Here is a 230686-nt window from a genome sequence, read left to right as displayed (position 1 = left end):
TGAATGGTCGGGTATGACGCGTGAGCAGGTCCTTTCAGGTAACCAGGCTATTTACATCTTTGTGATCTGTTTGATCTTTGTTTATCTGCTGCTGGCTGCCCAATACGAAAGCTTTTTGCTGCCGCTTCCGGTTATCCTTTCATTGCCTACAGGTATTTTCGGCGCGTTCTTCTTCCTGAAGATCACCGGGCTCGAAAACAACATTTATGCCCAGGTGGCACTGGTAATGCTTATCGGCTTGTTAGGTAAAAATGCCATCCTCATAGTTGAGTTCGCTATCCAGCGGCAAAAAGAAGGATTGAGCGTTTTGAAAGCGGCTATTGAAGGTGCGGTATCCCGTTTACGGCCAATCCTTATGACATCGCTGGCATTCATTGCCGGTTTGATACCGCTTTGCGTAGCAAGTGGCGCCGGTGCAATGGGTAACCGCTCTATCGGTACCGCTGCTGCCGGAGGTATGCTGATGGGAACTATTTTCGGATTGATCCTTATTCCGGGTTTGTATGTCATCTTCGCCGGTTTGGCCGAACGCAATAAAAAGCAAAAACCAGCCACAGAAGTAACTCATCATGAGCTGGATATCGTTAATAATTAATCAAGATCTGCAATGCTAAAAAAAGCAATTTTCTATATACTCCATACGGCACTTTTGATGGTAATCATGGCCGGCTGTAAAAGCTACAAACCGGTCACGGGCCAGGAAGTGGCTGCTAATCTGCCATCGTCATTCAATAACAGTACTGATACGGTAACAATTGCGGCCTTACCAATAGGCCAGTTTTTTGCCGATCAGAGGCTCGTTAACCTGATTGACACAGCCCTTAAAGCAAACCCCGATTTGTTAAGCGCCCTGCAAAGGGTTGAAGCCGCGCGGGCCAATCTACGGTTCAACGCCTCAAAGCTTTTACCTACCATAAACCTGGCCGCAAACGCAGGGGTTGAAAAATATGGTGATTATACCCAAAACGGCGTAGGTAATTACGACACCAATTTTTCAAATAACATCAATAGCGATCAGCATATCCCCAATCCTGTACCTAACTATTTCCTGGGTTTTCAAAGCTCATGGGAGGTTGATCTTTGGGGCAAGCTAAACAACCAGAAAAAGGCCGCCTTTGCCCGTTTCCTGGCCAGCCAAAGCGGATACCGCCTGGTAACAACCGCGCTTACAGCCCAAATTGCAGGGCTCTATTACCAGTTACTGGCTTACGATACCGAATTAAGCATCATCAAAAAAAACATCAGGCTGCAGGAACACGCGCTGGAGATCGTTAAAATCCAAAAACTGGGTGGCCGCGCTACGGAATTGGCTGTGCAGCAATTTGAAGCGCAGTTGGCCCGTACCAAAGGTTTGGAGTTTACCACCCGCCAGCAGATCACCGAAACCGAAAATCAACTCCGCTTTTTAACCGGAAGTTATACCGGCATGGTAACACGGGACACCTCTATCATGAAAACGAAACTACCGGTGGTTGTTGGTACAGGAGTTCCATCGCAAATGTTACTGAACCGCCCGGATATCCGAAGTGCGGAGCTGGAGCTTACCGCCATGAACGCGGATATCAAAGCGGCAAGGGCAAACTTTTTCCCTACTTTAACTTTAACTCCTTATGTTGGCTATAACAGCTTCAGGGCAAACCTGTTGTTTGATCCGGCTTCGTTTACTTATGGTATTTTAGGGGGCATCACCGCTCCGATTTTTAACCGCAAAGCAATCAAAGCCGAATATGAGCGGACTATAGCTGAACAGAAAATAGCGGTGTACAACTATCAAAAAAGTATCCTTTCCGGTTTCCAGGAAGTAAAGAATAATTTGAGCGGGATAGAGAATTTTAACCGCGCTTTTGAATTTAAACAACAGGAGCTGCAATCGCTAAACAATGCCTTGTCTGTAGCTAACGATCTGTACCTTGTTGGCCGGGCCAATTACCTTGAAATTATCACCGCGCAACGCAGCGTACTTGATGCCGAACTTGAACTGGCCGGCATTAAGCGGGATATTTTCTTAAGCTCGGTTAATTTATACCAGGCTGTGGGTGGAGGCTGGAAATAAATAGATTTTTATCAAACAAAAACAGGCGCTTGCAAGCGCCTGTTTTTGTTTGGAAGGAACTTTCTGAAACTTTTTAAAGCGAGAGAATGCGCGATTCCCCTCTTGAGAGGGGTGTATGGGTGTGTTTCGCCATGCGTAAAAATAAACGCTGCATAAACACACCCCTGCCAACGCTCTTTTCTTCGCGCCCCCTCTCAAGAGGGGAATTTTAAACACACCACACCCGTCACAAATCCGTTACACAAGTCAAATTACATCGCAATAATATTAACCAGTAGTATAAATTGCTTAATATAGTGGTTCCGGTGTTTACCAAACGAAGCACCGGTTGACTGACTAATACTTAAACAATTAACACAAATGATCAAACTTTTAAAGCATGCATTGATCACTCCATCAATTGCTGTACTGGCGTTTAACGCGGTTGCCCAAACCGCCGCGCAACCAAAGCTTATTGAAAAGGTTACCCGTAAGGGAACCGAGCTGGTGATCCCCTATGAAAAATATGTATTACCTAATGGCCTTACGGTTATTTTGGCCGAAGACCACTCCGATCCGCTGGTTCATGTGGATATCACCTATCACGTAGGTTCGGCACGTGAGGAGATCGGTAAATCGGGCTTCGCCCACTTTTTTGAGCACATGATGTTTCAGGGGTCAGATCATGTAGCCAATGGCGATCATTTTAAGATCATCACCGAAGCCGGCGGTACCCTAAACGGTTCAACTAACCGCGACCGTACCAACTATTATGAAACCGTACCCGCCAATCAGCTGGAAAAAATGCTTTGGCTGGAGTCGGACAGGATGGGCTTCCTGCTCGATGCTGTCACCCAACAAAAATTTGAGGTGCAGCGCGCAACCGTAAAAAACGAACGCGGGCAAAACTACGATAACCGCCCATATGGTTTAGTTAGCCAGTATGCATCAAAAACACTTTATCCATACGGCCACCCCTATTCATGGCTTACCATTGGCTATATTGAGGAGTTGAATAAAGTAGGCGTAAACGATCTTAAAAACTTTTTCCTAAGATGGTACGGCCCTAATAATGCCACGCTAACCATTGGCGGCGATCTTAACCCAAAACAAACCTTAGCCTGGGTGAGCAAATATTTCGGCGGGATCCCAAGAGGGCCTCTGGTAAAGAATATGTCTTTACCCGCACCTGTGTTAAAGGCCGACAGGTATGTATCCTACACGGATAATTACGCCAAGTTCCCCTTGTTATCTGTAAGCTATCCGGGCGTAAAGATCTATGATAAAGACATGTCGCCTCTTGATGCTTTATCGGCCATCATCGGCCAGGGCCGTAACTCTATCTTTTACAAAAACTTTGTAAAAACCCGTAAGGCGGCACAGGCCACCATGAGTTCATCCAATACCGAACTGGCCGGTGAGATCAGCATGCGGGTTATACCTTTCCCGGGGCAAACTTTAGCTGACGCCAAGAAACTGATAGATGAATCCTTAGCCGAGTTTGAGAAAAAAGGCGTAAGTGACGATGACCTGGCCCGCTTTAAAGCCACTGCCGAAGCCGATTATATAAACAGTTTATCGAGCGTAAGCGGTAAAGTATCAGAACTGGCACAGGCGCAAACTTTCACCGGTAACCCTAACCAGATCGGCCGCGAACTGGCTGCTATCCGGGCGGTAACCAAAGAGGATGTGATGCGCGTTTATAACCAGTACATTAAAGGTAAACCGGCGGTAATATTAAGCGTGTTGCCTAAAGGCGGTAACCTGCAACCTGTAGCACCCGATAATTTTACTGTTGATACCACAGGTTACAAAGCACCGGATTATGGCTATAATGGTTTAACCTATCACAAGCCTAAAGATAGTTTTGATCGTGCTGCAAAACCGGGCGTTGGCCCTAACCCGGCCATTAAAGTTCCGGCTATATGGTCGGCCAATACACCAAATGGCATCAATATCATTGGTACTCAAAATAACGAGATCCCATCAGTATCTATGTCGATCTCTATTAAAGGCGGTGGTTTGTTTGCCATCAACAACCCATCAAAAGCGGGTTTGGCAGGTATTGTCGGCCGTATGATGAATGAAGAAACCCAGAAATACACTGCCGAAGATTTCAACTCCGAACTGGATAAACTGGGCAGCAGTATCACTTTTTATGCCAGTTTAGATCAGATTGATGCTGAGGTATCGTCGCTTACCAAAAACCTGGGCAAGACAATGTCCCTGCTCGAAGAAAGGTTATATCACCCGAAATTTACCCAGGACGCGCTCGACAGGATCAAGAAGCAAACTTTGGAAGGCTTTAAACAAGCTAAAACCCAACCTGCAGGCGTAGCCAGCACAGTTTACAGCAAAATACTTTATGGTACCGACAACGTACGCACTTACGCCGCGGGCGGTAATGAAGAAACTGTTGCAGGTATAACGTTGCAGGATGTTCAGGACTATTACGATAAAAACTTCTCACCATCGTTAACCAAAATTGTTGTGGTAGGCGATGTTAGCGAGGCATCTGCAAAAAGCGCGCTCGCTTTCCTCAATACCTGGAAGGATAAAAAGGTGAACATCCCGGCTCCTGCTGAGGGTAAAACATTTGATAAAACTACTTTATACCTGGTTGATATCCCGGGCGCGGCACAATCTGAAATCCGTATCGGATATTTGGATAAACTAAACTATGATGCAACAGGCGATTATTATAAGCTGAACATAGCCAACTACATTTTAGGAGGCGCTTTCAATAGTCACATCAATCTTAACCTGCGTGAGAAAAAAGGCTGGACATATGGTGCCCGTTCATCTTTCAGTTCGGGTAAATATGGCGGCGACTTCACCGCTTCGGCCGGCGTATTGGCTACGGCTACCGATAGCTCGGTGGTTGAGTTTATGAAGGAGATCACCAACTACCAAAAAACCGGGATTACACCCGAAGAATTGAAGTTCACCCAAACTTCTATCGGCCAGAGTGATGCCCGTCGTTATGAAACCAACGCGCAAAAAGCGGCGTTTTTATCGCGCATCCAGGAGTACAGCCTTAAACCTACTTTTGTTGACGAGCAAAGCAAGATACTATCGACCATTACTCCCGCCGAAATCAATGGGCTTGCTTCAAAATACCTCAACCCTGATAACATGATCATTTTGGTTGTTGGGGATAAGGCAAGGATCTATCCGGGCCTGCAAAAACTGGGCTACCCGATTGTTGAACTTGATGCCGATGGCAAGCCAAAACAATAAATTAACATAACAACTGGCGGATAAAACCCTTATACCTTAACCGGTATAAGGGTTTTTATTTTAAAAATCAATCATTTATAATAAAGCTACAACCCTACGGGTGTTGTTTACACCATTGCTTTGCAACTGAAAAGTTACTATTCAAAACCTATTTACTAACATTGATTTAACCTAAATTGAATACATAAAGTTCAATTTTGAAAGGTTGATATGGTGCTTATGGCAACTGCCAAAGCCGGTGGTGTTAATATTTTAAGTTTTAACTATTTGAGTGCAAGCAGTGCACCGGCCTTGTAATGGCACAATAATATCCCAACAGGAGCATGTGAATGCGTATTCCTGTTTCTTTTAGTTCCCCTAAATCTTTCCGGTTTTAAAATTTAAGCAGCGTAAACGCATTTGCTATGCATTGTATCTATCTATCATAAAAAACAACATTATGAAAATTAACAACTTACTTATCGGCCTGGGCTTAGCTTTAACCTTTGCCGGATGTTCCAAAGACCTTAAAAACTCGCCTACTCCACCAAAAACCGGCGATACTACAGCAAGCCCACCTGCCCCGGTTCCTTATTCCATTACCGAAGGTTTTGAACAGGGAAGCAAAACCGCCTATGCAGCAGCCGATGTAACCCTAAGCACCGGAAGCTGGAATTTTAGCGACGCCCTGATAGGCAATCTCGCTGCCGACCTTAAAGATGGCAGTAAATCTGTACGGCTCCGTACCGGGGATATCGCGATGAATTTTGATATCAAAGGTCTTACTACTTTATACATTAAACACGGTAAATATGGCAGCGATGCCACATCGACCTGGCAGTTGCTAATGTCGACAGACGGCGGGGCGAATTACACGCAGGTAGGTACCGATATTACTGAAACCAATACCACCCTGGTAACCGACTCATTTAAAGTGAGCGTTACGGGTAAAGTTAGGTTTGAGATCAAAAAAGCAGGCACAACCCGCATCAATATTGATGATATTACCTTTAAGGGTACCGGCGATCCGGGCATTACCGTTGGCATACCAGATACGGGCGGCAGCGATACTACCGGCACATCAAATTCAGCAACACCGAGGGATGTTACTGCCGGCGCCGATGCGCCTCCTGTAAGCGGCGATAACAGCAACCTGCTTTTCGGTAACCCATCAAATGCCCTTTCAACACTGGCATCTAAGGATAACTACCTGATAGACCAGAAGTATTATGTAGAATCATACAACGCTACCAAAGGCGAACCAAACTGGGTAAGCTGGCACCTTGACGCGACCAATACCACCAATGCGACTGGCCGTTTGGATAATTTTGCCGGCTGGAGCGGGATCCCTGCCGGCTGGTACCAGGTTGAGAGCAACAGCTATTCGGGCAGCGGGTTCGACAGGGGGCATAACTGTCCCTCGGCCGATCGCACCAGTTCAGCCAACGCTAATTCCTCAACCTTCCTGATGACCAATATGATACCGCAGGCGCCTCAAAATAACCAGCAAACCTGGGCCAATCTTGAAAATTACCTGCGCGAACAAGTAGCGGCCGGCAATGAGGTTTACATAATTATGGGCAGCTATGGTACAGGGGGAACAGGCTCAAACGGGGCTGCCAGTACCATCAATAATGGCCACGTAAATGTACCGAGTAACGTTTGGAAAGTCGCCCTGATCATACCCAAAGGTGACGGCGACGTTGCGAGGGTTACCGCTTCAACCAGGGTTATCGCGATAAATACCCCTAATGTTAACACCATTAACTCCGACTGGACCAAGTACATAACAACTATCAAAGATATTGAAACAGCAACAGGTTATACCTTACTGTCGAACCTGCCAACTGCGGTTAGGACAGCGCTTGAAGTTAAGGTAGATACCGGAGCCTCGGGAACATAAGAAATTGGTAATTGAAAAAAGAAGCCGGGGGTATATAATATTTCCGGCTTTTTTATTGGCTTTTTCGCGGGTGTTCAATTTTTGAAAAAGGGGGTGTTCAACTTTCGGAAGCCCAATATTATAACACATTGATTATCAGTACCAAGATGTTCAAATTTCGCTATTGGACATTTCTTGATATTTATAACACATTGATTATCAATTGATAAAATTCAGGCAAAAACAAGAAGTGTTCACACTTTTAAAAATTGAACACCTGGTGTTTGTCTTGCTAAATATTTAAATCCTGTGAACTCCAAAGGTGAAATGACAAAAGAGGCCTGTCAGTCTGAGCTTGTCGAAGACTCGCGCGCAGAGTCCCGCCCACCATGCTTCGACAAGCTCAGCATGACCCTTACTTTATTTTGTCATGGGTATACTGATAGTATAGTGAGCGATCAATCCACTCCTTTTACATTCATTTTAAAGGTGTAAACTGCCTTTGATGCGGTTATAAATAATACATCTTTGTTTTTTCCGCCAAAACAGATGTTGGCAGTCCACGGTTCATCGATATCTATGTGCCCAATCTTTTCGCCTTTAGGGTTAACTATGGTAACTCCTTTACCGCACATATAAATATTGCCATGTTGGTCTATTGTCATACCATCGCAGCCCATAGCGATAAACAGGGTGCGGTTGGTTAATGTACCATCTTTATTGATATCGTAACGATAGGTTTTGTTATCGCCGATATCAGCCACATACAAAGTCTTACCATCAGGCGTACCGATGATACCGTTAGGCCGTACAAACTTATCATCAACCATTACCGCAGGTGCTTTTCCTTTGGCCAGGAAGTATAATTTTTGTCCGTCAAGATCAGGTTGCTTGCGGGTCCAGTAATCACGTTGATAGTATGGATCGGTTATATAGATGCCTCCGTCCGGGCGTACCCAAACATCATTAGGGCCGTTAAATTTATGTCCCTGGTAATCTTTCAGCAAAACGGTTACTTTGCCTTTCGGGCTGATAGACCAAAGCTGATCATCAGCATCGGCACAGCTAATGAGATTCCCTTTTTTATCAAAATACATCCCGTTTGAGCGGCCCGCACTATCCAGGAAAACAGAAAGCTTGCCATCGGTATCATACTTCCAGATCTTGTTGTTGGGCTGATCTGTAAAAAACACATTGCCTTTTTTATCGACAGCCGGCCCCTCGGTAAAGGAGAATTGTTTGGCAACCAGTTGGGGTTTTGTATTGGGGTCGTACAAATTGGCATCGGTTTGTGCAAATGCCTTAACCGACAGGGCCGATATCAATAGAATAAGAGCAGGTAGTTTTTTCATCGCTTGTGGAGTGTCATAATGGTTTTGCTAAAGTAACACGTTTTTGAGACCGATTATTTTAAAGGGGTAAAATATTTGATACAAGTAGTGAATTTGTAGGATTGAAGAGTTGACTTAACTTTCATTTACCACTATTCAAAATCTCTTTAAAAAGAACTCATTAAAAACGCTATTTTTGCACCTTTATTAAAATACCGTACATCACATGAGTATTGCATTATCCGAACAGGAAATCATTCGCCGCAAATCTTTACAGGAGCTACGTGCACTGGGTATTAACCCTTACCCTGCCGAAGCTTTTAATGTTAACGCCTGGGCGCAGGATATAGCTGATAATTTTAAGGATAAACCCGAGGCCTACCAGGATGTTGTAATTGCAGGCAGAATCATGACCCGCCGTATCATGGGCAGCGCTTCTTTTGCCGAACTGCAGGATTCAACCGGTCGTGTGCAGATCTACCTGAAACGCGATGATATTTGCCCTGACGAGGATAAGACCTTATATAATACTGTATTCAAAAAACTGCTGGACATTGGTGACTACGTTGGCGTAAAAGGCTATGTGTTCCTCACTCAAACGGGCGAGATCTCGGTTCACGTACGTGAGCTGATTGTGCTTTCAAAATCTCTGAAACCGCTACCGGTTGTTAAGCGCGAAGAAGACGGAACTATCCATGATGGTTTTACCGACCCTGAACTGCGTTACCGCCAGCGTTACGTGGATTTAACGGTTAACCCCGATTATAAACAAATTTTCATCAACCGCTCAAAAGTGATCAGCGCTATGCGCGGTTACTTTAATACCCAGGGATGGATGGAAGTGGAAACCCCTATTCTGCAGCCTGTGCATGGTGGTGCAGCGGCCCGTCCGTTTGCTACGCACCATAACACGCTGGATATGCCCTTGTTTTTACGTATTGCCAACGAGCTTTACTTAAAAAGGCTTATTGTAGCCGGTTTTGACGGTGTTTATGAATTTGGCAAAATGTTCCGCAATGAGGGCATGGACCGCACCCACAACCCGGAGTTTACCGCCATGGAAATTTATGTAGCCTATAAAGACTATATATGGATGATGGCCATGGTTGAGGAATGCCTGGAAACTGTTGCCAAAGCAGTTCACGGAATCCCGGTTGTACAGGTTGGCAGCAATGAAATTAACTTTGCAGGTCCGTACGAAAAATTATCGATGTATGACTCGATCCTGAAATACACTGGTATCGATGTATCGGCCATGGATGAAGCAGGTTTACGCGAGGTTTGTAACGAACTAAAAATAGAAGTAAACCCAAGCATGGGCAAAGGCAAACTGATCGACGAGATTTTCAGCGCTAAAGTTGAGCATCACCTGATCCAGCCTACTTATATTACCGACTACCCTATCGAAATGACCCCGCTTGCCAAAAAGCACCGTACTAAAGAAGGTTTGGTTGAGCGTTTTGAGTTATTCGTAAATGGTAAAGAGATAGCAAATGCTTACTCGGAGCTGAATGATCCTATCGACCAGCGTGAGCGTTTGGAAGAGCAGCTGATCCTGGCCGGTCGCGGTGATGACGAAGCTATGGCAATGGATGACGATTTTTTACGCGCGCTTGAATACGGTATGCCGCCAACATCTGGTTTAGGTATCGGTATCGACAGGCTGGTAATGCTGATGACCAATCAAAGCACCATCCAGGAAGTATTGTTCTTCCCGCAAATGCGCCCGGAGAAAAAAGCTAAAGTAGCTACCGCCGATGATTTTATAAATATCGGTGTACGAGCCGAATGGGTGCCGGTATTGAATAAAATGGGCTTTAATACCGTTGAAGGATTAAAAGCAGCTAACCCCAACAAGGTATTTAATGATCTTGGCGGGATGCGTAAAAAACTAAAACTCGATATTACCATGCCAACCAAAGAAGAGGTAATGGCTTGGTTTGAATAATGAACCATGATTTGTAGGATTTTAGGATTACCCTGATATTTAATAATGGCCTGCTTCGCGCGGGCCATTTTAGTTTATGATCAATCATAAAATCTTTCAATCAAGAAAATCAACGCAATCAGCGTAATCCCTCCATTCAGCGGTTATAATTTCTTAACAAAAGCTTAAAAAAAATAATACTTTCATTTAAAAAGAGTTAGCTATTATTGTAATAAACATATATTACAAATATCATGACCAACTCAATATTAGAGATCACCGAAAACGAATACCTGATCAAACTTAACAGGAGCAATTTTAACCTGTCGTTCATCAGGAGTTTATTGAAACTTGTTGAAGTGGCCAATCCGTCTGAAGAATCTGAATATTCATCATACACAGACAGCTACGTTCAGCCTTATCAAAACCATTCAGCAACGCCTGATTATTTCAGCGCCATTGAAGAAAAATAAAAGGGACGCGGTTTTCGCGTCCCTTTTATTTTTATCCCTTTTTCTTACCTGTTCTTTTTCTTAGAACTGACGATATCCACCTCTTACTACTTGCTTATCCATTTGGGCTAATTGGCCTTTCATCATTTTAATTTGTTCGGTAAGCAATTTGTTCTTATCATCTTTTGAAGCTTCTGACAAATACATTTGCGCCTCGCGCTTGTTACGCTTAGCCATTGAAATGCCGGCCAGGCTCAACTTCGCCAAAGCTATATTGTGCGACATTTTCATACCCAGCGACAGAGCTTTCTTAAAGTATTTCTCTGATTTCATTGGCGCCTTGCGTGATTCGATCAAACCGATCAGCAAGTTGTAGTAACCGTGCTGGTTTTTGTGAAGCTGTTTTTCGTAATCGGTAATTTTCAACAACCATACTTCCGACTTTTCAGAATTTTCCTTACGTAAAAAATACTGGGCGATGATCATATTCTCGTTAAAGAAGAAGCTAAGCAGTATAACACCGCCCATTAACAGAACAAAAATACCCCATCCCCAAAAACCGAATGCACATAGCGCAACCGCCGCACCCATCACTACACAAGCAATAACTAACCGAACAATATTTGACATAATTTTGTGATACTAATATTAGCGCAAATATCTGTTTATTTGTACGCTTAATCAACTTCTATCTAAATATTTATGGCGATTGCATTACCACCATCATGGCTTGAGGTTTTACAACAGGAATTTGACAAACCTTACATGATAAAACTTAAACAATTTTTAAAAGAAGAGCAGCAATCAGGGCAAGTTGTTTATCCCAAAAACGGCGAAATTTTCAATGCTTTCAATACTACACCTTTTGATGATGTTAAAGTTGTTATATTAGGGCAGGACCCTTATCATGGCGCTCACCAGGCCCATGGTCTTTCCTTTTCAGTACAAAAGGGCATTGCTATTCCCCGATCATTGATAAACATTTACAAAGAGCTGCAAAACGATATTCCCGGATTTAAAATCCCCGCACATGGCAACCTCGAAGAATGGGCTAAACAAGGTGTATTGTTACTGAACGCTACATTAACCGTTAGGGCAGGCAATGCAGGTTCGCATCAAAAAAGAGGCTGGGAAGAATTTACTGATGAGGTAATCAAAACCATTTCCGATAAAAAAGAAGGCATCGTGTTTATACTATGGGGAGCCTTTGCCCAATCAAAAGCGGTTTTGATTGATGAGAAAAAACATTTTATTATTCGCTCTCCGCACCCGTCGCCTTTCTCAGCCGATCGCGGTTTTTTTGGCAGCAAACCATTTTCAAAAACTAACGAGATCCTGAAAAAAGAAGGTAAAAAAGAGATTGACTGGCAAATACATTAGGGGAAAGAATCAAGACGGCAAGAGTCAAGAAATCAAGATTTAAAAAAGTCTGAAACTAAAAAGAGTCAAGAAATGAAAGATATTTAATCCTTCTTCTTGACTCTTGATTCTTATAGTCTTGACTCTTATCTAATACTCCAGCGGCACTATAGGCTCTTTTTTACTGGTAGACATGATCATCATGGTTTGGAATGTTTTAACCACAGTAATGCGGCTGATCTTTTCCATGATGAGTTGCTCGTATGATTTGATGTCGCGTACGTATACCTTTAACAGAAAATCACACTGCCCGGTGACGTGATGACACTCAGTTACTTCTTTAATATTCTTGATCTCATCCAAAAAAGTTTGAATGGTATTTTTTTGATGAAAATCAAGGGAGATCTGGATAAAGGTTTTGATTCCTAATCCTAACTTCTCTTCATCTACCAGTGCATGATAACTTTTTATGTATTCGGCGTTCTCAAGTTTACGCACGCGTTCAAGAGTAGGTGCTGGCGAAAGCCCTATCTCGTTAGACAACTGGAGGTTGGTTATCCTTCCGTTTTCCTGTAAAATCTTGAGTATTTGTAGGTCTATTTTATCTAATTCGGCGGCCATAGTTGTATGCAAATATAGTATTTTCCTTGCTTCGCAAAATTTAATTTTTCGTTAAAGTACTTCAACGAAAACATATTTCCTAACGTTTATTTTTTTAGATTAGTCTAAATTTTTTATTAGATTTGTTTAAATGAACACTTTAGCCGAGGAAAACTACTTGAAATCCATCTATCATCTCTCTGTAAATGATGGAAATGCAAGTACAAATCAAATCGCATCCTCGCTAAATACCAAAGCGTCTTCGGTTACCGACATGCTAAAAAAACTTGCTGAGAAAGCGCTCATCAATTACACCCCTTACCAGGGAGTAAGCCTTACCCCTTCCGGCGAGAAAATAGCGATAAGCATTATCCGCAAACACCGGCTGTGGGAGTACTTTCTTGTAGAGAAACTCAATTTTAAATGGGACCAGGTTCATGACCTTGCCGAAGAGATGGAACATATCTCGTCTGAAGAGTTAATTGACCGCCTTGACAAGTTTATGGGTTATCCAAAACATGACCCACACGGCGACCCTATACCTGACTGTAACGGCCGTTTTAACACGCACGAGTTAAAACCGGTTTCGGCAGTAACAGTTAATCAAAGCGGTATAATTTCAGGCGTCCGCGACCATAGTTCATCCTTTTTACAATACCTTGATAAAAAACAGCTTACCATCGGCTGCAAAATAATGATCACTGATATTATTGAATATGACCATTCGGTAGTGGTACAAACCGGCAATAAAGAAGTGCATATCAGCCGCGAAGTAGCCAACAACTTGCTTATAGCCCTATGAACAATACTCACAACGAATCTTTAGGCAACGTACACGGATCAGTAACCACCGAAAACAAAAACGGCTGGCGTAAGCTAATGGCTTTCCTGGGCCCGGCTTACCTGGTGAGCGTAGGCTATATGGATCCGGGAAACTGGGCAACGGATATTGCTGGCGGCAGCGCTTTTGGATACAAGCTGATCTGGGTGTTGTTTGTATCAAACATGATTGCCCTCCTGCTGCAATCACTGGCAGCCCGGTTGGGGATAGTGCGCGGGCTTGATCTTGCACAGGCTTCTAAAAATGCCTATCCTCGTTTTGTAAACTTTTGCCTGTATATACTGGCACAAATAGCCATTATAGCCTGTGACCTGGCCGAAATTATCGGCATGGCCATTGGTTTAAAACTACTGTTTCATCTTCCATTAATCTGGGGGGTATTGCTTACCATTACCGATACCGTGCTAATGCTCTACCTCATGAATAAGGGTATGCGCAAACTCGAAGGTTTTATTATTTCGATGATCTTTATAGTCGGGCTCTCTTTTTTGGTCGAAATGTTTATCGTTAGACCCGATGTAATAGAGGTAGCAAAAGGTTTCATTCCCGGCAACCTGTTTAAAGGTGATAAAATAAGCCAGCAAATGCTTTATATAGCTATAGGCATTATTGGCGCTACGGTAATGCCACACAACCTGTATCTGCATTCATCGCTGGTGCAAACCCGTCAAATAACACGTACCGAAGAAGGCTTCAGAGCGGCGATTAAGTTTAACCTTTTTGATACTGTTATAGCCCTTAATCTTGCTTTTTTTGTGAATGCGGCTATTTTGATATTAGCAGCAAGCGCCTTTTTCAGGAACGGCTATTTTGAAGTAGCGGAGATTCAGGATGCCTTCAAGCTGCTGGAGCATATTTTCGGAGCTATAGCACCCACACTATTTGCCATAGCGCTGATTGCCTCGGGGCAAAGCTCAACCATTACCGGTACGCTTGCCGGGCAAATCATTATGGAAGGGCACATTAACCTGCGGATAGAGCCCTGGTTACGCCGCCTGCTTACCCGTGTATTGGCTATTGTACCGGCAGTGTTCACCATACTTTTTTATGGCGAGGAAGGTTTAGGAAAACTCCTGATCTTAAGCCAGGTTGTATTAAGCCTTCAGTTGGGTTTTGCGGTAATCCCCCTCATCCATTTTACGTCCGACAGGAAAAGAATGGGCAAGTTTACTATCAATTTCCAAACAAGGGCATTGGCCTGGGCAAGCGCCGTGTTAATCGTTGTCTTAAACGCCAAACTGGTATACGAACAAATTGGTGATTGGGTAAATAGCACATCGTCACCAGTTTGGATGTATGCTATTGTGGTTCCGATTGTTATCGGCATAGCGATATTACTGATCTATGTGTTTATACGGCCATTATTATTTAAACATCACGACAGACCTGCTATTGTACCGCATGGTATAGCCAATGCCATTACCGAACTCGATGCGATAACTTACAGTCACATTGCCATAACTATAGATTTTTCAAAGAATGATACTGATTGCCTGCGCCATGCTATTATGCAGGGAGGTAAAAAGGCCGATTATACATTGATACACGTTGTTGAAACTGCCGGTGCGCGTTACTATGGCGGCCAGGTGCTGGATAATGAAACCCAAATTGATTTTAACAACCTTGACAAATACGTTTGCGCTTTAAAAAACCTTGGCTACAATGCCCAGGGACAAATTGGTTACGGCAGCCCGGCCAGTGCTATTGCCGAAATTGTGAAAGACGAGAAAATTGATTTCATTGTCATGGGCTCGCACGGACACAAAGCTTTGAAAGATCTCATATTTGGCACCACTGTAAATTCTGTAAGGCACAAGGTTAACGTGCCTGTACTGGTGGTAAAGCCACAGTCAAACTAATTTTGTAAGTTTGCGGCTGAATAATTATGAGCCAGGATAACATCTATATAAAAAATAAAAAAGCCTACTTTGAGTATCACATACTTGATAAATATGTAGCAGGCATACAGTTGCTCGGTACCGAAATCAAGTCGATAAGGCAGGGAAAGGCCAACATTAATGACGCTTTTTGTACATTCATTAATAACCAGTTATATGTACGCAACCTGCATATCTCTGAATATTCATTCGGCTCGTTCTATAACCATGAAGCCAAGCGCGACCGTATCCTGCTGCTAAATAAAAAAGAACTCAAGAAACTCCAGACCCGTGGCGAAGAACGTGGATTAACTATAGTTCCGCTGGCACTATTTATCAGCGAGCGCGGCTTTGCCAAACTTGAAATTGGCCTTGCACAAGGCAAAAAGACATATGATAAACGCGAAACCATGAAGGAGCGCGATACCAAAATTGAACTGGACAGGGTGATGAAAAGGTAAATTAATTTCGGAATTGGGATTTTAGATTTCGGATTTACTTTTAAATTCTTCCCTTCTCAAGTCCGAAATCAAAAATTCGAAATCCCAAATCCCTACCAGGCTTTATCCCCTACCAATGGTACAAACCTAAAGGTGTCCAGCACAATCTTTTCATAATCGTTATCTCCCACTTTTAGTATTGTAACCATTTTTTGGGTTTCCTCATCACCAACCGGGATAACCAGGATACCGCCTATTTTTAATTGCTTTAACAGCACGTCGGGTACGGTAGGTGCTCCGGCGGTAACAATGATCTTATCATAAGGTGCGTGTTCGGATATCCCAACAGAGCCATCTCCCAGGAAAAAACGGGCATTGTAACCCATTTCATTGGGCAGCACATATTTGGTGCGGTGATAGAGCTTTTCCTGGCGTTCAATAGTGTAAACATTAGCTCCAAGTTCAAGCAGGATACAGGTTTGATACCCCGAGCCTGTGCCTATTTCAAGAACTTTATCCCCTTTACGGATATGCAGTAATTCGGTTTGATAGGCCACAGTATAGGGTTGCGATATGGTTTGCCCTTCGCCTATCGGGAACGCAATATCCCTGTAAGCCTGGTTCCAGAAAGTTTCATCAAAAAAACAATGACGTTTTACCTTACCAATAGCCTCTAAAACGTGTTCGTCGCCAATTCCCTTCTTTCTCAAAACATCCACCAGCCTTTTACGGGCACCCTGTTCGCGGTAATTATCAGTATACTTGTAAGCCATTTTCAAAGGCAAAGTTAATACGAATTTTCACACAATTTACCCAATAAGCATCATTTACGGGGTTTTGGACCGTGGTAGTTATTTATGTGCTTCATTAGTACAAATTTAAAATTCAATTTTGTCAATAATGAAACGCATGGTCTAAAAACACGACACGCCGAACAGTTTGCCCGGCGTGTCATGTTTTTATGTAATTAAGAATTTATACCTCCCTGTTACTGTCCCACTTCTCTAAATAATCGGCCACACGCCTTACAAACGAGCCACCCAAAGCTCCATCTACTACGCGGTGATCATATGATAATGAAAGGAACATCATGTGGCGTATAGCGATCATATCGCCTTCTTTTGTTTCAATAACAGCCGGTTTTTTCTTGATAGCGCCAACAGCTAAAATGGCAACCTGTGGCTGGTTGATTATCGGTGTACCCATTACGTTACCAAATGAGCCAACGTTGGTAATGGTAAATGTGCCTTCTTTTACATCATCGGGCAATAACTTGCCGTTGCGTGCACGGTTCGCGAGGTCATTAACGGCTTTTGTTAAACCAACAAGGTTAAGCTCATCTGCTTTTTTAATTACCGGTACAATCAGGTTACCGTTTGGTAAAGCCGTAGCCATGCTGATGTTGATTGCCGCTTTTTTAATAATCTGAGTACCGTTAACAGATACATTGATCATTGGGAAATCCTTGATCGCTTTCGCTACTGCCTCAATAAATATAGGCGTAAAGGTTATTTTTTCGCCTTCACGTTTTTCAAAGCTGTTCTTTACTTTTTCGCGCCATAACACCAGGTTAGTGACATCGGCTTCAACAAATGAGGTAACATGCGGCGATGTTTGTTTGCTCATCACCATATGATCGGCAATCAAACGGCGCATCCTGTCCATCTCTATGATCTCATCACTGCCGGATACAGAAACAGCCGGAGCAGGCTGCGGCTCAACAGGGGCAGCTTTTGGCGTTTCCGTTTTTGCAGGTTCTGGAGCCGCAGTAATTATTGGTTGCGGCGCCGGTTCAGCAGCCGGTCGTGCTTCTTTAGCAGGCTCAGCTGTTTTTACAGGTTGCCCGGCAGTTCGAGTAGTAAACGACTCAACATGAGCTGACGGATGCGTATTTGGAACTGATGAAGTTTTTGCCTGCAGATAGTTCAGCAGGTCGTCTTTGGTTAAACGGCCATCCGACCCCGTCCCGGGGATGCTGTCCAACTCCCCGATACTGATACCTTCCTGTGTGGCAATATTTCTTACAAGGGGCGAATAAAAACGCCCTTCTGATTTAAATACCGGAGCAGCAGGCGAGCTTTTTTGCTCAAGCTGATCAATCCCGGGAATATCCGATAAATTTTCCGCCTGAATTTCGCTCAGTTCCGGTTCAGGAGTTTTTTCAACTTCTTTAGTCGGAACAGTTTCGTGATAAGTTGAGTCTGCTATTTTTGGTTCTTCGGAAGGTTGTGGCGCAACCTCTTCAGGCTGGGCAACTACCGGGGCAGTTTCAGCTTCATCAGTTTCAATGATAGCTATAACCGCACCTACCTGTACAACATCATTTTCTTTATACAGTTGTTCAACTAACTTACCTGCAACAGGCGAAGGTACATCAGAATCGACTTTATCGGTAGCGATTTCCATTACCGCGTCATCGGCATTTACCTTATCACCCGGATTTTTAACCCATTTGATAACGGTTGCCTCAGCAACGCTCTCTCCCATTTTTGGCAATAACAGCTGGTATCTGGCCATACAGTAGAATATAGTTTAACCCCAAAATTATGTATTTAAATCTTTACTTTTTAATTTCAGTAAGCAAAGTATTCAACATTGACAGGGCCATTACAGCACTTCGCTCAATGTTTTGCCTGCGTTTACTGCCAAATGTATATTTTTTTATTAATGATTTCTCTTTTGCGGCAACTGCAATCCACACAGTACCAACGGGTTTATCTTCCGTACCGCCCCCCGGTCCGGCCACGCCGGTTATAGCTACGGCCAAATCCGACTTGAAATTTAACAGTGCCCCCTCTACCATTTCTTTTACGGTTTCTTCACTAACGGCTCCATGCTGCCACAAAGTTTCGTTTTTTACGCCCAAAATACTCTCCTTTAACTCATATGAGTAGGATACAGCTCCGCCTAAAAACACCTGCGATGACCCCGGATGTTGGGTAAACAAGTGCGAAAGATAACCGCCGGTACAGCTTTCGGCTACTGATAAAGTAAGGCCGCTTTCTTCCATCCTGTCAAGTATGGCCTTTTCAAGCGGGATATCCTGATCAATTACAAACGGTGAACCTATGCGCTCAATAAACCTGGCAGCAAATGCATCAACTTCTTTTTGCAAAGCAGCTTCATCTTCGCCAAAAGCGCTTAATCGTAAACGCACCTGGCCTAACTTGGGCAGGTAGGCCAGTTTAATATGCGATGGCAGGTCATTTTCGATATCCGCAATCCGTTCGGCCAAAAATGATTCACCCTCGCCAACGGTTAGCAACGTTTTATGAATGATCACCGGAAGCTTTAAGGTAGCCTTAATTTTAGGCAATACCTGCCCTTCCATCATGTACATCATCTCAAACGGCACACCCGGCATCGACATATAGATAACCCCATTATGATTAAACCACATGCCCGGAGCAGTGCCGTTTTCATTAAGCACAACTTCGCAATTGGCTGGTACAAGCGCCTGCTGTTTGTTGATCTCCAGTAACGGGCGATTATATTTGGCAAAAATGCGTTCTACATTAGCAAATGCATCCTTGTTTTCAACAAGTTCAACACCAAAGTATTCAGCTAATGTTTTTTTGGTAATATCATCTTTTGTAGGGCCAAGTCCACCGGTAATAAAAATGATACTGGCCCGGCTTGCTGCTTCGGCTAATGCCTTCAGGATATGTTCTTTATCGTCGCTTATTGATGAGATCTGCTTTACCCTTATCCCTATCTTGTTAAGTTCGGTAGCCATCCAGGCCGAATTGGTATCAACAATTTGTCCGATAAGTATCTCGTCGCCGATGGTTATTATTTCTGCCAGCATTATTTATATTAATAAAAAGATGATTGTGGATTGTAATCGCTTTTCTTGCTTAGTTTCAAATCCTGCAAAATAGAAGCCTTCACTTTTAAAGTTACGTTATACATTTTATATACACCGAAGGGGATCCATTGAAAGGCCAGATCCCAGCAATGCAAATCGCGGTATATTGAAAACGAGGTAGCGCTTGCAAATTTAGCCGCCTTGATATCATACGTAGTAGAGTATTGGATCTTCCACTTTTGCGTAAGGTTCACATCGCCCGAAATTTGGAGCGTATTACTGGTTGTTTTGTTGTTTAAGTAGTTTTGATAGCTAAAACTGTAGTTAAGCGAGATATTCCACGGCACATTAAAGTCAACGTATGCATTCGGGTCGCTGTTTACCAGGGCCAGTCTCTGAGCCTGAGTGGGATTCATGGTTGCGATAGTATTCAGGGCCGCATTCCCCGGAGTTGCTTTGGTTGAATTCAAACTCCCCCCCATAGAGATGTTCAAACCTGTTAAAGTCGGGAATTTGCCGTCCTGCCAGGCATACCTGTTTATGTAACGGCTTGTTCTTACAATCTGATTATTGGAGATTGAATCGCTTACCTTGGTTACATATGGGCTAAACACTCCGGAAAAACTGATACTTAATTTTTGATTAAAAATAGCGGTATGCCCCGAAAATGAAATATCAGAAAGTTTCATTGAGTCGGCTGCAAAATTATAAAAGGTGGAGAACGACAAACCTTGTAAAATCATAATTTTTCGGTCGGTGCCTGATGTATCCGTGCTTTTAGCTTTTACCTTAGCTTCTATCGTGTTATCTACCGAAAAGTTTAAACCCGCCTGCTTACCTGCTGAGGGGCCGCCGTAAACTCCGTTCTGGAAAATAGAATATTTTTGATAGGTATACGGATAAGGAACCGTGGCTGTACTAACAGCTGTTTTGTAATAGCCAAAGCTTGGGTCGCTGAAGTCGGGACGATAGCTAAAACTTATTGACGGAGTTGCCACGTGCCTAATTGCTTTCAGGTTACCATGTTTAAAGTTTATGGTACCGTACAATTTAGTTGATATACCTGTACTGATGCTATACTCCCCGGCACGCTTAAACCCAGGTATAGTATCAATAATTAACTGATTTGAACCGGCAATGCTTCCCCTTTCAAATCTTTCATTAATGCTTTGAAAATACCAGCGTTCGGTATAGTTAACACTGTTATTAAACTGAAAGTACTTTAATACGTTTAAGCCCAAACTAACCGGGATGGTATGCTGAAAACCATTTTGTAACCGTTTTGATAAAGTTTCGCCTTTAAATAATTGGGACTCGGGTATATCGTTAAGCTTGTTGGTACCTACCAAATTATAGCTCACGGTAATTTTTTGATACCATTTTTGTTCGCCAACCCTGTTTTTAGAGTCGAATGGGTTTATTGACGACATACCGAAGGCAATAGTGGGCAACTCGATATTCACCGTTTTACGGGCTATATCCTGGCTATGCGAAATGCCTACACTTAAGTTAAACGGTGTACCTGCCCAGGTTTTACCATAAGCGATACTTGAGCGTAAACTACTTTGAGCAATGGAGTTAACATTATAGTTACTTGCCGATGGCGTGTTCCTAAAAAAACCGGAAGTACCTGCATCAACCGAAGCACTGAAAGTTGAACCGGGATTAGCATTGGCATCCTGCACGTGCGACCAATAAATATGCGCGTCTTTAGTGGCCGGGTCGCCCTCAAGGCCATAGTTATGCGAGCCGAAGCTTAGCGTAACGTTGCCTGTATATTTATAACGTTTAAGATATCGTGCCGTGCTGCTTAGTTCATACGAGCCTTTTGAGTAGATAGACCCGGTGGTAGTCAAATCAACATAATCACTTATACCAATATAGTATCCAAGCCCTTTTAAATAGAAACCCAGGGTGTTGTCCTCACCAAAAGTTGGCAAAATAACACCTGATGTCCTGGTATCCGGCTTAGGGAAAAAACCGAAAGGAATGGCAAGCGGTAAGGGGACCCCTTCAATCTCCAGGTAAGCGGGCCCGGATATAATGCGTTTCTTTTCGCCGATGCCACGTGTAATCACTATACCAAAGTGTGTATCTGGGTAAGGCAAATCGCAGGTACTGAAAATAACGTTACGGTATGCAACCTCATCGTCATTGAGTTTTTTTGCCTGCCCGCCCGAAATAAAGTTGCCTTCCTGCTCGGATGCAGGATTATATATCTTTACTTTTTTTGTTTGATAATTAAAAATCAGCGAATCAGATGCTACGGGCTTATCCGTTTTTTGCTTCATAATAGGCCTGCGGACATATTGGTGTGTACGCGGGTCAATGCTTCCCCGTGCAAATATGAGGTGGTTTTTATCATCAACCCTGATATAGTCTGCGTCAAGCTCAAAATCTTCATAGGTTACACGGGCCTTGCCGTAAAAATAGGTAACCTGGTGCTCCCGGTCTGAGTGGGTCGAGTCCTCGGCAGTTGCCTTTACTTCTGATTGCAGACCGCCTTTATTCTTTTTAGTGGTATCATTTGCAGGTAAAGAATTTACCGGCTTACCGTTTCTCAACGGCGTTATTGAGCCGGATTGTTTACCTTTAAGAAGTTTCTTATCACGAAGCGAATCAAGTTTGATGATGGTATCGGTTAAAGGCCTCCTGCCATGGCTGTTATTTAAAACAGTGCCGGCATTAGCAGCAAGTCCGTTTACTATTAATATAATTGCAAGCAGAAAAAAAAAGGTTATGAATTTCAAAATTGATTATGAATAGTATTTTTGCAGATATAGTTAACAGCGTTCAAAAATAATGAAAAATAAGGCATTGAAAAGATTGATTTATAGTTTGTGGGTGTTGCTGGTTCTCCTTTCATTTTTTCCCTTTAAATCATACAGTTCTATTTTAACCAATAGTCGTCCTCGTCAAACAGACACTGTTGTCAACAGTACCGGTTTTAAGATTAAAACCATTATTATCGACCCCGGGCATGGTGGTAAACCATCAGCCTCTACAGGTCATTATTCACACGGTGCATCGGGCTCTTATTCGTCAGAAAGGAATGTAACGCTGGCTATCGGCTTTAAATTGCAAGCCGCTATAGAAAAAGAATTAAGCGGTGTTAAAGCTGTAATGACCCGTACTACCGAAGATGATGTTTCGTTTGAACGCAGGGCTGAAATAGCCAATGAAAACAAAGGGCAGCTCTTCATTTCCCTGCATTGCAATTCGCTATCCGACAGAACAATTCGCGAAAAGGTTGGCACCAAACGTCATAAAGCGGTATACCGTACCGTTAGGGTTCCGGACAGGTCGGGCAAAGGCGTACTGATTTTAGTTTATGGTTTACACCGTACCCGCGAAGAGGAAAACGCCATTCAAAAAAATCAGGTTGGCGAAGAGACCGAACTCGACGGTGGCGCACTGGACCCTAACGACCCCATGACCATTATTTTAACAAACGAGTATAAGAGAAAGTTCAGGCAGCAAAGTATCAAGCTGGCTACTTTAATTAACGGCGAGTTTGTTGATACCGATGGAAGGCGTAGCGAAGGGATCAGGGAGCAGGGCATTTACGTACTTTGCCACAGCGCAATGCCATCAGTATTGGTTGAAACCGGCTACATCAATAACCCCGACGATGAAAAGTACCTTAATTCAGAAGAAGGACAAAATGAGATTGTAGCTTCAATTATCCGTGCATTAACAACCTATAAAAAAGAGATGGAACAGATTTCGCAATAATTATAAAAGCCAAACTGTTACCTTCCTTGTAAATAAAACGTACATCATAAAACATATAAGCCTGGTTGCAGGTTTATAGCCTTAAACACAATTAACGCATAAACTCTACTTAATGAAAATCTCTAACGAAACCAAAATTGGTGCACTTACGGCAATAGCAATTACCATACTCATATTAGGTTACAGTTATTTACGCGGTAATGATGTTTTTTCAGGATCAAATAAATACTATGCTATTTATAACAGCGTTGAAGGTTTAACCGTTTCAAAACCAGTATTGGTAAATGGTTACCAGATAGGCCGCATCTCTAAAATGAAGCTTCAGCCAGACGGGCGTACCGTGGTTGAATTTAAAATTGAGCCAGATGTGGTTGTGCCTAAAAACACCCTCGCCAAGCTTGAAAGTACCGATCTGCTGGGCAGTAAAGCCATTGTTTTTGAGTTAGGTAACAGCAATGTGCCAGCCGAAGACCAGGATACACTTAAAGCCGATATCCAGGGCAGCCTTGCGGAAAGCCTGCAGCCCATACAAAAAAAGGCAGAGATGCTGATGTCTAAACTCGATTCGTCACTGAGCGCTGTTAACAAGATCCTGAATCCTAACTTTCAGAAAAACATTGACCGCAGTTTCATGAGCATTGCGAACTCATTGCAAACGCTTGAAGGCACTACCAAAAAAATAGACCACCTGGTAGGTTCACAAACCGGACATATCGACGCCATACTTACCAATGCCGAGGAAGTATCAGGCAGCTTAAAGACAAGCACAGCACACCTAAACGGAATGACAGCTAACTTTGAAAAAGTAAGTAATGACGTTGCTGCTGCTAACCTGAAACAAACACTTGATAATGCAAATAAAGCTATGGCCGATTTGCAGGCAACTATTGCCAAAATCAACTCCGGTCAGGGTTCTTTGGGCCTTTTGCTTAATGACGATAAAATGTACAAAAACCTTACAGATGCATCAAACAACCTCAATAACCTGTTTATTGATCTGAAGGCACATCCAAAACGTTATGTGAGCTTCTCGGTATTTGGCGGTAAAAAGGATTAAGGAAAAGCCGAAAGCAAAACGCATAAAGCCTAAAGCTATATGCTGGAGTTACTGGAGTTAATCAATAAACTTTAGATAATTTAGAAGCTTTCAGCCTTCGGCTTTAAGCTTTAAGCTCCCTACTCTATAAAAAAGGTTTTCCCCTCAATTGCAAGTTCAGTTGAGGGGAAATTTATTTTAGCCTCATCAAGTAACTCATTCAGGGTTTTATAACGGGCCGAAAAATGGCCTATGAGCAGTTTTTTAGCATTGGTTTTCAGGGCTATCTCTCCGGCTTGCAACGCGGTAGTGTGATGGGTTATAACTGCCCTGTCAAGCATATCATTTAAAAAAGTAGCTTCGTGATAAAGCAATGTGGCGTTGGCGATTTGGCCGAAATAGTTTTCATTATACATCGTATCGGAGCAGTAGGCATAGGTTTTAGGCTCGGCCGAATCGATAGTTAGCTCTTCATTTTTGTAAACTTTGCCTTTTTCATCAGTATAATCCCCCCCTTTTTTCAATACCGAATAATAAGCAACCGGGATGTCGAGACTTTCTATTTTCTCCTTAATAAGTTTACGAAGTCTTTTCTTTTCCTTAAACAAAAAGCCGGTACAGGCAATGCGGTGATCAAGTGGTATCGTTTCAACTACAACATCACTATTATTGATCACCACTTCACTTTGTTGGGCATTGGTAAATATATATTCAACAGGGAATTGCAGTTCGGTATCTGAATATCTTAATTGCAGATCAATTATTTCTTTCAACTGCACGGGGCATACCAGTTTAAGCGCCTTTTTACGACCGTTAAGGTGCATGGATGATAATAAACCAACCAGGCCTAAATAATGATCGCCGTGAAGATGACTTATAAAAATATGATCAATGCGACTGGCTTTGATATCAAAACGGAGCATTTGTTGCTGAGTGCCTTCGCCGCAGTCTATTAAATACAGGCGCTCATTGATATTGAGCACCTGTGAAGTAGGATTTCTGTTAAAGATGGGGGTTGCGGAGCTGCTGCCAAGTATTGTTACCTCAAATTTCATAATAGGTAAACAATCAAATGGTTTATCTTGCTTCCTTTTTTAATTCCTTTTCAATCTCTTCCATAAAAATAAGATCGACACCCTCTTCGGCGGTTGGGACAATGGTTAATACATTATCCAATTGTGATATGGTTATTAAACGCGCAACTGCGTCATTTAAACCCGCCAAAATAAATGAACCCGTAGCATTTTTACACAAGCGGTGACCAACCAACAAACTGCTTAAGCCTGATGAATCGGCATATTTCACCTGCGACAAGTCGAGAATGATGTTGCGCTGCCCCTCTGTATTGATCAAAATCAGTTCTGATTTTAACTGAGGCGTTACTATTGAATTTAATTTTGATTCATTAAGTTTCAATAATATATATTTCTCATGTTTATCTACAGTAAATTTCATTCTTATTAAATTTAATAAGCTAAGATAAATATTTTATGGATATTTTAAAATTACATAACGCTCAACGCGTTATTAATTGCTGTTTCAACGCGGGCTAATACATTCCCTTCGGCAGGCTTAACAAATGGCTCGCCAATAATCTTTTCGTAAAGCTCTATATAACGCTCAGATATCGAATTAACAATCTCTTCGGTCATAACCGGCACTACTTGCCCCTCTTTACCCTGGAAGCCATTTTCGATAAGCCATTTGCGTACAAACTCTTTAGAAAGCTGTTTCTGCGGCTCACCTTTTTGCTGACGTTCCTCGTACCCTTCTTTATAAAAATATCTTGAAGAATCAGGCGTGTGGATCTCATCGATCAGGTAAATCTGACCATCAACTTTACCAAACTCATATTTGGTATCTACCAATATTAAGCCTTGTTTCGCTGCAATCTCGGTACCACGTTTAAATAGCGCCTGGGTATAGGCCTCAAGCTTTACATAATCTTCTTCCGATACAATGCCTCTTAACAGGATCTCCTCGCGTGAAATATCTTCGTCATGCCCTACTGATGCTTTAGTGGTAGGCGTAATGATAGGTTGAGGCAGTATGTCATTCTCCTTTAAGCCTTCAGGCAAAGCCACTCCACATACATGATGCCTGCCTGCAGCGTACTCGCGGGCAGCATGACCGGCCAGGTAACCACGGATCACCATCTCTACCTTAAACGGCTCGCAAATACGACCAATGGTAACACTTGGGTCCGGAACAGAAATAACCCAGTTCGGAACAATATCGGCTGTAGCCTTTAAAAAACGGGCTGCTATCTGGTTAAGCACCTGTCCTTTAAACGGAATAGCTTCAGGTAATACAACATCAAAGGCCGAAATCCGGTCGGTAACAACCATGGCCAGGTATTTATTATCTATCGTATAAACATCGCGTACTTTCCCTTTGTAAAAAGCCGTTTGCCCCGGAAAGCTGAAATGTGTTTCTTTTATTGAGTTCATTGTTTAGTTCATGGTTGATGGTTCATAGTTCATAGCCGATTTGCATTATTACCATGAACCATCAACTATGAACTATGAACTAAACTTAAATTACTGTATATCCCCGTAAGCTTCTAATATCTTACGTACTAATTTATGCCTTACTACGTCTTCGCCGCTCAAGTATACTATCTCGATACCTTTGATATCGGTCAGGATCCTTAAAGCAGTGTGCAGGCCGGATTGTTGTTTTTTTGGCAAATCAATCTGTGTTACGTCGCCGGTTACAATAAATTTAGCTGATGGCCCCATACGTGTCAGGAACATCTTAAGCTGCATATCGGTGGCATTCTGGGCTTCGTCCAAAATAACAAAACAGTTATCAAGGGTACGGCCGCGCATAAAGGCCAGCGGTGCAATCTCAATGGTGCGGTTCTCCAGGTAAACCTTCAGTTTTTCGGCCGGGATCATATCATCAAGCGCATCATATAAAGGCCTCAGGTATGGGTCGATCTTTTCTTTAAGGTCGCCCGGTAAAAAACCAAGGTTCTCCCCTGCTTCAACCGCCGGGCGGGTTAGTATAATGCGTTTAATCTCTTTGTTTTTAAGTGCCCTTACGGCCAATGCCACCGCGGTATACGTTTTACCGGTACCCGCAGGCCCGATTGCAAAAAGGATATCGCTTTTGTTAATACTATCAACCATGCGGCGCTGATTGGTGGTACGCGCCTTAACCATTACACCATTAGGTCCAAATACTATCACTTCGCCGCTTGCAAATTTATCGGCAGTAACAGGTTCAGATGTAGCGGCATTATTAACCTTCGAACCAAGGATCCGCTCGAGATCAGTTATGTTGAGATTTTCAAATTTCTCAACATGATTTATCAGATGGGAAAATTTTTCCTGGAAAATATTCAGTTCGTTATCATCGCCCAAAACCTTCACTTCACTGCCGCGGGCAACTATTTTAAGCTTGGGGTATTGTTTCTTAATGATCTCAAAATGATCATTATTAGGCCCCCACAGTACCGCGGGGTTTACGTTTTCAATTGATAGCTTAAGTTCGTTCAATACTAATTTGATTTTTTAGTTACGGATTTTTATGAATTAAAAATTGAATATTTGTAGCTTCAAATGCTACTACAAGATTAGCAATAAATATTTATAAAATTAATGGCAATTATAACATTAACTACTGATTTAGGCGATAAAGATATTTACCAGGCTGCGTTAAAAGGCAGTATCTACAAATTGTTGCCTACAGTAAATATTGTTGATATTACCAACAGTGTTGCGGCCTTTAATGTACAGCAGGCCGCTTTTATACTTAAAAACAGCTTTCATTATTTCCCGGAAGATACCGTACACCTTATCGGTATTGATACCGTTTATAATGACCATACCAAATACCTCGCTGTCCGCTACAAAAAGCACTACTTTGTGGGGGCTGATAACGGTATTTTTTCGCTGATGTTTGACCAGGAACCCGAAGAGATAGTTGAGATCAACATTATGCAGGACCTTAAATTCCTTCACTTCCCACTGGCCGATATCTTTGTTAAAACGGCCTGCCATTTAGCCAAAGGCGGCAAACTGGATGAAATAGGCCTGCCGGTGAGCGATATTGAAAACAAAATGAATTTGCAGCCTGTTATTGAAAAAAACATGATCAAGGGTGTTGTAATTTATATCGATTCATTTCAGAATGTGATAACCAATATAACCAAGGAGTTTTTTAACAGTGTGCAGCAAGGCAGGCGTTTTGTGCTCAATTTTAAGCGCAACGAAACCATAAACCATTTAAGCTGGCATTATAATGAAGTACCCGTTGGCGAAAAACTTTGTTTGTTTGGTATCAGCGACCATTTGGAAATTGCCATAAATAAAGGCAATGCAAGTGGCCTTCTGGGCCTGAACCTGAATGATAAGGTGATTATTGAATTTCAATAAGGTATTTATATAAATGAAAAAAACTGTACTGCTTTTTTTATTTTGCTTGATAACAACCGGTTGGGCATCGGCCCAAAGCCCTGTTAACTCCGATTCTGTAGCTTACCAGCTTCAGCGTAAAAAAATAAATAATATGCTGGCGGCCCGTAAACAAAAATTCGGGCAATATGACCAAAGCCTTGGCCAGCATACCGGCATTTTCGGCTTTCAAACCAAAGGTGATGTCCGACGTTCGGCCGGTATCCTGATGGATATCGCCAAAACAGACGATGCAATTTTTAAAGAGCTCAAGATCCTGCTTGAATACCGTGATTTTCAGCAAAGACGGATCCAAAGTCACAGCAAGGAGGCAGAAACTACAGCTGCCGGTTATATACAGGTAATTAACAGGTTAAGGCAACAAAATGCGCATCTTAAACAACAGTTAAACAATTCAGAAGAACACTTCAAAACCCGGCAAAACATATTTGTAGTAGTGATACTTTTCATGATTGCGTCAATTTTATTTCTGCTTGTTAAAAAGAACCGTGTTAAAGCGTAAATTCGCGGCTTATAACATTCAAACGCATACATGGCAAGAGGACGACTGAACAGTGGCAGCAAGGCCGAAGCAGAATTACCTAAAGCAAAAATAAACCGGAGCAGCCTGCGCAACGTAGCTAAACTGCTCACTTACTTAAAACCTTACCGGGTTAAATTCATAGCCGGATTAGTTTTCCTATTTCTGTCAAGCCTGGTAGGCTTGGCATTCCCCGCCATTCTGGGCGCATTGATTGATGCAGCACAAGGCATTTATAAATACAAGTACCTGCCGCATGGCTTAAATGCCATTGCCATCATGGGTTTTATTATATTATTTGCACAGGCTTTTGTGTCTTTTTTTAGGGTGGTTTGGTTTGTGCAGGTGGCCGAAAAATCTTTAGCCGACATCAGGCGTGATACCTATTTTAAGCTCATTACCCTACCCATGAACTTTTTTGCCAACCGCAGGGTTGGTGAATTGAACAGCCGTATCTCTGCCGATCTTTCCCAAATCCAGGATACGTTGACCACCACTTTTGCCGAAATGATCCGCCAGTTGGTGATCATGATAGGCAGCACTACCTTACTGGCCATCGTGTCTATCAAACTTACATTTGCGCTATTAGCTATATTGCCATTCCTGGTTGCATTCGCTGTATTCTTCGGAAGGTATATCCGTAAGCTATCACGTGAGGCGCAGGACAAATTAGCCGAATCAAATACCATAGTTGAGGAAACACTGCAAGGCATTGCCAACGTAAAAGCTTTTGTTAACGAAGCTTACGAGGCTAATCGTTACGATAAAATTCTGCGCAAGGTGGTTAACATCGCTGTTAGGGGTGCAAAATTCAGGGGTACCTTTGCCTCATTCATCGTATTCTGCTTGTTCGGCACCTTTGTTGGTGTAATCTGGTACGGCTCGGTATTGGTGGCCAATCATGAAATATATGTTGGCGACCTTACTACTTTTATCATGTACTCGATATTTGTAGGCGCCGCTATGGGTAGCTTTCCAGATCTGTACGCCAATTTGCAAAAAGCGGTTGGCGCCAGCGAACGTGTACTGGAAATCCTTCACGAACAGGGCGAAGATATTTCGATTATTGAAAGCGAAAATGGCATTAAACAACCCATTAAAGGCGACCTTGCTTTTGACAATGTGGTATTTGCATACCCTTCACGGCAGGAAATAACTGTATTAAAAGGCATTTCTTTTAATGCTGATGCAGGGCAGCGTGTTGCTATTGTTGGGCCAAGCGGTTCGGGAAAATCAACCATGGCTTCATTAATCCTGCAGTTTTATCACCCACAAAACGGCAACATCTTATTTGATGGCAAGCCAGCAGATAACTATTCTCTTACCGATATCCGTAACCAGGTAGCCATTGTTCCGCAGGATGTATTGTTGTTTGGGGGCACCATTATGGAAAACATTGCCTACGGTCGTTTAAATGCCTCAAAAGAAGATATCATCCAGGCTGCCAAACGCGCTAACGCCCATCAATTTATATCTTCCTTCCCAGAAGGCTATGAAACCGTTGTGGGTGAGCGTGGTGTTAAACTTTCAGGCGGACAAAGGCAACGGATCGCCATTGCCAGGGCATTGCTAAAAAACCCTTCGATATTGATACTTGACGAGGCTACATCATCGTTAGACTCTGAGTCGGAACGCCTTGTACAGGAGGCGCTTGAGGAATTAATGAAAGATCGTACGTCGATCATCATAGCTCACCGTCTGTCAACTATTCGCGAAGCAGATAAGATCATCGTACTTGAAAAAGGCCATATAGTAGAAAGCGGCAGCCATATGGAACTTATTGGCAACGAACAAGGCCTTTATAAATACTTAAGCCAGCTTCAGTTTGAAAGCAACCAGGCTTAGTAACACTCCTTAAAACTTATTGGTTTATAACTAAACTTATAAAGCATTAATACGTTTACACTCGCAATAAAGCGGGTGTAAACCGTTATATTCACAAACTGAAGATTACTTACAACGTAATATAATTATCGATACCCGCTTTAGCACAGGTATCACTTATAACAATGAAACTAACTATACACGGGGCGGCCCGGCAGGTAACCGGGAGCATGCATTTGCTCGAGGTTGGACAATATAAAATTTTAGTGGATTGTGGACTTGATTATGAAAAGGACCGCAGTATCATATCTAACGAAAACTTTCCTTTTCGGCCCGAAGACATTGACGTGGTAGTACTTACCCACGCTCATATCGACCACTCGGGCAACCTGCCTACCCTGATCCGCCTAGGTTTTGAGGGGCAGATCTTATGCACCCCTCCCACGGCAGACCTGACTGAATTATTGCTGCTCGATTCTGTAAACATATTCATGCGCAAAGCGGCAAGCAAGGGCGGTCACCATAAACGCGGCAGAGGCAAATTTAACACCCACTCACAGCCCCTATACATGCAAAAGCATGTTATGGACACAGTAGAGCGCTTCGTTACCATAGGATTCAACAAACCGTTTAAGATCACCGGCGATATCGAGCTAACTTTAGTACCTGTTGGTCACCTGTTAGGTGCGGCCGCAGCGGTATTTAAAGTAAATGATAAAGGCGAAGAAAAATCCATCGCTTTTACAGGTGATATTGGCAGGAAGAATTACCCTGTTTTGAATGATCCGCAGCCCCTCCCTCCTGTTGATTTTCTGGTTTCGGAAGCAACTTATGGCGGCCGCTACCACAGTAAGGACAAATCCGTTGAGCAAACCCTGATAGAGGTTATTGAAAAAGCGTGTATTAAAGAGCAGGGCCGTTTAATTATCCCGGCATTCAGCATCGGGCGTACACAATCTTTGGTTTATATGTTGAACAAGATCTTTAGCACTGGTTTACTGCCGCCGGTTAAAGTTTTTGTTGATAGTCCGATGGCTACCCAGGCTACCGAAGTATTCAGGAAATTCCATAATCAGGTTAACCAGGAAGCACAGGAATTTTACCAAAAACGTGGCGATGAATTTGAGTTTGATAACCTCACTTACGTAGAAACACTAAAGGATAGCCGGCAGATCTCCAATTATTGGGAACCCTGCATCATCATCTCATCCGCAGGGATGCTTGAGGGTGGCCGCATCCAGGACCACCTTTTTTATAACATTCAAAACTATTATGCCACTATCCTGTTCATTGGCTATTGCGCCAAAGGAACATTAGGCCATCGTTTATTGCGGGGAGATTCTATAGTCCACATTAAAGACCGTGAACTGGCCGTTTACGCTACCATTAAACAAACCGACGTGTTAAGCGCCCACGGCGATCACGACGACCTGATGAATACCGTAAAAGCCATTGATAAAGCAAAGCTCAAACACATATTCCTGGTTCATGGCGAAGGTGAAAGTATGAAGCTATTGGCCGATGACTTGGAGAAAGAAGGTTATGTAGTGACTTTACCGGAGAAAGGTGTTTCGTATATTATATAACACGAAGACCCCGGATTAAAGCGAATTACACAAATTATAAGTAATATCTGCCACGGGTTACGCTGCGCTAAACCCGCGGCGGTGGTCGGCAACGGAAAGATTATCCACCTTGTACAGCATGCGATTGCCGTGCTACGCCCGCAATTACATAAGATATATAAAGCAAACGGCACGAATTTCATCAATTCGTGCCGTTTGTTTTATAGTTTGCATTCGTGTAATTCGCTCTAATTAGAGCAAATTCGTGTTATGCTTTTTTAAAATGCTCAATAATCAAGCTTGCAAGCTCAACACCGATCCTTTCCTGGGCCTCACTGGTAGCAGCACCAATGTGTGGGGTCAGGGAAATTTTTGGATGGGTTAAGATCTCAGCACGAGGGGTTGGCTCATTGTCGAACACGTCAAGTGCTGCAAATGAAACCTGGCCGCTGTTTAAAGCGTCAACCAAAGCAAGTTCATCAATTAAACCACCGCGTGAGATATTTACCAGGCCAACACCTTTTTTAGTTTTAGCCAATTCCTCAGCACCAAAAAGAGCTTTGTCTATAAATGGAGTGTGCAGGGTAATGAAATCTGCAGTAGTGATGATCTCATCAAGAGTAGATTTTTTAACAGATGCTTTAACAGTGATACCACCGCCTAAAACAAGATCCAACTCGGGGTTAAAATCAAAAAGGTCGTAAGCTAAAACATCCATACCAACACCGATAGCTATTTTAGCTACTTCCCTGCCGATACGACCAAAACCTACGATACCTAAAGTTTTACCGCGAAGCTCAACGCCTTTAGCATAAGCTTTTTTCAGGTCGTTAAATTTAGTACCGCCATCAACCGGCATTTTGCGGTTGCTATCAGGTAAAAAACGTACTGAACCAAATAAGCTGGCAAATACAAGTTCAGCAACTGATAATGAAGATGATGCCGGGGTATTGTAAACACCGATACCTTTTTCTTTGGCATAGTCAACGTCAATATTATCAACACCTACACCACCGCGACCGATCAGTTTCAGGTTAGGTGTAGCGTCGATTAATGCCTTACGTACTTTAGTAGCGCTACGTACGGTAATAGCATCATAGTTTTTCAATTTTTCAGGAAGCTCGTCCTGTGGGATATTGTTGGTATCAACGAAAAAGCCGGCATCTTCCAGCATTTTTTTACCTATCGGGTCGATACCGTCATTAGCTAATATTTTGATCATGTCTAAAGTTTTGCCCCCCGGCCCCCTAAAGGGGGAGTGATTATTCCACATCTTTAAGGCCGGGGGTAATTATTTAAAATTGTTGTTCCCCCTTTAGGGGGTTAGGGGGCTACTTATTCTTTTCAGCAAATTCCTGCATTACGTCAATCAGCACATAGATGCTGCTTATTGGTAATGCGTTGTAAATTGAGGCGCGGAAACCACCTACGCTCCTATGGCCTTTGATACCTACTATACCGCGTTCTTCAGCAAGTTTCAGGAATGGTTTTTCCAATTCAGGATTTTCCATTACGAAGCAAACGTTCATTTTTGAACGGTCTTCAACGGCGGCCACTGCTTTGAACAATGGGTTGCGGTCAATTTCTTCGTAAAGCACACGTGCTTTGGTAATGTTTTCCTGCTCAATTGCCGGCACGCCGCCTTTTGCTTTTAACCATTTAAGGGTAAGCATTGATACGTAGATAGCAAATACCGGTGGGGTATTATACATTGAACCACCTTCAATTTGAGTTTGGTAGTTGAACATTGCAGGGATTTTGCGACCGGTTTTACCAAGCAGGTCATCCTTAACAATAACCAAAGTAACACCTGCAGGACCCATATTTTTCTGAGCACCGGCATAAATCAAACCAAAATCGGCAACGTTAACCACGCGGCTGAAAATATCTGACGACATATCGCAAACCACCGGAATTGGCGATTTAAAGAACTCCTGTAACTGCGTACCGTAAATGGTATTGTTAGAAGTAATGTGAATATAAGCAGCATCAGCCGGGATTTCAAAATCCTTAGGGATGTAAGTAAAGTTGGCCTCTTTTGATGAAGCTACAATTTGTACTTCGCCAAAATATTTGGCTTCTTTTAAAGCTTTGTTAGCCCAAACACCGGTTTCCACATAAGCAGCTTTGCCGCCTTCTGGTAACAGGTTGTAAGGAGCCAAAGCAAATTGGGTGCTGGCGCCGCCTTGCAGAAACAATACCGAATAACCTTCAGGAACGTTGAACAATTCTTTTACCAGGCTAACAGCTTCGTCTAAAACGGCCTCAAACTCTTTTGATCGGTGCGAAATTTCAAGCAAAGAGAGTCCAGTACCATTAAAATCAATAACTGCTTCTGAAGCTTGCTTTAAAACTTCGTGTGGTAGAATGCCAGGTCCGGCACCAAAATTATGTTTCATAATATTAACGAATTGTAGGTTCTAAATACACTATTAGGAAGTTTGTATTTTGTTGGGCCGAAGTTAATTAATTTGACAAAATATATAGACATTATTTACATTTTTTGAAAAAATATACAATTAATCAACAAACGGGCTTTTGATTGCAAATAATTAAACTAACCCCACAGGGCAGGTTTAATTATTATCATTATAATAACTTTTAGGGATGTTTGAGTTTTGAAATTGCGGCCACCTGGTTGGCCGACGAGAACACGGAAGTGCCTGCAACAAACACATTTGCTCCTGCTTCTATCAGTTTGGTGATATTGTTGGCATCCACCCCACCGTCAATCTCAATTAACAGCCCAGGATTTTTTTCGGCACTTAGTGTCCGGAGTTCTTTGATCTTTTTATAGGTATTTTCAATAAAATGCTGTCCGCCAAAGCCGGGGTTAACTGACATGATCAAAACCATATCCAGATCAGCAACAATATCCTCCAATAAAAAAATAGGCGTTGCCGGGTTAATAGCAACTGCGGCTTTGCAACCCAATTGTTTAATTACCTGAACAGTACGGTGCAAATGCGGACAAGCTTCCTGGTGCACGGTAATGCTATCAGCACCCGCGTCTTTAAACGCTTTCAGGTAACGATCCGGGTCGACTATCATCAGGTGTACGTCAAGCGGCTTAGTCGCGTGTTTTTTTACCGCGCTTACAACCGGGAAACCGAAGGAGATATTTGGAACAAACATGCCATCCATAATATCAACGTGGATCCAGTCGGCTTCGCTATTGTTGATCATTTCGATATCGCGTTGCAGGTTGGCAAAATCGGCCGCTAAGATAGATGGTGCTATGAGGTGATTCATATGCAAATATATAAAAGCGGGTAATCTATGGGACTGATAGTATAATTATTTTTATGGGAGAATTGTAAAAAAGAGCCTGTCCCAAAATCGCCATTCTCCATAAAAAAATGAAATCATGCAGACGACGTTTTTTAACTGTTCCATTTTTTGAGTATAAAAACACGAAACACCTTAAAAATAAAACAAGCTGAAAATCAATAATTTAATACACCGCCCGAAACACCACTAATAACTGATAATCAATGAATAAAACTTTTAAGAATAAAAAACATGCATTTCAAATAGCGCTTTATTCCCGCTGTTTTTTGGTGATTTTTTGGTTGTTTTTCTAGATTTTTTGCTCAAACTTAAAATTAGCCAAAAAGTACTGACAGAACGGAGCCACCAAAAAATGAAGTTAATTTAGCTAAAGCTCTTCGTAGGTTCAAGCGTCCTCCGCTTGAACCCATATCATGTTAAGCGTCCACGCTTAACATTTAACCGGGAGCGTGGACGCTCCTGCAAAAAAATCATTCAAGCGTGGACGCCTGAACGGGCGCTTCATCATCTAAAACCTAAATCCAACAGATATATAAGGTAATGACCCTTCTTTTGAAAAGCCCATTACCGCTTCAATCAACACCAATTGAGCGGGTATAATGTAAAGGCCACCACCATAACCATCATGCCACCTGTCCGAAGATTCACCGGGCACCCATACCCTGCCTACATCATTAAAACCGATTAAACCCAATGAGCCCGGCAACAGGTATGATGTAAAATCAAGCACTTTCAACCGAAGTTCAAGATTATTATATGCCATGGTACGTCCGGTAAACCTGTTGGTATGAAATCCCCTGAAATTTTGCGAGCCGCCTAATTTCATCTGCTGAAAATATGCTGCGTTCCCTACCGTAGTACCCAGGCCGGTGCGGTTGGCTATAACCAATACCGAATCCCTGTCGGGATTTAAATAAAAACTAAACTCAGATAATAGTTGTCCGTACATGTTATGGCTGCCCGAACCGCCTCCACTAAAGCCGCTTGCAGTGGTTGTCCACAAAATGCCTTGTGTTGGGATGATAAGTTTATTCCGGGTATCTACAGTTGCATTAGCTGTTAAGCCGCCGTAGACCTTAGTGCCAAATACCTTCTCATCCGGAGACGCGGCATTATATCCATTCAAAAATCGTTCGGTATTGTTTGATGCTTTGCTGTTGTAAAATTGGCCCGCAATGCCGGCGCTTACATGTAGGTTTCCAAAACTGCGGTGCAGGGAAACGTCGCCGGTAACATAGTCATAGCGATTACGATAGTAGGAGATCTTCCTGTCGTCCTTATTTTCAAAAACGGTGTTATTCCCAATTCCGAAAAAATTGCTCAGGTTGCTTGGCCCGCGCGAAAGCAGGTTGATCTTCAGGTCGTTTTCACCGATTGCTTTTTTCCAGTCGGCAGTGTAAGTAAACAAAAATGATTTACGCCCCAATGAATAATTCGTCAAAAACTCTTCGCGAAAAGCATAGGGTTCCTTACGGAAGCCGTGCCGCTCGTACGAGAAACCACCAATCAGTAAAATACCGATATCATTGCTGTAATTGGCCAGGATAATTGGCTCAAACCTGTCGAACTTAAAGGCAGTTTTATCATAGCTATTTACCGCCGTGTCTGTTGATGTACGGTTTTTAGCCAGCGATGAAGGAGGAAGTACATTTTTTTGATCCGAACGGTCATAAATATAAGTTCTGCCCCTGTTATTTAAACTGCTGTCAACCGCAAAGGTGTCCATCCCCTCCCCACCTATCATTCGCACGGTTATGGGCGATGGCGTTGAACCTGTTACAGCAAAAAAGTCATCACCAGCAAAACCATACATCCTGATCTCTTTGGTAACATCCGGTTTAAATGTACGCTGGTAGGTTACTTTATCAACGCTGCCGTCTTTCTTTATCTTATTTATAGTAAGCGTAATGTCACCATTAGTTTCATGAGCCACAGTAAATTTGTCCGTTTTATCACTCGCTGGTACATCTACATATATGGAGATGAATTTATAATATTCGAGTGCCTGTTTTTGCAGGATGTTACGCCTCGCTATCATTTTGCTGATGATCTCAGGCCCCGAAAGTTTGTAGATGGTATCGGGCATTAAATGCACCGCTTTTTTGATCAGGGCATCGGTCAGTTTGCTTTGCACATAGGCTATCTGTTCTTTCCAATCGTCTTCGCTCAATTGGTTCAGGAAATAGCGGTCGAAATAGCGGGCATTGAAATTCCATCCATTGATATCCCTGATCTCGTCACTATAACCCTGAAATTTTGATTTAAGCCATTGATGTGCTACTATCCAGGGCAATACGCCCGAAGTTTTATAGTACACCTGGTCACGGTCGCGCGGAACGGGCTCGTAAACGGTTTCATGCTTACCATCTATTTTTTCCCAGCGCCACTGGTCTTCGTGCCTGTCCCAATCTCCTAAAAGCATATCAAGCAGTCGGGCGCGCAACACAATCTTCTGGTCAACCCGGTTATCATTATCATCCTGCAGTTTGCGCTGTACTTTTTCGGTGTTATCAGTTTTTTCGGCATCGAGCGGTTCACGTTCTTCAAATAAAAAAACCTGGTTGGCAAAATCCTTTTGATACTCGCCAAAAGCAGGATCATCGGGCACGTAAACAATTTTAGGATTAGAATGCGGAACCCCGAGCGCTTCGGCGAGCGGCGGTACTGTGAGTGCCGAGAATGGATGTGCGGCCGATACCTGATCTTGCAGGATATCTTTGGCTACCGTTGGCCGCAGATCAACAGGCAGGCCTTTTTCAGGATACTTTTGAATGGTGCGCAGTACCCATTGCTGGCCCGTAGGATCCTGAAGGCGTAATGATTTTGTTTGTTTGCCCCCGCCTCTTTGCAGTATTTTAAGTCCACCCTTTTCGAAGGTAAGATGAAATACCGGCAGTGTCACCGGCGTCGCCCAAAGCTTACGGTAATTATCGCCTAAAAAAAATTGGTGGGTACCGCTTACATTATTATAAGATGGCTCGATGGCCAGCTTGACACTATCAGCAGGGGTTTGAGCATATGAAATATTGCCGGCTAAGCAAAAGCCTGCCGTTAAAAAAAGAGATAAAGCGTTGAACAGTTTTTTGCCGCCCATGAGGTTTTGTAAGTAATGCAACGTAGAATAAATGCATATTACAAAATAGTTTTAATTATACACAGGGAAATCACGCTAAAAATGTATGCTGGGGAGAAGCGCACAAATAAAAAATTTCCACACTAATTTTCCGAATTAATCGAATTGCACGAATTTCAAATTTGCGTTATTGAAAAATTCGTGCAATTCGATTAATTGTGGCAAACATAAAAAAGCAATTCGTGTGACAATTTCTGATCTTAATTATTTAAAACGTGATGATTATCTCGACTGATTAATCAGGACATGCATTACCTGGTCTTTGAGCTGCCTGCTGATCGGTACCTCAAACGTGCCTATATGCAGCATGTTCCCTTCTATAGATGTGATCTTATTGTTGGCAACGATGTATGATTTATGGGTTTGCATAAATTTACGCTGCGGCAGTTTTTCGGCAAAGGCCCGCAGGGTACTGTGGGTTATGATCTTACGCGCCGGGGTATAAACCTCTACATAGTTTTCCATACCTTTAATGAACAACACTTCGTCAAAAATTATCTTCTCGAGCTTTCCATTGCTTTTAACAAACAGATAATCTACACTATCTGTATTGTTCCTTAAATCAAAGTAATCCTTAGCTTTAAAAGCTGCCTTCATAAAGCGCTCAAACGGTATAGGTTTAAGGAGATAGTCGAGCACATCCAGGTCAAAACCATCAGTAGCGTATTCTTTAAACGCGGTAGTGAAAATCACTTTTGGCGGGTTAGGCAGCGAACGAATAAATTCAACGCCGGTTAAATGCGGCATCTGGATATCCAGGAACAGCAGGTCTACAGGTTGCTGCGCTAACAACGCTCCTAATTCCATAGCGTCTTCACATTGCGCTTTCAGGTCGAAAAAGCCAGCTTTTTTAACATAGCCTTCCAGGCCCTTACGGGCAAAGGGTTCATCGTCGGTAATAATGCAGCTAATTAATGCCATCTTTTATATATTCAATTCAAGTACTGCTGTGTAGTGATCTTCTTCGCGGCCCGCGATTAGTTTATGTCTATCCGGATACAGCAATTGCAATCTGCGGCTTAAGTTTTCCAAACCAATACCGCTGTAATTATCGGGAGCCTTCATATTGGCGGGCACATCGTTATAAACTTTAAAAACAAATCTATTGTCAATAATGCACCCTTCAATGGCTATTTTATATTCACCGCCTATATATTTAAAGGCGTTTTCGACCAGGGGCAGTAAAAGCAGGGGATAGATGAGCTGATCCGTTAAACATCCTTCAAAATTAACACTGAGCTGCATTTTGCTGCTTGCCCTGATCTGCTGCAGGCGGATATAATTTTCAAGATACTCCAGCTCCTGCTTAACGGGCACTTGCTGGTGTTGGTCATAAAGCTGATAGCGCAACAGGCTCGATAGTAACTCGGTACTCTTTTTTGCGCCGGGCACATCTTCATCCATCTGGAAATAAATAGTATTCAGGGCATTAAATAAAAAATGCGGATGATATTGGGCTTTTAGAAACTTCAATTCAGTTTCCAGCTGGTCATTGGTTAACTTTTCCAGTTGCATCTTATTATTTACATAAGCCTTTAGCCAGGTACTGCTACGTGCAATTCCATAATAAACAATAGCGTACAAAGTGGGGATCATATTAATATCGGCCACATCTGCCCAGGGTATTAGCTCATCTATGCCCTGGCTTACGTGCAGAGCCATGACCATCGGAACAAATATTGCATTTACTAACACCAGGTTTGCTCCCACCAATATGGCCAACTCCCGCACTACGGCCCCGTAGGATAGCTGAGCAGTCCGGCGCCTGTCATAGTATTTAAAAAGCCGTTCAAAAATATAGATTGCCAAATAGCCCACCAATATTGAACAGGCCATTTCAATGCCATTAACATAAAAATCCCTTTCCCAAAAATGCTGACCAATGTCAGTATCATGCAATAGCCTGATGGTAAAATAAACCAGTAGGCCATACAGTGCCGGAAAAATGTACTTCCTGAAGAATTTCATATCAGCAAATTACAAATTTAAGGCAGAAAGAATAGGTTCGGGTTTTGTATCTACTATCTCCGGGCTCCGCACAGTTTTGAGTTTTTCCTTTGGTTTCATACCGAATAAAAACCGGGTTAAAGCGTAAGGGCGTACCAACAAATGATAGGTAAGCACCGTTACAAAAAAGGTAATACCCACCGTATAAATATATTTTGATAGGATGCTTTCATTTTGCGTTTGCACAATGTAATAGGCAATTAACACAATAACGGTTTGGTGCAATATGTAAAAAGGATATACCGCCTGGTTTAAATAATTGAGCACATGATGGGTCCGGTTAAAATAATGCTTGCCATATCCTACCAGGGCAAGCACCCATCCCCAGGCAATAGTTGGCCTTAAGGCAGTAAAGGCATACGAAAAAGCGATATTTTGAAAAGGCCAGTGAGGATGCAATGGTTCGATACCGTTCCAGCGCATGACTTCCCATGTCATCAGGCTTAAAAACCCTATGGTTAAGGCAAAACGACGGTTGCGCTCAAGACTGTCCATCAGTTTAGGTTGAAGGATACAAACAAAACCTGCCAGCAAAAATAATAGCCAGTAAACAAAGTAACTGCCATCATGGATCAGGTCGTTGGTTTCGGGCAGGTCCCAGCTGGTGAAGGTAAACCACAGGATTCCTGGCAGCATCAATAAATAAACCCATTTTCCCCGGGCCAAAATGGCAAGCTTTTGTTTAAAACCATTGCTTTTGGGCGAGATCATCCAGGCAAATAAAGGCGCGAAGATGAGGTCATAAAGAAACAGGTAGGCGATAAACCAAAGGTGGTGCCAGCTGAAATTACCTTTGGGGTATGGTTGAAAGTTAAATGTACTGGGATAAAAATCCAGGAATGAGCCTTTGTAGCCATTGGCCAATCGTTCCATGTAGATCTGCGGCGGCACAATGATGAACATGCCCACCAAAAGCGGAATAAAAAGACGGCGGAAACGCAAACCGATGAAACTGAGTGTAGAACGCCGCTGCATCATGTAGTAACTCACGGTACCTGAAATAAAAAAGAGCAGCGGCATGCGAAAAAGGTGCAAAAAATGATTCGATTCCATCATCAGATTGCTGGTTTCGTGGTTTTTGATGTGCCAGCCATCCTCAGCAACAAAAGGCATTGCCGAATGAAAAACTAACACCCCCAATATGGATAAGATCCTCAGCCAATCGAGGTAGGTTTGACGTTGTGTGGTTTCCATGATTTCTTTTTTTATCAAAAGAAGTCACAACCCATCGCCCCTTAAAATTACTTTGACCAATGGTAAAAAACCTTTGACCATTGGTTGAAAACCCCACCCAACCCTCCCCTTGGGGAGGGCTTTAAACAAAGTCTCCCCCTCGGGGGAGATTTAGAGGGGGGTCTCAGCCGCGCATAAACGGATTAAAATTCCTTGTACCAATTTCCATTCCGGCAGCCCGGCAGATGGTTTTATCGCCAAACTTGAAATTGATCTGATCCATGGCCTGGTAAAGCTTGATGCGTTCCTCATTATCCTCAAACAGGTTGATCTGGTAACTGCCCGTACAAAGATCACTCAACCGCACACCTATCAACCTGATGGGCCGATGCTGGTCCCAGGCCATTTTAAGCAGGTTTTTTACACCGGGAATCAGGATATGTTCTGCCGCGGTTAGCGCTATCTTTTGCTGTTGGGTATGGGTTTCAAAATTACCGTATCGCAACTTAATAGCCAGGCATGATGAAAGCTTGTTTTCCCGTCGTAATTTGGACGATAGTTCTTCGGTCATGGATACTAAAGTAGTTTCAAGTGTGCGGTGATCAGACACATTAGTATGGAAAGTATGCTCGGTGCTGATGGATTTCCTGTCGGAATGCGGAACGATTTCGCTATGATCGATACCATTGGCTTTTTCCCAAAGCGAATGCCCGTATTTGCCAAAAACAGTTTCCAGGAAACGGATATTGGTACGTTGCAGATCACCTATTTTTTCGATGCCGTATTGATATAACTTATTGCGGGTACTTTCGCCCAGGCCGGGTATCTTACCAATGTTAAGCGGCGCCAGGAACTTCAGCTCATCGCCATGCTTTACAAACATTTGTCCGTTGGGCTTGGCCTGGTTGGTAGCCATTTTTGCTATCGTTTTACCCGATGCCATACCGAAGGATATAGGCAGGCTTGTTTCTTTGATTACCTTCTGCCTAAGTTTGGTGGCCTCATGGTAGCAATCAAAAAAGCGGTCCATCCCGGTATAATCTATATAAAACTCATCAACCGATGTTTTTTGATACAGGGGCACCGTATCGTGAATGATCTGCGTAACCTCGCGTGAGGCTTCGCCATAGCGCCCGTGCGAACCGCGAATAAGAATGGCATGCGGACAAAGCTTTAAAGCTTGCCGGGTAGGCATAGCCGAATGCACACCAAAAGCCCTCGCCTCATAACTGCAGGAAGCCACAACTCCCCTTTCGGCCGAGCCCCCTATGATCACAGGCTTACCGATCAGTTCAGGATGAAACTTCCGCTCTACCGAAACGAAGAACGAATCAAGATCAATGTGTACAATATGACGTTTAACTTCCACATACCAAAAATGCTAATATTTTTTGTATTTTGCTAATTTTATTAGCATATTTGACATATAGAAATTGTGAAGCAAATGAGTATATATGAAGATTACCTGCTGTTATTATCACCTCCCGACGCGGTGAAGCATGAGATTGCGCGTTACAAAAAAGCATCGGCGAGGCTCATCGGCAGTTACAAAAGCATGGATTCGCCTGCTCATATCTCTATACAACACCTGGAGAGACAAAAGCCCTTTATGGCCGATAAAAACCTGGAATTGATGGAACAGGCCCTGAATACCATGCCACCGGTATTGCTGCATATGGATGGTTTTTATCATTTTACCCACTTGCACAGCCGCATGACCATTTATGCCAACATCCGCGCAACACCCGCTACCGACGAATGGTTTAACACCTTAAAAAAGAAGCTGCGCATTAAAAAGAATCTTATCCCACATATAACGGTTGTGCGTGATATTGCCGAAAAAGATTTCGACACACTTTGGCCGCATTTTAAGCATAAAAAACTGGTGGAGCCTTTTTGGATCAAAAAACTTACCATATTGAAACGCGATACACTTGACGCCTTTGCCAAATGGGATAAGTTTAAAACTTTTGAATTTAAAAACATGACCGGCCCTGGTTATACCCGCGATGAACTGGAACTGCTTAAAGCCGGCGACCCTGATCAGATCAATTTATTCATTTAAAATTTAAAAATCATGGACTACGCATTTTATCATTTTATCCTCCCGATACCTGATCATGTAGATGTTATGATCCGAAAATTAAAAAGCGAAGCAAAACGTGTTATCGGTAATTATCCCAGCATGCATGCACGGGCACATATTACTATAAACAATTATCCGCGCAAACCGCTTGATGTGGATGTTCAGGGTTTCTCGTTTTTGAGCCGTAAACTTAGTTTGCTGCCTCCCGCTATTTTTGAAATAGATGGGTTTGATTGTTTTAATGAGAGTAACGACTATAATAAAACCATTTTTGCCCGGCTTAAACTCACCGAACAAAATAAATACTGGCTTAAACTACTGAAGGGTATTGTTGGCGATAGCAGCACCGTACCTCATATTACCATCGCGAGAGCTCTAACGCCGGAACAATTTAACCTGCTTTGGCCCTATTTTCAAAAAAGGGAAATGAAGGCAAAATTTGTTGTTAACCGGCTTACTATTTTGAAAAATCTGCTGCTGGATCTTGATCAACATGCCAAAACTTATCGCGAATTTGAATTTCGGGGCGATGAAAACACATTAACGAAGTACGATAACCTGGCAATAGCAAGGCAAATTACAAATTATCCCTCTATAAATCAACAGATAAGCCTTTTTTAACATTTTCTTAACCATAAACGCTACCTTTTTCTATATTTGCGCCGGGGTAAGTCTTTTACGGCCAGCTCCTCTTGAACTCCCCCAGGGTGGGAACGCAGCAAGGGTAGAGAGTTGAGCGGCGCGATAAAAGTAGCTTACCCTTTTTTATTTTCTTATTTTTGCCGCACCGGCAAACATGCCCGAACCTGTACAGGTTCATGATTTCTTAAATTTCATAAAGTACATAAAATGCTCGATATATTCATTATTGGCGGTGGCCCGATAGGTTTAACTTGCGGACTTGCTGCTCAAAAAGCCGGTTTAAGTTTCGTAATTGTCGAAAAAGGCACGCTTGTAAATTCATTGTACAACTATCCCGCTACCATGACGTTTTTTTCCACATCTGAAAAATTGGAGATCGGCGGCGTTCCCTTTGTTACCGTACATAACAAACCTACCCGCAATGATGCTTTGGAATATTATCGCCGCGTAGCACTTTCAAATAACCTGCCCATTCATCTTTTTGAAGAAGTTACTGAAGTGAAGCCGGAAAATGGCTTTTACAGCATAACCACAAAAAAAGCAACCTACCAGGCTAAAAAAGCGATCCTTTCAACCGGCTTTTATGATATTGCGGTAAACCTCAATATCCCCGGCGAAAACCTGCCTAAAGTGAAACACTACTACCAGGACCCTCATTATTATACCCTGCAAAAAGTGGTGGTAGTTGGCTCAAGCAATTCGGCTATTGATGTGGCCCTGGAAACCTACCGTAAAGGGGCCGAGGTAACACTGGTGATCCGCGGCAGCGAAGTGAGCAACCGGGTTAAATACTGGGTACGGCCGGATATCATCAATCGCATCAAAGAAGGCAGCATTAAAGCCTATTTCAATTCAAACCTCGAGGCCATCCGCGAAAATGAAGTCGATATTCAAACCCCGGAAGGCTTGATCACCATTCCCAATGATTTTGTAATGGCAATGACAGGCTATAAACCGAACTTTGAGTTCCTGAAAAAGCTTGGCATTATACTTTCTGAAGATAAATTCATCCCCCAATACAACCCCGAAACCATGGAAACAAATATGCCTGGTTTATACCTTGCAGGCGTGGTTTGCGGCGGCCTTGATACCCATCTTTGGTTCATCGAAAACTCCCGCGTTCATGCTGATATGATCATCAATGATATTGTGGCAGGGAGGTGAACGGTTGATTGGGTTGATTAGGTGAATAGTTATTGCTGTAAATCTGCGAGTTACAACAACAAACCAAACACTCACTCAATAAACTTAATCAACCATTCATCAACCAACAAATAATCACATTTTTTTCTTGTATAAATAAAATTTTATAGCCTAATTTGCAGCAAATTAAAAACACAGTAATTCAACAAAAAAATGAATACACCAAGCTTAAATAAGCCCGCTACAAGAGCAAGTTTTGCTCCGGTTGCTGCTGCCTTGGGTTCAACTGTTTTTTTAAATTGCCCTCTCCGACGAAGGACCTACATGCCACGGGTTTGAATTAATTTTTCTCCTGTCCACACAAAAAGAGTTTTTTAAACGTCTTTTTAAAAAAACCATCTAATTATTTAAGGCTTATAAAGCCAATTAATTTCACGGTAATTATCTATTTAAATGACAATACAAGATTTTGATATTCAGGTTGCTACTGCACAGCATGTAGATTATGCCACTATGATTTGCGATGAGATGGCCGAATCGGCCAAGGCGCGCGGAACTGGTATAGCTACACGCTCGCCCGAATACGTTGCTAATAAAATGCTGGAAGGCAAGGCTGTTATAGCCCTGCATAAAGACGGTACCTGGGCCGGTTTCTGCTATATTGAAACCTGGAGCCATGGCGACTTTGTTGCTAACTCGGGACTTATTGTTAATCCGCAATTCCGCAAGGCGGGATTGGCAAAAGCTATTAAACACCGCATTTTCCAGTTATCGCGTACCAAATACCCTAATGCCAAAATATTTGGGTTAACAACCGGTTTGGCGGTAATGAAGATCAACTCGGAGCTTGGTTACGAGCCGGTTACCTACTCTGAACTAACCCAGGACGAAAATTTTTGGGCCGGCTGCAAAAGCTGCGTAAACTTTGACATTTTAACCAGCAAAAACCGCAAAAATTGCATGTGCACCGCCATGCTTTTTGATCCTGCCGAAAAACAGAAAGAATACGAAGAAAAAATGCAGCGCATTACGCACAAAGCGACTTTGCTTGAGCGTATTGAGAACGCCATAAAGAAACGTATAAAACATGATGTTTAAGAATTAGGTAAAAGATTAATACCTGTAAATTAATAAAACAGATCACCATAATTGATAAGTAAAGCTTTGAGCCTTGTGCCTTTAGCTTTAAGCTCACCAAAAACATGAAGAAAAAAGTAGTATTAGCTTATAGCGGAGGTTTAGATACCTCTTTTTGCTGTATTTATTTAACACAGGACCTTGGTTATGAAGTTCACTCGGTTATTGTAAATACCGGCGGTTTTAGCGAGGAAGAGTTAAAAGGCGTTGAAGAACGCGCTTATAAAATGGGCGTTACATCACACCATGTGGTTGATGAAACCGAAAACTTTTACAATACATGTGTACGCTTTTTAATTTACGGTAACGTATTAAAAAACAACACCTACCCGCTATCTGTAAGTGCCGAGCGCGTAAGCCAGGCTACAGCTATTGCTAACTACGCTAAAGAAATTGGTGCTGAATTTGTTGCCCATGGCAGTACAGGCGCAGGTAATGACCAGGTGCGTTTCGACATGATCTTTAACATCCTTGTACCTGAAGTAAAGATCATCACCCCTATCCGCGACCTGAAACTAAGCCGCGAAGAAGAGATCGAATACCTGAAAAAACATGGTGTTGATATGAACTTCGAGAAAGCCAAATACTCTATCAACAAAGGGATCTGGGGTACATCGGTAGGTGGTAAAGAAACTTTGACCTCAAACCTTGGCCTGCCAGAAGAAGCATGGCCTACACAGGTAACTGCATCTGAAGTAAAAGACCTTGTACTTACTTTTGAAAAAGGCGAGTTGGTAGCCATCGGTGATGAAAAATACGATCATCCAACAAAAGCTATCCAGGCCTTACAGGCTATTGCTCAGCCTTATGGCATTGGCAGGGATATTCACGTTGGTGATACCATTATCGGTATTAAAGGCCGTGTAGGCTTTGAGGCCGCTGCTCCTATGGTGATCATCAAAGCTCACCATACTTTAGAGAAACATGTGCTAACCAAATGGCAGCTTTCATGGAAAGATCAGTTATCATCTTTCTATGGCAACTGGCTGCATGAAGGTCAGTTTCATGACCCTATCATGCGCAATATCGAAGCTTTTTTAACCGATACTCAGAAAAACGTTACAGGTAAAGTATTTGTTCAGTTACACCCATATCGCTTCCAGGTAGTAGGCATTGAATCACCATACGATCTGATGTCGAACAAGTTTGGCAGCTATGGAGAAATGAACAACGCCTGGAGCGGCGAAGACGTTAAAGGGTTCTCCAAAATATTTGGCAACCAGGTAATGATCTATCATAAAGTAAATGCCGCCCCCCAGCCCCCTGAAGGGGGAGCAAATGCTCAATAAAGAAAGAATGGCTAATCCAATCAATGAATCCAACGTTCCGGTTCCCCCTTTAGGGGGCGGAGGGGGCGTATTCTCAAAAGGTGACTGCATAAAGCACTATAACTGGGGCGACGACTGCCACGGATGGACCTTTATTGATACAGAAGCGTTATCTGTTAAACAGGAGTTAATGCCACCAGACACTGCCGAACAATTGCATTACCACGAAAAAGCCACGCAGGTATTTTTTATTTTAAAAGGACGTGCTACATTTTCGATAGACGGCGAGGTTACCGTATTGAAGCCCGAACAGGGTATCGAGATCCATCCGGGACAAAAGCATTTCATCAGCAATAACGACCGGAGCGACCTCGAGTTTATTTTATATTCATATCCATCTACAAATAATGATCGGATAAATTTAGCCCCCTAACCCCCTAAAGGGGGAATAATTGTTAAAATTATGAGCGAACTAAATAAAAATATTGATCAGTCTTCCTTTGCTCCCCCTTTAGGGGGCGGGGGGGGCATCCGTGCAGGTATAATTGGCGGAGCAGGGTACACCGGTGGCGAAATGCTCCGGATCCTGATCAACCATCCTAACGTGGAGATAGCTTTTGTTCATAGCAACAGCAACGCGGGTAACTATGTTTACCAGGTACATACCGACTTGTTTGGTGATACCGATCTGAAATTCGCTGCCGAATTATCTACAGATATTGACGTGTTATTCCTTTGCGTTGGTCACGGTGATGCCAAAAAGTTCCTGGAAGCAAACGCTATCCCCGATTCGGTTAAGATCATTGACTTAAGCCAGGATTTCAGGCTGAACCAAAACTCAACTTTAAACGGCAAAAGTTTTGTGTATGGCTTGCCGGAGTTAAACCGTGAGGCTATTAAAACAGCCTCTAATATTGCTAACCCCGGTTGCTTTGCTACCTGTTTGCAATTGGGTTTACTTCCACTGGCTTCAAAAGGTTTGCTAAACAACGAAGTGCACGTTACTGCTACAACAGGTTCAACCGGTGCAGGACAAAGTTTATCGCCGACCTCACACTTTACCTGGCGTAATGATAACCTTTCTGTTTACAAAGCATTCAGTCACCAGCATTTGAATGAGATCGGTCAATCGTTAAGGCAGTTGCAAACCGGGTTTGATAAGGCTATCAATTTTATTCCTTACCGTGGCGATTTTACCCGTGGCATTATTGCTTCAATTTATACTGAGAGCGATTTGAGCGAGGAAGAAGCATTAGCACTTTACCAAAGCTACTACGATGGGCATCCGTTTACACATGTCACCAATCGCAATATCGATTTAAAGCAGATTGTAAATACTAATAAATGCTTTATCCAGGTAAAAAAACACGACAACAAAATATTCATTATCAGCATAATGGACAACTTACTTAAGGGTGCTTCCGGCCAGGCAGTACAGAACATGAACTTATTGTTCGGGCTGGATGAACGCGCAGGCTTACGACTTAAGGCGATCGGCTTTTAGAAGAGCTGAAAGCCGAAGGCTGAAAGCTTAAAGCATTTAATTATGAGGGATTATAAAAAATACGAGGTTTGGAAAAAAGCACATGCGCTTAACATGTTCGTTTACAAATCTGTACTTCCGAAATTTCCAAGAAGTGAGCAATTCGACTTGATGAGCCAAACTAAAAGGGCGTCATACTCGATTCCGCTTAACATAGTTGAAGGATGCGGAAGACACACGGAACGTGACTTCGCTCATTTTTTAGATCAGGCTTTAGGTTCAGCTCACGAATTGGAGTATTGCTTGTTAATGTGTAAGGACTTGCTTTACGTTGAGGAGGTCCTTTACCAGGAAACAGATAAATTAATTAATGAAGTGAAGGCCATGCTTATCAGCCTGATCAAAACACTAAGAAAATAAAAGCTTTCGGCCTTAAGCCTTCAGCTTTAAGCTTAACACGATATGAAATTATTCGACGTATATCCTATTAATCCGATCAACATAGTAAGAGGACAAGGAAGTTTAGTGTACGATAACCACGATACTGAATACCTTGATATGTATGGTGGTCATGCCGTTATTTCTATCGGTCATACCCATCCGCATTATGTTAAAAGATTAGAAGATCAATTACACAAGCTTGGCTTTTACTCTAACTCTATCGAGATTCCTATTCAAAAAGAGTTAGCGCAAAAATTAGGTAAGGTTTCGGGTAAAGAAGATTACCAATTATTCCTGTGTAACTCCGGTGCTGAAGCTAACGAGAATGCTTTAAAACTGGCTTCTTTTTATAATGGTAAAAAGAAAGTTATTGCTTTCAGCAAATCATTTCATGGCCGTACTTCTTTAGCGGTTGCTGTAACCGATAACCCGAAGATTGTTGCCCCGATCAATGAAACAGATAACGTGATCTTTTTGCCATGGGCCGATGAAGCCGCGCTGGAAGAAGCGTTCAAAAACAACGAAATTTCTTCGGTAATTATTGAAGGCATCCAGGGTGTAGGTGGTATCCAGGTTGCACCTGAGGGCTTCCTGCAAAAAATCCGCTCGCTGTGCAACCAGTATAATGCCGTTTTCATTGCCGATTCCGTGCAGTGCGGTTACGGCCGTACGGGTAAATTCTTCTCGCATGATTTTGCCGGTGTAGATGCTGATATTTACAGCATGGCTAAAGGCATGGGTAATGGTTTCCCTGTGGGAGGTATCATTATTTCGCCTAAAATACAGCCGGCATATGGCATGTTAGGTACTACTTTTGGTGGTAACCATTTGGCTTGCGCAGCAGGCTTGGCCGTACTTGAAACTATGGAACAGGATAACCTGTTGCAAAATGCTGCTGAGGTTGGCGGCTACTTAATAAAGGAGCTTAACAAGCTGGAGCAGGTTAAGGAAGTTCGCGGTCGTGGTTTAATGATCGGCATTGAATTGCCTGAGGAATTGGCCCATGCGCGTAAAGAACTGCTGAACAAGCACCATATATTTACCGGCGAAGCTAAACCAAACGTGATCAGGCTATTACCCGCTTTGAATTTAACTAAGGCCCACGCTGATAGGTTCCTGGAAGCTTTTGTAAACGTATTGAATCAATAAGACGCCCCCTCTAAATCTCCCCCTGAAGGGGGGGACTTAAAAAAATAAATAGCAGAACAACTCACCCAATAATTGTAAAGTTCATGAAACTATTCTCTTCTGTTAATGATGTTGCTGATGTTAACGCGCTTGTAAAAGAGGCATTGGCGCTTAAGCAGGATCCATTTGCCCACCAAAAGCTTGGTAAAAATAAAACACTTGCATTGGTGTTTTTAAATCCAAGTTTACGTACCCGTATGAGTACACAAAAAGCTGCTATCAATTTGGGCATGAATGTAATGGTGCTCAATATCGATAAAGAAGGCTGGGCACTTGAACTGCGCGACGGCGTGATCATGGATGGCACTACTGTTGAGCATATCCGCGAAGCCGCAGGCGTTATGGGCCAATACGCTGATATTATTGGCGTTCGTTCGTTCCCTGGCTTAAGGAACCGTGAGGAAGATTATAGTGAGATGATTTTCAACAAGTTTGTTGAGTTTTGCAAAGTGCCGGTTGTGAGCCTGGAATCAGCTACCCGCCACCCGCTGCAAAGTTTGGCCGACTTGATCACTATTGAAGAGCTGAAAACAACAGTACGCCCAAAAGTGGTATTAACCTGGGCACCGCATATCAAACCATTGCCGCAAGCTGTTCCAAACTCATTCTCGGAGTGGATGTGCAAGGCGGATGTCGACTTTACTATCGTGCAGCCTAAAGGATATGAGCTTTGTACCGATTTTACCCAGGGTGCAAATATCTCTTATGATCAGGATGAGGCTTTAGCCGGCGCAGATTTCATCTACGTAAAAAACTGGTCGGCGTATGAGCCTTATGGCAATATATTAGGTAAACACGAAGAGTGGATGCTTACTAACAAAAAGCTGGAGCAAACCAACAATGCCAAAGTAATGCATTGCTTACCGGTACGCCGTAACCTGGAGCTCTCTGACGAAATATTAGACGGGCCAAACTCAATTGTGGTACATGAAGCCGGCAACCGTGTTTGGGCCGCGCAAGCTGTGCTCAAACAGATGCTGGAAAGTTTGTAGCTATAACTGGCCATGAATAAAATATACGATATCTTACTTGGTAACACCAAAATCGGAACAACTGCATTTGAAAATGCGGATCCTCCAATGGGTGTTGTACTTGGTAAGATATCGTTTGCAGATGAAAGGTTTGACTATTCCTTTTTTAAAGATTACTGTATAAAGAATAATGTAGGCTTCCAGGAGGACATTGATCTTAAACTTATCTCCACCGTTAATATTCCTGATTTACATGTCTTTGATTTAGCGGGTCTGGAGATTAAAGGATTGGCTGCAACGATTTCAGGCATGGACGATGACGAGTATTTAATCTCAGTAGAAGGAATCCCCTATCCATTTTATGAAGATGAGTTTGACCATCATTATAAATCATATTTTTAAAGGCCTGGCAATCATTAACTAAATTTCCTCCCAATGTATACTCCCAAACATTTTCAGTTAAGCGATGAACAGGAAGCCATTGACTTTATACAACGCTACAGCTTTGCAACAATCGTAACAGCTACCGATAATGTTCCGTTTGCTACCCATCTTCCCTTTCTGGTAAGCAAGCGCGATGATAAAATTGTTCTTTCATCTCATTTCGCCAAAGCTAATCCGCAGGCAAACGAAATTATCGGAAAAGATGTATTGGTGATATTTACCGAGCCCCACGCATATATCTCGCCTAAACACTACGAAAAGGAAACCAATGTACCTACCTGGAATTATATAGCGGTACATGCATATGGCAAAGCAGGCATTTTATCAGAGGGTGAACAAACTGCCGGTTTGTTAGCGCAGATGATTAGTAACTACGAGGCCGACTATCTTACCCAATGGAATAACCTACCTGACGAATATAAGCAACGGATGATGAAAGGTATTGTGGCTTTTGAAATCATTGTTGACGATTTGCAAGGCAAACAAAAACTTAGTCAAAATCGCAGCGAATTGGAGCGGGATAGTATCATCAAATCATTAAGTAATAGCGTCGATACGGTTGAAGCAGAGATTGGCAAATATATGTCGCGCCTAAAATAATTACCTACCGCGGGTTTAGCGCAGCGTAACCCGTGGGGATATCGGTTAAGTTTCCAACTTAACCGCTGAAGTTGAAAACTTCAAAGATCAGTTACCACGGGTTACGCTGCGCTAAACCCGCGGCAGAATCTCATTCTTCTATCTTTTTGGATGCGCTGTTGATCATTGCATTTAACGTTAATCCCTGTACAATTACCGAAAATATCACAATAAAATAACTTCCCGACAGGATCAGATGCCTATAAGGGGTATTAGGAAGTGATAAAGCCAACGCGATAGAAATACCGCCACGCAATCCCGCCCAGGTCATAATATTGATATTACTGTAGTTTACCTTGAGGGTACGTCGTAAAAAGGTAAGCGGCAGCATGATACTCAACCAGCGGGCTATTAAAACAGTAACAATAGAGACACTTCCCGTTACCCAATAGTTATTTACAAAGGGCAGGTTAACCAATTGCAGGCCTATCATCACAAATAAAATAGTGTTCAGGATCTCATCAACCAGTTTCCAGAATTTCTCTAACGCCTCGTGCGACTTTTCTTTATTGTCCTGATTAATGGATTGACCGCCGGCAAATAACCCGGCAATAACAACCGATAGCGGAAGCGAGAACCCAAGCAATACGGCCAAAACTGATAGCGCCATTACCAAAGCGAGCGAGATCAATACGATAGTCTGAAAATCCTTAACCGAGCGCATCAACCGGTGAGCCACATAACCTAAAATGACGCCGGCCACTATCCCGCCAATAATTTCTTTAACAATAAGCACTATAACCTTAGCCAGTTCAATTTTCTCTTCTCCCACCCGAGCCACCTCCAGGATGATCACAAACAGGATCAGCCCAATTCCATCATTAAAAAGGGATTCGCCCGAAATAATGGTTTCAAGATTGGCAGGTAACTTTGAATTACGGATAATGGCTGCAACCGCCACCGGATCGGTGGGTGAAATCAAAGCGCCGAACAACAGACAATAGATTAGCGGCATATGGATATGAAAAAATGGGGCTACATAAAATAACAGGCATCCAAACACCGCGGTTGAAATAACAACCCCCAATGTGCTCAGTACAAATACGGGGCGCATTTCTCTCTTCAGCTTCCTGCCATCTAAGTTAAATGAGCTTGAAAAAAGCAGGAAACCAAGCAGCACATTTAATACCGCTTTTGAAAAGTTGATATTTTTGGCAAGTGTACCCAGGTAATCCGCTATCGACGAATCAATCTTATCTACAATAAGTATGGTGATAGAAGTAATGGTTGCCAGCAGCACAATGCCGATAGTGCCCGGCAATTTAATAAACCGCGCATTAAGGTACGAGAAAACCGCGCTGACAATAACCAATAAAGCAATTACAACAAACAGATCCATAAATACTTACAAGTAAGGATTTAAACCGTCTATTGTTTGATTTTATCTTGATTCAGGATCCGTCATGCGGGTTTCAGTATCAAAATACCGTACAATAAGTCGGTTGTCGCTGTTTTTGGTGAAATAGTTGATGGCCCAGCTAAAAAATATGATACCCTTATTAGTAAAGCCTGCCAGCGACATGATGTGTACAAATCCCCATACCAGCCAGGCAAAAAATCCCTGGAAATGAATTTTTCCTAAGTCGGCCACGGCTTTGTTTCGGCCTATGGTTGCAAGCGAACCTTTATCCCTGTATTTAAATGGGACCAACGGTTTACGGTCGAACATTCGGTAAACGTTCTCACCCAAATTTTGTCCCTGCTGGATAGCTACCGGTGCAACACCTGGATGCCCGTTTGGATATTCATCCGTAATCATGGCAGCTACATCACCTATAGCATAAATATTTTCGTAGCCCTTTACCTTGTTAAATTCATCAACCAGGATGCGGTTACCCCGGGCTATATTATCGGCAGAAATACCTTCAGGAAATTCCCCCTTTACTCCTGCCGCCCAAAGTACATTACGGGTTAACAGCGATGTGCCGTTATCTATCTTGAGTTCATAGCCATTATAGCTTTCCACGTGTGCGCTGTTATAAATGGTTACGTCCATATCCTGCAAAAACTTTTTGGCCTTGGCCCTCGCCCCCGGCGAAAACGCGGCCAGCAGCTCCGCTTTACCCTCAACAAGGTAAACACTCATGCTGTGTTTGCGCAAACCATGATAATCCTTCATTAATATCAGCTCGCGCATTTCGGCAAGTGCACCAGATAGCTCCACACCGGTTGGCCCTCCTCCTACAACTACAAAGGTCATTAGCGCCGCTTTTTCTTCCGGATCTTTAGATACGAGCGACATTTCGAGGTTTTGGAGGATCAGGCTCCTTAAGTTTAAGGCCTCCGGGATATTCTTCATCGGCATAGCGAAATGCTCTATCTCTTTGTTACCAAAAAAGTTGGTATTGGAGCCGGTAGCTATAGCAAGGTAGTCGTAATAAATGGTACCGATATCGGTATCAAGCGTATTAGTTTCGGGATTGATCTTCTGCACCTCAGCAAGCGCGAAGCGAAAATTCTTTTGCCTGGTGAAGATCCGGCGCAATGGAAAGCCAATTGAATCGGCAGCTATGGAGCCCCCCGCCACCTGGTACAACAAAGGCTGAAACGTGTGATAGTTATGCTTATCAATCATCAGTACGTCAACGGGCGCATCTTTTAGTTTTTTGGCTAAATGGATCCCGCCAAATCCTCCTCCTATAATTGCCACCCGCGGTCTGGTATTCTTTTTTTGCTCCATAGATAGTTATAAGCAAGGATAATGCCTTAAAGTTTTCCAATATTACTAATTCTTTCATAATCAAATTGTAAACTTAAACTGCAAGTCCCATTATTCATTTTTAAATCAATTTTTGAAAAAACACGCTATATTTTCGTAATTTTAACAGTTTTCCGCTTAAAAAAGTGGAAATTTGGCACTAAAAGAGTTATATTAACAGCTGGAATGAATAAAATTGATACAGATCATATCAAAACGGGTAAATTACCATCAAATAAGAGCCTTTATATAATCAAAATAGGTGGAAACGTTATTGATAACTCTGAAAACCTATATCATTTTTTAAAGGACTTTGAAGCGCTCGACGGCCTGAAGATCCTGGTACATGGCGGTGGAAAAGTGGCCACACAAATAGCCGAAGATTTAGGTATTGAATCGAAAATGGTTGATGGCAGGCGCATCACTGATATTGAAACGCTGAGAGTGGTCACCATGGTTTACGGAGGCCTCATCAATAAAAATATTGTAGCCCAGTTGCAGCGTTTTGGCAACAACGCCATAGGCCTCACCGGTGCCGATGGCAACTTTATTAAAGCGGTTAAACGGCCGGTAAAAACTATTGACTATGGTTTTGTGGGCGATATTGTTGAAGACTCTATCAACCCCGAAAATATAAGCCGGTTGATGGAAGCAGGCTTTACCCCCGTTTTCTGTGCTATAACGCATGATGGCGAAGGGCAACTGCTAAATACCAATGCGGATACCATTGCTTCGGCACTGGCGGTATCGTTATCGGGATTATATGAAACCACCCTCATTTACTGTTTTGAGAAAAAAGGTGTGTTAAAAGATATTAATGACGAAGAATCGCTGATCAGGGAAATTAACCCGCAGCACTACGAGGAACTTAAAGTGGAAAGGATAATACACAGTGGTATGCTACCTAAACTTGATAACGCTTTTACCGCAATTGCTTGTGGTGTAAAGGCGGTAATTATTGGCAAATCAGATGATTTGGGCCAATTGAAAGATAACAAACCATTTGGAACACGTTTAACAAAAAGCGCATGAACGCACAACAGCACATTTCAATATTAGGCTCCGGTAACATAGGGCTGTCATTAGCCAAAGGTTTGGTTAAAAAGGGTATTTGTAAACCCCAGCAAATATCATTAACCCGTCGTAACGTAGCTGCGCTGGCCCAATATGCCGAGCAGGGGTATCATGTGTCAGACAATAACCTGCGTGCTGTACGCAAAGCCGATATTATTGTGCTGGCCGTACTGCCGCAACAACTCAATAAACTGTTAGACGAGATCAAACCTTCGTTAAAGCCGGATAAGCAATTATTGATCTCAGTTATCTCAGGCGTTAGCTGTGCCGATATCCGCCAGCACCTTGACCTCAATGTACAGGTGATCAGGGCAATGCCGAACACCGCGATCGCGATAGGCCACTCTATGACCTGTATCGCTACAGATAACGGCACCAATAAAAACATCAACATGACCAAATCATTGTTTGATACGGTTGGTGTAACTATCCAGATCAATGAAGAATTGATGACCTCAGCCACAGCTCTTTGTGCCTGTGGTATAGCTTTCTTTTTAAGATCAATCCGGGCGGCTTCACAAGGGGGAACGGAGATTGGCTTTCATGCTCATGACGCTTTGAAAATGGCTGCACAAACCGCTAAAGGTGCGGCAGACCTGCTATTGCAACTGGCATCGCACCCCGAACAGGAAATTGACAAGGTAACCTCACCAAGCGGATGTACTATTGCCGGCTTAAATGAAATGGAGCACCACGGTTTCAGTTCGGCCATGATCAAAGGCATCCGTCTGTCGGCCGAAAAAGCAGGTGATTTGTATAAAAAGGATAGTTAATTAAGCGAAAAGCTTAAGGCCGAAGGCTCAAAGCTTTTAATCATTATATTTCAATCGTTTTGATAGCGTATATCAAAATGAGTTATTTTTAAAAAAGCAGTTCAGATACAAGCTATTTACATTCAACCAATTAATAAATAGCTACAACAATTGGTATGGTTATGGTATTTGACTGCTGATCTTTCAATATAAAATGTTAACAGTAGAAAAAATTGGCGGTACATCCATGACCGCTTTGGGTGATGTGATCAAAAACATTATCCTGTTTGAACGCAGCGGGGAACAACTTTACAACCGCATCTTTGTAGTATCGGCATTTTCAGGGGTAACCAATCTCCTGCTCGAAAACAAAAAGACAGGCGCACCGGGCGTATATCACAAGCTTGCCAATTACAAGGATTTTCATACGCCGTTAAAACAATTGATTACGCGCCTAAAGCAGATCAATAAAACATATGAAGGCCTTGGTTTGAATATAGCCGAAGCCGATAAGTACGTTGAAACAAGGATCAACGATGCTCAAACCTATCTGGAGAACCTGGCTAATATTCTGGCATCAGGGTATGTAGGTAAAGAAGGCATTTTACAGGCCGCGAGAGAGATCCTGGCCTCAATAGGTGAAAGCCACTCGGCTTTTAACTTTACCAATATCCTGCAAAATATGGGTATCAATGCTACATTGGTGGACCTGAGCGGTTTTCATGACCACCGTGCATTAACCATTGATCAACGCATTAAGAAAGACCTTGCCCATATTGATTTTTCAAAAACCATTACCGTTGTTACCGGCTACGCTAAAGGTACCGAAGGTATTATGCGCGAGTTCGACCGCGGCTATTCGGAAGTTACTTTCAGTAAAATTGCCGTTGCTGTGCAACCACAGGAAGCCATCATCCACAAAGAATACCACCTTTGCACTGCCGACCCTCAGTTGGTTGGTGTTGAAAACTGCTTCCCGGTAGGTAATACCAACTATGATGTTGCCGATCAGCTGGCCGACGTGGGCATGGAAGCTATCCACCCAAAAGCATCAAAACCGTTGGAAATAAATGATATCGACCTGCGGATCAAAAACACCTTTCAACCGGAACACCCGGGTACGCTGATCACCCGCGAATATATTTGTGATAAAAAGCGTGTTGAGGTTATCACCGGTACCGATAAGGTGATCATGATTGATATTTACGATCCCTCAATGGTAGGTAACGTAGGCACCGATTTTCATATCATGCAGTTGTTTTACAAGTTTGGCGTTAGCTACAGCTTCAAGGCCACCAGCGCAAATAGCATTTCTATAGTGATATGGGAGAAGGACTACAATAAAAAACTGATTGGCGAACTGGAAGACAATTACGAAAAAGTTGCTGTTGAAAAAATGGCGATGGTTTGCCTGATAGGTTCCAACATGGATCAGCCGGGCTTACTTGCCAAATCGGCAACAGCATTGGCCCAAAAAGGGATCAATATCAAAAGCTGTGGCTTTGCACTAAGAATGGTCAATATCCAGTTTTTGATAGCCCGCGAAGATTTCGATGAGGCGATCCGCGCTTTGAATAAAGCAATGTGCTAAGGGAGGCAAAAGGCGAAAGGTAAAAGGTTAAAGGTTGTTTTACATTTCTATTTAACATAATGCCTTTCACCTTTCACCTTTCACCTTTCACCTTTCACCTTTCACCTTTCACCTTTCACCTTTCACCTTTCACCTTTCACCTTTCACCTTTCACCTTTCACCTTTCACCTTTCACCTTTCACCTTTCACCTTTCACCTTTCGCCTTTCACCTTTCACCTCAATTGTAACTTTACAGTAACTAATTTCTTTTAACCATAAGTTTTCAGCATATTTAGGTTTGACATCTTTCCTGTATGCGTAAACTTTTACTATCAGCCTGCCTGTTATTAGCTATTGGGTTTCATGTATCTGCTCAAAAAAAAGCTAAAAAACCTTTAGATCATAATGTGTTTGATGGATGGCAAAGTATAACAGGCCAACGCATCAGCAATGATGGTAAATGGATAGGTTACGTCGTAAAGCCACAACAGGGCGATGCCGAACTGATTATAAAAGATTCAAAAAACACCGGCTCAATTAAAATCCCCCGTGCAGATACAGTTAAAATAACCGGGGATTCAAAATTTGCTGTATGCCTTATCCGGCCTTTTTATAAGGATACCAGGCAGGCGAAAATAAAGAAGAAAAAGCAGGCGGATTTCCCTAAAGATACTTTGGGTATAATTACTTTAGGATCATCATCCGTAAGGAAAGTCCCGGCCATCCGTTCATTTAAAATAGCCGAAGATGCGGCTGTTATTGCTTACCTTGCAACAGCCGATACGCTTAAAAAACCTGCATCAGGCGATACCTCAAAAAAAGCGGTGGCTGCAACTGTAGCCCCGCCTACACATGAAGGTGCAGATTTAACTATTAAAAAGTTAAAAACCGCCGCCGAACGCTCTTTTAAATATGTTACCGAATACCAGGTCAGTAAAAATGGAAAATGGATTGCGTTTGCTGTAACAGCGCCGGCTAAACAAAAAGAGACTGTATCTGGTCTGTATCTATTTGATTTGGAAAAAAACGCGGTCAAACGGTTAAGCACCGGCAGAGGGAATTACCATAATATCAGTATTGATGATGCCGGGCGCCAGGTAGCTTTTACTGCCGAAAAAAATCCGGAAAAGGCACTGGTAAAACCCTTTAAGCTTTATTACTACAACACTGCAAAAGATAGCGCTGAAGTTATTGCCGCTGCCGGAACTGCAGGCATACCCAATAACTGGGCGGTAAGTGGCGATGGCAAAGTGAGCTTTAGCAAAAGCGGCAATAGCCTTTTCTTTGGCACTGCGCCTATCCCTAAACCTGCCGATACCACCCTGGTTGATTTTGAGGTAGCCAAACTGGATATCTGGAACTACAAAGATGATTATCTGCAGCCCCAGCAGCTCAAAAACCTGCAAACAGAGCTAAAGCGTAGCTATCTTGCGGTGATAAAACCTGAAGAAACGAACGCCAAAACTGTTCAATTAGGTAACAAGGCCATCCCAGAAATATTAACTGCCGAAAATAAAGATGCCCGCTATGTTTTAGGACTTACAGATACCGGCGCCCGCGTATCGGCCCAGTGGGAAGGCAGTACCAGGCAACAAGCCATTTTAATTGATACCCGGAGCGGCAATCACAGGTTTATTAATGCCTCTTTGGGCCGTTATTATATCTCGCCGCAGGGCAATTATGTGCTGTGGTTTGATGTTAAAGATCAGGCATGGTACTGTTATACCATCGCAACAGGGCAAAAAATAAACCTGAGCAAGGCAACCGGCACCAAAATGGGCGACGAACTGAACGATGTGCCAGGGTATGCTTCGGCCTATGGTATGGCCGGCTGGTTAGCAGGAGACAAGGCCGTATTTATTTATGACCGGTACGACATATGGCATTTTGACCCGGCAACGGGCGACGCGTTTAACTTTACCAAAGGCATCGGGCGTAAAAACAAACTGATCATGAGGTATGATCAAACCGATCCGGAGCAAAAATTCATCCCCCTGAAAGAGCCGATGTGGCTGTTAACCCAAAACGAAGAAACCAGGCAATGGGGATATTTCAGGAAGTTTCCTGAGACTAACAATCTGCCCGAAAAAGTGACCATGGCCCCAATCAGTTATGATAACTTGCTGAAAGCTAAAAATGCCGAAGCTTACATCTACACCAAGGCAAGCTATAAACAATCGCCTGATTTGTACTTTTCATCTGATTTGAAGAAAGAGATCAAGCTAAGCAATATCAACCCGCAGCAAAGTGAATATAACTGGGGCACTGCCGAGCTTGTGAGGTGGACGACACCTAAAGGCTATCAGTCGCAAGGCATCTTGTATAAGCCCGAAGATTTTGACCCGGCCAAAAAGTACCCGATGATAGTTTATTTTTATGAGAAACTTTCTGACGGGCTTTATAATTACATTGCTCCGGCTCCCACTCCTTCCCGCCTGCCTATCTCATTTTTTGTGAGCAACGGCTATCTTGTGTTCGCACCTGATATCAGCTATCAAACCGGTCATCCGGGGGCATCAGCGGTCGAGTTTGTGAATTCGGGTGTTGAGGCTTTAAAGAAAAACACATGGGTTGATGCTGCACATATTGGCTTACAGGGCCAAAGCTGGGGCGGTTACCAGGTGGCTTACCTCATTACCCAAACCAATATGTATGCAGCAGCCTGGGCAGGCGCGCCGGTAGCTAACATGACTTCCGCCTATGGCGGTATCCGCTGGGAATCGGGCCTAAACAGGCAATTTCAGTACGAAAAATCACAAAGCCGCATTGGTGCCACACTTTGGGAAAGGCCTGAGCTGTATATCGAGAACTCGCCCTTGTTCCAGTTGCCCAAAGTAAAAACACCGGTAATGATCATGAGCAATGACGCCGATGGCGCTGTGCCATGGTACCAGGGGATTGAAATGTTTACAGCTTTACGCCGTTTAGGTAAACCTGTTTGGTTACTGCAATACAATGGCGAGGCTCATAACCTGGTACTGCGCCAAAACCGCAAAGATATTACTATACGTGAGCAGCAATTTTTCGATCACTTTTTAAAAGGCGCGCCAATGCCGGTTTGGATGGATAAGGGAGTACCTGCAGTTGATAAAGGGAAAGACTGGGGCCTGGAGCTGGAAAAATAAAAGTTTATATAGAAATTAATTTCACACAAAGTAATAGCATGAATAATCTATAGCTCTTTCAAAAAGCCCAGCAGCGCAATGGCCACACCGGCCAATACCGCCATCATTTTACGCATATTGAAACGGTGATCAGCACTCGATTCAAAGAGGATGGTAGTGGATATATGCAGGAAGATGCCGATGACAACGCCCATGATCCTGTTAAAATAATGCTGCAGGTTACCGATGTTTCCGCTGCTTAACGCATCGCTGAAAAAATAACCTGCCGGTGCCATTACCGCGAATACCGCTACAAAAAGTATGGTTTTGTTTTTGCCTTGTTTGTTTGTGAGCAACACGGTAGCCAGTGCGAAGGCTGCCGGGATATGGTGTAAGGCAATGCCGTAAACTAATTGGTCCTGGTTGCCCTGGGCAAGTGGCATTCCCTCCAAAAAAGCATGCAGGCAAAGGCTTGCCATGATGCCAATCGGGAAAACTGCCATATCATGCGGGTGTTTGTGCATGTGACCGTGCTCAATCCCGTCCGAAAATTGTTCAAGCACAATCTGAAACAGGAAACCGACCAATATGAATACGCCAACGTAGTTATCATTACCGTGGTAAGCATCGGGAATCAGGTGCAAAACGGTAATACCAAACAGGTAAGCTCCACTAAACGACAGTACCAGTTTCAGCGTTTTATGGTTATCGCCTTTAAATAAAAATACAGAAGTACCGCCAAAAAAGGCAGTAAAAAAAAGCAGCAGAATTTTCCAATATCCCATTAAAAGGCAGGTTGTAATTTTTTAAACAATAATGAAAACAGCCATCCAACAAAGGCGCCATATAAAGCGCCACACAATACATCTACCGGGAAATGCACCCCCACGTATACCTGTGCAAAGCAAATGCTGCCTGCCCAAAGTATCGCCCAAAGCCATACCCACCTCCATTTTCTGAAAAACACAAAGCTAAGGAATATCGCCATGGCAAAATGATCGGTGGCGTGGGTTGATGGAAAACTATAACCGCTACCACAGGGCACGCGGCTGATATCGGTTGCAGATACAACCGGATCACGGCAAGGGCGAAGCCGCTGGACATTGTGTTTGATAATAACCCCGCTGGTGAAATCAGCAACGCCTGCCGATGCCGCCAACAGCATTATAATAATAGCGCCTGTTTTTTTATATCGCCATAAACAAAAAATAATGATGAAAATATACAGCGGGATCCAGAATTTGGGGTTACGCAACAAAGGCATGATCCAGTCGAAAAACGAATTGGACAGGTCATGATTAATGAAATAAAATAAATGCCGGTCGAGGTTTAAAAGATAGTCGGGCATTGTTTTTTTACTATAGGTGTTTGTTTGCTGTAATTTCCAAAGTTATCAAATAGCTTAAAAAATCCTTTAAATTTTAATACTTAGCAGCAGCATTATCCCGTTAAGCATAAAATAATGCGCAGGGATGACAATTGAAACCACCCTGCACCGCATTAAAAAACAATAAATTAGCCGTAACCTTATATGCAAGCGTTTGCGTAAATCCTTAAAACAATATCATTTGTAGCTTATATTTTTTACTTTTACCACACCAAAAACTTCGCATTTTGACATTAATAAAATCTATTTCAGGAATACGCGGCACCATAGGCGGTGCTGTTGGCGATGGTTTAACACCGCTTGATATTGTAAAATTCACTTCAGCCTACGGATCATGGGCTGTAAAAAAATCGGGGATTAAAAAGATTGTAGTAGGCCGTGATGCCCGTTTATCGGGTGCTATGGTAAACAATCTTGTTATTGGCACACTGCAGGGTTTGGGGATTGATGTTATTGATCTTGGTTTATCAACTACGCCGACTGTTGAGGTTGCCGTTACCGGTGAGCAGGCAGCGGGTGGTATCATCCTTACCGCAAGCCATAACCCAAAACAATGGAACGCCCTTAAATTGCTCAATGCAAACGGGGAGTTCATCAGTGATGCTGATGGCAAAGAAGTGCTAACAATTGCCGAATACAGCGACTTTAATTATGCCGATGTAAACGATCTGGGTAAAGTTACTCATGATGATACCTGGCTTCAAAAACACATCGATCTTGTACTGGCCTTGCCGCTGGTTGATGTTGAGGCGATAAAGAAAGCCAACTTTAAAATAGTAATAGATTGTGTTAACTCAACAGGCGGTATTTTTGTACCGGCCTTGCTGAAAGCTTTAGGCGTGGAAACCGTTCACGAACTGTATTGTGAGCCGGATGGCAATTTTCCGCATAATCCTGAGCCGCTTCCCGAAAACCTGATAGCTTTATCAAAAGAGGTTGTGGGTAAACGTGCCGATTTGGGTATTGCTGTTGATCCGGATGTAGACCGCCTTTGCTTTGTTTGCGAAGATGGTAACATGTTTGGCGAAGAATATACGCTGGTTGCCGTAGCCGACTATGTTTTGAAAAACAATGTGGGCAACACGGTATCTAACCTGTCATCAACCCGTGCGCTGCGCGACGTAACTGAAAAAGCAGGTGGCGAATACCATGCGGCTGCGGTTGGAGAGGTTAACGTGGTTAACAAAATGAAAGAAGTAAACGCTGTTATTGGCGGCGAAGGTAATGGCGGGGTTATCTACCCTGAGTTACATTACGGTCGTGACGCTTTAGTTGGTATCGCGTTGTTTTTAACTCATCTGGCTAAATATGGTAAGTCGGTTTCAAGTTTGCGTGCGTCATATCCGGGTTATTTTATTTCAAAAAACAAGATCACGTTAACACCCGAAATGGACATAGACGCCCTTTTGGCGAAAGTTGAAGAAAAATACATCAAGCAGCCTCACTCAACAATTGATGGCCTGAAAATAGAATTTGATAAAGAATGGGTACATTTGCGGAGGTCAAACACCGAGCCCATTATCAGGATCTACTCTGAAGGTAATTCTGAAACCGTGGCAAACGGTTTGGCCAATAAGATCATCATCGATATTAAGGAGATCTTACAGCTGAAAGGTTAATTTTACTGGTATTAAAAATAGCAGGCAACCGGCGGTAAATACCGTTGGTTGTTTGCTTATTATATACATTACCGGGCATATGTTTTTGAAGTTACTGATCCATTAATTTATAAATTTTAAAAAAATGCGCGTTTATTTTGATAATGCCGCCACTACGCCGCTTGATCCGGATGTGATGAAGGAGATGTATAAGGTGATGGAAAGCCATTTTGGTAATCCGTCGTCAATACATGCCCACGGCCGGGAAGCCCGTACTTTAATTGAGCGTTCGCGGAAAACGATTGCCGGTTTACTGCACACCTCGCCCGCCGAAATCTTTTTTACATCAAGCGGTACTGAGGCCGATAATACGGCTATCAGGTGTGGGATCATTGATCACAAAATTACCCATGCTATCACCAGCCCTACCGAGCATCACGCAGTGCTCCACACGCTGGAAGCAATGGAAAAATCGGGCATTATTAAATTGAGCCTGGTAAACATAGATAGCAAGGGTGTTATTGATTATGATCACCTGGAAACATTATTGAAAGAAAATGAACGCAGTTTTGTTTCATTAATGCATGCCAATAACGAAATAGGCACCCTATCAGACATGGAACGCATTGGTGACCTGTGCGAAACATACAATGCCATTTATCATTGTGATACTGTGCAAACCATGGGCCATTACCAGCATGACCTGAGCAAGCTTAAAGCTCACTTTGTGGTATGTGCCGGTCATAAATTGCATGGCCCTAAGGGAGTGGGTTTCCTGCATATCAATCATAAAATCAAAATAAAACCATTTATTTACGGTGGCGCACAAGAACGTAATATGCGTGGTGGTACCGAAAATATTTACGGCATAGTTGGTTTGGCCAAAGCGCTTGAACTTGCTTACGGCGAAATGGAACAGCACCAAAACCACATTCAGGGCTTAAAATCATACATGATGGAGCAACTGGTTGCAAACGTACCCGGTGTAAGCTTTAACGGCGAAACCGACCCCGAAAAAAGTTTATATACAGTATTGAACGTGGCTTTCCCCGAGATGGAAATGAGCGATATGCTGCTGTTTAATCTTGATATTGCCGGTATTTCTGCTTCGGGTGGTAGTGCCTGCAGTTCGGGCAGCGACATTGGTTCACACGTGTTAACTGCTATCGGGGCCAGCTCTTCAAGGCCATCGGTACGTTTCTCGTTCTCAAAGTATAATACAAAAGAAGAAGTTGATTTTGTAGTAGCTAAAGTTCGTGAGCTTTGTGCTGTGAATGTGTAAACTTTGAAAGTACTGATATTAAAAACGCCTTAAGGACTCTGTTCTTAAGGCATTTTACTTTGGCAGGGGCATGCTGAACTTATTTCAGCACCTCATACGCTAAGCACACTGCCAGGCAAATCGCCCACCCGTCCAGTGGGGTGCTGAAACAAGTTCAGCATGACGGTATGGGGGATTTTTCGTTAAGGATCGTGATTTGCAACTAATCTCTAATCTCCGGCCTCTAATCTCTAATCTACAGTTCCTTCCTTAACCTTGCCACCGGGATGTTCATTTGTTCGCGGTATTTGGCCACGGTACGGCGGGCTATGTTGTAGCCTGCATCTTTGAGTATTTCGGTCAATTTTTCATCAGCAAGCGGGTGACGTTTATCTTCTTTGCCGATATGTTCTTCCAAAATCTTTTTAACCTCTTTATTTGATACTTCTTCACCGCTTTCGGTTTGGATGGCTTCGGAGAAGAAAGATTTCAGCAGGAAGGTACCAAACTCGGTTTGTACATACTTGGAGTTGGCTACACGGGATACCGTTGAAATATCCATGCCAATCCTGTCGGCAATGTCTTTCAGGATCATCGGTTTCAGATTTTTATCATCACCGGTAAGAAAAAACTCATACTGGTACTGCATAATGGCATTCATGGTTTTGAGCAGCGTTTGCTGGCGCTGTTTAATAGCATCAATAAACCACTTGGCCGAATCAAGCTTTTGCTTTACAAATTGCACTGCTTCCTTCAGTTTTTTATCCTTTTGGGAAGCCTTGTCATAATGCTGAAACATTTCCTGGTATGAGCGGCTTACTCTAAGTTCGGGGGCGTTTTTTGAATTGAGGGTAAGGATGAGCACACCATCATTGTTAGTGATATGAAAATCAGGGATCACCTGCATTTGCTTGGTGTTGATCTCGTTTGAATCGCCGGGTTTGGGATTGAGTTTTAAGATCTCATTGACCACCGCACGCAACTCAACGGAGTTCATATTCAATGATTTTTCAAGCTTATCGTAATGTTTGCGGGTAAACTCATCCAAATAATGTTCAACAACCTGTATGGCTTTTTTGATGATAGGGTCGTTTGCATCTTTTTTGCGAAGCTGGATCAGCAGGCATTCCTGTAAGCTGCGCGCGCCCACACCCGGAGGGTCAAAGCCCTGGATCACCTTGAGCATCTCTTCTACCTCGTCATCCTCAGCCAATACATTTTGTGAAAATGCAAGGTCGTCGGTTAGCGACATGATGGGGCGGCGCAGATAGCCGTCGTCATCAAGGCTGCCTATGATCTGCTTGCCGATCATGAAATCTTTATCACTTAGGGGAAGCAGGTCTAACTGGGCTTGCAGGCTTTCAAAAAATGAGCTTTGCACAGCAATGGGGATCTCTTTACGCTCATCCTCATCGTCACCATTTTGATCATAGCGCGATCCGTAATCATTTACGTTGTCTTCCTGCAGATAGTCGTCAATATTAAATTCATCCATCTCGCCCTTTTCCTCGTCATTGTTATAATTATCTTCGTCGGGGTCGCGGTCGGGATATTGTTCTTCGGGTTCGTTTAGGTTGGTAAGGCTCAGATCTTCAAGTGCGGGGTTTTCTTCCAGTTCTTCTTTTATCCGGGTATCAAGCGAAACAGTAGGCACCTGCAGCAATTTTATAAATTGTATTTGCTGGGGCGAAAGTTTTTGTAAAAGTTTTTGTTGAAGGTTCTGTTTAAGCATAATTAAGATGTAGCCAAAAATACATCAAATTAATATTAACTAAAAATTACTTGAGGTATCTGCTTTAAAGTTGTTAAATGTTTTAGGTATGCCAATTGTTTTAGCGCTATCAAAAAAACTATATGAATTGATAGTTTATGTAATATTATTAACTTTAAGTAACCAAACTTTAATTTATGGCAATAGTAAAAGAGTTCAAAGAATTTGCAATGCGGGGCAACGTGGTTGACCTTGCTGTAGGTGTTATCATTGGCGCTGCTTTTGGTAAAATTGTTACCTCGCTGGTTGCAGATATTATTATGCCGCCTATTGGCATGGCAACCGGGGGTATTGATTTTAAAGATTTAAAGTATGTACTTAAGCCGGCTGTTGATAAAACACCGGAAACAGCCATCAATTATGGCTTGTTCATCAACAACGTGATCGACTTTCTTATAGTTGCTTTTTGTATCTTTTTAATTGTTAAGGCAATCAACTCGCTGAAGAAAAAAGAAGAAGTCGCTCCAGCAGCAGCGCCAGAACCAACTAAAGAAGAAGTTTTACTTACCGAAATCCGCGATTTACTGGCTAAGAAAGCTTAATGGAATTTAGTTCATAGTTGATGGTTGATGGTTCATAGTTGATGGTTCATAGTTCATAGCTATAAGAAAAACCGCGAACCATAAAATTTGGTAACCATGATTGATAGTTAGGAAATAGTTAATGGTTCATACATAGCCATATAGCACAAAAACCATGAACTATGAACCATCGACTATGAACTATCGACCATGAACTATGATCTATGAACTATCAAAAAGTTTTGGGCAGCTTAGGATCAGTTAAAATGATATAGTCGGCCATGCCGGCTAATTTGCTCCAGTCGGGCTTGTCAAAACTATCATCCATATAGGTTGCTATGTTAAGCACACGTAATTTGGGTGCGTATTTTTTAAGCTGAGCTACCGCGCCCAGTTTTTCTTCACTGTGAAAGCCGCCGTTAAGCTGTAATACTTTAAAACCAGAATGGCTTTTCAGAAATTTCGCTATCGACCAGCCCATCGTAGCATCCCAAAGGTTTTGCGATTGGTAGATCTGCATGCCCGGCATTGAGGCATGACCTCCCATTATTTTAGCAAATTTATCATAATAAGCTCCGGTAGCGGTATCAATTGGCAGTGGCGCAAGATAGCTTTTAGCCTGGGCATCAAGCTGCTTTAAAGCATCAAGGCCGCCGCGTGTAACCATGTTGGTATAGCGGGTTGGAGCGTTGGCTGCTATTACCGGCAGATGATTGGATTTGGCAAGTTCAACAAGTGGTTTGTAATCCTTATAGTTGGGCCAGGTACGTGCATCTGTTACCAGATTTTTTTCGCGAATAAGCCCCGCGAGATATTCATTTAGCACCAGTTGACAGTCAGTTTGAAACATCTCCATGGAAAGCGCTGTTTTCTGCGGATATTTTTCCGAAAGCTTTTTGAACAAGCTAAACTCCAGGTAGTGCGCCGTTGAATCATTATGCTCTTCGCCAAAGAAAAGCACGTCGGCATTGGCCATATCATTAACAATATCGTCGGGTGTGATAGTCTTTTGCGCGGATGTGCTGTAAATTTTATAATGTGTTGCAGGTAGCTCCTGCGCTATGGTAACTGCCGATAGAAATATGAATATTACGGAAAGGGTTAATTTCATTTGTTAGGATAAGCTGTTGAATTTACACTTTGTTAATGATTCGGAGCTGTTTATTAAGCTTTTTTTAATAAATGCACACTTCGCGAGTGCACATTGTTGCAAAATCTGAATCTGTAACAAATAATTAATGTTAAATTTAACTTTTTATTTAATTTAATTTTGAATGACAGCTTAGCGCTGTTATTAGTTCAGATAATGAACAGGATTTCGAATTTAATTATTGCGCGTACAATTAGTTTTCCGAAAAAAGAGCCGCTGATTTGCAGCCGCCGGGCGGCAGTACACATGTTATTATAAATAAGAAAAATAGTGTTTGAATTATTAAATAAAATAACTACATTTGCGCTCTTGTTTTAAAAAGACGAATAGAATAAAATATAGCCATGAAAAGAACGTTTCAGCCTTCTCAAAGAAAAAGAAGAAATAAACACGGTTTCCGTGAACGCATGTCAACTGCTAACGGTAGAAGAGTATTAGCAGCCAGAAGAGCTAAAGGCAGAAAAAGGTTAACTGTTTCTGACGAAGGCAGGCACAAAGCATAATTGAGGTTGCCCTACCCTATTTATAAGGGTTTGGAACCGCTTATCTGCTTTATCCTTCGGTTCAAAAATGGCAACTATGTATACTTTTAAAAAAGAAGAACGGTTATGTAACAAAAGGCTTATTGACAAGCTTTTTCATAACGGTTCTTCTTTTTTATGTTATCCCTTCCGGGTATCCTGGCTTGTCAATCCCGAGCCACAGCCCTATCCTGCACAAATTCTTTTTTCCGTTCCTAAAAAGCGTTATAAGCACGCTGTCGACCGTAATTTGGTAAAACGCCTGATGCGCGAAGCGTACAGGCTCCACAAACAGCAGCATCTTTATGATATTTTGCAGCAAGCGGATAAAAAGATAATTGTTTCGGTAGGCTATGTAGGCAAAGAAATTGAACCATACCTTTTCATCGAAAAAAAAATGCTGAGGATGCTCGCCCAGCTTTCCGGTGAGTTAACTGCTGCAATACCCGTCACGGCTAATTAACATGAATGGGCTTATGGATACAATCGCCAGGTTTTTAAAAGCATTAGTTGGGGGAGTTTTCATCATCCTGATCAAATTTTACCAATATTTTATATCGCCGCTTTCGGCTGCATCATGCCGGTATACACCCACCTGCTCGCAGTACGGTGTTGAAGCCATCAGGAAGTATGGTGCTTTTAAAGGTGGTTGGTTAACCATAAAGCGCATTGCCAGCTGTAATCCCTGGGGTGGTCATGGGCATGATCCGGTGCCATAAATTTATAATATGAGCCTTATACTTCAAATAGAAACAGCAACAACATCCTGCTCGGTAGCATTTGCCCGCGATGGCAAGGTTTTGGGCTTTAAGCAAATAAATATCCGTAATATCCATGCTGAAGTTATTACTTTATATATCGATGAATTGCTGAATAACTCGGGATTAACTTATAACGAGCTTGATGCTATTGCTGTAAGCAGCGGTCCGGGGTCATACACCGGTTTACGGATAGGTGTATCTACCGCCAAAGGATTGTGCTTCGCCCTTGATAAGCCTTTGATAGCAATTGAAACGCTTGAGGCTATGGCTTATGGCGTTATTAACAGCCTGGGGGATGCTGCTGATGGTAATATGCTGTTATGCCCGATGATAGATGCCCGCCGAATGGAGGTTTACACAGCATTATTTGATGCTGCCGGCAACAGAGTACGTGAAACAGCTGCTGATATTATAGAAGGAAACAGCTTTGCCAACTATTTGAAAGATCATCAGATCCTGTTTTTTGGTGATGGTGCCGAAAAATGCAAAGGTGTTTTAAGTGCAAGCCCGAATGCCTTGTTTTTGGATGATTTTGTAAACTCGGCAACATATTTTACCCAAAAAGCAGCTCAAAAATTTGCTGATGGCGCATTTGAAGATGTAGCTTATTACGAGCCTTACTACCTTAAGGATTTTATAGCCGGAAAAAAAGCGCTTTAATTATTGGTTTTAAAAATACGGCCAAATAAACGGCCCAAAAACCCTTTTTCGCCCATGGGGATATAGCTGGAATTCATGGGATGTTCAATTACCCGTCCAAATTTCAGTGAAAAGCCCAGGAAGATATCCGCCCCGCTATAATTGCCTACGTGATTTATTTGATTAGTATTATTTAAAGCGGCCAGAGTAAGGCGGCCCGTATTTAGTAAGCGTTCGGAACCTATAAAAAATTCGACATTAGGGGATTTTACCATAATTTGTGCGCCGAGATTAAATAATTTATAATCGTCATAAGTGGCCGTTAAGGTAGCTATCAGGTTGTTTTTCTGTACCGAGTTAACCATTGCTCCGGTAAAACCGGAAAAGAACATTTCTTTTTGGGCTACAACTGTTGGGAAATATCTGTATGTTTTTTCATCATCAAGCCAATAGCTTTTGGATACGCTCAATTCGGCTTTGGCATTGGTTTTTGTGTTAAATGAAGTAACCATTCCGTTGCCCCTGACCAATTCATATACAGCGTTATATATATTCTCATCACGATGCTGGGATGTAATATCTGTTATATTTGTTGTGTTATTAAAATCAGTAATGGTTGAGCGCTTGTTCCAGTGAATAAAGCCAAGGTCTTTTATATTACCTTGTATCAGGATCCCATCCTCTGTTCGGTAAGTTGCACCCATTGATATCGCCGCACCTGGGTTGCGAAACGTTGGTAAAAAGTCACGCCCATCCAGTCTGCCAGGCACATAGCTCCTGTAATACCGTCCCCTCATATAAACGTCGGCATTGTCATTGTCAGGATTTGCCGGGTCCCGGTTAATCTGCAGGCTCGACTCCTCCACATCTATTTTGTTATATTGAACACCAGACAGGTAGCTCAACTTAAAGCCTAAGGAGAGTTGTTTATTAACCTGCTCCCGGTAGATATAACTTAACTGATCATACATCTGCATCCTATAATGGTTGTTGAATATATTATCATAATTATCACGCGCAAAATTTGACGGTCCATCAAGAAAAGCTATAGACTCATCGGTGACAATGCCTTTACCTTCTACTTTGGTTTGGGCCGAAAAGCCCATTTCAACATTGCCGTTTAAACTGGTGAAAAGTTTAACCATTACCGCATATGCGTTGGCATTTACATTGAAATGATTTAAAGCATTTTGACCGATGCGCAGTGATGAGGTATTATAATAAGAAGGGCTTGCAAATGCGCGGCTTTTTAGCGGCCGTTGTATATCGCCGGTTATATAGAAATTAGCATTAAAATTCGGGATTAAAAAATTGAAAGCTATTTCCCGGCTCGAATCGGGGATAAAGGCTCTTTGTGAAGGATTTTCAAATGAATCGTAAAGGGTGCCGGTATTATACTGCGAAAACTGTTGAGCCGATACCGATAAAGAATAAAAGATAAAAAAGAGAATAGTAAAGAAGATCTTATTCATAATTGGCCCACATATCTTGCCCGAATTTTCTTAAAGAAAAGAACTCAAAGCTGATTGTCTGTAAAATTTTTACAAATTGCTATTTGTAATGTTCTACGAAATTGAGCGGGTATTGTTGTGTAAACGTAAATAAATTTATTTTTTTACTGTACTTGTATCCGGAACATTCAGGCGCATACAAAAATTGGTATAAAAGTTTTTGTCGGATGCGGTGAGCTGGAAGGCAGCACCATAATAATTTTTCCAACCGGGGTCGCTGTTTTCAAAAGCATCGTAAAAAGGCCTTTTTAAATCGCGCTTTAATACAGGCTGCATGTTTTTAAAGTTAATAAAAAAGGCCACATTGCTCCTTTCGGCCAGCAAATTATCAAACTGGGTATACTGATCGGTTTTGCCTATGAATTTGCGGTTGAAGTAGGTGTCGTTATAACTTTCTAACTCGGATACCGACGTGGCAAGTATGAGATAATTATCAATGATCATAAAGTAAGGTTTCCGAAAAATGCTGAATGCATCACCCAATAAAAAGAAAGGCAGTTTTTCATAATTAAACTGGCCAACTTTATCAGTAACCATATTACTGATGTTCATCATCACCGGAAAAAGCTTTGAGCCATCTTTAACAGAAATGATGGCAAATTTTTCAAAGTACCGCGTGGTAACTATCGCGAACTCGTTACCGAGCAGCTTTTCAAACTCAGGTTTTACAAACAGTCCTGCCTCTGATTTTACCTTATTCAAAAGTTCATTCTTTTCCCTGCTCACTCCCGCTTTATCATGCCATTGTGAAAGGTCGGCTTCAAACTTTTTAGGATCTGAAACGGCGAAGCTGGTGCTGTAGGCAGTTGTAGCCGGGAAAATATCTTTTAAATGATTCTCGACAGGTTGCTGGGCCGAAAAAATGTTTAAATAACTGGTTGCATTATTTCGCTTAGTGGTGAACCCGTTAAACATCAAAGCATCGCTTTTATAATTTAAGTTTAATGCCGCATAGGCCGGCAGCATTCTAAAGCTCTTAAAAAGATCGGTAGTTTTATTAAGGAACAGCTGATCAAAAAACGGGTTTAGCTGGTTGTAATTAATATAAAGATTGGCAAGCGAATTGGCGTTTTGCTGCTCAGGCAACGGTACAAAGCCATTATGGCCTTTATCCTGCTGGTAGATGGCGCTATGATCAACCAAATCTTTTGAAAAACTGCCCGAAAATATATTGTCGCCGGTTTTAATGAGGTAAAAATGTTTATTGAGCGGTTTAACATATATATTATAACCCTGGCTTGCCGCTATTTGCATAGGTGCTATTTGTAAAGCGCTTTTGGCATTGCCTGTTAAATGATTAAACATAGTTGCCGAAAAAGCTTTTGATGCCGAGGTGGTTACGAGCAAGTCTATATTATCATTATTTGTAGGATGAAGGGAAACGAAAATGTTTTGGCCTGTAAAAAATTGATCAAGCTGTGGAGAGGCAATAAGCAACTTGCGTAAGGTGTCAAGTTCATGTAATTTGCCGGGGCCAACAAAAGTGCTCAAGAGCTGGTTGCCGGCAAAAATATCATAAAATCCCTTTTCATTACCAAACTCAAATACTGCCACCGCATTATCAGGAATAGCGCGCATAACCTGCCCGGTACGCACTCCCGGCGGACTTAAATTTTTAAAATATAACACCGTTACCAGCACGGTAGCTATAATCAAAAATATAGTGGTTACTATCAGTCGTTTCATAGCAGGGGGCGTGCAGCAAATATAGAATTTTACCCCACGGCGTTAAAGTAATACTTTCAATTGGTTAACTTAGCTTTTTATATCGCATGAACAAACAAATAATTATTACCGCTTCGTTTTTAGGTATGCTGGCCGTTATCACCGGCGCTTTTGGAGCCCACGGTTTAAAAGCGTTGCTTGCCCCCGCCCAGCTTGAGGTTTGGCATACTGCTGTACAATACAACTTCTATCACGTATTTGCCCTGCTTTTTTTAGCAGTTTTTGCGCGCGAAAAGAGCGGGGGCTTAATATCAGCAGCTTACTATCTGTTCACTTTCGGCATTATATTCTTTTCAGGTTCGCTGTACCTGTTATCATGTCGCGATCTGCTTGGCTGGAACTGGCTTATAGCCATGGGGCCAATTACACCCATTGGTGGTTTGTTGTTCATTTTGGGCTGGCTGATGCTGGCATTAGCTGCTATCCGCAACAAATAATAAACAATGTTAGAGTTTGCAGAAATTGAACATACCGACCGTGAAACACTCTTTGCCGAAGTGATTTTGCCATTGGCTATTTCAAAAAACTACACCTACCGGGTTCCTTATGAGCAAAATGATGCTATTGCTATTGGCAAAAGAGTGGTGGTGCAGTTCGGCAAAAGCAAGCTTTATACAGCTATTGTTAAAGAGATAGGTAAACTGGCGCCCGAAAAGTACGAAGCCAAATATATCATCGAGATCCTGGATGACCGCCCGGTTGTAGCCCTTAAGCAGCTCGAATTTTGGCAGTGGCTGGCAGATTACTATATGTGCAACATAGGCGAAGTTATGAACGCCGCGCTGCCATCGGCACTGAAGCTGGCCAGCGAAACCCGCATCATGCTTAACCGGGAATATGAGATAGATAAAGCCACGCTTCACGATAAAGAGTTTTTAATTGTTGAAGCCCTCGAAATTCAGCCGGAGCTTACCATAAGCGATATTACCAAGCTTTTGGGGCAGAAAACTGTAATGCCGATATTGAAGCTGATGTTTGAAAAAAACATCATCAACATATCCGAAGAAGTAAACGAACGTTATAAGCCCCGCAAACGCACTTTTATTACACTTAACCCGGTTTATAACAACCAGGATAATCTGCGGGAGCTATTCCCGATATTGGAAAAGCGCGCGCCTAAACAGGCCGATGCCCTATTAGCTTACATCAAGCTTTCCCGTCATCAAAAAAACATCACCAAAAACGAACTTATTGAAGAGAGCGGTGCAGGTGAATCAAGCATTAAATCGCTCATTGAAAAAGAGATCTTCTTTTCGGAGGACAGGAACGTTAGCCGCCTGCATTTTGAGGAAGAAGGGGAAGAAGGCAACAACTTTGAATTGAGCGAACAGCAAACGGAGGTACTTCAAAGTATCCGCGTGCAGTTTAAAGAAAAAGATGTAACGCTGTTGCATGGCGTAACCTCATCAGGCAAAACACAATTATATGTAAGGCTGATAGAAGAGATTGTACGCAGCGGCAGACAGGTGCTTTACCTTTTGCCTGAAATAGCCCTAACAACACATATTATTGAAAGGCTACGGATGTATTTTGGTGCGGATATCGGTGTTTATCATTCGCGTTTTAATGACAATGAGCGGGTTGAGGTTTGGCAGAAAGTTTTAAGCGGAGAGTATAAGATTGTGCTCGGCGCGCGGTCATCCGTGTTTTTACCTTTTGCCGATCTGGGATTGATCATCGTTGATGAAGAACACGAAACATCATATAAGCAATTTGATCCGGCGCCGCGCTACAATGCACGCGACACTTCGATTTTTTTAGCTAACATGCACCAGGGTAAAGTGCTTTTGGGTTCGGCCACGCCATCCTTTGAAAGCTACTATAATGCCCGCACTCACAAATACGGTTTTGCAGAGCTCACCGAACGCTTCGGCGGCGTTGAGCTGCCCGATGTGCAGGTGGTGAGCATCGCTCATGAAACCAAACAAAAAACTATCCAGTCGCACTTTACCAGCGTGCTGATGGAGGGCATCAAGCAGGCGCTTGAAAATAAAGAGCAGGTGATTTTATTCCAAAACCGCCGCGGATATGCCCCCATCCTGATGTGCAAAGTATGTGCTTATACTCCAAAATGTATCAACTGCGATGTAAGCCTTACTTATCATAAAAGCAGCGGCAAACTGCACTGCCACTACTGCGGTTACAAGGAAGATACGCCATCCATTTGCCCCGCCTGCGGATCTACCCACCTGGAATATAAAGGCTTCGGTACCGAAAAAATTGAAGATGAACTGAGTGTTTTATTGCCCGAAGCCCGGATTGCCCGGATGGACCTGGATACTACGCGGTCACGGAACTCCCTGCAAACTATCCTCAACGATCTGGAAGAGAAAAGGATAGATATCCTGGTTGGTACCCAGATGGTGGCCAAAGGGCTTGATTTCTCAGATGTAACGCTAATTGGTATTATTAATGCTGATAGCTTGCTAAAATTCCCTGACTATAGGGCAAACGAACGTGGTTATCAGCTACTTGCGCAGGTAAGCGGCAGGGCCGGCCGCCGGGGCAAGCAAGGCAAAGTAGTAGTGCAAACCTATGATATTTATCACCGGGTGTTGAAGCAGGTGATTGATAACAACTACGCCGATCTTTATTTTACCGAGATGGAAGAGCGGAAAAGCTTTAAATACCCTCCCTTCTACCGGATCATTAACCTCGATATCAAGCATAAAAATCCCGATGTGCTCCATAATCAGGCAGAGTACCTCGGCGCGCGGCTACGGGAGCATTTTGGCGAGCGGGTGATTGGCCCGGAGCAACCGCTCATCAGCAGGATCCGCAATTATTACATTAAAAGCATTATGCTCAAATTTGAGAAGGATGGGATCTCTATCATAAAAGCAAAAACTGTTTTAAGGGATGTGATCACTCAGTATTATACAACCAAACTTAGCACGGGCAGTATTGTACAGCCCGACGTTGATCCGTATTGATACAATCTTGAGTCGTGCCGGGCGGGAATTTTCTGATTAACAAATTCTGTATCTTAGTTAAATGCATATTGAACGCTTTACGCCCGGCGAAATACTAAAGCCTTTTATACGGCAATACGTTTTTATCGAGACTGCAAATGATCTGGTTAATCGTATTTTGCCCGATACATCGCTGGTAATGGCGTTCAGGTACTGTGGCAAGATTAGCGATATTACTGAGGCACATAGCGGTAAGCTCCCCTCCTCTTTAATCACCGGCTTAAAAAAATCGCCCAAGCTAATTAATTATGCACCGGGCACGGGCAATATGTTGGTTTTATTTAAAGCAGCCGGCGCGGCAGCGTTTTTCAAAAATCCGCTTCATGAATTATTTGAGGCCACTCTGTCGCTTGATAACTTTATTGACCTGCGTGAATTATCCTTAACTGAAGAACAACTGGCAGAAGCAGCCAATAATCAGCAACGGGTAATCTTAACCGAACAATTCCTGCTTAAACATATTGAAAGCCACAAACAGGACCAGTTGATCATATCTGCCCTGCAAAAGATCCGCTTATCAAAGGGCATGATCAAAATTAAGGACCTTGCCGATACTCATTATATAAGCCAGGATGCATTTGAAAAACGCTTCAGACGAGTGGTTGGTACTTCGCCAAAGCAGTTTTCCAATATCATTAAGATCAGGTCGATAGTTGATAGTAAACCTAAAAACGGTTCGCTCAGCCAGGTAGCTTTAGAAGCCGGGTACTTTGACCAGCCGCATTTCAACAAGGAATTTAAACTGTTTACAGGGTTAAACCCTACCGATTTCTTCAAAATACCAAGGGCCTGGTAAATCAATGATTTTTTACAAGTATTGGGCGTTGATTGTGCTGAATTTTGGAACAAAACAAGGATTATCATGAAACAGATATTTATAGATCAATTTATTGTTCCCGCAACAGCTCAACAAGAATTTAAAGGACGTATGAAAGTCAACCGCGACTTTATAAAAAAGCTCGACGGATTTATTGAAGACCGTGCCTTTGAGCGCTATGATGACCAAGGCAACCTCATTTGCATTACAACCGCCATTTGGCAAAACGAAGATGTTTTACAAAAAGCTAAAGAGGCAGTTCAGCAGCTATATCAGCAACAGGGCTTTGATATGAAGGCTATGTTGCAAAGGCTAAACGTAAGCATGGAAAGGAACACTTACAGGGAGATTGCCGATTAGAAAGCAGCAACATATAATCGACACATAAAACGTTCTATATTGAATTAAAAGAACAGGCAAATATTACCCGGCCTAATTTTGCCGGGTAAGCCCGTTTTGTAATTTAATTTCTGATAGATTTGTGTTACGATTATAGTTTTATGACAATAACCAACTCCGATTTTAAAATAGATGTAACCTCCGAAATTGGCACACTCCACACATTGCTTATTCATAGTCCGGATAGCGGTTTAGGCAAAGTTGTGCCTTCAAAGGCGCAGGACTGGCTTTTTGAAGATATAATTCACCTGGATACGGTACGCAGGAATGAATATGATTACTACGTAAAGCTGTTGCTCTATTTTCTTGACCCCGACAAAATAAAAGGCAAGCTGAATCAAATTGATGATGAAGCAACCCGCCGTTCATTTTTTAAACCTGATAATCCAGGCTTCCATTCATCAGATAAAGTTATCGAGATCCAAACCCTGCTGGCTGATATTTTACAGCAGCCGGATATCCGCAAAAAACTGGTAGCTGCAGTTTGTGCCGTTGAAAGCTGCAACTATCGCTTGCAGCAGCAACTTACAGACACGGATCCGGTTGAACTGGCTAAGATCTTTATTTCGGGCTCGTTAACAACTGAAGAAATGATCTTTGCCCCTATCCCCAATCTTATTTTTTCGAGGGATTTGGGTATAGCAGTGAATAATCATATGCTGCTCAATAAGCCGGCAAAGAAAGCCCGTTTCCGCGAAACTTTGCTGATGCGTTACATATTTTTCAATCATCCGCTGTTTGAGGCTTACCGCGATAATATTTTGGAGATTCCTGAAACCGCGCAGCATTTTTTACGCCCGGGCGAAGATGCTGAAGGCCGCACAACTTTAGAAGGCGGCGATGTGATGATGGTTAGTCCCGATCATTTAGTGATTGGCTGCAGCGAGCGGACATCTGTCAGCGGGGCTAATGAAGCTATCAGGCTGCTGTTTGAACATGATGTAGTGAAGAAGGTAACCATCGTAAAAATCCCGAACAAGCGTGATTATATGCATATCGATACTGTATTCACACAGGTAAAACGCGATACCTGGGTGTTACTTCGCTCGCTTGCGGTGGCCGAAGCCCCTATTGAAGAACGTGAGCCGATATCATGGTTTGCCGATAAAAAACAAAAAGAACGGGCGGAAATTGTACAGTTTGAAAAAGATGAAAAACCAAGGCTATTTGGTTGTATTGAGGACCTGCTTTCCGACATCAGCGAGAACGACCTCAAAAGCGGTGTAAAAACAAAATTTATTTACTCGGGCAACAACACCTTTCCCTTTGATGCCCGTGAACAATGGACAGACTCCTGCAATCTGCTTGCACTAAAAGAAGGCGTTGTTGTTGGATACGATCGGAATGATAAAACTGTAGAGGCTTTTAAAGAAGGTGGCTTTAATGTGATCCGGGTGGCCGAATTGCTTCAAAAATTTGAGAATAATGAACTTGACCCGCAAAGTTTAACCGATACGCTGATATTAATGCCGTCGGCCGAACTTTCCCGTGCCCGCGGTGGTTTCCATTGCATGAGCATGCCGGTATTCAGGGACACTGTAATTTAATTTATCATTGAGTCATCTGGTCGTTAAGTCATTGCTTTGCATGATTTATTAAAAAATGACTCAGTGGCCCAATGAAATAATGACAAAACCATGAGTCAATCAACATCACATATATTAATGATCCGCCCGGTTAATTTCGGGTTTAACGAAGAAACCGCTGCAAGCAATGCTTTCCAAAACCCTGACGCCGAAAAAAATGGCGTACAGGAAAGAGCCTTGAGTGAGTTTAACAGTATGGTTAACATTTTGCGCCATAATGGTGTAGATGTTAGCGTTGTAGATGACACCCCACAGCCCTATACGCCCGATTCAATATTTCCTAACAACTGGGTATCTTTTCACAACGATGGCGGCGTTTTCCTTTACCCCATGCAGGCCGAAAACCGCCGGCTTGAGCGCAGGGAAGATATTATAACTGACCTGGAAGATAAATTTAAAGTAGCCCATGTAATTGACCTGAGCCGTTTTGAGCACGAGCACCGCTTTCTGGAAGGCACCGGCAGCATGGTGCTTGACAGGGACAATAAAATAGCTTACGCCTGCCTCTCGCCCCGTACAGATAAAGAGGTGCTTAACTATTTCTGTGAACAAGCTGGTTATCAACCGATCAGTTTTGAGGCCGTTGATGAAAAAGGGAAAGCCATTTACCATACCAATGTACTGATGTGCATTGGAACTGAATTTGCAGTAATCTGTTTGGATAGCATCCCCAACCCACATGAAAGGATAACTGTTATAGATTCATTGAAATCCTCGCACAAAGAAATTATTGAAATCACTTTTGAGCAGATGAACCAGTTTGCCGGTAATATGCTTGAAGTGAAAAACAAAGCGGGCGAAACGTTGATCGTGATGTCGCAAAACGCTTTCAGCGCTTTGAGTGAAGCACAGCGTTCCGCTTTACAACAGTATGGAAAGCTGGTTTATGCCGATATCAATACCATTGAAACTAATGGCGGCGGCAGTGCAAGGTGTATGATGGCTGAGGTGCATTTACCGGCTATTTAAATTCATCTGTTAACAGCGTACAACGCTATCAGATACTTGAAGAGGAAAACAATCACAGCTATAACTGCGAGTAATAACAATTGCTTCACTAAATATTTAGGCATGGCTAAATCATGATTAAGATATAAAGAGGACAATTTAATTATTACAATGCAATTTATAGCCTCTGCACATTTTTCACAAAAATTGTGTCTTTATTGTATAACAGCAACTTACGACAATAGCTTATCTTTAAACATACGTTATTAATTATGATTTTTTTACTAACGAATAAGCCCCTTTATTAGGGGCTTGTTCGTCAAGTATCCACTTGAACAGCTATTCAAGTTTATTCGGTAATGAAATAGAGGTAAGCCTGTTTTTGCTTCATTTTTGAGCGTACGCGTTTAAAACTATCTTCAATATCTTTACGCTCGTCTTTTTCAGTCACTTCCATAAAGGCTTCCTGGTAATAACCTAAGGATTTATTCCAGTCCTTTTGTTTTTCATAAAACAAGCCAAGCAGCTCAAAGGTGCGGGCCTTGTTCACTCCCGGTGTGGTTAAAGCCTGGGCCGAAATGGTTGAAACCAGCTTATCCATTCCCAGGAATACTACCAGGTCAAGATAATGGGTGTAATTATCCGGAAACGATGGCTCCAGCTCCATACAGGTTTTAAAATGATAACCTGCGGTTTGGTAATCCTGGATCTTGTAATAGTAGATCATCCCCAACTGGTAATGCGCCCTTGCAAAAAAGGGCTCATCCGTAATGATCTGGTTTAATATATTTAAGCCCTTAGGTGTTTCTCCGAACGATAGTTCATCAACAGCCTGGAGGTACTTTTCTTCTATTGAATAATAATTGTCCATATAAAATTTCAAATTCAATTAAGCTTACGTTTAAGTAATGCTTAATGTTAAACTAATGTGGTAAATGTAGGATCGGTTTGGGTGCTTCGAAACCGCTATACCGGAGTTGAGAAGAGAATTATCGATGCAAAACCCTTCTGCTGCGGCACCATGGGCCACATTACTATTGAGCAGAATGATTTATTAAACAACATCGGTTTGTACTTTATATGTGCAAACCTACAATTATTGGATGAGAAAAGCAAGAAATGAAATTACTGCACAACGTCAAAAGCACTGTGTATGAGGTTTATTGCCGTTACATGACGTAACGGCGCCAAATAAAAATAGCAGCCTTAATTAAGCTGCTATTGCATTTTGTTTAACTGCCTCAATAAGGAAGTTATTTTTTAATTCCTTTTCAGATATCATTACGCTGAAATCATCAAACTTAACGCCATGTTCAAGCGGGTAAAGTACATAGCCGCGTTTAAGGGCATCATATGCGCCAAGTTCAAATATTTCGTCGTGCTTTTTGCCTTTTATTTTCGCACCGCTTACTAACTGGTAAGCGTCGGATATGGTTTCAAAATTATTGTTTTTCATAGTACAGGTAGCTATACAATTACTTTGCCAATTTTTATGCAAACCAGCCGAACAGGTCATTTTGTTTTAAAGAAGCTTTGTCCGTACCCGATAAGTCGTTAATAATCATCCCCTCGCCCATTTGTATTATTCTTGTGCCATAATTAAAAGCATCCTTCAAATTATGCGTAATGAATACCGCCGTTAAATTAAATTCGCGGATCAGTGTATCAGCTGTCCGCATTACCACGTCGGCCGAGCGTGGGTCGAGGGCGGCGGTAGGTTCGTCCAGCAATAAAACTTTACAACTATCCATCACACTCATCAGCAGGGTAAGCGCCTGCCGCTGCCCGCCCGATAAAGTACCCATCGGCTGGTCTATCTTATCCTGCAAACCCATGCCAAGGCCGGCTACTTTTTCCTGAACCTGTTTTTTAAAAGTGTCATTTACCCCAACGGATAAACCTTTTCTTTTTGTGCGGATAGATGCCAGCCGGAAATTATCTAATATGCTCAAATCGGGCGCAGTGCCACTCAATGGGTTTTGAAATACCCTTGCAATCCACCGGCTGCGTTTGTAATCAGGCATGTTGGTTACATCGTTTCCGTCGATACTTATAGTGCCATTATCGGGCGATACGCTGCCGGCAATTAAATTAAGCAAGGTGGTCTTGCCTGAGCCATTCGAACCAACTATCACCAAAAACTCACCGTCTTTGATCTCCAGTGTAATGCCATTAACCGCGTTTACCTGGTTGGCTTTACCTTTATTAAATGTTTTATGTACGTCGGTTATCGTTATCATGATGATCTTAATAAGGATAAACGAGGCAGGCTTACAATTACCAGCACAAAACCGGCGGTAACTATTTTAAGTAATTTAGGGTCCACACCAACTGAGAGTGTAAACGCCAAAACCAGCTGAAATATCACTGCCCCTGCTAATACCAATACCAAACTTAACCATACCGAGGTAAGCTTAAACCAATTAATTAATGTTTCTGCAATGATCACCGATCCTAACCCTACTATCACAATCCCAATACCCATGCTGATATCTGCAAAACCCTGGAACTGGGCTACCAGGTAACCGCTCAAAGCCGTGAGCGCATTGGCAAGTGCCAGCCCGGTAATTTTCATCCTGTCAGTATTTACGCCTAATGAACGGATCATGGATTCACTGTTACCTGTAGCCCGCATGGCTATGCCAAAATCGGTTTTGAGCAGATGGCCGATCAGAAAAGTGATCACGATAACAAAAATGGCAAGGATCCAGAATGTATTTTGATTAGGGTCGCTCACAACACTTACTATAGTAAATAACGACGGCAAATTGATAAGCGGTAAATTTGAGCGGCCTAAAATAGTAAGGTTAACCGAGTAAAGCGCCGTCATGACCAGGATGCCGGCCAGCAGTGCATTGATCTTTAATTTGGTATGAATAATACCGGTAAGCGCCCCCGCTGCTGCGCCTGCCAAAATCACAGCAGGTAAAATAACATAGGCAGGCTGATGATTGGTCAGCAATACTGCCGTAACCACGCCACCCAGTGTATAACTTCCATCGGTTGTGATATCCGGAATATTGAAGATTTTCATGGATATATAAATCCCCAGCGCTATGGCCGAAAAGCATAGGCCCTGCAGTAAAGCGGTAAGGTAAAAATCCATTTATTTTACAGGCTCAAAATTTGGCGGAATGGTAATATTGTATTTTTTAGCAGCAGCCGGGTTATATACCCTCTTTCTGACCTTTACCATTTCGGGATGCAGGCCATCGGTTTTATGAGTTTTAAGAAATTGGGCTGCCTGCTCGCCGGCTTGGTACCCCCATTGATAAATATCAGCCCCAAAAGCAGCGACGGCTCCACGCTGTACCAAACCTGCTTCGCTTGTAAAAATCGGGATGTTTTTTTGATTACAATTTTTAAGGATAGTTTCAAAAGATGCAAAAACGGTATTGTCCGGATTGGCAAAAAAGGCGTCGATGTTTTTACTTAGCAGCGACTGCGTAACCAACTGCGCATCGGCAGATGTATTTAACGGAAGCGCAACAATATCAACGTTTAGCCCCGCGGCCAATGTTTTAATACGGCTTAAAGCATCTGCCGATTGCGGCTCCGACTGATTATAGATCATCCCGATAACCAGTTTTGCGCCTTTAGGCTTAAGTAGTTTGGGAATAATGCTAAACGAAGTATCGATATAATTTAGCTCTTCTACCGCGCCGAAAAGGTTGGCGGGCGCTTTCCCGTTGGCATCAGTTACCTTCATGCGTTCGGCAGTTGGGGATACCATGGCAAAAACGGGGATATATTTTGTTTTTTGAAGCGCTGTTACTGTTGATAACGTTGTACATGTTGCCAGCAGGTTTACACTATCAGTAACAAAGTGGTTAACGATTTGCGTAAGCGTTGGGATATCGCCCTGGGCATTGCTGTATTCAATCTGAACGGTTTTCTTATCTTCGCTGAAACCATTTTTGTTCAAGGCATCAGTAAAACCTTTGCGGGCCTGGGATATGGTGGCATCTTCAAAAGCGTCAACAAAACCAACTACAGGCACCTGCATTGATTTGGTTTTGGGTTTACAGGATACAAAAAAAACAAGTAATATAGTTACCGGCAGATATTTGATAAACTTCATTTTACTAAATTAACTTTTTAGCCGTAAAGCTGAAAGTACAATGGCAAAAGCCGAAAATTGTTTTACAATAGGATTATCATTATACGAAAGCTTAAAGCGGAACGCACAAAGCCAAGCCGGCAAGCCGATTGTGAAAGTCGGTTAATTATATATAATAATTTACTGCATTACCTTTCCCGGCAATTGGCTTAACAACTAATCAAACCTAATGCGATTAAAACACAATAAGTTTAAAGCAGCTCTTTAAGCCCGGCAAAATTACTGATAGTTGCTACCATGCCATCAGGCACAACGCCAAAGCCATAATTTGCAAAAATAAAAGGTACACCGGCTTGTTTGGCCGCATTGTAATCGCCCATGGTATCACCTACGTAAACCGGAGCTTTCAATTGGTGGTCGTTTACTACATCTTTGATATTATCGGCCTTAGGGTTTCCTTTTGTGCCAAAACACTGATGCCCAAGAAAATGGCCATGCAATTGGTTCAGATCCAAAAACAGTTCGATATAACCGTTTTGGCAATTGCTTACAATATAAAGCTTATAGTTTGCGGCAAGATATTTAAGCGTTTCTTCTAACCCGGGGTACAGCTCCCCTCCTTTGGTATGTAATATTTCCAGCTCACTTACAGCACAAAGCGATTGTACTTCTTTACGTTGCTCAATATTTAGTTCCGGGAATAATTTATCAAAAATGGCATCGTAGGTCATTCCGGTGATGGAACGCACACGTTCCTGCGTCATTTCCTCTTTAATATAATCAACCTTGCTTATAGCTGCCTGCCAAGCAAGAGCTACGTTTGCAGTGCTATCCCAAAGGGTACCATCAAGATCAAAAATTATGCTGTCGTATTTATTTTTAAGCGAATCATTCATATCGCCGGCAAAAGTAAAGGTTTTTTATTCCTGCCGGCTATCAGATTGATGTTAATTTAGGAAGTAAAGAAATATGGGGTTATTGAGTTGTAAGTACCCTTATCATATTATTAAAAGTATCAGCCACATAAACCTTCCCTATTCCTACAGACAGGCCATAAGGAACTGAGAAACTTGCCTTAGAACCCTCTCCATCGGCCAATCCCGAAAAACCAGTACCCGCAACTGTGGTAACCTGTCCAAAAGTATCAACAGCCCTGATAAAATGGGCTGAATCCCCTACATAAATGTTACCCTGGTTATCGGCGGTTATACTTACAGGTGCGTTAAAAGTAGCAGTATTACCAGCACCATCTGCCGAGCCTTTGATTCCGTTACCGGCCAATGTCGAAACAACGCCATCAGAAGTAATCTTCCTAATCATGTTATTGCCCAAATCTGTTACGTAGAAGTTACCCGACAAACCAATTACAATACCTGTAACCTGTGAAAAACTTGCTGCAGTTCCTGTTCCATTTGCTGAGCCACTTACACCCGAACCTGCAAACGTAGTCACAACACCGGCCGGAGTTATTTTACGGATCTTATAAACATCGGCAACAAATAAATTTCCACTTCCATCTACCGCTATTCCGGTTGGCGCACTGAAGCCTGCAGCTGTGCCTGCACCATCAACCCCGTTCGCCCCTCCCCCCGCCAATGTAGTAACAGCACCTGCCGAAGTTATTTTCCTGATCACTTTACCTGTACTTTCGGCTACATATAAGTTACCGTTCCCATCCAGTGTTATATCCTGAGGATTGTTAAAACTGGCAGCGGTACCAATACCGTCAGTGTCTCCCTGCGCACCACTCCCGGCAAAAGTAGTAACTACACCAGCCGGGGTTATTTTACGGATCAGGTTATTGCCAGCATCAGCTACATAGATATTGCCTGCTGCATCTGTGATCATACCGCTGGGCCTGTTAAAAGACGCTGTCGTTCCGGTGCCATCAGCTTTGCCCGGATTTATATTGCCTGCAAATGTGCTTACTACAACCTTTAGCGCCTGGGGAGCGTTATCATTATTTTTTTTTGAGCATGCGGAAACAGCAAATAAAACTATTAGGCATGATATGGTCACTTAAAAAAGGCTAATTGAGTTTTTTTCATAATGTAGTTTAGATCGATGACCCCTTAATTGGTTTTATTGTAGATAAATGCAGTGAGCCAAATTAATTAAAATCAGGAAAAGCTAACCTGATTAAACACTAATATCACAACTGAAAATTTATTCATCTTTTAAACAAGCTTACGAATATAAACTGCTGTTTGTAACAGTGTAAAAAGTTTAATTTTTTTTATCGATCTTATAACGTTATATCAAATTTTCTTTCTACATTTAACTATTCATCTGTATCTATTAAAAAATGCGTAAAACTACGTACGCAAAACGGTGAAATCCCTGATTATTTTTTATAAAGCGTTGGTTATTTTTGGAGCATAATATGTTTCTGAACATCCGGAGGCATCTTTTAAAAACTTATACCTTGCTTATGAAATTATTCTACCATTTTCTTGTTTTGGTTGCGGCGTCTCTCATTTTGGTAGCTTGTGCCAATATGTTTTCCTCAACACCCGAAAAAAAAATCGATAAACCTGCGCAACGCAGCGGCATCTACTTAGGCAAAGATTCATTGTATAATTCAGAAATAAACACCCGGCTCACATTCTCGGATTCTTATTACTATGATGTTTTAAACCGGTATACAATCGGCAACCACCAGGCCTGGCACAAAATCAATAACAATTTATTTATTGCTGCAAATTACCTGGGCCTTAATCCAATCGAAAAATAATTTAGTTTAATAGTTAGTTAATTAGTTAGGAACAGTTGTAAACAGTCGCCGCAGAACGCTCCGACTGTTTTTTTATGATCAGAATTTGGGAAATGAACCCAGGCCAAAAAATATCGCGAATAAAGGGATAGCCAGCAAAAAGTATGCTTTTGCCAATTGCCTGTCATCGGCATTCCCAACTACAAATACATTATATAGATCGGCTTTCAGTGATTTAAGTTTCGCTTTCATGATAATAGATTTTAAGTAATTATAAACAGCTTAATTTCAAATACTTATTTAATTTATATAAATTAAGCTTGTTATTATTATGACTGTATCTGCAGGTTTTGGTTTAAATGAAAATGCCCTTAATTTTTCAATCAAGGGCATCTGTATGTATTTCAATCAATTAAATTATTCCGGTTTATCCTCGCTCATCTCCGGATGATAGTGCAAACCCGGTGTAAGCCAGTGCAAAAGCATCACTCTTGAATACCTGAAATTAAACGGCGCTAAAATTACCGCTACCCCTAAAATAATGGTTACATACAACCAGGGGTTACTGCTACCTGTTAAAACGCTGATAGCAACTGCCAGTGTAACCATCTCGGCAACGTTAAGCGCATAACTGGCAAACATTGCTACATAAAAATAACCGGGTTCACGCTCATACACCAGGCCGCAGTGTGAACAGGTTTTATACATTTCCTGTCCTTTAAATTCATACATACCGGTGATAAATAAGTCTCCTCTCCTGCAACGCGGACATTTAGCGTTTACAAAAGCAGACCAGGCGGATAATTTATATTTAGGGGTTTCCATAACGTTATGATTTATTGTTTAAGGTTTTTTTTCTGAACTCTTCGGGGGTAATGCCCTCAATTTTTTTAAAGAACTTGGTAAAATAGGAGTTATCGCTAAAATTTAGGTTAAAAGCTATTTCACTTATATTAAGTCGCGGATTAGTTAATAGCCTTTTTGCTTCAAGCAAAGTACGGTTACGGATCACCTCTCCTGCCGACAGGCCAAGCACATCTTTACATACCGCATTTAAATGATTGGGGGTGATATAAAGCAGTTCTGCATAATCTTTAGGAAGCTTTACATCGATATAATGCTGTTCAATCAGCTTCTGAAAGTTACGGATCAGTGTTTGATTATAGCCCTGTTTGCCAAAGCTATCTCCTTTGCCCTGGCAACGATTTATCAGAATGAAAAGCTGAAGCATAAGCACCCTTACCATATCGCTACCCAAAACTGCAGGCTTTTCAACTTCAGATACAATCCTTTCAAAAAGGGCAATGATTTCGGGTAACTGGTTGGCAGGTAAGTCAACTACTTCATCCTTTGGATTGCCGTTCAAAAAGTTAAAATTGTCAAAGTAGCCTGAGCGTAATAAAAACGACTGGATAAACGAGCTTGAGAAATTGATAATATAACCGTCAGTAAAACCTTCAAAAGCCCATGAATGCACCTGCCCGGGAATCATAAAGTAAATCTGCCCCGGCCTTACCTCAAAGCTTTCAAAGTCAATGGTATGTAATCCTCCGCCATCAGTAAACAATACCAGGTGGTAAAACGAGTGGCGGTGCGGGAAGAAAAGGTTTTTATGAGCATCCAGATAAGACGCAAACCTGCTGATCAGGATGTCATCCTGTTTAATATCATCGGCAAGTGTGCAAATATCAATTGTTGGAATGCTTTGTAACATGACACAAAACTACACACAATAGCTTTGCCCTTAATGGTACTATTTTTATTTTGTATGGTACTAATCAACGATTGACAATTTTTTGATAAATCACGTCCATTTTTGGATGATATCTTCCAGCCGTTCAAAAGTAAAAGGTTTACTTACAAAATCTTTCATACCGGCCTGGGTGCATTCACGCTCATTTTCGCTAAGCACGTTGGCTGTCATGGCAATAATAGGCGGAGCGCCTTTACCATGCTTTGTTAATATATGGCGGGTAGCCTGTAAACCATCCATTTCGGGCATTTGAATGTCCATAAATATCAGATCGTAGTTACACTGCTCAACCATATTTACCGCGGCCAGTCCATTTTCGGCAATGTCAATATTATAACCAACCTTTTTAAAAATCTTACTGGCTATTAACTGGTTCATTTTATTATCCTCGGCCAATAAAATGCGTAAAGGCCGGTACTGAAAAGCTTCCTTTTCATCCGGTTGCATCTCCGGTTCAATAATACCATAGGTAACATGTAAAGGCAAGGTAAAGCTAAACAATGAGCCCTGGGCTTCCTTACTTTCTACCCAGATTCTGCCGTGCATCATCTCCACAAGTTTTTTGCAAATGGATAAGCCCAGCCCCGTACCGCCATATTTGCGCAAAGCGGTAGTATTTACCTGTGAAAATGGTTTAAATAACTGTGCTAATGCCTCTTCACTTATGCCAATCCCGTCATCTTTGATGCTAAAGGTTATGTCCTGGACGTTATTCCTGATCTCAGATGCTGTGACGCGTAAACTTACCGAACCTTCGTCGGTAAACTTAATGGCATTTCCGATCAAATTAACCAGGATTTGCTGAAGCCTGCCCTCATCTGCTACTACATAGTTTGCTACATTAGCATCAACATCATAAGTTAAGCTTAGGGGTTTGTGAAGAGATGTAATGGCCGGTTCGGTAATCTCAATAACTGTTTTTATACAGTTACGCAAATGCGTTGAAACCGGGTGAAGGACCAGTTTATCTGCTTCGATTTTTGAAATATCAAGAATATCACTGATGATGTTAATCAATAAATTACTGCTCGATTGTAAAGTTTGAAGCAGTTCCTGTTGCTCGGGCTGTAAATTGGTGCGGGATAGCAATTGAGCGGTACCGATGATACCATTAAGTGGTGTGCGAATTTCGTGGCTCATATTGGCCAGAAAATTCGATTTGGCAAACGTGGCCGCCTCAGCCTGGTCACGTGAGGCCGAAAGTTCAATTTGAGAAGCTTGTAACTCTTCACTCTTATGAATCAGGTCGCGCTTATCGGTTTCGTGGCTTTTTTTAATAAAACCTACCAGTAGCCCAACAGTCAATATGTTTACTACAGCCGAAGTGATGAGGTCAGATTCTTTTGATGCCGTGCTATCATAAGGCTGTACTAAACCAGGAAAATGTTTTTCAATAAAGTAGCATCCTAAAAATATAGCTATCAGCGCGCCAATAAAAATATAATGATATCGTTTTTTTACAAGCAGGGTTATAAGTACAATAAAAAAGACTCCCGAAAGCGTTGTTGATCCGGAGATACCGCCATTGTAAAACCAGCCCGGAATAATTGCAAACAGCCCGAAGCAAATGTAAATGACGGTTGCATCCTCCTTATACTTAACAAACCTGCTCCTGTAAAAAGCCCAGCCCGACATCAGGATTACAAAAAGCTCGACAAGCTCAAGCTTATAACTTAAGCCCAAAAACAAATTGCAGATTAGCGAAAAAACGCTGCTGGCACAAATGAATAATGAGAGCGCATTAAACAGCTTATTCTCCAGCGACAAATCAGGCATCCCGTAGCCAATAATCCGCTTCAGTTTTTCCATTTAAAATAAAAAATTAATTAGAGAGAACTCTTTATACTCAAAAACAGGGAGTTCGGTTTAGTAAATAAACTATTTTTCAGGAAATATTTAAAACTTTAGTGTTTAAAAAAGTAAAAAACAGGATATTATTGTTTAATAATTAAAATTAAAAATCAATGTAATTATTAAGTAATCCAAAGTCAGTGATTGGAATGTTAATCAGGCAACTAAAAACAAACAGCGCAGCTTTCATTTAAAAAGCGCGCTGTTATATATAGTGAAATATAAATTAATATTTAATAAACACTGGCGATATTCAGCATTTCAATAGCTTCATTATCTAATTTCAAAGCGGCTGATTCAAAAAGATCAGTAAGTTGCTCCAAACTGGTGGCACTAACAATGGGTGCTGTAATACCAGGCCTTGCAATTAACCAGGCCAGTGCAATTGCCGACTGACTGGTTTGATACTGCCCGGCAAGGTCGTCCAGGACTTTTAATATTCTGTAGCCTCTTGGGTTAAGATATTTTTTGACCATACCGGCGCGGCTGCTTCCCTTCAGGTCGGCTTCGGAACGGTATTTGCCGCTTAAAAAACCGCTGGCCAATGAAAAATAACTGATCACCCCAAGGTTTTGCTCTTTAATGAAAGGCTCGTAAGTAGTTTCATATTTTTCCCTGTCGAACAGGTTATATTCGGGCTGAAGTGTTTGATAAGCTACCAAGCCTTTTTCAATACTCGTTTTGAGCGACTCATGCAACCGTTCGACAGACATATTGGAAGTTCCTATAGCCCTCACCTTACCGTCCTGCATAAGTTGATCATAAGCACGCAGGGTTTCTTCAACCGGGGTTGAGGGGTCATCGTAATGGGTTTGATACAAATCAATGTAATCGGTTTGCAAGCGCTTTAATGAAGCCTCGGCCGATTTAATAATGTAATCCTTTTTAAGCCCTTTGCTGCCCGAATCCATTTCGGCGCCTACTTTAGTGGCTATAACTACTTTATCGCGTTTGCCGCTTTGCCTAAGCCAGTTACCAATTTCGGTTTCCGACTCGCCGCCTTTATTGCCCTCGACCCAGCGCGAGTAAACATCAGCAGTATCGATAGTATTAAACCCGGCATCTACAAATGCATCCAATAAAAGGGCTGTATCTTTACCTTTAACAGTCCACCCAAACACATTGCCGCCAAAAACCAATGGCGCTGTTGATATGCCGGATGCTCCTAATTCACGATTTTTCATAATAATTTATTTAGGGTATTACAGGGATAAAGCGGTGTTAAGCGTATTTGTTTGACAGTATAATGAAATAAAGGCTCAACCTGCGATGATGTTACAAAACGCACAAAACTTAACAAATTAGAGATTGAGAAGACATATCCTCAACCAAAACTAAGTACATTTGCGCTTTGTTAACTTAATATAATGGCTAAAGTTTCTATCAACCTGGCAACAGGCTCATTACAAAAAGAAGAGATCATTGTAGGCATCGATCTGGGTACCACTAACTCGCTGGTAGCATTCATCAACCCTGATAAAAACCCGCAGGTAATTAATGATGCAGGCAAAGGTGTATTGGTGCCCTCTGTAGTTCATTTTGGTGATGCAGGCGATGTGCTGGTTGGTAATGAGGCAAAAGAGTTCCTGATAACCGATCCACAAAATACAATATTTTCGGTTAAACGCTTGCTTGGCCGCAGTTACCACGATATTGAAAACTACAAAGACTTTTTTAGCTATAAAGTAATTGACGACGATACCGAAAGCCTGGTAAAGATCAAAGTAGGCGATAAATTTTACACCCCTATCGAGCTATCGGCCCAGATATTGAAAGAGCTTAAGGCCCGTGCCGAGCATGCCCTTAAAACCCCGGTTAACCGTGCTGTGATCACTGTTCCGGCATATTTTAATGATTCGCAGCGCCAGGCCACCCGTGATGCCGGTAAACTTGCAGGGCTTGATGTGTTGCGGATAGTTAACGAACCTACCGCGGCAAGTTTGGCTTATGGGATAGGCCTAAACCCCGAAGAAACTAAAACTATAGCAGTTTATGACCTTGGCGGCGGCACGTTTGATGTATCCATACTGCAAATTCAAAACGGCATTTTTGAAGTACTATCTACCAATGGCGATACATTTTTAGGCGGCGACGATTTCGACCGTATTATTGTTGATTACTGGATTGAGAAAAACCAGCTTAATAAAGCCGAAGTGCTTGCCAATACCGAACTGGCCCAGCAACTGCGCCTAAAGGCCGAAGAAGCCAAAAAAGCCTTCGCACACCAAAGCCTGGTTAATGATAAAATCGGCGAGATCTGGTGTACACTTGACCGCACTACTTTTGAAGAACTGATATTACCAAAAGTACAGCAAACTATCACCAGTTGCCAAAACGCGCTCAAGGATGCTAAACTAACTATCGATCAGATTGATGAAGTGGTTATGGTTGGCGGCTCAACCCGTACGGCATTGGTTAAACGTATGGTTGCTGAGTTTTTTGGTCGCCCGGTGCATGATGATGTGAACCCTGATGAAGTAGTTGCTTTAGGCGCCGCTATACAGGCCGATATTTTAGCAGGCAACCGTAAAGATATTTTACTATTAGATGTTACCCCCCTGTCCTTAGGTATTGAAACCATGGGCGGCCTGATGGATGTTATTATTCCCCGTAATTCCAAGGTGCCAACCAAGGGAGGCAGGCAATATACGACATCAATAGACGGACAGGTAAACATGAAAATTGCCGTTTACCAGGGCGAGCGCGACCTGATCAAAGAAAACCGTAAACTGGCCGAATTTGATTTAAAAGGCATCCCTTCCATGCCTGCAGGTTTCCCTAAAGTTGATATTAACTTTTTATTGAATGCCGACGGCATCCTAACCATACAGGCCATCGAACTACGTTCGGGCGTAAAGCAGGAGGTTGAAGTAAAACCAACCTATGGCATTACCGACGAACAGGTGGAACAAATGCTGATGGACAGCATTACCCACGCTAAAGACGACGTAAGCCAGCGTATGCTCATTGAGGCACGCACCGAAGGAGAGCAAATGGTATATACCGTTGAACGCTTCCTTCAAAAAAATGCCGACTACGTTTCCGTTACCGAAATTGCTGATACCACCAAACTTGTTCAGAAACTGAAAGAGGCCCTCACCAGCGGCGATAAAGACCTGATTTTAAAAACGATTGATGAGGTTAACGAGTTCACTCGTCCGTTTGCCGAACGCTTGATGGATCAGGCAATAAGTACGGCTATGAAGGGCAAGAGTATAGAATAGGCACAGATATTGCTCATTAAGTCAAAAATCTTAAAATTTGAAAAGGACAATTTCTGCTTTAGCCCTGTTTATTTTTATTGCCGTTGCTAATACGGCCTGTTCTACAACCCGCAAACATTTCCGCGATACTTCGGCAAGGTCATCCATGCTGGATACTTTAAAGTACGATTCGCTGATGAAAAAACTGGCCAACGGCGATAAAAGTGGTCGCTGGCCGGTAAAAACCAAAGAATATCCGCTTCCCGGAGCTATTTTACCATTTAACCGCATTGTAGCGTTTTATGGTAACCTCTATTCAAAAAACATGGGCGTGCTGGGCCAATACCCACGCAAAACCATGTTCAATAAATTAAAGGAAGAGGTAAAGAACTGGGAAAAGGCTGATACAGCTACTAACGTGGTACCGGCCTTACATTATATCTGCGTAACGGCCCAGGCCGATGCCGGTCGTAATGGCTTGCATAACCTGCGGATGCCCTTTAGCCAGATTGATACCGTGATCAGTTGGGCAAAAAGTATCAACGCGCTTGTGTTTTTAGATATCCAGGTTGGCTTCAGCACAGTACAAACCGAATTGCCTTTATTAGAGAAATACATGAAGATGCCAAACGTTCATTTAGGTATCGACCCGGAATTTTCTATGAAAGAAGGCAGTGTGCCCGGCAAACGTATAGGCACCTTTGACGCCGATGATATTAACTACGTAACCGGCTACCTGGCCAAATTGGCAAAAAAGAATGACCTCCCACCTAAAATATTTGTTGTACACCGCTTTACCAAACGCATGGTAACCAACTATAAGGATATTAAATTACGTCCCGAAGTACAGGTAGTGATGGATATGGATGGCTGGGGCGGCCCGGAACTAAAAAAAGGCACTTACAAATATTTTATTTCAGAAGAGCCTGTACAGTTCACCGGCTTTAAACTTTTTTATAAAAACGACTTAAAGAACGAACCACACAGGATGCTTACGCCTAAGGAAGTGTTAAGTCTGAAGCCTGCCCCTATTTATATTCAGTACCAGTAGTGATGAACTATAAGACTTACGAAGCTTTAAAAGCTTCGTAAGTTGTAAGTTATTCAGTATTGGTAAAAGTTAACATTTTGGTTAAACTGGTTTCATATATTTAACCCATCTAAGCTTTATATATGAAACTTTTATTAAAGTATGTTTCTCTTTTTTCCTTTGTTATTTTAGGAAAATGTGCCTCTGCTCAAAACGGATTGCCCGCTGTTAACAATACATTTAACAAGCAAAACATGGACTCACAAATGGATCGACAGACGCCTCTCGCTATGTGGGACTTTCGGAGTGATCACAACAACAGTACCAACAACCCAGAGTATACTTTTTTGGTAACCATGCTTAACGGTTCTAAAAAAGAAGTAAAATCCAGAATTTATGTAGATGCTTATATCCATAAAAGTTACCTGGTGTTCATTGATCAGTCTTTATCCAAAGCAGATACAAATCGAGAACAAACAATCTATCCCGAACAGACAATCGAAATAGCGCGCAATATCGCATCCTCATCAACTAAAAAATCAGCCGGGGTTTCTTCGGCGCCTATCTATTATGCGGGCATCGCTAAAGATAGCTGCTGGATGTTTAAATTTATAAGCGGCCCAATTAATGCATACTCGCTTTTAAGTGACCCCGAAGGGAAAATGTTCAATCCAAAATCCATCGTTGCTATACAGCTCAACAACGGGCCAATTGTTCAATATAACGAAGAAAATCTACGGGTTATGGTTGGTGACGATCTTGACGCTATTGAAAGCATCCAATGGAAAAATTATCTTCAAGCCATAAAAAGGTATAACCGGAATAGTGGAAAAATCAACAAAAAATAATAGTGCTGTAGTATTAACACAACTATAAAAAGAAAGTCCCCGGTTTCCCGGGGATTTTCTTTTTAACTTATTTTCCTAATGCTTCCTGCTCTTTCAGGGCGGCTATATTATTGCTATTGCTAAAGTTTTCAGTCTGATTAGCAAAATCCTCAAGGATAGCTGCAATAGTATCCAGGTTTTCGGATACGCGCTGGTGCATATCGGGCAGGTCCTTTTCAAGGCGTTTATCACCAAGTTCGATATTATCAACTTCTATTTTAGTTAACTTAGCAATAATAGCTTGCTGGCTGTTTTTCAAGTCTTCCAGTTCATGGACAATTTTTTCCATCAGTCCAAATTTCTTTAACTTATCCATAATGTGTGGTTTTAAGTGTCACTTTACATTTTAACCACACCAATAAAAAATTGTTTCAGATTTGGAATTAACACCTATAACTAATAATTTAGTTTAACTAAATATTTAGTTATGAAAAACCTATTTATAACCCTAATCCTTATCCTATCAGTATCGCAATTATGCGCTCAGCAAGCCGCTAATGATTCGCTCCTGCTTGATTATTATCAAAATCAGCGTTTTGCCGACGCAGCAGATTACCTCAAAAAAATATATCCCGAGCCTGTTACCGACATAAAAGTATTGGCTAAACTGGCCTACACCTCCAAAATGGCCTCCCGCCTGCCCGATGCTGAAAACTATTATCAACGTATTTACGCTACTGATACCACCAGCCTCACCAACCTGTATAACATGAGTGAGATCATTAAAAGGCGCGGCAATAATAAAAAAGCGATCGTGTATGTAAAGAAGATCCTGTTGAAAGATACCACCAACTTTGATGTGTATAAGCAACTGGCAAACCTGTCGCAAAATTTAGGCGATATAGAGGGGAGCATTGTATATCTGCAAAAAGCTAATAAGATCAATCCGCTTAACCCTGATGTGGCCTATGACCTGTCGTCCTTCTTCATCAACCTTAAACTATATGGCAATGCTGAAAATATTATCGACAAAGCACTTGTTGCCGATACTGCCAATTTGCTGCTCCTGAAAGGCAAAGCCCAGGCCTCGTACGCGTTAAAAAGATACCCGGAAACTATCGCCATAACAAAAAAACTGCTTGACGCGGGCGAGCAGGCCGGCAGCATTGTATCCATGCTGGCCACTTCTTATTACATGACCGGCAGCTATCCTGATTGTATTAAAACTTTCAAAACACTGGAGGACGGCAATACCGGCACCGAAGCGTCATATTATTATACAGCCATGAGCTACAAAGCCCTGCACAATAACTCAAAAGCGATAACTTACCTGGATAAGGCCATTGAAGAGGCCATATCTACAGGGGTGAGCTCCTATTACAGCGAAAAAGGTGATTCATACGACAGGCTGCACCAGCTTAGAAATGCAGTTCAAGCTTACCAGAAAAGCTTGCTTTATAAACCGGACCCTATTACCTATTATGCCCTTGCAACCCTGTATGATACCGAACTGAAGAATAAGGCAACAGCTATTAAGTACTATAAAAAGTACCTGGCAAGCAAGCCAAAAGAGTCACAAAAAACTTATATCGCTTACTCCAAACAGCGCATTAAATCATTAGGGATTTAGCGTTGCATTAAGCGGGCAACGTATTTGCCTATGATATCAAACTCGAGGTTAACCTGGCTGCCAACTTGCACATTGTGCAGGTTGGTATGCTCAAATGTATACGGAATAATAGCTACAGAAAAACTATTGGCATGCGAATTAACCACGGTTAGGCTGATACCATTTACACAGATAGATCCTTTTTCTACGGTTACATTGCCGCTTGCTGCATCATATTCAAAGGTATATTCCCAACTGCCGTCAAGTTCTTTAAATGCGGTACAAACAGCCACCTGGTCAACATGGCCCTGAACAATGTGGCCATCGAGCCGGGCATTCATTTGCATGCAGCGTTCCAGGTTTACCGGGTCGCCAACTTTGAGCTGGGAAAGATTGGTTTTATTTAAGGTTTCCTCAATCGCGGTTACCACGTGCAAACCATCGGCTAAAGCTACCACGGTAAGGCATACACCATTGTGCGCTACCGATTGATCGATTTTAAGCTCGTGCGATATAGCCGACTCGACTGTAATATTAAGGTTGCCTTTTTCCTGCTGCAGATCGGTGATCTTCCCTAAAGTTTCTATAATTCCTGTAAACATATGCTTCCCGGCCCGTTGAAAGGGGCTATTTTGATTGGTTCAAAGCTAAAATATTTTGCACTATGGTTTGTCAGCAGTAAATGAAATTATTTGAAACTTGAGAACAGGTCTTTACGCTTATTACGAAGATCTTTGCCACCCTCCAGCACCGATTTCAGGTTGGCCAGATAAAATGTCCAGCCAAGTTGGCATTGCACATAAAGGTTTTTTTCGGGGTCGGCTTCTTCGGGGATGTTTTCCTGCACCAGTTCAACAATAACAACGCCCAGTTTAGCAGTGATAGATACACTCACTATACTGCCGCCTGTAAAAGTAAATTTTATAAAATCGGCGCCGTTGGCTTCCAGCACCTGTCCGTTTTCGGAAATGGTATCATCAAACCCATGCCAATGCCAGGTATAAGTATCCTCTTTTTTTATAAACTCCTGCGGTTCGCGCTGGCGGCCTGCTATGGCAAAAAAATCAGCCTTACGCAAAAACCAGGTTTCCAGGCCTTCGGGAGTAGCCCAGGCTTCATACATACTGCGTACGTCCGTATCAACATCAGCAGTTACTTTAAATTTGCTCCATCTGTTGTCTGCCATAATAATTGTATATCGGTTTGGGGCGTTTGTATCAAAAATAACAATTATAATTAAGCCTTTCATTAACTTGCCTTTAAATCTTAAACATGCCAAAGCAAAGCGCAGGGATCTTATTATACCGTAAAGCAGCTCATGGTTTGCAGGTATTTCTTGTACATCCGGGCGGGCCGTTCTTTAAAAACAAGGATGAAGGCTCGTGGTCGGTACCCAAAGGTGAATATCTTCCCGATGAAGATCCCCTCAAGGCAGCAAAGCGTGAATTTCAGGAAGAAACCGGGCATGAAATAACCGGGGATTTTATAGCGTTGAACGTTATAAAACAAAAGGGGGGTAAAACAGTACTGGCCTGGGCTGTTGAAGGCAGTATTGATACGGGAAATATCAAAAGCAATACCTTTGAAATAGAATGGCCGCCACGCTCAGGAAAAAAACAAACTTTTGATGAAATTGATCGTGCCGAATGGTTTGATATAGCAACAGCAAAAATAAAGATCAACCCTGCTCAGGCAGCTTTGATAGATGAACTGGCCGCGATCAACAATCATTAAATCTGCTTCCTGTTCCTGATCCAGTTGCTTGGATTAGCCCACTCTGCCGGGGCTGCAATTGAAACCTTTTTTTTGCTCAAGAGCTGTTCCATTACCATTGCTGCTACTATAGCTTCATCCTCGCGACTTTCCAGCAGCACCTCGGGCGAAAAATATTTTTTCACAAAATGGGTATCAAAATTACCAGAAGTAAAAGCTTCGTGCTGCATTACAAAACGGCCAAAACCGAGGGTTGTAGTAATACCGGTGATTTGATACTCATCTATAGCCCTTATCATCCGCTCAATAGCTTCAGCGCGGGTATCCGCAAAGGTTATCAGCTTGGCTATCATGGGGTCATAATAGATGGGAATCTCCATGCCTTGCTCAAACCCATCGTCAACCCGTACGCCGGGCCCTTTGGGCGTTATATAAGTTTGCAGTGTACCAATATCTGGCAGGAAATTATTGGCCGGATCTTCGGCATAAACACGCAGTTCAATGGCATGACCCTGAATCTTCAGATCTTCCTGTTTAAAACTGATAGCCCCGCCCCTTGCAATTTTAATTTGCTCCTTTACAAGGTCAATACCGGTTATCAGTTCCGTAACAGGGTGCTCAACCTGTAAACGGGTATTCATTTCCAGGAAATAAAAATTCAACCCTTCATCCATGATAAACTCAACCGTACCCGCTCCTGTATAATTTACAGACCGGGCTACATCAACCGCACAACGCCCCATCTTTTCCCTGATTTCAGGCGTTAATATTGCCGATGGAGCCTCTTCAACTACTTTTTGATGGCGGCGCTGTACCGAGCAGTCACGCTCAAACAGGTGCACGATATTACCATGCGTATCGCCAAGTACCTGGATCTCGATGTGTTTAGGGGATGATACATAGCGCTCAATGAAAACAGAGCCGTCGCCAAAGGCTGAGGTAGCTTCAGATACCGCTAACTGCATCTGCTCTTCAAAGTCTGCCGGGCTTTCAACAATGCGCATCCCTTTACCCCCGCCCCCCGCAGCCGCTTTGATCAATATTGGAAAACCTACCTCAATAGCCCGTTTTTCAGCTTCGTTAACATCAGTAATGGCTTCCTCCGTTCCGGGCACCATCGGTATATTATACCTGAGTGCCGCAGCTTTGGCCGATAACTTGTTACCCATTACTTCCATGGCCTCGGGAGAAGGGCCAATAAGAATAAGTCCCGAATCCTTAACCAGCCTGGCAAAACCGGCATTTTCGCTCAAAAACCCATATCCCGGGTGGATACCTTCGGCCCCGGTTTGCTTACATGCAGCTATGATCTTTTCTCCAATAAGATAGGATTGACTGGATGGAGCTTCCCCGATATTTACAGCCTCATCGGCATAGCGCACGTGCAGGGCATCCCGATCTGCATGTGAGTAAACCGCCACGGTTTTAATACCCATTTCGCGCGCCGAGCGCATAATTCGTAAAGCTATTTCACCACGGTTGGCAACCAGTATTTTCTGCATAAAACAAATGTAATTGATTTACACAAAAAGATACTATATACCCAATGCTTATAAAACGATTGAAATATTATTTAGGAGCCCACCTGTAGGTTTTACGGGAGCACTTATAACAGATATATTTTTTAAAGGGTAAACCCAACAATAAAAATTTGGCAAGGCTGCTCCGTTTGATACGGCTCAACCGGCTTTTGCAATTCCGGCAAAATAAATCGCTGGAATTTGTTGAGATATTAGCTTGATCCTGTGGCTTAATCCGAAACTCAGCAGTCATTTATTAATTATGATAATATTAAAGGTTACAATAATCAGTCCGCGGTTTCATAAATCAACTTTGCAAAGTTGATCATAAATCAACCAGCAATTCCTAAATAAAACCAACGAATCTTTATCGTGTATAAAGATCGTTACCAAGCATGAATTTTTTATGAACGCAGTTTGAAGCTATCTGTCAAAAAGGATAAATATTCAACTGTTAAATACATAAACCTTAACCTAATTTTTACTTGCAGGTAAACACAGCCGATAATAACCACTATAAAACAAAAATGCCCCTGGGATTACCAAAGGCATTTAATTATACTAATACGCTTGTTAATTATGGCTTAGTTGGCGCAGGGCTGCCCGGAGCAGGACCAGCAGGCGGCGGACCAGGCTGACCACCCGGACCTTTTCCGTCGGGTACCATAACCTCAGGATGAGCTGTACCACGGTGACAGGTATTGCAGTTAACACCACTTTGCATAATCATGCCTAAAGAATCCTTTTTGGCATGAAAATACTTCTGGTTAATTTTGTTCATCATTTTATACATATCGCGCGCCATTGCTTTTTCAGGCTTGGCATCGCTTGCCCAATCCATCTTTTTAGTTTCTTCATTACGGGCATGGCAAAAGTTGCAATGTACACCTAATGAATGCTCCCAATCTTCCATAACCTTGTGCAGGTTCTCACCCGAAATGTTTTTTGGCAAAACCTTAAGATTTTTAAAACCTTCGTCCTGTGGTTTAATGTTGGTCATTGCGCCAAACACTACTATGGATAGCAGACCGAGTGTAACTAATAATTTTTTGTTAACAGGCATAATTGTCATGTTTAAGTCATCTAAATTAACTTATAGATTTTAATGTTGCAACATTTTCAAGCAAATGATTGAATTATTCACGGTAACTTCATCATTACAGAAGCATGTTTCCCGATAGTTATCCTGGCCGGACTACGCATTGCTGCCGACATTGTTAAGAAACTAAGTATTTTACGAATAACTCAAGGTTCCTCCACGAGTTTAAGTTTGCTCACAAAATTGCTTGTCGTTTAAACAGTAAGTCTTCGTGTTTTGCCTCTCTGGGGCAAAGGGTATTCTATAACTTTACGAGCTACAAACCTTTTGCACCTCTGGTGCATCTGTCCTTAGGCAATTAATATATGTTTATGAAATTGCAAAATCCCCCAGGGGGGAACAGATTTGTAGAAATTGATTAAAGCAGAGAAAGGGAACACTAAATTACTTCTGCATCACCATTACACCGTTCATGAGCAGGGTGCTGCCGCCATCGGCAACAATGTTATATACTCTTTGTACATCGCCCGCGTGTTCTGTTTTTTGCAATACGGTGAAAGTTTCATATTTGCCGGTTTGCTCGTTCAGGCAAAGTACTTCCTGGCCGGTAGCTACCTCTCCTATTTTTATATTGCCCTGTTTGGTTAACATAGGGTGATTAGGTGTTGCCTGTAACACCTTACTATTCAGTTTTACCTGCCTGCCTTCGGCTGTGTTTTTTGTTTGGGCAGATACCAGTACCAGTTGCGTTAAAGCGTAGTTTTTGGCCTCATGTATGGTAAGTTCTTTTACCTTTACAGCGGTACTTTTTTTAGTCAACGGATCAACTGTTATTACCTCATCACCGCTTTTTACAGCTTTCAACATTTTTTTATCGCCATTGGCCATGGTAACCAATTCTTCGCCAGGGAAACAGATGTCATTGCCATAGGTAGCGGCCTCTTCCTTCAGATCCTTGCCGGCGTTAAGTGCCTTATATTGCTGAAAGCTAACTTCCTTTGACAGCACGTACGACAGCTTCAGGATAAAGTTCTGCTCCACTTTGTTGATATTATCAATATCCTGAAAATACTGCTCCCAAACTTTAGCATCGGCAGTAAAATCGGGCACGAGGGCTTTGTAAAGCTTGCCTTTTTCGTTGGTATAAAACACCATGAGACCTATTTCCTGCATACCTTCTTTGGCAACCAGTTTATACAGGTCGATACGTTTTTTCAAGCCGTCGGCCCCGGTTATAAAATAAGGCTTACGGTTTTCATAACGGTCAAGTACGTAGGTATTTTCAAATTTAACGTAGGTGTCATTATCCAAATTAGCAATCGCGAATGATTGCGCCTTTTTATACTCATCCATAGTAAGCGGACGAGGGTTTACAGTTTGCGCCTGGGCAAAATACAATGAAGAGCTTAGTAATAGTGTTAATGTTAGTTTGTGCATTTTAGAAAAGATTCAAGATATCAGGATTCAAGAGCCAAGAAGTTTGCTGTAATTTTCAGAGCCGGGAGCAAGAAACTTTTCTTCTTGTCTCCTGACTCTTGATTTCATGCTTCTTAAAACTCAGGACAATTGTTTAAACGCATCGGCAAAGGCTTCCATTTCGTCCATGCGGCCAATACTTACGCGGCACCAGTCTTTGCCGTTAAATTGCCAGTTACGAATACCTACGCCGCGCTTCATCATTTCGCCGACAAATTTTTTGCCGTCCATTTTCAGCGGGAACATGACAAAGTTTGCCGATGAGGGGATGTATTCATATCCTTCTTTTTTAAGCACCGAGTACAGATATTCCTTAGAAGCATTTGTTTTTTCCAGGGTTTCTTTCAGAAATGCTTCTTCGCGATAACCCGCTATGGCGGCGGCGAGTGTAGTTGCGCTAATACTCCAGGCCTGGGTAGTATATTTTTCAAATGTTTTGATGGTATCCGGCTGCGATATAATATACCCGAGCCTTAAGCCGGCAAAGCCATAAAGTTTTGAAAAGGTACGTGCAACTATCACATTATTACCGGATTTGACAGAACTTATCATACTTGCAGCTTTCGGATCAGGCAGGTAATCTATATAAGCCTCATCGACAAAAACGGTTGTTTTCTTTGACACCCGCTCGCAAAAGGCCTTTAACTTTTCGGTATCAACCACGGTAGCGGTTGGGTTATTGGGATTGCATATATAAACCAAACCGGTATTGTCATCAACCTTTGCTTCCATGGCGTCCAGGTCGAGTTTATAATCGGCGGTCAGGGGCACTTTTACCCACTTTCCCTCAAGCGCCTGTGCCCTGCCCGGTAGGTCATCATATGAAGGGTCGCCGGTGATTACGCTTTTACCACCTTTGGTAAAATGCATGGCAGCCGCAAGTAAAAGCGGGGTTGAACCTGCATCCATCAGTATATTATTTGAGTTTACGCCTTCGTATGCAGCAATTTTCCCATAAATCTGGGACAGCTGCATAAAAGGGTACTGATAACTTTTATCAATAGCATCCTGAATGGCTTTTTTAACGGTAGCCGATGGACCAAACGGATTCTCGTTAGCAAGGAGCCTTGCTTTTAATTCAAAGCCTGCATTGGTAATAGCTTCCTGATCGGTTAGGCCGCGGGTTAAGGGCTTAAATACACGGGCCGGCATGGCTGCCAGCTTACCAATTGTTCCTGAAAAAAGGGCCAGTCCCCCGGCCATAAATGCGCTGGATTTGATCCAGTTTCTGCGGTTAATTGTACTTGACATGGTGGTGGTATTTAATGTTTTTTAACGTCGTTTTATTTTTGAACCGGGTATTGGGTACGCTGGTTGGTAACCCTTGCATGTACAGCGGCAACCGTGCTCCTGGCCGATTCAAAGGCACCGGCCATCCAGGCATTCAGGTATGTCAAATGCTCACCTGCAAAATATACCTGCTTATCGGGCTTTAACAGTACCGGGTATTGTGTTTTGCGGGTTTCTGTGGTATAAACCGCCCATCCGCCTAAATTATATTTTGTTTTATGCCAGCTTACCGAAAACGAGCTTTCAAACTCCTTGTCATATTGCGGGTGAATCAGCCTGCCTTTTTCCAGCGCGAACTTCTCCCTTTCGGCGTAGCCTAAAGCGCCGATCTTTTGCGCTTTTTCGTTAAAGTTGTAATATCCAATCAAGATACCCTTTTTTCCTAAATAATCATAGGATGGATAAAAAATCTGCGTTAAATCATTGTTAGTGTGCGTTATACCCCCGTATATATGTTCATCCTCCTCCCAAAACCTGCGTTTAAACTGCAGGCCAATCTTCCCAGTTTGGTTATAGCTGATATAATCAATAGCGCGACTAACATCCCCGCTGAAATTATTGCTGATATTGCTTAGCACAGGCAGCGGAATGGTGCAAATACACAGGTCGCCGTTTAAGGTATGCTCTCCTGTAGCGTCTTTATAAGTTATCTTAACACCATCAGGTACATTATTAATGGCAGTAACCTCCGCACCCGTTTTTATTGACGGCGCCACTTTCTTTTCCAATGCTTTAGCTATCTGATCCATACCCCCCACGGCCTGAAACATGGTCATCTGCAGTTCGTAGGTATATTCGGCTACATTATAAAAATCTGGATCCATCAAACCCGAATGCAGCAGATCGGCCAGTTTATGCGGATCAGCAACTTTACCGGGCTTGTCGCCGGCTCCCGGCGTTTCGGCATAACCCCGGCGTGCCGAAGCTTTGTACAGTTTATCAACATCCAATCCACCTTCGGCTTGCAGGTATTCGATGATCTTTTCGCCGTCCTCTTTGGTAAAGCTGCTATCGAGACTACCGTGGTCAATGCTTTTAGCCAGCATTTCGGTCATGTATCCACGGATATCATTATGCACCTCCCTAACCTTTATCTTTTTGTTGGATAAAGGGCCTTTGCCTTCGGCAAAGTAATAAGCGCCTTCATTTACATTGTTATAAACCTGAATAGGCACCCCCAGCTCTTTACAGTAATGCAGCGTAAGCTCATGGTTGTGTGGTATGCGCGATGGGCCGGCATTGAAATATTGGCCGGCATCAAAACGGGCTGTAGCCGCAGGCTTATCAATTTCGGTATTGGTACTGCCGTTACGAATACTAAAGCAGCGACCGCCTGTACGTTGCCGCGCCTCCAAAATGGTACATTGATAGCCAAGCTTGCCAAGCTCATAAGCACAGGTCATACCGGCCAAACCAGCCCCTAAAATAATAATGTGTTTGCCTTTGCCGCTGCCCTCAAGATTGAAAGCATGTGCTGGCGATGGTTTTAATAAGCCAAGGGCAAGCATAGCGGGATAAGCACCGCCAGCCAACATGGCACCTTTACTTAAAAAGTCCCTGCGGGTAATAGTTTTCAATAAGCGCGTATTTATGTTTTACAATCAACTCTGGTTTAAATATAGTTTTTTGTTTGCTTTTATGTTAAGCGTAAAACAACTTTTGTTACAGCTTTTATAAAATTAACAACGTTGTTTTGATGACCGGGGAATTTATGTTAAGATATGGTTGGTGGTTTTGTCTGAACTCGAATTTATAGAATTAATGAATTAACAGAACGCTAAGCAAATCAATAAATTCCAACAATTCATTTAATTCGGGTTCAGACAATTTTAAGGTAATCCTAAAAATCATAGTTCGAATAAGGGCGTTGCCTGCGGCCGGGCTATCCGCTCATACGCCTGCAGGCCTTACGCTCATTGGCTGGTATCCGCTCCTATCCCTAACGTATTTGTCGGAATCAGAATTTTCAGAATTTAATAATCTACAGAATGCAAAGCAAATTCGATAAATTCCAATAATTCGTTTAATTCGAGTTCAGACAATTCCCCTAACCTCTGATCTCCAACCACTAACCTCTCCAACCAAACGTTAAATTCTGTTAAAAAGTTAAAATAAATTTGCATTACTACGAATAGTTCGTAGTTTTACGAAACAATCGTAAATACAATGGAAAAACTATCGCAACAAGAGGAAGAAGCAATGCAGGCAGTGTGGCAATCGGGCCCCGGGTTTATCAAGGATTTTTTAGATCAACTGGCCGAACCTAAGCCACCCTACACCACCCTTGCCTCAACCATAAAAAATCTGGAGCGCAAAGGATTTTTGAAAAGCGAAAAATTAGGCAACTCGTTCCGTTACCTGCCAATAATACAGGAAGAGGAATATAAAAAACGCTTTATGAGCGGTTTTGTAAGCGACTATTTTCAAAACTCCTATAAAGACCTGGTGACGTTTTTCGCCAACGAAAAAAAGATCAGCGCTACCGACCTGAAAGAGATCATTAAACTCATTGAAAAACAATAAACCTTACAACCATGCCGGCAACATTTGTTTTTTTACTGAAAGTGAACATAGCCCTGCTATTGTTTTGCGCGGGCTATTACCTGGTGCTAAGGCCCCTTACCTTTTATACACTTAACCGGATCTATTTGCTTGCGGCAATCCTGTTTGCCAGTATTTATCCACAGATCAATTTTTCGGCTTTTGTGCAGCGGCACGAAGAACTGGCCAAACCTATGGAGCAAATAGCCCTTAACTGGCAGTCGCCGGCTCAACTGGTGAACCAGCCGGTTCAAACATTTGATTACTGGTACTGGCTGAGTGTTATTTTCTGGACGGGTGCCGGCCTGCTGCTCATCCGCCTGGCCTTGCAGCTTTTTTCCCTTCTACGATTGTATAAAAACTCCAGACCTCAATACATAGGCGGCCATTTGGTTCGGGTAATGGATAAAGACGCAGCCCCATTCTCTTTTTGGCGAAGCATTTATGTAAATCCCGCCAAGCATGAGCCTGCCGATCTGAAATCGATCCTGCTGCATGAACAGGTGCACGTAAACCAGTGGCATACTGCCGATATTTTGTTAGCCGAACTCAGCAGCATTTTCTACTGGTTTAACCCGGGCATCTGGCTTATTAAGCGGGCGGTAAGGGAAAACATCGAGTTTATTACTGATCGAAAGATCCTCAAAAACGGTATCGACAGTAAAGCATACCAATACAGTTTGGTTAATGTAAGCTTTAACAACAACCAACCCGGCATCGTAAACCATTTCAATATTTCAACTATAAAAAAACGGATAATCATGATGAACGCGAAAAGATCGTCGAAACTTAACCTCACCCGCTACGCTTTTGTAGTACCGGCCGTTATGGCCCTGTTGCTGGTATTCAGCATTTCAAAAGCTGATTTTGCCAAACCTGTGAGGATCACCCTTGCCGCCGCGGTACAGCCACTGGCCAGGATCATTAACATCAATGCAGATGAAGTTCCCGCAAAACCAGTAAAAGCAGCTAAGCAGATCCACAAAACTTCAACTGCAAAACCGATGGTTACACCCGCACCTGTGGCCGCGCCCCAGCCCTTGCTTACACCAGCAATTGCTATTGCGCCAATGGCTATCAAACCGGATACCAATAAAAAATTAAAAATAGCTTTAGCATCAATTAAAAAGGATTCGTTGGTATTTGTGGTAAATGGCGTGGTATCTACCGGCAAAAACCTCGACCCAACAAAAATCGAAAACATGTATATACTAACAGGTGCCAACGCCCGAAGATTGGCAAAAATTGAAGAGGATAAACCTGTTAAAGTAGCATACATAATTACTAAAGACGCCCCCAATAAAGACGAGCTTGAGAAAAACGTACCCAAAGACATTATTATCAGAAAAATGGGTGTCACAAATCTAAGCGGCGATGCGGTGCTAAATGACGATGATAACATTAACATAATAACTGTTGGTCCGGTTAGTAAAAGTGTTGGTAAAACTTACAGCAATGTAAGAACTTACATTTCAAAAAACACTGCCAGCTCATCAAGCGGAACTGGCAGTAGCAGCATAACCATAAACGGAGTAAAAACTAAACCAACAGCCCTTTCATACAGCATAAAATCTGATGATGACGCGATAGTGGCAAATGGAGGCGATGTGGTTGTTACCGGCTACGGCAAAAAAGCAAACGTTAAGGCGTTAAACGTTAACGGAATGAGCATTATGACTAATGGCGATAAAGACCCATTAATTGTAATAGACGGTAAAACCAGTTCCATAGAAGCCTTTAAAAAACTTAATCCCGACAAAATAGAAAGCATTTCGATATTGAAAGGCGATGACAGTACGAAAAAATACGGCGATAAAGCCAAAGACGGTGTAGTAGTGATTACCACCCGTAAAAAGTAAAATAATTGGTTGATTAAGTTGGATTAGGTGAGTAGTTTTATTTCGATAAAATCAGTTAATAGTTAATAGAAATAACCACTCTCTTAAGCAACTTTAAACATAATCAACCTTCAACTGGCCTCGGCCAGTTTTTCAGTTTCCAGCAGGTTGAGTAAGGCTTTCTCAGCAATATTAAGTTCGGCGGCTTTTACATCTTCGCGTTCATCAAGCTGGCTGATATACTTAAAAATGGTGCCTTCTTCATAACTTTTAATAACCGATGGGTGCACGTAGTACTTTTTGCACACAGTACGCGTGTTCCCAAGGTTTATAGCAACTTCATCCAAAACGCTCACAATCTTCTTTTTGCATTCGGTTATACTATTAAACTCCCCGGCTTCTTTAAAGGCGTATAGCGCACTCACACTGCCGGCCCAGGTACGGAAATCCTTGGCTGTAAAATCCTCGCCGGTTATTTCGTGCAGGTAATTATTGATATCGCCTGAACCAACACTGCAACGGGTTCCATCCTCATTATAGTATTGAAAAAGCTCTTTTCCCGGAATATCCCGGCATTGCTTTACTAAACGGGCCAGCTTACGGCTCTGGAGCGATACTTTGTGAAACACCCCTTTTTTACCTTTAAACTCAAATCGTAAATTAGAACCTTCAACCTTTACATGCCTGTTTTGCAAAGTTGTTAAACCAAATGATCCATACAACTTTTTGTACGACTCATTTCCCACCCTGATACTTGTCAACTCCATTAACCTTACAACCAATGCTACCACCTTTTCATGACCAAGATCACGTCTTGCCAGATCTTTATCTACCTGCTCACGAATTGCCGGTAAGTGCGCGGCGAAAGACTGCATGCGATGATATTTGGATTGATTGCGGATCTGGTTCCAATAGGTGTGGTAACGGTATTGTTTGCGCCCGGCTGCATCGGTACCCGTAAATTGCAGGTGACCGTTGTCGTAAGGCGAAATCCAAACATTCGTATAAGCCGGCGGAATCACCAGCTTATTGAACCTTGTTATTAACTCTTTGTCTTTTATAATGTTACCATCCGCATCATAATAGCTCCAGCCCTTTCCCGATTTTTTGCGGGTATATCCCGGCGATGAGTCAGAAACATAACGCAAGCCAACTGCCCTTGCAGTGATCTTGGGATCGCGGCCAATTTTTTCGAGCTTTTTAAGGAGACGGTTCATGTTGAGATAACATGTCAAGGCAAGATTAAGTTTTAAATAGGGATTTATCTTATGGAGATATTTCTGCAAGCTCAAGCGTGCTAACACCGGCCACAAGCTGAATTATTGCAAATCTTTCGCGTAACCCCAACATCTTATTAAACAACTGACAATCAATAACTTATTTTAATGATTTTCAAATTATGTTAACCCTGTTAACCCCCTCCTGCTGCCTGTGTTATCATGCTATCGCATAATTTGATAAATCCTGTTTCATTGGAAAAGGTAAGCAGCCTGCTGGTGCGGTGATAATACCATAAGTGTTCGGAAGAAATAACAGAGCGTGGGATTGTGCGACTCCCTCCTTTGGGAGGGTGCAGGGAGGGGTTTCATTGACGTACTTACTCGTTTGAAATAGCGGATAAACCCCTCCCTGCCACCGCACATTTCCAACACACCCCTCCCAAGGGGGGAATTTGAAATCTTCCGAACACTCATAGTGATAACACCGACCACGCGCAAAAATTAAAAAGGGATGCCGCCGGGCATCCCTTTTTAATTCAATAAACTCATGTCATTGCTGTAAGGTACGAAGCAATTGTATGCTGTACATGGCGGCTCTGCTTCCGTGCGATTGCCGCGCTACGCTCGCAATGACGTAGCAAGATTATCTACTTCAACACCGAAACCGCTTTGTTAGCTTCCCCAACGCCCCAAACAGTACCGGGCTTATCGCCCATGGTAATCACCAGTTCACCGCCTTGCATCACATCAGTGTGCTTGATATAAGTTTTGGTGTAATTAGCTCCATTAAGCGTCATGGCCTGGATATACTTATTTTTAGGGCCATTATTTTTAACTACTACATGAAATTTCTTGTTTCCCTGCAATTGCAGTGTAGCCTCGTTAACCACCGGGCTGCCAAATACGTACAGGCCGTTGGCCGGGTTAACCGGATAAAAACCAACAGCCGATAACACGTACCAGGCCGACATTTGCCCTACGTCTTCGTTACCAATAATACCATCCGGTTTATCTGTATAAAAATCATCAAGGATGAACCTTACCTTTTCGGCTGTCTTCCATGGCTTGCCTGAGTAAGCATAATAGTAGCTCATCGGGTGGCTTGGCTCGTTACCATGGGCATACTGACCGATCAAACCAGATACATCCGGCGATTTAAATTTACCCATATCGCCTTGCGCAATAAATAATGAATCGAGCTTGGTATTGAATTTATCAACGCCGCCCAGCATATCAATCAAACCTTCCACATCCTGCGGGACAAGGAAGGTATATTGCCAGCCGTTACCTTCGGTAAAGTCGCCGGTTTCATGGATAGAAATGAACGGGCTATATGGTGTACGCCATGCATCCTGCGACAAACGGCCGCGCATGAAGCCTGCTTTGGCGTCATAGTAGTTTTTGTAATAAGCGCCGCGTTTGCTGAAGTAAGCATAATCTTCTGTTTTACCCAGTTTTTTGGCTACCTGCGCCAGGCTCCAATCGTCAATGGCATATTCCAGACCCATTGAAACTGATTCGCGGCTGCTATCGGCCGGGATATAGCCATATTTTTTTACATATTTGATACCACGGTCATCGCCCATGGCTGTAGTTTTCATGGCTTCGTAAGCCAGATTAGCATCAAAGCCTTTATAGCCTTTCAATAAAGCATCGGCAACAACCGGCACTGCGCTGTAACCCACCATACAATTGGTCTCATTAGCCATTAAATGCCAAACCGGCAAGCTGCCCTGTTGCTGATAAATGGCCAGCATGGAGTTGATCATATCATTCACATGCTCCGGATGGATAATGGTCGACAGCGGGTTATTTGAACGGTAAGTATCCCATAATGAAAACGTAGTTACATTATTGAAGCCCTCGTTTTTGTGCACCTTTTTATCGGTTCCCCAGTACTCGCCATTTACATCGTTAAAAATAGAAGGCGCTATCATAGTGTGATAAAATGCTGTATAAAACTTTTTCATCTGTGACAATGAATCAGCTTTGATCACAATTTTCTGGAATTGCTTATTCCAGGCTGCATCGGCATCTGTAACTACTTTATTGAAATCCCAGCCCGGTATTTCGGTTTTAATGTTAAGCATGGCATTTTCGGCACTTACCGGTGAGATGCCTACTTTAGCGTAAACTACCTCGCCTTTGGTAGTAGCAAAGCTGATAACACCTTTCACTTTTCCCCCTTTAAGCTCGGTACCTTTTACATTGGCTGTACTGTCATAAACCGCGAAAGTTTTAATAGGTTTAGAAAATACCGCGGTAAAGTAAATACGCTGATCATCTGCCCAGCCTTTGGAAAAGCGGTAGCCGCAAATGGTATTCTTGTCAACCTGTTTAATATAGGTTTCCATTGGCCTGTCCCAGCCTATGCCTTCCTGCAGATCAATCAGGATGTGAGCATCTTTTGACGCCGGGAAAGTGTACTTATGCATACCAACACGGGTACTGGAAGTAAGCTCAACGCCGATATCATATTTTTTAAGCTTTACTTTATAATAGCCGGGTTTTACAACCTCATCCTTGTGACTGAACAACGACACATAACCACTTTTTAAATCTTTATTACTGCCCTTGTATACGTTGATTGGCCCGGTTGTTGGCATAAAAGAAATATCGCCTAAATCACCTATGCCGGTACCGCTCAGGTGGGTATGCTGGAAGCCGATGATGGTAGAATCAGAAATGTGATAACCGGAGCACCAGTCCCAGCCTTCGGATATATTTGTTGGACCTAACTGCACAGCACCAAATGGAACGCTTGCGCCCACAAAAACATGACCATGGAAACCGGTACCGATATATGGGTCGACATATTGCGTTAAACCTCCGGCCTTTTTCATGGGTTGTGATTGGTGCCTTTGTGCCCGGGAGCTTAAATTAACAAGGGCCAGTAAACCGGCCAAAACGAATTGCTTTTTCATTCTTTATTTAAATGATGGTATTGAGGCTTATTTTGTTGCCAATTAAACCTCAATACTTAATAGATTATTAATAAACGCTTAATTCGGCTACGGCAATACCATTGCCTGCAATTACATGCGCGGCTTCAAATTTTAAATAACGTGCGCTAACCTCCTGCTTTAATACTACAGGCTGCTCAATTGGATTCGATTTGATATTTGAGAACTCGCCCGATGCCACCTTTTCCCAGGTTTTGCCATCGTTGCTGATATAAAACACATAGCTATCAACAATGCCCTCGGCTTGCTTATCCTGCCTTGGCAAATAGCCGAATGCTTTTATTTTTTGCTCTTTTCCTAAATCAACGCTGATCTGCTGCGGGAATTGCGCGCTTTCTTTTTTTAGTGTGCTGTAAAGACTACCGGTATTTTCATCAAAGGCATTTTCGGCCTTGTTCCATTGGTCATTAGCCGCAGTGGCATCCAGTACTTTCCAATCGGTTTTAGCAAAGCCGAATTCCGCGTAAGTACTTTCGCTTTGGTGTTCCTTACCTTCAAAGCTGCGGGCTTTGACTACTCCGCCTTCATTAAGCGTAAACGGTTTACTGTAAACCGGCGAATTTAGCGTTGGCTCGTGCCCGTCAAGCGTATAGCGGATAGCGCTTACCGGCGCTTCGGTAGTAATGCTTATCTCGCCTTTTTTATTGCGGGATATCTTTGGCGCAGTTAAATGTACCGGCTCTTTATAAATCCCGAAATCACTCAAGGTAATAGCCACCGGCGAAGCAGTAATCTTCAGCCTTAACTTGCTTGCAGTTATATTTTGCGTTAAACGGATCAGCCTATTACCGCCAATGCTGGTAGCTTCACCTATTTGTTCCCACTTGCCATTTAAGTAAGCATCTACAGCAACAGCTTCAATACGCTGCCCAAGCTTAATATTTTCGCGCAGGCGGATCACGTTAAATGTTTTTGGCGAATGCAGATCGATAGTTAATTCAGGAGTAGTCACCTTATCGTCAGTTGCCCAATAGCTGTAACGGTTGTCATCTACTAAAAACTGCGGACCGAACTTGGCTTTGTTACCGCCACGCACATTACTTGCCGTTAACGTTGCGCCTTTTGCCAAATTAACCGCGAAGGTTTGTTTAAGAAGGTTACCGAACTCGGTTAATGATTTTACGTCGATCTCATTAATAATACCACGCTGGTCGGGAGATAAGCCCAAATCAAGCGCTGCACCACGGCCTACGCTTTTGTAATACAGATCAAGCAAGGTATAAGGCGATTTTACACCTTCATCCTGTGTTTTATGATAAAACCATCCCGGGCGTAGTGACACATCGCACTCAGCAGGCATCCAGTACTTACCGTTGCGGGTACCTTCGGTGCCTTCATAATCTTTCACATAACCGTTAGCCGGAATCTTGCCTTCATCCGGTGCGTGGGGCGTATAGGTTGCCCAGCAGGTTTCGCCTGCATGACCTTCCTCGTTGCCAACCCAGCGCACATCCGGGCCAACATCACCAAATAAAACAGCATTCGGTTGTAATTTGCGGGTTATAGCCCAGGTAGTATCCCAGCCATAATAAGTTGAGCGGTCAATTTTTCTAACCTCACGTTTGCCACCGTAGTAACCGTCGCCACCGTTAGCACCATCATGCCATGAAATAAACAGCGGACCGTAATTGGTATACAGCTCTTTCAATTGCGCACGATAGGTCTTTACATATTCTGCAGTACCATAATTAGGATTATTCCTGTCCCATGGCGAGCAGTAAACACCCAGTTTCATACCCAGCTTATCGCAAGCCTCACGATATTCTTTCAACATATCACCCTTACCATTTTTATATGGGCTTTTGGTGATGTTGTGTTCAGTAGTTTTAGTTGGCCAAATACAAAAACCATCGTGGTGTTTGGCTACCACTACCACGCCCTTAAAACCGCCTGCTTTTGCAGCGGCTACAATCTGCAAGGCGCTAAACTGCGATGGGTTAAAAATCTTCGGATCTTCATCGCCAAAGCCCCACTCTTTGTTGGTGTAAGTATCTACCCCATAATGGATAATGCAATACATACCGGTTTCCTGCCAGTTGAGCTGCCCCTGCGTTGGCAGTACACCATAAGGTTTGGGAGCCGTTTGGCTAAAACCGTTTAAACCGGCCGAAAGTAACAATAAGGCAATGCCTGTAAACTTCTTCATAATAGATAATTAGTTTTTAAACCATGATGACGGCACATCCTGCGGGGCCGAGCCATTAACACTATATTTTAGCAACAGTTTAAAGCCGCCGCCACCTTCAATAAAATCAAGCTTAAACGGATGCGCACCCATTTTTAGCGCGACTTGCCCGCTGCGTTCCTGAGCCGAGTGATTACCATCGTTATCCACAACAGTTTTATCGCCAATGTACAGTACACCGCCATCATCGCAGGTTAAATAAAAGCTGTAAATACCGTCAGTTGGCACATCAATGTAACCTTTGTAGGTGATACCAAACGATGGTGCTTTAACTGTAGCAGGCACTTCTATCTTATCGGTAGTGAAAGTGCTGTCAACTTTCGCATCTTGCATTAAGGCAGTCTTTTTGAAAAAAGCCTTGTAATAAGTAGCTGTAAGTCCGGGTTTTGGTGGGGCGATTTTTACAGGGCCAAGCATTTGCTGTTGTGTGTAGTTAAGGTTGTAAACATCACCACGGGTACCTGCTGGTGTGAACGCAGAAACCCTTACCAATTCTGATTTAGAGATAGTTAACGGCGATGGCAATACCGGAGATTTAGTATTGGGCAACGTGCCATCAGTAGTATAACGAATGGTAAGACTTGGCAATGGAGATACGATGCTAAGCTTGCCTTCATCGGTGAAAACATACTGATTAAGTAAATTTGGCAGATCGGGCAAACGATAATTGATCTTCATCGCGTCCATCCTTTTGTACTGCTCTGTTAAACGCTGCAGATATGATTCATATTCACTTTCTTTGTGCGTCCACAACATTTCAGACAATGCGGTTAAACGTGGCATATACATATAATCGGCACGTTTTTCTGAAGGGATCATTTCTGACCAGAGATTAGCCTGCGCGCCGATAATTGATTTTGCTTCTTCGGCATTCAGCACTTTAGGTACCGGGTTAAAATGATATACCTTGCTAACAGAATATTGATCGGGCTGATTATCAAAGTAAAGAGGCTCTCCGGGTGTCATGATAACGGTATTACCATTCTTAACCGCTTTAACCGGGGCATCAGGTACCCAGGTACGCCAGTACATGATAATAGCTGTAGGGCTAATACCACCTTCAATCACCTCATCCCAACCAATCAACTTACGACCTTTGGAATTGAAGAATTTCTCCATACGGTTAATAAAATAACTGTGCAAGCCGGCCAGGTCTTTAATACCTTCTTTAGCCATCAGGGCTTTACAGGCATCTGATTTGCCCCAGTTTGTGCGGTCAACCTCATCACCGCCGATGTGAATGTATTTTGAAGGGAAGATCTGCATGATCTCGGTAAATACATTCTCGGCAAATTCAAAAGTACTTTCGTTACATGGACAAATGGGTTTGGTGAACAATTCGCCCCATTTATTTTCGCCATCGCAGGTTAAAAAAGGATATGAATTAATGGCAGCCATCATATGTCCCGGCATATCTATTTCCGGAACAATATCGATATGTCTTGCTGCGGCATAAGCTACTACACCTTTCATCTCGTCCTGGGTATAAAAACCACCGTACATGGTTTTACCATTTTTTTGAACGATGTGCTCTTTATCGATCACAAAATCGGGATTATCCTTAGCCTTTTTCATACAGGCCGAATCCTGGTTATTGAACGTACGCCATGCACCGGCTTCGGTAAGCAGCGGGTATTTTTTTATTTCGATGCGCCATCCCTGGTCGTCAGTTAAATGGAGGTGCAGCTTGTTCATTTTATACAAAGCCATCCTGTCAATAAACTTTTTCAGGTAGCTAATCGAAAAAAAGTGCCTCGATACATCCAAATGCATACCGCGCCATTCGTAAACAGGTGCATCCTCTATAGCAACAACCGGCAATGACAATTGCTTTTGCACCACTCCCGCTTCAACGCCCACTGGTAATAATTGGCGAATGGTTTCTACCGCATGAAACACACCTGCCGGATCTTTCGCGCGGATAACCACCTGCTCTTTAGTAACACTCATGCGATAAGCTTCGGGAGTAGTTATGCTTGCATCATAAACAAGATTTATGGCGTAGGCCTTCTTTATCTTGCTCACTTCAACAGGCGTGCCTAAACCTTTGCGCAACAAATCCTTCAAGGCATAAGCTTCGGTATTAAAAGCGCCGGCATTTACAATAGCCGTTTTAGAGGTGATAGTAAATGAGCCCTCTCCCGCAGTTAATTGGGCAGGATAAGGTATCAACGGAAATTTCGACGCCGTTTCCTGCGCATTAAGACCACTTGTACAAGCAAGTACTAACGTCGCTGCCGACAAATATTTTAAAATACTCTTCATTATCTGTGTTTGTTATTTGTCGATAGATATAGTTTTTTCTGTTACGTTCCAGCCGCCTATAGTTACCGCGAGATTTTTATCGGCACCAGGATTATGGTCGATAACAACTTTTTTAGTTTGGCCTGGCAATACCGATACGTAGTTATCGCTATAAAAGGCAGGAAGAATGCGTTGTTTGGTATCAGCGTTAACTAAAGACAAACGGTTGAAGAATGCCAGCGCACCATTACCTTCGTTAGTCAGCGTTACCTCAACTTTACCGTTCTTTAAATATTTGGCGGTAGCGCCCAAATTACCAGCAGGCATTTTTTGTAAGCCGGAAAAATCGCCATTAGCATCAGGTAACCAGTAAATATTCTCGCTAATTACTTCTTTATCTGATTTAAGCAATTGCAGGCAAAGGAAAACACCTTTGTCTTTTGCTTCTTTCTCAATCTCTCTTTTCAGTGATAAATAGCGTTTGGTAGTAGTCGGTGTTACGTCGGCAAAAACCTTTGTTAACACTTTCTCCTTGCCATCCATATCATAGGTTTTGGCTACCAGTAGCATATTGCTACGCGTTTTAAAAGTATTGTTGGCTACCATTACCATACCATCTGTTTGGTTATACATGATGTGTAAAGGTTCGCTGCCGTTATGTAAGCCATAAAGACAAGCATTAGGATCGAGGTAATAATCATACATCTGGCCGCGCATGCCTGTCCATGGGTTTTGGGTTTTCCAGATGATGGTACCTGTATACCAATCCCACATGTGCGAGCTAAAGCCTTCCATTAATGCACGATACTGATCATAGTTTACCAACTGTGCTTTTGTTGCGAAGTCTTCAACATTTTTGGCTTTTCCGTATTTATCAACAAAACCGTCGTAGCCAATATATTTATGATATTCCCAAACCGGGTCTGCTTTGGTTTTGCCGGTAGATACATCAAACTCAGGCACAACCATATTTTCGGCAGGAATAAAGCGTTTTAATGACTCATAATCGCTAACACCAACCGACCCTACTTCCGAATTGAACGGATAAGTTTGATGATCCCAGAAAGTTGTAAGGCTTTGGATACCATAAGGGCCATCGCCATTACCGCCCTGTACATTGCGCGACATTTCTTCGGAATTTGAATATGGAATAAACCAGCGCGTATTATCCAGCTTTGGCATAATGGTATCGCGCAGGGCTGCAAAAATATCTTCGGGCGGAGTGATCTCGTTGCCACCGCACCAGATAGCCAGCGACGGGAAGTTACGCACCAGTTTAACCTGGTCGGCAACTGATTTTAAATATAGGTCATGATCATCAGGATATTTACGCCGGGTCCATTGATCATCAGCCTTCATTGGATCTATCCAGCGGCCGTTACAATCGCCCGATCCCCACATATCCTGGAAAACCAGCATGCCGTATTTATCGCAAGCTTCGTAAAATTCAGGGCGTTCAATTAGCGCGCCACCCCAAACCCGGATCAGGTTCAGGTTCATATCGCGGTGAAAACGAACTTCGGCATCATAACGGGCATCGCTGAAACGCAGCATCTGATCCGATATGATCCAGTTACCGCCTTTAATAAATACCTTTTGGCCGTTCACATTAACCTGGCGGCTTTCGGTTTTGTTGTTCCACTCGGTAGTAATCTGGCGTACGCCAACTTCAATGCTTTTTTGGTCGGACACCTTACCGCCTACTACAAACTGCAAGTTAAGCTTATACAAATTTTGCGGACCGTAGCCATTAGGCCACCAAAGCTTAGGATTTTTAAGACTGTAATCGGCCAGTTTAACTTCCTGTTTCGAATTGGCTTTTAGCGTAACCGGCTGTGATACCAGTTTACCATCTAAATTATATTGTAAAGTACCGCTCACTGCAGCGCCTGTAGCGTTTTCAACTTCGGCCGAAACTTGGACAATAGCAGGCTGTTGTGCACCTTCCGGCTGGCGAACACCCGGAACAAGCGTAACCACATGCGGATCTTTAATAATTACAGCACCCGTATGCTCAATAGTTACTTTATCCCAAATGCCGGTATTACGGTCGCGGATGGGCTGGATCCAGTCCCAGCCTGCTGTATATTGAATGCCTACGCCACGCGCAATGGTGCCATCACCGCCCTGACCGCCATTGGGGTTACCAACAACATCAGGAGGGTATACTACAACAGCTAAACGATTATTGCCGTTTTTGCTCAGCCATTTGGTAATGTTATAGCTCTGGCGTAAAAACATGCCTTTATGCAGTTTGCTGTTAAGCTTATGCCCGTTAAGGAAAACATCACAGCTATAATTTACACCACGAAAATTAAGGTAAGTTTGATTGCTGCCGTTTGGCGCGGCCTCTTTAAAATCTTTGGCGAACCAGTAGGTATAATAATCGCGGCCTACCTTATAGATATCAGGGATCTTCTCATTATTCATCCCGTAAAATGGATCAGGTACCTGTTTGTTGGCTACCTGGGTTGTAAGCACCGTTCCAGGCACAACTGCAGGATTCCATGCAGCCAGATCATAATTGGCTTGAGATATAATAGTGCCATTATCTTTAACACTATTCATTGACGTACATTTCCAGCCGCTATTAAGCTCGTAGCTGGTTTGCGCCCCTGCGTTTTGATAAACACCAGAAGCAAGGACGGATAACACTAATGAAAATTTAAACAATGCAGATCTGCCTGCCGAACGGGTTGTTGTCATTTATTTGGGTTGGATGGATGATCAAAATTAAGAACTGCCAAATCATTTTAGCTGTAAAAACTTGGCTATATAATATGGGATTTTGTCGGTATAATTGTCATTTAGACGAGTATACAGGGCATTTTTGGCAGTAATCAGGAGAAATCTTGTACACCCTGTAAATTTGCCCGTCGCTTGTACAAGATTTCTCCTCGCCTTTCTTAGCCCTACCCTATTCGTCGAAATGACATTGTGGTTATTTGGTTGTTATGAAATATTAATAAACTATTTTAAAACCGGCCGCTTCATTAAGCCCGCTCGCTTGTTGTAATTTTGCCGGAATACTGATATCAATACCATCAGTCACCCGTTTCCATTTAAGGCTTTGAGTGCTGCCAAGCAAGGTCACTTTCTTTACCCTTTTTATATCCTTTAATTTTATAGATACTGTAGCAGGTAAAACCACCTTTTCCTGATCACTCAAAGCGAAGGCATAAATAGTGTTGCTGTTTTTAGCTTTCGTATAGTATATATTACCTGTTGAATATGGTGCAACCGACTGGCTGGCATAAATACCTTCACCGTTGATTTTCATCCAATTGCTAATACCTTGCAGGCGTTCATAGGCAACCGGATCCCAATCACCATCAGGGCCGGGGCCAATATTCATGAGCAGGTTACCACCGCGCGATACGATCTTCACCAACAACTGAACTATTTGCTGTACCGATTTATAATGATCGCCGGGAACATAGCTCCATGAATTACCCATGGTTATGCAGCTCTCCCAGGGATGATCAAGCGGTACTTCGGGTACTTCCTGTTCGGGAGTAGTGTAATTTTCATATTTGCCTGCAACGGTACGATCAACCACAATCAAGCCTGGTTGCTTTTGCCTGCCCATAGCGGCTATTCTTGGCATGTCAATATCCTGGTCAAACTTAATTCCTCGCTGCCATTCTACGGTAGTATCAACACTGCTTTTCGGGCGTACCCATCCCCCATCAAGCCATAAAATATCAACCTTGCCATAATCGCTCATGAGCTCACTGATTTGGTTATAGGTAAAATCTTTAAACTTTTGCCAGCGTTCAGGATATTTTTTCGGATCGTAATTTACGTTACGATCTTTAGGCGGGAAGTATGGCCACCAGTAATTTTCGGTGTGCCAGTCGGGCTTTGAAAAGTAAGCGCCAATCATAAAGTTATCTTTACGGAAAGCGTTGAAGATCTCCTTAGTTACATTGCTCCTTGGATTGCTTGAAAAAGGTGTTTTGCTGCTGGTGATCTTATAATCGGTTTCTTTGGTATCAAACATGCAAAAGCCATCGTGGTGCTTGGTAGTGAAAATCACATATTTCATTCCGGCATCTTTGGCCGCCTTTACCCATTTTTCGGGATTGAATTTGGTTGGGTTAAAAGTTGTTTGGAGATTTTCGTATGCCGCCTTATAACCATTATAGGTAGCGCCGTACGGACCGCGGCGTTGTGTCCAGCCTTCATCCTCGGGGCAAATGCTCCAGCTTTCAACTACCCCCCACTGGCTGTAGGTACCCCAGTGCATAAACAAACCGAACTTAAGATCCTGCCAATTTGCAATTTTTTGCTCAACTGCAGGGTCGCCTGCAGGAACATATTGCTTTGACATATTGTGCTGTTGTCCAAACACTTCAAAGCAGCCGAAAACCAAAAGAAATACTGTAAATAATCGTTTCATCAAGCTATTATTTTATTAATTACTGACAATTTTATATGGTGTATTGCTTACACACTTTTTAAAATTTTTTAAAAAACATTGCAACTTACATCAATTAATTTCATTTTTCGATTTTAATATGTTATTATTGTTACACCATTATTAAGTTTAAATTTAGTTGATTAATTAAAAAATCTTCGGTTTGAGAGACAGAAAAGTTGATACGCTAAAATTATGGAAACTCATTTGCAACAATGATGACGAGAACGCTTTTGAGTTGTTTTTCCATGTCCTTAACAACTCGCTCATTAAATTTTGTGTACTATACGTACATCAACGGGAGATTGCCGAAGAAATAGTTTCGGATGTGTTTGTAAAATGCTGGCTTAACCGTAAAAACCTTACCGAAATTCAAAACCCTGAAACCTATTTATTTGTAGCGGTAAAAAACCAATCGCTAAACCACATCAAAAAATACTCAACTATTCACGTTGTACAAATTGAAGAAACCAATACGGTAGAATTTGTAAACACCTATAACCCTCAAAAGGAAATTGAAAACAAAGAGCTTATTTTTAGGATGGACCAGGCCATAGCCGGTTTACCCCAACAATGCCGAATTGTTTTCAGACTGATAAAAGAGGATGGTATGAAGTATAAGGAAGTGGCCGAAATTCTTAATATTTCGCCCCGCACGGTACAAACGCAACTTTTCAGAGCGATCAAGAAGCTTAGTGTCGTTTTGACACAATACAATAAACACCACGAAGCTGTGTTAAAACCAATGCAATCAACATTTTAGGGAGCACAATTGTAATTTTGAATTATTTTTTTTAACCTTGTAAGTAATTAACCTAAATAAGTTGTCCTATCATAAATAAGGATGCAATTATACGATGGGCAATGATAAATTTATAGAGCTGGTGGGCAAAAAATTGTCGAATGAAATCAGCTCTGATGAAAATAATGAATTTCAGCGTTGCTTAGCTAATGATGCTTCCCTTCGTGAACAATACGAAGCCCTTTCTGCTTACTGGAAACATAGCGATGCCCAATATGCCGACAATGCCCTCGCCTTTCAAAAAATAAAGTCAAAAATTAAAGCACAGGAAGTTATTGAACCTGCAGCGGCCATTAACCCCGTTAAAAAGGGCACGATGCATTATCTTTGGCGTGCTGCGGCCGCTGTTGTTTTAATAGCAGGTTGCGCGTACCTTTTTTATTCAAAAACAGTTACTTTGGGCCACGGAATTGCAAGCACAACATCCGCCGCCTGGCAAAATAAAAATACGTCTGCCCGCGATAAATCAACCATTGTATTAACCGACGGTACACGTATCACCCTTAATTCGCAAAGTTCGTTAAGATATCCAACAAACTTCACAGGCAAAACCCGCGAAGTTTATTTAAGCGGCGAAGCCTTTTTTGATGTACATAAAGATCATGAACATCCGTTCATTATCCATACCGAAAAAATGAACATTAAGGTGCTGGGTACCGCTTTTAACGTTAAATCATACCCCGATGATCCGTCAAGTGAAACAACCCTGATCAGGGGCGCCATTGAAGTTACCCTTGACGACCGGCCATCGGACAGGATCATTTTAAAACCAAGCGAAAAACTGATTGTTAAAAAGGGCTCGTTTACTACTGTACGTAAAAACCAGGCCAAGCTTTCACCAGCTACCGACAGCAGTGCCGGTACGCAATATGTCTTAACCAGCTTTACCCGCCTTCACCAGGACAACAGTGCCATTTTAGAAACCTCCTGGACACAGAATAAACTCATTTTCAGGGACGAAAGCTTTGCCGACCTCGCCATGCGCATGGAACGCTGGTATGGTGTTGAGATCAAATTTAAAAATGATGAAATGAAAAAGTACCGTTTCAGCGGCACTTATGAAAAAGAATCCATTACCCAGGCTCTTGACGCATTACGCATTACCGAAGATTTTCATTACAAAATTAAAAACGCTGCCATTTATATCTACTAACTAATAATTCTACAGTTAGTTATCAGTACATTTGTTCCCATCAGTTGGCTTGGCTGTGCTTTACAATATTCGTAATTGTTACCTACCAATTCGGTCATTTTACACTATTACCTGTGCTAATTATAAAATTTATGTAAATTTAGGCATCCCCAATGGATGTTGGCGACAGGTTTAGGTTATCAGTATAAATGAAAATACGGTTTAGGTTAATATTATTCTTCAATTTACTGGCTATATTAACTGTATATTCACAAACCCGCGTCACTATCAATTTAAAATCGGCCGATTTTAAAAAGGTGATCTCAGCCATCGAACGTCAAAGCATTTATCATTTTGTTTACAGCGAAAGAAAAATCCCCACTTTAAACAAAGTTGACGTAGACGTTGATAATGAAGATGTTAAAAGTATTTTAGATAAAATTTTGGCCAATTCGGGCTTCGCTTATACCGAGCTTGCCAATCACCTAATAGTAATTGCCCCAATTGATGAAATAGTTAATGTAGTTAAGGTAACGGGCATTGTTGTTGATGAAAATGGCGCACCGCTTGCCGGCGCTACAGTTAGGGTAAGAGGGTCAACCATGGGCTCGCTCACTGACGCGAAGGGCGCGTTTTCGCTTGAAGTACCCTCTGGGTCAACGTTGATAGTGAGTTTTGTAGGTTACATTACCAAAGAGGTAAAACTTAATAACGTTGCAACATTAACTATTCCGCTTACAGTAAGTAATGTGCTAAACGAGGTAGTTGTAACGGCGCTTGGCATTAACAAGGAACAAAAAAGGGTGGGTTATTCAGTAACAACTATTAGTGGTGAAGTACTTGATAAAGCCAAGGAATCAAATGTAGCATACTCATTAGAGGGGCGCGTAGCAGGTTTAAGTATCAATGGCATAAACGGCGGACCAGGATCTTCTGCGCGTATTTTACTAAGAGGCGTTACAAGTTTTGGTGCAAGCGCGCCACTCTTTATTATTAATGGTGTGCCCATGGATAATACTCAAAGGGGCTCAGCCAATGAATGGGGCGGGGCCGACTTTGGCGATGGCATCAGCAATATAAATCCCGACGATGTTGAAAATATGACCGTATTAAAAGGCCAGGCGGCATCGGCACTTTATGGAGCACGCGCGGCCAATGGCGTAATTTTAATAACTACCAAAACAGGAAAAAAAAACACTCCATTTGGTGTTGAGTTTAATACCAATTATCAAACTGATAAAGCAATTAATACCTTTGATTATCAAACGCAATACGGCCAGGGTTTGTATGGGATAAGGCCGACTACCGTAACCAACGCAATATCCTCAGGCAACTATGGCTGGGGCGAAAAACTGGACGGTAAACCCACAATTCAATTTGATGGCGAATATTACCCCTACTCGGCTGTAACAGATAATATCAGTAAGTTTTATCGTCAGGGTTATACTTTTACCAACACTGCTGCATTTAGCGGCGGTAACGACAATGGTAATTTCCGGTTGTCATTATCAAACCTTAGCAACGGCTCAATAGTACGTAACAGTGATCTCAGCCGCAAAACGTTCAACTTATCGGCAAGTCAAAATGTTACCAAAAAACTGAATATTAATGTTGCAGCTAATTTTATCAACGAAACTTCTAATTTAAAACCCAACTTGAGCGATGGGCCTTTTAATGTAAATAACATTCAATACCTGGCAGGCAACGAAGATCAGGCTATCCTTGCGCCTGGTTATGCCCCAGATGGCAGTGAAATAAGATGGAATAGTGACACCTTTACAACAAATCCTTATTTTACCATTAACAGGTTTATTAATGATGTAAACCGTAACCGATTAATAGCTGCATTATCGGGTAAATACAATTTCAATAATTGGCTGTATGCACAGTTGAGGTTGGGCAACGACATCCTTTACGATAAACGAAAAACGGTTACCCCAACCGGAACCGCTTATTACGCCGGCGGAACGGGCGGACTTGATGAACAGTCAAACACCCAACGATCTGAACTAAACAGTGACCTGTTAATAGGTGCCAAACATGACATCATTCCTAAGGTGCTGAGTTTTGACATATCTGCCGGGACTAACCTACGCAAAAACACATACGAATACACGAAGCTTTTTGGAGGCCCATTCATTGTACCATATTTTTATAGCTATAATAATTTGAGCATCAAAAGCAGCAACTACAACTATAAAAGTACCGAAACGCATTCGAGCTATTACGCCGTTGATTTTTCATTCAGAGACTATTTAACCATAACTACTACCGGCCGCTACGATGCCTACTCCACATTGCCGAGCGATAACCGGAGTATTTTTACGCCTTCGGTATCGGCGAGTCTTTTATTTTCCGATCTTGTTCATATTCCCAGCCTTGATTTCGGAAAATTGAGGTTATCGTATGCGCAAACGAGCGGCGAGCCGACTGATGCATATGTAACAACCCAATATTACACAACAAATTATTCGATAAACGGTGTTGCCATCGGCAGTTTCAGCGACAGCCTGCCCAATTTATTTCTTAAGCCTTACACGCTTACCGAAATGGAAGCCGGTACCGAGCTTAAATTTTTAAACGGCAGGCTTGGAATTGATGTAGCCTATTTTCACCGTAAAACAAAAAATGAGATCATTAAAGGCGACCTTGATCTGGCAACCGGTTTTGCACGGCGGTTTATCCCTACGGGTTCAACCCAAAACAACGGCATTGAAATTGAGCTAAGCGGCACTCCTGTTAAAACAACCAGTTTTACCTGGTCGCCATCGTTTAATTTTACTTATGTACAAAACAAGATCCTTCAAACAGACGGCACTCCCGAGTCGGCTAACATAAGCTTCGGTACTTACCGCCCGCTAAATGCTGCTACGGCACTGGTTAAAGGCTTGCCAGGCCCCCAGATTATGGCCAACGATTACCTTAGAAATGATAAAGGACAGATCATTTTTGACGGAAATGGTTTACCCATGGCCGGCCCGCGTGTACCTATGGGCAGCGCGGTGCCTAATATATACGGTGGATTAAACAACAATTTTGCATTTGGCAAACTAAGCCTCTCATTTTTGATCGATTACCGTTTTGGTAACAAGATATTATCGGCTACAAATTATAATAGCATTTACAGGGGCTTTAACCAGCTTACCCTTGCAGGCAGGGAAAACGGCGTTATTGGCAATGGCGTAAACGCCAATGGTGAAAAGAATACCATTGCTGTACCTGCGCAAAACTATTACCAGGCGCTGGCCCAAAATGTATCTGCATTAAATGTGCTTGACGGCAGGTTTATTAAATTACGACAGGTTACTTTTGGCTATACTTTTTCAAAGGGCTTTCTTAATAAAACACCATTTGAAGGCATAACCTTTTCACTGGTAGGCAGAAACTTGTGGACAATTATGAAGCGCTCGGCCAATATCGATCCGGAATCTGGATTTTCGCCGGATATAAAATATGCAGGGATTGAAGGAGCAAGCCTTCCGCCAACCCATACTTACGGAATAAATATTAACTTTAAACTCAAAAAATAAATCATCTAAAAATGGCTTCCACCATAAAACACAAACTCCTATGTTGTTCGGTAATGCTTGCGGCATTACTAAAATTTTCTACCGCAAATGCGCAGGTTCCTTTTTATAAAGACGCTTCGCAATCGATTGATTCACGTGTAAAAGATCTTTTATCGAAATTAACCATCGACGAAAAAATCTCCTTATTAGGTTACCGCAGCCAGGCCGTGCCCCGTTTAGGCATCCCTGCCTATAACTGGTGGAATGAGGCTTTGCATGGCGTAGCCCGCGCCGGGGAAGCAACCATATTTCCGCAGGCTATCGGTATGTCGGCTACATTTAACGAAGATCTGTTGAAGCAGGTATCAACGGCCATATCAACTGAAGCCCGAGCCAAATACAACCTTGCCATTACACAAGACAGGCACCTGCAATATATGGGACTTACCTTTTGGACGCCCAACATCAATATTTTCCGCGACCCTCGCTGGGGCCGCGGACAGGAAACTTACGGCGAAGACCCTTTCCTGACCGGTCGTATGGGCTCAGCCTTTGTTAAAGGTTTGCAGGGCGATGATCCTAAATACCTGAAAACATCGGCCACGGCCAAACACTTTGCCGTACATAGCGGCCCCGAAGCCACCCGCGATAAGTTTGACGCCAAGGTTGATGAGAAAGATCTTCGCGAAACCTACCTGTATGCTTTTCACGAGCTGGTTAAAAACCACGTTGAATCGGTAATGAGCGCCTATAACCGCGTTAACGGTGTACCAAACTCTATAAATAAAATGCTGCTTACCGATATATTGCGGAAAGAATGGGGCTTTAATGGCCATGTAGTAACTGATTGTGGTGCCCTGGATGATGTGTACCTTACCCACAAAACACTACCAACTGCGGTTGAAGTAGCCGCTGCTGCCATCAAGGCTGGCGTTGACCTGGATTGCTCGTCCATTTTGCAGAACGATGGTATTAAAGCTATTAAACAAGGCTTGCTTACCGAAAAAGATGTTGACCAGGCCCTGAGCGCTATCTTACGCACCGAATTTAAACTGGGCTTTTATGACGACCCGGCCGCTAATCCTTATCATGGTTACGGCGCCGACAGTGTTCACAATGAACAACATTTGGCTTTGGCCCGTAAAGTGGCCCAGCAAAGCATGGTATTGTTAAAGAATAACAACAATGTTTTGCCATTCAAAAAAAGCAGCTACTCGAGCATTATGGTGGTTGGGCCAAACGCGGCCTCGCTCGATGCCATGATAGCAAATTACCACGGTACCAGCAGCAAAGTGATCAATTTTGTTGAGGGTATTACCGGCGCGGTTGATAAAGCTACCCGCGTTGAATATGATCTTGGATGTGATTATAAAGATACCACTCATTTTGGCGGCGCCTGGGCTGCGGGTAATGCTGATGCTACCATTGCTGTCATAGGCCTCTCCCCCGTTTTGGAAGGCGAAGCAGGCGATGCTTTCCTGTCTGAAAGCGGCGGCGATAAAAAAAACCTGAGCCTGCCTGCCAGCGAAATTGCCTTTATGAAAGAACTGCGCAAAAGCGTAAAAAACAAGCCCCTTGTAGCAGTAATAACCGCAGGCAGCGATGTTGACATATCCGCTATTGAGCCTTATGCCGATGCCATTATATTTGCCTGGTACCCCGGCGAACAGGGGGGTAATGCATTAGCTGATATTATTTTTGGCGATGTTTCGCCTTCGGGCCACCTGCCGCTTACTTTTTATAAAGACATGAGCAATTTACCCGACTACAGCGATTACAATATGAAAAACCGCACTTACCGTTATTATACCGGTCCGGTGCAATATCCTTTTGGTTTTGGTTTAAGCTATACATCGTTTAACTACACCCTGGGCAGTAAATTAAAAACCACCTACAAAAAAGCCGATACCCTTGCAGTAACAGTAAACGTTAAAAACACCGGTAAATTTAATGGCGATGAGGTAGTGCAGGCATATATTAAATATCCTAAAATCGACAGGATGCCGGTTAAAGAATTGAAAAGCTTTAAACGCATCAGCCTGGAGCAGGATAAAGAGGGTACCGTTACTTTGAAAATCCCGGTTCAGGATTTGCAAAAGTGGGATCTCTCTGCGCACAAATGGAAGCTTTATTCGGGTAATTACAAACTGGTGCTGGGAAGCAACTCGGCCGATGAAAAGTTGGTAGCTGATTTCAAGATAGCTAATTGAAACACTCATAAAGACTTAAGAGCGTCATTGCGAGGCACGAAGCAATCCCAAACTATACAGGGCGAACCTGCTTATCGGGGATTGCTTCGTACCTTATAATAACGTTTTTTTTATAATTTATTCATAGCAAGGCCTTCAAATCCTTCAGAATTCTACTTTTATCAGCAGCAGTTCTAGCCAACTTTAAGGCGATTTGCAAATGAGAAACTGCCTTTTCATTATTTACCCCTGTATACAAGTAACCAAGCAGCACATGATACAAATGATTAGTATCCAATTTTAACTTTTCGGCTTCAATAATGGCATTCTCCTTCCCTTTTACCTTTGCCAAGGCATAAGCCCGGTTCAACGCAGCCGCGGGCGAATAAGCAGCGATAAGTAACCTGTTGTAGAGCATTAATATATTTTTCCATTTTTCGGCAGTATCAGTTTTAACGGTATGCCAATAAGCTATAGCAGCTTCAATATGATATTTACCGGCGTCATTTCCTTTCTTTGAGGCAAGGTTTAGGTAGTATCGTCCTTTTACTATCAAATCATCATTCCAAAGCATTCTGTCCTGGTCATCATAGCGGATCATTTCGCCATGTTCATCTACCCGGGCATCAAACCTTGAAGCATGAAAACACATCAATGATAACAAGGCATTCACCTCGGGCAGGTTGGTTTGTTTGTTTTCTATAAGGAGATAGTTAAGCCGCATGGCTTCTAAACACAAATCTTTTCGCAATGTAGTGCTCTGGCAGCTGGAGTAATAGCCCTCATTAAACAGCAGGTATAAAGTTTTCAGTACGATGCCCAGCCGGTTAACAATATCAGCCGGTTCAGGAAAAACGATCTTTACTTTTTGCTCCCTGAGCTTTTCCTTCGCCCTGAACAGGCGTTTGTTAATGGTTTCTTTATTCGATAAGAAAGCCTCGGCAATTTCATCAATTCCGAAACCGCAAAGGATGCGTAACGCCAGGCCAATCTGCGCCTCGGCCGGCAATACCGGGTGACAAATAGCAAACATCATTTGCAGCTGGCTATCGCTAATATTTTGGTCAGAAAGATCGATCTCCACCTCGTAATTATCCTTCGCAACAATCCCTTCGGCTATTTTTTGCTTAAGCCTGGAGCCACGCCTTACATAATCAGTTGCTTTATTGCGGGCCACAGTATATAACCATGCTTTAGGGTTATCCGGCACCCCCTTGATCCCCCATGTTTCGGCAGCTGTGAGAAAAGTATCACTGGCAATATCTTCGGCGGCTTCTATACGTTCAAAGCCGAAATAATGGCATAATACCGCAATTATCTTTTGATATTCGGAGCGGAACAAATGTGGTAGAAGCTGATCTTGCTGCATAAAACAAGCAGCCTCCCGTATATGGGAGGCTGCAAATCAATTATACTTCCATTGGGATGATAGGACGCACCTCGACACTTCCTCCTACCGACAGGATCGGGCAGCCCTTTGATAACTCCGCGGCTTCTTCCAGCGACGACGCTTTGATAATGCTGTAACCGCCTATTGCTTCCTTAACTTCAACATAAGGGCCGTCTGTTACCACATTGTCGGGTTTTACTACGCTACCGGAGGTATCCAACCTATTGCCTACGGCCACCAGTTTGTTTTGTGCGGCAATCCCGCCAATCCATTCGCGCCAGTAATTCATCATGGTTTGCATCTGTTCGGGCGACCGCTGCGCTGCAGTGGCTTCTGCGTCTCTTCTGAAGATCAATAAGAACTCGTTCATGTTTTTTGAATTTAATGGTTAAAAACCAAAAGACGATCAGGTTTGGCTGAATTGGACAACCACTCGATTTTTTTTCAAATTAACCAGAAAAAGTTAATCTGCAATGTATAACCTTACATAATACTTATAAATTGAGGTTGATATGCTTTTGTTATTTCACGTACTTTGATAATAAACAATACTACCACATTATGAAATACAGAAAATTAGGAAAAACCGGAGTTGAACTTTCGGCTATTGGACTGGGATGTATGGGCATGAACCATGCTTACGGCCAGCCGGATGACGATGAATCGATAGCTACACTTGAAAAATCAATAGAAATAGGCATTAACTTTTGGGATACGGCCGATGTTTATGCCAATGGCCGAAATGAAGAACTGGTATCAAAGGTATTGGTACCCAATCGTGATAAGATCTTCATCGCCACCAAATTTGGTTTCAGGGCCGGTGCCGATGGCAGATTGACCGAGTTTGACGGCTCGCCGGCTTATCTTAAAACCGCGGTTGAACAAAGTTTAAAACGCTTAAGAACAGATGTAATTGACCTCTACTACGCCCACCGCATCGACCCAAATGTGCCCGTTGAGGACATGGTTGGCGCTATGGCCGACCTGGTAAAAGAAGGTAAAGTAAAATACCTGGGGCTGTCTGAAGCTTCGGCAAACTCTGTCCGTCGTGCACACGCGGTGCATCCAATCAGTGCCTTGCAAAGTGAATATTCTTTATTAACGCGCGATGTTGAGGCTGAGATTTTGCCCGTGTGCAAAGAGCTTGGGATTTCATTCGTGCCATTCAGCCCACTGGTACGTGGATTGGTTACTAATGCCTTGGATGTAACCAAACTGGCTGATAACGATTTCAGGAAAAGCCTTCCTCGTTATCAGGATGCCAACGCCGAAAATAATATGGGCCTGGCTCATGAGTTTGCACAACTTGCGGCTCAAAAAAGCTGCACACCTGCCCAGTTAGCCCTTGCCTGGGTGCTGGCGCAAGGCGATAACATTATCCCTATTCCAGGAACAAAGAGGAGAAAATACCTTTTGGACAATGCAGGTTCGGTTGATGTGGAATTAACAGCCAATGATTTACAGGATATTGAAACCGTTTTAGCTAAATACCCGGATACCGGCGACAGGTATAATGAGGCTAATTACAAATTTGTTGATAAGAATTAATTGTAATTTTATTTTACGAAGGCGCTAAGACGCCGGATTCCGTTGCCTGTCTTGGCGCCTCTGCGTGAAAAAATATAAACCCTTATGGCATATAACGAACAAATGGCCGATCGTATTCGCGAAGCATTAATGGACCTTCCGGTGGTGGAAGAAAAGAAAATGTTCCAGGGAGTTTGTTTTATGGTAGATGATAAGTTATGTGTTTGCGTACGCGACAATAGCATTTTGTGCCGCATTGGCGAACAACAAGCGGCTATTGAACTTGAGAAAGGAAACTGTAACCAAATGGTAAGCGGCGAAAGAGTAATGAAAGGCTATGTTTATGTTGAAGATTTCACTCTGCAAACCACCGCCCAGCTGAATTACTGGATCAACCTGTGCCTTGCATTTAATCCGCTGGCAGAGGCATCTAAAAAGAGGAAATCCAAAAAGAAATAACCCTCATTTATTCACCGTTGGTTTATCGACCATAGTAGTCAGTCTGAGTGATAAAATCCGATGGACCCTGAAGGTGTAATGACAAACTTTGAACTGTCAGTCTGAGCCCGTCGAAGACTCGCGCGCAGAGGCCCCGCCCATCATGTTTCGAGAGCCTCAACATGACATCCTTTTTAACTTGCCATGGGCAGGTAGGAAGCAACAACGCTTTCTTTACTTTTAAAAAGTTGTTGCAAAACGACAACGTTTTACTTCTTCACCATTTTATAATGTTTGATCCCGGCTTCTTCAAACTCCGGCCCTGATGCTTCAAAACCCAATTTTTCATAAAAAGGCACAGCATGGGTTTGCGAATTAAGATAAACATAATCCGCATCGGCCGGCAAATCAGTTAACACCGCTTTCACCAGCTCTCCTCCTATCCCAAATCCTCTGAACGTTTTCAATACGGCAAACCGTTCAAGCTTATAACCATTTTCGGTTTTACGCCAGCGGCAGGCACCGGCCGGCTCCCCATCCGCAGTAGCTAAAAAATGATGGGATACATCCTCATGTTCATATTCCAGCTCGGGCGGGCAATTTTGTTCAATAACAAATACTTCATGCCTTATGGCATGTACTGTGTCAAGATCAGCTTGCTCCGTTACTTTTTTTACTATAATTTTTCCGGGCATTGATGTAATGCGGTTTTGTTTTGAAATGATTGAGTTTTGTGGTATGGTTTTCCCTCGCTGCATCAATAGAGTGCGTACAGGTGATATCATCTTCCTCTTCGGCAAGCCCGGCCAGTTCCACATAAAATTTATGCAATTGATCGAGCTCCTTTTCGGTAATATCTTCAATATCAACCATCCGGTTACTTGCCCCCTGGTGCGAGGCAAGCAGCTCATTCAGTTTCAAATGTATAGCTTTCGAATCTTTATTTTGTGATTTCTGAATCAAAAAAACCATCAGAAAAGTAACCACAGTAGTACCGGTATTGATAACCAACTGCCAGGTATCCGAATAATGGAACAAGGGACCTGTTACCCCCCAAACAATAATAACACCAAAAGCCGTTAAAAACGCGCCCGAGCTTCCGGTTGCAATTGTGGCCCAGTTGGCAAAGCGTTCAAATAAATTCTTTTTCTTACTGTTAATTTTAACCATGGTAGCAAATTTTATTTTTTATGGGATTGCCGCGCTGTCTGTAAACAACAAAGCGCCTGTACAACAAATGTACAGGCGCTTTTGTTAGCTTTTGATGAATATTATAATTTGCTGTATACGTCGATACAGTTAAGATCTTCGAAAGCAACAGAAAGCCTTTTTACAAAGTTTTCTTCGCCTTTGCGCAACCAAACGCGCGGGTCATAATATTTTTTGTTTGGAGAATCCTCACCATCCGGGCTGCCGATCTGGCTTTGCAGGTATCCTTCTTTTGATTTATAATAATCTTTAATACCTTCCCAGTAAGCCCATTGCATATCGGTATCAATGTTCATTTTGATAGCGCCGTATGAAATAGCTTCGCGGATCTCTTCCTGGCTTGAACCAGAACCACCGTGGAATACAAAGTTGATAGGTTTTTCGGCAGTTAAACCAAATTTTTGTTTTACATACTCCTGTGAGTTATGCAAAATAACCGGCTGTAGCTTAACGTTACCTGGTTTGTAAACACCATGCACGTTACCAAAAGCAGCGGCTACGGTAAAACGGGGACTTACTTTTGAAAGATGCTCGTATGAATAAGAAACCTCTTCCGGTTGAGTGTATAAACGTGAGCTGTCAACATCAGAGTTGTCAACGCCATCTTCTTCACCACCGGTTACACCTAACTCAATTTCAAGGGTCATGCCCATTTTAGCCATACGCTCAAGGTATTTAGCCGAAATTTCGATATTCTCTTCAATAGGCTCTTCTGAAAGATCGAGCATGTGTGATGAGAACAGAGGTTTGCCGGTTTCAGCAAAAAACTTCTCGCCATGATCTAACAAGCCGTCTATCCATGGTAATAATTTTTTAGCGGCATGGTCGGTATGCAGGATAACTGCTACGCCATAATGCTCAGCCAAAAGGTGAACGTGCTTTGCAGCAGATACACCACCTAAAATACAAGCCTGAAGTTTTGAATTATCCAATGATTTGCCGGCGTAAAACTGTGCACCGCCATTTGACAGCTGAATAATAACCGGAGAGTTAACAGCTTTAGCTGTTTCCATAACTGCATTGATAGTGTTAGTACCAATAACGTTTACCGCCGGCAAAGCAAACTGATGCTTTTTTGCTGCTTCAAATAGTTCCTGCACCTGATCGCCGTGCAGAACACCTCTATAATTTTTTAAATCCATTAGCGTTTATTTGGGGCTCGAAGTTATAAAATTTATTGAAATCGGTTAAGTAATCTTAAAAGTATATTAAAACGGTAGTAAAAATAGGCTTAATTTAAAAATATGATATAATTAATTAGCAATCCGATCCCTTTATTACAAAAATAGCATTAAATAAGTATTTTAGATTTCAGCAAACAATTTACCCTGCCATAACTTTTTATATCCGGCACCACATGTTTAATATTTTTTGTTTCTTTGTACCCAATTGAAAGAGTTAGACACAGATATGGCATGGTTTAAACGAGAGTTGAAAGGGATAATTACGACTACTGAGGAAAAGAAGGAAGCCCCCGATGGCATCTGGAATAAATGCCCTAATTGTAAAAAACCTTTACACTATTCTGAACAGGTAGAAAATCAATATGTGTGCCATTACTGTGGCTTCCACCTGCGCATAGGTTCAAAAGAATATTTTTCGGTACTATTTGATAATAACGAGTTTACAGAGCTTTTTCCTGAGCTTACATCCGGTGATCCGCTTCATTTTGAAGACACCAAAAAATACACCGACCGGCTTAAGGAAACTCAGCACAAAACAGGTTTAAAAGATGCAATAAGGGCAGGCGCCGGTAAAATTGACGGTCAGGACCTGGTTATCGCCTGTATGGACTTTAACTTTATTGGGGGTTCAATGGGATCAGTAGTTGGTGAAAAGATAGCCCGCTCTATTGATTACTGTATCCAACATAAAGTTCCGTTCCTGATGATTTCAAAATCGGGTGGTGCGCGCATGATGGAAGCGGCATTTTCACTGATGCAAATGGCTAAAACATCAGCTAAGCTTGCGTTGCTTTCACAGGCAAAAATCCCTTATATATCTTTACTTACCGATCCAACCACCGGTGGCGTAACAGCATCATACGCCATGTTAGGCGATATCAACATTGCCGAACCGGGCGCGCTGATAGGCTTTGCAGGGCCAAGGGTAATTAAAGAAACCATTAAAAAAGATCTTCCTAAAGGTTTCCAAACTGCCGAGTTTGTGCAGGAGCATGGTTTCCTTGATTTTATTGTCGACAGGAGAGAAATGAAAGAAAAATTAGCTTCATTTATTAAAATGATGGCCGATTAACGATATAATCAATCTTTATATGGTAAGGGATAAGCTTAAATGTTTATCCCTTATTTTTTTGCTATAGCTTTTGGAAAATCGTCATTGCGAGGAGGAACGACGAAGCAATCGAGAACTCTGCAGGGGCACTTACATAGCCGCTTGTAAAGTTGGGATTATTAATAATTATAATTTGTTTTTTATAGGTATTAATGAGCTCCCTTCGGTCGGTTGTCTTCGTACCTTATAATGACATTGCCGTAAGTTGTTGATTATCAAGTATATTTTTTAAATCCATTTTGTGATATGGGCGTTGCCTGCGGCCAGGCTATCCGCTACAAGTCCTCGCCTTTCCTGCTCGCAAACCCAACCCGCGCTGTGGGCTTTTCGCTGCTATCCTTAACGCGCCCCCCGCACAACACCCTTAAAACATAGTTTATACGTTATTATATTTTTTTGGGGGTTCTGACCTGATGGTTCCTCAATGACGGGTGGATAGGCATTACCTTCACAACCAACCTGACTAAATCCTCCCTCCCCTGCCATTTTGACAATACAATAACAATTGGAACACACATTGATGTTGCATTGGCGACAAACATTAAATCAACCATATTAAAATATAGTTATGCAAGAAAAAGGCAGCATTTCGATCCACACCGAGAACATTTTCCCGATCATTAAGAAGTTCTTATACTCTGATAATGAGATATTTTTGCGCGAGCTGGTATCAAACGCGGTAGATGCTACCCAAAAAATTAAACGTTTAGCTTCATTAGGCCAATACACAGGCGAACTTGGCGACCTGCGCGTTGAGGTTGCTTTTGATGCAGACAAAAAGACCATCACCATTAGCGATAATGGTATCGGTATGACCGCCGAAGAGATCAAAAAGTACATCAACCAGATCGCTTTCTCAGGCGCCACCGAATTCATGGAGAAATTCAAGGAGGCTAAGGATGCCAATGAGATCATCGGCCGCTTTGGTTTAGGTTTTTATTCGGCTTTCATGGTAGCTGATAAAGTAGAGATCCAAACCCTGTCATACCAGGAAGGTGCAGAACCTGCTTTCTGGGTATGCGACGGTAGCACCGAATTTGAAATTGGCGAAGGTATTTTAGAAGAGCGTGGCACCGAAATTACACTGTACATCAACGATGAATCGGCTGAATTTTTAAGCCAATATAAACTTCAGGAGATCCTTGATAAATATTGCAAATTTTTGCCGGTACCTATCAAATTCGGCACCAAAACCGAATCTGTTGAAGATGGCGTTGATGAAGAAGGTAAACCAAAATATACTTCAGTGGAGGTTGATAATATCATCAACACTACCAACCCTATCTGGACAAAAGCACCATCGGAATTAAAAGATGAAGATTATCTTGACTTTTACAAACAGCTTTATCCATTCAGCGAAGACCCATTATTCTGGATCCACCTTAATGTTGATTATCCTTTCAATCTAACAGGTGTACTATACTTCCCTAAACTGAAAAACGATTTTGAATTCCAGAAAAACAAGATCAAATTATTCAGTCGCCAGGTATTTATTACCGACGAGGTAAAAGACATTGTTCCCGAATTTTTGATGCTGTTACATGGCGTTATCGATTCACCTGATATCCCGCTTAACGTATCACGCAGCTTTTTACAGGCCGATAGCAACGTTAAAAAGATCAACAGCTATATCACCAAAAAAGTAGCTGATAAATTGGCAGACCTTTTTAAAGCCGACCGCAAAGCTTATGAAGAAAAATGGACAGATATTGGCCTGTTTGTAAAATACGGCATGGTGAGCGAAGACAAGTTTTATGACAAAGCAAAAGACTTTGTTTTGGTTACCAACACCGAAAAACAAAACTTCACCCTGCCTGAGTATAAAGACAAAGTTGAAGCCAACCAAACAGATAAAGACGGGCAGTTGGTTTACATCTACACCAATGATCCGGCAAAACAGGATTCATTTATCCAATCGGCCAATAAAAAAGGCTATGATGTATTGGTGATGAACTCTCCTATCGATAACCACTTTATTAGCCAGTTGGAGCAAAAATTAGAGAAGACATCATTAAAACGTGTTGATGCTGATGTGGCCGACAAACTGATCAAAAAAGATGATGCGCCTGAAACGGTACTTACTGAAGAGCAAAGCACCCGGGTTAAGGACATCTTTAACAAAGCCATTAACAGGCCTGCTTACAACGTACAAATTGAGAGCCTCAACCCTGACGAATTGCCTGTTACAATAACTATGGACGAATTTATGCGCCGCATGAAAGATATGGCAGCTATGGGTGGTGGCATGAGTTTCTATGGCAACATGCCTGATAATTACAAGGTGATTGTAAACGGCAACCACAAACTGGTAAGCCGTATTTTGCAGGAAGAAGATGAAACCGTACAGGCCCAGCTTTCAAAACAAGCTTTTGACTTAGCATTGTTATCACAAGGTTTATTGACAGGTGCTGATTTAACTGAATTTGTTAAACGCAGTGTTAGTTTGATATAAAAGCAACTTTAAAAAGTTACTTCCCATTTTCAATATTAAAGGCCATCTGTTTTCAGATGGCCTTTAATATTGAAAATATCTCTGATAAGCTTTCTTTCAAAGGTGTAATTTCAAAAGGATCATGTGTTATTTTGCAGATCTGACCGTTACTTTCAATACCGATAAAGTCCCCATCTTCCAGGTCATAGATATGGTAAAATACTCTTTCCTTCAGGTTTACTTCGTAAATCTCGTCCGGATCTATTAATTTGAGGTCATCGTTACTTAACACATCTTTGAGACTTTGATAGTCTCTTCTGTAGTCGTCGGTTTCATAACGTATGATGCACGAAGACACGTCTGCACTGATTATGTCAACTACATTGCCGGCTAATCCTTTTACGCTATAACCTGAAATTACTTCTTCGCTAACAAATATGGTGTAATCAAACCAGTTTTCTCCATCTATATCGCGTACTTTTATATTTGTAATTTCATAATCCCTTTCGCCCATACGTCTAAATTCTTTGTACTCATCTGAATAAGAAAATGCCACGTAATCAGGATAAGAGGCACTATAACCAACAAGCGATGAGGCAAATATATCTGCTTCAATCTGACGTTTCAGATATTCAAACTCCGTTGGCAGCTTTTCAAGCGTTTTGTACATGAGCACCAATTCCCAATCCTGTACAGGGCGCTTTGACTTTTTTCTATTAAATAGTCGAAACATATTTGTCCAATAGCTTTTTAGAGCCTAAATCTACTGAATTACAGGTGGTTTTTTTGTTTAAAAGATTGCTTAAATTTGAATGTACTTAAACCTAAATAACTCTTTACAGTCTAACCACTTAAACATTTATATCATGAAAATCGTAAACAAAATAGCCCTTTTGGCTGCTTTCATATTTATTGGCGTTAACGTAAGCTTTGCTCAAACCAAGGCTGAAAAAAAGGCAGCCAAACAGGCTGAAATCAAAAAAATGGTAGAGGACCAAAACTTTGTATTTAAGGCAAATTATGCTTTACCGATGCGGGGCGGTACCAGGCCGCTTACCTCTGATTATGACATGACGATAACTAAAGATACCATTGTATCATTTTTACCTTATTTTGGCCGGGCCTATGTAGCGCCTCCTCCGGGAACAACAGATGGCGGCATCAAAGTTAATACTACAAAATTCACATATTCGTCAGTAAAAAAGGGAAGCGGATGGAATATCACGATCAAACCCAAAGAAAAAAACATAGCCGACTGGCGCGATGTACAAACATTTAACCTAAGTATTTCGCAGGATGGATACGGCTCCCTGCAAGTGATCAGCAGTAACCGCGACCCAATATCATTCAATGGTTATGTGGAAGCGAGAAAAAGTAAATAGGAAAAGCCTAAGGCTTAAAGCAGCAAGAATTGGCCCGGAGCACAATGCTTTGGGCTTTTTGCTTTCAGCGTTTAGCTCATTAACCTTCAGCTATCAATCCCGCATTATCCTTCAGCTCCACTCCCGACAGTTTCCGTTTAAACGCTTCATTAATTAAATAAAAAATTTTCTTTGCTGCTTTTTTATAGGTTAAACCTTTGGGGCGGATATTAGAAACGCAGTTTCGTGATTCGTCTGTCAAACCGGGTTTGGGATTATAGGTAAGATATGCACCAAGACTATCCGCGGCACTTAGACCAGGGCGTTCACCTATCAGGATCAGCGAAAGTTTAGCCTTCAGGCCATACCCAATATCGTCGCCAATGGCTACCCTCCCCTGTTCAACCAGACTTATTGGCGCAAGCTTTAAACCATCGGCAACCAACAAAGGAATTAGTGCATCAAGCAGGCCTACAGCGTTTTCATTTACAGCGGTTGCCGAAAGGCCGTCAACTATCATGATAGCTATATCACTTTTAGCGCTATAGGCGTTTAATTCGTTCAGCGAGGCGTCGTTCAGCCTTCGTCCAAGGTCGGGTCGTTGCAGGTACTGCCGACGGTCGGTTATCCGGCTATGCAAGTGTAAAACCGGCAGTTCAAAGTGCATCAGCGAGTTTGTTAGCTTAGCAAGATCAAGCTCAGAATATACGGCATCACGTGCATGTGCATGTGCCAGTTTAAACTCAAGCGACTGTTTTAAGGGGATACTCGTTCCCACCCGGCCAATAGCTATCCGCGCGGAAGTAAATTCCTGCAAAGCTTTTAGTGGCTCAATTTCCTGTGGGATATTTCGTTTCATTTAATGGTTTACTTATGTCCTTGATATAGCAGCAACCTGTCACTCTGCCTTCGCTCGGCTCCAGCTGAATGATTATTCATAGGCCTCCGGCCTGTGTGCCATAAGAGCTTACGTCGGCCAGAGGCCGTGAGATAGCTGACACTCGGCCGGAGCCGAGCGACGGCAGAGGATGACACCGTATTTTTTATTTTTCGTCAGTTCAAAAAACCTTTTACCTTTCGCCTTTACCCTTTCGCCTTTAATTAAAAACTTCTCAACAACCCGTGTTCCGTAACAGGCAGTATATAGCCTTTATCATCAACAATCCCCTGCTTTATCAACCACCCCTCAAACTCGGGGGCTGGTTTCAAGCCTAATACTTTGCGCAGGTAAAGGGCATCATGAAACGATGTTGACTGGTAATTAAGCATAATATCATCCGAGCCCGGAATACCCATCACGAAGTTACAACCCGCTACACCAAGCAACGTAAGCAGGTTATCCATATCGTCCTGATCGGCTTCCGCATGATTGGTATAGCAAACGTCAACACCCATGGGCAGGCCTAAAAGCTTTCCGCAAAAATGATCTTCGAGCGCGGCACGGATGATCTGCTTGCCATCATATAAATATTCGGGGCCAATAAAACCAACTACAGTATTCACCAGCAAAGGATTAAACTTACGGGCGACGGCATAGGCCCTCACCTCGCAGGTTTGCTGATCAACACCGAAATTGGCATTGGCTGATAAGGCGCTACCCTGTCCGGTTTCAAAGTACATTACATTATTACCAACAGTACCCCGCTTTAACGATAGTGTGGCCTGGTAAGCTTCCTCAATCAAGCTTAAATTAACCCCGAAACTGGCATTAGCTTTTTCCGTGCCTGCAATAGATTGAAAACATAGGTCGACAGGGGCGCCCTCGTTAACCAATTGTAATGTGGTAGTTATGTGGCTTAGTACGCAGGTTTGTGTAGGAATATCGAAACGGTGCCGTAACTCATTCATCAACGTCAATAAACTGCTCACCGCCGCCGGACTGTCAGTCGCCGGGTTGATGCCTATAACAGCATCGCCGCTACCAAATAATAAGCCGTCGATGATGCTGGCCGCTACTCCACGCGGATCATCAGTTGGGTGATTGGGCTGTAAACGGGTACTGAAATGTCCCTTTAAGCCTATGGTATTACGAAAGCGGGTAACCACCTGGCATTTATTGGCCATAGCAATAAGGTCCTGGTTGCGCATCAGTTTGGATACTGCAGCAACCATTTCGGGTGTCAAGCCGGGCGCTATAGTTGTTAAAGTAGCACAGTCGGTTTCGTCACTTAATAACCAGTCACGTAATTCGCCAACGGTTAAATGGCCAATGTGACTAAAGGCCGCCTTATCATGATCGTCAATGATCAGGCGGGTAATTTCATCGTCCTCATAAGGGATTACCGCTTCATTTAAAAAGTTTTTAAGCGGCACGTCGGCCAGGGTAATTTGTGCAGCCACACGTTCCTCATACCCGCCAGCGCAAAGCCCGGCCAGTTCATCGCCCGAGCGGTAAGGTGACGCCTTGCCAAGCAATGTTTTCAGGTCGGGAAACTTATAAACCCGGTGATGTATGTTGTGGCGGTACATTTCTTTATATCATTATTTCACTGGTCATTGGGTCATTTTTTTCAATCATTATGTCATTGGTTCATTATTCAAAAAACGAGCAAGCAAATGATTTAATGACTCAATGATTAATGACCTCCTCATCCATTGGTGCGCTCATCATATTTTCTGTCAAAGCCACTTTATGCTTGCCCATCAATATAAAAATCAGTAAAACAATTACTAATCCTCCTGCAAAAATGAGGCTCATATCTGGGTTAAAATAGATTGTCGCTATTAAACATATCACACAAATAACCAAAGCTATTGCCGGGAAAACCGGGTATACCGGAGCCAGGAAGGGCCGGCTTAAACGAGGTTCTTTTTTGCGTAGTATAAACAGGCTCAGCATACTCATGATATACATTACGACCGCACCAAGCACCGAGAGCATGATGATCTGATCCGTCTTAAACTTATAAATGAAGATAGAGCTTACTACACCACTTACAACAAGCGCCCAATGTGGTGTCTTAAATCTGTGATTAATGTCCGACAGCATCCGGGGCAAATAACCGCTGCGTGCCATGGCAAACACCTGCCGCGAAGAGGCGAGAATAATACCATGCAGCGACGCGATCAGTCCAAATAAACCTATACTGGCAAATATTTTGGTTAAACCGTTTCCTTTGCCCAATACTATCCCGATAGCCTCGGGCAAGGGGTAGTCTAAATGGCTTAGTTTGCGCCAGTCGGTAAGCCCGCCGGTTATGATCATTACACCCAGCGCTAACACTACCAGCGTTATAATGGCTGATATATAACCTCGGGGAATATTCCTTTTCGGGTTCTCCACTTCTTCGGCCACCATCGCAACCCCTTCAATGGCCAGGTAAAACCAAACTGCAAAAGGCAGGGCTGCAAACACACCTGCCCAGCCAAAGGGCATAGGATTGGTGAGGTAGTTTACCATTTTAAAATGCGGTGAAACAATGCCCAGGTAAAGCAGCAGCTCAATTACGGCAAGTATGGTAATGAACACCGAAAACGTCGCCGATTCCTTTACCCCAAGCATATTTAAAAGGATAAAAAGAACATTAAAGCCCATAGCGGCCTCTGCTATAGGGATAGCCGGGTATAAAAAATGCAGATAACTCCCTAAAGAAACTGCTACAGCAGGCGTAGCCACCAGGAAATCAACAAGGGTAGCGTAACCGGCAATTAACCCGCCAAACGGTCCCATAGCCCGATACGCATAAGCAAAAGCGCCTCCCGCATGAGGTATGGACGCGGTGAGTTCGGTATAGCTAAAAATAAATGTAATATACATTACCGTGATAACCAGGGTGGCTATCAGCAAACCTATAGTGCCGGATACGGCCCATCCCAAATTCCACCCGAAATATTCGCCCGAAATAACCAGACCTACGGCTATGGCCCATAAATGGATAGGTTTCAAAACCCTTTTTAAATGTTCTGTAGATGTTTCTGCCATGCGCCGCCGTTATAAATAATATTTTATCGCCTTAAATTACTCAACAGGCAGGTTAAATCAAAATTACGGCACATTATGGAATTGTTAAGCCATACTTTTCCGAAAAATACAATAAGTTCCGGCGTCTTCTTTTACAAAAAAGCTCATAAACTAAAATAAGAGGCAAACAACGATCGTTAGTAAACAAAACAGCCGATAAAACTTAATCTATCGGCTGCAATTCTACTATAAAAACAATTAATAGTTAACAATTCGGATATCATTCCCCTATTTACACCATCAGCTTATCCTTCAAATATCCCATACTGGCTGTAATACTTGCAAAGGCATCTTTAGGCATATCATGCTCTACAAAAAAGTGTTGCATACCCGCTGATTTAGCGGCTGCAAAAATTGGTTTAAAATCAATAGTGCCGCCTCCTACAGGTTGTATATTCTGCCTGCCTGCATCCAAATCTTTCACATGCCAAAGCGGGAAACGACCGGGATGTTCCTTAAACATTTCCACCGGATTTTTACCTGCCTTAACAGCCCAGGCCAAATCAAGCTCCATTTTTACATTACCCGCATCTGTTTCGCTTAATAGCATGTCATAAGGAACTTTACCGTCAACCGCGTGAAACTCCATATCGTGGTTATGATATGCAAACTGGATGCCGGCTTTTTTAGCAGCTTCTCCCGTTTTGTTCAGCACCTCAATAGTCGATTTTATTTCATCAAGCGTAGCCGTAGGCGAATTGGCGCAAACCAGGTATTGAACGCCGCCTTCAGCAACCTCGTCAATCACCTGCTGCATATTATCGCGCAGGTTCAATACAGGAGGCAATACCATCGGCTTACCATCTGCACCTGCAGGCATTTTTGCTCCCGGTGGCAGTTTAAACGGAGCGCCAAGAACATGGTGCGAGGTCCAGCTCATGCCCAGATCATTCACCATAGCTTTAAATTCTTTAGGCTTCATACCATAATAGCCGCCTTTTTTACTAAAGGCCGATTCTAATTCCTTGTATCCTATAGCTGCAATTTTGCTCAATGTGCCCTTTACATCTTCGTCAATAACGCCGAAAAAAGTAAACAACTGCAGTCCTACAGGATGATGCTCCATGTTACTCAAAAAATTTGCCGCTTTACCCGACATGGCCATGCCGCCAAGCACCAATGCGCCGGTGCCTTTAATAAAATTTCTTCTGCTGTAAATCATGCTTGATAATGGTTAATAATTAACTGGTACAGTAAAGCTAATTAATTAATAATAAGCCAGGAAATTTTATTGTGTCTTTTTTACACAATAATTCATATCTAGCTAAAAGTATCATGCTGAAAGTTGATTAACCGATGGAAGCTTTAATATTCATCTGCAGCAGTCCCACCACGGCACAATGTTGATTTATAGCGCTGTGCCGGGTTATCATATACATAAACGCTACTCCTGGTACAAACAATTGGCTATCAAGCCCGTCCAGCCGGTTTGATGTGCGGCACCTAAACCAAGACCTGTATCGCCATCAAAAAATTCATAAAACAAAATGTGATCTTTAAAATGCGGATCGGTTTGCAGTTTTAGATTTTTGCCGTAAACTGGTCGTTCACCATTTTCGTTTTTCATAAACAGTTTGGAAACCCGGGCATATAGTTCGTTGGCTACCTCTTTCAGGTTCATAAAGTTGCCAGATCCGGTCGGGCATTCTATTTTAAACTCATCTCCATAAAACATATGGAACCTATGCAAACTATCAATAATCAGGTAATTGATCGGCATCCAGATAGGGCCGCGCCAGTTACTGTTGCCACCAAATAAACCGCTGTCACTCTCGCCAGGCACATAGGATATGCCAAATTCAACTCCATTTACCGAAACGTGATAAGGATGTTTAAGATGATACTTTGAAAGTGAACGGATCCCATAATCGCTCAAAAACTCATTTTCATCCAACATGTATTTGAGCAATGATTTCATCCTGTAGCCGCGCAGCAAACTAATCAGGTGTTTACCGTTGCTTCCCTTCTCGTTCCAGCGCGAAACCAGCGATGCAAGATCAGGCCGGTTTTCGGCAAACCATTTCATGCGGTCTTTAAACACCGGGCTTTCCGTAATATCTTTTTCATCCAATACCTCGGTAGCAAACAGTGGAATCAACCCTACTATACTCCTAACCCGCATTTTAATAGAACCATCATCAGGGAAACGGATCTGATCATAAAAAAAGCCGTCGTCATCATCCCAAAGGCCTTCATTGTTTTCGCCCAGGTTTGACATGGCCCCAACAATATAAATGAAATGCTCAAAAAACTTAGAAGCGATATCAGCGTAGGCTTTGTCGGTTTCGGTAAGCTCGGTGGCAATACGAAGCAGGTTAAGCGAATACATGGCCATCCAACTGGTGCCATCGGCCTGTTCCAAATGCTGCCCGGATGGTAAATGCATATTACGGTCAAAAACACCGATGTTATCCATCCCCAGGAAACCACCCTCAAAAATATTATTGCCCGATTGGTCCTTGCGGTTAACCCACCAGGTAAAATTGAGCATCAGTTTGTGAAAAACCCGCTCCAGGAAATAAGTATCCCCTTTTCCATTGTTATTTTCCTTATCGGTTTTATATACGTTCCATACAGCCATGGCATGTACCGGAGGGTTTACATCGCCAAAATCCCATTCATAGGCAGGCAACTGGCCGTTAGGGTGCATATACCAATCGCGGGTAAGCAAAATCAACTGATTTTTGGCAAAGGCCATATCAACGGTTGCCAGCGGCAGGCAGTGAAAAGCAAGGTCCCAGGCGGCAAACCAGGGATATTCCCACTTATCTGGCATTGAAACAATATCGCGGGTATTAAGATGCGTCCACTTACTGTTTCGGGCTTTTTGCCTTTGTGCAGGCGGGCGGGGCATCCCTTTATCACCGCTAAGCCAATGGCGGGTATCTGAATAGTAAAACTGCTTGTTCCATAACATGCCGGCAAAAGCCTGCCGCTGAATAAGGCGGCGATCGGGGTTCATGGTAGCGCCATGAATATCGTTATAAAACTGGTCGGCCTCTGTTTGGCGAACAGCAAAAACCTCGTCAAAATCCTCAAAACTATAATTTGCATCTTCAGACAGTCGCAAGCGTATGGTTACGCTTCGCCTGGCTGGGATATTCAAATCGTAATTTATAGCTGCCTTGGTGCCCATGTTTTTAGGATTTACCGTATCGGCAGCATGAATAATGTAATCGTTTATACCATCCTTATAATACTTTCGGCCATCGTCATAATTATAAAGCCTGCGCGAGTTAGTTTCATTATCACAGAACAGGAGTTGAGCTTGCCCTTCGATGTGCAGCCACATTTGCCCAAGGTCTTTATGAAAAATGCTGATCACTTTATCCGAAGAAGCACAAAGATCTGGTTTGCGCGAATCATATCCCCAAGCCCAGGTATTGCGGAACCATAAAGTAGGCATTACATTAAGCGGGGCATCCTCTTCACTCCGGTTATGGATAGTTATTTTAATGAGGATATCTTCCTGGGCGCTTTTGGCATATTCGGTAAAAACATCAAAATATTCGTTACGATCAAAGATCCCCGTGTCCATCAGTTCAAATTCCGAATCCTGGCGGCCGCGGCGTTTGTTCTCATCAACCAGCCATTTGTACGGAAACTCGTTTTGCGGATATTTATACAGCGTTTTCATGTACGAGTGTGTAGGTGTACTATCCAGATAGTAGTACATCTCTTTCACATCCTCGCCATGATTACCTTCGGGGTTGCTTAAACCAAAATATCGTTCTTTAATTATAGGGTCTTTCTTATTCCACAATGCTATTGCAAAACACAGATATTGCTGCCTATCGCAAATGCCGGCTATACCTTCCTCGCCCCAGCGATAAGCTTTGCTGCGGGCCATATCATGGGTTATGTAGTTCCAGGCATCACCATTTGCACTGTAATCCTCCCTCACGGTACCCCACTGCCTATCACTTACGTAAGGCCCCCACTTTTTCCAGCCTGTATCTTTTAACCTTGATTGTTCTGCATTCATAGTATAGATGACAATTTACACTATCCCTAATTTAAGGTAAGTGTTTCGCAAAGTAGATTTAATTAAGGAAAGTTACAGATATAAAAGGCAGGTTTTACTGTTTAATGAAGAAATGGAAGGATTTGGGGGTGGTATTTTTAAAATCGCTTTTTTTGTTTTGTGGTCGAGATTATACTATGGATAAACCTCGACCAGCGTCAGTGGGTCGCAGAATCCAGACTTACGAAGTTTTAAAAACTTCGTAAGTCTTCGCCGTCTGGTAATTATATATGGAAACGCCGCGCACATTCTAACTCATACATTTTTCAACTGCCACTGCAAACTAAAAACTGCCAACTGATTTACCCCCAGGCATTCCTTAAAAACCTGAGCCAGTTGCTGTGCATCATATTTTGAATATCCTCATCAGTATAACCGCGTCTCTTTAACAGATCGGGCACCTTTTGCAGATCGGCAATTGTTTCCAGATCATAAGGACATTGCTCGCGACCAAAGGCTCCGTCAAGATCGGTGCCCATACCTACGTGCAGGGCATTGCCGGCTATCTGGCAAATGTGATCGATGTGGTCAACCATAACTTCCATATTACAGTTCATACCTTTTGGGGTAGATACGCCCCTTACCCAGTTCGGCACCATCATCCAGGCATCAAGGGCGGCGCCGATCACTGCGCCGCGGTCGATAAGGGCTTTGATCATCTCATCGCTGTACTGGCGGTTATGATTTACCAGCGCCCGGCAATTGTTATGACTTGCCCAAACGTGCCCGTTAAAATGATCGAGTGCTTCCCAAAAACTATCATCGCAGAGATGGGTAGCATCTAAAATGATATTCAGCCGCTCCATTTCTTTAAGCAACTGATGACCTTTAGGTCCCATGTAACCGGTAGCATCAGTACCCTGAGCATACCTGCCGGGGCCATAATGCGCCGGACCAACAGCCCGCAAGCCATAATTATAAGCCCGTTCCAAATGCTGAACCGTCACTATCGAATCGGCACCTTCCAAACTTAAAATATACCCCACCGGCTTTTTTTCTGACGGGGTAACATCATTCCAAAGTCCCAGATGTTTTTCAAGCGATGGCATATCGTTCACCTGCACCATTTCGCCAGCATCTTCCATGGCCTTGTACCAGGCTACCTGTCCCTGGGTTTGCGCCCAGGCCTGCTCGGGCGAGTGCCAGCCGGGCAAAGGGTTACCAGGTGCTACATAGCGCCCTATCTGGGTAGCTACCACCAGGCCAATATTCCCTTTACGCAATTCGGGCAGGGTAACAACAGCCTTAGCACGATCTGGCTTGTCGGTTAAGCCTTCTTCGCGCTGGTTTACTTCAGCAAGCGGGCGCGTAAGGTCGCGGTTCCACTCCAGGGCGTTCATGCTTAAATCTAAATGAGCATCTATAACAAACATGGTATCAGGGGTATTTAAATGGTAATTTTGCGGTCGCGGGCCTTGTTAAGCCACTCACCGGTAATATTTTCGTTTTCGATAGTATAAACGCGCTCGTACAGCGCAACAGTAGGGCAAACATGGTGCGGAATGCCATAAAGTATATCACCCACCTGATATTGGTGGTTAGCTCCCGCTTCAACTACCAAATGCTCTTCACTTTGGCTTACCGGGTAAAGCTCCGGCGCATTTAAAAAGTAAATGCGTTTACTCAATTCATTCTCGGCAGATATCGACTTATGTCCCACATCCAGACAAAGCTTTGTTGTGCCGGGCAGAGAAATTACCCGTGTAATAACCAGTGCCGCGGGTAAAAAATCCTGCTCGGGCATACCCACCTGGTAACCTTTATCCCAGTAAACAAACGTGCCGGGACTGCATTCAACAGAATGACGTTTAGCATGGATAGGAAAGGTTGGTGAACCTCCTGCTACGATAACCGGCTCGGGGTAACCTTTACTTGTTATAGTTTGCTGCAATTTAAGCACAGGATCAAACGCAAAATCACAGCGTTCGGCCCGTTTTTGCAGGTCTAAATCATGAATGTGGCCATCATAGGCATGCAAACCCAGGGGGTTAATACCCGGCAGTACACCGCAATCCATATAAAGCTGAAGGGCTTCAAAACCTGGCGTTATACCTGTACGGTTCATGCCTACGTTCAAGTCCAGGTAAACATCGATATTAGCATTAAATCTTACCGCTTCGTCAGAGATTTCCTTTGCCGACGCGGAGTTATCAACCAAACACGAAAAACGCGTGTGCGGATAAGCATGGATCAGCCTGATGAAACGGTGCAGTTTAGGCCCCTGGGGTTGGTAAGCCAGCAAAACATCGGAGGCTTTGTTTATGGCCAGCAGTTCGGCCTCGGCAATGGTGGCGCATTTGAACTTACTGATGCCGGCCTCCAGCAGTAAAGCGGTAACCTCGGCATTTTTATAGGTTTTAACATGGGGGCGCAAACGCTTAATATCATCAATCATGCCTGTAAGCATGGCTATGTTTGTTTTAACCCTGTCGGGATAAACCACCAGTGCCGGGGTATCCAGCTTATCAATATCCTGTATATTATACCAGTTGGGCGTCATGGGTTTAATATTTTTTCATGTAGAGGCGCATAATTGCGACTTCGAACATACAGAGCCGCCCTTATGGTGCCTCTGCAAGCGGGAGACGCAATTATGCGTCTCTACAGAATGGAAATTGTAGATTTTATTCTAATTCAAACAGGGCTTCAATCTCAACGGGGATATTATCAGGTAATGAGCCCATACCCACCGCGCTGCGTACGCCTATGCCGTTCTCCTCGCCCCAAATTTTGGCAAAAAGTTCGCTGGCGCCATTTATAATAAATGGGTGCTTTTCAAATTCGGGTGTGCAGTTAACCATACCCAGCACTTTTATAACACGTTTAATTTTATTAAAACTGCCGATGTTGGCTTTAATGGTAGCGAGCATAGTTAAACCAACCTGTTGTGCAGCAAGCTTGCCATCTTCCGGGCTTACTGTTTCACCAATGCGGCCAATAATCAGCGAAGCATCATCCTGTACCGGACCATGGCCCGACAGGTATAAATATTTACCATCAACTAAACATGGTTTATAAACGCCAAGCGGCTTTGGTGCAGGCGGCAGGTTTAAACCCAGCGCTGCAAAGTTTTCTTCAGGAGTGTTCATGAACGTAAAACTATTGTTTTTAAGTAAAAAAGTATCCATAAAAAATAATTTTACACGAATGCTGTCTGCCGAAGAGAATTTAATTCGGAAAAATTAGTTTTAAATAAAAAAGCCGGGGATCTCACTCCCGGCTTCACCAAATCAACTAAGTAATATATATAATCTCAAAATTTAAACGACACACCAAAATTGATAGCATAATCGGCAAATGCCGCGTCGCCGATAACGTATTTACCGGTGGCTATCGAGTTTTCTTTATCAGTAACACTTTGTGTGCGGTCGCGTTTCAGGGCGATGGGCACGCTGGCAAAGATATTTACCCTTTTAAATGCATAGCTCAGGGCAGGCTCTGCAGAAATGATATAACCCGGACGGCGGAAAGCATCGCTTTTACCGATCAGGTCATGAACAGGGATCCCCTCAATACGACCGCCTGCTGATATAGTGAACACATGCGCTATGGTGTAGTTAACACCTAAACGGGCAAGATACTGATCAGGCACGCTTGAAATAGCTTCGTTTGCAAGCGTAGCGCTCAATGTTTCGCGATAAGTACGGGTGCCGTTGGTATTGCGCGGATTACTCATATAGTACAAGTTAGTATACCCGCTAAAGCCGCTGCCAAAACCCAGGTAACCGTTTGCTTCGGCAATGATGCCCAGGCCGCCATCGCCTAACTGAATGGATTGATCAACAGGGCGCTCGGAAGGGATGACATTGTAAAAATGTGATTTATAATTAAAATCGCCGGTAGGCAACTTGATACCTAAACCAACCTGGATATTTCCTTTGGTTTTACGGCTATCAAACAACCACCTGTTAACAACGATGCGGGCATCGCCAATACCCTGCGAGTATGAATTATGGCGCTCTTTACCGCCGTGCTCATATAATGAAGAGCGGGTATTAACAAGATAAGGTACACCAACAGATACTGACCAATACTGGTTAAAATTACGGGTAAGATTTAGATCAAAAGTATGCTGATGGTTGATCACCTCGTTACCTATCACCAGGCGCTGCTTCTGCTCGTCGCTGCCCTTAAAGTGGCGAAACGATTTAAAATAGCGCCATGAAGCGGTGAGCTCCCAACCTTTGTATGAAGTGTCCTGCGTAGTATGTTCCATGTTACTGAACGGGCCATCTCCTTTAATGGCAACGCAGCCTTGCGCGTGTACACCGGTATAGGTAAGCAGCAGGCACGTCGCTATGCAAAAGAGAAATTGTAAAGTATGTTTCATAATATGTTGTTTAAATGTAATTGCACCTTATAAGTAGTGGTTAAATAAAACCGGGGTCTCAATCCCGGCTTTAAAATCAACAAAACCAATTTTCTATTTAATCCTAAAAGTTATCCCCACGTTAATGGCATAATCGGCAAATGCGGCATCACCCTGGGTATAAGTTCCTGTTAAGCTCGTCGAAATTTTATCCGGTACGCTTTGTGTGCGGTCGCGTTTTAATGCTACAGGTACAAAAGCATAAATTGAAAATGATTTAACACGGTAAGTAACACCCGGCTCGGCAGAGATGATATATCCGGGCCTGCGGAAGCCATTACTCCCCCCTACAAGATCATGCACGGGCAAACATTCATAACGTACGCCGGCCGAAAAATCAAACTTACTGATGCCATAGCTTGCACCGCCGCGGATCATTACCTGGTCGGGCACGCTCATAACATCGCTGCCGTTAGCAACTGCTTTGGCACTTGGTGTACCGCCACGGGCCGATGATACACCATTCTGTTCCCTTGGACTAATCAGGTAGTAAAAGCCGCCATACAGGCCAAAACTGTGTGTGAAATTATAGTACGTATTAATCTCGGTGGTGATACCGGTTCCGCCGTCACCCAACTGAATGGATTGATCAACCGGGCCAAGCGTTTTGCCATCGTTGGCAGCTGTATGATAAAAATAATCCTGATAGTTGTAGTTTCCGGTTGGCAGTTTTAAACCCAAACCAACCTGGATATTTCCGCGGCGGGCTTTTGCTGGGTTTAGCAACCAGGCGTAAGCGGTTAAACGTACATCGCCCAAACCAAAGGAATGTGTTTCCAAACGCTCCTTACCTCCATGCTCATATAATGATGAACGGCTGTTATCAACTATAGGTAAATCAACAGCAAACGACCAACGGTTATTAAATATGCGGGTTAAAGTAAGATCCTGTGTATATGAATGATTAATTACATTAGTTCCTTGTTGAATTCGTTGTTTTTGCTCCTTGGTACCAACAAAGTGTTTATATGAGCGAAAGTAACGGTTATTGCTGTTTAACAACCAGCTGCCATTGTTGGAAACACTATCAGGATGTTCATCCATAGTGCATAAGCCGCCTGTGCTCCTGATGGCAACGCAGCCTTGTGCATTTGCCTTTGCAAAGGTTGCAAATATGATGACCATTGTAACGCCAATAAATTTCAGTACCAGTTTTTTCATAGTATTATTAAAAGTATTTGTGTGCATTTGCAATTGTTTAGTTAATATGTTTACAAAGCAGGGTGATTTTTCAACCTGTTCAATAAGCTTTTTTATGTTTTGATGATTTAGCTTGCTCTTAAATGTGATGTATGTTTAAAAGGCCAGAGAATATAACCAGCCGGTGCTTTTTTAACCGCAAACCATAAGGCCAGCAATACACCGTAGCTGCCGCCGCGTTCTATCCACTCAAACATTTCGTATTTTGGATAAAAGAGCTCGCTGGATATTTTCCATATAATAAAAACGAGGAGTATATTTTTAAAAGGACGAATAAGCACTGTTAACGCAGCCAGCACTTCAAACAAGCCAACAAACTGAGCCGTTTTAGCCGGATCGGCAAAACCAAGCGTATGGTATTGACTTAATAAACCTTGCTTTTGGATAAGGTTGAGCCAGCCATGGCCTATTAGCAGCAAAAATGCAAACACCCTTAACCAGGTAATAACTTTAGCCAGGGTTTCGGCATTGATACTAACATTATCATCCATACGGGCAAGCCATTGTTTTTTACCTAATGGGAACCCTCCCTGTACCAACAGTAAAGCAAACGGTGCACCATAGTTGCCGGCACGTTCAATGAACTCGGCAAAAGGTTCGCCCGACAGTGGGCGCATAGATGCAGTAGCCAGTCCCCAAACCACCAGCCATGCAGCTATGGCACGGGTCGGATAAACCAGCATGGAAATACCCATTAATATATCCACGGTACCTACATAAGGCATCAGTGTATAGGCCATTTCTTTACCTATACCGAAAACACCAAAGTAGTTACACCAGATTTGTTTGGTAATAATACCAAAGCAACCGTGCCCTATAAAGCACATAACTACTGCGAGCCGAAGCGTGTGATATATTTTCTGATCGTTTGTTAAGCCGCGCATTGTTTATTCGTCCTCAATTCAACATCCTGTTATTTCGCATCGGCACCATCCGCCTTACCTCTGTTAACTGCGTATTGGCCAACTTTATTTCCGGTTACCAAACCAACTTCGCAGTCGCTACGATAATGAATAGCCCCATACAACCTCGACATAGCCGCCGCATGCGCCATATCGGTAAATTTACTCCCCCTATCAGGCAGCAAATAGGTTAGCACAGTAGCAGCCGCACCGCTAAAGTTAGAGTGACCTGACGTATACGCCGGAAAATTTGGCACGCCGGTTAATGTTTTGATATTTGGGTTAGCCTGCGACGGGCGTTGGTTAAAGTAAAAATATTTAGTATCCCAACATACAATAGCGGCGTCCATTTCGGCCATATTCAATAATGCAAAGTTACGTGCCCAGCGTACTTCGCTGTAATTTTGTTTTACAAATTCATCAGCTGCAATAGCATTCCAGTGACCTGTAGGCGTATAAGTACCGGCGCCATCGGCCCAGAAAGCAACCAGCTCTTCATGATCGCGGCTATGGTCTTTACTGAATGACAATACTTCTTCTGTTTCTTTTTTAAATTCGGCCGAATTTGTTGCGTACGGAGCCGGAGGTCTGATTGCAGCTACAGTAGTTGAATCGAACAAGAAAGGCGTAACTTTTGAAAACAACGGCAGCATCGGTGGCCTTTTGGGGGTTTCCAGGCTCACCCAAAATTGCTCGCCTTTTGCAGCGGTGATAGTTTCAAAGCTTTTCCAGATAGCGGGAGAACCGCCTGCTTTGCCTGCACCATCATTACGGGCGCGGGTGGCAAATATGGCAGCTACCTGCCTGCCTAACGATTCGCCGGCAGCAAATTCGCCACGGGTATTAGCTCCTGATGCCATCCTGTATAATCTTTCTTCATCAACCTTTTGTTGTATATAGGCTACATCCGCAGGGAATAATAATTTCATGATCTCAGATGTCGCACCAGATACTACCGCGTCCTCGCTTGGGTACGAAGGCAGGTCGGATGTCGGGATCAGTGCTTTAACACCCGAGTCATTTTTATATGGTGCCGTACGTTTATAAACGTTTTTGAAATGCCATGCAGCTATCAGCGCATCATATTGTGCAGCACTTACATAAGCGTAGGCACGTGCAGCATAAGGTGGGTTTGAAAACGGAAATTCGGGGTAATTAAAAGGATTGGTAGAACTTGGAGCCGGATAAGTACCATCAGGGTTCTGGTACGGTGGTATATTATGTTTGGCTACCAGTTCGCGCAAAATCTCATTCCATCTTAATACAGAGCCCGCGCTCCAATATTGGATCTTTGACTGCTGATCACTGGTTAGATTTTTCTGTAATCCTTTGATCTCGTTCAGATCGGCTACATAGGCCGGTGATGTAACAGCATCAGGCGCGCCTACGTTCAACACACTAAAATCTTTAACAAGCACGGGGTTCCAGGTATCGGCAGTAAGGTCAAGATTTGAGGGTTTAAGTGCGGGATACAGCGAAGTACGGTCTAAAATATCCTTTCGGCATGAGCTAAAGGTTACCGCCGCCAAAGCTGTGATTGTAAATATATTAAGTATAGTTTTTTTCATTTCATTGATCATTGATTGTCCAACCTGTTATTACTTCTCCTTTTTGGTGCTAAACACATAGTACACACCTGCAAATCCCGACCGGGTTTGGCCTACATTACGTCCGTTTAAAACATAGTTACCGCCTGCAGTAAACTCAAGTCCGCTGATAGACTGGAAACTGTATTTCAATATTAAACCAACAGCTGTGCTATTCATGCGGTTACTTGGAAAAGGCATATCGTTTTTACGGATATCAAAGCCGCTTGTGCTTGTAATCTTTGTAAAAGTGGCCTCGGCATTAAATTTGAGGCTGCGGTAGCCGCTGCTAAACATAAAGTTGGTAGCGTTTGGTAACTGCACCTCATTGGTGTAATGCATTTCGGTAGTGTAGTATGAATTTCTATCGATAGTAATATTATCGCGGCGAATGTACTGACCTGAGCCTGCCACAAAGAATCTGCCTGTTTGATAGTTAAGCAACGCACGGAGCGCTACACTTTTACTATGTAAACCTACAGATAGGGGTAAATAATCGGCCTCATAATTGGCTAACGGCAAACTACCTGTAGCAATTGCATGAACGCTGAATAAACCGCGGCCTATCTCTTCTTTTACCGCCATCCATTTAAATGAAACCATAAGGTCCTGAAATGACTTTTCGCCCCTTAAAGTACCCGCAGAGGCGTTGGTGGTTACGTAAGGCACCATAAATAGCAGGTTGATCCGGTTTGAAAGACCATAATTTCCACCCAGACTGTAAACATTGGTACTTACAGTGCCCAAATTTGGATTATCCCTTTTAAAGGTACCCTCCCAGTAGTGGTCCCAACTCCCATGGGTGTATACTGCGGCAGCACAAAAATAATTTTTAGGGATCATCAATGCGTCAGCATCGGTTTGGGCTTTGGCACATTGTGCAACAGCCATTAAAAAAGAAACTACAATACAACATCTGTAAAAATACAGCGACATAAATTTCATTACGTTTAAATAAAGGGTATAAAAAAATGGTAAAACAAAAGCCGGATCAACATTATCAACTGAAATCGCTTAACCACCGATTGTTGATAATATCTCAGCATTAAAGAGCATGATCAAAGCCGTAAAAAAAGAAGCTATTGTCCCTAAATAGGGCGCGCAGACAATGTGCAGTCCAAAAAGCCAAATGATAAAAACGGTTTGTATCCTTAAAATACAGGCACACAAATCAATTTAACTCATAATTTACAGGCAATAATCAGCAGGCAGAGTTTGGCGGCTTGCCGGGTGACTCGATGAAGGGTGAATTTACATGGTAGGCTATAGGGCGTGGTTTTACCTTTAATGTCCTTCCGTAAGATAAGAATTGGTAATGCATAATCTGGAAGCTGTATTCGCCTCCAGCGTTTATCTTTTTTTGCGATGAATCATGCCCCTTTTTACTTAAGGGCACATCGCTTATTTCTTTAGCAATAATGAGGTTTGCATTAACCAAACGGGTTTTAACACTATTGGCTATACAAATAAATGACATGGTATCCTGTGTAACTTTATAACGCAGGTAGTTGTAGTAAACACCTTTTAATTGTAACTGGCCCTGATCGCGCACGTACCCGTTCCAACTGTGGATTTTTGGAAGATGTACAGGAATCTTGATCTCTACAAGTTTGGTAGCGTCAACCTTATTTTCATAGATCTGCTTAACAATTTGCACTTCGGACCGGTGAATAAAATACTCAAATACTAAACTGTATCCGCCCAAATTGAACAGATGTACGTTTAATAAAAGTATCGCTATAAGCTTCTTCACCAAAAGAAATTTTTGTTAGGGTATATAATTGCCAGTAAATATATGTAACAATATTGTTAAAACAAATAAAAAGTAAAATTGTATCAATCACAATTAAACGCCAGCCTAATTAGGATTTTGCCAATCTACATTAGATATATTTGCGGGTATTAACCCGTAAACTATGGATCTGATAACCCAACCCTGGCCCTGGTATGTAGCCGGCCCGCTGATAGGCCTTATTGTACCTGCCCTGCTTATTATCGGAAATAAAACTTTTGGTATCTCATCATCACTGAGACATATCTGCGCGGCATGCATTCCGGCTAATATTTCCTTTTTTAAGTACGATTGGAAAAAGGAAAGCTGGAACCTGTTTTTTGTTGCCGGCATCGTTTTAGGAGGCTTCATATCCGCGGAATTTTTATCAGCCAATCACCCGGTCGATATTAATCCGCAAACCCACGCTGTGTTGCGGCAACAGGGCGTTAAGGATTTTAACGGGTTACTGCCAAAAGATGTTTTTAGCTTCGATCAGCTCCTTACCTTAAGAGGTTTTATTTTTATGGTGATAGGCGGCTTTTTGGTAGGCTTTGGCACCCGGTATGCAGGCGGCTGCACATCAGGCCACGCCATTATGGGCATCTCCAACCTGCAGGGGCCATCCCTTGTGGCAACATGCTGTTTTATGGCAGGCGGCTTTATCATGACCTGGTTTATTTTACCCTACCTATTACATTTATAATATGCGCAATATCAAATACCTATTTGCAGGCCTCCTTTTTGGCATAGTGCTGGTGAAATCAGAAGTGATATCGTGGTTCAGGATCCAGGAAATGTTCAGGCTTCAATCGTTTCATATGTATGGTATCATTGGCAGCGCTATTATTGTAGGGATGATCTCTGTTATGATCATTAAACGCTATAAGATCAAAACCCTTACCGGCGATGCCATCGTTATTCCCGACAAAAAATTTAGCTGGGGCAACGTATATGGCGGGTTGATATTTGGTTTAGGCTGGGCAATTACAGGTGCCTGCCCCGGTCCGTTGTTTGCGCAGATTGGAAGCGGCTTTTTGGTCACTTCGGTTACGCTTTTAAGCGCTATTTTGGGGACATGGGTTTATGGCTTGCTCAGAGAAAAATTACAACATTAAATTAATTTCATGCAAAGGCGCAAAGCAGCAAAGAATTTACAAGCCCTTAATATCACTTCATGAGCCAACAAAAAAAGATCCCGGTTTCAAATATTTTCAGCATCCTCATTATGGCATTGGCGTTGTTGGTAATTTTTAATCCAAATGCAAAAGGCCATCTGATCAGGGGATTGATGTCGCTGGGCTTTTTCCAGCCCGATCCCGGGGGATACGTTAAGCATCCCGAAAATGTTACCAATGTACCGGATATCCAGTTTAAAGATGCAACCGGTAATACCATATCGTTAAGCACCTTAAAATCTAAAGTGGTATTTATAAACTATTGGGCTACCTGGTGCCCTCCCTGCATCGCCGAAATGCCCAAAGTAAATGAACTCTACAAAAAATTCAGGAACGATCCAAAAGTAGCCTTTCTTTTGGTTGATGTAGATAACGACCTGCCCAAAGCCAAAGCTTTTATGCTTAAAAACAACTACGACCTACCTTTATATATACAAATGAGCAATGTACCCGGCACTTTACTGGATGGCACTATCCCTACTACCCTCGTATTTGATAAAGAGGGCATGCTTATTTATAAGCACTCCGGCGCGGCAGATTATAGCAGCGAAGAATTTGAAAAATTTATGAGGAACCTTGATTAGCTTGATTAAAGGATTCCCTGATAATACTTTTCTTAAAGGCTAACCACCGGTTTTATTCAATTATGCTTATAATTCAAGGTAATCCTTTAATCAAGCTAATCATGGTCAATATTTTTTATTGTTCTTTTAACACTTATTCTCATTTTTTTTCTTTTCTTTACTGCACAATTAGTTAAATCCTAAGTTTCAATGAAAAAGAACCCGTTTTTACACCTCGGCGTTATCGCTTTGTCCTTATTGAGCTCGGCATCCTTCGGGCAAACAGGTACACTTAATATCAGTACCGATTCAAAAACAACCATTAGCAAACACATTTATGGTCAATTTGCCGAACACCTTGGCCGTGGTATTTATGGAGGTTTTTGGGTTGATAAAACCCTCCCTGTAAAAAAACAGGACCGCATCAGGCTTGATATTGTTGATGCCCTCAAAAAGATAAAGATCCCTAACCTGCGCTGGCCCGGCGGATGCTTTGCCGACGAGTATCACTGGCGCGATGGTATTGGTCCGGCTACCGCGCGCCCACGCATGGTAAATACTAATTGGGGCGGTGTTACCGAAGATAATAGCTTTGGTACGCATGAGTTTTTGGAACTTTGTGATTTACTGGGTTGTGAACCTTATATTGCCGGTAACGTTGGCAGCGGCACGGTTGACGAAATGTCGAAATGGATAGAATATCTTAACTCAAACAGCAGCAGTACGGTAGTACAGGAACGCAAAAAGAATGGGCATCCAGCTCCTTATAAAGTAACATTTTGGGGCGTAGGTAACGAAAGCTGGGGTTGCGGCGGTAATATGACACCTGAATATTACTCCGACCTTTTTAAACGATATGCTTCATTCGCTAAAGATTACCCCGGCGCTAAATTAAATAAAATAGCCAGCGGACCGAATGCAGATGATTACCGCTGGACGGAGGTTTGCATGAAAAACATCTCGAGCGGTATGATGGCAGGTTTATCGTTGCATTATTATACCATACCAACAGGTAATTGGGGCAAAAAAGGTTCGGCAACTAACTTTGACGAAAAAGAATACTTCAGCACTATGGTAAATTGCCTTAAAATGGAGGAACTGGTTACCAAACATTCGGCCATTATGGATAAATATGACCCGGATAAAAAAGTGGCCCTCGTTGTTGACGAATGGGGCATCTGGACCGATCCGGAACCCGGCAACTGGGGTGTTCTGTATCAACAAAATAGCTTGCGCGATGCTTTAATAGCAGGCACAACGCTTAATATATTCAATAACCATAGCGACCGCGTTAGAATGGCTGCACTTGCACAAGCCATCAACGTACTGCAGGCGTTGATATTAACTGATAAAGAAAAAATGGTGCTTACGCCTACCTATCATGTATTTGATATGTATAAAGTACACCAGGATGCCAAATATCTGCCCATTAAGTTGAGCGTACCTGATTACGAAGTTGACGGCAAAAAAATTGAAGCTGTAAATGCATCTGCTTCGCAGGATGCGGCCGGCAAGGTACACATCTCATTAGTTAACCTTGATCCGCACAATACCATTACTATTACAACCAACCTAAGCGATATAAAATGGCAAACCGTTAGCGGCCAGGTATTAACTTCGGCTAAATTAACAGATATTAATACATTTAAAGATGCCAACAAAATTCACCTTAACGCTTTTACCGGCGCTAAAAAAGATGGTGACAAATTGGTAGTAAATCTGCCTGCAAAATCAATCGTAACGCTCGAATTGAAATAAAATCCTTTCCCCTAAATACAAAAGAGGCTGCATCATATACAAATGATGCGGTCTTTTTTTGCATATAAAGCAATTGAACAAACACGGATAACCAACTTATTAGTTTTAAGCTTTACGTATTCTGCTTTTAACTTTATAATGGCTCACGGTTTTTTCTTAAAGTTTGACGGCAGAGGCTTTTCAGACTAAATGTCAAAACCTTTGAAAGCTTTTGACGCAGCCCATCATGATCATATAATTAAATCAAAAAAAAATCCACCTGCTATTGCTAACAGGTGGATGGGGATATAAATTAAAACAATAAACTCTTAAGCCAAATTGCGCCCGGCATTTACAATACCGTAAACCGTACGGATCACCAGCTTGTTATAAACATCATTAAGCTCAGTATCCTTTTCATAATTGATACATTGCAGGGCGTAGTGCTGAATGATCACCAACGGTAACACTATTTTTTCGCGAATAGCGATAGAACGGCGCTCAACCGGGTATTCTTCCATCAGTACGGTGCTGCCGGTTAGTTCAAGAAGCATTTCGCGGGTAAGAATAAACTCATCGCGAAGCATTTTCCAGAAGGTGCCAAATTTTTCATCCTGTTCCAGGTACGCTGTAACCCTGAAGTCCGACTTCGACATCGACATCATACAGTTATCCAGCATAGTTTTAAAGAAGCCTGAGGTTTGATAAAGCTCTTTAATCTCGTCCCAACCGCCAGTTTCTTTAACCTGTTTAAGTGCTGTACCCACACCATAAAAACCGGGGATACTTTGCTTTAACTGGCTCCATGAAGTTACAAAACTGATAGCCCTAAGGTCTTCCAGTTTCAATTGAGCCCCTGCATTACGTTTAGTTGGGCGGCTGCTGATATTAATCCTCGACAATAATTTCAGCGGACTGAATTTTTCAAGGTATTCAACAAACAGCGGATGTGCGCGCAGATCGATAAACAGCTTGTAGCTCACGTCGGCCATTTGCTGAATGAGTTCCTTGTGACGGCTATCCAGCAGATCGTTACGGTTGGGGTGCAATGCTGAAATAATACCTGCATTGATCAGCTGCTCCATATTAAATTGGGCCGTTTCAACCGAACCATATTGCGAACTAACGGTTTGCCCTTGTATAGTTAACTGGATATGCTCGTTAGCAATCTCTTTACCCATCGATGCATAGAAACGGTGTGTTTTACCACCACCGCGGGCAGGCGGCCCTCCCCTGCCATCAAAAAACGCCAGCTGGATGCCGTATTTGCGGGCCATCGCGGTAAGCTCAACTTTAGCTTTATATATTGACCAGTTAGCCATCAGGTAACCGCCATCTTTAGTACTGTCGGAGAAACCAAGCATGATTGTTTGCTGGCTCCCCCTGTTTTTTAAATGTTCTGCATAAAACGGATGTGTATACAACTGTTCCATGATGCCTGCAGCATGTTCCAGATCGTTCACGGTTTCAAACAGCGGCATAAAATCAATGCTTAAGCTGTCTTTTTTCCACCCGCTCCATAAAAACAGGTTAATCAACTGCAAAATATCCGAAGCGCGCTGACAGTTACTGATAATGAAGCGCTGGCACGCCCTTTCACCATTACCCTGTTGAATTTGCTTAACCAACCTGATGGTATCCAGTGTATCGTGGATCATAGCATCTTTTTCCTCTTTAGGGCAAACAAAATCGGCCTCTTTAAAAGTGATGCTCTTTATTTTATCTTCTTCACTTAGTTCCGAATAACCTTCCGCTACGCCTGTGTCAATATTTTGGGTTCCATATTCAAACACCTTACGTAAAATACGGCTGTCCTGCCTGATATCAAGTGTTGCAAAATAACATCCAAAAAGGCGTACCTTCTGGATCATATCCTCAACAATATTCACAAACAAACCATCGTGATCCCGAAGGATAACTTCTTTTATAGAAAGCAGCAACTCCAGCAGTTCGCCTTGAAGATCAACCGGGGTTAACTGTTCATTAGCGTTTTTGTAAAACAGCGTTTCCAGTTTAGTCATGGCCCCTTCAACACCGCGGAAAGTAATTCGGCGTTTAAGTACCCTGAAATCCCGGTAGTAACACCTGAACAGGCGCTGTCTTAAAAAGCTGGCAACTTCTTTAGTGGTTTGGGTTGTTACGTTAGGGTTACCATCACGGTCGCCACCCGGCCAAAAACCAAGTTCCAGTATCTGACGGCTTGCGGCGTCGATATCAAACTCCTCTTCCAGTTTTGACTGGATCCCAGATACGGCATGATAAAATATATTTTCCAGGAACCAGGAAAGGCTGATAGCTTCATCAACCGGCGTTGGCGATGTTTTATTAAAGAATGGCGTTTTACCTAATTGCTGCAGCAATACATCAATATTATTGATATCATTGGTTTTTACAGCTTCAATTAAATCCGTCATGATGCCAAGCACCGTACCTGGATAAAACTGCGTGGGGTGAGCAGTAAGCACCAGGCGTAACGAAAAATCTTTTAATTTGTCACTGATATCCTGCCGGCTTTCATCACTGATGGCTGCATGCTGCAACAAGCTTTGCAGGGTACCACTGTCATCAAACTTACCTATTTTATTAAATGAGGAATCTTCAATGGCGTCAAATAAAACCACCTGCCGTTCAATGTACTGAATAAACCTAAACATGCGGTTAATCTGCTCGCGATGATCGATATCCGGTACATACTTTTCAAAAAACGACTCGATAATATCTGTCGGCGAATCATGGGTGATAGCGCCTTTCTCACAATGTGAACTGAAAAACGGTAATAAGATCCCTGTATCCTTTACCTGGTAAAACGGAAGTGTTTGAAACAAACTGTTATATAACTCAAATCGGGTAACAACCTCGTTATTGAAGGCTGCTTCTCTTTGGCTGAGTTTTAACGTTGGCGACATAGTAAAAAATTAAATTGAGGTAAAATTGATTGGTTTAGCTTTTGGCCTTTTCCGGGGGGTGAATTTACTGATCTTTAATTTAATTTCATCAAAAAGTAAATATTTATTAACACAAATCTTCAATTAATGCCATTTTTATCAAAAACAGATACATAAATTAAAATTATGTAAATTTGAAACGTCATTTTAGGCCAATAAATTATATTTAATAAAAACAGGCCGAACAAACAAAATTGCTTATAATAGTTCTGTTATTTACAAAGCTACTGCTACCATGTCTATAAACATCAGGGAGATAAAAAGTTTCTTTTACAGTCAATATTTTTCTGATGGGATCCGCATTTGTATAGGCATTTTATTGCCCTCACTGCTCCTAATGCAGTTTGATAAGTTTGATCTGGGCCTCACACTTTCACTGGGCGCATTGTGTATCTGCGTTATAGATACTCCCGGGCCGGTATCGCACAAGCGTAATGCTATGGCGGCCGGCAACCTATGTTTATTTTTGGTTGCCGCTATTACCGGGTTTGCTCGGCTCAATGTATTTACCCTTGGCTTCGAGATCACCTTCTTCGCTTTTTTGTTTTCCATGTTTACGGTTTATGGCAACAGGGCAGCATCCGTAGGTACTTCATCATTATTGATCATGATCTTTATGATGGATAAGGCATTGACAGCTCCCGAGGTATTGGGTTATAGTGCGACTATCTTAGCAGGCGGTGTTTGGTATATGATCTTCAGTTTGTTGTTTTTCGGTATCCGCCCTTACCGCGCGGCGCAGCAGGCCCTTGGCGAAAATGTGACCGATATAGCACGTTTTTTACGCATCAAAGCCGATTTTTATTTATCGGATACCGATATCGACGAAAACTACCGCAAGCTGGTTTCCAAACAAATTCAGGTGAGCCAGCACCAGGATGCTGTGCGCGAACTGCTTTTTAAAAGCCGCATCATGGCCCGCGAATCAACAGCACCAAGCAGGATCCTGGTACTCACCTTTGTGGACCTTGTTGATATTTACGAACAGATCATGGCCACGCACTATGATTACAACCACATTCGCGAAAAATTCAAAGACACCGGCGTACTAACCGAAATAGCCCGTATTATCCATAATATGGCCGATGAGCTTGACGATATAGCCTATATTATATTATCCAACACACGCCGCCGCCATCTTACCGATTTTACAATTGAGTTGGAGAAGCTAAAAGTAAAGATCGACTCCATCGGAAAAAACAACCAGGAAACCAGCAATCTGGTGCTTAAAAAGGTGCTGGTAAACCTGCGTTCACTTAGCGAGGGGATCAACAATATTTACAAGTACTACAGCTCAAAAGCCGCCGAATCATTAAATGAGCCCAAAGGTGATGTGGAGTATTCGGCTTTTGTTACCCACCAGGATTTTGCACCGCATATTTTTTTCGACAACTTTACGCTGGCATCCGGCGCATTCAAACATGCCCTGCGTGTAGCGTTGGTATGTTTGGTAGGCTTTATCACAGCTAAATTGGTTTCATTAGGCCATCACAGCTATTGGGTACTGCTTACCATCATTGTAATATTGAAGCCCGGGTTTAGTCTTTCAAAACAGCGTAACTACCAGCGTTTAATAGGCACCATTGGCGGTGGTGTTATAGGTATAGCCATACTTACCTTTATCCCTAATCTTACTGTGCAGTTTATTTTCCTGGTGATATTTATGATGGGCGCCTACAGTTTTCAACGGCTTAATTATGTAGTGAGCGTAATTTTCATGACCCCGTATGTGCTTATCCTATTCAAGTTTTTAGGTGTGGGACTGTTAAATGTGGCGCAGGAAAGGATCATCGATACTATTATTGGCTCAACCATTGCCCTGGTAGCCAGCTACCTCATTTTCCCAACCTGGGAGTTTGAACAGATCCAGGAAACGCTTCGGGACGTCATTGTAGCCAACATCAATTACCTGGTTACCATTGCCGAAAGCATTTCGGGCAAAATGATCAGCATTACAACTTATAAGCTGGCGCGTAAAGAGGTTTATGTAAAATCGGCCAACCTTTCGGCCGCTTTTGAGCGCATGACATCAGAACCTAAAAGCAAACAGCGTAAAATAAAGGATGTACATAAATTTGTGGTGCTTAACCATATCCTTTCATCATACATCGCTACCATTGCATCAGCACAAAGCAAAAAGGAAATCCCGGTTGCACACCCCGAAGCCATGAAGCTCATCAAAAAAAGTATAACCGTTTTGAACGATACCGGTCAAAAACTGCATGCTCAAAATATTGAATTTAATATAGGTAAAATCCCCCCTGTTAACCCGGAAGCTCTAAAGCCGGTAGCCCAGGCCGAAGATGCTTTGTTGAAAGAGCAATTGGGCTTTATCAATAAGATCAGCTACGATATTGCAAAGATTACGGATAGTATATTGCTTGAACCATGATTTAGAGGATTTAGGATTGCCCTGACGCCAGGTAATGTAGGGTAAAGACCTATAATCTCCTCTCTATAGTATCAGAATAATCTTCTAATCCTAAAAATCATGGCACAGCAATATGTTTAAACCTTTAAATTAAAATATTTCCAAATACAAAAAATACCGGGTTATGGGGATACGTTCATAATGATTTTTCCCTACTTTAGCCATTGATGATACCTGTTGTTTCAAAATTACCCCAAACCGGAACTACCATATTCACCATTATGTCGGCCCTGGCCAACGAACTGGGTGCAATAAATCTGTCGCAGGGTTTTCCTGATTATGACTGTTCGCCCGACCTGATTGAGCTTGTAAATAAAGCCATGAAAGAAGGGCATAATCAATACGCGCCCATGGCTGGTGTCATGGCTTTAAGAGAGCGTATTGCCGAAAAAACCGAAAAGCTTTACGGCGCGGTTTATAACCCCGAAACAGAGATTACCATCACTGCCGGTGGTACACAGGCCATTTTTACAGCTATAAGTGCTGTAATTCACCCCAACGATGAGGTGATCATATTCGAGCCGGCTTTTGACTGCTATGCCCCTGCCATAAAACTGATGGGCGGCGTTGTAAAATCGCTTGCCCTTGAGCCGCCTAATTACCGCATTGCATGGGACATGGTTAAGCGGTTGATCAACCAAAAAACAAAAATGATCATCCTTAACTCGCCTCATAACCCAACGGCAACTATTTTGCATAAGGAAGATATTGACGAGTTGAGCGCATTGGTAAAAAACCAGGATATCCTGATCCTTAGCGATGAGGTATATGAACACCTGATCTATGATGGCGAAACCCACCACAGCATGGCCCGCTACCCTGATCTGCAGCAGCGCAGCTTCATCGTAGCATCGTTTGGCAAGCCTTTTCATGCCACTGGCTGGAAGGTGGGCTATTGCATGGCGCCTGCTTATTTGATGAATGAGTTCAGGAAAATCCACCAGTTTTTGGTATTCGCCGTAAACACTCCTATTCAGTATGCCATCGCCGAGCATTTAAAAAACGAAGAAACTTATCTCGGCCTGGCCGAATTTTTCAAGGAAAAACGCGACTATTTTAGAAAAGGCCTTGAACAAAGCCGTTTTAAGCTTTTGCCATGTTCAGGATCATACTTTCAGTCAGTAAGTTACCGCTCTATTACCGACGAAAAAGATGCCGACTTTTCTATCCGTGTGGCAAAGGAGTTTGGGGTAGCGTCCATACCTGTTTCGGCCTTTTACAGCAAGGGGATTGATCACCATGTGTTAAGGTTTTGTTTCGCCAAAAGGCAAGAAACTTTAGATAAAGCCGTTGATAGGTTAATTCGAGTTTAATTTTTGGTTAATGATCCATAGTTTATGGATAATAGCCAGATCATAAGTTTGATTTTGGATCATGGTCCATAGTTCATGGATCATAGCCAAATTGTATAAGTTTTATCCGTATGGGTCAACCAATCATCATGCGTTTTTTGCCGTGATCCATGATCCATCAACTATGAACCAAATATTATGGAGAATCTTAAAATTACTGTTTTTCAAGGCTACCTTTTTTGGGAAAATACCGATAAAAATCTTCAGAATATTACCCTCAGGTTATCGGGAGGGATCCGCGAAAAAACAGATCTCATCATACTGCCCGAGATGTTCAGTACGGGTTTTACTATGAACGCTGCCGAATTGGCTGAGCCTATGAATGGCAAAACCATGCAATGGATGGAAAAAACAGCCAAACAATATGATTGTGTGATAACCGGGACTATTATTATTAAAGAAGGTGGCAAGTACTACAACCGGTTAATCTGGATGCGTCCTGACGGCAGTTATGAACATTACGACAAACGTCACCTCTTTGCACTTGGCCAGGAACACAATACCTACACCGCCGGCACCAAAAAGCTTTTCGTTGAACTTAACGGCTGGAAAATTTGCCCGGTAATCTGTTATGACCTGCGTTTCCCGGTGTGGCTGCGTAATATAGAAGCTAATCCTTACGATCTGCTCATCGTGGTTGCTAACTGGCCCGAGCGCAGGGCTGCACACTGGCGTACCCTGATACCTGCCCGTGCGGTTGAAAACCAGTCGTACGTGATAGCAGTTAACCGCGTAGGCCACGATGGAAACGAAATTTACCATAGCGGGGATTCCACCTGTATCGATCCTAACGGTAAGGTAGTTTACTATAAACGTGATGAAGAAGACCTTTATACTTTCAGTATCATAGGTGATGAGGTTGAAAAAGTACGCCGTGCACTACCTTTTTTGAAAGATGCGGATGATTTTGAAATAAATATCTGAAATAACCCTGATTCATGGGATTTGAAGATTTCTTGATTTTATCTGAACCGGAATTTGAAGAATTTATTGAATTGCCAGAATATAGAATTCAATAAATTCTTCAATTCGTTTAATTCGAGTTCAGACAGTTCCCCTTCTTACCATTAGTTTTCTTTCACTTCATACAAAATTCATAACCGTTTTGAAATTTTGTACTGTAGAATTGAAGAAGGAAACATGCGTACTATAAAATCCCTGCTATTTATATCACCGTTATTTTTTAGTTTATTAACACAAAAGGCCGAAGCACAAACAGATACGTTAAAGATCACTTTCCCTGATGCTGAAAAACAGTTCATTGAAAATAACCTGAGCCTGCTTGCCCAAAAGTATAATGTTGATGCCTCAAAGGCGCTCATTCAACAAGCTAAACTATGGGATAACCCAACCCTAAGCACCGATCAGAACATTCATGACGGCAGCACCAATAAATTTTTCAACCACTCAAACGGAGGCGGACAAATATTTGTCCAGTTAAACCAGGTGTTTGCCACTGCCGGCAAACGCGGCAAACAGGTAAAAGTAGCCGAAGACGATGCTAAAGTTCAGGAAGCCGCCTTTAATGACTTGATGCGTAACCTGCGTTATAATCTGCAGCTTGATTTTAGCCAGTTGGGCTCCTTGAATGCACAGCAATTAGTTTATCAAAACGAAATTAAATCAGCCACTGAACTGGTTAATGCTATTCAAAAATCATTTGATGTAGGTAATACCTCCATGAAGGACCTTATCCGCCTGAAAGCTCTATTGTTCGGTTTGCAAAATGACATGGTTGAAAATAACCGCCAGATCAATGATCTGCAAACAGAGCTTAAAACATTACTCCAAACCAAGGAAACCACATTTGTACAGCCTGTCATAAATGATAAGCCGGTTGAAACCGTTGATCTTGATGTGCAATCGCTCATTAGTCAGGCCATGACCAACAGGCCCGACTACCTGTCAAACCAATACCAGTTAAGTTCGGCTACCCATAACCTCGCTTATCAGAAAGCACTTGCAGTGCCTGATGTTACCTTAGGTGTATCCTACGATCAACACAGCAGCTACGCCGCGCACTACTATGGTTTACAAATTGGTTTCCCGATACCGTTGTTTAACCGCAACCAGGGCAATATCAAGTCGGCACAATACAATATCAAAAGCCAAGAGAGCACCCTGAAACAAAATGAATTCCAGCTTAAAAATGATGTAGTTGCTGCTGTTAATCAATATAAGCTAAACGTGCAGTTGTTCTCAACCCAGCAAATCTCCTTTAATGAGCAGTACGACAAACTGTTTGGCGCAATGCTCAAGAGCTTCCAGCAGCGCCAGATAAGCCTTGTGGAGTTTGTAGACTTTTTTGACACCTATAAGGACACCAAATTAAAAATATTGCAACAGCAATTCAACCTGCAAAAAGCAATTGCCGACCTCAATTTTGCCGTTGGCACAACCGTAATAAAATCCTGACTAAACTTTTAAGACTTACTATGATGAAAAGAGAAACGCTGTTTTCCGGCATCTCAGCTTTGCTACTACTTGCCGCTTGCAAAGGCAAGACACCTCCCGCTGTTGAAAACAAACAGGTAACTGTGAGTGATTCGATGGCTAAAATTATCACAATCGATACTGCCAAAATCGCTACCATAAAAAATGAGCTTACACTTTCGGGCGAGGTATCATATGATGACAACACTGTTGTTAAAGTATTCCCTTTTTCAAGCGGGCAGGTGTTAGATGTAAAAGTTTCGCTGGGCGATAAAGTGAGCAAAGGCCAAACCCTCGCCATTGTACGCAGCGCTGATGTTGCAGGTAATTATACCGACCTGAGCTCGTCAAAATCCGACCTTGCTATTTACAAACGCCAGCTTGAACAGGCCGAATACCTCTACAAAAACGGCATCTCAAGCGAGCGCGATTATACCGAGGCTAAAGAAAATTTCAACAAAGCCGAAGCCGCCTACAACAAAGTAAAAGAGCAGATTGCAATCAACGGCGGCGGTAATACCAGCCCCGGCGGTACATTGGTGATCAAAGCGCCTGAAAGTGGTTTCGTGGTCGAAAAAAATATTACGGCAGGCGGCTATATCCGTCCGGATAATAATAACAGCATGTTCACCATTTCCAACATGAAAGATGTTTGGATTTGGGCAAACGTGTTTGAATCAGACATTAGCCGTGTTAAAGTGGGTTATACAGCCAAAGTTACTACGATTGCCTACCCCGATAAAGTTTTTACCGGCAAGGTAGACGCAGTGAGCTCTGTACTCGATCCGGACAACAAGGTATTGAAAATCAAAATAGTACTACCTAACGATGGCATGCTGCTTAAGCCGGAGATGTTCACCAGTGTGGTAATAGCCAACAGCGAAAAAGCGCAGTCGGTTGCTATACCAGCTAAAGCCGTTGTTTATGACAATAGCAAAAACTTTGTAGTGGTTTATAACAATAAAGACGATTTGAAGGTGCGCCAGGTAGCGGTTATCAAAACCGTTGAAGACACCACCTATATATCATCAGGTTTGCAAGCCGGTGATAAGATCATCTCAAAAAACCAGCTGCTTTTTTATGATGCCATTGCCGGCAACAACTAACAGGTGGATAAACCAAAAATTGCCGGGTTTTAAAACCAGGCATTTACGTTTTTAAAATACAAAGACAACAATGAACAAGTTCATCAAAAATATTATATACTTCTCGCTCAGGCACCGTTACTTTGTGTTTTTTATGACACTGGTATTGGTAGCTTTGGGTGTGTGGAGCTATACCAACACCCCTATCGAGACTTTTCCCGACGTTACCAATACACAGATCATTATTATAGCCCAATGGCCGGGCCGCAGTGCCGAAGAGATGGAAAAAATGGTTACCATACCAATGGAAACCGTTTTAAACTCGGTGCAAAAAAAGGCTAACCTCCGTACCACATCATCTTTTGGTTTATCATACATCCGTATTATTTTTGATGATGATGTTGATGATGCGTTTGCCCGCCAACAGGTATTAAGCCGCTTGGGCAACGCTGATTTGCCTGATGGTGTTAAACCCGAGGTTGAACCGCCATACGGCCCGACAGGTGAAATTTTCCGTTACACCCTAAAAAGCCACACCAAATCTTTGCATGACCTTACCGCTATACAGGATTGGGTGCTTGACCGCCAGTTTAAATCAATCCCCGGCGTAGCTGATGTGAACAGTTTTGGTGGCGAGGAAAAAACTTATGAAGTGAGTGTAAACCCTTCGCTGTTACAAAAATACGGTCTTACTTCGCTTGATGTTTACACGGCTCTTAATCGTAGTAACATTAACGTAGGTGGTGATATCATCGAAAAAAACGATCAGGCTTATGTAGTGCGTGGTATTGGCTTAATCAATAATATCGAAGAAATTCAGAATATTATTATCAAAAACGTTAATAACGTTCCTATCCTGGCCCGTGATATTGCCGAGATTAAAGAGGGTGGTTTACCGCGTTTAGGCCAGGTGGGCCGGGATAAAAACAACGACGTTATTGAAGGTATTGTGGTAATGCGTAAGGGTGAAAACCCTGCTGAGGTATTAAAGCTCATTAACCAGAAAGTTGTCGACCTCAACAAAAGCGTGTTACCTGCCGATGTAAAGATCTCCACCTTTTATGATCGTACCAACCTGATGGATTTTTGTACCGAAACGGTGATCCATAATTTATGCGAGGGTATCATATTGGTAACCGTTATAGTATTCCTGTTTATGGCCGATTGGCGCACAACGCTCATTGTTGCTATCATTATACCGCTGGCATTATTGTTTGCTTTCATCTGTTTACGATTAAAGGGAATGAGCGCCAACCTGCTCTCTATGGGTGCAGTCGATTTTGGTATCATTATAGATGGCGCGGTGGTGATGGTTGAGGGGATCTTCGTGGCGCTTGATCACCGGGCTAAGGAAGTAGGGATGCAAAAATTCAACGGGTTGGCTAAACTTGGCCTATTCAAAAATGTCGGCTCCGAGATGGGTAAAGCTATTTTCTTCTCCAAGCTTATCATCCTTACCTGTTTGGTACCAATTTTCGCTTTCCAAAAGGTTGAAGGTAAAATGTTCTCTCCGCTGGCTTACACTTTGGGTTTTGCTTTGCTTGGCGCGTTGATCTTTACCCTTACGCTGGTGCCTGCCCTATCAAGTATCCTACTTAACAAAAATGTAAGGGAGAAGCATAACCCGGTAGTGATATTCTTTGAAAACGGTATCCGCCGCATGTTCAGTTATACTTACCGTAACCAAAAACTGAGTCTCATTGTAGCAATAGCCTTTATGTCGGTTACCTTCTTTTCGGCTAAATTTTTAGGTTCGGAATTCCTTCCGCAGCTTAACGAGGGCGCCCTGTGGGTAACCGCGCAGCTGCCAATGAGTACCTCGCTGGAAAGTTCGGTTAAGGTAACTGATAAAATGAGGCAGATCCTGTCAACCTTCCCCGAGGTGAAACAAACCCTATCGCAAGTGGGCCGTACCAACGACGGTACCGACCCGAAAGGTTTCTTTAACGTTCAGATCCAGGTTGACCTTCTGCCTAAAAAGGAATGGAAACGAAGCATCAGCCAGGAAGAGCTGATAGCCGAAATGGATAAAAAACTGAGTCAGTTTCCGGGTATTGTATTTAACTATTCGCAGCCTATTATCGATAACGTAGCCGAAGCAGTTGCCGGCGTACCGGCATCTATGGCAGTAAAAATATTCGGGCCTGATTTCCAGGTGCTTGATCAGAAGGCCGACTCGGTAATGGCCGTGCTCAAGAAGATCCATGGTGTTGAAGACCTTGGTATTTTACGAAACCTCGGTCAGCCGGAGTTTCGTATTGAGCTTGACCAGCGCAAGATGGCCCTTTATGGGGTATCAACTGCCGATGCCAACTCGGTTATTGAGATGGCGATAGGCGGTAAAGCGGCCTCGCAGCTTTATGAAGGCGAACGTAAATTTGATATCCGGATCCGTTATCAAAAACAATTCAGGGATACTCAAAGCAAAATTGAGAACCTGATGGTACCGACACTTAACGGTTCAAAAATTGCAATCAAAGAGATTTCCAAAATCACCACATTAACCGGCCCTGCATTTATTTACCGCGATAACAACATGCGTTACATCGCTGTGAAATTCTCGGTGCGTGGCCGCGACTTAGGTAGCACTATAGCCGAAGCGCAGGAAAAAGTAGGCGCCGCTGTAAAACTTGACCAGGGATATTCATTTACCTGGAACGGTGAGTTTGAAAACCAGATCAGGGCATCAAATACATTAGCGCACGTAGTGCCTGTGTGTTTACTGGTGATATTCCTGATCCTGTTCATCACCTTCGGTAACGCTAAAGATGCAGTGTTGGTTATCCTGAACGTGCCGTTTGCGTTGATAGGCGGTATTTTAGCATTACATATTACTAATACAAACTTTAGTATATCAGCTGGTATTGGTTTCATTGCCTTGTTTGGCGTATGTATTCAGAATGGAGTGATCCTGATCTCAGTGTTTAAGAAAAACATTGAAGAAAAAATGCACCTTGATGAGGCCATTATGGAAGGCGTGATATCACGTGTGCGCCCGGTAGTGATGACCGCGCTGATGGCTGCCATTGGTTTAATGCCGGCAGCTATCTCAACCGGTATTGGTTCGGAAACTCAGAAACCGCTGGCTATAGTAGTTATAGGTGGGCTTGTGACATCTACCATACTAACCTTATTGATATTACCTATTATTTACGCAATCGTGTACCGTTTAATACACCTTCGTGAAAACCGTAAGCTGCTGAAAAAAGTAGGTATGATAAAAGGATAAAACTGAATACTAATTATTTCGAATTAAATCGAATTTCACGAATTAGTTATTCTAAAACAAATAGCGATGTGGATATGCCCGTCGCTATTTGTTTTTAGTGACCATTTTTTATACTAATAATAAAATAGGAAACTTTCCTGTTAGTAAATATTCGTGGTAATTAGTGTAATTTGTGCACACTCAAATCATATAATTGGTTTTAAATAATATGTCATTGATCAAACCCGTATTCCGCTCTGCTTTGCCGGTCACCCTGTTGCTTGTTCTGCCTTTTTTATCATCGGCACAAAAGAAAAAAGAGAAGGAAAAAGACTACGCCCAACTGGTTGATCCATTTATAGGTACTGGGGGACATGGGCATACTTATCCCGGTGCAGTGAGGCCTTTCGGCATGGTACAGCTTAGTCCGGATACCCGGTTGGAGGGTTGGGATGGCTGTTCCGGTTATCATTATACCGATAGCCTGGTATATGGTTTCTCGCACACGCACCTGAGCGGTACCGGTGTCCCTGATTACTGTGATGTATTGTTTATGCCAACCACCGGCGATCCTAAATTTAAAAACACCGAATACCGCTCGCACTTCAGCAAAAAGAATGAGAGTGCCACACCAGGTTATTATAAAACACTGCTTGATAAATATAATATTGGCGTTGAGCTAACTGCAACAACCCGTGTAGGTATGCATCGCTACACTTACCCATCAACCGATAAGGCAAATATTATTATCGATTTGCAGCACCGCGACGAGGTTTTGGATTCATGGATAGAAGTAGTAAATGATCATGAAGTACGTGGTTTCCGTATGTCGAAATCATGGGCCGATAAACAGCAGGTATATTTTTACGCTAAGTTTTCAAAGCCTTTTAAAACTTACGGTATTGCTGTAAATAACGAGGTACAAAATGGCCAAAGCAAAGCACAGGGCAAGAATATAAAGTTGTTTTTGCAGTTTGATAATCCCGGCGAAGTGATCAGTAAGGTGGGTATCTCCTCGGTAAGCACCGAAGGTGCTTTAAAAAACCTGGATGCAGAAATACCTGATTTCGACTTTAAAAAAGTTCAGAAAGATGCCAAAATAGCCTGGAACCATGAATTGAATAAGATTCAGGTAGAAGGCGGCGCACCGGCCTCGGCAACCCAAACCCAACCCGTAGGCGGAACAAGTCCATACAGTTATGCCCCTCCTGCTAAAAAAGTGGTGCAGCCCGATTATGCTAAAATCAAACAAACCATATTTTATACCGCCTTATACCACAGCATGGTTGCCCCCAATATTTACAGTGATGTGGATGGGCAATACCGTGGCATGGATCAACAGGTACATACAGCCCAGGGATTTGACTATTATACCGTGTTTTCCTTATGGGACACCTACCGGGCCGAGAACCCGCTGCTTACGCTGATAGACCGCAAGCGCACACTCGATTTTATCAAGAGTTTTATGGCGATGTATGATCAGGGCGGCTTATTACCGATATGGCCGCTTGCAAGTACCGAAACTTATTGCATGATCGGCAATCATTCTATCCCGGTTATTGTGGATGCTTACGCGAAGGGCATCCGCGATTTTGATGCTGAGAAAGCTTTCACCGCCATGAAAGCCGCCGTAAACCGTAACCAGTTTGGGTTGGATAATTATCGCCAAAACGGGGCTGTTCAATCAGACGAAGAAGATGCGTCTGTGTCTAAAACATTGGAGTATGCTTATGACGATTGGTGTATAGCCCAGATGGCAAAAATGCTCAATAAAACCGACGATTATACCCAATACATTCAGCGGGCACAATACTGGAAAAACGTCTTCAACAACCAGAATACTTTTATGCAAGCCCGTGCCAACGGCGGCTGGCTGGAGCCTTTCGATCCTGCAGAGATCAACGGCAATTATACCGAGGGCAACTCCTGGCAATATTCGTTCCTGGTACCCCACGATGTAGAAACCCTGATTGATAAAATGGGCGGCAAACAGGCATTTGAAAACAAGCTGGATGAATTGTTTAGCACACAATCAAAACTTAGCGGCAGTGACATTCCCGATGTAAGCGGATTGATAGGCCAATACGCCCATGGCAACGAACCAAGTCATCACATGGCATACTTGTACAATTTTACCGATTCGCCGGATAAAACCCAGTTTTATGTAAGCCGCATTTTGCGCGAAGAATACAGCAATAAACCTGATGGTTTAGCCGGTAATGAGGATTGCGGCCAAATGTCGGCCTGGTATGTGATGAGTTCGTTGGGAATTTACAATATTGCACCCGGCCAGCAGGATTTTCAGATCGGGATCCCGCAGTTTGATAAGGCAGTGATTAATTTGGAGAACGGCAAAAAATTCAGCATTATTAACCCCGGCGCCGGCATTACCCGCAGCAATATCTATCTGCAGGGCATGAACCTTGATAAAAAGGTGTACAGTAAGCTTTTTATCAACTACGATGATATTACCAAAGGCGGGGATTTTGAAGTATTTACCGGCAGGCTGGCTAATAAGATCTTTACCCAGGATCTGGAAAAACCAGTTTCAAAGATTACGGATAACCTTATCGTACCTAATCCTTACATTATATCGCCCGCCAGGTCATTCAAGCAGCCGTTCAGCATCCAGATCAAAGATCAGGATACCGATGCAAAAATCTATTACACACTCGATGGCTCTGCTCCTACTGCATCGTCAACGCCTTATACACAGCCAATTACTATTAGCGATAATATCACGGTAAAAGCTATCGCGATAAAGGAGGGCAAAAGCAGCTTTGTTGATGAGGCAAGTTTCATCAAACTCCGCAACGATATTAAGCTAACTATACTGAACAAATACCTGCCTAATTACCCGGCTAAGGGCGATGAATCATTAATTGACGGGCAGCATGGCACTACCAACTGGCGTTTAGGCAATTGGCAGGGCTACCAGGGAAAGGATTTTATAGCCATTGTTGATATGAGCGCGGTTAAACCCATCAAACAAATCAGCGTCAGTACCCTGCAGGATAGCCGCGCCTGGATTGTGTTCCCTAAATATGTACAGTTCTGGACATCAAATGATGGCAAAACTTACAAACTGGCGACCACCGTTAACACCAAAGTTGATATTAAAGATACCAACGTGCAAACGCAGGAATTTACCGCGCCGTTAAACACCAGCGCCCGTTATATTAAACTGATAGCCAAGCAATACGGCCCACTACCCGACTGGCATGAGAACAAAGGCAATCAATCCTACATTTTTGCCGATGAGATAACAATAGAGTAATGATTTGATGTGCGGATAAATAAAGTCTGCTATGAGATATCATTTAAAAATGAATAAAACTATTTCATTTTTAAACGGTTAGCTTTATACAAAAAACTTTACCACACATGGAAAATTACAAACCTACCTCTGACGACGGTAAGACCGCCGGCATCATCAGTTATTTTACGCTTATTGGATGGCTTATTGCCTACTTTGCATTGTACACTAATAATAAAACACCGCTGGCTGCCTACCAGATGAGACAAACATTATTGTTTCATCTCGTTTCAATTCTTATTTCATGGATTGCCGGTTTTATTATAGGCCTGGCCTTTGTAACATCAGGGATATTTATTGGTGCGTCTATCCTCTGGATTATACGCCTGGGCTTACTGGTTATTTGGATCATCGGTTTAATTGGCGCAATTAACGGCGAAAGAAAACCAATGCCCCTTATAGGCGAGCCCGCACAAAATATGTTTTCAGGCATTTAAGATTTTCACAGCGCAGTCTAAGACTTACGAAATTTTGAAAATTTCGTAAGTCTTAATATTTCCGTTATTGCTTTTCTAACAACTGTTTAGCCTCCTGTAGTTTTTCCATTTCGTCTTTAGGTAAAACAGGGAATTCCAGCTTCAACTTTTTCAAGGTATCTCTGATTATAGTTGATATCGCGATGCGCGTAAACCATTTCTTATCAGCCGGGATAACATACCAGGGGCAATCATCTGTAGCGGTTTCGTTAATGGCTTTTTCATAAGCTTTCATATACTCATCCCAATGCTCCCGTTCCGCAATATCGCTGGCCTGGAACTTCCAATTTTTTTTAGGGTTATCTATTCGCTTTAAAAACCGCTTTTTTTGCTCCTGCTTTGAAACATTAAGGAAAAATTTGATCACAACAGTTCCGCTGTTACAGATATGCTTTTCAAAATTGCGGATGCTCTCATATCGTTGTTCCCAAAACTGTTTATCAATATCTTCAACTTGTTTTATGGCCGGGTTATTTTCTTTTAAAACAAGTTCGGGATGGACTTTAACGACAAGTACATTTTCATAGTGCGACCTGTTATGGATACCAATACGCCCTCTTTCGGGCAGGGCTTTGTAATGCCGCCACAAAAAGTCGTGATCATAGTCTTCTGAACTGGGTTGTTTAAAGCTATAAACCTGGCACCCCTGCGGGTTTATGCCCGACATGGTGTGCGCTATAGCGCTGTCTTTTCCGGCAGCATCCATCGCTTGAAAAATAATAAGCAATGAATAACTATTTGAGGCATAAAGTTGTGCCTCCAATTTAGAAGTTTCAGCTATCAGTTCATCCAAAACAGATCCGGCATCTTCTTTTTGATAACCATCGCTAAATGCAGGATCATGATCATCCAGCGAAAATTTGCTATTACTTGGTACTTTAAATTGTTCTGTTAAACTTTTCATATAAATAGATATCCATACAAAGTACAAAAACAACATTAAAGTTTTAGCAACTTGATTTCAAATATACGTTGCACCTTCAACAGGCGATTTTTTTTATCCAAACAGCTTTTGATTTATTTATTGTGTACTTTGCACATTATAAATATGTATTATGCCAGTGTTAACCTAAAATTTACCTGTCTATTTTACGTTGTTTATATTTGTTAAACTGCACTATGATATAGTGTCATAATTTTACATTTTTACCCAATGTTCAGACGTATACGCAACCGGTTTCTGAGATATTTTGTCATATTCATTTACTTCGTAATTATTTTCTTTTGTTCTATTGAGCTTAATTTCCTTTGGCTTTTCGGATACTCACCTGACATGCAGGATATTAAAAGCCCGGTACTTTCGGTAGGATCGGAAGTTTACACTGCCGATGGCAAACTTATAGGCCAGTATTACAAGGAAAACCGCTCACCAATTGAATTTAAAGAGATCTCCCCCAACCTCATAAACGCCCTTGTGGCAACTGAAGATGTGCGGTTTTACAGTCATGGCGGAGTAGATTTTTACTCCTTTTTTACCAGTGTGCTCTCAACAGCCAAAGGCGACCGCCGAGGCGGCAGTACCATAACCCAGCAGTTAGCCAAAAACCTTTTTGAAACGCGTAAAAAGAAATCGCAGGGCGTTATTAAGCATATCCCGGTGCTGCGCACTATTGTTTATAAATGCAAGGAATGGCTTACCGCTTTTAAGATTGAGCACGTTTACAGCAAGCAGCAAATATTGACGTTGTACTTCAATACCGTGCCTTTCGGCAACAATTCATACGGTATTAAAACAGCATCGTTAAAATATTTTAATAAGCAGCCCGGCACCTTAAATCCTGCCGAATCAGCCTTACTTATCGGCATGCTGAAAGCCACATCGAGCTACAATCCCATTAAAAATCCGCAGCGTGCTACCGAAAGGCGCAATACTGTGTTGGGACAGATGGCGAAATATAAGTACCTCACTGCCGACCAGTATAAAAGTAACTTCGCGTCGCCACTCGGGCTCGACCTGAGTTATGTTGAAGACGACTCCCACGGCGATTCGTACCTGCGCCGCGCCGTTGAGAAATGGCTGGACAAATGGTGCAAGGAAAATGATTATAACCTTTACGAGGATGGTCTGAAGATCTACACCACCATCGACTCAAAGATGCAGCAATATGCCGAAGAAGCTGTTACCGAAAAAATGAAGATGCTGCAAAAACGCTTCTATAACCTTTGGGGGAACAAAAATCCGTGGCGCGATTCAAAAGGCGTTGAGATCAAAGATTTCATTCTCAAAAACGAACAAAGGCTTCCTATTTACAAGCTACTTGAAAAAAAATACGGCGGTGATACGATAAAGATCCAGGATTACTTTAAAACGAAAAAACGGATGACCGTGTTTACCTGGCATGGAGAACAGGACACTACTTTTTCTACTATAGATTCTATAAAATATTACGCTAAGATCCTGAACACCGGTATGATGACACTGGAGCCATCAACCGGTAAAATAAAAGTTTGGATTGGCGGTATCGATCACCGTTTCTTTAATTACGATCACGTAAACCAAAGCCGCAGACAGGCGGGTTCCACCTTTAAGCCATTTGCCTATTTAACGGCGCTTGATAATGGCTTTACCCCTTGCGATAAGTTTACCGACAAGCCGGTATCCATCAAATACAAAGACAATGGCGAGGATAAAGTTTGGGAGCCAAACAATGCCGACTTCCATTTCTCCTATCGTGAAATGTCACTGCGCTGGGCTATGGGTAAATCTGTCAATTCCATTACAGCACAACTAACCGAAAAAGTGGGCTGGGATAAAATTGTGGAATACGCTCACCGCTGCGGCATCGAAAGCCCTTTAAAGTCCGTTCCATCGGTATCATTGGGTTCAAATGATGTTTCGGTTTATGAAATGGTTAGGGCTTATAGCACCTTTCTTAACAAGGGTGAAAAATTGGATCCGTTACTGGTCACTAAAATCACTGATCAGCAAGGCAATGTGATACAGGAGTTTAAGCTTAAAACCGAGAAAGTACTAAGCGAGGAAACTGCCTGGCTGATGCTTTACATGTTCCGCGGGGGGATGGAAGAACCCGGTGGTACCTCACAGGCGCTGTGGGAATACAACGGCCTTTGGAAAAAAGACAACCAGATAGGCGGCAAAACCGGTACATCATCTGATTATGTAGATGGCTGGTATATGGGTATCACCAAAGATCTGGTGACAGGCATTTGGGTTGGTGCTGATGATCGCTCAGTGCACTTTACCACATCCGAAACCGGCGAAGGCTCACATACGGCGTTGCCTATCTTCGGCAGGTTTATGGAAAAAGTATATGCCGATCAGTCGTTAGGTTATACTTACGGCCCATTCCCTAAACCATGGAGCAAGATCACCAAAACTTATAACTGTCCTTCGCCGCATATTGAAGAAGATACAACTTCAACAGATAGCATAAGCAACCCAATTGATACAACAGGCGTAACACCTGTACAGGAAAACAATCCGGAAAACCCGGAAAGCACACCGCCTAATAACCAGCGGTAAACGGGTACAGGCGTTTTTTTCCATACTGTGAAGAGAAAATGAATAAGGTTGTTTTTTGAACTAAGAACAACCTTATTTTATTAAATTAGCCATATCTATTTAGTTAAATAATATATGAATAAAGTTTACTCACTTTTCAATAGAGTTAAAAAGCACACCATTATATTCATTTGTTTTGTTGGCTCGCTGTTGATAAGCATCAATGCCAGGGCACAATATTTTGGCCAAAACAAGGTAAGGTACAAAAACCTTAAGTTTAACGTTTATAAAACTCCTCACTTCGAGATTTACTATTACCTGAAAAATGATAGTATGGTAAAACGCTTTGCCCAGGAAAGTGAACTGTGGTACACCCTACATCAACAGGTTTTCAGGGATACATTTAAGCATGCCAATCCAATAATACTATATGCCAACCATCCCGATTTTCAGCAAACAACCGCTATTGATGGCGAGATCGGTGTAGGTACCGGCGGTGTTACCGAAGGCCTTAAAAATCGGGTGGTAATGCCGGTGATGGAAACCAATCAAACTACGAGGCACGTTATCGGCCATGAGTTGGTGCACGCTTTTCAATACCGGCTATTGATGGGTCATGATTCGTCCGAATATGAAAATATAAACAACATTCCGCTTTGGATGATAGAGGGTATGGCCGAGTACCTCTCCTTAGGCAAGAAGGACAGCTATACAGCCATGTGGATGCGTGACGCGTATTTGAATCATGATATTCCTACCGTTCGCGATCTTACCGAAAGCAGCAAATACTTCCCTTATCGTTATGGCGAAGCATTCTGGTCGTTCATAGGTTCAACTTATGGTGATACGGCTATAGTGCCCTTCTTTAAAAACGCGGCCAAATACGGTTTAGAGTATGGCATCAGGCGTACGTTTGGTTATGATGATCGCACCCTCTCCCGACTTTGGAAAAACTCTATCGAGGCCACTTATAAACCCTTTTTAAAAGACACCACTCAAACACCTAAAGGCATCAAACTGGTTGACAGTAAAAACGGTGGCGACCTTGTGGTTGCCCCGTCCGTTAGTCCCGATGGTAAATATGTTGCCTTTTTATCGGCCAAAAGTTTATTTAGCATTGATCTTTATTTGGCCGATGCTAAATCGGGGCGTATATTACGAAAACTCACGAGTAAGGTATCCAACACCCATATTGATGAGTTTAACTTCATCGAATCGGCAGGTGCATGGTCGCCCGATGGAACTAAATTCGCATTTAGTGTATTTAGCAAAGGGCGTAACAGGCTCGATGTAGTTAACCTGAAAAGCGGCAATGTAATTGACGATATTTCGATGGAGCAGGTAGGGCAGTTCAGTAACGTTTCATGGTCGCCCAATGGCAAGGATATTGTTTTCCAGGGATTGGTTGAAGGGCAGAGCGATTTGTATTCTTATAACTTCGATACCAAAAAGATTACGCAGCTTACTAACGATAAGTTTTCTGATTACCAACCAAGCTATTCGCCGGATGGTAAAAAGATCATTTTTTCAAGCGATAGGACCACCTATGACCAAAGCCTTGAACAGGACATCCCTTTCAACCTTGCCGAACTTGATCTGGCAACGGGAAAGGTAACCGACATAAAAATTTTTAACGGCGCTAACAACCTGAACCCGCAATACTCGGCCGATGGCAAGCAGATCTACTTCCTGTCAAATCGTGATGGCTTCCGTAACCTTTACCGCTATACTATCGCGTCGGGTCAGATAGAACAAATGACCAACCTGTTTACCGGCATTTCGGGCATTACTGAATATTCACCGGCATTAAGTATTTCCAATCACGATGACGTGGTTTACTCTTACTATCGCGCGCAAAAATATTCCATTTATAACGCCAAAGCGTCCGACTTTACTCCTGTTGTTGTGCAGCCGGGTGAAGTTAACTTTGCAGCAGGCACTTTGCCGCCAAACCGCTCTGTTGGCGTCGACCTGATCAACTCTAACCTGAACAACTTTTTGGCCTATCGTAAAATCCCGACTGATTCGGTTAAGGCAATCCCATTCCGTTCCAAGTTTAAGCTTGATTACCTTGCAGGAAGTGGCATTGGTGTTGGTGTAAGTAACTTCTATGGCACAAGTCTTTCAAGCGGGATCCAGGGCGTATTCAGTGATATATTGGGGCGCAACCAAATCTTTGCCGCTGCATCGGTAAACGGGCAGATCTATGATTCAGGCGCTGCTGTAACCTACGTAAACCAAACCGGCCGCTGGAACCTTGGTGTGGGCGTTTCCCACATCCCTTACCAGTTCGGCTTCAATACAACCACCTACCCGGTAAGGAATGTGGGCGGTAAAAATCAAACCGTTTATTCTGATAACATTGACATTATCCGCAATTTTGAGGATGCGGGCAGGGTGTTTACCTCATACCCTATTTCCAGGACAACACGCTTTGAAGTGAGCGGAGCAGCCTCACACAACTATTACCGTGTTGACCGTTACAGCGATTATTACCTGCTTGATACCGCTATGGTAAATGGCAAACCCCAGGTAGGTATCGGTAACTACATCACATCCGACAGGAAAAAAATCCCTAACGAAGAAGAGTCTGCAACCCTTAATCAAAACTACGGTTCCACTTATTTCTATAACTTAAAATCATATTCCATTTTAACGCTTTCAACCGCGCTAATTGGTGACAACTCATTTTTTGGCGTTACAGCACCGTTGAATGGTTTCAGGTACAGGCTGGAAGCCGGTTATAATTTTGGCACCTATAAGTTCTTTGCGCCAACAATTGATGTAAGAAAATATGTACGTACAGCACCGGTTACGTTTGCTGCCAGGTTTTTTGCAACCGGTCGTTTTGGCGACGATAAAGGGCTTTATCCATTATTTGTGGGCTATCCTTTTTATATCAGGGGTTACGAAGGCCAAACATTTTATAATAACGGTAAGGCTACTACTAATGGCTTCACTATCGATCAATTATCAGGCAGTCGTTTAGCTGTATTTAACTTTGAGGTGCGCTTGCCATTTACCGGTCCCGAAAAATTGGCTGCTATTAAATCCAAATTCCTGTTTACCGATCTTAACTTGTTTTTTGATGCAGGTTTAGCCTGGAATTCTGGTGATCATATTTATTTTCAGAAAGATCCGCCGGTGATTGGTCAACAGGACTTTATAAATTCTGACGGCACTACTACAACACAAAATATTTACGGCCGGGTACCGGCATTGAGTGCCGGTATTTCCCTGCGGATTAACGTATTTGGTGCTTTTATATTAGAGCCTTACCTGGCTGTTCCATTTAACCGCAGCGATGTTAAAAAACCGTTGTTTGGTTTAGGTTTTACACCAGGTTGGTAATAATAATTATTGCTATGATATAAGAAAAGCGGCTTCCCGGCCGCTTTTTCTATTTTATCTCTGCATCAATATCAAACTTAGGCAATAAACTGTGGGCCGTATCCATCCACTTCTTAATTAATGCAACCCGGTCTTTCATAAACTTAGGCCCCCAAAACAAATTCGACCAATCATCAAAGTTTTCATACTGAAAGCCAAAATAAAACACCCAAAATCCAAAACCTAAATATGGTATGGCGGCTATTTCTTCATTTGATAAGGGCCGTACTTTACGGTAACTATTAACAAAAGTCCGGAAAGCATCACGCGCTTCTTGCTCAGTGATCTTTCCGTAGGTAAACTCTAAAAAATAGTGAATAAAAAATGATGTAACATCATAAGCCATCAAACCTTTACCTACGAAATCAAAATCAAAGAAAGTTATGTCACCCGCATCATCGAAATGAAAGTTTTTCGGAAGAAAATCGAAATGGCAATAGCCATAGCTAAAACCTTCATCAAATTGATTATACCTCTCCATTACTTCAGCGGCAGTTTGCTTTAGATAGGCATGGTCATCTTCAAGGCATGCAAATGCAGGCTCAAGTATTTTAAGTGGATTAACGATAACCGTTTCTATTGAGTACGTATGACGGTGATAGCTAAGTTCAATTGCAGATGTAATATTATGTATCACAGCCATCTCCCTTCCAACGGTTTCAATCTGCCGATCATTCATAGTATAAACAACGTTACCTTGTGCCCATGCAAACAAAACACCATGCCGGGTTCCTTCAGCAGCATTGAATACCTGTAACATTTCACCGCTTTTATCAGAGATAGGTCGGGACACTTTTGCACCTCTTTGAAATAGGATAGTTAATAACTCTACCTCGCCTTTGATCTCTTCCAGCTTTCGGTGCGCATCCCTGTAAATTTTAAAAATGTACTTTTCGGCTGCATTTTCTATAATATAAGTGTCGCTCACATTGCGGATCAATAACCGGCACGTTGTATGACTTAAACCATAACTTTCCTGAAGTTTTATGTTCAGTGCTTTTGATGATAAGGTTGAGTATTGCGTAGGGAAGATTTCCATAGGTTAACAAAGGTAGCTTATAATCTACAACCCGGCTATCCATTTTAAAACCTATTTATATTTTGTATGTTTAACCTATAACCTACACACTATGAAAAAGTTACTGTTTTTAATATCCATTGTATTTTGCCCGGCATTATTGCTGGCCCAAACCGACAGCAAAAGCAGTAATACAACAACAATGCTTCCTGCCAATGATATTGTAAAAAACATATCTGTAGCGCCCAATACGCATACATTTTATATTTTCATTCAAAAAACAAACCTCGCACTCACTTATACAAGCCGCGGGCCTATCACCGTATTTGTACCGGTTGATGGCGGGTTTAGCGACATGCCTACCGGTAAGTTCGACTCCCTTGCCAAACCTGCGCATATTTGGGAACTTACAGATTTAGTAGCTTATCATGCCATTGCAGGACAGCTAAAGGCAAGAGACATCCAGAAAAAGATCAATAAAGGAAAAGGCATAGCCACATTTACCACACTTTCGGGTGGTAAATTATTCGCTAAAATAGATAGCAACAGTAATATTGTTTTGATTGACGGCAATGGCGGTAAAAGTACAATCAGTCAGGTTGATATTAAACAAAACAACGGTATAGTACATCTGGTAAACAAAGTACTGGTACCCAAAAAGAAGCTCATATAAACAGACTGCCAAATGACAATCCCCATATAATAAAATTACGTATTTGAGTTAAAGCATATAGTAGTTTCCGGCAACGAAAAGGAAGCATCTATAATTAAGATAACATCAAAACATAATGGGTTATGAAAACACTCATCTTAACAGTGATAGCTTTAAGTATCCTGATAGCATTAGGATGCCAAAATGCCAACGGGCAGGGTGCCAAACGTAAACTGAGCAAACCTGCCGATGAATGGAAAAAGACGCTTACATCCAATCAATACCATATTATGGTTGAAAGCGGCACCGAACCACCCTATCAGAACGAGTATTGGAACAACCACGAAAAAGGCGTTTACGTAAGTGCCGCAACCGGCGATACGCTATTCACCTCTGATGACAAATTTGATAGCGGTACGGGCTGGCCAAGTTTTGTTAAACCTGTCGACCCGAAAAAAGTAGCAATAATTACAGATAACAGCTACAGCATGAGCCGTGATGAAGTTATTGAAAAAAGTACAGGCTTACACCTTGGCCACGTATTTGATGACGGGCCTGCCGACCGCGGCGGCAAAAGGTACTGCATGAACTCAGGGGCTTTAAAATTTATTAAAAAGCCATAACCCTGCGGTTGGCATTTAATGACGGGCGCAGCTGCGGCCTTACGCGTAAACCATTTTCGTATTTTAAACCAATGGTCAAATCTATCCAATCAGCATTAACAGCCCTGATCATTTTTTCTTTTTGCGGGCGGGTGTAAGTGCTCACCACTTTAAAACGTTCCATAGCCTGCTCTTCGGTATTGATCTCCTCAAAGTAAACCAAACGGTTAAGCTGCTGCGCATTGTCGAAAAACAAAGTCGGCATTTCGCTGTAAAACTGGATGGTTTTCATCAGGTCTGAACATAAGCCTACATGCAGATTTTTACGGTTCCTGTCGGTAATGATATAAACAAAACGTTTCATTTTATGATAAAAAATTTGGTGAACAGATAATTATTACTAACTTTATGAGCATAAAATTACTAATAAATTTAGCAAATCCAAATTTTATGTCAATAATTTCACAAAATATTAAGTTTCTCCGCAAAAAGAAGGGTTTAACGCAACAGCAATTTGCGGATGAATTAGGTATAAAACGTTCATTAGTAGGCGCATACGAAGAAGACCGGGCCGATCCTAAATACGACTTACTAAAAACATTAGCAACCTATTTTGATGTTACTATTGATGACTTTATCAACGAAACCATCAACGAAAAATGGCAGCCAAAACCAAAAGGCAACCCCGCCAACCTGCGGATCCTGAGTATTTCTGTTGATAAGGAAGAAAATGAAAATATAGAAATGGTGCCCGTAAAAGCCAGCGCCGGATACCTTAATGGTTATGCCGATCCTGAATACGTGGCACAGCTTCCGAAGTTTTACCTGCCTATGTTTAAACAGGGCACTTACCGCGCTTTTGAGATCAAAGGCGACTCCATGCTCCCACTTGTATCAGGCACTATTATAATAGGTGAATATGTAGAAAACTGGGGCGATGTAAAAAGCGGCGAAACCTATGTAGTAATATCTAAAAATGACGGCGTGGTTTACAAACGCATTGGCAATAAATTTAAGGAGAACAAAAAACTAAAGCTTATTTCTGATAACCCCGTTTACGAACCCTATGAAATATCGGGCGAAGATGTGCTGGAGCTGTGGAAAGCAAAAGGTTATATCTCCACCCAATTGCCATCACCATCGCCAGAACCTACCATGGAAAGCCTTACGGCAATGATGGCCCAGATGCAGCGTTCGATATCCAACTTACAGCAAGGCAACAATTAAGTTACATCGGCTTTTTTAAACTATTACGATATATCTTTATCATACTGATAAAACGTAAATTAAATTAAAAAAGCTATGAAAAAATTATTGTTAATGTGCTGCTTCCTTTTAGGAATTTCTGCAGCCAGCTACGCGCAGGGCGGCATGAGGAGAAGCCCCGAAGAAAGAGCCAAAGAATTGCAAACCCAGCTTAAATTAACAGATGATCAAACAACCAAGATCACTGCGGTTTACAAAGAGCAGGCAACTAAAATGGATAGCGTACGTACTGCGGCGAATGGCGACAGGGATGCAATGCGCTCTGCCATGCGCCCAATGATGGAAGCAACTAACGCCAAGATCAAAGCTATTTTAACAGCCGAACAAGCTGCGGCTTATGATAAGGCAATGAAAGAAAGAATGGACCGCATGCGCCAGGGCGGCGGTGGCCAGTAAACATTATCAAATAGAAAAAAGCGGCCAATGGTCGCTTTTTTTATTTTTGCACAAAACGAAGCACATTGAATACAGCCGAAGACTTTTTAAAACGCAGATTAGATGAAAGACAACAGGCAGGCACATACCGGCAACTGAAACCCGAAAGCAGCCTGATTGATTTTTGCTCTAATGATTACCTCGGCTTTGCCCGATCGGCAGTTCTGAAACAAAGCATCGCTCGCGAGGTAAACAACCATCCGCTTAGCTTAAATGGAGCCGCCGGTTCAAGGCTGCTATCGGGCAACATACAATATGCCGAAGATCTGGAGGATCAAATAGCTGCTTATCACCAAAGTGAAGCCGGCCTGCTTTTTAATTCGGGTTATGATGCTAACCTGGGTTTGCTTTCGTCCCTGGCCCAGCGCGGTGATACGCTAATTTTGGACGAGCTGGTACATGCCTCAATCATCGACGGAGCGAGACTAAGTTATGCCAATCGCTACAGTTTCAGGCACAACGATTTGGAAAGTTTAGAAGCCAAGTTAAAATTATCCAAAGGTAATTGTTATGTGGTTGTTGAAAGTGTGTATTCCATGGATGGTGATGTTTCTCCCCTTGTTGAAATCCTCAGCCTCACTGAAAAATATAATGCCGCCCTCATAGTTGATGAAGCACATGCTGTAGGTCTTTATCCCAAAGGGTTGGTTTGCGAGCGTGGTTTACAGTACAGGATCTTTGCCCGTGTAATAACATTTGGCAAAGCACTGGGCAGCCACGGGGCTATAGTGCTTGGTAGTAATAACTTACGGAAATATTTAATCAATTTTGCACGCTCCTTTATTTATACAACAGCAGCACCTTTTCATCAGCTGGCAGCGATCAAAATGGCCTATCAGTTATTGGAAAATTCCCGCGAGGCCATCTTCTGCCTAAAAAAGAACATTGAACTGTTTAAACAGCAAGTAAGCACAGGCAAAAATTTCACTTTACTAAATAGTGATAGCGCTATTCAATGTATCGTACTCAAAAGCAATGAAATGGCAAGGGAAGCGGCTAAGCAACTGCAAATGAACAACTTTGATGTGCGGCCCATCTTAAGCCCTACGGTTGCACAGGGCACCGAGCGGATCAGGATTTGCCTGCACAACTTTAATACGGAAAATGAAGTAACTTTGCTGGCTGTAACTCTTAACAAATTTATATTACTACATGCTTGATACGCAACCGATATTTATTACCGGTATTGATACCGGAATAGGTAAAACCCTGGTTTCGGCTATTTTAACTGAAAAACTAAACGCAGACTATTGGAAGCCCATACAATCGGGCGACCTTGATAACAGCGATACACTGAAAGTTAAAAACCTTATCTCAAATCCGGTTACCCAGTTTTTCCCGGAGGCCTATGCTTTAACTCAGCCATTCTCCCCTCATAAATCTGCTGCCCTTGATAAAGTGACTATCGACCTGGAAAACATCGTTCTGCCTAAAACTGATAACCAGCTAATTATTGAGGGCGCGGGCGGCCTCATGGTACCATTGAATGATAACTTTCTTATTATCGACCTTATTAAGCAGCTTAATGCAAAGGTAATACTGGTAAGCAAACACTATTTAGGCAGTATTAATCACACCCTGCTTTCCTTACATGCATTAAAAAAATATGGCATTCCTGTTATGGGGGTAATTTTTAACGGTGATAAGGATATCTATTCAAAAAGCTATATCCTCGATTATTCAGAAGTTGCCGATCTGGGGCAGATCCCTGAGTTTAAAACTATCAACAAAAAAACTGTTAAAGAGGCCGGTAAGTTTATTACCTTGTAACACCGGCAGCTTATATAAACCGATATTTTGCCGGGTTAGTAAAAAAATACTATGAAAAACATTACTGTAATTGGCTCCGGCACTATGGGTAACGGCATTGCCCACACCTTCGCGCAATATGGCTTTGAAGTATCATTGGTGGATATCAGCGACGATGCCCTGAGCAAAGCTCTACAAACCATCAGCAACAATCTCGACAGACAAGTAAAAAAAGGCACCCTCACCGAAGGGGCGAAAACAGAAACGCTGAGCCGTATCCGTGTTTTTACAGATTTGGCCGAGGGCGCTCAAAATGCCAGCCTGGTAATTGAAGCTGCTACCGAAAACCAGGAAATAAAACTAAAACTGTTTAAACAGCTCAGCGAAATTTGCAATGATAAAGTTATCCTTGCTTCCAATACCTCATCTATCTCTATTACTAAAATTGCTTCGGTTACCAGGCATCCAGGCAACGTAATTGGCATGCATTTCATGAACCCGGTGCCGGTTATGAAGCTCGTTGAGGTAATACGGGGATATGCCACTACTGATGCCGTTACCGAAACCATTATGGAACTTTCGCGCACTTTGGGCAAAGATCCGGTTGAGGTTAATGACTATCCAGGCTTTGTAGCCAACCGCATTTTAATGCCGATGATAAATGAGGCTGTTTATACCTTATACGAAGGCGTTGCCGGCGTACAGGAAATTGATACAGTGATGAAACTCGGCATGGCACACCCAATGGGACCACTGCAATTAGCCGATTTCATCGGGCTGGATGTTTGCCTTGCTATTTTGAAGGTATTGCATGATGGTTTTGGCAATCCCAAATATGCTCCATGCCCACTACTGGTAAATATGGTAACCGCAGGGCACCTGGGAGCTAAAACAGGCAGTGGATTTTATAAATACACCGCAGGCAGCAAAGATTTGGTTGTAGCCGATAAATTCATGGCCTAAGCGCCGTTAAACTTTCGATGTTGGATGTTGTCAATAGTTATTATACTGAACAACTAAAAACATCTGAAATGAAAACCATTGCTAAATTAGGAATAGTACTCGCCTTAACAGGCTCATTATTTGCATCATGCTCAAGTCAGGCATATGTAACCGAGCAGCCGGTTGAACCGGTTTATGTTCGCCCGGTAGCACCCTACCCTAATGCGGTCTGGGTACCCGGCGAATGGGTTTGGCGCGGTAACCATTACGTTTACCGCCAGGGCTTTTATGCAAGGCCAAGATATAACCGGGTATATGTTCAGGGACATTGGCAACCAACCAATCGGGGATATGTTTGGGTAAGGGGATATTGGAGGTAAAGCCTCGCCCCCCAGCCCCCTAAAGGGGGAGTTATAAAATCAGGAAGCCCCAGGTATTATTATTTTTACCCGGGGCTTTTTAGTTAACAATCATTGTTCCCCCTTTAGGGGGTTAGGGGGCTTTACATCCTCTCAGGCACTTCAATACCTAAAAGCTTCATCCCCTTGTTGATCACTTTGGCTGATGATGCCGATAAGGCCAAACGGAATTGTTTTGAATCCTCATCTTCAGCCTGTAAGATCGACTTTTCATGATAGAACTTGTTATATGTTTTAGCAAGCTCATATACATAGTTGGCTATTACTGCCGGGCTATAACCTTTTGCTGCTTCTTTAACCGTTTCGGGGTATTTATCAAGCAGTACAATTAAATCGCGTTCAACGCCTGCCAGTTCAGTTACAGTCGGTTTAATTCCAACCTGATAATCAGCCCTGCTTAATACCGACTTAATCCGGGCGTGGGTATATTGAATAAACGGTCCTGTGTGCCCCTGAAAATCTACCGATTCATTAGGATCAAACAACAAACGTTTTTTAGGATCAACTTTTAACAGAAAGTATTTAAGCGCGCCCATACCAATAGTATGATATAACGCAACCTTATCTTCTTCGCTAAAGGCATCAACCTTACCCATGGCTTCGGTTTGTTCTTTAGCTGTAGTCTCCATCTCGGCCATCAGATCATCGGCATCCACAACCGTGCCCTCGCGCGATTTCATTTTGCCCGAAGGAAGGTCGACCATACCATATGATAGGTGGAACAATCCATCCGCACCTGTTTTACCTAATTTTTGTAAGATCAGAAACAGCACCTTAAAGTGGTAATCCTGTTCGTTACCCACAACATAAATGGATTTATCCATATGATAATCGTTGTACTTCAATTGTGCGGTACCCATGTCCTGGGTAATATAAACTGAAGTGCCGTCACCACGAAGTACCAACTTTTCGTCAAGCCCCTCTGAGGTTAGGTCTATCCATACAGAGTTATCGGCTTTTTTAAAGAATACGCCCTTTGCAAGTCCTTCTTCAATAATATCTTTACCTAACAGGTAAGTGTTGGATTCGTAATAGTATTTATCAAAATCAACACCCAGTTGCTTGTAAGTTTCAGCAAAACCGGCGTACACCCAGCCGTTCATGGTGCGCCAAAGATTCATCACCTCTTCATTACCGGCTTCCCATTTTTGCAGCATCTGCTGGGTTTCGATCATGATGGGAGTGGCATTTTTGGCTATCTCTTTGATCTTGTCTTCTTCGCCGGCAATTTTATCGTCCAGTTCGCCAATAAGCTTTTGATTTGCTTCGTCGGTTTGAGTAACTTTTTCTTTTACCTTAGCTATGGTAGCTAACGATTCTTCAATCTTTGCTTTTTGGTTTTCTTTAAAGGCCGAAAGATCATGCTTTTCATAAACTTCGCTCAAAACCGGTTTAAGCTGCTCTCTCAGTTCCTTATCAAATAGCACGTAATATTTACCTACCAGGTGATCACCCTTCATGCCCGAAGATTCAGGCGTTTCGCCATTACCGAATTTTTGCCAGGCTAGCATAGATTTACAGATATGGATCCCGCGGTCGTTAACCAGATTGGTTTTGATCACCTCGTAACCATCGGCAGCCAGGATTTCAGCAACCGAATAACCCAACAGGTTGTTACGGATATGGCCAAGGTGCAGTGGTTTGTTGGTATTGGGAGATGAATACTCTACCATTACCTTTTGCCCGTTAGGCTTTGCTATCGCAAAATCATCGGAAGTAATGTTGTTATATAAACGACCGATCCAGTATTCGTCGGTTATAGAAAGATTAAGGAAACCTTTAATCACGTTAAAGGAGGCAACTTCCTTTAATTCGTTTTTAAGGAACTCCCCTATTTCGGCACCGGTTTGTTCCGGGCCTTTGCGCGAAAATTTGGTGAACGGGAAGGTTACTATGGTTACTTGTCCTTCAAACTCCTTACGTGTTTCCTGTATGCTAACGGCAGCCGGTTCAATGTCAGTCTGATATAATTGTTTAACTGCTTTTACGGCCGCTTCTATGATAAAATCCATTCGGCAAAATTAAATAAAATGGGCAGATTGCGAATACTAAAATGGCGATGTTTACATGTAGATTAGGAGCCACCTACAGAATCAACAGCAATTTATAATGAGCGCTACAAACAGGACACAGCTGTGGAGTACTGAGATTCAAACATCGTTATGAGCTACATGCTTAAAAGCATGCCGATAATCATTTCTTACCTGATTGTATACAATTAAAAAAAGACCCGGGCCAACACCACTTTTTAGACATCCATTATAAGAATAATTATTTAATTCAAGAGATAAACAACTTCAAAACCCCGGTCTGATTATTTTGCTCTGCCAATTTCCTGGCTGATATCCCCTGTTTATTCTCTATATTAAAGTCGGCGCCATATTTCAGCAACAACCTGATCTGATCCAGTTTATACTTTCGTTTCACCGCATAAAAAAGTGCAGCATTCCCGTCCTTATCGGTAAAATTCACATCGGCACCATTGCTTAAAAACCATTCGGCCACTTCAAAGCGTTTCCAGTTGAATGCGGCCATAAACGGGCTGTCATCTCCAGCACCTGGGTCTGTTTGTGCACCATAGCTTTTAAACAGACCGGCGGCTTCCACATCATTATACCAGGTTATGGCATACATGCAATGCTCCGGATTGGCGCCATTAGCCAGCAAATATTCATATAACAGCTTATTTCTTCCCCGGGTATAAGCATACCAAAGCGGGGTGGCCGGAAAAAAGCCGCATTCCTCTTTTATCCGGTGGATTGAATTGATATCCATGCCTTTTGCCAGCAATAGCTTAAGCATGGTCAAACTTTCTTCGGCTTTTGCAGGGCGTTTGGCGATTTCAATGCCACACAGGTAATGAAGTGCGTTTTTACCGCTGTCTTCAGCCCAGGTAAGCCAGCCGTGGTCTTCTTCGATCATCACTTTAACAGCTCCAACGTTAAGTTCTTTTATGTGCTGAATAAATTTGATCATAGCTTTCTCCTTTTATTTATCCAGCAAAGTCAACCAGGTTTTCACAACGTTTCGCAAAGCTTCTTCTTTTGCCTTAACTTCTTCCATATTGTGAAAAAAAGCCAACCGGCGGCCGTCGGCATAATCGCCGGAAAGCAAACCGGATGTATCATTGATCTTTGCCCCTGAGGGGAATACCAGTCTGATACAATCTTTTTGGTACACGTTCGAAACGATAATATATCTTTTATACTCTTTAGGATCAAAGGGTTTCATTTCACCGATATATAAAAAGCTCGGTGCATTCCATTTGATATGCTCGCCAATTTCATCGTCAATAGCCAGGATAATTTTTCTCAGCGCTCCTAACACCTCCTTCAACGGATGATCAAGCTTTTGCATGTAACTGTCTACCTCTGTCGAGTCGGCAAGGGTAACTGGTTTTGTACTTTTGGCTTTCATGATTAACAGGTAATAAATTGGTTAAGAGGGTCTATTTAAATTTAAAAAAAGAAAACATAATACCAAAGGAACGTTGAATAGTACCATTAAATGACCCTGCATCGTCTTAACTTTGATATATCAAATCAGATTATTACCATCATGGAACAAAAGCTGCCACTACCGCCATTTAACTTTGAAACAGCCACCCAAAAAGTGCAATTAGCCGAAGACGCCTGGAACAGCCAGGACCCGGCAAGGGTTTCTTTAGCTTACACCATTGACACCGAATGGCGCAACCGCTCGGAGTTTGTAAACGGGCGCGAACAGGTAGTGGAATTTTTAACCCGTAAATGGCAAAAAGAACTCGATTATAAATTAAAAAAACAACTGTGGGCCTTTACAGATAACCGTATTGCAGTACGTTTTGAGTACGAATATCATAATGCTGAAGGCCAATGGTTTCGTGCTTATGGCAACGAGAACTGGGAGTTTGACGAAAACGGCCTGATGCAAAAGCGCTATGCCAGCATCAATGATCTGCCCATCAAAGAAGATGACAGGCGGCTGTAAAAAAGAAATAACCCATTATAAAAGCCGATAGCTCTTATAATGGGTTAAACATCAATATTAAATATTAAGTAAAAAGGTTTAGGGCTTCCTTAAATTCAGTTAATATAGTTTTGAACCTTAATTTCAATATCCCAACACCTCTTCGCAGCACTTGAATATTTATTGTATCAGGGGTACAAACTAAAAGCCGGGTATATTTCTTTCAACAACCCAAATCTCGCTTAACAATTAAGAATTAAAAAGGGTGAAACCACCCTTTTTTGCTTTAAACGGCATGGTAAAATGAAATATAAGTTCATTATTTTTTTTACTTTGGCAATATGATTAATATCAGTTAACATATACACCTAATATTAATGCACACTTCAACATTTACCGGGCCTGTACAAATTGCCATAGTTGATAATCATACCTTATTTAGACAGGGAATGATCAGCTTACTGGGCGATTTTAAAGAGATCAATATCCTTTTCGACGCCGAAAATGGAGAGGATATGATCAGCAAGCTAAAAAAATCCTCCTTACCTGATATTATATTGATGGATATAACCATGCCGGTAATGGATGGTTACGCAGCTACGGCCTGGTTACGTGAAAATCACCCTACAGTAAAAGTGCTGGCGTTAAGCATGTCTGACGAAGATAAACCGATTATAAACATGCTTAAGAACGGGGCTGTTGGCTATATGCTTAAGGAATCGAAGATAAGAGACGTAGTTTATGCGATGCAAACTATCCAAAGGCACGGCTATTATCTAAATGAACTGGTAAGCGGCAAATTGCTTTATACCATGCAAAATAAAAATACACCCGCCGATAAATCCAAAGAGCTTAGCTCCAATGAACTTATATTTCTGAAACTAAGCTGCTCTGAGCTCACCTACAGGCAAATTGCCGACGAAATGAACCTGAGCCCGCATACTATTGATAATTATCGCGAATCGTTATTTCAAAAGTTTGGGCTTAAATCAAGAACGGGCATGGTACTTTTTGCCATCAAAAATCAGATCATAACCGTTTAAAAGATTTTATTAATACAATCCATTTGTTAAAAAATCGGCTTAAGCACAAAAGGGATCACTATTATACCCAAACTTATTAAAACATAATTACGATAGAGCTTACTATCCTTAGCGGGATATAAGTTCATCAACTTATTATAACGATTGTTGTAAAATATAAGCAGGTAATTCAATAGCACAAAGGGGATAAAAAACACAAGTAAACCGGCAATGAAAGCATTTATGGCTTTATCCCGGGTTAGGTCGAGCGTAAAAAGGATAGGAATATCAGTAAAAAAACGAAGGAAAAACAATAATGTTAGCAGGTTAACCCCCTGAATCAAAGATATGGGGATAATTGTAAATGCCTTCCAATACTTGCCATCTTCGCCTTTCTTCGCCCTTTCCTGCGTAATGGCGTCAACCCAGATCTTATAATAAATGCTCAACATTTGTTTCAGATTTAGCATGCAACTATTTTAACTAACCTTAACGCCGCAGATAAGTTTGTTTTACTATTTTATAACTCACAATTGCTATATTCCGTTAGTAATGGCAAATCGTGACGAGATTTCGTCATTTCAAAGTCAAACAGATTACAAATAACTCATTATCAATAATATAACAAAAAGGCATAAGTATTGATAAAACCTGTTTATTCTTAAGCAAATCACTTTTCAAAATATTATTAACCTTAAAAATCACTGTTATGCCAAATCATTTATCAACATTAGGAGTTATTCATACAGCCATAAGTCTTGTGGGAGTTGCCATCGGTTTTATTGCATTGTTTCAGGACGGGAAAATCGCCCCTAAAACAAAAAACGGCAGGCTTTACGGTGTTTTTACCGTGCTGGCCTGTTTATCCTCATTTTTGGTTATGAAAACCGGTCACCTGAGCAGTGCCCACAACCTTTCGTTTCTTATTTTAATATTATTGCCTGTTGTTTACTATGCCCCCTCCCTGCGCATTTTTGGCAGCAAGGCCGATTATGTACAAACTATAGGCATGACAGCCACCTTATTTTTCTCATTAGTACCTGCTGTAGTTGAAACGCTCACCAGACTTCCGGTTGAACAACCACTGGCTGAAGGACCAGACTCTCCCGTAGTAAAAATGGGACTTTTGATCATGCTGGTGTTATTTATTCTGATTATGATATACCAGGCGATTAAACTAAAGGGCCAACGCAAAGGGTTTACTCCAGCTATGTGAATTGATATTTCGCCGGCACTTATGCCGATAATTTAAGCAAGGGAATCATGTATTCGTTAGGCTCAACGTGTGGCCGGCGGAATTAATAAAGTATAAACAAAAAAGCACCCCGACCGGGGTGCTTAAAAAACAAAACTAAATCAAATAACTTTATCCTGAAGTACCATCGAAAAAATACTTTTCATAGCAGCCCCGGTATTGTCTTTATAGTTTATGGTCAATTTATAATTGTCGACAACAAACGCCGAATTGGTATAAAATTGAGCGTTAGAAGGGTCGGTACTGATAACATTACTACCTTCACTTACGATTTTTTTTTCGATAACAATGTTTAATCCATCTCCTTTAGTATGAAATTTCCCAGTGTACTGAACCGTTGTTGAATTACCATTTTTATAAGTTACATCAGCCAAAATAAAAGTACTATCCGACGAGAATACTAAATAACGCGCTTGTTCCCCCTCTTTAACCGGAATATACCACTGGCCAAAAAGGGATGTATTTTTTTTGACGGGTTGCTGCGCCTTGTCTTTTTTACAGGCGCCAAGAGAAAACAAAACCGATAGCAACAGGCAAACAGTTAAATTCTTAAATATCAATACAGGCTTAATCATAAAGTGAAGGTTTTACCTATCCGTACGATAGAAACTTTTAATTCGCTACACTAATAACAAAAAAAGACCGCTCGGAAGAAGCAGTCTTTCGATATAGTAAGTTAACCAGGTTTTAATCAGCTTTGCTAACCCTGCCTGATCCTGCGTAACGGGTTGTACCAATTGTTGCGGTACCGGAATATACAACACTTCCTGAACCAGAAATACGCGCAGAAACTGTTTTACTGGCAATCAAATTAATATTTCCTGAACCTGCAATTGAAGCTTCAACAGTTTCAGTTCTTAATGATTTACCGTTGATCTCTCCCGAACCTGAAATACGGCAGTCGGCCATACCTGTACTGCCATTAACATCAATTGAGCCCGATCCGCTGATTTTCAGATCCAAAGTACCTGATTTAACGGCAGTTTTAATATTCCCCGAACCGCTTAACGCAATTTTGGCATTTTCGGCGGTCATTGTACCATCAACAGTTGCATTTCCTGAACCGCTGTTAGCAAGGTATCCAAGGCTTTTGGCGGTGATATAAATGTTGGCGCGTTGCATATTGCGGTGGTTTTTCCAGTGATCTTTAAATTCAACTTTTAATATGCCGTTTTCTACTTCAGTTTTAATATCATCAACTACATTGGCATCAACATCAAGTTTCAGGCTTTCGGTTCCATCAATTTTAATAAATACGTTAAATGGGCCACCACAGGCAATACCGTTATAACCCGATACGTTGCGGGTTACAGTTTGGGCAGAAGCATTAAAGGCTACCGAAACCGTTAGTAACGAAGCCATAAGTGAGAAGATTAGTTTTTTCATGATCGCGTGTTTAAGAATATGACGCTTTTTCAAAAAAAACGTTGCAATTTTTTTGATTTTTTTATCTCTACCAACTTCGGCAAAGATTCACTACAACCTGAAGTTAAGCGATATGTAAGGATACCAGCCCTCACTTGAATGACCGGCCAGCAATTGCAATACTGTTAAACTTGCCGGTGCAAAATATAACCCGCCGCCGGTACCGGTATGCCACTTATCCGAATGCTCATCTTCTATCCAAACACGCCCCGTATCATAAAAGCCTACCAAACCCAACTGGCCAGGTAAAATATAGCTGGCTATATCAGCAAGTTTAACCCTTGCCTGTAAATTATTGAACACGATATGCTTGCCTGCAAACCGGTTTTGCAGATACCCCAATAGGTTGCCTTGTCCGCCCAAAAACATTGATTGATAAAAGGCCGGCTTTCCAAAACTTACACCGCCACCAACACGATCAGATAATACAATAGCACCGCCAGGGGTTAGTTTTTGATAGAAAGTAAACTCTGGCTTAATCTGTACAAAAGATTTGGAATAACTGTTAAGTCCTTCATAACCTTGTACCGTTACAGTAAAATAGTAGCCCTTTGTAGGCAGGATGTTATTATCACGTTGATTTGTGATATAATTGATCAGTGCGCCAAGATGAGCTTTATTTTTCCCAACTGTTAAGCTATCGTAAGAATTGATGAGCGATGTTTGATTGATGAACCGCCCGGTATTGTCATTGAGATTGAGATGATAATATTGAAATGACGGACCAACACTGATATCGCTGTTCTTGCCCGTATGCCAGCGTAAAGCCGGATCAAACTGATAAATATCATACCGTGTACGGTAGTAAGTACGATAACCAGGAAATTTATTTAACGGGCTTTCATTACCCAGGCCAAAAAAGTTCACCGTATTATCAGGCGACTGGATGTTGGCCTGCATAGTAAAATCAGCTTTGCCAACGGCATCTATCCATTCCCCCCGGTATTTGATCCTGAAAGCATCCGTAGCAAACGAATGGGTGATCATTACCTGCTGTAATGTTGAATAAGGCAATTTCCTGAAACCATCATGACCGGTATATTGAAAACCCAGGCCAAGTAAAAAGCCATCATCCTTATTTAACGCTGCAGTGGCAAGCGGCATCCACACATTGTATAAATTGGTGGGTAAAAACTGAGTATTTGAGATATCATTTGAAAGATGCTTGTTTAATTGGCCAACGTTGCCGGTAAAATTGGTGCTATCCCGCCGACCATAAAATTTTATTGTTTGTGCCGACTGCTTAACCTCAACAGTTTTACTACCCACACTATCAATCAATCTTAACTTAATGGGCGAATTGGCATTATTAATAACTATGCGGTCATTTCCGGCAGAAACATACAATCTTATTTCTTTAGTGATTTCGGGCTTGTACACCATATCCATAAACTGATCTTTGGTTTCGCCATCTTTATTCAGTTTATTAATTGTTATACGCATAGCCTTGTCGGGCGCATCGGCAACGGTGATCAGTTCGCTTTTATCAGTAGCGCGGATATCCACTATCCTATTAGTGAATTTATAATACTCACTCATTGCTGCCGGTATATTATCCCGGCGTTGTTTTAATATGGCAAGCAACTCTTTATGCCTCAATTTATAGCTTTCTGCAGGCAGGCGTTTTAAACTTTCTTCAAGCACCGCATCAGTTTCTGCTTTAACAAATTCATTGGCAATCTGCATCCATCGTTCGTAGCTTATTTGTGCATCCGGATACTGCTTCATGAACCTTGTTTTAAAAAGAGAATATTTCACATGTGGAATATCCCCTGTAAAATCTTCAAGTAAGGGATCTATCCATGGCAGGGCTGCAATACTCGGAAACACACCCTGTGTAACATGAAATACCTGGTCACGGTCACGTGGTACAGCAACATAGGTTTTACCTTTACCATTTTTAGTATCAGCCCAGCGCCATTGATCTTCGTGCCTGTCCCAATCACCCATTAAAAGATCAAGCATGCGGGCGCGTAAAAAGCCTTCTCCATCCAACCTGTTATCATAGCTTTTAAGCAGTTGCCCTTCCATTTTAAGGGTATTATCTGATGAACCAATCGGCTCCCTTTCCTCTATCAAACATACGGTACCAACAAATAACTTACTATATTGTCCAAGTGCGGGATCTTCGGCCACAACACCTATAACCGGGTTAGCATGCGGCACACGCGCCACTTCAGCAAGAGGCGGCACAATCAAAGCGGAATATGGGTGCTGGCCGCTAAATTCATCACCAACCCAATCAACAGCAAAGGTACCCTGCAAATTTTCGGGCAACAGTTTATCCGGTGTTTTTTCAACACTACGCAATACCCACTCGCGGCCGGTTTTATCTTCCAAACGTAACGACTTTGATTCCATACCACCACCTTGTTTAATAGGTGATAGTCCGCCATTTATTTGCGATAGTTTTATAACCGGAAGCTTCACTTTCATGGCCCAGTCCTTACGATAGTTTTCGCCGAACAGCCAACGGTGAATCCCGCTTACATCATCATATGAGGCGTGAACACTTACAACAGTGCTATCCGGAAATTTTTGCCAGGCCGATGGCGCTATAGCCTGGGCATTAGCATACACTGCCGAGCCCGTAAGAAATAAAATAGTAAGTATCCTTTTTGTCATGAGGTGATGTGTTTAAGATGCAGGACTTAAAATACAATAAACTAAACTGTTAACAAGAGACATACCAAACACGCAAGCATCTAAAATACAGATACTTAACAAAAATCAGCACAAAAAAAGTAGCGATATATCGTTATTTTAAAAGGCGATTCTGAATAACACAACAATATCGCCGTTATCTTAATAGTCTTTTAAACTCTTACACAGGTATAAAAATAATCAATCTGTAATCATTTTACACATCAGGCAGGCGGTTATGTTATTACCGTTCTGATATTGACCGAAAAAGATTTTGAAAGCAAACAGCCTCTAAATACTAAATTTTATTAGTTTTATGATTGTATGACCCGCAACGATAAATCGCCACACATCCTTAACGCAGCATCAAATTTACTGGGCTTGTGCTTTGTGGTACTTACCTCATTGAAATTCCTGAAAATGTCCGATCGGACCTATATTGACGAAACAGTAACCATAGCACTTGTTTTCTTTATGCTAAGCTGTATACTTTCTTTTCTGTCTATCCGGGGAAATATAAAACCCGGTGGCCGGTCAGAAGCTGTGGCCGATTACCTTTTCCTGGCTGGGATGATCGTATTATTTGTTACCGCTATCTTAATCATATTTAAGGTAATGGTTTAGCCACACCTATTATAATAGGCTAAACTTTTATATGATCACCAATTGCAAAGTCCTGCAATATTTAATGCACCTAAAAACGGGCTGAGCCTCTGGCAACGCTTTTATTATTATTACATTCCCATTAAAAAAACCAGTTAAATTAGAAATTATAATATCTATTTACTGTTTGTAAGAAAAATTTTGCAATAGTGTAAATTGATTGTAACTTGTATTTCAATTAACCTTACTGCATTTTACGTTTTTTAGTTTTATCTCCTGCATTATAACACTCTGTTTAAAGCAATTAACAGAGCGGCGCGTTTGTTAATAAATAATTTACTGAAAATTACGGCTTAACGATTTGATAACTTTGGGTTTTCATTATTTAAAAACTACCCTCCTACATTTATCAAATCATAAGTTTTAGCCGGATATGGCAACTTCTTATTTAAATTCTGAATCAGGATTTTGTAAAGAATTAGCCATGCAATATTTTGAAATTTGATATGACAACTACTCAACCTAACAATATTACCATGTCATCCGGCCAATTTCTTTTCATAACGGCTAACTACAGAATCTATACAAAATCGGTCTATACCTTAATGCCTTTCACAAACAAAATTCCGGGAATAAAAAGCTAATTGAAATAAAAGGATGAAGAAAATATTATTCATTACCGGTTCAATTAACCAAACCACTCAAATGCACCAGATAGCTAATGAGCTGCCTGAGTTTGACTGCTGGTTTAGCCAGTTGTTTACTGATAATACTACCTTAAATACCATTATTAATAAAACTACCCTGCTTAGCGGCACAGTGCTTTCTACCAAATTCAGGTTCATTTCTGAAGAGTACCTTCAAAAACATGCTTTACAAATTGATTTCAGGGCACAAAAAAACAAATATGACCTTGTTGTATTCTGTACCGATTTGATTGTGCCCCCGCGCATGCGCAACATTAAAACCATTTGGGTGCAGGAAGGGATGATTGATCGTTACACTCCCTGGAGCAGTGTTGTTAAAGCCCTAAAGCTTCCTCCTACACTTTGCGGCAGCACCTCGTTAAACGGTTCGTCAAACATATGTGATGTCTATTGTGCCGCATCAGAAGGTTACAAACAGTACTTTACAGGTAAAGGTACCAGCGAACGCAAAATTGTGGTAACCGGCATGCCAAACTATGATAACCTGGTTCAGCATGTTAATAATGATTTTCCGCACCATAACTATGTAATGGTAGCCACTACTGATATGCGCGAAACATTCCGCATTGAAAACAGGATTGCTTTTATTAAAAAAGCGGTAAAAATTGCCAATGGCCGCCCTTTGCTCTTTAAACTTCATCCGAATGAGAATGTCGGGCGTGCAGAAAAAGAAATCTACGCCAATACGCCGGCCGGTACATTGGTATACAGTAAAGGCAATACTAACCATATGATAGCTAATTGCTGTGAGCTTATTACACAATACTCAACGGTAGTTTATACAGGTATTGCTTTAGGCAAAAAAGTTCATTCACTTTTTGATGTCGATGAGCTTAAAAGACTTGCACCGATACAAAACGATGGCGTATCAGCAAGCAATATCGCTGCCATTTGCCGCGGTTTTTTAAACCACGATGGCGATAAGAAAAGTTTTGACCCGCACACGGCTATGGATAAATACCAGGTTAATAAGCCGGAGACGCAATTAACCGAAGAACTAATAGCTAACTGGTAATCATTTACCGTGAAACAGAAAATATTAATTGTAGTACAGGCCCGCATGGCTTCGAGCCGTTTACCGGGTAAGGTAATGCTGCCTATATTGGGTAAAAGCCTGCTGGCAAGGATGATTGAGCGGCTTAAAATGATCGGTCACGAGGCAGAAGTGATCATCGCCACATCCGAAACGCCGGCTGATGATATCATCATCAATGAAGCTATCAACATAGGTGTCCCTTATTATCGCGGCAGTCTGAATAACCTGCTCGACAGGCATTACCAGGCAGCGAAATTGCATAATGCAGATGTTGTATTAAAGATCCCCTCTGATTGCCCGCTCATTGACCCGCGTATTGTGGACCATGTATTGGATTACTTTTTTGCCAACCAAAACAGCTTTGATTTTGTAAGCAACCTGCACCCGGCTACATATCCCGATGGCAACGATGTGGAGATCATGACCATGGATTGCCTCACCAAAGCTTGGGAACAAGCAAGCCGGGAGCTGGAACTGGAGCATACCACTCCTTATATATGGGAAAATCCTCAATTATTCAGGCTTGGTAACGTAACCTGGCCTGCCGGTTTGGATTATTCCATGTCGCACCGGTTTACGATTGACTATGCAGAAGACTATTATTTCATAGAACGGGTATTCCGCGAATTATATGCAGATAACAATAATTTCTCGTGCGATGATATTCTTAACCTGCTAACTCAAAAACCCGAGATCTATAATATCAATGCACAATATGCCGGGGTAAACTGGTACAGGCACCATGTAGATGAGCTAAAAACCATTACATCTGCCCAAACCAAACAGGCACCCTCAAAAAACTTACAGGAATTATAACAAGCGAATGATAACAGTGGAGAACAACAATTACCAGGAATTAACAGGCACCGCTCTGAAGGTACGGGAGCACATCATCCGCATGTCTACCGATGGCGGGTGTTTTACAGGTGCATCGCTATCGGCGGTGGACCTTATTGTTTATTTATATAGCCGCTTTTTAAACATTAACAAGGATAATCTTGATGATCCAAACCGCGATTACCTTTTTCTGTCAAAAGGCCATGATGTACCTGCCTTGTACGGCACCTTTGCCGAACTGGGGTTATTGGAAAAAGAACGTTTAAAAAACCACCTGCTACTTAATGATCATATTTACTGGCACCCAAACACCAAAATTCCGGGCATTGAGTTCCACTCAGGCTCATTAGGCCATTTACCTTCGGTAGCTATTGGCGTCGCTATGGATTTGAAGATCAGCGGCGGCACAAACAAAGTTGTTTGCATTTTGGGCGATGGCGAACTGAACGAAGGTACCTGCTGGGAAGCCATGCTGGTAGCTAATGCCTATAAATTAGATAACCTGCTATTCGTGGTCGACCGTAACCATTTCCAGGCCAATGTGCGTACGGAAGACCTGATTCCGCTGGAGCCGCTTGCCGACAAATTTGAAGCTTTTGGCGCGGCAGTTAAAAGAATAAACGGGCACAGCTTTGCCGAGCTTGACCAAGCTTTCGGCGCCTTCCCTTTCCAGGCCGGGAACCTGAATGTAATTATTGCCGATACCGTACGCGGCAAAGGGCTGCCAAGCATACAGGAACGTGCAGATAGGTGGTTTTGTAATTTCAATGCAGACGAGATTCAGCAGCTTTTATTAGAGCTGCACGGCGAACATCAAACAACATTAACATCAGAAACTTTAGTGGTGCGATAAGATGAGTTACGAAGAACTTTTAACCCAAACAGCCCTTGCCAACGAGCAAGTGATTGTAATGACTGCCGAAAACCGCGCGCTGGTACGTAACCTGCCCGGTATATTAGGCAAACGTTTTATTGATACCGGTATTACCGAGCAAACCATGATTGGTGCGGCGGCGGGCCTTGCCCTGCGTGGCCGTACCCCGGTAGTACACGCGCTTGCCGCTTTTTTAACCATGCGTGCATTTGAGTTTGTACGTACCGATGTTGGCATCGCCAATTTGCCGGTTAAGTTGAGCTCATTCATCCCCGGTTTTTTATCAGACGGTAATGGCCCTACCCACCAGGCTGTTGAAGATATCTCGATTATGCGTGGCATCCCTAATGTAACCGTATTTGCCCCGGCTGATGAAGATGACCTGGTAAAAATGCTGCCTCAGATCTGGGAAAGCAAAAGCCCGGCATACACCCGCATCAACACACGCAAAACCACTTACGTACACGAACCTTTTACCCCAGGCAAAGCCGAAGTGACAGCTGAGGGCAGCGATGTAACCATTTTAACCTACGGCTTGTTATTTGAGCAGGCGCTCATCGCTGTTGAAATGCTGAAAAGCGAAGGCCTTTCTGTTGGTTTGATCAACATGCGCAGCCTTAAACCTGTTGATGAGCAGGCTATATTGAAAGCATCGGCACAAAGCAAACTGGTAGTTACGCTTGAAGACCATTTTTTAACCGGTGGTCTTTACACCATTGTAGCCGAAGTTTTATTAAAACACCGTACCACAGCTAACGTACTGCCTATGGCGCTGAACGAAAAATGGTTCAGGCCGGCACTGCTTCCATCAGTATTGGAGCACGAAGGTTTTACAGGCAAACAGATTGCCGAAAAAATACTGGGCTACCAAACTACCCACAACCAACCACAAATTTTAACACCTGAATTTTCAGAATAAAAATATTGACCATGGCTAATAAAATAGACCTTAACAACGATTATCCAAACATTACCGAGTCAGACAAATTATACGAACGCGCTTTAAAAGTTCAGAAACCGGTTACTCAAACCCTCGCTAAAGGCCCGGGTCAATTTACCAAAGGTGTAGCGCCAAAATATCTTGTAAAAGGTAAAGGATCGCATGTATGGGATGTAGACGGTAACGAATATATTGACCTGAACTCGGCTATCGGCCCTATTTCTTTGGGTTATGCCTACCCTGCTGTTGACGAGGCTATCCGTCAGCAATTGAATGATGGTATTACCTTTTCATTGATGCACCCACTTGAGGTTGAACTTTCAGAACTGGTACAACAGGTTGTACCTAATGCTGAAGCGGTAAAGATCTCTAAAACAGGAGCCGACGTTTGTTCAGCAGCTATCCGCGTAGCACGTGCATTTACTGGTCGCGATAAGGTATTTTGCTGTGGTTACCATGGCTGGCACGACTGGTATATTGGTATCACCAGTCGCAACTCGGGTGTGCCTGAAGCTATCCAGGATTTAACTTACACTTTTGAATATAATGACATTGAATCAGTAAAAGCAGCTTTGGATGAAACAGTTGCTGCCCTTATACTGGAGCCTTTCATTTTTGAGGCACCGAAACCGGGCTATCTGCAGGAACTGGCAGAAGTTTGCAAAGCTAATGGCACCCTGCTCATTTTTGACGAAATGTGGACAGGCTTCCGTGTAGCAGTTGGTGGCGCGCAGGAGTATTTCAATGTTAAAGCTGATTTGGCTGTGTTTTCAAAAGCATGTGCCAACGGTATGCCAATAGCATTGTTAACAGGCCGTGCCGATGTGATGGAGTTGTTCAACTCTGAAGTATTCAGCTATACAACCTTTGGCGGCGAGGCTTTATCATTAGCGGCTTGCATCGCTACGATCAATGAGCTTCGCGATAAAAAGGTACCACAATACCTTGACGAACATGGTGCACTTTTAAAAGATGGCTACAACAGCCTTGCCATTGAGTTGGGCGTTGACAAATACACACGTTGCGTTGGTTTTAACTGTCGCAGCATGGTGACCTTTACTCCCGATGCAGGTAATGGATTGGAAGTAAAAACCTTCATGCAGCAGGAAATGATAAAGCGCGGCGTACTTTGGGCCGGCTTCCACAATATGTGCTACAGCCATAGCACCGAAGATATCGACTACATCCTTGCTGCTTACCGCGATGTATTGCCATTGCTAAAAGCAGCCATCGAAAGCGGTAATATAAAAGATCAACTAAAAGGCGAAGTATTAGAGGCCGTTTTTCGTAAGGTGAGCAATTATAACATTAAACCTAAAAGCATAGCCTAAATCATGGACCTGTTTTCATTAAAAGGGAAAACTGCGGTTGTTACGGGTGCTTTAGGGCTCATCGGTCGTAAACATTGTGAGGCCCTTGTAGCAGCAGGTGCAAACGTAATAGTAGCCGACATAAACGCCGAAGCAACCAGGGCATTTGCCGCACAACTGGGCGATAACCATTTAGGTCTGGGCGTTGATGTAACCAGCAAGGAATCATTAATTGATGCGCTCAACGCAGCACTTGATAAATATGATTCGGTAGATGTATTGGTAAACAACGCCGCCATTAACGATAAGTTCGAGAACCCGGCCATGGCCAAGGAGTTATCTGCGTTTGAAAACTATCCGTTGGAGGCTTTTCAGCAATCGCTCAATGTAAATGTTACCGGCGTATTCTTATGCTCACAGGTATTTGGTACGCATATGGCCTTGCAACGCAGCGGTAGTATCGTCAACATAGCATCAACATATGGCATGGTTGGGCCCGATCAAAGCATTTACCGCGATTCGCGCGGTCAGCAAACTTTTTACAAGTCGGCTGCCTACCCGGTAACCAAGGGCGCTATTATTAATTTCACCCGCTTTTTGGCCGCCTATTGGGGTCATACGGGTGTAAGGGTAAATACCCTTTCTCCGGGTGGTGTTGAAGCCGGGCAAACCGAAGATTTTATTGGCAACTATTCAGCAAAAACTTTATTAGGCCGTATGGCCAAAGCATCAGACTATCAGGGCGCGCTTATATTCCTGGCCAGCGAGGCATCGGCTTATATGACCGGCGCTAACCTGGTTGTAGACGGGGGGTGGACAGCTATTTAATTTAAACCAACTATTATGAACGAGATTTTAAAACAAAAAGCGGCCGGCATTAAATTATTGCTTACCGACAACGATGGGGTTTTAACAGATGCCGGAGTATACTACAATCACGACGGCGAGCTTTTAAAAAAATTCAGCATGCGCGATGGTATGGGGGTTGAACGCCTTCGCAAATTTGCTGATGTAAATACTGGTATTATTACCGGCGAAAACTCGCCGTCATTAATTAAAAGAGCTGAGAAATTACAGATCACCGAACTGCATTTAGGTATAAAAGATAAAGTAGGTGCTTTTAAAGAGATTTGCAACCGCTTAGAGCTGCAACCTAACGAAGTTGCTTTTATTGGTGATGATTATAACGACCTTGAAGTGATGAAACTGGCCGGTCTTACCGCCTCTCCAGCAGATGCTTTACCGCACGTTAAAGCACAGGTTGATTTTGTAAGTTCATTAAATGGTGGCGACGGGTGCTTCCGGGAATTTGCCGAATTGATTATCGAAGCCAAAAACGATAAATATTTATCGGGTAAAAGAAACGGCACCATTACTTTACAAAACGGCCGGGTAATTGGCAAAGGCCAGCCAAGCTATATCATTGCCGAAATTGGCATCAACCACAATGGTTCACTTGATATTTGTAAGAAATTAATTGATGAGGCTGTAGCAGCTAAAGCCGATGCGGTTAAATTTCAAAAACGCACACCTGAAATTTGCGTGCCGCGCGATCAGTGGGAAATTATGCGTGACACCCCATGGGGCCGCATTACCTATATCGACTACAAACGTAAAACCGAATTTGGCATAGCCGAATATGCAACCATCGACCAATATTGCAAAAAAGTAGGGATCGACTGGTTTGTATCTGCCTGGGACGCACCATCTGTTGATTTTATGGAGCAGTTTGATACCATCCTATACAAACTGGCGTCGGCGTCATTAACTGACTTTGCCCTGATCCAGCGTATCCTTGAAACCGGCAAACCGTTAATGCTTTCAACCGGTATGTCGACCATGAAAGAGATCGAAACAACTATGGATTATATCAATGCCTTTGATGAAAACTATCCACTGTTTATTGCTCATTCAACTTCAGCTTATCCATGCCCTCCGCATGAGCTTAACCTTAAAATGATCCAGACGCTGGAGAATAAATATCCGGGCATCCCTATCGGCTATTCGGGCCACGAAACAGGTTTGGCAACTACCGTAGGTGCAGTAGCTATGGGCGCAACCTTTGTTGAGCGCCACTTTACGCTCGACCGTGCCATGTGGGGGTCTGACCATGCAGCGTCTGTTGAACCACAAGGTTTTCAGCGCTTAGTACGTGATATCAGGGATGTGGAAACCGCAGCAGGTGACGGTGAAAAACGTGTTTACGAATCAGAACTTGCACCGATGAAACGTTTAAGGGTAAACATCAGCGACGAATATAAAGAGAAACCAAGCGTTAAATCATAATGTCTCCGGAAAAACTAACCACCATAATTACATCTATTATCCTTTTTTGCTGGATAGGATTCATCATTGCCTGGGAACGAATATCGCCTTACAGAAAAGGCTTGAAATTTTTCAGGGAGGGGTTTTGGATTGATTTGGTGTGGTATACACTAATACAGAGTTATTTTTTAAAAATCCTCATTTTCGATTATATCATTAAGCCTTTAGAGGCGCATTTTGATCTATCGCATCTACACTTAATAAGTAACTGGCCTGTAACATTGCAAGTATTGTTTTTCCTGTTTACGCATGACCTTTATATTTATTTGTTTCACCGCTTTCAGCACTCTAATAAATTTTTCTGGCGTATTCATGAGGCGCACCACTCGGGCAAGGAGGTTGACTTTTTAGCCGGCTCACGTTCGCACGTCATGGAGATCATCATCAATCAAACTATTGAGTTTGCACCTATTATTTTATTAGGTGCAGACCCAATAGTTATACCGATAAAAGCTATGTTAGATGCCATGTTCGGCATGTTTATACACGGCAATATTAAGGTAAACATGGGCAAGCTTAAGTACATCATTAACTCGCCCCAATTGCATTTATGGCACCATGCCAATTACCAGGAAGTTTTTCACGCCAACTTCGCAACGAAGTTTTCATTTTGGGATTACCTGTTCGGCACCGCTTACGATCCTGGCCACACGCCTGGCAACAAGCCCGAAAACTGGGGCCTTTATTATGATTACCCCAAAGATTACTTTTTACAGCACGCCTTCAGCGTAAAACGCTTTGACGAAAAAAATCTGCTTAAATACCGCTGGTTCAACTGGTATTATCACCTGCGGCCACGGTTTATGAATTGGATGAAAACTTTACTTCCTGTTAAAATAAACAATGCACCTAAATTGGAGATTGAGCAGCAACCCGTTACCTTAGTATCCGAACAAGAAAACGTACTACAACAAAACTAACAACATATTGGCCTGGCTATATATTTTAATCGCAGCCGCATTTGAAGCGGCCTGGACATTCTCGCTAAAATTCATGAAATTCAGCGATCTGAAGGCACTTCGTCTTAATTCTGTTTTAAGCCTGCAACATGGCCTGCCTGTTTGGTTACCTTTTGTTGGCTATATTGTTTTTGGCATCGGCAATATCTATTTCTTCTCATTGGCTATAAAACTGGTGCCAACCGCCGTAGCATATGCTGTATGGACAGCGGTAACCCTCATCCTGATTAAATTAGTAGAGGTTTCGTTTTTAAATCAGCGCCTCTCCTACGTGGAAATATTTTTCATGCTACTGATAATGACAGGTGTTTTAGGTTTGAAATTTTATGGACCGGAAATAAAGTAAGCCTGGCGAGTTATTTACCCAACGCCTCCTTTTTTAGTTTTGCCTTCAAAGTATCAAACCGTACCCAATAAAGGCAACAATCTTTTTCACTGGTGCCTTTGGTATAAATCAGGTATTTGCCATCAGGGGTAACATATTCGCCCCAACGGTGTGCATCACCATCGTTAATCAGCGGACCAAGGTTTAACGGTGCTGTCCAGCTATGATCGGGCTTACGAAAAGTGATCCCGAGCTCACATTCGTAATCTGGCTTTTCCTTATAGCTGATGATCATATATGACTCATCGGGCGCTACATAGAAATCGCCGTCGAATGCCGGTGTATTGATAACCGGTCCTAAGCTTTTAATAACTGTATCTGTTTTGGAGATGGTAAGCGCGCAGAAATCGTAAGCACTATAGTCCCTTACGTTGCCCTTATCACCGTTACTACCTACATAAAAAGTTCCGCTGTTGGTCGGCATAAAATTGTAAAGGCCATAACCCTTTTTCAGAAATACAGATGGATCTGTCCAACCGTCTTTGTTGCGATGTGATATCCAAACATATGAATGTTTACCATCGCCTTTGCCTGCAAAGTACATGCTCCTGCCATCAACAGAAAAAGTTGGTGTGCTATAATCATAGTTAAGTACAAAAGGGCCTTGCCATCTGTTATCATCATATTTAAAATAACGGATCTTATTACCTTTTGCATTAAACCAGTGTATGGAGTTGCCGTAATAGAACTCCTTGCCATTTGCAGAAAAGGCCGACCGCCCCATGGCTATGCCACTATCGGGCACCAACATTTGTTTAGCAAAAACACGAGGAGTATCATTGGGACGCGGCTGTCCAAGGTAAGCGTCCTTGCTATTGAAAAAATTGCTTTGAGCGCTTGCACAGCTATAAAAGCAGCACAACACAAGCAGGAAAATTAAAATTCTCATGGTAAAATGGTTATGTTTATTTTATTGGATTTACTATCTGCAAAACAAAGTTAGCGGTGGTTAATTACAAACACCGGTTCAAACCCATTCAAGTTTGTTTCAATTAAAATCAAGTTGTTTTGCCCGTACCATATTCCTCCAGATTGCTCTCTTAAATTAGTGTAAATCAAAATAAAAGCACCTATGAAAAAGGCCATTTTATTATCCGCAACTGCCTGCCTGTTCAGTATCGGAATTGCAGCAAAAGCAGCCAACGCATTAGAAGTACCAGCAGCTGTGAAACAAAGCCTCGCCAAAAAATATCCAAATGCAACCAAAGTAACCTGGGAAAAGGAGAAAGGAAATTATGAAGCCAACTGGGGAGGCAAATCTGGTGAGGATATTTCGGTAACTTTTACCCCCAAAGGCGACTTTGTGGAAGAGGTGGATGCCATATCGGTTAACCAACTGCCTCTTGCCGTTATTGAATACGTTAAAACAAATTATAAAGGCACAAAAATTAAAGAAGCCGGGCGTGTAACCAATGCAGCCGGCAAAAAAATGTTTGGGGCAGAAATAAAAGGGAAAGATCTGCTATTTGACGAAAAAGGAAAGTTTATTAAAATTGATTAAATATAGCCGTCACAATCCTGTTAATCTTAAAATAATACTATCTTTTGTAACAATTCAAATTTAATTTGTACGTTTAAAACAATTGAAAAGCATATTCCGGGCACACGCCCGGAATATGAATAAAACTGAACACTTTTTGTACCCTTAATCTACCACAATTTGCTATCCTCTTTTGAGATTTATTCCCGAACGTCAAACTCAACAAGACTGCTATTCTCTAATCTTTTAACTCCATTGCTTATCCTTATGTTGTTTCCGTTGTGCAGCACAGCACAACAACCAGACAGCGTTAAAAAACCATCAGCTCAGGTAATAACGAGCATTAAAGGACAAGTGATAGATGACGCATCCGGGCAGCCGCTTCCGGGTATTAATGTTAAAGTTGTTGGCGGCAAGTACGGAACCATTGCAGATCCGGATGGGAAATTTGAGTTAAACGCCCCGGGAGCTTTTACGCACGTTACCTTCTCTTATATTGGCTATCAAACCGTTACAAAAGTGATTAAACCTGGACAGGTAAACGTTCTGCACATCAGGTTACATGACAGTCAAACCCAGCTTAAAGAAGTTAAGGTTGTTTCCGGAAAGAAACAACGATACCGTAATAAAGGGAACCCGGCAGTCGAGCTCATTCAGCAGGTTATTGACCATAAAAAGCAAAACCGCATGGAAAGCGCCGATTACCTGCAATATGACCAGTATGAACGCATCAATCTGTCATTTATCGACGTCCCTGCTAAACTGATGAACAGCCGTTACTTTAAGATGTACAAGTTTATGCTTGATACTGTAAAAGATAACGGGCAAACCCAGGTGTTGCTCCCCGCTTATCTCAGCGAAAAACAATATCAAAACTATTATCGCAAAAATCCGGCTAAATCCATCAGTATGCTCAAAGCGCAAAAAGAAGCCAACATCCTCAAATTTATTGATACGGCAGGCCTTGATGTTTATATGAACCGCCTTTACGGTAATGTAATCGATATTTATGATAACAATGTTTTTATCATCACCAACCAGTTTCTGAGCCCTATTGCAGATCACTCTCCTAATTATTACAAATTTTTTATTACCGATACCATACAAACTGCTAAGGAAAAACTGATTGAATTAAGCTTTACACCGCGTACCAAAGGCGACTTGCTTTTTGAAGGTAAATTGCTTGTAAGTATGACGGGCAACTATGCCGTACGGGGCTGTGAACTTAATGTGAACAAACAGATCAATATTAACTTCATGCGAACACTCAAGATCACGCTTGATTTTGAGCAGAATCCTAACGGCCGGTATTTTTTAAGCAAAAGCGATGTTAAAGCCGATTTCGGGATTTTAAAAAACAAAGGCTTGGGGTTAATGGGCGAACGAACGGTAATCTTCTCTAACTATATAGCAGGCAAACCGCTTCCTGCCACATTTTATGAGGGCAAAGAATTGCAGATAGCTCCCGATGCAGACAAGCCCGACACCTCATACTGGGCTCGTAACCGGCCGGATACATTAACCGATCATCAGTCGAAGATGTACCCGCGCATCTCCCGGTTAGAAAAAATGCCGCAATTTAAACGGGCAACCTGGTTTGCAGCTACGTTTACCGGAGGTTATGCCAAGGCGGGGCCGGTGCTGATAGGCCCCATTGGCACATTTTATTCCCGGGACAGCCAGGAAGGCTCCCGCTTTCAGATTGGCGGACGTACCACCACCGATTTAAGCAAATCAATTTATTTTGAAGGATTTGGCGCCTATGGTACTCGCGATAAGGCTTATAAATACAATATCGCAACTTTCTACTCATTCAATAAAACACCTTTTTACCGCTACCCTAATGACTACCTTAAGGCAAGCTATTTAAATGATGTAAACGTACCGGGGAGGGACCTTTCTACTATCAATCAGCAAGCCGCGCTTGCATCGTTTTCAACAGGGAAAACAATATACTGGCTTTATAGTAAGATCGCTAAAATTGAATATGTAAAGGACTGTGAAAACCATTTTTCGTTCGATCTCGCGTTTAGAAACTGGAACCAGCGCCCCGCCGCGGCATTAGTGTTTCAATATAATGATGATGCCAACACTATGGTTCATGACATTACTACCAGCGAGTTGAACCTCGCTTTCAGGTATGCACCGCATGAGCAAATTTTACAGGGAACGGTATACCGCCGCACCATCTACAGCAAATACCCGATCATGAATTTGCAGATCAATCATGGCTTTAAAGGCCTGTTCAATGGTGAATATGATTTCACCAGTGTTAAAGCAAGCATTTTCAAACGGTTTTACCTGTCTCAGCTTGGTTATACTGATATTACTGTACTTGGAAATTATTTAGTGGGTAAAGTGCCATTTCCACTCCTCAATCTGGCCCCGGCTAACCAGTCACTCGCCTATGATGAGGATGCCTATAACCAGCAAACCTACCTTGAGTTTGTAAGCGATCATTATGCGGGTATTAACTTAACCCATAGCTTCAGCGGCTTTTTGCTGAATAAATTCCCATTGATAAAACACCTGAAATGGAGGGAATTTCTATCAGCCAAAATACTATTCGGCGGCTTGCGCAACGAAAATAATCCACTTTATTCACCTAACTTGTTCCGGTTCCCGGTAGGTGGTAACGGGGCAAATGGCACTTATGCTTTAGGCACTAAACCTTATATAGAAGCCGGAGTAGGGATAGGTAATATCTTTAAGTTTTTGCGGATAGACGGGATCAAAAGGTTTAATTACCTTGACCATCCGGGGGCTGCGGAATATGGCGTTAAATTTAGTTTCGCCCCGGATTTTTAAACTAAGTTCCGGCTACAGCCGGAACCTTATAGTAACAATTAAAAATTACAATCTTTTCCAGGATCGATATTTTCCCTATCGCGGGTAAGAACAGCTTCACCGTTTTTGAAGTTGACAATCCAGATGCTATCATAATCATCATCAGGCCATTTCAGGTTATCCTGCTTCACCCCTAATGAACGTACAATTGTCGCTATACCCCCATGTTTCCATACTACGAGTATCACACCTGTACGACTTTTTAAATCGGCGGCTAAACCTAACGAGTCCTTTTCCGTGCGGGAGCTGTTTACCGTTAAATTGTACTTGGCGGCAAGCGGCACAATTGTTTGAAACATCCTGGAATGTTTGGTAGCCTCTCCTAACCCCAAACCAGGCACAAATATTTTGTCAGGCACACCAAATTTAGCTGTTATTACAGCCGGTAATTTTAACGATCTGTTTATTCCCTGGCAGTTCAGATTATCCCCTTTAAGTGGTTTTTCCGCATGACGGATAAACACAATCTTTAAATCAGCTGATTGTCCATTGACCGATAATGCTGTTAGCGACGATATGACTGATAGGCAAAGTATACAAATAAACTTTTTCATTTTTTTTGAGCGTATAAAAAAGAATAGCCGGATTAATTCCGGCTATTCCTGAAGAGTAAATATTATTATTTAGTGTTGATTTCCTGAACCATTTAACTGGTATGCACCAAGATCGGTACCAGGTAATGTTGCGTCAGATAAGCCATAAACCTTATCAAGCGGTACCGTAATTAACGGTTTAATGGTAGTGTTACCCTTACCGATAAGCGGCGAGCCGGCCAGCAAACGGAAGTTAAAGTTACCTATGGCGTTATATTGGTACAACGGATGACCTACCGTTGGAAGCGGGAAGTTCAGGAACATGGGGTTGTTTTTCTGAACAACATCACTACCGTCATAAATAGAGCCTAAAGTATAATTTGAAGGCAGGTATTTTGCAGATGTTGTGATTGATGGGATATCCGTGCTTTGTGGCTGCGTGATATAACCTGTTGGGTAAAACTGGTTAGCTACATTTAATGAATCAGCCCATTGATAGTTATTACCGTATGAAAGGTGGGCAACATCGGCAACCGGGCTGCCTACCACACGATAGCCAAACTTACAGTTAATAGCTACGTTATTATAATACATACCCGCTGCACCTTCTTCAAAGTTGATACAACCACCACGACCGCTTTGTACCTGGCGATAACCACCGCTAACAAAGGTGTTATTATACATTACAATATTGGTTTGCGGGGCACCAGTTGCCTGACCTTTATTTGATGCTTTTTGGCCATTGGTTGCGGTACCGATAAACATATTGTAGGCCATGGTACCAACAGTACCACCTTTGGCATTTAAACAGTCACCGCCGCTGACACCATTTTTTTCAAAGGTATTTCTGAAGATAGCTATTTTACCTGCTGAGATCCTAACAGGGTCATCCACCCCACCGTATAACCAGGAATCTTCCATTATGAAGCTGCCTTTATAGTTGGCAAATAAGATACTGTATTGGTTGCCTGTACCCGAACCTGCAATGGTTGACGTGGCTTTGCCCTCGGTTAAGCCTGCATACTCCACGTGTGTCCATCTTAGCACTAATAAATTACAGGTTGGTCCACCAATAATACCTTTCCATTTACCAGCGTATGCAGGATCGGCAGCAGCAGTAAGGCCACCGGGCGCATCATTTTTCACAATACCAGGAACGGTGATCCAGTTTGGCTGATTTTTTGAACCGTTACTCACCAGGGTACCAAGCGCTATCAGACTGCTTCCTGCACCCATATTCAATGTAACGCCAGGCTGCAATAATAAAGTATCAGTTGGGTTGATCACCAAATCACAACCGTCTTCAACGGTGTATGTTTTGCCGGTAAGCATGGTACCTTTTACCGGGATTACTGTTGAACCGCTTGAGCTGCATGAAAGGGGAGCCTTATCACTTACCGGGTTTGCAGCCGGCGGTGTATAGCTATAAATGTCCATGTGCTCACCTTTCCATTTCTGGCAACCGGTAAATGTGGCGGCCATCAGGATACAAATAACTGGGATTATATATTTTTTCATTGTTGCTTTTATTATAATTTATACCTGAAACCACCGAGGAATAGGGTTTTGTAATAGTCGCTTTGTACAAGCGTTTGACCTGCAATGTCCTGTTTGCCTAAAAACTCCTGCTGCTTTGCATCAAGACTACCATGCGGGTATTTCAAATAGATTTTGCTGGCCGCGTTGGTGATATTATTAACCTTGCCATAGAAAGAAAATCTTTTGGCGATAGTTTTTTCGAAAGAAAAATCTAACTGGTTGTAGGCATGCTGATAAAAATCGAGGTTATAGTATGGTGATACCTGCGCCAAACGCTCGCCGGTGTAAACAAAAGCCAGTTGCATATCCAAACCTAACTTCGCGCTTTTGTACAGTACAGATGCATTACCCACATGATCTGCCTGACCTTGCAGCGGGCGCGTTTGATTCACATTGGTTTGCTGTAAACCCAGTGTAGGATCCTTTGAGTAAAGCAATTTGTTGGTGGTTATCCTTGAGTGGGTATAAGTATAGTTGATTGAAAAGCCTATCACACCAAAGAATTTAGTAGCCAAAGCTTCAAAACCATAGTTGGTAGCATCACCCTCATCGTTTTGTGGTTTAATAACCTGATCACTCGGACCGCCATTGCGCACAACAAAGTACTCAATTGGATTATAGATCTTTTTGTAGAAAGAACCTAACAATAACTGATCGGCACCGCCAGGGAAAAACTCATAACGTACGTCGTAATTATCGGCAGTGATATGCTTTAAATATGGGTTACCTACCTGGTCATAATATTCGCCGGTAACTTTATATGGCACCTGCTCACCAAAGCCCGGACGGCTGATTGCCGCAAAGTACGATGCACGGATGTTTTGATTATCTGTTAACTGGTATTTTAAGTGGATACTTGGTAATACATCGGTGTATTTAATGTTACCGCTTCTTTGTGTAACCGTTTCGGGCGATTGGGTGTTGTAGGTCAAATCGGTATTTTCGATTCGCACACCGCCTAATACCTGCAGTTTCGGCAACAGATCAAACTTAACCTGTAAATATTCGGCATTGTCATTTTCCGTTACGTGGTAGTTATTTTGCAGATCGGGGTTATTGGCACCGATACCATCAGCAGCCGAATTGAATGCAAAAGGGATAGCGTCGAAATTATTATTGAACAAGGTTGATTTACCACCGGTTAATGAATAAGTGATATAATCAGCATCCCTCACTTTATGGCGATATAAACCACCTGCAGAAAACTCAACATCTTTACCGGCAATTTTAGGAGTATAGATCAGATTAGCATACCCCGAAATGTCTTTATCGCGGTTATTTTCCCAATGATGATCTAACTGGGTATTATTGTCAACCTCGGCAGTAACTGTTCCTGAGTTATTGAGGGTTTTATTAGCATCATAAAAAAACTCGGTTCTATCCGGCTGGTGCCTGGTAGCTTCGGAATATACTCCGTCCCAGTTTAAACGCCACTCATTGCCAAGCCAGTGATCACCATGCAAGGTTGAGTTATAGATATTTTGCTTAGTTAGCATACTCCTGTTTGAGATGGTGATCTGCTTGCTTAAGCCGGTTGAGTTTAAGCCCAAACCAAGGGTGTCAGAAGTAAAGCGCGATTCAAATTCGCTTTGATGAATGTATAGGTTGTATAACGAGATCTTGTTTTTGTCGTTAATCGCGTAATCTATTTTGTTGTGGATACCTACGCGTTCTGTTTGGGTTGAATAAGTACGGTCATAAGCATCAGAAAACTGCGGCGAGTTTGGCAACGGGATAGCCGAAGGCTGCGCATTTGGGGTAAGCTGCTTTGAGTTAGAGCCACGGTATATGTTCTGATAACTTGCAGATACAATAACGCCTAATTTTTTATTCAAAAACCTATCACCAATAGTGAGGCCGGCGGTTGAGCTAAAAGGAGTTGAAATATTTTTATCGCTTGTAAGCGCCTTATTGCTAAAATCGGCATAGGTAGCGGCATAGCTGTTACCATTGATTGCTGCCGGAGATTTACTGTTAGGAGACGCGCTAAAACCAACAAATGGCCTGCTTGATGAAAACAGGGTAGAAAAACCACCCGAAACGTTAGCGCTGAAAGTAAACTGGCTTGGCGCACTTTTCATCACCAGGTTCATTACACCGCCAATGGCGTCGCCTTCCATACTTGGGGTAAGCGCTTTGATCACTTCAAGTCTTTCCAGCATTTCTGAAGGGAATATATCCATAGGCACAAACCGGTATTGAGCATCCGGGCTTGGTATTTTAATACCGTTTACCAATGTTGAGTTGTAACGCTGGTCCATACCCCTAATTATAGCGTAACGACCTTCGCCACTTGCCGAACGCTGAATGGTTACACCGCTAACACGCTGCAAAGCGTTAGCCACCGTAACATCGGGCAATAACTTAATGGTATTTGCCGAAAGTACGTTGATAACCATCGGTGTGTTTTTTTCAATACTGCGTACAGCGCCATCGGATTCTTTGTTTGTCTGGGCTTTAACCTGTATTTCTGTCATCTGCATATCGGCGTCCTGCAAGGCCACGTTTACCGTAATGACTTCATTGACCGATGTAATATTGCCCTCCCTAACTTTAGAAGGGCCGTAACCAACATAATTTACCTGTATTTTGTATGGCCCATTCTTTAAATTTTTAAAGCTATAAGCGCCATTAAGGTTAACCGCAACAAATTTGCTAACCCCATCCTGGGTTAAGTGAACTGTTGCTCCGGTAAGGGGTTCGCCGGTTTTAGTATCGGTTACCTTTCCCCTTATGGTTTGGGCATTAGCCGAAACGGAAAATAGCAGGCATATTGAAAATAAAAACAATAGCCTGTTAAGAAAGTAGGTGTATTTCATGAACAACGGGTTTAATTTTCCGCAAAGAAACCCGCTGAAAACTGGAGAAAAATTGAATAAAAGAGCCTAAAACTATTAGATAACCCAAACTTAATAAATGCTTAACATAAAAGGCTGAATTGCATTAATTACCTCCAAATTAAGATGGGCAGCTTCTATAACAAGGCTGTCCTTTCAGCTTATCCGGCTTTTATTTTAGGTAGGATCAACTCCTAACCTGTTGATGCTACTATCCTCGAAAACAAGGTAGCTGATTATCCCCGATTAACACGATAGCTTAAAAATACACCACGCGAAGCTATGCTAACAGACTGTTTATCAATTAAAAATAACATTTCCATAAAATTGGTTAACCAAGCAAAAACGCAAACGTTTGCGTAAATAATTAACAGCATTGTGGGTGCAATATGTAAATACCATGTTATAATTGGTAATCGGTAAGTATTCTGTTAACCAATTTCTTTTAAGCTACCGGGTTAAACACATTAAACATCGAAAAATATGACGGCATTTAAAACTCTTGGACAATTTATTATTGAGCGGCAAAAAGATTTTCCTTATGCCAAAGGCGAGCTTTCTCGGCTACTTCGTGATATTGGGATCGCCGCCAAAATAGTAAACAGGGAAATTAACAAGGCCGGCCTTGTTGATATTTTAGGTGATGCTGGCTCCTCCAATATTCAGGGAGAGTCACAAAAAAAGCTGGACATTTATGCCAATGAGCAGTTTATAGCAGCATTAAGAAGCGGCGGGGAATGCTGTATAGTTGTTTCGGAAGAAAATGATGAATACCTGGTTATAGATTCGGATATTTCAAAAGAAGCAAACTACGTTGTTGCACTTGATCCTTTAGACGGATCATCCAATATCGATGTCAATGTAGGCGTAGGAACCATATTTTCTATTTACAGACGAAAATCAGACACAGGGAAACATTCCACAAACGAAGATGTATTACAGCTTGGTACCGAGCAGGTGGCTGCAGGATATGTCATTTATGGATCTTCAACGATGCTTGTATATACCACAGGCAAGGGTGTTAATGGCTTTACCCTTGATCCTTCAATCGGTGAGTTTTGTCTTTCGCACCCTAACATGACTGTTCCGGCAGCAGGAACAATTTACTCAATAAACGAAGGCAATTACATTCATTTTCCGGATGGGGTAAAAAAATATATCAAATATTGCCAGGTAGAAGATCCGGATACTAACCGACCATATACTTCCAGGTATACAGGATCGATGGTTGCGGATATACACCGGACCTTAATAAAAGGCGGAATTTTTATTTATCCCCCTACTACAGGCGCAAAAAAGGGAAAACTGCGGCTGATTTACGAGTGTAACCCTATGGCTTATATTATTGAGCAAGCCGGCGGCAAAGCATCAGACGGATACAAAAGAATTATGGAAATTGAAGTAAAGGAACTACACCAGCGATCCTCCATATTTATTGGCTCAATGGATATGGTACTCAAAGCCGAAGAATTTATGTCATCATTTTCTCCAAAATTATTTGTGAAATCGTTTGAAGGAGAAGTTAAAATTCAATAAGAATATTGAAAAGCGCGATAGTGACCACGTTAAGCGCCAACTTTTTGTAAAGCTGCTTTCACAATTTAATGCTTTAATTGCAAGTTAAAAATACTGGGCAAAACTTAGTTTTGAGGTGGAGTAAGACAATAATCGACGAAAATTGTTTTTTCTTCCGAACTAAAATTGTCATGCAAATGTCATGAAGTGTGAAATACTTCACAACTATACGTGTCACAAATACACATAATTTCACACGCATAGATAGTGAAATCGGCGTTTTTGAACTATTTAAGCTTTTAGTCTATATCTTTAGGAAAAAATTAACGGTAATTTTTAATATAAGACCACGTTTCGAGGGCTTAATTAAAAATTATAACATGCAAAAAACAAAATCTTTAAAAAAAATGACTTTTGGCAGTTTGGCACTGAGCGCAATTATCCTCATCGGAAGTTGCTCCAAAAATGCAGACCAACCAGTAACCGTTCCAATTAATGATTTAAACGCCAGCAAAAGCCTGGCAACAACAGCCCCCACCGTCTACACGATGGCCACATCTTCAATCCGGTTAGATGAAGGTTACGCTTACAAATTCAGCCCCGTTCAGGTAAGCGGCGATTCAAACACGCAGCCAACAGCGTCAACACTCCAACTTTATGAAAATGGTGTTGCGTTAGGTCCGGCTCATTCTGTTCACAGTGACATCAGGACCCTTGGTAAAGGTCGTTACAGCCACTGGGATACCGGATTGTACTTCTCAACTTCCGACAATAGCAGCCCTCTGACAAACGGAAGAAAGTACACTTACACCCTTACCGGTACAACAACTACTACCACCACAACCGCTCCGGCTACAAGTACTTCAACAACAACCGCATCGGGCTCCGTTTTAAGTACAGTATTAACCGGTTACGCTGCCGTTAACGGTACTACAACCGGTGGTAAAGGCGGTACCACGGTAACTGTAAACACATTGGCCGCGTTCAAATCTGCGGTGGCAGGCAATTCGCCCAAGATTGTGTATGTTTCCGGAACAATTAGCGGATCAGGCGTAACTCCTGTGTATGTTGGTTCAAATACCACCATCATCGGTAAAACCGGCGCCGTTTTATCAAGCCTTAACCTTTACCTGTTCACTGTAAGCAACATCATTATCCAAAACGTTACGTTTAGAAACTACGTAACCGAATGCGGTGTTTACGTTAAATTCCAGTCGAACCACGTTTGGATTGACCATTGCGATTTTGCAACAGACCGCAGCCATGGCTGGGATTACTGGGGTAAAGACATCGGTGTTGCCGAAGGTTCTGACTACGTAACCATTTCATGGAACAAATTCCATGACACCTACCTGTCATTGCTTATTGGTTCGGTAACAAGCGATGCTGTTACAGCCAACACCGGCAAACTACACGTTACATTGCACCACAACTACTGGTACAATGTGTCTGAAAGGGAGCCAACTTTGGTATTCGGTACCATCCACATGTACAACAACTACCACTTAAACAATGACGGTTATTCTATCGGCGCAAGGTACGGTGGTACAGTAAGAACAGATAATGAGTATTTCTCAGGCTGTAAAAAACCACTTACTACTAACTTAGATGGCGACCCTGTAGGTTACTTCAGCGGTACAACAACTAACGTTTATTCTAATTGCGGTAAAAACGACATTACCTCATCTCTATCAAGTTGGGTACCGTCATACGCTTACACTTCATTGCTTGATGCTGCTGCAAATGTTCCGGCAGTAGTAACAGCAGGCGCTGGTGTTAAAACAGTTAATTAATCAAATTATTTATTCAACTTAAGTAGTTAAGCAAAAGGCCGCTTTATGATTTTTCATAAGGCGGCCTTTTTTTATGGCTTCTGATGGCACAGTGCTGTGTGAATTTTGAAATGCCGGATTTTAGTTTTTACTGAGGTATTGATCGTTAACTACAGGGCTTAATCTTTTTTTCATAAAAGCCACGATAGTATCTGTATACAAATCGGCTCCTCTGCCGTTTAAATGCGCCCTGTCCGAATAGTATTCCGGGTTTTTAAAATATACATCGTTGGTAAAATCGTGAAAAACAACCTTGTTACTGTTACAAGTACTTTTCAATTTTAAATAGGAATTCTGTTGGGTATCATCGTTATACCTTGGCGATACAAAAACAAACAATTGAATTTTTTGCCGCTTACATTCATTTATAAACAAATCCAGTGCATTTACATTATCGGCCGATATGCTGTCTGAATATGGCTTAAGCGATGTATGGGTTGAAACCCGGCTGACGTCCATTTTATTATCTAAAGGGTTAAAGCCCATGACAGTGTTTCCTGATGATAAAAAGTAATGCTGAAATATAGAAACCACCTGGCCATTGTAGCGGTATGTTTGAAGATGGCTTTTTATTAGCTCCAGCCGGTCTTTCTTTTCAATCATATTGCCGATAACATCCGATTGTTTTAAATAAGGCAGTAAAATGGAAAGCCTGTTCTTTTCATCTTCCTTTTCACTTAACACATCGCTGGTTACATCTAATACAACAACCTTAGGAACGTGGTGCTGTAATGCCAGTTCAAAAATTGCTGTACTATATAAAAGCCCTTCGCCATCCCGGCCGCCATTAAAACAACTTAGGTGTAAACCATCCTTTATAAGCGATGAGTTATAGTGATGTGAAGCTCTTGAGCTTCCCAAAACCAACACATCTTCATTTAAATTATACACAACGTGATTAGCTACAGCGTATTCGCCGGAAACCTGGTGTGTAAAAAAATAATAAAGGAACATACCGGCTGCCTGATCAACAGCCACAAAAGCCACAATCATCAATAGCAACCTGATAAAAAACTTATTGCTGTTTTCTTTCAACTGCTTCATAATCTAAAACTGAAAATAAATGAATTGTCCGCCGTCAAAAACGCCAAACAACAGGATTATAAAAACCAACCCTAAATAGGAAGCCATCCGGATCCCCCAATTTTCATTGTGAAGAAACCGTAATGAATGATGGCCATATTCCTGCTTTATTTCGTAAAAAAACAAGGCGGCTATAGCCATCAAGTCATACAGAAAATAAGAAGGTTCGCCTATGAAAAAGCCGGGTTTATAAATAAAAACACCTTTTAACAAACCCCAGGCCTGCTCTAATGATACAGCCCTGAAAAAGATCCAGCTTATAGTAACCAGGAATATTGTAAAAGATATATTTAAGAAATTGGCAAATACTCCGCTGCCTAACCCTAATTTACTTGCTGTTGCCGTCCTCCACTTCTGCGTTGCCATTCCGCAAATGAGGTAAAACCCGTGTAAAGCGCCCCAAACAATAAATGTCCAATTGGCGCCATGCCACAAACCGCTGATCATAAACACGGTGAATAAATTTAAATACAACCGGCCTTTGCTAACCCGGTTGCCTCCTAAGGGTATATACACATAATCTTTAAACCACGTAGAAAGTGATATATGCCACCTGCTCCAAAACTCGCTTATGCTTTTTGCAAAATAAGGTCGTTTAAAATTTTCCATCAGTTTAAAGCCCATCACCCTGGCACTGCCTATCGCAATATCCGAGTAGCCCGAAAAGTCGCAATAGATCTGGACGGCAAAAAACAATGAAGCAAGCACAATTGTGGCCGAGCCATGTTCAGGATAATTGTTAAAAACAGTTTTTACATATATAGATAACCTGTCGGCAACAACAACCTTTTTAAAAAAACCGATCAGCATTCGTTTTAACCCTTCAGAAACATCCAGGGCATTAAAATGATGTTCGGTTTTAAATTGTGGTAACAGGTTTTGAGGACGTTCAATTGGGCCTGCAACTAATTGCGGATAAAACATTACGTATAAAGCATAAATACCGAAATGACGTTCGGCCTTTTGATGGCCCCGGTAAACTTCAATAGTATAACTCATGGCCTGAAAAGTGTGAAATGACAACCCTATCGGAAGCAGGATCTGTAAAAACGGAATCGGGTTAGTGTACCCCATCCAGTATAGCAATCCCGATAAATTGGCATTAAAAAAATTGAAATACTTAAATACCGCCAGTACGCCAATATTTGCCGTAAGACTTAATATTAACAAAAGCTTCTTCTTCTTAAGGTCATTAACTTTTTCCAGGTAAATGCCCGCGGTATAGTCGATAATTATTGTAAAAAACAGGATAAGGATATAAATGGCTTTAAAGAACATATAAAAATAGCAGCTTGCTATAAGCAGCAGCAGCCACCTAAATTTGTGGGGCACAAGAAAATATAAAGCCGTTACCACAGGAAAAAACAGCAGAAAAGTAAATGAGTTAAATATCATCGCCAGGTTCTTTTTGGTTAATTAAACCTAACTGAAAATAAAATGATATAAAATAGCGACACTGCGATCGTAAATCATTCTGTAAAATCACGCAACAAACTTCACAGCCAAAATCTGATCAGCACATTGCAAGTTCAGGAATACATGCACTGTAACCCCAAAGTGAACTGATTCTCCAACCATTTGATAAAAAATCTTTAACCGGCTTATCATATAACACAACAACTAAAATGTAAAGCGATTTATATCCTTTTACAGTTTAAACGTGTAAAATGGCGTCAGATTTACAATTTACGGGCAATTGAACTTAGCTCATACTTTATTGATAGTCAATTAAATAATTTTACTCACCAAGTAACAAATAAACTTAATTTATCATTTAAAGACCTAAAACTATGTGCGGAATTGTTGGTTACATCGGATC

The 230686-nt window shown here is 42.4% G+C and carries 192 protein-coding genes and 1 other RNA gene (2 of these 193 only partly in view); 103 read left to right on the top strand and 90 right to left on the bottom strand.

What is annotated here, in order from left to right:
• The 4 genes from ACEN82_RS08505 to ACEN82_RS08490 all read left to right on the top strand — a co-directional run.
• On the top strand, window positions 1-595 hold the final stretch of the coding sequence (locus ACEN82_RS08505; protein WP_413319036.1) for an efflux RND transporter permease subunit. 2570 nt of this gene lie to the left of the window's left edge; only the last 595 of its 3165 coding nucleotides appear in the window; the start codon falls outside the window, past its left edge; it ends in the stop codon at window positions 593-595.
• A gap of 12 nt (window positions 596-607) precedes the next feature.
• Window positions 608-2053: a TolC family protein gene (locus ACEN82_RS08500; protein WP_413319038.1), complete on the top strand. Its 1446-nt coding sequence runs from the start codon at window positions 608-610 to the stop codon at window positions 2051-2053.
• 360 nt (window positions 2054-2413) lie between these two features.
• The gene (locus ACEN82_RS08495) at window positions 2414-5272 is read left to right on the top strand and encodes a M16 family metallopeptidase (protein ID WP_413319040.1); all 2859 of its coding nucleotides are present in this window, start codon (window positions 2414-2416) and stop codon (window positions 5270-5272) included.
• A gap of 439 nt (window positions 5273-5711) precedes the next feature.
• On the top strand, window positions 5712-7154 hold the full coding sequence (locus ACEN82_RS08490) for a DNA/RNA non-specific endonuclease (protein WP_413319042.1): 1443 nt from the start codon (window positions 5712-5714) through the stop codon (window positions 7152-7154).
• A gap of 437 nt (window positions 7155-7591) precedes the next feature.
• Here ACEN82_RS08490 and ACEN82_RS08485 read toward each other — a convergent pair whose 3' ends face one another.
• Window positions 7592-8485: an SMP-30/gluconolactonase/LRE family protein gene (locus ACEN82_RS08485; RefSeq protein WP_413319044.1), complete on the bottom strand. Its 894-nt coding sequence runs from the start codon at window positions 8483-8485 to the stop codon at window positions 7592-7594.
• Window positions 8486-8690: 205 nt separating this feature from the next.
• Between ACEN82_RS08485 and lysS the strand changes: the two genes are divergently transcribed.
• Both lysS and ACEN82_RS08475 read left to right on the top strand, forming a co-directional pair.
• A complete protein-coding gene (gene lysS / locus ACEN82_RS08480; protein ID WP_413319046.1) occupies window positions 8691-10412 on the top strand; it encodes a lysine--tRNA ligase in 1722 nt (573 codons plus the stop codon).
• 233 nt (window positions 10413-10645) lie between these two features.
• Complete coding sequence (locus tag ACEN82_RS08475; protein WP_090527160.1) at window positions 10646-10864, top strand: hypothetical protein; 219 nt, start codon at window positions 10646-10648, stop codon at window positions 10862-10864.
• A 60-nt stretch (window positions 10865-10924) separates the two neighbouring features.
• On the opposite strand, the gene ACEN82_RS08470 is transcribed toward ACEN82_RS08475, so the two are convergent.
• A complete protein-coding gene (locus ACEN82_RS08470; RefSeq protein WP_090527157.1) occupies window positions 10925-11473 on the bottom strand; it encodes a hypothetical protein in 549 nt (182 codons plus the stop codon).
• A gap of 72 nt (window positions 11474-11545) precedes the next feature.
• Here ACEN82_RS08470 and ung point away from each other — a divergent pair, with 72 nt between their 5' ends.
• A complete protein-coding gene (ung, locus tag ACEN82_RS08465; protein WP_090527151.1) occupies window positions 11546-12223 on the top strand; it encodes a uracil-DNA glycosylase in 678 nt (225 codons plus the stop codon).
• 129 nt (window positions 12224-12352) lie between these two features.
• Here ung and ACEN82_RS08460 read toward each other — a convergent pair whose 3' ends face one another.
• Window positions 12353-12823 carry an Lrp/AsnC family transcriptional regulator gene (locus ACEN82_RS08460; protein ID WP_022832833.1) on the bottom strand — a complete coding sequence of 157 codons (471 nt, stop codon included), beginning with the start codon at window positions 12821-12823 and terminating at the stop codon, window positions 12353-12355.
• 130 nt (window positions 12824-12953) lie between these two features.
• Between ACEN82_RS08460 and ACEN82_RS08455 the strand changes: the two genes are divergently transcribed.
• Genes ACEN82_RS08455 through smpB form a run of 3 tightly spaced genes read left to right on the top strand, consistent with a single transcriptional unit; the run spans window position 12954 to window position 15981 of the window.
• Window positions 12954-13604: a metal-dependent transcriptional regulator gene (locus tag ACEN82_RS08455; protein WP_176627421.1), complete on the top strand. Its 651-nt coding sequence runs from the start codon at window positions 12954-12956 to the stop codon at window positions 13602-13604.
• Window positions 13601-15502, top strand: coding sequence for an Nramp family divalent metal transporter (locus ACEN82_RS08450; protein ID WP_413319050.1), 1902 nt, complete (start codon window positions 13601-13603; stop codon window positions 15500-15502). The genes ACEN82_RS08455 and ACEN82_RS08450 overlap by 4 nt, the downstream gene beginning before the upstream one ends.
• A 26-nt stretch (window positions 15503-15528) precedes the next feature.
• Entirely contained in the window at window positions 15529-15981 is a 453-nt protein-coding gene (smpB, locus tag ACEN82_RS08445) for an SsrA-binding protein SmpB (RefSeq protein ID WP_090527145.1), read from the top strand.
• A 92-nt stretch (window positions 15982-16073) separates the two neighbouring features.
• Here the strand turns inward: smpB and ACEN82_RS08440 are convergent, their stop codons facing one another.
• The 4 genes from ACEN82_RS08440 to ACEN82_RS08425 form a co-directional block, all read right to left on the bottom strand.
• The gene (locus tag ACEN82_RS08440) at window positions 16074-16733 is read right to left on the bottom strand and encodes a protein-L-isoaspartate(D-aspartate) O-methyltransferase (RefSeq protein WP_090527143.1); all 660 of its coding nucleotides are present in this window, start codon (window positions 16731-16733) and stop codon (window positions 16074-16076) included.
• A 202-nt stretch (window positions 16734-16935) separates the two neighbouring features.
• Window positions 16936-18477 (bottom strand): dihydrolipoamide acetyltransferase family protein, encoded by a 1542-nt coding sequence (locus tag ACEN82_RS08435; RefSeq protein ID WP_413319053.1) that lies wholly within the window; start codon window positions 18475-18477, stop codon window positions 16936-16938.
• A 43-nt stretch (window positions 18478-18520) separates the two neighbouring features.
• Complete coding sequence (locus ACEN82_RS08430; RefSeq protein WP_413319055.1) at window positions 18521-19768, bottom strand: competence/damage-inducible protein A; 1248 nt, start codon at window positions 19766-19768, stop codon at window positions 18521-18523.
• Window positions 19769-19776: 8 nt separating this feature from the next.
• A complete protein-coding gene (locus ACEN82_RS08425; protein WP_413319057.1) occupies window positions 19777-22518 on the bottom strand; it encodes a putative LPS assembly protein LptD in 2742 nt (913 codons plus the stop codon).
• A 52-nt stretch (window positions 22519-22570) separates the two neighbouring features.
• Between ACEN82_RS08425 and ACEN82_RS08420 the strand changes: the two genes are divergently transcribed.
• On the top strand, window positions 22571-23503 hold the full coding sequence (locus tag ACEN82_RS08420; RefSeq protein WP_090527135.1) for an N-acetylmuramoyl-L-alanine amidase family protein: 933 nt from the start codon (window positions 22571-22573) through the stop codon (window positions 23501-23503).
• A gap of 112 nt (window positions 23504-23615) precedes the next feature.
• On the top strand, window positions 23616-24560 hold the full coding sequence (locus ACEN82_RS08415) for an MlaD family protein (RefSeq protein ID WP_090527134.1): 945 nt from the start codon (window positions 23616-23618) through the stop codon (window positions 24558-24560).
• A 119-nt stretch (window positions 24561-24679) separates the two neighbouring features.
• On the opposite strand, the gene ACEN82_RS08410 is transcribed toward ACEN82_RS08415, so the two are convergent.
• From ACEN82_RS08410 to ACEN82_RS08395, 4 genes are all read right to left on the bottom strand, one after another.
• Window positions 24680-25594 carry a ribonuclease Z gene (locus tag ACEN82_RS08410; RefSeq protein WP_129571694.1) on the bottom strand — a complete coding sequence of 305 codons (915 nt, stop codon included), beginning with the start codon at window positions 25592-25594 and terminating at the stop codon, window positions 24680-24682.
• Window positions 25595-25616: 22 nt separating this feature from the next.
• Window positions 25617-25994: an STAS domain-containing protein gene (locus tag ACEN82_RS08405; RefSeq protein ID WP_090527130.1), complete on the bottom strand. Its 378-nt coding sequence runs from the start codon at window positions 25992-25994 to the stop codon at window positions 25617-25619.
• A 50-nt stretch (window positions 25995-26044) separates the two neighbouring features.
• Window positions 26045-26989, bottom strand: a complete 945-nt coding sequence (locus ACEN82_RS08400; RefSeq protein WP_413319060.1) for a phosphoribosylaminoimidazolesuccinocarboxamide synthase — start codon at window positions 26987-26989, stop codon at window positions 26045-26047.
• Between the two features lie 90 nt (window positions 26990-27079).
• A complete protein-coding gene (locus tag ACEN82_RS08395; RefSeq protein WP_090527126.1) occupies window positions 27080-28042 on the bottom strand; it encodes a PhoH family protein in 963 nt (320 codons plus the stop codon).
• Between the two features lie 102 nt (window positions 28043-28144).
• Between ACEN82_RS08395 and ACEN82_RS08390 the strand changes: the two genes are divergently transcribed.
• The 4 genes from ACEN82_RS08390 (at window position 28145) to ACEN82_RS08375 (ending at window position 32890) form a co-directional block, all read left to right on the top strand.
• Window positions 28145-28921 (top strand): SAM hydrolase/SAM-dependent halogenase family protein, encoded by a 777-nt coding sequence (locus tag ACEN82_RS08390; protein WP_090527124.1) that lies wholly within the window; start codon window positions 28145-28147, stop codon window positions 28919-28921.
• Between the two features lie 13 nt (window positions 28922-28934).
• Complete coding sequence (locus ACEN82_RS08385; RefSeq protein WP_413319063.1) at window positions 28935-29462, top strand: hypothetical protein; 528 nt, start codon at window positions 28935-28937, stop codon at window positions 29460-29462.
• 30 nt (window positions 29463-29492) lie between these two features.
• Window positions 29493-31325, top strand: coding sequence for an ABC transporter ATP-binding protein (locus ACEN82_RS08380; protein WP_413319065.1), 1833 nt, complete (start codon window positions 29493-29495; stop codon window positions 31323-31325).
• A gap of 164 nt (window positions 31326-31489) precedes the next feature.
• Window positions 31490-32890: an MBL fold metallo-hydrolase gene (locus ACEN82_RS08375; protein WP_413319067.1), complete on the top strand. Its 1401-nt coding sequence runs from the start codon at window positions 31490-31492 to the stop codon at window positions 32888-32890.
• Between the two features lie 247 nt (window positions 32891-33137).
• On the opposite strand, the gene ACEN82_RS08370 is transcribed toward ACEN82_RS08375, so the two are convergent.
• From ACEN82_RS08370 to dinB, 8 genes are all read right to left on the bottom strand, one after another.
• Window positions 33138-34091, bottom strand: coding sequence for a D-2-hydroxyacid dehydrogenase (locus ACEN82_RS08370; RefSeq protein ID WP_413319069.1), 954 nt, complete (start codon window positions 34089-34091; stop codon window positions 33138-33140).
• Window positions 34092-34200: 109 nt separating this feature from the next.
• Window positions 34201-35268, bottom strand: a complete 1068-nt coding sequence (gene serC, locus ACEN82_RS08365; RefSeq protein ID WP_188832563.1) for a 3-phosphoserine/phosphohydroxythreonine transaminase — start codon at window positions 35266-35268, stop codon at window positions 34201-34203.
• A gap of 202 nt (window positions 35269-35470) precedes the next feature.
• Window positions 35471-36121, bottom strand: a complete 651-nt coding sequence (rpe, locus tag ACEN82_RS08360) for a ribulose-phosphate 3-epimerase (RefSeq protein WP_413323193.1) — start codon at window positions 36119-36121, stop codon at window positions 35471-35473.
• 547 nt (window positions 36122-36668) lie between these two features.
• Window positions 36669-39254, bottom strand: coding sequence for a BamA/TamA family outer membrane protein (locus tag ACEN82_RS08355; protein WP_495644095.1), 2586 nt, complete (start codon window positions 39252-39254; stop codon window positions 36669-36671).
• Between the two features lie 261 nt (window positions 39255-39515).
• Window positions 39516-40214 (bottom strand): LytR/AlgR family response regulator transcription factor, encoded by a 699-nt coding sequence (locus ACEN82_RS08350; RefSeq protein WP_413323163.1) that lies wholly within the window; start codon window positions 40212-40214, stop codon window positions 39516-39518.
• A gap of 3 nt (window positions 40215-40217) precedes the next feature.
• Window positions 40218-41261 carry a sensor histidine kinase gene (locus ACEN82_RS08345; RefSeq protein ID WP_413323164.1) on the bottom strand — a complete coding sequence of 348 codons (1044 nt, stop codon included), beginning with the start codon at window positions 41259-41261 and terminating at the stop codon, window positions 40218-40220.
• Window positions 41262-41270: 9 nt separating this feature from the next.
• Window positions 41271-42494: an acyltransferase family protein gene (locus ACEN82_RS08340; protein WP_413323165.1), complete on the bottom strand. Its 1224-nt coding sequence runs from the start codon at window positions 42492-42494 to the stop codon at window positions 41271-41273.
• A gap of 163 nt (window positions 42495-42657) precedes the next feature.
• On the bottom strand, window positions 42658-43842 hold the full coding sequence (gene dinB, locus ACEN82_RS08335) for a DNA polymerase IV (RefSeq protein WP_413322992.1): 1185 nt from the start codon (window positions 43840-43842) through the stop codon (window positions 42658-42660).
• Window positions 43843-43917: 75 nt separating this feature from the next.
• Between dinB and ACEN82_RS08330 the strand changes: the two genes are divergently transcribed.
• From ACEN82_RS08330 to ACEN82_RS08270, 13 genes are all read left to right on the top strand, one after another.
• Window positions 43918-44538, top strand: coding sequence for a 2'-5' RNA ligase family protein (locus ACEN82_RS08330; protein ID WP_413322993.1), 621 nt, complete (start codon window positions 43918-43920; stop codon window positions 44536-44538).
• A 12-nt stretch (window positions 44539-44550) separates the two neighbouring features.
• Window positions 44551-45180, top strand: a complete 630-nt coding sequence (locus tag ACEN82_RS08325) for a 2'-5' RNA ligase family protein (protein ID WP_413322994.1) — start codon at window positions 44551-44553, stop codon at window positions 45178-45180.
• Window positions 45181-45224: 44 nt separating this feature from the next.
• Window positions 45225-45323: signal recognition particle sRNA small type (gene ffs / locus ACEN82_RS08320), an RNA gene on the top strand.
• Window positions 45324-45408: 85 nt separating this feature from the next.
• Complete coding sequence (locus tag ACEN82_RS08315; protein WP_413322995.1) at window positions 45409-46365, top strand: YpdA family putative bacillithiol disulfide reductase; 957 nt, start codon at window positions 45409-45411, stop codon at window positions 46363-46365.
• 432 nt (window positions 46366-46797) lie between these two features.
• Window positions 46798-47442: an N-acetyltransferase gene (locus ACEN82_RS08310; RefSeq protein ID WP_090527097.1), complete on the top strand. Its 645-nt coding sequence runs from the start codon at window positions 46798-46800 to the stop codon at window positions 47440-47442.
• 104 nt (window positions 47443-47546) lie between these two features.
• Window positions 47547-48770: an argininosuccinate synthase gene (gene argG / locus ACEN82_RS08305; RefSeq protein ID WP_413322996.1), complete on the top strand. Its 1224-nt coding sequence runs from the start codon at window positions 47547-47549 to the stop codon at window positions 48768-48770.
• A 7-nt stretch (window positions 48771-48777) separates the two neighbouring features.
• Window positions 48778-49182 carry a cupin domain-containing protein gene (locus tag ACEN82_RS08300; RefSeq protein ID WP_090527651.1) on the top strand — a complete coding sequence of 135 codons (405 nt, stop codon included), beginning with the start codon at window positions 48778-48780 and terminating at the stop codon, window positions 49180-49182.
• Between the two features lie 141 nt (window positions 49183-49323).
• The gene (gene argC, locus ACEN82_RS08295) at window positions 49324-50253 is read left to right on the top strand and encodes an N-acetyl-gamma-glutamyl-phosphate reductase (RefSeq protein WP_413323005.1); all 930 of its coding nucleotides are present in this window, start codon (window positions 49324-49326) and stop codon (window positions 50251-50253) included.
• A gap of 42 nt (window positions 50254-50295) precedes the next feature.
• Complete coding sequence (locus ACEN82_RS08290) at window positions 50296-50652, top strand: four helix bundle protein (RefSeq protein WP_129571233.1); 357 nt, start codon at window positions 50296-50298, stop codon at window positions 50650-50652.
• A gap of 42 nt (window positions 50653-50694) precedes the next feature.
• Entirely contained in the window at window positions 50695-51822 is a 1128-nt protein-coding gene (locus ACEN82_RS08285; protein ID WP_413322997.1) for an aspartate aminotransferase family protein, read from the top strand.
• 83 nt (window positions 51823-51905) lie between these two features.
• Window positions 51906-52853: an N-acetylornithine carbamoyltransferase gene (locus tag ACEN82_RS08280; RefSeq protein ID WP_413322998.1), complete on the top strand. Its 948-nt coding sequence runs from the start codon at window positions 51906-51908 to the stop codon at window positions 52851-52853.
• A gap of 12 nt (window positions 52854-52865) precedes the next feature.
• Window positions 52866-53234 carry a hypothetical protein gene (locus ACEN82_RS08275; RefSeq protein WP_413322999.1) on the top strand — a complete coding sequence of 123 codons (369 nt, stop codon included), beginning with the start codon at window positions 52866-52868 and terminating at the stop codon, window positions 53232-53234.
• 33 nt (window positions 53235-53267) lie between these two features.
• On the top strand, window positions 53268-53876 hold the full coding sequence (locus tag ACEN82_RS08270; protein WP_413323000.1) for an FMN-binding negative transcriptional regulator: 609 nt from the start codon (window positions 53268-53270) through the stop codon (window positions 53874-53876).
• A 130-nt stretch (window positions 53877-54006) separates the two neighbouring features.
• Here the strand turns inward: ACEN82_RS08270 and ACEN82_RS08265 are convergent, their stop codons facing one another.
• Both ACEN82_RS08265 and ACEN82_RS08260 read right to left on the bottom strand, forming a co-directional pair.
• Window positions 54007-55254 (bottom strand): cation:proton antiporter, encoded by a 1248-nt coding sequence (locus tag ACEN82_RS08265; protein ID WP_413323001.1) that lies wholly within the window; start codon window positions 55252-55254, stop codon window positions 54007-54009.
• Between the two features lie 42 nt (window positions 55255-55296).
• A complete protein-coding gene (locus tag ACEN82_RS08260) occupies window positions 55297-56595 on the bottom strand; it encodes an NAD(P)/FAD-dependent oxidoreductase (protein WP_413323002.1) in 1299 nt (432 codons plus the stop codon).
• 204 nt (window positions 56596-56799) lie between these two features.
• Between ACEN82_RS08260 and argB the strand changes: the two genes are divergently transcribed.
• From argB to ACEN82_RS08240, 4 genes are all read left to right on the top strand, one after another.
• Entirely contained in the window at window positions 56800-57645 is an 846-nt protein-coding gene (gene argB / locus ACEN82_RS08255; protein WP_413323003.1) for an acetylglutamate kinase, read from the top strand.
• Window positions 57642-58460 (top strand): pyrroline-5-carboxylate reductase, encoded by an 819-nt coding sequence (proC, locus tag ACEN82_RS08250; protein ID WP_090527080.1) that lies wholly within the window; start codon window positions 57642-57644, stop codon window positions 58458-58460. Before argB ends, proC begins: the two co-directional genes overlap by 4 nt.
• Window positions 58461-58653: 193 nt before the next feature.
• Window positions 58654-60030: an aspartate kinase gene (locus ACEN82_RS08245; protein ID WP_413323004.1), complete on the top strand. Its 1377-nt coding sequence runs from the start codon at window positions 58654-58656 to the stop codon at window positions 60028-60030.
• A 294-nt stretch (window positions 60031-60324) separates the two neighbouring features.
• Entirely contained in the window at window positions 60325-63135 is a 2811-nt protein-coding gene (locus ACEN82_RS08240; RefSeq protein ID WP_413319071.1) for a S9 family peptidase, read from the top strand.
• A 47-nt stretch (window positions 63136-63182) separates the two neighbouring features.
• Here the strand turns inward: ACEN82_RS08240 and ACEN82_RS08235 are convergent, their stop codons facing one another.
• Together ACEN82_RS08235 and ACEN82_RS08230 are read right to left on the bottom strand one after the other, a co-directional pair.
• Window positions 63183-63899: a ZIP family metal transporter gene (locus ACEN82_RS08235; protein WP_413319073.1), complete on the bottom strand. Its 717-nt coding sequence runs from the start codon at window positions 63897-63899 to the stop codon at window positions 63183-63185.
• Window positions 63899-64462, bottom strand: a complete 564-nt coding sequence (locus ACEN82_RS08230; protein ID WP_413319075.1) for a phosphatase PAP2 family protein — start codon at window positions 64460-64462, stop codon at window positions 63899-63901. Before ACEN82_RS08230 ends, ACEN82_RS08235 begins: the two co-directional genes overlap by 1 nt.
• A gap of 266 nt (window positions 64463-64728) precedes the next feature.
• Between ACEN82_RS08230 and glmM the strand changes: the two genes are divergently transcribed.
• Both glmM and ACEN82_RS08220 read left to right on the top strand, forming a co-directional pair.
• Window positions 64729-66120 carry a phosphoglucosamine mutase gene (glmM, locus tag ACEN82_RS08225; protein WP_413319077.1) on the top strand — a complete coding sequence of 464 codons (1392 nt, stop codon included), beginning with the start codon at window positions 64729-64731 and terminating at the stop codon, window positions 66118-66120.
• A 124-nt stretch (window positions 66121-66244) separates the two neighbouring features.
• A complete protein-coding gene (locus ACEN82_RS08220; protein WP_413319079.1) occupies window positions 66245-67381 on the top strand; it encodes a cysteine desulfurase family protein in 1137 nt (378 codons plus the stop codon).
• A 235-nt stretch (window positions 67382-67616) separates the two neighbouring features.
• Here the strand turns inward: ACEN82_RS08220 and rpoN are convergent, their stop codons facing one another.
• On the bottom strand, window positions 67617-69092 hold the full coding sequence (rpoN, locus tag ACEN82_RS08215) for an RNA polymerase factor sigma-54 (protein WP_112654296.1): 1476 nt from the start codon (window positions 69090-69092) through the stop codon (window positions 67617-67619).
• A gap of 176 nt (window positions 69093-69268) precedes the next feature.
• Here rpoN and mscL point away from each other — a divergent pair, with 176 nt between their 5' ends.
• A complete protein-coding gene (gene mscL / locus ACEN82_RS08210; RefSeq protein ID WP_229701561.1) occupies window positions 69269-69673 on the top strand; it encodes a large-conductance mechanosensitive channel protein MscL in 405 nt (134 codons plus the stop codon).
• Window positions 69674-69884: 211 nt separating this feature from the next.
• Here mscL and ACEN82_RS08205 read toward each other — a convergent pair whose 3' ends face one another.
• On the bottom strand, window positions 69885-70763 hold the full coding sequence (locus ACEN82_RS08205; protein WP_413319082.1) for a ChaN family lipoprotein: 879 nt from the start codon (window positions 70761-70763) through the stop codon (window positions 69885-69887).
• A 383-nt stretch (window positions 70764-71146) separates the two neighbouring features.
• On the opposite strand from ACEN82_RS08205, the gene rpmH reads away from it, so the two are divergent.
• The 4 genes from rpmH (at window position 71147) to tsaB (ending at window position 72744) form a co-directional block, all read left to right on the top strand.
• The gene (gene rpmH, locus ACEN82_RS08200; RefSeq protein WP_083878950.1) at window positions 71147-71305 is read left to right on the top strand and encodes a 50S ribosomal protein L34; all 159 of its coding nucleotides are present in this window, start codon (window positions 71147-71149) and stop codon (window positions 71303-71305) included.
• Between the two features lie 76 nt (window positions 71306-71381).
• A complete protein-coding gene (locus tag ACEN82_RS08195) occupies window positions 71382-71786 on the top strand; it encodes a ribonuclease P protein component (RefSeq protein WP_090527060.1) in 405 nt (134 codons plus the stop codon).
• Window positions 71787-71799: 13 nt separating this feature from the next.
• Window positions 71800-72042 (top strand): membrane protein insertion efficiency factor YidD, encoded by a 243-nt coding sequence (yidD, locus tag ACEN82_RS08190; protein WP_354483764.1) that lies wholly within the window; start codon window positions 71800-71802, stop codon window positions 72040-72042.
• 9 nt (window positions 72043-72051) lie between these two features.
• Complete coding sequence (gene tsaB, locus ACEN82_RS08185) at window positions 72052-72744, top strand: tRNA (adenosine(37)-N6)-threonylcarbamoyltransferase complex dimerization subunit type 1 TsaB (protein WP_413319085.1); 693 nt, start codon at window positions 72052-72054, stop codon at window positions 72742-72744.
• Here tsaB and ACEN82_RS08180 read toward each other — a convergent pair.
• On the bottom strand, window positions 72741-74195 hold the full coding sequence (locus tag ACEN82_RS08180; protein WP_413319087.1) for a DUF5723 family protein: 1455 nt from the start codon (window positions 74193-74195) through the stop codon (window positions 72741-72743). The two genes, tsaB and ACEN82_RS08180, sit on opposite strands and share 4 nt — an antisense overlap.
• A gap of 135 nt (window positions 74196-74330) precedes the next feature.
• Window positions 74331-75920, bottom strand: a complete 1590-nt coding sequence (locus ACEN82_RS08175) for a hypothetical protein (RefSeq protein ID WP_413319089.1) — start codon at window positions 75918-75920, stop codon at window positions 74331-74333.
• 86 nt (window positions 75921-76006) lie between these two features.
• Here ACEN82_RS08175 and ACEN82_RS08170 point away from each other — a divergent pair, with 86 nt between their 5' ends.
• The 6 genes from ACEN82_RS08170 to ctlX all read left to right on the top strand — a co-directional run bounded on the left by ACEN82_RS08170 (window position 76007) and on the right by ctlX (window position 82702).
• The gene (locus ACEN82_RS08170) at window positions 76007-76396 is read left to right on the top strand and encodes a DUF423 domain-containing protein (RefSeq protein ID WP_090527050.1); all 390 of its coding nucleotides are present in this window, start codon (window positions 76007-76009) and stop codon (window positions 76394-76396) included.
• Window positions 76397-76402: 6 nt separating this feature from the next.
• A complete protein-coding gene (priA, locus tag ACEN82_RS08165; RefSeq protein WP_413319091.1) occupies window positions 76403-78892 on the top strand; it encodes a replication restart helicase PriA in 2490 nt (829 codons plus the stop codon).
• A 61-nt stretch (window positions 78893-78953) separates the two neighbouring features.
• Window positions 78954-79727, top strand: a complete 774-nt coding sequence (locus ACEN82_RS08160; protein ID WP_413319093.1) for a helix-turn-helix domain-containing protein — start codon at window positions 78954-78956, stop codon at window positions 79725-79727.
• A 66-nt stretch (window positions 79728-79793) separates the two neighbouring features.
• Complete coding sequence (locus ACEN82_RS08155) at window positions 79794-80108, top strand: antibiotic biosynthesis monooxygenase (RefSeq protein WP_146750301.1); 315 nt, start codon at window positions 79794-79796, stop codon at window positions 80106-80108.
• A 140-nt stretch (window positions 80109-80248) separates the two neighbouring features.
• Window positions 80249-81694 (top strand): arginine deiminase family protein, encoded by a 1446-nt coding sequence (locus tag ACEN82_RS08150; protein ID WP_413319095.1) that lies wholly within the window; start codon window positions 80249-80251, stop codon window positions 81692-81694.
• 90 nt (window positions 81695-81784) lie between these two features.
• A complete protein-coding gene (gene ctlX / locus ACEN82_RS08145; protein ID WP_413319097.1) occupies window positions 81785-82702 on the top strand; it encodes a citrulline utilization hydrolase CtlX in 918 nt (305 codons plus the stop codon).
• Window positions 82703-83030: 328 nt separating this feature from the next.
• Here ctlX and ACEN82_RS08140 read toward each other — a convergent pair whose 3' ends face one another.
• From ACEN82_RS08140 to ACEN82_RS08110, 7 genes are all read right to left on the bottom strand, one after another.
• Window positions 83031-83552: a tetratricopeptide repeat protein gene (locus ACEN82_RS08140; RefSeq protein WP_090527040.1), complete on the bottom strand. Its 522-nt coding sequence runs from the start codon at window positions 83550-83552 to the stop codon at window positions 83031-83033.
• Between the two features lie 339 nt (window positions 83553-83891).
• The gene (locus ACEN82_RS08135) at window positions 83892-84137 is read right to left on the bottom strand and encodes a hypothetical protein (RefSeq protein WP_091162656.1); all 246 of its coding nucleotides are present in this window, start codon (window positions 84135-84137) and stop codon (window positions 83892-83894) included.
• A 34-nt stretch (window positions 84138-84171) separates the two neighbouring features.
• The gene (locus ACEN82_RS08130; RefSeq protein ID WP_413319100.1) at window positions 84172-84921 is read right to left on the bottom strand and encodes an ABC transporter ATP-binding protein; all 750 of its coding nucleotides are present in this window, start codon (window positions 84919-84921) and stop codon (window positions 84172-84174) included.
• On the bottom strand, window positions 84918-85787 hold the full coding sequence (locus ACEN82_RS08125; protein WP_413319102.1) for an ABC transporter permease: 870 nt from the start codon (window positions 85785-85787) through the stop codon (window positions 84918-84920). The genes ACEN82_RS08130 and ACEN82_RS08125 overlap by 4 nt, the downstream gene beginning before the upstream one ends.
• Window positions 85788-86762 (bottom strand): ABC transporter substrate-binding protein, encoded by a 975-nt coding sequence (locus tag ACEN82_RS08120; RefSeq protein WP_413319104.1) that lies wholly within the window; start codon window positions 86760-86762, stop codon window positions 85788-85790.
• A gap of 230 nt (window positions 86763-86992) precedes the next feature.
• Window positions 86993-87637, bottom strand: a complete 645-nt coding sequence (locus tag ACEN82_RS08115; protein WP_176627468.1) for an HAD family hydrolase — start codon at window positions 87635-87637, stop codon at window positions 86993-86995.
• A 79-nt stretch (window positions 87638-87716) separates the two neighbouring features.
• A complete protein-coding gene (locus ACEN82_RS08110; protein WP_413319106.1) occupies window positions 87717-88760 on the bottom strand; it encodes an NHL repeat-containing protein in 1044 nt (347 codons plus the stop codon).
• Window positions 88761-89172: 412 nt separating this feature from the next.
• Between ACEN82_RS08110 and ACEN82_RS08105 the strand changes: the two genes are divergently transcribed.
• Entirely contained in the window at window positions 89173-89475 is a 303-nt protein-coding gene (locus ACEN82_RS08105; RefSeq protein ID WP_139159968.1) for a hypothetical protein, read from the top strand.
• A gap of 78 nt (window positions 89476-89553) precedes the next feature.
• Here ACEN82_RS08105 and ACEN82_RS08100 read toward each other — a convergent pair whose 3' ends face one another.
• The 5 genes from ACEN82_RS08100 to ACEN82_RS08080 all read right to left on the bottom strand — a co-directional run bounded on the left by ACEN82_RS08100 (window position 89554) and on the right by ACEN82_RS08080 (window position 94242).
• On the bottom strand, window positions 89554-89706 hold the full coding sequence (locus ACEN82_RS08100) for a hypothetical protein (RefSeq protein WP_167516102.1): 153 nt from the start codon (window positions 89704-89706) through the stop codon (window positions 89554-89556).
• 165 nt (window positions 89707-89871) lie between these two features.
• Complete coding sequence (locus ACEN82_RS08095) at window positions 89872-90279, bottom strand: DUF983 domain-containing protein (RefSeq protein WP_090527025.1); 408 nt, start codon at window positions 90277-90279, stop codon at window positions 89872-89874.
• A 4-nt stretch (window positions 90280-90283) separates the two neighbouring features.
• Window positions 90284-91168 carry a helix-turn-helix domain-containing protein gene (locus tag ACEN82_RS08090; RefSeq protein ID WP_413319111.1) on the bottom strand — a complete coding sequence of 295 codons (885 nt, stop codon included), beginning with the start codon at window positions 91166-91168 and terminating at the stop codon, window positions 90284-90286.
• Window positions 91169-91258: 90 nt separating this feature from the next.
• On the bottom strand, window positions 91259-93016 hold the full coding sequence (locus ACEN82_RS08085) for an ATP-binding protein (protein WP_413319113.1): 1758 nt from the start codon (window positions 93014-93016) through the stop codon (window positions 91259-91261).
• A gap of 275 nt (window positions 93017-93291) precedes the next feature.
• Window positions 93292-94242, bottom strand: a complete 951-nt coding sequence (locus tag ACEN82_RS08080; RefSeq protein ID WP_413319115.1) for an aldo/keto reductase — start codon at window positions 94240-94242, stop codon at window positions 93292-93294.
• A gap of 183 nt (window positions 94243-94425) precedes the next feature.
• On the opposite strand from ACEN82_RS08080, the gene hscA reads away from it, so the two are divergent.
• The 3 genes from hscA to ACEN82_RS08065 all read left to right on the top strand — a co-directional run bounded on the left by hscA (window position 94426) and on the right by ACEN82_RS08065 (window position 98139).
• Window positions 94426-96282: a Fe-S protein assembly chaperone HscA gene (gene hscA, locus ACEN82_RS08075; protein WP_413319117.1), complete on the top strand. Its 1857-nt coding sequence runs from the start codon at window positions 94426-94428 to the stop codon at window positions 96280-96282.
• Between the two features lie 37 nt (window positions 96283-96319).
• Window positions 96320-97312: a hypothetical protein gene (locus tag ACEN82_RS08070; protein ID WP_413319119.1), complete on the top strand. Its 993-nt coding sequence runs from the start codon at window positions 96320-96322 to the stop codon at window positions 97310-97312.
• Between the two features lie 122 nt (window positions 97313-97434).
• Window positions 97435-98139: a hypothetical protein gene (locus ACEN82_RS08065; RefSeq protein WP_413319121.1), complete on the top strand. Its 705-nt coding sequence runs from the start codon at window positions 97435-97437 to the stop codon at window positions 98137-98139.
• Window positions 98140-98206: 67 nt separating this feature from the next.
• On the opposite strand, the gene ACEN82_RS08060 is transcribed toward ACEN82_RS08065, so the two are convergent.
• Complete coding sequence (locus ACEN82_RS08060) at window positions 98207-98494, bottom strand: hypothetical protein (RefSeq protein WP_090527010.1); 288 nt, start codon at window positions 98492-98494, stop codon at window positions 98207-98209.
• 111 nt (window positions 98495-98605) lie between these two features.
• On the opposite strand from ACEN82_RS08060, the gene ACEN82_RS08055 reads away from it, so the two are divergent.
• A complete protein-coding gene (locus ACEN82_RS08055; RefSeq protein ID WP_413319123.1) occupies window positions 98606-99748 on the top strand; it encodes a tetratricopeptide repeat protein in 1143 nt (380 codons plus the stop codon).
• Here the strand turns inward: ACEN82_RS08055 and ACEN82_RS08050 are convergent.
• On the bottom strand, window positions 99745-100329 hold the full coding sequence (locus ACEN82_RS08050) for a riboflavin synthase (protein WP_176627476.1): 585 nt from the start codon (window positions 100327-100329) through the stop codon (window positions 99745-99747). The genes ACEN82_RS08055 and ACEN82_RS08050 overlap by 4 nt on opposite strands.
• Window positions 100330-100415: 86 nt before the next feature.
• Window positions 100416-100913 (bottom strand): SRPBCC family protein, encoded by a 498-nt coding sequence (locus tag ACEN82_RS08045; protein WP_175489979.1) that lies wholly within the window; start codon window positions 100911-100913, stop codon window positions 100416-100418.
• An 86-nt stretch (window positions 100914-100999) separates the two neighbouring features.
• Between ACEN82_RS08045 and ACEN82_RS08040 the strand changes: the two genes are divergently transcribed.
• Complete coding sequence (locus ACEN82_RS08040) at window positions 101000-101461, top strand: NUDIX hydrolase (protein WP_413319126.1); 462 nt, start codon at window positions 101000-101002, stop codon at window positions 101459-101461.
• Here ACEN82_RS08040 and accC read toward each other — a convergent pair.
• From accC to ACEN82_RS08015, 5 genes are all read right to left on the bottom strand, one after another.
• A complete protein-coding gene (gene accC / locus ACEN82_RS08035; protein ID WP_413319128.1) occupies window positions 101458-102942 on the bottom strand; it encodes an acetyl-CoA carboxylase biotin carboxylase subunit in 1485 nt (494 codons plus the stop codon). The two genes, ACEN82_RS08040 and accC, sit on opposite strands and share 4 nt — an antisense overlap.
• A gap of 595 nt (window positions 102943-103537) precedes the next feature.
• Window positions 103538-104023: a c-type cytochrome gene (locus tag ACEN82_RS08030; protein ID WP_413319130.1), complete on the bottom strand. Its 486-nt coding sequence runs from the start codon at window positions 104021-104023 to the stop codon at window positions 103538-103540.
• A gap of 420 nt (window positions 104024-104443) precedes the next feature.
• On the bottom strand, window positions 104444-105436 hold the full coding sequence (locus ACEN82_RS08025; RefSeq protein ID WP_413319132.1) for a Hint domain-containing protein: 993 nt from the start codon (window positions 105434-105436) through the stop codon (window positions 104444-104446).
• A gap of 120 nt (window positions 105437-105556) precedes the next feature.
• Complete coding sequence (locus tag ACEN82_RS08020; RefSeq protein WP_413319134.1) at window positions 105557-106726, bottom strand: pyridoxal phosphate-dependent aminotransferase; 1170 nt, start codon at window positions 106724-106726, stop codon at window positions 105557-105559.
• A 32-nt stretch (window positions 106727-106758) separates the two neighbouring features.
• Window positions 106759-108342 carry a flavin monoamine oxidase family protein gene (locus tag ACEN82_RS08015; protein WP_354483800.1) on the bottom strand — a complete coding sequence of 528 codons (1584 nt, stop codon included), beginning with the start codon at window positions 108340-108342 and terminating at the stop codon, window positions 106759-106761.
• A 589-nt stretch (window positions 108343-108931) separates the two neighbouring features.
• Between ACEN82_RS08015 and ACEN82_RS08010 the strand changes: the two genes are divergently transcribed.
• Both ACEN82_RS08010 and ACEN82_RS08005 read left to right on the top strand, forming a co-directional pair.
• Window positions 108932-109288 carry a BlaI/MecI/CopY family transcriptional regulator gene (locus ACEN82_RS08010; RefSeq protein ID WP_413319136.1) on the top strand — a complete coding sequence of 119 codons (357 nt, stop codon included), beginning with the start codon at window positions 108932-108934 and terminating at the stop codon, window positions 109286-109288.
• Between the two features lie 11 nt (window positions 109289-109299).
• Window positions 109300-111165: a M56 family metallopeptidase gene (locus ACEN82_RS08005; RefSeq protein WP_413319138.1), complete on the top strand. Its 1866-nt coding sequence runs from the start codon at window positions 109300-109302 to the stop codon at window positions 111163-111165.
• Window positions 111166-111275: 110 nt separating this feature from the next.
• On the opposite strand, the gene ACEN82_RS08000 is transcribed toward ACEN82_RS08005, so the two are convergent.
• The 6 genes from ACEN82_RS08000 to ACEN82_RS07975 form a co-directional block, all read right to left on the bottom strand.
• Window positions 111276-112361: a DNA topoisomerase IB gene (locus ACEN82_RS08000; RefSeq protein ID WP_413319140.1), complete on the bottom strand. Its 1086-nt coding sequence runs from the start codon at window positions 112359-112361 to the stop codon at window positions 111276-111278.
• 650 nt (window positions 112362-113011) lie between these two features.
• Entirely contained in the window at window positions 113012-115288 is a 2277-nt protein-coding gene (locus ACEN82_RS07995; RefSeq protein ID WP_413319142.1) for a GH92 family glycosyl hydrolase, read from the bottom strand.
• Window positions 115289-115355: 67 nt separating this feature from the next.
• Window positions 115356-117473, bottom strand: a complete 2118-nt coding sequence (locus tag ACEN82_RS07990; protein WP_413319144.1) for an alpha-L-fucosidase — start codon at window positions 117471-117473, stop codon at window positions 115356-115358.
• Window positions 117474-117482: 9 nt separating this feature from the next.
• A complete protein-coding gene (locus ACEN82_RS07985; protein WP_413319146.1) occupies window positions 117483-119777 on the bottom strand; it encodes a family 20 glycosylhydrolase in 2295 nt (764 codons plus the stop codon).
• 12 nt (window positions 119778-119789) lie between these two features.
• On the bottom strand, window positions 119790-122462 hold the full coding sequence (locus ACEN82_RS07980) for a glycoside hydrolase family 2 protein (RefSeq protein WP_413319148.1): 2673 nt from the start codon (window positions 122460-122462) through the stop codon (window positions 119790-119792).
• 256 nt (window positions 122463-122718) lie between these two features.
• Window positions 122719-124158, bottom strand: coding sequence for an alpha-L-fucosidase (locus ACEN82_RS07975; protein ID WP_413319150.1), 1440 nt, complete (start codon window positions 124156-124158; stop codon window positions 122719-122721).
• A gap of 181 nt (window positions 124159-124339) precedes the next feature.
• On the opposite strand from ACEN82_RS07975, the gene ACEN82_RS07970 reads away from it, so the two are divergent.
• The 4 genes from ACEN82_RS07970 to ACEN82_RS07955 all read left to right on the top strand — a co-directional run bounded on the left by ACEN82_RS07970 (window position 124340) and on the right by ACEN82_RS07955 (window position 131829).
• Window positions 124340-124939, top strand: a complete 600-nt coding sequence (locus tag ACEN82_RS07970; RefSeq protein WP_176627486.1) for an RNA polymerase sigma-70 factor — start codon at window positions 124340-124342, stop codon at window positions 124937-124939.
• Window positions 124940-125033: 94 nt separating this feature from the next.
• The gene (locus ACEN82_RS07965) at window positions 125034-126131 is read left to right on the top strand and encodes a FecR family protein (protein ID WP_413319152.1); all 1098 of its coding nucleotides are present in this window, start codon (window positions 125034-125036) and stop codon (window positions 126129-126131) included.
• 188 nt (window positions 126132-126319) lie between these two features.
• Window positions 126320-129640, top strand: coding sequence for a SusC/RagA family TonB-linked outer membrane protein (locus tag ACEN82_RS07960; RefSeq protein ID WP_413319154.1), 3321 nt, complete (start codon window positions 126320-126322; stop codon window positions 129638-129640).
• Between the two features lie 11 nt (window positions 129641-129651).
• A complete protein-coding gene (locus ACEN82_RS07955) occupies window positions 129652-131829 on the top strand; it encodes a glycoside hydrolase family 3 protein (protein ID WP_413319156.1) in 2178 nt (725 codons plus the stop codon).
• 121 nt (window positions 131830-131950) lie between these two features.
• On the opposite strand, the gene ACEN82_RS07950 is transcribed toward ACEN82_RS07955, so the two are convergent.
• Window positions 131951-133177: an RNA polymerase sigma factor gene (locus ACEN82_RS07950; protein ID WP_413319158.1), complete on the bottom strand. Its 1227-nt coding sequence runs from the start codon at window positions 133175-133177 to the stop codon at window positions 131951-131953.
• Between the two features lie 40 nt (window positions 133178-133217).
• A complete protein-coding gene (locus ACEN82_RS07945; protein ID WP_091162621.1) occupies window positions 133218-133568 on the bottom strand; it encodes a YciI family protein in 351 nt (116 codons plus the stop codon).
• A gap of 191 nt (window positions 133569-133759) precedes the next feature.
• Between ACEN82_RS07945 and ACEN82_RS07940 the strand changes: the two genes are divergently transcribed.
• Window positions 133760-134746, top strand: coding sequence for an aldo/keto reductase (locus ACEN82_RS07940; protein WP_413319160.1), 987 nt, complete (start codon window positions 133760-133762; stop codon window positions 134744-134746).
• Window positions 134747-134830: 84 nt separating this feature from the next.
• The gene (locus tag ACEN82_RS07935; protein WP_413319162.1) at window positions 134831-135184 is read left to right on the top strand and encodes a TfoX/Sxy family protein; all 354 of its coding nucleotides are present in this window, start codon (window positions 134831-134833) and stop codon (window positions 135182-135184) included.
• 248 nt (window positions 135185-135432) lie between these two features.
• On the opposite strand, the gene ACEN82_RS07930 is transcribed toward ACEN82_RS07935, so the two are convergent.
• From ACEN82_RS07930 to fbaA, 3 genes are all read right to left on the bottom strand, one after another.
• A complete protein-coding gene (locus ACEN82_RS07930) occupies window positions 135433-135858 on the bottom strand; it encodes a GNAT family N-acetyltransferase (protein ID WP_413319164.1) in 426 nt (141 codons plus the stop codon).
• Window positions 135815-136333 (bottom strand): low affinity iron permease family protein, encoded by a 519-nt coding sequence (locus tag ACEN82_RS07925; protein WP_413319166.1) that lies wholly within the window; start codon window positions 136331-136333, stop codon window positions 135815-135817. The genes ACEN82_RS07930 and ACEN82_RS07925 overlap by 44 nt, the downstream gene beginning before the upstream one ends.
• A 101-nt stretch (window positions 136334-136434) precedes the next feature.
• Window positions 136435-137514, bottom strand: coding sequence for a class II fructose-bisphosphate aldolase (gene fbaA / locus ACEN82_RS07920; protein ID WP_112571736.1), 1080 nt, complete (start codon window positions 137512-137514; stop codon window positions 136435-136437).
• A 268-nt stretch (window positions 137515-137782) separates the two neighbouring features.
• On the opposite strand from fbaA, the gene accD reads away from it, so the two are divergent.
• Window positions 137783-138628: an acetyl-CoA carboxylase, carboxyltransferase subunit beta gene (gene accD, locus ACEN82_RS07915; RefSeq protein ID WP_112654351.1), complete on the top strand. Its 846-nt coding sequence runs from the start codon at window positions 137783-137785 to the stop codon at window positions 138626-138628.
• A 607-nt stretch (window positions 138629-139235) separates the two neighbouring features.
• A complete protein-coding gene (htpG, locus tag ACEN82_RS07910; protein ID WP_413319169.1) occupies window positions 139236-141119 on the top strand; it encodes a molecular chaperone HtpG in 1884 nt (627 codons plus the stop codon).
• 52 nt (window positions 141120-141171) lie between these two features.
• Here htpG and ACEN82_RS07905 read toward each other — a convergent pair whose 3' ends face one another.
• Window positions 141172-141831, bottom strand: a complete 660-nt coding sequence (locus ACEN82_RS07905) for a hypothetical protein (protein ID WP_413319171.1) — start codon at window positions 141829-141831, stop codon at window positions 141172-141174.
• A gap of 133 nt (window positions 141832-141964) precedes the next feature.
• Between ACEN82_RS07905 and ACEN82_RS07900 the strand changes: the two genes are divergently transcribed.
• Window positions 141965-142480 carry a DUF4251 domain-containing protein gene (locus tag ACEN82_RS07900; protein ID WP_413319173.1) on the top strand — a complete coding sequence of 172 codons (516 nt, stop codon included), beginning with the start codon at window positions 141965-141967 and terminating at the stop codon, window positions 142478-142480.
• 79 nt (window positions 142481-142559) lie between these two features.
• Here ACEN82_RS07900 and eutC read toward each other — a convergent pair whose 3' ends face one another.
• The 14 genes from eutC to ACEN82_RS07830 form a co-directional block, all read right to left on the bottom strand.
• Complete coding sequence (eutC, locus tag ACEN82_RS07895; protein WP_090526955.1) at window positions 142560-143318, bottom strand: ethanolamine ammonia-lyase subunit EutC; 759 nt, start codon at window positions 143316-143318, stop codon at window positions 142560-142562.
• A gap of 242 nt (window positions 143319-143560) precedes the next feature.
• Window positions 143561-144928, bottom strand: coding sequence for an ethanolamine ammonia-lyase subunit EutB (locus tag ACEN82_RS07890; RefSeq protein ID WP_413319175.1), 1368 nt, complete (start codon window positions 144926-144928; stop codon window positions 143561-143563).
• A gap of 100 nt (window positions 144929-145028) precedes the next feature.
• The gene (gene eat, locus ACEN82_RS07885) at window positions 145029-146381 is read right to left on the bottom strand and encodes an ethanolamine permease (protein WP_413319177.1); all 1353 of its coding nucleotides are present in this window, start codon (window positions 146379-146381) and stop codon (window positions 145029-145031) included.
• 271 nt (window positions 146382-146652) lie between these two features.
• Complete coding sequence (locus ACEN82_RS07880) at window positions 146653-147582, bottom strand: sugar phosphate isomerase/epimerase family protein (protein ID WP_413319179.1); 930 nt, start codon at window positions 147580-147582, stop codon at window positions 146653-146655.
• A 222-nt stretch (window positions 147583-147804) separates the two neighbouring features.
• Window positions 147805-150405: an MGH1-like glycoside hydrolase domain-containing protein gene (locus tag ACEN82_RS07875; RefSeq protein WP_413319181.1), complete on the bottom strand. Its 2601-nt coding sequence runs from the start codon at window positions 150403-150405 to the stop codon at window positions 147805-147807.
• Window positions 150406-150746: 341 nt separating this feature from the next.
• A complete protein-coding gene (locus tag ACEN82_RS07870) occupies window positions 150747-151817 on the bottom strand; it encodes a dipeptidase (RefSeq protein ID WP_413319183.1) in 1071 nt (356 codons plus the stop codon).
• 14 nt (window positions 151818-151831) lie between these two features.
• Window positions 151832-152944 carry a D-TA family PLP-dependent enzyme gene (locus ACEN82_RS07865; protein WP_413319185.1) on the bottom strand — a complete coding sequence of 371 codons (1113 nt, stop codon included), beginning with the start codon at window positions 152942-152944 and terminating at the stop codon, window positions 151832-151834.
• A 124-nt stretch (window positions 152945-153068) separates the two neighbouring features.
• The gene (locus tag ACEN82_RS07860; protein WP_413319187.1) at window positions 153069-153572 is read right to left on the bottom strand and encodes a RidA family protein; all 504 of its coding nucleotides are present in this window, start codon (window positions 153570-153572) and stop codon (window positions 153069-153071) included.
• Between the two features lie 125 nt (window positions 153573-153697).
• Window positions 153698-154774 (bottom strand): hypothetical protein, encoded by a 1077-nt coding sequence (locus tag ACEN82_RS07855; protein WP_413319189.1) that lies wholly within the window; start codon window positions 154772-154774, stop codon window positions 153698-153700.
• A 93-nt stretch (window positions 154775-154867) separates the two neighbouring features.
• Window positions 154868-155974: a hypothetical protein gene (locus ACEN82_RS07850; RefSeq protein ID WP_413319191.1), complete on the bottom strand. Its 1107-nt coding sequence runs from the start codon at window positions 155972-155974 to the stop codon at window positions 154868-154870.
• 107 nt (window positions 155975-156081) lie between these two features.
• Window positions 156082-156897, bottom strand: coding sequence for a hypothetical protein (locus ACEN82_RS07845; RefSeq protein WP_413319192.1), 816 nt, complete (start codon window positions 156895-156897; stop codon window positions 156082-156084).
• Between the two features lie 29 nt (window positions 156898-156926).
• Window positions 156927-158483 carry a vanadium-dependent haloperoxidase gene (locus ACEN82_RS07840; protein ID WP_413319194.1) on the bottom strand — a complete coding sequence of 519 codons (1557 nt, stop codon included), beginning with the start codon at window positions 158481-158483 and terminating at the stop codon, window positions 156927-156929.
• A gap of 30 nt (window positions 158484-158513) precedes the next feature.
• Window positions 158514-159392 (bottom strand): transporter, encoded by an 879-nt coding sequence (locus tag ACEN82_RS07835; RefSeq protein WP_188832628.1) that lies wholly within the window; start codon window positions 159390-159392, stop codon window positions 158514-158516.
• 310 nt (window positions 159393-159702) lie between these two features.
• Complete coding sequence (locus tag ACEN82_RS07830) at window positions 159703-160254, bottom strand: hypothetical protein (RefSeq protein ID WP_139159965.1); 552 nt, start codon at window positions 160252-160254, stop codon at window positions 159703-159705.
• Window positions 160255-160417: 163 nt separating this feature from the next.
• On the opposite strand from ACEN82_RS07830, the gene ACEN82_RS07825 reads away from it, so the two are divergent.
• The 4 genes from ACEN82_RS07825 (at window position 160418) to ACEN82_RS07810 (ending at window position 163771) form a co-directional block, all read left to right on the top strand.
• On the top strand, window positions 160418-160978 hold the full coding sequence (locus ACEN82_RS07825; protein ID WP_090526930.1) for a YeeE/YedE family protein: 561 nt from the start codon (window positions 160418-160420) through the stop codon (window positions 160976-160978).
• Window position 160979: 1 nt separating this feature from the next.
• Complete coding sequence (locus ACEN82_RS07820) at window positions 160980-161390, top strand: DUF6691 family protein (RefSeq protein WP_090526928.1); 411 nt, start codon at window positions 160980-160982, stop codon at window positions 161388-161390.
• Between the two features lie 59 nt (window positions 161391-161449).
• Complete coding sequence (locus tag ACEN82_RS07815; protein WP_176627505.1) at window positions 161450-162034, top strand: TlpA family protein disulfide reductase; 585 nt, start codon at window positions 161450-161452, stop codon at window positions 162032-162034.
• Window positions 162035-162223: 189 nt separating this feature from the next.
• Window positions 162224-163771 (top strand): alpha-N-arabinofuranosidase, encoded by a 1548-nt coding sequence (locus ACEN82_RS07810; RefSeq protein WP_090526922.1) that lies wholly within the window; start codon window positions 162224-162226, stop codon window positions 163769-163771.
• Window positions 163772-164079: 308 nt separating this feature from the next.
• On the opposite strand, the gene ACEN82_RS07805 is transcribed toward ACEN82_RS07810, so the two are convergent.
• On the bottom strand, window positions 164080-166656 hold the full coding sequence (locus ACEN82_RS07805; protein ID WP_188832629.1) for a phosphoenolpyruvate carboxylase: 2577 nt from the start codon (window positions 166654-166656) through the stop codon (window positions 164080-164082).
• Window positions 166657-166930: 274 nt separating this feature from the next.
• On the opposite strand from ACEN82_RS07805, the gene ACEN82_RS07800 reads away from it, so the two are divergent.
• The 8 genes from ACEN82_RS07800 (at window position 166931) to ACEN82_RS07765 (ending at window position 180957) form a co-directional block, all read left to right on the top strand.
• Entirely contained in the window at window positions 166931-169087 is a 2157-nt protein-coding gene (locus ACEN82_RS07800; RefSeq protein WP_188832630.1) for an FUSC family membrane protein, read from the top strand.
• A gap of 206 nt (window positions 169088-169293) precedes the next feature.
• A complete protein-coding gene (locus ACEN82_RS07795) occupies window positions 169294-170439 on the top strand; it encodes a methionine aminotransferase (RefSeq protein WP_188832631.1) in 1146 nt (381 codons plus the stop codon).
• A gap of 177 nt (window positions 170440-170616) precedes the next feature.
• Window positions 170617-171402, top strand: coding sequence for an amidohydrolase (locus ACEN82_RS07790; protein WP_188832632.1), 786 nt, complete (start codon window positions 170617-170619; stop codon window positions 171400-171402).
• 216 nt (window positions 171403-171618) lie between these two features.
• Window positions 171619-172893, top strand: a complete 1275-nt coding sequence (locus ACEN82_RS07785) for a TolC family protein (protein WP_188832633.1) — start codon at window positions 171619-171621, stop codon at window positions 172891-172893.
• A gap of 20 nt (window positions 172894-172913) precedes the next feature.
• Complete coding sequence (locus tag ACEN82_RS07780) at window positions 172914-174017, top strand: efflux RND transporter periplasmic adaptor subunit (RefSeq protein ID WP_229701564.1); 1104 nt, start codon at window positions 172914-172916, stop codon at window positions 174015-174017.
• Window positions 174018-174087: 70 nt separating this feature from the next.
• The gene (locus ACEN82_RS07775; RefSeq protein WP_413319200.1) at window positions 174088-177225 is read left to right on the top strand and encodes an efflux RND transporter permease subunit; all 3138 of its coding nucleotides are present in this window, start codon (window positions 174088-174090) and stop codon (window positions 177223-177225) included.
• Between the two features lie 208 nt (window positions 177226-177433).
• Entirely contained in the window at window positions 177434-180481 is a 3048-nt protein-coding gene (locus tag ACEN82_RS07770; RefSeq protein WP_413319202.1) for a GH92 family glycosyl hydrolase, read from the top strand.
• A gap of 107 nt (window positions 180482-180588) precedes the next feature.
• A complete protein-coding gene (locus tag ACEN82_RS07765) occupies window positions 180589-180957 on the top strand; it encodes a DUF4870 domain-containing protein (protein ID WP_413319204.1) in 369 nt (122 codons plus the stop codon).
• Between the two features lie 64 nt (window positions 180958-181021).
• Here the strand turns inward: ACEN82_RS07765 and ACEN82_RS07760 are convergent, their stop codons facing one another.
• Window positions 181022-181900 carry a polyphosphate kinase 2 family protein gene (locus tag ACEN82_RS07760; protein ID WP_413319206.1) on the bottom strand — a complete coding sequence of 293 codons (879 nt, stop codon included), beginning with the start codon at window positions 181898-181900 and terminating at the stop codon, window positions 181022-181024.
• A 249-nt stretch (window positions 181901-182149) separates the two neighbouring features.
• Here ACEN82_RS07760 and ACEN82_RS07755 point away from each other — a divergent pair, with 249 nt between their 5' ends.
• A complete protein-coding gene (locus tag ACEN82_RS07755; RefSeq protein ID WP_413319208.1) occupies window positions 182150-184480 on the top strand; it encodes a penicillin-binding protein 1A in 2331 nt (776 codons plus the stop codon).
• 114 nt (window positions 184481-184594) lie between these two features.
• Window positions 184595-187810 carry a tolB protein precursor gene (locus ACEN82_RS07750; RefSeq protein WP_413319210.1) on the top strand — a complete coding sequence of 1072 codons (3216 nt, stop codon included), beginning with the start codon at window positions 184595-184597 and terminating at the stop codon, window positions 187808-187810.
• A gap of 49 nt (window positions 187811-187859) precedes the next feature.
• On the opposite strand, the gene ACEN82_RS07745 is transcribed toward ACEN82_RS07750, so the two are convergent.
• Complete coding sequence (locus ACEN82_RS07745) at window positions 187860-188888, bottom strand: phosphotransferase enzyme family protein (protein ID WP_413319212.1); 1029 nt, start codon at window positions 188886-188888, stop codon at window positions 187860-187862.
• Between the two features lie 91 nt (window positions 188889-188979).
• Between ACEN82_RS07745 and ACEN82_RS07740 the strand changes: the two genes are divergently transcribed.
• Both ACEN82_RS07740 and msrB read left to right on the top strand, forming a co-directional pair.
• A complete protein-coding gene (locus ACEN82_RS07740) occupies window positions 188980-189540 on the top strand; it encodes a fasciclin domain-containing protein (protein ID WP_413319214.1) in 561 nt (186 codons plus the stop codon).
• A 122-nt stretch (window positions 189541-189662) separates the two neighbouring features.
• Window positions 189663-190142, top strand: a complete 480-nt coding sequence (gene msrB / locus ACEN82_RS07735) for a peptide-methionine (R)-S-oxide reductase MsrB (protein ID WP_413319216.1) — start codon at window positions 189663-189665, stop codon at window positions 190140-190142.
• Here msrB and ACEN82_RS07730 read toward each other — a convergent pair.
• The gene (locus tag ACEN82_RS07730; RefSeq protein ID WP_413319218.1) at window positions 190129-190485 is read right to left on the bottom strand and encodes a GIY-YIG nuclease family protein; all 357 of its coding nucleotides are present in this window, start codon (window positions 190483-190485) and stop codon (window positions 190129-190131) included. The two genes, msrB and ACEN82_RS07730, sit on opposite strands and share 14 nt — an antisense overlap.
• A gap of 86 nt (window positions 190486-190571) precedes the next feature.
• Between ACEN82_RS07730 and ACEN82_RS07725 the strand changes: the two genes are divergently transcribed.
• From ACEN82_RS07725 to ACEN82_RS07700, 6 genes are all read left to right on the top strand, one after another.
• A complete protein-coding gene (locus ACEN82_RS07725) occupies window positions 190572-191348 on the top strand; it encodes an XRE family transcriptional regulator (RefSeq protein WP_090527624.1) in 777 nt (258 codons plus the stop codon).
• Window positions 191349-191423: 75 nt separating this feature from the next.
• Window positions 191424-191783 (top strand): DUF4890 domain-containing protein, encoded by a 360-nt coding sequence (locus ACEN82_RS07720; RefSeq protein ID WP_188832639.1) that lies wholly within the window; start codon window positions 191424-191426, stop codon window positions 191781-191783.
• Between the two features lie 65 nt (window positions 191784-191848).
• Window positions 191849-192982, top strand: a complete 1134-nt coding sequence (locus ACEN82_RS07715) for an aminotransferase class I/II-fold pyridoxal phosphate-dependent enzyme (protein ID WP_413319221.1) — start codon at window positions 191849-191851, stop codon at window positions 192980-192982.
• Window positions 192975-193592: a dethiobiotin synthase gene (gene bioD / locus ACEN82_RS07710; RefSeq protein WP_091162582.1), complete on the top strand. Its 618-nt coding sequence runs from the start codon at window positions 192975-192977 to the stop codon at window positions 193590-193592. The genes ACEN82_RS07715 and bioD overlap by 8 nt, the downstream gene beginning before the upstream one ends.
• Before the next feature lie 51 nt (window positions 193593-193643).
• Window positions 193644-194534, top strand: coding sequence for a 3-hydroxybutyryl-CoA dehydrogenase (locus tag ACEN82_RS07705; RefSeq protein WP_413319223.1), 891 nt, complete (start codon window positions 193644-193646; stop codon window positions 194532-194534).
• 68 nt (window positions 194535-194602) lie between these two features.
• Window positions 194603-194893 (top strand): YXWGXW repeat-containing protein, encoded by a 291-nt coding sequence (locus tag ACEN82_RS07700; protein WP_091162580.1) that lies wholly within the window; start codon window positions 194603-194605, stop codon window positions 194891-194893.
• Window positions 194894-195015: 122 nt separating this feature from the next.
• On the opposite strand, the gene argS is transcribed toward ACEN82_RS07700, so the two are convergent.
• From argS to ACEN82_RS07685, 3 genes are all read right to left on the bottom strand, one after another.
• Entirely contained in the window at window positions 195016-196944 is a 1929-nt protein-coding gene (gene argS, locus ACEN82_RS07695; RefSeq protein WP_413319226.1) for an arginine--tRNA ligase, read from the bottom strand.
• Window positions 196945-197212: 268 nt separating this feature from the next.
• Complete coding sequence (locus tag ACEN82_RS07690; protein WP_413319228.1) at window positions 197213-197908, bottom strand: ankyrin repeat domain-containing protein; 696 nt, start codon at window positions 197906-197908, stop codon at window positions 197213-197215.
• A 12-nt stretch (window positions 197909-197920) separates the two neighbouring features.
• A complete protein-coding gene (locus tag ACEN82_RS07685; RefSeq protein WP_413319230.1) occupies window positions 197921-198349 on the bottom strand; it encodes a DUF1801 domain-containing protein in 429 nt (142 codons plus the stop codon).
• Between the two features lie 141 nt (window positions 198350-198490).
• Here ACEN82_RS07685 and ACEN82_RS07680 point away from each other — a divergent pair, with 141 nt between their 5' ends.
• A complete protein-coding gene (locus ACEN82_RS07680) occupies window positions 198491-198901 on the top strand; it encodes a nuclear transport factor 2 family protein (RefSeq protein ID WP_413319232.1) in 411 nt (136 codons plus the stop codon).
• Window positions 198902-199257: 356 nt separating this feature from the next.
• Window positions 199258-199923: a response regulator gene (locus tag ACEN82_RS07675; RefSeq protein ID WP_413322120.1), complete on the top strand. Its 666-nt coding sequence runs from the start codon at window positions 199258-199260 to the stop codon at window positions 199921-199923.
• A 26-nt stretch (window positions 199924-199949) separates the two neighbouring features.
• Here ACEN82_RS07675 and ACEN82_RS07670 read toward each other — a convergent pair whose 3' ends face one another.
• On the bottom strand, window positions 199950-200372 hold the full coding sequence (locus ACEN82_RS07670; RefSeq protein ID WP_413322121.1) for a hypothetical protein: 423 nt from the start codon (window positions 200370-200372) through the stop codon (window positions 199950-199952).
• Window positions 200373-200611: 239 nt separating this feature from the next.
• Here ACEN82_RS07670 and ACEN82_RS07665 point away from each other — a divergent pair, with 239 nt between their 5' ends.
• Window positions 200612-201118 carry a hypothetical protein gene (locus ACEN82_RS07665; RefSeq protein WP_354483874.1) on the top strand — a complete coding sequence of 169 codons (507 nt, stop codon included), beginning with the start codon at window positions 200612-200614 and terminating at the stop codon, window positions 201116-201118.
• Window positions 201119-201258: 140 nt separating this feature from the next.
• Here the strand turns inward: ACEN82_RS07665 and ACEN82_RS07660 are convergent, their stop codons facing one another.
• From ACEN82_RS07660 to ACEN82_RS07650, 3 genes are all read right to left on the bottom strand, one after another.
• Window positions 201259-201732 (bottom strand): hypothetical protein, encoded by a 474-nt coding sequence (locus ACEN82_RS07660; RefSeq protein WP_413322122.1) that lies wholly within the window; start codon window positions 201730-201732, stop codon window positions 201259-201261.
• A gap of 112 nt (window positions 201733-201844) precedes the next feature.
• Window positions 201845-202543 (bottom strand): head GIN domain-containing protein, encoded by a 699-nt coding sequence (locus ACEN82_RS07655; protein WP_413322123.1) that lies wholly within the window; start codon window positions 202541-202543, stop codon window positions 201845-201847.
• A 90-nt stretch (window positions 202544-202633) separates the two neighbouring features.
• On the bottom strand, window positions 202634-205207 hold the full coding sequence (locus tag ACEN82_RS07650; protein WP_413322124.1) for a BamA/TamA family outer membrane protein: 2574 nt from the start codon (window positions 205205-205207) through the stop codon (window positions 202634-202636).
• 342 nt (window positions 205208-205549) lie between these two features.
• On the opposite strand from ACEN82_RS07650, the gene ACEN82_RS07645 reads away from it, so the two are divergent.
• From ACEN82_RS07645 to ACEN82_RS07600, 10 genes are all read left to right on the top strand, one after another.
• Window positions 205550-205849 (top strand): hypothetical protein, encoded by a 300-nt coding sequence (locus ACEN82_RS07645; RefSeq protein ID WP_176627528.1) that lies wholly within the window; start codon window positions 205550-205552, stop codon window positions 205847-205849.
• A 636-nt stretch (window positions 205850-206485) separates the two neighbouring features.
• The gene (locus ACEN82_RS07640) at window positions 206486-207550 is read left to right on the top strand and encodes a hypothetical protein (RefSeq protein WP_413322125.1); all 1065 of its coding nucleotides are present in this window, start codon (window positions 206486-206488) and stop codon (window positions 207548-207550) included.
• A gap of 9 nt (window positions 207551-207559) precedes the next feature.
• A complete protein-coding gene (locus ACEN82_RS07635) occupies window positions 207560-208387 on the top strand; it encodes a cytidylyltransferase domain-containing protein (protein ID WP_413322126.1) in 828 nt (275 codons plus the stop codon).
• A 7-nt stretch (window positions 208388-208394) separates the two neighbouring features.
• Window positions 208395-209261: a transketolase gene (locus ACEN82_RS07630; RefSeq protein WP_413322127.1), complete on the top strand. Its 867-nt coding sequence runs from the start codon at window positions 208395-208397 to the stop codon at window positions 209259-209261.
• Between the two features lies 1 nt (window position 209262).
• On the top strand, window positions 209263-210201 hold the full coding sequence (locus tag ACEN82_RS07625) for a transketolase family protein (RefSeq protein WP_413322128.1): 939 nt from the start codon (window positions 209263-209265) through the stop codon (window positions 210199-210201).
• An 11-nt stretch (window positions 210202-210212) separates the two neighbouring features.
• Window positions 210213-211553 carry an aminotransferase class III-fold pyridoxal phosphate-dependent enzyme gene (locus ACEN82_RS07620; RefSeq protein WP_413322129.1) on the top strand — a complete coding sequence of 447 codons (1341 nt, stop codon included), beginning with the start codon at window positions 210213-210215 and terminating at the stop codon, window positions 211551-211553.
• 3 nt (window positions 211554-211556) lie between these two features.
• On the top strand, window positions 211557-212360 hold the full coding sequence (locus ACEN82_RS07615; RefSeq protein WP_413322130.1) for an SDR family oxidoreductase: 804 nt from the start codon (window positions 211557-211559) through the stop codon (window positions 212358-212360).
• 15 nt (window positions 212361-212375) lie between these two features.
• Entirely contained in the window at window positions 212376-213818 is a 1443-nt protein-coding gene (locus ACEN82_RS07610) for an N-acetylneuraminate synthase family protein (RefSeq protein WP_413322131.1), read from the top strand.
• Entirely contained in the window at window positions 213818-214777 is a 960-nt protein-coding gene (locus ACEN82_RS07605; RefSeq protein WP_413322132.1) for a sterol desaturase family protein, read from the top strand. Before ACEN82_RS07610 ends, ACEN82_RS07605 begins: the two co-directional genes overlap by 1 nt.
• Window positions 214778-214784: 7 nt before the next feature.
• On the top strand, window positions 214785-215162 hold the full coding sequence (locus ACEN82_RS07600; RefSeq protein ID WP_208102497.1) for a DMT family transporter: 378 nt from the start codon (window positions 214785-214787) through the stop codon (window positions 215160-215162).
• Between the two features lie 10 nt (window positions 215163-215172).
• Here ACEN82_RS07600 and ACEN82_RS07595 read toward each other — a convergent pair whose 3' ends face one another.
• A complete protein-coding gene (locus ACEN82_RS07595; RefSeq protein ID WP_413322133.1) occupies window positions 215173-216090 on the bottom strand; it encodes a hypothetical protein in 918 nt (305 codons plus the stop codon).
• Between the two features lie 183 nt (window positions 216091-216273).
• On the opposite strand from ACEN82_RS07595, the gene ACEN82_RS07590 reads away from it, so the two are divergent.
• Complete coding sequence (locus ACEN82_RS07590) at window positions 216274-216702, top strand: PepSY-like domain-containing protein (protein ID WP_413322134.1); 429 nt, start codon at window positions 216274-216276, stop codon at window positions 216700-216702.
• Between the two features lie 246 nt (window positions 216703-216948).
• Complete coding sequence (locus ACEN82_RS07585; protein WP_413322135.1) at window positions 216949-219489, top strand: DUF5686 and carboxypeptidase-like regulatory domain-containing protein; 2541 nt, start codon at window positions 216949-216951, stop codon at window positions 219487-219489.
• 38 nt (window positions 219490-219527) lie between these two features.
• Here the strand turns inward: ACEN82_RS07585 and ACEN82_RS07580 are convergent, their stop codons facing one another.
• From ACEN82_RS07580 to ACEN82_RS07570, 3 genes are all read right to left on the bottom strand, one after another.
• A complete protein-coding gene (locus ACEN82_RS07580; protein WP_413322136.1) occupies window positions 219528-220082 on the bottom strand; it encodes a histidine phosphatase family protein in 555 nt (184 codons plus the stop codon).
• Between the two features lie 69 nt (window positions 220083-220151).
• Window positions 220152-221579 carry a hypothetical protein gene (locus ACEN82_RS07575; protein WP_413322137.1) on the bottom strand — a complete coding sequence of 476 codons (1428 nt, stop codon included), beginning with the start codon at window positions 221577-221579 and terminating at the stop codon, window positions 220152-220154.
• A gap of 11 nt (window positions 221580-221590) precedes the next feature.
• Window positions 221591-224419 (bottom strand): TonB-dependent receptor, encoded by a 2829-nt coding sequence (locus ACEN82_RS07570; protein ID WP_413322138.1) that lies wholly within the window; start codon window positions 224417-224419, stop codon window positions 221591-221593.
• Between the two features lie 501 nt (window positions 224420-224920).
• On the opposite strand from ACEN82_RS07570, the gene fbp reads away from it, so the two are divergent.
• Complete coding sequence (gene fbp, locus ACEN82_RS07565; RefSeq protein WP_090526829.1) at window positions 224921-225973, top strand: class 1 fructose-bisphosphatase; 1053 nt, start codon at window positions 224921-224923, stop codon at window positions 225971-225973.
• A gap of 359 nt (window positions 225974-226332) precedes the next feature.
• Window positions 226333-227745, top strand: a complete 1413-nt coding sequence (locus tag ACEN82_RS07560; protein ID WP_413322139.1) for a pectate lyase family protein — start codon at window positions 226333-226335, stop codon at window positions 227743-227745.
• Between the two features lie 120 nt (window positions 227746-227865).
• On the opposite strand, the gene ACEN82_RS07555 is transcribed toward ACEN82_RS07560, so the two are convergent.
• Together ACEN82_RS07555 and ACEN82_RS07550 are read right to left on the bottom strand one after the other, a co-directional pair.
• Window positions 227866-228828 carry a hypothetical protein gene (locus ACEN82_RS07555; protein ID WP_413322140.1) on the bottom strand — a complete coding sequence of 321 codons (963 nt, stop codon included), beginning with the start codon at window positions 228826-228828 and terminating at the stop codon, window positions 227866-227868.
• Between the two features lie 3 nt (window positions 228829-228831).
• Entirely contained in the window at window positions 228832-230262 is a 1431-nt protein-coding gene (locus ACEN82_RS07550; protein ID WP_413322141.1) for an MBOAT family O-acyltransferase, read from the bottom strand.
• 395 nt (window positions 230263-230657) lie between these two features.
• On the opposite strand from ACEN82_RS07550, the gene glmS reads away from it, so the two are divergent.
• Window positions 230658-230686 carry the 5' end (the start) of a glutamine--fructose-6-phosphate transaminase (isomerizing) gene (gene glmS / locus ACEN82_RS07545; RefSeq protein ID WP_090526820.1) on the top strand. It continues 1810 nt past the right edge of the window, so the window shows 29 of its 1839 coding nt (coding positions 1-29); the start codon lies at window positions 230658-230660; the stop codon falls past the right edge of the window.

This window comes from Mucilaginibacter sp. Mucisp73, assembly GCF_059491465.1.
Note: the sequence above shows the minus strand (reverse complement) of the source record. Positions and strands in the feature narration are given on the sequence as shown.

What these genes read in the sequence shown, in the direction of transcription:
- ACEN82_RS08235 (WP_413319073.1), bottom strand. Translation starts at nt 63,899, where the DNA reads ATGGGATATTGGAAAATTCTGCTGCTTTTTTTTACTGCCTTTTTTGGC.
- ACEN82_RS08400 (WP_413319060.1), bottom strand. Translation starts at nt 26,989, where the DNA reads ATGAACTCAATAAAAGAAACACATTTCAGCTTTCCGGGGCAAACGGCT.
- ACEN82_RS07575 (WP_413322137.1), bottom strand. Translation starts at nt 221,579, where the DNA reads ATGAAAAAATATATAATCCCAGTTATTTGTATCCTGATGGCCGCCACA.
- ACEN82_RS08010 (WP_413319136.1), top strand. Translation starts at nt 108,932, where the DNA reads ATGGAAAAACTATCGCAACAAGAGGAAGAAGCAATGCAGGCAGTGTGG.
- ACEN82_RS07680 (WP_413319232.1), top strand. Translation starts at nt 198,491, where the DNA reads ATGGAACAAAAGCTGCCACTACCGCCATTTAACTTTGAAACAGCCACC.
- bioD (WP_091162582.1), top strand. Translation starts at nt 192,975, where the DNA reads ATGCTTGATACGCAACCGATATTTATTACCGGTATTGATACCGGAATA.
- ACEN82_RS07780 (WP_229701564.1), top strand. Translation starts at nt 172,914, where the DNA reads ATGATGAAAAGAGAAACGCTGTTTTCCGGCATCTCAGCTTTGCTACTA.
- ACEN82_RS08025 (WP_413319132.1), bottom strand. Translation starts at nt 105,436, where the DNA reads ATGCACAAACTAACATTAACACTATTACTAAGCTCTTCATTGTATTTT.
- ACEN82_RS08140 (WP_090527040.1), bottom strand. Translation starts at nt 83,552, where the DNA reads ATGGACAATTATTATTCAATAGAAGAAAAGTACCTCCAGGCTGTTGAT.
- ACEN82_RS07995 (WP_413319142.1), bottom strand. Translation starts at nt 115,288, where the DNA reads ATGAAAAAGCAATTCGTTTTGGCCGGTTTACTGGCCCTTGTTAATTTA.
- ACEN82_RS07720 (WP_188832639.1), top strand. Translation starts at nt 191,424, where the DNA reads ATGAAAAAATTATTGTTAATGTGCTGCTTCCTTTTAGGAATTTCTGCA.
- ACEN82_RS07785 (WP_188832633.1), top strand. Translation starts at nt 171,619, where the DNA reads ATGCGTACTATAAAATCCCTGCTATTTATATCACCGTTATTTTTTAGT.
- ACEN82_RS08290 (WP_129571233.1), top strand. Translation starts at nt 50,296, where the DNA reads ATGAGGGATTATAAAAAATACGAGGTTTGGAAAAAAGCACATGCGCTT.
- ACEN82_RS08175 (WP_413319089.1), bottom strand. Translation starts at nt 75,920, where the DNA reads ATGAAACGACTGATAGTAACCACTATATTTTTGATTATAGCTACCGTG.
- ACEN82_RS08090 (WP_413319111.1), bottom strand. Translation starts at nt 91,168, where the DNA reads ATGTTACAAAGCATTCCAACAATTGATATTTGCACACTTGCCGATGAT.
- ACEN82_RS07665 (WP_354483874.1), top strand. Translation starts at nt 200,612, where the DNA reads ATGCCAAATCATTTATCAACATTAGGAGTTATTCATACAGCCATAAGT.
- ACEN82_RS08220 (WP_413319079.1), top strand. Translation starts at nt 66,245, where the DNA reads ATGCGCGTTTATTTTGATAATGCCGCCACTACGCCGCTTGATCCGGAT.
- ACEN82_RS08245 (WP_413323004.1), top strand. Translation starts at nt 58,654, where the DNA reads ATGTTAACAGTAGAAAAAATTGGCGGTACATCCATGACCGCTTTGGGT.
- ACEN82_RS08050 (WP_176627476.1), bottom strand. Translation starts at nt 100,329, where the DNA reads ATGTTTACAGGAATTATAGAAACTTTAGGGAAGATCACCGATCTGCAG.
- ACEN82_RS07685 (WP_413319230.1), bottom strand. Translation starts at nt 198,349, where the DNA reads ATGAAAGCCAAAAGTACAAAACCAGTTACCCTTGCCGACTCGACAGAG.
- ACEN82_RS07800 (WP_188832630.1), top strand. Translation starts at nt 166,931, where the DNA reads ATGTCTATAAACATCAGGGAGATAAAAAGTTTCTTTTACAGTCAATAT.
- ACEN82_RS07730 (WP_413319218.1), bottom strand. Translation starts at nt 190,485, where the DNA reads ATGAAACGTTTTGTTTATATCATTACCGACAGGAACCGTAAAAATCTG.
- ACEN82_RS07965 (WP_413319152.1), top strand. Translation starts at nt 125,034, where the DNA reads ATGGGCAATGATAAATTTATAGAGCTGGTGGGCAAAAAATTGTCGAAT.
- ACEN82_RS08470 (WP_090527157.1), bottom strand. Translation starts at nt 11,473, where the DNA reads ATGTCAAATATTGTTCGGTTAGTTATTGCTTGTGTAGTGATGGGTGCG.
- ACEN82_RS08280 (WP_413322998.1), top strand. Translation starts at nt 51,906, where the DNA reads ATGAAACTATTCTCTTCTGTTAATGATGTTGCTGATGTTAACGCGCTT.
- ACEN82_RS07625 (WP_413322128.1), top strand. Translation starts at nt 209,263, where the DNA reads ATGAGTTACGAAGAACTTTTAACCCAAACAGCCCTTGCCAACGAGCAA.
- ACEN82_RS07880 (WP_413319179.1), bottom strand. Translation starts at nt 147,582, where the DNA reads ATGATTTACAGCAGAAGAAATTTTATTAAAGGCACCGGCGCATTGGTG.
- ACEN82_RS07725 (WP_090527624.1), top strand. Translation starts at nt 190,572, where the DNA reads ATGTCAATAATTTCACAAAATATTAAGTTTCTCCGCAAAAAGAAGGGT.
- ACEN82_RS08205 (WP_413319082.1), bottom strand. Translation starts at nt 70,763, where the DNA reads ATGAAATTAACCCTTTCCGTAATATTCATATTTCTATCGGCAGTTACC.
- ACEN82_RS08430 (WP_413319055.1), bottom strand. Translation starts at nt 19,768, where the DNA reads ATGCTGGCAGAAATAATAACCATCGGCGACGAGATACTTATCGGACAA.
- htpG (WP_413319169.1), top strand. Translation starts at nt 139,236, where the DNA reads ATGCAAGAAAAAGGCAGCATTTCGATCCACACCGAGAACATTTTCCCG.
- ACEN82_RS07615 (WP_413322130.1), top strand. Translation starts at nt 211,557, where the DNA reads ATGGACCTGTTTTCATTAAAAGGGAAAACTGCGGTTGTTACGGGTGCT.
- ACEN82_RS08385 (WP_413319063.1), top strand. Translation starts at nt 28,935, where the DNA reads ATGAAAAAAACTGTACTGCTTTTTTTATTTTGCTTGATAACAACCGGT.
- ACEN82_RS08355 (WP_495644095.1), bottom strand. Translation starts at nt 39,254, where the DNA reads ATGGGCGGCAAAAAACTGTTCAACGCTTTATCTCTTTTTTTAACGGCA.
- ACEN82_RS07645 (WP_176627528.1), top strand. Translation starts at nt 205,550, where the DNA reads ATGACCCGCAACGATAAATCGCCACACATCCTTAACGCAGCATCAAAT.
- ACEN82_RS07745 (WP_413319212.1), bottom strand. Translation starts at nt 188,888, where the DNA reads ATGGAAATCTTCCCTACGCAATACTCAACCTTATCATCAAAAGCACTG.
- ACEN82_RS07795 (WP_188832631.1), top strand. Translation starts at nt 169,294, where the DNA reads ATGATACCTGTTGTTTCAAAATTACCCCAAACCGGAACTACCATATTC.
- ACEN82_RS08275 (WP_413322999.1), top strand. Translation starts at nt 52,866, where the DNA reads ATGAATAAAATATACGATATCTTACTTGGTAACACCAAAATCGGAACA.
- smpB (WP_090527145.1), top strand. Translation starts at nt 15,529, where the DNA reads ATGAGCCAGGATAACATCTATATAAAAAATAAAAAAGCCTACTTTGAG.
- ACEN82_RS07790 (WP_188832632.1), top strand. Translation starts at nt 170,617, where the DNA reads ATGGAGAATCTTAAAATTACTGTTTTTCAAGGCTACCTTTTTTGGGAA.
- ACEN82_RS07870 (WP_413319183.1), bottom strand. Translation starts at nt 151,817, where the DNA reads ATGTTTGTTATAGATGCTCATTTAGATTTAAGCATGAACGCCCTGGAG.
- ACEN82_RS08285 (WP_413322997.1), top strand. Translation starts at nt 50,695, where the DNA reads ATGAAATTATTCGACGTATATCCTATTAATCCGATCAACATAGTAAGA.
- tsaB (WP_413319085.1), top strand. Translation starts at nt 72,052, where the DNA reads ATGAGCCTTATACTTCAAATAGAAACAGCAACAACATCCTGCTCGGTA.
- yidD (WP_354483764.1), top strand. Translation starts at nt 71,800, where the DNA reads ATGGATACAATCGCCAGGTTTTTAAAAGCATTAGTTGGGGGAGTTTTC.
- serC (WP_188832563.1), bottom strand. Translation starts at nt 35,268, where the DNA reads ATGAAACATAATTTTGGTGCCGGACCTGGCATTCTACCACACGAAGTT.
- ACEN82_RS08240 (WP_413319071.1), top strand. Translation starts at nt 60,325, where the DNA reads ATGCGTAAACTTTTACTATCAGCCTGCCTGTTATTAGCTATTGGGTTT.
- ACEN82_RS07845 (WP_413319192.1), bottom strand. Translation starts at nt 156,897, where the DNA reads ATGCGCGGCTTAACAAACGATCAGAAAATATATCACACGCTTCGGCTC.
- rpmH (WP_083878950.1), top strand. Translation starts at nt 71,147, where the DNA reads ATGAAAAGAACGTTTCAGCCTTCTCAAAGAAAAAGAAGAAATAAACAC.
- ACEN82_RS07775 (WP_413319200.1), top strand. Translation starts at nt 174,088, where the DNA reads ATGAACAAGTTCATCAAAAATATTATATACTTCTCGCTCAGGCACCGT.
- hscA (WP_413319117.1), top strand. Translation starts at nt 94,426, where the DNA reads ATGGCTAAAGTTTCTATCAACCTGGCAACAGGCTCATTACAAAAAGAA.
- ACEN82_RS07610 (WP_413322131.1), top strand. Translation starts at nt 212,376, where the DNA reads ATGAACGAGATTTTAAAACAAAAAGCGGCCGGCATTAAATTATTGCTT.
- ACEN82_RS07875 (WP_413319181.1), bottom strand. Translation starts at nt 150,405, where the DNA reads ATGAATGCAGAACAATCAAGGTTAAAAGATACAGGCTGGAAAAAGTGG.
- ACEN82_RS07585 (WP_413322135.1), top strand. Translation starts at nt 216,949, where the DNA reads ATGTTGTTTCCGTTGTGCAGCACAGCACAACAACCAGACAGCGTTAAA.
- ACEN82_RS08005 (WP_413319138.1), top strand. Translation starts at nt 109,300, where the DNA reads ATGCCGGCAACATTTGTTTTTTTACTGAAAGTGAACATAGCCCTGCTA.
- ACEN82_RS08495 (WP_413319040.1), top strand. Translation starts at nt 2,414, where the DNA reads ATGATCAAACTTTTAAAGCATGCATTGATCACTCCATCAATTGCTGTA.
- rpe (WP_413323193.1), bottom strand. Translation starts at nt 36,121, where the DNA reads ATGAATCACCTCATAGCACCATCTATCTTAGCGGCCGATTTTGCCAAC.
- ACEN82_RS07670 (WP_413322121.1), bottom strand. Translation starts at nt 200,372, where the DNA reads ATGCTAAATCTGAAACAAATGTTGAGCATTTATTATAAGATCTGGGTT.
- ACEN82_RS07950 (WP_413319158.1), bottom strand. Translation starts at nt 133,177, where the DNA reads ATGCAGCAAGATCAGCTTCTACCACATTTGTTCCGCTCCGAATATCAA.
- argB (WP_413323003.1), top strand. Translation starts at nt 56,800, where the DNA reads ATGAATAAAATTGATACAGATCATATCAAAACGGGTAAATTACCATCA.
- ACEN82_RS08195 (WP_090527060.1), top strand. Translation starts at nt 71,382, where the DNA reads ATGTATACTTTTAAAAAAGAAGAACGGTTATGTAACAAAAGGCTTATT.
- ACEN82_RS07660 (WP_413322122.1), bottom strand. Translation starts at nt 201,732, where the DNA reads ATGATTAAGCCTGTATTGATATTTAAGAATTTAACTGTTTGCCTGTTG.
- ACEN82_RS07690 (WP_413319228.1), bottom strand. Translation starts at nt 197,908, where the DNA reads ATGATCAAATTTATTCAGCACATAAAAGAACTTAACGTTGGAGCTGTT.
- ACEN82_RS08270 (WP_413323000.1), top strand. Translation starts at nt 53,268, where the DNA reads ATGTATACTCCCAAACATTTTCAGTTAAGCGATGAACAGGAAGCCATT.
- ACEN82_RS07935 (WP_413319162.1), top strand. Translation starts at nt 134,831, where the DNA reads ATGGCATATAACGAACAAATGGCCGATCGTATTCGCGAAGCATTAATG.
- accC (WP_413319128.1), bottom strand. Translation starts at nt 102,942, where the DNA reads ATGCAGAAAATACTGGTTGCCAACCGTGGTGAAATAGCTTTACGAATT.
- ACEN82_RS07855 (WP_413319189.1), bottom strand. Translation starts at nt 154,774, where the DNA reads ATGAAACATACTTTACAATTTCTCTTTTGCATAGCGACGTGCCTGCTG.
- ACEN82_RS07550 (WP_413322141.1), bottom strand. Translation starts at nt 230,262, where the DNA reads ATGATATTTAACTCATTTACTTTTCTGCTGTTTTTTCCTGTGGTAACG.
- ACEN82_RS07835 (WP_188832628.1), bottom strand. Translation starts at nt 159,392, where the DNA reads ATGGCTGTTGCACAATGTGCCAAAGCCCAAACCGATGCTGACGCATTG.
- ACEN82_RS08340 (WP_413323165.1), bottom strand. Translation starts at nt 42,494, where the DNA reads ATGGAAACCACACAACGTCAAACCTACCTCGATTGGCTGAGGATCTTA.
- ACEN82_RS08350 (WP_413323163.1), bottom strand. Translation starts at nt 40,214, where the DNA reads ATGGCATTAATTAGCTGCATTATTACCGACGATGAACCCTTTGCCCGT.
- ACEN82_RS08405 (WP_090527130.1), bottom strand. Translation starts at nt 25,994, where the DNA reads ATGAAATTTACTGTAGATAAACATGAGAAATATATATTATTGAAACTT.
- ACEN82_RS07750 (WP_413319210.1), top strand. Translation starts at nt 184,595, where the DNA reads ATGAATAAAGTTTACTCACTTTTCAATAGAGTTAAAAAGCACACCATT.
- ACEN82_RS07955 (WP_413319156.1), top strand. Translation starts at nt 129,652, where the DNA reads ATGGCTTCCACCATAAAACACAAACTCCTATGTTGTTCGGTAATGCTT.
- fbp (WP_090526829.1), top strand. Translation starts at nt 224,921, where the DNA reads ATGACGGCATTTAAAACTCTTGGACAATTTATTATTGAGCGGCAAAAA.
- ACEN82_RS08085 (WP_413319113.1), bottom strand. Translation starts at nt 93,016, where the DNA reads ATGGAAAAACTGAAGCGGATTATTGGCTACGGGATGCCTGATTTGTCG.
- argC (WP_413323005.1), top strand. Translation starts at nt 49,324, where the DNA reads ATGCTCCGGATCCTGATCAACCATCCTAACGTGGAGATAGCTTTTGTT.
- ACEN82_RS08440 (WP_090527143.1), bottom strand. Translation starts at nt 16,733, where the DNA reads ATGGCTTACAAGTATACTGATAATTACCGCGAACAGGGTGCCCGTAAA.
- ACEN82_RS08160 (WP_413319093.1), top strand. Translation starts at nt 78,954, where the DNA reads ATGCATATTGAACGCTTTACGCCCGGCGAAATACTAAAGCCTTTTATA.
- ACEN82_RS08330 (WP_413322993.1), top strand. Translation starts at nt 43,918, where the DNA reads ATGAGTATATATGAAGATTACCTGCTGTTATTATCACCTCCCGACGCG.
- ACEN82_RS07805 (WP_188832629.1), bottom strand. Translation starts at nt 166,656, where the DNA reads ATGTCGCCAACGTTAAAACTCAGCCAAAGAGAAGCAGCCTTCAATAAC.
- ACEN82_RS08390 (WP_090527124.1), top strand. Translation starts at nt 28,145, where the DNA reads ATGGCAATTATAACATTAACTACTGATTTAGGCGATAAAGATATTTAC.
- argG (WP_413322996.1), top strand. Translation starts at nt 47,547, where the DNA reads ATGAAGAAAAAAGTAGTATTAGCTTATAGCGGAGGTTTAGATACCTCT.
- ACEN82_RS07760 (WP_413319206.1), bottom strand. Translation starts at nt 181,900, where the DNA reads ATGAAAAGTTTAACAGAACAATTTAAAGTACCAAGTAATAGCAAATTT.
- ACEN82_RS08450 (WP_413319050.1), top strand. Translation starts at nt 13,601, where the DNA reads ATGAACAATACTCACAACGAATCTTTAGGCAACGTACACGGATCAGTA.
- ACEN82_RS07945 (WP_091162621.1), bottom strand. Translation starts at nt 133,568, where the DNA reads ATGAACGAGTTCTTATTGATCTTCAGAAGAGACGCAGAAGCCACTGCA.
- ACEN82_RS07765 (WP_413319204.1), top strand. Translation starts at nt 180,589, where the DNA reads ATGGAAAATTACAAACCTACCTCTGACGACGGTAAGACCGCCGGCATC.
- ACEN82_RS08310 (WP_090527097.1), top strand. Translation starts at nt 46,798, where the DNA reads ATGACAATACAAGATTTTGATATTCAGGTTGCTACTGCACAGCATGTA.
- ACEN82_RS07555 (WP_413322140.1), bottom strand. Translation starts at nt 228,828, where the DNA reads ATGAAGCAGTTGAAAGAAAACAGCAATAAGTTTTTTATCAGGTTGCTA.
- priA (WP_413319091.1), top strand. Translation starts at nt 76,403, where the DNA reads ATGTTAGAGTTTGCAGAAATTGAACATACCGACCGTGAAACACTCTTT.
- ACEN82_RS08020 (WP_413319134.1), bottom strand. Translation starts at nt 106,726, where the DNA reads ATGTCAAGTACAATTAACCGCAGAAACTGGATCAAATCCAGCGCATTT.
- ACEN82_RS08265 (WP_413323001.1), bottom strand. Translation starts at nt 55,254, where the DNA reads ATGGATCTGTTTGTTGTAATTGCTTTATTGGTTATTGTCAGCGCGGTT.
- ACEN82_RS08060 (WP_090527010.1), bottom strand. Translation starts at nt 98,494, where the DNA reads ATGGATAAGTTAAAGAAATTTGGACTGATGGAAAAAATTGTCCATGAA.
- ACEN82_RS08380 (WP_413319065.1), top strand. Translation starts at nt 29,493, where the DNA reads ATGGCAAGAGGACGACTGAACAGTGGCAGCAAGGCCGAAGCAGAATTA.
- ACEN82_RS08105 (WP_139159968.1), top strand. Translation starts at nt 89,173, where the DNA reads ATGAAATTATTCTACCATTTTCTTGTTTTGGTTGCGGCGTCTCTCATT.
- ACEN82_RS08155 (WP_146750301.1), top strand. Translation starts at nt 79,794, where the DNA reads ATGAAACAGATATTTATAGATCAATTTATTGTTCCCGCAACAGCTCAA.
- msrB (WP_413319216.1), top strand. Translation starts at nt 189,663, where the DNA reads ATGAAAACACTCATCTTAACAGTGATAGCTTTAAGTATCCTGATAGCA.
- lysS (WP_413319046.1), top strand. Translation starts at nt 8,691, where the DNA reads ATGAGTATTGCATTATCCGAACAGGAAATCATTCGCCGCAAATCTTTA.
- ung (WP_090527151.1), top strand. Translation starts at nt 11,546, where the DNA reads ATGGCGATTGCATTACCACCATCATGGCTTGAGGTTTTACAACAGGAA.
- ACEN82_RS07820 (WP_090526928.1), top strand. Translation starts at nt 160,980, where the DNA reads ATGCGCAATATCAAATACCTATTTGCAGGCCTCCTTTTTGGCATAGTG.
- ACEN82_RS07755 (WP_413319208.1), top strand. Translation starts at nt 182,150, where the DNA reads ATGTTCAGACGTATACGCAACCGGTTTCTGAGATATTTTGTCATATTC.
- ACEN82_RS08435 (WP_413319053.1), bottom strand. Translation starts at nt 18,477, where the DNA reads ATGGCCAGATACCAGCTGTTATTGCCAAAAATGGGAGAGAGCGTTGCT.
- ACEN82_RS07825 (WP_090526930.1), top strand. Translation starts at nt 160,418, where the DNA reads ATGGATCTGATAACCCAACCCTGGCCCTGGTATGTAGCCGGCCCGCTG.
- ACEN82_RS07740 (WP_413319214.1), top strand. Translation starts at nt 188,980, where the DNA reads ATGAAAAAGTTACTGTTTTTAATATCCATTGTATTTTGCCCGGCATTA.
- ACEN82_RS07770 (WP_413319202.1), top strand. Translation starts at nt 177,434, where the DNA reads ATGTCATTGATCAAACCCGTATTCCGCTCTGCTTTGCCGGTCACCCTG.
- ACEN82_RS08095 (WP_090527025.1), bottom strand. Translation starts at nt 90,279, where the DNA reads ATGGAAACCCCTAAATATAAATTATCCGCCTGGTCTGCTTTTGTAAAC.
- ACEN82_RS08045 (WP_175489979.1), bottom strand. Translation starts at nt 100,913, where the DNA reads ATGGCAGACAACAGATGGAGCAAATTTAAAGTAACTGCTGATGTTGAT.
- ACEN82_RS08100 (WP_167516102.1), bottom strand. Translation starts at nt 89,706, where the DNA reads ATGAAAGCGAAACTTAAATCACTGAAAGCCGATCTATATAATGTATTT.
- ACEN82_RS07865 (WP_413319185.1), bottom strand. Translation starts at nt 152,944, where the DNA reads ATGACGCCCAACTGGTATAATATACAGGATATTGATAAGCTGGATACC.
- ACEN82_RS07570 (WP_413322138.1), bottom strand. Translation starts at nt 224,419, where the DNA reads ATGAAATACACCTACTTTCTTAACAGGCTATTGTTTTTATTTTCAATA.
- ACEN82_RS07655 (WP_413322123.1), bottom strand. Translation starts at nt 202,543, where the DNA reads ATGAAAAAACTAATCTTCTCACTTATGGCTTCGTTACTAACGGTTTCG.
- ACEN82_RS07815 (WP_176627505.1), top strand. Translation starts at nt 161,450, where the DNA reads ATGAGCCAACAAAAAAAGATCCCGGTTTCAAATATTTTCAGCATCCTC.
- ACEN82_RS07925 (WP_413319166.1), bottom strand. Translation starts at nt 136,333, where the DNA reads ATGGTTAAAATTAACAGTAAGAAAAAGAATTTATTTGAACGCTTTGCC.
- ACEN82_RS07650 (WP_413322124.1), bottom strand. Translation starts at nt 205,207, where the DNA reads ATGACAAAAAGGATACTTACTATTTTATTTCTTACGGGCTCGGCAGTG.
- ctlX (WP_413319097.1), top strand. Translation starts at nt 81,785, where the DNA reads ATGAGTCAATCAACATCACATATATTAATGATCCGCCCGGTTAATTTC.
- ACEN82_RS08115 (WP_176627468.1), bottom strand. Translation starts at nt 87,637, where the DNA reads ATGAATGATTCGCTTAAAAATAAATACGACAGCATAATTTTTGATCTT.
- ACEN82_RS07940 (WP_413319160.1), top strand. Translation starts at nt 133,760, where the DNA reads ATGAAATACAGAAAATTAGGAAAAACCGGAGTTGAACTTTCGGCTATT.
- ACEN82_RS08490 (WP_413319042.1), top strand. Translation starts at nt 5,712, where the DNA reads ATGAAAATTAACAACTTACTTATCGGCCTGGGCTTAGCTTTAACCTTT.
- ACEN82_RS07590 (WP_413322134.1), top strand. Translation starts at nt 216,274, where the DNA reads ATGAAAAAGGCCATTTTATTATCCGCAACTGCCTGCCTGTTCAGTATC.
- ACEN82_RS08125 (WP_413319102.1), bottom strand. Translation starts at nt 85,787, where the DNA reads ATGGATTTTTACCTTACCGCTTTACTGCAGGGCCTATGCTTTTCGGCC.
- ACEN82_RS07580 (WP_413322136.1), bottom strand. Translation starts at nt 220,082, where the DNA reads ATGAAAAAGTTTATTTGTATACTTTGCCTATCAGTCATATCGTCGCTA.
- ACEN82_RS07900 (WP_413319173.1), top strand. Translation starts at nt 141,965, where the DNA reads ATGAAAATCGTAAACAAAATAGCCCTTTTGGCTGCTTTCATATTTATT.
- ACEN82_RS08325 (WP_413322994.1), top strand. Translation starts at nt 44,551, where the DNA reads ATGGACTACGCATTTTATCATTTTATCCTCCCGATACCTGATCATGTA.
- ACEN82_RS08260 (WP_413323002.1), bottom strand. Translation starts at nt 56,595, where the DNA reads ATGGAGCAAAAAAAGAATACCAGACCGCGGGTGGCAATTATAGGAGGA.
- ACEN82_RS08475 (WP_090527160.1), top strand. Translation starts at nt 10,646, where the DNA reads ATGACCAACTCAATATTAGAGATCACCGAAAACGAATACCTGATCAAA.
- ACEN82_RS08180 (WP_413319087.1), bottom strand. Translation starts at nt 74,195, where the DNA reads ATGAATAAGATCTTCTTTACTATTCTCTTTTTTATCTTTTATTCTTTA.
- ACEN82_RS08315 (WP_413322995.1), top strand. Translation starts at nt 45,409, where the DNA reads ATGCTCGATATATTCATTATTGGCGGTGGCCCGATAGGTTTAACTTGC.
- ACEN82_RS07850 (WP_413319191.1), bottom strand. Translation starts at nt 155,974, where the DNA reads ATGAAAAAACTGGTACTGAAATTTATTGGCGTTACAATGGTCATCATA.
- ACEN82_RS08170 (WP_090527050.1), top strand. Translation starts at nt 76,007, where the DNA reads ATGAACAAACAAATAATTATTACCGCTTCGTTTTTAGGTATGCTGGCC.
- ACEN82_RS07960 (WP_413319154.1), top strand. Translation starts at nt 126,320, where the DNA reads ATGAAAATACGGTTTAGGTTAATATTATTCTTCAATTTACTGGCTATA.
- ACEN82_RS07930 (WP_413319164.1), bottom strand. Translation starts at nt 135,858, where the DNA reads ATGCCCGGAAAAATTATAGTAAAAAAAGTAACGGAGCAAGCTGATCTT.
- ACEN82_RS08455 (WP_176627421.1), top strand. Translation starts at nt 12,954, where the DNA reads ATGAACACTTTAGCCGAGGAAAACTACTTGAAATCCATCTATCATCTC.
- ACEN82_RS07860 (WP_413319187.1), bottom strand. Translation starts at nt 153,572, where the DNA reads ATGGATACTTTTTTACTTAAAAACAATAGTTTTACGTTCATGAACACT.
- rpoN (WP_112654296.1), bottom strand. Translation starts at nt 69,092, where the DNA reads ATGCTTAAACAGAACCTTCAACAAAAACTTTTACAAAAACTTTCGCCC.
- ACEN82_RS07840 (WP_413319194.1), bottom strand. Translation starts at nt 158,483, where the DNA reads ATGAAAAAAACTATACTTAATATATTTACAATCACAGCTTTGGCGGCG.
- ACEN82_RS08370 (WP_413319069.1), bottom strand. Translation starts at nt 34,091, where the DNA reads ATGATCAAAATATTAGCTAATGACGGTATCGACCCGATAGGTAAAAAA.
- ACEN82_RS08460 (WP_022832833.1), bottom strand. Translation starts at nt 12,823, where the DNA reads ATGGCCGCCGAATTAGATAAAATAGACCTACAAATACTCAAGATTTTA.
- ACEN82_RS07640 (WP_413322125.1), top strand. Translation starts at nt 206,486, where the DNA reads ATGAAGAAAATATTATTCATTACCGGTTCAATTAACCAAACCACTCAA.
- ACEN82_RS07990 (WP_413319144.1), bottom strand. Translation starts at nt 117,473, where the DNA reads ATGAAGAAGTTTACAGGCATTGCCTTATTGTTACTTTCGGCCGGTTTA.
- ACEN82_RS08500 (WP_413319038.1), top strand. Translation starts at nt 608, where the DNA reads ATGCTAAAAAAAGCAATTTTCTATATACTCCATACGGCACTTTTGATG.
- ACEN82_RS07630 (WP_413322127.1), top strand. Translation starts at nt 208,395, where the DNA reads ATGATAACAGTGGAGAACAACAATTACCAGGAATTAACAGGCACCGCT.
- ACEN82_RS08150 (WP_413319095.1), top strand. Translation starts at nt 80,249, where the DNA reads ATGACAATAACCAACTCCGATTTTAAAATAGATGTAACCTCCGAAATT.
- ACEN82_RS07560 (WP_413322139.1), top strand. Translation starts at nt 226,333, where the DNA reads ATGCAAAAAACAAAATCTTTAAAAAAAATGACTTTTGGCAGTTTGGCA.
- ACEN82_RS07980 (WP_413319148.1), bottom strand. Translation starts at nt 122,462, where the DNA reads ATGACAACAACCCGTTCGGCAGGCAGATCTGCATTGTTTAAATTTTCA.
- ACEN82_RS08345 (WP_413323164.1), bottom strand. Translation starts at nt 41,261, where the DNA reads ATGAAATTCTTCAGGAAGTACATTTTTCCGGCACTGTATGGCCTACTG.
- eat (WP_413319177.1), bottom strand. Translation starts at nt 146,381, where the DNA reads ATGGCAGAAACATCTACAGAACATTTAAAAAGGGTTTTGAAACCTATC.
- ACEN82_RS08120 (WP_413319104.1), bottom strand. Translation starts at nt 86,762, where the DNA reads ATGAAGTTTATCAAATATCTGCCGGTAACTATATTACTTGTTTTTTTT.
- ACEN82_RS08080 (WP_413319115.1), bottom strand. Translation starts at nt 94,242, where the DNA reads ATGAAAAATCGTGAATTAGGAGCATCCGGCATATCAACAGCGCCATTG.
- proC (WP_090527080.1), top strand. Translation starts at nt 57,642, where the DNA reads ATGAACGCACAACAGCACATTTCAATATTAGGCTCCGGTAACATAGGG.
- ACEN82_RS08410 (WP_129571694.1), bottom strand. Translation starts at nt 25,594, where the DNA reads ATGAAATTTGAGGTAACAATACTTGGCAGCAGCTCCGCAACCCCCATC.
- mscL (WP_229701561.1), top strand. Translation starts at nt 69,269, where the DNA reads ATGGCAATAGTAAAAGAGTTCAAAGAATTTGCAATGCGGGGCAACGTG.
- ACEN82_RS07675 (WP_413322120.1), top strand. Translation starts at nt 199,258, where the DNA reads ATGCACACTTCAACATTTACCGGGCCTGTACAAATTGCCATAGTTGAT.
- ACEN82_RS07985 (WP_413319146.1), bottom strand. Translation starts at nt 119,777, where the DNA reads ATGAAGAGTATTTTAAAATATTTGTCGGCAGCGACGTTAGTACTTGCT.
- ACEN82_RS07705 (WP_413319223.1), top strand. Translation starts at nt 193,644, where the DNA reads ATGAAAAACATTACTGTAATTGGCTCCGGCACTATGGGTAACGGCATT.
- ACEN82_RS07620 (WP_413322129.1), top strand. Translation starts at nt 210,213, where the DNA reads ATGGCTAATAAAATAGACCTTAACAACGATTATCCAAACATTACCGAG.
- ACEN82_RS08130 (WP_413319100.1), bottom strand. Translation starts at nt 84,921, where the DNA reads ATGATAACGATAACCGACGTACATAAAACATTTAATAAAGGTAAAGCC.
- eutC (WP_090526955.1), bottom strand. Translation starts at nt 143,318, where the DNA reads ATGAAACGAAATATCCCACAGGAAATTGAGCCACTAAAAGCTTTGCAG.
- ACEN82_RS07810 (WP_090526922.1), top strand. Translation starts at nt 162,224, where the DNA reads ATGAAAAAGAACCCGTTTTTACACCTCGGCGTTATCGCTTTGTCCTTA.
- ACEN82_RS07595 (WP_413322133.1), bottom strand. Translation starts at nt 216,090, where the DNA reads ATGAGAATTTTAATTTTCCTGCTTGTGTTGTGCTGCTTTTATAGCTGT.
- ACEN82_RS07605 (WP_413322132.1), top strand. Translation starts at nt 213,818, where the DNA reads ATGTCTCCGGAAAAACTAACCACCATAATTACATCTATTATCCTTTTT.
- ACEN82_RS08300 (WP_090527651.1), top strand. Translation starts at nt 48,778, where the DNA reads ATGGCTAATCCAATCAATGAATCCAACGTTCCGGTTCCCCCTTTAGGG.
- ACEN82_RS08485 (WP_413319044.1), bottom strand. Translation starts at nt 8,485, where the DNA reads ATGAAAAAACTACCTGCTCTTATTCTATTGATATCGGCCCTGTCGGTT.
- ACEN82_RS08065 (WP_413319121.1), top strand. Translation starts at nt 97,435, where the DNA reads ATGAAACTTTTATTAAAGTATGTTTCTCTTTTTTCCTTTGTTATTTTA.
- ACEN82_RS08230 (WP_413319075.1), bottom strand. Translation starts at nt 64,462, where the DNA reads ATGCCCGACTATCTTTTAAACCTCGACCGGCATTTATTTTATTTCATT.
- ACEN82_RS08420 (WP_090527135.1), top strand. Translation starts at nt 22,571, where the DNA reads ATGAAAAATAAGGCATTGAAAAGATTGATTTATAGTTTGTGGGTGTTG.
- ACEN82_RS08055 (WP_413319123.1), top strand. Translation starts at nt 98,606, where the DNA reads ATGAAAAACCTATTTATAACCCTAATCCTTATCCTATCAGTATCGCAA.
- ACEN82_RS08135 (WP_091162656.1), bottom strand. Translation starts at nt 84,137, where the DNA reads ATGAAAAACAATAATTTTGAAACCATATCCGACGCTTACCAGTTAGTA.
- ACEN82_RS07700 (WP_091162580.1), top strand. Translation starts at nt 194,603, where the DNA reads ATGAAAACCATTGCTAAATTAGGAATAGTACTCGCCTTAACAGGCTCA.
- ACEN82_RS08000 (WP_413319140.1), bottom strand. Translation starts at nt 112,361, where the DNA reads ATGAACCGTCTCCTTAAAAAGCTCGAAAAAATTGGCCGCGATCCCAAG.
- ACEN82_RS08040 (WP_413319126.1), top strand. Translation starts at nt 101,000, where the DNA reads ATGCCAAAGCAAAGCGCAGGGATCTTATTATACCGTAAAGCAGCTCAT.
- fbaA (WP_112571736.1), bottom strand. Translation starts at nt 137,514, where the DNA reads ATGGATTTAAAAAATTATAGAGGTGTTCTGCACGGCGATCAGGTGCAG.
- ACEN82_RS08415 (WP_090527134.1), top strand. Translation starts at nt 23,616, where the DNA reads ATGAAAATCTCTAACGAAACCAAAATTGGTGCACTTACGGCAATAGCA.
- argS (WP_413319226.1), bottom strand. Translation starts at nt 196,944, where the DNA reads ATGGATTTTATCATAGAAGCGGCCGTAAAAGCAGTTAAACAATTATAT.
- ACEN82_RS07890 (WP_413319175.1), bottom strand. Translation starts at nt 144,928, where the DNA reads ATGTACCGCCACAACATACATCACCGGGTTTATAAGTTTCCCGACCTG.
- ACEN82_RS07975 (WP_413319150.1), bottom strand. Translation starts at nt 124,158, where the DNA reads ATGAAACGATTATTTACAGTATTTCTTTTGGTTTTCGGCTGCTTTGAA.
- ACEN82_RS07905 (WP_413319171.1), bottom strand. Translation starts at nt 141,831, where the DNA reads ATGTTTCGACTATTTAATAGAAAAAAGTCAAAGCGCCCTGTACAGGAT.
- ACEN82_RS08375 (WP_413319067.1), top strand. Translation starts at nt 31,490, where the DNA reads ATGAAACTAACTATACACGGGGCGGCCCGGCAGGTAACCGGGAGCATG.
- accD (WP_112654351.1), top strand. Translation starts at nt 137,783, where the DNA reads ATGGCATGGTTTAAACGAGAGTTGAAAGGGATAATTACGACTACTGAG.
- ACEN82_RS08030 (WP_413319130.1), bottom strand. Translation starts at nt 104,023, where the DNA reads ATGCCTGTTAACAAAAAATTATTAGTTACACTCGGTCTGCTATCCATA.